The sequence below is a fragment of the Rhizobium sp. 05N49 genome (assembly GCF_056396805.1).
In genome coordinates this window covers 1-163,106 of record NZ_JBFTME010000014.1, presented here as the reverse complement: position 1 = coordinate 163,106, position 163,106 = coordinate 1, and the positions used below count along the sequence as shown (strand labels likewise).

The 163,106-nt window shown below is 62.0% G+C and carries 189 protein-coding genes and 4 pseudogenes; 102 read left to right on the top strand and 91 right to left on the bottom strand.

Annotated features, from left to right (window positions below):
- Positions 1-445: pseudogene (locus tag AC1DF8_RS25515) on the bottom strand (phosphodiester glycosidase family protein); the annotation flags it as partial.
- A 301-nt stretch (positions 446-746) separates the two neighbouring features.
- On the opposite strand from AC1DF8_RS25515, the gene AC1DF8_RS25510 reads away from it, so the two are divergent.
- Both AC1DF8_RS25510 and AC1DF8_RS25505 read left to right on the top strand, forming a co-directional pair.
- Entirely contained in the window at positions 747-1,727 is a 981-nt protein-coding gene (locus AC1DF8_RS25510) for a calcium-binding protein (RefSeq protein WP_478155504.1), read from the top strand.
- Positions 1,728-2,209: 482 nt separating this feature from the next.
- Positions 2,210-2,749: a GrpB family protein gene (locus tag AC1DF8_RS25505; RefSeq protein WP_183846379.1), complete on the top strand. Its 540-nt coding sequence runs from the start codon at positions 2,210-2,212 to the stop codon at positions 2,747-2,749.
- 24 nt (positions 2,750-2,773) lie between these two features.
- Here the strand turns inward: AC1DF8_RS25505 and AC1DF8_RS25500 are convergent, their stop codons facing one another.
- The 3 genes from AC1DF8_RS25500 to AC1DF8_RS25490 all read right to left on the bottom strand — a co-directional run bounded on the left by AC1DF8_RS25500 (position 2,774) and on the right by AC1DF8_RS25490 (position 4,503).
- A complete protein-coding gene (locus AC1DF8_RS25500) occupies positions 2,774-3,148 on the bottom strand; it encodes a hypothetical protein (RefSeq protein WP_162728585.1) in 375 nt (124 codons plus the stop codon).
- Between the two features lie 108 nt (positions 3,149-3,256).
- Positions 3,257-3,715 carry a hypothetical protein gene (locus tag AC1DF8_RS25495; protein ID WP_478155503.1) on the bottom strand — a complete coding sequence of 153 codons (459 nt, stop codon included), beginning with the start codon at positions 3,713-3,715 and terminating at the stop codon, positions 3,257-3,259.
- A gap of 281 nt (positions 3,716-3,996) precedes the next feature.
- Entirely contained in the window at positions 3,997-4,503 is a 507-nt protein-coding gene (locus AC1DF8_RS25490) for a GNAT family N-acetyltransferase (RefSeq protein ID WP_113116351.1), read from the bottom strand.
- A gap of 512 nt (positions 4,504-5,015) precedes the next feature.
- On the opposite strand from AC1DF8_RS25490, the gene AC1DF8_RS25485 reads away from it, so the two are divergent.
- From AC1DF8_RS25485 to AC1DF8_RS25470, 4 genes are all read left to right on the top strand, one after another.
- Positions 5,016-5,225, top strand: a complete 210-nt coding sequence (locus AC1DF8_RS25485) for a cold-shock protein (RefSeq protein WP_112546522.1) — start codon at positions 5,016-5,018, stop codon at positions 5,223-5,225.
- Positions 5,226-5,373: 148 nt separating this feature from the next.
- Complete coding sequence (locus AC1DF8_RS25480; protein WP_112546523.1) at positions 5,374-5,664, top strand: cold-shock protein; 291 nt, start codon at positions 5,374-5,376, stop codon at positions 5,662-5,664.
- A gap of 28 nt (positions 5,665-5,692) precedes the next feature.
- A complete protein-coding gene (gene rpsU / locus AC1DF8_RS25475) occupies positions 5,693-5,935 on the top strand; it encodes a 30S ribosomal protein S21 (protein ID WP_112546524.1) in 243 nt (80 codons plus the stop codon).
- Between the two features lie 39 nt (positions 5,936-5,974).
- Positions 5,975-6,181 carry a hypothetical protein gene (locus AC1DF8_RS25470; protein ID WP_112546525.1) on the top strand — a complete coding sequence of 69 codons (207 nt, stop codon included), beginning with the start codon at positions 5,975-5,977 and terminating at the stop codon, positions 6,179-6,181.
- 189 nt (positions 6,182-6,370) lie between these two features.
- Here AC1DF8_RS25470 and AC1DF8_RS25465 read toward each other — a convergent pair whose 3' ends face one another.
- From AC1DF8_RS25465 to AC1DF8_RS25455, 3 genes are all read right to left on the bottom strand, one after another.
- Positions 6,371-6,574 carry a hypothetical protein gene (locus tag AC1DF8_RS25465; protein WP_478155502.1) on the bottom strand — a complete coding sequence of 68 codons (204 nt, stop codon included), beginning with the start codon at positions 6,572-6,574 and terminating at the stop codon, positions 6,371-6,373.
- A 120-nt stretch (positions 6,575-6,694) separates the two neighbouring features.
- Positions 6,695-6,988 carry a hypothetical protein gene (locus AC1DF8_RS25460; protein WP_478155501.1) on the bottom strand — a complete coding sequence of 98 codons (294 nt, stop codon included), beginning with the start codon at positions 6,986-6,988 and terminating at the stop codon, positions 6,695-6,697.
- A gap of 133 nt (positions 6,989-7,121) precedes the next feature.
- A complete protein-coding gene (locus tag AC1DF8_RS25455) occupies positions 7,122-8,183 on the bottom strand; it encodes a class I SAM-dependent methyltransferase (protein ID WP_112546684.1) in 1,062 nt (353 codons plus the stop codon).
- Between the two features lie 351 nt (positions 8,184-8,534).
- On the opposite strand from AC1DF8_RS25455, the gene AC1DF8_RS25450 reads away from it, so the two are divergent.
- Complete coding sequence (locus AC1DF8_RS25450; RefSeq protein ID WP_478155500.1) at positions 8,535-9,071, top strand: BA14K family protein; 537 nt, start codon at positions 8,535-8,537, stop codon at positions 9,069-9,071.
- A 33-nt stretch (positions 9,072-9,104) separates the two neighbouring features.
- Here AC1DF8_RS25450 and AC1DF8_RS25445 read toward each other — a convergent pair whose 3' ends face one another.
- The 3 genes from AC1DF8_RS25445 to AC1DF8_RS25435 form a co-directional block, all read right to left on the bottom strand.
- On the bottom strand, positions 9,105-9,296 hold the full coding sequence (locus tag AC1DF8_RS25445; protein ID WP_478155499.1) for a DUF6494 family protein: 192 nt from the start codon (positions 9,294-9,296) through the stop codon (positions 9,105-9,107).
- A gap of 185 nt (positions 9,297-9,481) precedes the next feature.
- Positions 9,482-10,366 carry an AraC family transcriptional regulator gene (locus AC1DF8_RS25440; protein ID WP_478155513.1) on the bottom strand — a complete coding sequence of 295 codons (885 nt, stop codon included), beginning with the start codon at positions 10,364-10,366 and terminating at the stop codon, positions 9,482-9,484.
- A 100-nt stretch (positions 10,367-10,466) separates the two neighbouring features.
- The gene (locus AC1DF8_RS25435; RefSeq protein WP_478155498.1) at positions 10,467-10,835 is read right to left on the bottom strand and encodes a winged helix-turn-helix transcriptional regulator; all 369 of its coding nucleotides are present in this window, start codon (positions 10,833-10,835) and stop codon (positions 10,467-10,469) included.
- A gap of 123 nt (positions 10,836-10,958) precedes the next feature.
- On the opposite strand from AC1DF8_RS25435, the gene AC1DF8_RS25430 reads away from it, so the two are divergent.
- On the top strand, positions 10,959-11,543 hold the full coding sequence (locus tag AC1DF8_RS25430) for a glutathione binding-like protein (protein ID WP_478155497.1): 585 nt from the start codon (positions 10,959-10,961) through the stop codon (positions 11,541-11,543).
- Positions 11,544-11,608: 65 nt separating this feature from the next.
- Here AC1DF8_RS25430 and AC1DF8_RS25425 read toward each other — a convergent pair whose 3' ends face one another.
- Positions 11,609-12,037 (bottom strand): RidA family protein, encoded by a 429-nt coding sequence (locus AC1DF8_RS25425; RefSeq protein ID WP_478155496.1) that lies wholly within the window; start codon positions 12,035-12,037, stop codon positions 11,609-11,611.
- A 177-nt stretch (positions 12,038-12,214) separates the two neighbouring features.
- Between AC1DF8_RS25425 and AC1DF8_RS25420 the strand changes: the two genes are divergently transcribed.
- From AC1DF8_RS25420 to AC1DF8_RS25410, 3 genes are all read left to right on the top strand, one after another.
- Entirely contained in the window at positions 12,215-12,574 is a 360-nt protein-coding gene (locus AC1DF8_RS25420; RefSeq protein WP_478155495.1) for a DUF2750 domain-containing protein, read from the top strand.
- Positions 12,575-12,618: 44 nt separating this feature from the next.
- Positions 12,619-13,338: a helix-turn-helix transcriptional regulator gene (locus tag AC1DF8_RS25415; protein ID WP_183846370.1), complete on the top strand. Its 720-nt coding sequence runs from the start codon at positions 12,619-12,621 to the stop codon at positions 13,336-13,338.
- A 200-nt stretch (positions 13,339-13,538) separates the two neighbouring features.
- Positions 13,539-13,943, top strand: coding sequence for a PAS domain-containing protein (locus AC1DF8_RS25410; RefSeq protein WP_112546687.1), 405 nt, complete (start codon positions 13,539-13,541; stop codon positions 13,941-13,943).
- Positions 13,944-14,042: 99 nt separating this feature from the next.
- Here AC1DF8_RS25410 and AC1DF8_RS25405 read toward each other — a convergent pair whose 3' ends face one another.
- A complete protein-coding gene (locus AC1DF8_RS25405; RefSeq protein ID WP_478155494.1) occupies positions 14,043-14,699 on the bottom strand; it encodes a P-loop NTPase family protein in 657 nt (218 codons plus the stop codon).
- Between the two features lie 78 nt (positions 14,700-14,777).
- Here AC1DF8_RS25405 and AC1DF8_RS25400 point away from each other — a divergent pair, with 78 nt between their 5' ends.
- From AC1DF8_RS25400 to AC1DF8_RS25385, 4 genes and pseudogenes are all read left to right on the top strand, one after another.
- Positions 14,778-15,011 (top strand): hypothetical protein, encoded by a 234-nt coding sequence (locus AC1DF8_RS25400; RefSeq protein ID WP_112546535.1) that lies wholly within the window; start codon positions 14,778-14,780, stop codon positions 15,009-15,011.
- Positions 15,012-15,157: 146 nt separating this feature from the next.
- A pseudogene (locus tag AC1DF8_RS25395) lies at positions 15,158-15,301 on the top strand (DUF3237 domain-containing protein); the annotation flags it as partial.
- A gap of 156 nt (positions 15,302-15,457) precedes the next feature.
- The gene (locus AC1DF8_RS25390) at positions 15,458-16,252 is read left to right on the top strand and encodes a transglutaminase-like domain-containing protein (protein WP_478155493.1); all 795 of its coding nucleotides are present in this window, start codon (positions 15,458-15,460) and stop codon (positions 16,250-16,252) included.
- A gap of 101 nt (positions 16,253-16,353) precedes the next feature.
- Complete coding sequence (locus AC1DF8_RS25385; RefSeq protein ID WP_478155492.1) at positions 16,354-16,848, top strand: GFA family protein; 495 nt, start codon at positions 16,354-16,356, stop codon at positions 16,846-16,848.
- Between the two features lie 22 nt (positions 16,849-16,870).
- Here AC1DF8_RS25385 and AC1DF8_RS25380 read toward each other — a convergent pair whose 3' ends face one another.
- Positions 16,871-17,608, bottom strand: a complete 738-nt coding sequence (locus tag AC1DF8_RS25380; protein WP_478155491.1) for a hypothetical protein — start codon at positions 17,606-17,608, stop codon at positions 16,871-16,873.
- Positions 17,609-17,719: 111 nt separating this feature from the next.
- Between AC1DF8_RS25380 and AC1DF8_RS25375 the strand changes: the two genes are divergently transcribed.
- Positions 17,720-18,172: a winged helix-turn-helix transcriptional regulator gene (locus AC1DF8_RS25375; RefSeq protein WP_183885355.1), complete on the top strand. Its 453-nt coding sequence runs from the start codon at positions 17,720-17,722 to the stop codon at positions 18,170-18,172.
- 10 nt (positions 18,173-18,182) lie between these two features.
- Here the strand turns inward: AC1DF8_RS25375 and AC1DF8_RS25370 are convergent, their stop codons facing one another.
- Positions 18,183-18,632, bottom strand: a complete 450-nt coding sequence (locus AC1DF8_RS25370; protein ID WP_478155490.1) for a thioesterase family protein — start codon at positions 18,630-18,632, stop codon at positions 18,183-18,185.
- Positions 18,633-18,760: 128 nt separating this feature from the next.
- A complete protein-coding gene (locus tag AC1DF8_RS25365) occupies positions 18,761-19,102 on the bottom strand; it encodes a winged helix-turn-helix transcriptional regulator (protein ID WP_478155489.1) in 342 nt (113 codons plus the stop codon).
- 128 nt (positions 19,103-19,230) lie between these two features.
- Between AC1DF8_RS25365 and AC1DF8_RS25360 the strand changes: the two genes are divergently transcribed.
- Entirely contained in the window at positions 19,231-19,959 is a 729-nt protein-coding gene (locus AC1DF8_RS25360; protein ID WP_478155488.1) for an SDR family NAD(P)-dependent oxidoreductase, read from the top strand.
- 120 nt (positions 19,960-20,079) lie between these two features.
- On the opposite strand, the gene gltS is transcribed toward AC1DF8_RS25360, so the two are convergent.
- The gene (gltS, locus tag AC1DF8_RS25355; RefSeq protein WP_478155487.1) at positions 20,080-21,285 is read right to left on the bottom strand and encodes a sodium/glutamate symporter; all 1,206 of its coding nucleotides are present in this window, start codon (positions 21,283-21,285) and stop codon (positions 20,080-20,082) included.
- A gap of 137 nt (positions 21,286-21,422) precedes the next feature.
- Entirely contained in the window at positions 21,423-22,103 is a 681-nt protein-coding gene (locus tag AC1DF8_RS25350; protein WP_409564338.1) for an LssY C-terminal domain-containing protein, read from the bottom strand.
- Between the two features lie 236 nt (positions 22,104-22,339).
- Here AC1DF8_RS25350 and AC1DF8_RS25345 point away from each other — a divergent pair, with 236 nt between their 5' ends.
- The 4 genes from AC1DF8_RS25345 (at position 22,340) to AC1DF8_RS25330 (ending at position 25,501) form a co-directional block, all read left to right on the top strand.
- Entirely contained in the window at positions 22,340-23,017 is a 678-nt protein-coding gene (locus tag AC1DF8_RS25345; protein WP_478155486.1) for a GntR family transcriptional regulator, read from the top strand.
- A gap of 83 nt (positions 23,018-23,100) precedes the next feature.
- The gene (locus tag AC1DF8_RS25340) at positions 23,101-23,625 is read left to right on the top strand and encodes a flavin reductase family protein (RefSeq protein WP_478155485.1); all 525 of its coding nucleotides are present in this window, start codon (positions 23,101-23,103) and stop codon (positions 23,623-23,625) included.
- Positions 23,626-23,636: 11 nt separating this feature from the next.
- The gene (locus AC1DF8_RS25335) at positions 23,637-25,118 is read left to right on the top strand and encodes a 4-hydroxyphenylacetate 3-hydroxylase family protein (RefSeq protein ID WP_478155484.1); all 1,482 of its coding nucleotides are present in this window, start codon (positions 23,637-23,639) and stop codon (positions 25,116-25,118) included.
- Complete coding sequence (locus AC1DF8_RS25330; RefSeq protein WP_113145706.1) at positions 25,115-25,501, top strand: cupin domain-containing protein; 387 nt, start codon at positions 25,115-25,117, stop codon at positions 25,499-25,501. Before AC1DF8_RS25335 ends, AC1DF8_RS25330 begins: the two co-directional genes overlap by 4 nt.
- A gap of 50 nt (positions 25,502-25,551) precedes the next feature.
- On the opposite strand, the gene AC1DF8_RS25325 is transcribed toward AC1DF8_RS25330, so the two are convergent.
- On the bottom strand, positions 25,552-26,208 hold the full coding sequence (locus AC1DF8_RS25325; RefSeq protein WP_478155483.1) for a glutathione S-transferase family protein: 657 nt from the start codon (positions 26,206-26,208) through the stop codon (positions 25,552-25,554).
- 355 nt (positions 26,209-26,563) lie between these two features.
- On the opposite strand from AC1DF8_RS25325, the gene napE reads away from it, so the two are divergent.
- The 7 genes from napE to AC1DF8_RS25290 all read left to right on the top strand — a co-directional run bounded on the left by napE (position 26,564) and on the right by AC1DF8_RS25290 (position 32,292).
- Complete coding sequence (gene napE / locus AC1DF8_RS25320; RefSeq protein ID WP_112546552.1) at positions 26,564-26,773, top strand: periplasmic nitrate reductase, NapE protein; 210 nt, start codon at positions 26,564-26,566, stop codon at positions 26,771-26,773.
- Positions 26,774-26,782: 9 nt separating this feature from the next.
- Entirely contained in the window at positions 26,783-27,301 is a 519-nt protein-coding gene (gene napF / locus AC1DF8_RS25315) for a ferredoxin-type protein NapF (protein WP_478155482.1), read from the top strand.
- Complete coding sequence (locus AC1DF8_RS25310) at positions 27,294-27,575, top strand: chaperone NapD (protein WP_478155481.1); 282 nt, start codon at positions 27,294-27,296, stop codon at positions 27,573-27,575. Before napF ends, AC1DF8_RS25310 begins: the two co-directional genes overlap by 8 nt.
- The gene (gene napA / locus AC1DF8_RS25305) at positions 27,550-30,054 is read left to right on the top strand and encodes a periplasmic nitrate reductase subunit alpha (protein WP_478155480.1); all 2,505 of its coding nucleotides are present in this window, start codon (positions 27,550-27,552) and stop codon (positions 30,052-30,054) included. Before AC1DF8_RS25310 ends, napA begins: the two co-directional genes overlap by 26 nt.
- Positions 30,024-30,518: a nitrate reductase cytochrome c-type subunit gene (locus AC1DF8_RS25300; RefSeq protein WP_183846332.1), complete on the top strand. Its 495-nt coding sequence runs from the start codon at positions 30,024-30,026 to the stop codon at positions 30,516-30,518. The genes napA and AC1DF8_RS25300 overlap by 31 nt, the downstream gene beginning before the upstream one ends.
- Positions 30,515-31,222: a NapC/NirT family cytochrome c gene (locus tag AC1DF8_RS25295; protein WP_112546556.1), complete on the top strand. Its 708-nt coding sequence runs from the start codon at positions 30,515-30,517 to the stop codon at positions 31,220-31,222. The genes AC1DF8_RS25300 and AC1DF8_RS25295 overlap by 4 nt, the downstream gene beginning before the upstream one ends.
- A gap of 134 nt (positions 31,223-31,356) precedes the next feature.
- Positions 31,357-32,292 carry an alpha/beta fold hydrolase gene (locus AC1DF8_RS25290; RefSeq protein ID WP_478155479.1) on the top strand — a complete coding sequence of 312 codons (936 nt, stop codon included), beginning with the start codon at positions 31,357-31,359 and terminating at the stop codon, positions 32,290-32,292.
- Between the two features lie 73 nt (positions 32,293-32,365).
- On the opposite strand, the gene AC1DF8_RS25285 is transcribed toward AC1DF8_RS25290, so the two are convergent.
- Positions 32,366-32,566 carry a hypothetical protein gene (locus AC1DF8_RS25285; RefSeq protein ID WP_478155478.1) on the bottom strand — a complete coding sequence of 67 codons (201 nt, stop codon included), beginning with the start codon at positions 32,564-32,566 and terminating at the stop codon, positions 32,366-32,368.
- A gap of 409 nt (positions 32,567-32,975) precedes the next feature.
- Between AC1DF8_RS25285 and AC1DF8_RS25280 the strand changes: the two genes are divergently transcribed.
- Positions 32,976-33,284, top strand: a complete 309-nt coding sequence (locus AC1DF8_RS25280) for an MliC family protein (RefSeq protein ID WP_478155477.1) — start codon at positions 32,976-32,978, stop codon at positions 33,282-33,284.
- 107 nt (positions 33,285-33,391) lie between these two features.
- Complete coding sequence (locus AC1DF8_RS25275) at positions 33,392-33,919, top strand: DUF4142 domain-containing protein (protein ID WP_112971880.1); 528 nt, start codon at positions 33,392-33,394, stop codon at positions 33,917-33,919.
- A 75-nt stretch (positions 33,920-33,994) separates the two neighbouring features.
- Here the strand turns inward: AC1DF8_RS25275 and AC1DF8_RS25270 are convergent, their stop codons facing one another.
- Positions 33,995-34,855 (bottom strand): LysR family transcriptional regulator, encoded by an 861-nt coding sequence (locus tag AC1DF8_RS25270; protein ID WP_478155476.1) that lies wholly within the window; start codon positions 34,853-34,855, stop codon positions 33,995-33,997.
- Between the two features lie 82 nt (positions 34,856-34,937).
- Here AC1DF8_RS25270 and AC1DF8_RS25265 point away from each other — a divergent pair, with 82 nt between their 5' ends.
- The 3 genes from AC1DF8_RS25265 to AC1DF8_RS25255 all read left to right on the top strand — a co-directional run bounded on the left by AC1DF8_RS25265 (position 34,938) and on the right by AC1DF8_RS25255 (position 36,998).
- Positions 34,938-35,909 carry a quinone oxidoreductase family protein gene (locus AC1DF8_RS25265; protein ID WP_478155475.1) on the top strand — a complete coding sequence of 324 codons (972 nt, stop codon included), beginning with the start codon at positions 34,938-34,940 and terminating at the stop codon, positions 35,907-35,909.
- Between the two features lie 248 nt (positions 35,910-36,157).
- Positions 36,158-36,511, top strand: coding sequence for an ArsR/SmtB family transcription factor (locus AC1DF8_RS25260; protein ID WP_112971883.1), 354 nt, complete (start codon positions 36,158-36,160; stop codon positions 36,509-36,511).
- Positions 36,501-36,998 (top strand): SRPBCC family protein, encoded by a 498-nt coding sequence (locus AC1DF8_RS25255; protein WP_478155474.1) that lies wholly within the window; start codon positions 36,501-36,503, stop codon positions 36,996-36,998. The genes AC1DF8_RS25260 and AC1DF8_RS25255 overlap by 11 nt, the downstream gene beginning before the upstream one ends.
- Before the next feature lie 77 nt (positions 36,999-37,075).
- Here AC1DF8_RS25255 and AC1DF8_RS25250 read toward each other — a convergent pair whose 3' ends face one another.
- Positions 37,076-37,609, bottom strand: a complete 534-nt coding sequence (locus AC1DF8_RS25250; protein WP_478155473.1) for an RBBP9/YdeN family alpha/beta hydrolase — start codon at positions 37,607-37,609, stop codon at positions 37,076-37,078.
- Between the two features lie 103 nt (positions 37,610-37,712).
- Here AC1DF8_RS25250 and AC1DF8_RS25245 point away from each other — a divergent pair, with 103 nt between their 5' ends.
- Positions 37,713-38,189 carry an Lrp/AsnC family transcriptional regulator gene (locus tag AC1DF8_RS25245; protein WP_113016143.1) on the top strand — a complete coding sequence of 159 codons (477 nt, stop codon included), beginning with the start codon at positions 37,713-37,715 and terminating at the stop codon, positions 38,187-38,189.
- Between the two features lie 162 nt (positions 38,190-38,351).
- On the opposite strand, the gene AC1DF8_RS25240 is transcribed toward AC1DF8_RS25245, so the two are convergent.
- A complete protein-coding gene (locus AC1DF8_RS25240) occupies positions 38,352-38,552 on the bottom strand; it encodes a hypothetical protein (protein WP_112546565.1) in 201 nt (66 codons plus the stop codon).
- Positions 38,553-39,220: 668 nt separating this feature from the next.
- On the opposite strand from AC1DF8_RS25240, the gene AC1DF8_RS25235 reads away from it, so the two are divergent.
- Both AC1DF8_RS25235 and AC1DF8_RS25230 read left to right on the top strand, forming a co-directional pair.
- A complete protein-coding gene (locus tag AC1DF8_RS25235) occupies positions 39,221-40,369 on the top strand; it encodes a helix-turn-helix domain-containing protein (protein WP_478155472.1) in 1,149 nt (382 codons plus the stop codon).
- Positions 40,370-40,535: 166 nt separating this feature from the next.
- Entirely contained in the window at positions 40,536-40,985 is a 450-nt protein-coding gene (locus AC1DF8_RS25230; RefSeq protein ID WP_112971887.1) for a DUF4168 domain-containing protein, read from the top strand.
- Positions 40,986-41,145: 160 nt separating this feature from the next.
- Here AC1DF8_RS25230 and AC1DF8_RS25225 read toward each other — a convergent pair whose 3' ends face one another.
- The gene (locus tag AC1DF8_RS25225; protein ID WP_478155471.1) at positions 41,146-41,910 is read right to left on the bottom strand and encodes an alpha/beta hydrolase family protein; all 765 of its coding nucleotides are present in this window, start codon (positions 41,908-41,910) and stop codon (positions 41,146-41,148) included.
- 250 nt (positions 41,911-42,160) lie between these two features.
- Between AC1DF8_RS25225 and AC1DF8_RS25220 the strand changes: the two genes are divergently transcribed.
- The 3 genes from AC1DF8_RS25220 to AC1DF8_RS25210 all read left to right on the top strand — a co-directional run bounded on the left by AC1DF8_RS25220 (position 42,161) and on the right by AC1DF8_RS25210 (position 44,017).
- On the top strand, positions 42,161-42,718 hold the full coding sequence (locus AC1DF8_RS25220; protein ID WP_112546570.1) for an NUDIX hydrolase: 558 nt from the start codon (positions 42,161-42,163) through the stop codon (positions 42,716-42,718).
- Between the two features lie 233 nt (positions 42,719-42,951).
- Complete coding sequence (locus tag AC1DF8_RS25215) at positions 42,952-43,455, top strand: pentapeptide repeat-containing protein (protein WP_478155470.1); 504 nt, start codon at positions 42,952-42,954, stop codon at positions 43,453-43,455.
- A gap of 7 nt (positions 43,456-43,462) precedes the next feature.
- Entirely contained in the window at positions 43,463-44,017 is a 555-nt protein-coding gene (locus tag AC1DF8_RS25210) for a GNAT family N-acetyltransferase (RefSeq protein WP_478155469.1), read from the top strand.
- Between the two features lie 112 nt (positions 44,018-44,129).
- On the opposite strand, the gene AC1DF8_RS25205 is transcribed toward AC1DF8_RS25210, so the two are convergent.
- Positions 44,130-44,876 carry a glucose 1-dehydrogenase gene (locus AC1DF8_RS25205; protein WP_112971892.1) on the bottom strand — a complete coding sequence of 249 codons (747 nt, stop codon included), beginning with the start codon at positions 44,874-44,876 and terminating at the stop codon, positions 44,130-44,132.
- 106 nt (positions 44,877-44,982) lie between these two features.
- Here AC1DF8_RS25205 and AC1DF8_RS25200 point away from each other — a divergent pair, with 106 nt between their 5' ends.
- Complete coding sequence (locus tag AC1DF8_RS25200) at positions 44,983-45,327, top strand: ArsR/SmtB family transcription factor (RefSeq protein ID WP_478155468.1); 345 nt, start codon at positions 44,983-44,985, stop codon at positions 45,325-45,327.
- 230 nt (positions 45,328-45,557) lie between these two features.
- On the top strand, positions 45,558-46,898 hold the full coding sequence (locus tag AC1DF8_RS25195) for an FAD-binding oxidoreductase (protein WP_478155467.1): 1,341 nt from the start codon (positions 45,558-45,560) through the stop codon (positions 46,896-46,898).
- Positions 46,899-46,943: 45 nt separating this feature from the next.
- On the opposite strand, the gene AC1DF8_RS25190 is transcribed toward AC1DF8_RS25195, so the two are convergent.
- The 4 genes from AC1DF8_RS25190 to AC1DF8_RS25175 form a co-directional block, all read right to left on the bottom strand.
- Positions 46,944-47,696, bottom strand: a complete 753-nt coding sequence (locus tag AC1DF8_RS25190; protein WP_478155466.1) for an SDR family oxidoreductase — start codon at positions 47,694-47,696, stop codon at positions 46,944-46,946.
- Between the two features lie 78 nt (positions 47,697-47,774).
- Positions 47,775-48,179 (bottom strand): cupin domain-containing protein, encoded by a 405-nt coding sequence (locus tag AC1DF8_RS25185; RefSeq protein WP_183846312.1) that lies wholly within the window; start codon positions 48,177-48,179, stop codon positions 47,775-47,777.
- A 50-nt stretch (positions 48,180-48,229) separates the two neighbouring features.
- On the bottom strand, positions 48,230-48,985 hold the full coding sequence (locus AC1DF8_RS25180; RefSeq protein WP_113117376.1) for an SDR family oxidoreductase: 756 nt from the start codon (positions 48,983-48,985) through the stop codon (positions 48,230-48,232).
- A 300-nt stretch (positions 48,986-49,285) separates the two neighbouring features.
- The gene (locus AC1DF8_RS25175; protein WP_112546578.1) at positions 49,286-49,672 is read right to left on the bottom strand and encodes a VOC family protein; all 387 of its coding nucleotides are present in this window, start codon (positions 49,670-49,672) and stop codon (positions 49,286-49,288) included.
- A 158-nt stretch (positions 49,673-49,830) separates the two neighbouring features.
- Between AC1DF8_RS25175 and AC1DF8_RS25170 the strand changes: the two genes are divergently transcribed.
- A complete protein-coding gene (locus tag AC1DF8_RS25170; protein ID WP_112546579.1) occupies positions 49,831-50,040 on the top strand; it encodes a hypothetical protein in 210 nt (69 codons plus the stop codon).
- A gap of 57 nt (positions 50,041-50,097) precedes the next feature.
- On the opposite strand, the gene AC1DF8_RS25165 is transcribed toward AC1DF8_RS25170, so the two are convergent.
- Complete coding sequence (locus AC1DF8_RS25165; RefSeq protein ID WP_112971898.1) at positions 50,098-50,538, bottom strand: lipid-binding SYLF domain-containing protein; 441 nt, start codon at positions 50,536-50,538, stop codon at positions 50,098-50,100.
- A gap of 124 nt (positions 50,539-50,662) precedes the next feature.
- Here AC1DF8_RS25165 and AC1DF8_RS25160 point away from each other — a divergent pair, with 124 nt between their 5' ends.
- Positions 50,663-50,863, top strand: a complete 201-nt coding sequence (locus tag AC1DF8_RS25160; protein WP_478155465.1) for a hypothetical protein — start codon at positions 50,663-50,665, stop codon at positions 50,861-50,863.
- Between the two features lie 71 nt (positions 50,864-50,934).
- Here AC1DF8_RS25160 and AC1DF8_RS25155 read toward each other — a convergent pair whose 3' ends face one another.
- The 3 genes from AC1DF8_RS25155 to AC1DF8_RS25145 form a co-directional block, all read right to left on the bottom strand.
- Entirely contained in the window at positions 50,935-52,203 is a 1,269-nt protein-coding gene (locus tag AC1DF8_RS25155; RefSeq protein WP_478155464.1) for a hypothetical protein, read from the bottom strand.
- 153 nt (positions 52,204-52,356) lie between these two features.
- Positions 52,357-53,388 (bottom strand): DUF1214 domain-containing protein, encoded by a 1,032-nt coding sequence (locus tag AC1DF8_RS25150; protein WP_478155463.1) that lies wholly within the window; start codon positions 53,386-53,388, stop codon positions 52,357-52,359.
- Between the two features lie 13 nt (positions 53,389-53,401).
- Positions 53,402-54,808 carry a DUF1254 domain-containing protein gene (locus AC1DF8_RS25145; RefSeq protein WP_478155462.1) on the bottom strand — a complete coding sequence of 469 codons (1,407 nt, stop codon included), beginning with the start codon at positions 54,806-54,808 and terminating at the stop codon, positions 53,402-53,404.
- A 229-nt stretch (positions 54,809-55,037) separates the two neighbouring features.
- Here AC1DF8_RS25145 and AC1DF8_RS25140 point away from each other — a divergent pair, with 229 nt between their 5' ends.
- Positions 55,038-55,751: a DJ-1/PfpI family protein gene (locus AC1DF8_RS25140; RefSeq protein WP_183846295.1), complete on the top strand. Its 714-nt coding sequence runs from the start codon at positions 55,038-55,040 to the stop codon at positions 55,749-55,751.
- Between the two features lie 50 nt (positions 55,752-55,801).
- On the opposite strand, the gene AC1DF8_RS25135 is transcribed toward AC1DF8_RS25140, so the two are convergent.
- The gene (locus AC1DF8_RS25135) at positions 55,802-56,869 is read right to left on the bottom strand and encodes a D-alanine--D-alanine ligase family protein (protein WP_478155461.1); all 1,068 of its coding nucleotides are present in this window, start codon (positions 56,867-56,869) and stop codon (positions 55,802-55,804) included.
- A gap of 80 nt (positions 56,870-56,949) precedes the next feature.
- Positions 56,950-57,570: a C39 family peptidase gene (locus AC1DF8_RS25130; protein ID WP_478155460.1), complete on the bottom strand. Its 621-nt coding sequence runs from the start codon at positions 57,568-57,570 to the stop codon at positions 56,950-56,952.
- Positions 57,571-57,736: 166 nt separating this feature from the next.
- Between AC1DF8_RS25130 and pdxR the strand changes: the two genes are divergently transcribed.
- Together pdxR and AC1DF8_RS25120 are read left to right on the top strand one after the other, a co-directional pair.
- Positions 57,737-59,239, top strand: a complete 1,503-nt coding sequence (gene pdxR, locus AC1DF8_RS25125; RefSeq protein WP_478155459.1) for a MocR-like pyridoxine biosynthesis transcription factor PdxR — start codon at positions 57,737-57,739, stop codon at positions 59,237-59,239.
- 471 nt (positions 59,240-59,710) lie between these two features.
- Positions 59,711-60,169, top strand: a complete 459-nt coding sequence (locus AC1DF8_RS25120) for an NUDIX hydrolase (protein WP_478155458.1) — start codon at positions 59,711-59,713, stop codon at positions 60,167-60,169.
- Positions 60,170-60,188: 19 nt separating this feature from the next.
- Here AC1DF8_RS25120 and AC1DF8_RS25115 read toward each other — a convergent pair whose 3' ends face one another.
- From AC1DF8_RS25115 to AC1DF8_RS25105, 3 genes are all read right to left on the bottom strand, one after another.
- Positions 60,189-62,750 (bottom strand): autotransporter family protein, encoded by a 2,562-nt coding sequence (locus AC1DF8_RS25115; RefSeq protein WP_478155457.1) that lies wholly within the window; start codon positions 62,748-62,750, stop codon positions 60,189-60,191.
- A gap of 613 nt (positions 62,751-63,363) precedes the next feature.
- Positions 63,364-63,558, bottom strand: coding sequence for a hypothetical protein (locus AC1DF8_RS25110; protein ID WP_478155456.1), 195 nt, complete (start codon positions 63,556-63,558; stop codon positions 63,364-63,366).
- A complete protein-coding gene (locus AC1DF8_RS25105; protein ID WP_478155455.1) occupies positions 63,555-64,076 on the bottom strand; it encodes a DUF6428 family protein in 522 nt (173 codons plus the stop codon). Before AC1DF8_RS25105 ends, AC1DF8_RS25110 begins: the two co-directional genes overlap by 4 nt.
- A gap of 42 nt (positions 64,077-64,118) precedes the next feature.
- Here AC1DF8_RS25105 and AC1DF8_RS25100 point away from each other — a divergent pair, with 42 nt between their 5' ends.
- From AC1DF8_RS25100 to arsK, 5 genes are all read left to right on the top strand, one after another.
- Complete coding sequence (locus tag AC1DF8_RS25100; RefSeq protein ID WP_112971911.1) at positions 64,119-64,484, top strand: metalloregulator ArsR/SmtB family transcription factor; 366 nt, start codon at positions 64,119-64,121, stop codon at positions 64,482-64,484.
- Positions 64,481-64,924 carry an arsenic resistance N-acetyltransferase ArsN2 gene (arsN2, locus tag AC1DF8_RS25095; RefSeq protein WP_112971912.1) on the top strand — a complete coding sequence of 148 codons (444 nt, stop codon included), beginning with the start codon at positions 64,481-64,483 and terminating at the stop codon, positions 64,922-64,924. Before AC1DF8_RS25100 ends, arsN2 begins: the two co-directional genes overlap by 4 nt.
- Positions 64,921-65,625, top strand: coding sequence for an MIP/aquaporin family protein (locus tag AC1DF8_RS25090; protein WP_113207379.1), 705 nt, complete (start codon positions 64,921-64,923; stop codon positions 65,623-65,625). Before arsN2 ends, AC1DF8_RS25090 begins: the two co-directional genes overlap by 4 nt.
- Complete coding sequence (gene arsC, locus AC1DF8_RS25085) at positions 65,622-66,050, top strand: arsenate reductase (glutaredoxin) (RefSeq protein WP_112971914.1); 429 nt, start codon at positions 65,622-65,624, stop codon at positions 66,048-66,050. Before AC1DF8_RS25090 ends, arsC begins: the two co-directional genes overlap by 4 nt.
- Before the next feature lie 71 nt (positions 66,051-66,121).
- A complete protein-coding gene (gene arsK / locus AC1DF8_RS25080; protein WP_112971915.1) occupies positions 66,122-67,297 on the top strand; it encodes an arsenite efflux MFS transporter ArsK in 1,176 nt (391 codons plus the stop codon).
- 39 nt (positions 67,298-67,336) lie between these two features.
- On the opposite strand, the gene AC1DF8_RS25075 is transcribed toward arsK, so the two are convergent.
- Together AC1DF8_RS25075 and AC1DF8_RS25070 are read right to left on the bottom strand one after the other, a co-directional pair.
- Positions 67,337-68,179, bottom strand: a complete 843-nt coding sequence (locus tag AC1DF8_RS25075; RefSeq protein WP_478155454.1) for an MmyB family transcriptional regulator — start codon at positions 68,177-68,179, stop codon at positions 67,337-67,339.
- Between the two features lie 58 nt (positions 68,180-68,237).
- Positions 68,238-68,789 (bottom strand): carboxymuconolactone decarboxylase family protein, encoded by a 552-nt coding sequence (locus AC1DF8_RS25070; protein ID WP_478155453.1) that lies wholly within the window; start codon positions 68,787-68,789, stop codon positions 68,238-68,240.
- A gap of 260 nt (positions 68,790-69,049) precedes the next feature.
- On the opposite strand from AC1DF8_RS25070, the gene AC1DF8_RS25065 reads away from it, so the two are divergent.
- Entirely contained in the window at positions 69,050-69,700 is a 651-nt protein-coding gene (locus AC1DF8_RS25065; RefSeq protein WP_112972033.1) for a pyridoxamine 5'-phosphate oxidase family protein, read from the top strand.
- A gap of 48 nt (positions 69,701-69,748) precedes the next feature.
- Here AC1DF8_RS25065 and AC1DF8_RS25060 read toward each other — a convergent pair whose 3' ends face one another.
- The 5 genes from AC1DF8_RS25060 to AC1DF8_RS25040 all read right to left on the bottom strand — a co-directional run bounded on the left by AC1DF8_RS25060 (position 69,749) and on the right by AC1DF8_RS25040 (position 76,626).
- Positions 69,749-70,375: a LysE family translocator gene (locus tag AC1DF8_RS25060; protein WP_478155452.1), complete on the bottom strand. Its 627-nt coding sequence runs from the start codon at positions 70,373-70,375 to the stop codon at positions 69,749-69,751.
- 136 nt (positions 70,376-70,511) lie between these two features.
- A complete protein-coding gene (locus tag AC1DF8_RS25055; protein ID WP_478155451.1) occupies positions 70,512-71,246 on the bottom strand; it encodes a phosphotransferase enzyme family protein in 735 nt (244 codons plus the stop codon).
- An 83-nt stretch (positions 71,247-71,329) separates the two neighbouring features.
- Positions 71,330-72,496, bottom strand: coding sequence for an MFS transporter (locus AC1DF8_RS25050; protein ID WP_478155450.1), 1,167 nt, complete (start codon positions 72,494-72,496; stop codon positions 71,330-71,332).
- A gap of 167 nt (positions 72,497-72,663) precedes the next feature.
- Positions 72,664-73,659: an alpha/beta hydrolase gene (locus tag AC1DF8_RS25045; protein WP_478155449.1), complete on the bottom strand. Its 996-nt coding sequence runs from the start codon at positions 73,657-73,659 to the stop codon at positions 72,664-72,666.
- A 147-nt stretch (positions 73,660-73,806) separates the two neighbouring features.
- Positions 73,807-76,626 (bottom strand): ATP-binding protein, encoded by a 2,820-nt coding sequence (locus AC1DF8_RS25040; RefSeq protein WP_478155448.1) that lies wholly within the window; start codon positions 76,624-76,626, stop codon positions 73,807-73,809.
- A 315-nt stretch (positions 76,627-76,941) separates the two neighbouring features.
- Between AC1DF8_RS25040 and AC1DF8_RS25035 the strand changes: the two genes are divergently transcribed.
- Complete coding sequence (locus tag AC1DF8_RS25035) at positions 76,942-78,183, top strand: alpha-D-ribose 1-methylphosphonate 5-triphosphate diphosphatase (RefSeq protein ID WP_113016031.1); 1,242 nt, start codon at positions 76,942-76,944, stop codon at positions 78,181-78,183.
- Between the two features lie 58 nt (positions 78,184-78,241).
- A complete protein-coding gene (locus tag AC1DF8_RS25030; RefSeq protein WP_478155447.1) occupies positions 78,242-78,409 on the top strand; it encodes a hypothetical protein in 168 nt (55 codons plus the stop codon).
- 50 nt (positions 78,410-78,459) lie between these two features.
- Here AC1DF8_RS25030 and AC1DF8_RS25025 read toward each other — a convergent pair whose 3' ends face one another.
- The gene (locus tag AC1DF8_RS25025) at positions 78,460-79,056 is read right to left on the bottom strand and encodes a TetR/AcrR family transcriptional regulator (RefSeq protein WP_478155512.1); all 597 of its coding nucleotides are present in this window, start codon (positions 79,054-79,056) and stop codon (positions 78,460-78,462) included.
- Positions 79,057-79,133: 77 nt separating this feature from the next.
- Between AC1DF8_RS25025 and AC1DF8_RS25020 the strand changes: the two genes are divergently transcribed.
- On the top strand, positions 79,134-80,027 hold the full coding sequence (locus tag AC1DF8_RS25020; RefSeq protein WP_478155446.1) for an alpha/beta fold hydrolase: 894 nt from the start codon (positions 79,134-79,136) through the stop codon (positions 80,025-80,027).
- A 79-nt stretch (positions 80,028-80,106) separates the two neighbouring features.
- Here AC1DF8_RS25020 and AC1DF8_RS25015 read toward each other — a convergent pair whose 3' ends face one another.
- Complete coding sequence (locus AC1DF8_RS25015; protein ID WP_478155445.1) at positions 80,107-80,631, bottom strand: YybH family protein; 525 nt, start codon at positions 80,629-80,631, stop codon at positions 80,107-80,109.
- 121 nt (positions 80,632-80,752) lie between these two features.
- Here AC1DF8_RS25015 and AC1DF8_RS25010 point away from each other — a divergent pair, with 121 nt between their 5' ends.
- Complete coding sequence (locus AC1DF8_RS25010) at positions 80,753-81,712, top strand: LysR family transcriptional regulator (protein ID WP_478155444.1); 960 nt, start codon at positions 80,753-80,755, stop codon at positions 81,710-81,712.
- Between the two features lie 42 nt (positions 81,713-81,754).
- Here AC1DF8_RS25010 and AC1DF8_RS25005 read toward each other — a convergent pair whose 3' ends face one another.
- Complete coding sequence (locus AC1DF8_RS25005) at positions 81,755-83,089, bottom strand: MFS transporter (RefSeq protein ID WP_478155511.1); 1,335 nt, start codon at positions 83,087-83,089, stop codon at positions 81,755-81,757.
- 179 nt (positions 83,090-83,268) lie between these two features.
- Between AC1DF8_RS25005 and AC1DF8_RS25000 the strand changes: the two genes are divergently transcribed.
- The 8 genes from AC1DF8_RS25000 to AC1DF8_RS24965 all read left to right on the top strand — a co-directional run bounded on the left by AC1DF8_RS25000 (position 83,269) and on the right by AC1DF8_RS24965 (position 90,314).
- Positions 83,269-84,168 carry a LysR family transcriptional regulator gene (locus AC1DF8_RS25000; protein WP_478155443.1) on the top strand — a complete coding sequence of 300 codons (900 nt, stop codon included), beginning with the start codon at positions 83,269-83,271 and terminating at the stop codon, positions 84,166-84,168.
- 214 nt (positions 84,169-84,382) lie between these two features.
- Positions 84,383-85,441: an ABC transporter substrate-binding protein gene (locus AC1DF8_RS24995; protein WP_478155442.1), complete on the top strand. Its 1,059-nt coding sequence runs from the start codon at positions 84,383-84,385 to the stop codon at positions 85,439-85,441.
- Positions 85,438-86,472 carry a FecCD family ABC transporter permease gene (locus AC1DF8_RS24990; protein ID WP_478155441.1) on the top strand — a complete coding sequence of 345 codons (1,035 nt, stop codon included), beginning with the start codon at positions 85,438-85,440 and terminating at the stop codon, positions 86,470-86,472. Before AC1DF8_RS24995 ends, AC1DF8_RS24990 begins: the two co-directional genes overlap by 4 nt.
- Positions 86,462-87,250 (top strand): ABC transporter ATP-binding protein, encoded by a 789-nt coding sequence (locus AC1DF8_RS24985; protein WP_478155440.1) that lies wholly within the window; start codon positions 86,462-86,464, stop codon positions 87,248-87,250. Before AC1DF8_RS24990 ends, AC1DF8_RS24985 begins: the two co-directional genes overlap by 11 nt.
- Positions 87,247-87,978 carry a molybdate ABC transporter substrate-binding protein gene (locus AC1DF8_RS24980; RefSeq protein ID WP_478155439.1) on the top strand — a complete coding sequence of 244 codons (732 nt, stop codon included), beginning with the start codon at positions 87,247-87,249 and terminating at the stop codon, positions 87,976-87,978. Before AC1DF8_RS24985 ends, AC1DF8_RS24980 begins: the two co-directional genes overlap by 4 nt.
- A gap of 204 nt (positions 87,979-88,182) precedes the next feature.
- Positions 88,183-88,443: a CPCC family cysteine-rich protein gene (locus AC1DF8_RS24975; protein ID WP_113145662.1), complete on the top strand. Its 261-nt coding sequence runs from the start codon at positions 88,183-88,185 to the stop codon at positions 88,441-88,443.
- Between the two features lie 509 nt (positions 88,444-88,952).
- On the top strand, positions 88,953-89,348 hold the full coding sequence (locus tag AC1DF8_RS24970; protein WP_478155510.1) for a hypothetical protein: 396 nt from the start codon (positions 88,953-88,955) through the stop codon (positions 89,346-89,348).
- A gap of 57 nt (positions 89,349-89,405) precedes the next feature.
- Positions 89,406-90,314 carry an AraC family transcriptional regulator gene (locus AC1DF8_RS24965; protein WP_113117353.1) on the top strand — a complete coding sequence of 303 codons (909 nt, stop codon included), beginning with the start codon at positions 89,406-89,408 and terminating at the stop codon, positions 90,312-90,314.
- 16 nt (positions 90,315-90,330) lie between these two features.
- On the opposite strand, the gene AC1DF8_RS24960 is transcribed toward AC1DF8_RS24965, so the two are convergent.
- The 5 genes from AC1DF8_RS24960 to AC1DF8_RS24940 all read right to left on the bottom strand — a co-directional run bounded on the left by AC1DF8_RS24960 (position 90,331) and on the right by AC1DF8_RS24940 (position 95,562).
- Positions 90,331-91,125: a metallophosphoesterase gene (locus tag AC1DF8_RS24960; protein WP_478155438.1), complete on the bottom strand. Its 795-nt coding sequence runs from the start codon at positions 91,123-91,125 to the stop codon at positions 90,331-90,333.
- A gap of 367 nt (positions 91,126-91,492) precedes the next feature.
- Entirely contained in the window at positions 91,493-92,620 is a 1,128-nt protein-coding gene (locus AC1DF8_RS24955) for an alpha/beta hydrolase (protein ID WP_478155437.1), read from the bottom strand.
- Between the two features lie 187 nt (positions 92,621-92,807).
- Positions 92,808-93,161, bottom strand: a complete 354-nt coding sequence (locus AC1DF8_RS24950; protein ID WP_478155509.1) for a formylglycine-generating enzyme family protein — start codon at positions 93,159-93,161, stop codon at positions 92,808-92,810.
- A complete protein-coding gene (locus tag AC1DF8_RS24945) occupies positions 93,158-94,048 on the bottom strand; it encodes a DUF4399 domain-containing protein (RefSeq protein WP_478155436.1) in 891 nt (296 codons plus the stop codon). The genes AC1DF8_RS24950 and AC1DF8_RS24945 overlap by 4 nt, the downstream gene beginning before the upstream one ends.
- Before the next feature lie 617 nt (positions 94,049-94,665).
- A complete protein-coding gene (locus AC1DF8_RS24940) occupies positions 94,666-95,562 on the bottom strand; it encodes a LysR family transcriptional regulator ArgP (RefSeq protein WP_478155435.1) in 897 nt (298 codons plus the stop codon).
- A gap of 100 nt (positions 95,563-95,662) precedes the next feature.
- On the opposite strand from AC1DF8_RS24940, the gene AC1DF8_RS24935 reads away from it, so the two are divergent.
- From AC1DF8_RS24935 to AC1DF8_RS24925, 3 genes are read left to right on the top strand one after another with little or no spacing between them, the layout of a single operon-like run.
- Positions 95,663-96,271 carry a LysE/ArgO family amino acid transporter gene (locus AC1DF8_RS24935; protein WP_113117348.1) on the top strand — a complete coding sequence of 203 codons (609 nt, stop codon included), beginning with the start codon at positions 95,663-95,665 and terminating at the stop codon, positions 96,269-96,271.
- A 39-nt stretch (positions 96,272-96,310) separates the two neighbouring features.
- Positions 96,311-96,946, top strand: coding sequence for a LysE family translocator (locus AC1DF8_RS24930; protein ID WP_113016016.1), 636 nt, complete (start codon positions 96,311-96,313; stop codon positions 96,944-96,946).
- A gap of 14 nt (positions 96,947-96,960) precedes the next feature.
- The gene (locus AC1DF8_RS24925) at positions 96,961-97,863 is read left to right on the top strand and encodes a dihydrodipicolinate synthase family protein (RefSeq protein WP_478155434.1); all 903 of its coding nucleotides are present in this window, start codon (positions 96,961-96,963) and stop codon (positions 97,861-97,863) included.
- Between the two features lie 80 nt (positions 97,864-97,943).
- Here AC1DF8_RS24925 and AC1DF8_RS24920 read toward each other — a convergent pair whose 3' ends face one another.
- The 3 genes from AC1DF8_RS24920 to AC1DF8_RS24910 form a co-directional block, all read right to left on the bottom strand.
- Complete coding sequence (locus AC1DF8_RS24920) at positions 97,944-98,300, bottom strand: DUF2200 domain-containing protein (protein WP_478155433.1); 357 nt, start codon at positions 98,298-98,300, stop codon at positions 97,944-97,946.
- A gap of 63 nt (positions 98,301-98,363) precedes the next feature.
- Positions 98,364-99,329, bottom strand: a complete 966-nt coding sequence (locus tag AC1DF8_RS24915) for an MBL fold metallo-hydrolase (protein WP_478155432.1) — start codon at positions 99,327-99,329, stop codon at positions 98,364-98,366.
- Between the two features lie 39 nt (positions 99,330-99,368).
- On the bottom strand, positions 99,369-99,695 hold the full coding sequence (locus tag AC1DF8_RS24910) for a hypothetical protein (RefSeq protein WP_478155431.1): 327 nt from the start codon (positions 99,693-99,695) through the stop codon (positions 99,369-99,371).
- A 174-nt stretch (positions 99,696-99,869) separates the two neighbouring features.
- On the opposite strand from AC1DF8_RS24910, the gene AC1DF8_RS24905 reads away from it, so the two are divergent.
- Complete coding sequence (locus AC1DF8_RS24905; RefSeq protein WP_478155430.1) at positions 99,870-100,613, top strand: SDR family NAD(P)-dependent oxidoreductase; 744 nt, start codon at positions 99,870-99,872, stop codon at positions 100,611-100,613.
- Entirely contained in the window at positions 100,610-101,512 is a 903-nt protein-coding gene (locus AC1DF8_RS24900) for a sigma-70 family RNA polymerase sigma factor (protein WP_478155429.1), read from the top strand. Before AC1DF8_RS24905 ends, AC1DF8_RS24900 begins: the two co-directional genes overlap by 4 nt.
- A 52-nt stretch (positions 101,513-101,564) precedes the next feature.
- On the opposite strand, the gene AC1DF8_RS24895 is transcribed toward AC1DF8_RS24900, so the two are convergent.
- The 3 genes from AC1DF8_RS24895 to AC1DF8_RS24885 are packed head-to-tail and all read right to left on the bottom strand — an operon-like array spanning position 101,565 to position 103,564.
- Positions 101,565-102,416 carry an SDR family oxidoreductase gene (locus AC1DF8_RS24895; RefSeq protein ID WP_478155428.1) on the bottom strand — a complete coding sequence of 284 codons (852 nt, stop codon included), beginning with the start codon at positions 102,414-102,416 and terminating at the stop codon, positions 101,565-101,567.
- Between the two features lie 19 nt (positions 102,417-102,435).
- Positions 102,436-102,855, bottom strand: coding sequence for a GlcG/HbpS family heme-binding protein (locus tag AC1DF8_RS24890; RefSeq protein ID WP_478155427.1), 420 nt, complete (start codon positions 102,853-102,855; stop codon positions 102,436-102,438).
- 46 nt (positions 102,856-102,901) lie between these two features.
- A complete protein-coding gene (locus AC1DF8_RS24885; RefSeq protein ID WP_210295190.1) occupies positions 102,902-103,564 on the bottom strand; it encodes a DsbA family oxidoreductase in 663 nt (220 codons plus the stop codon).
- 339 nt (positions 103,565-103,903) lie between these two features.
- Here AC1DF8_RS24885 and AC1DF8_RS24880 point away from each other — a divergent pair, with 339 nt between their 5' ends.
- From AC1DF8_RS24880 to AC1DF8_RS24865, 4 genes are all read left to right on the top strand, one after another.
- Positions 103,904-104,242: a hypothetical protein gene (locus tag AC1DF8_RS24880; RefSeq protein ID WP_113203162.1), complete on the top strand. Its 339-nt coding sequence runs from the start codon at positions 103,904-103,906 to the stop codon at positions 104,240-104,242.
- Positions 104,243-104,336: 94 nt separating this feature from the next.
- A complete protein-coding gene (locus tag AC1DF8_RS24875; RefSeq protein WP_113016008.1) occupies positions 104,337-104,690 on the top strand; it encodes an antibiotic biosynthesis monooxygenase family protein in 354 nt (117 codons plus the stop codon).
- Positions 104,691-104,820: 130 nt separating this feature from the next.
- Positions 104,821-106,827: an ABC transporter ATP-binding protein/permease gene (locus AC1DF8_RS24870; protein WP_478155426.1), complete on the top strand. Its 2,007-nt coding sequence runs from the start codon at positions 104,821-104,823 to the stop codon at positions 106,825-106,827.
- Between the two features lie 105 nt (positions 106,828-106,932).
- Positions 106,933-107,295: an EF-hand domain-containing protein gene (locus AC1DF8_RS24865; protein WP_112546703.1), complete on the top strand. Its 363-nt coding sequence runs from the start codon at positions 106,933-106,935 to the stop codon at positions 107,293-107,295.
- 44 nt (positions 107,296-107,339) lie between these two features.
- Here AC1DF8_RS24865 and AC1DF8_RS24860 read toward each other — a convergent pair whose 3' ends face one another.
- Complete coding sequence (locus AC1DF8_RS24860; protein ID WP_478155425.1) at positions 107,340-107,966, bottom strand: cysteine hydrolase family protein; 627 nt, start codon at positions 107,964-107,966, stop codon at positions 107,340-107,342.
- Positions 107,967-108,320: 354 nt separating this feature from the next.
- Complete coding sequence (locus AC1DF8_RS24855; protein WP_162735921.1) at positions 108,321-108,467, bottom strand: hypothetical protein; 147 nt, start codon at positions 108,465-108,467, stop codon at positions 108,321-108,323.
- A gap of 199 nt (positions 108,468-108,666) precedes the next feature.
- Between AC1DF8_RS24855 and AC1DF8_RS24850 the strand changes: the two genes are divergently transcribed.
- Positions 108,667-109,089 (top strand): hypothetical protein, encoded by a 423-nt coding sequence (locus AC1DF8_RS24850; RefSeq protein WP_478155424.1) that lies wholly within the window; start codon positions 108,667-108,669, stop codon positions 109,087-109,089.
- A 34-nt stretch (positions 109,090-109,123) separates the two neighbouring features.
- On the opposite strand, the gene fabI is transcribed toward AC1DF8_RS24850, so the two are convergent.
- The 4 genes from fabI to AC1DF8_RS24830 are packed head-to-tail and all read right to left on the bottom strand — an operon-like array spanning position 109,124 to position 114,410.
- Entirely contained in the window at positions 109,124-109,909 is a 786-nt protein-coding gene (gene fabI, locus AC1DF8_RS24845; RefSeq protein WP_478155423.1) for an enoyl-ACP reductase FabI, read from the bottom strand.
- Positions 109,910-109,941: 32 nt separating this feature from the next.
- Positions 109,942-111,114: an acetate/propionate family kinase gene (locus AC1DF8_RS24840; protein WP_478155422.1), complete on the bottom strand. Its 1,173-nt coding sequence runs from the start codon at positions 111,112-111,114 to the stop codon at positions 109,942-109,944.
- A gap of 4 nt (positions 111,115-111,118) precedes the next feature.
- On the bottom strand, positions 111,119-112,225 hold the full coding sequence (locus tag AC1DF8_RS24835; protein WP_478155421.1) for a phosphate acetyltransferase: 1,107 nt from the start codon (positions 112,223-112,225) through the stop codon (positions 111,119-111,121).
- Positions 112,134-114,410 (bottom strand): DUF3141 domain-containing protein, encoded by a 2,277-nt coding sequence (locus tag AC1DF8_RS24830; RefSeq protein ID WP_478155508.1) that lies wholly within the window; start codon positions 114,408-114,410, stop codon positions 112,134-112,136. The genes AC1DF8_RS24835 and AC1DF8_RS24830 overlap by 92 nt, the downstream gene beginning before the upstream one ends.
- Positions 114,411-114,735: 325 nt before the next feature.
- On the opposite strand from AC1DF8_RS24830, the gene AC1DF8_RS24825 reads away from it, so the two are divergent.
- The 3 genes from AC1DF8_RS24825 (at position 114,736) to AC1DF8_RS24815 (ending at position 116,765) form a co-directional block, all read left to right on the top strand.
- Positions 114,736-115,569: a universal stress protein gene (locus tag AC1DF8_RS24825; RefSeq protein ID WP_478155420.1), complete on the top strand. Its 834-nt coding sequence runs from the start codon at positions 114,736-114,738 to the stop codon at positions 115,567-115,569.
- Positions 115,570-115,682: 113 nt separating this feature from the next.
- On the top strand, positions 115,683-116,207 hold the full coding sequence (locus tag AC1DF8_RS24820; RefSeq protein ID WP_478155419.1) for a GNAT family N-acetyltransferase: 525 nt from the start codon (positions 115,683-115,685) through the stop codon (positions 116,205-116,207).
- An 84-nt stretch (positions 116,208-116,291) separates the two neighbouring features.
- Positions 116,292-116,765, top strand: a complete 474-nt coding sequence (locus tag AC1DF8_RS24815) for a nucleoside deaminase (RefSeq protein ID WP_478155418.1) — start codon at positions 116,292-116,294, stop codon at positions 116,763-116,765.
- 10 nt (positions 116,766-116,775) lie between these two features.
- Here AC1DF8_RS24815 and AC1DF8_RS24810 read toward each other — a convergent pair whose 3' ends face one another.
- The gene (locus AC1DF8_RS24810; RefSeq protein WP_478155507.1) at positions 116,776-118,578 is read right to left on the bottom strand and encodes a heavy metal translocating P-type ATPase; all 1,803 of its coding nucleotides are present in this window, start codon (positions 118,576-118,578) and stop codon (positions 116,776-116,778) included.
- Between the two features lie 1,117 nt (positions 118,579-119,695).
- On the opposite strand from AC1DF8_RS24810, the gene AC1DF8_RS24805 reads away from it, so the two are divergent.
- Together AC1DF8_RS24805 and AC1DF8_RS24800 are read left to right on the top strand one after the other, a co-directional pair.
- Positions 119,696-120,205 carry a hypothetical protein gene (locus AC1DF8_RS24805; protein WP_113117329.1) on the top strand — a complete coding sequence of 170 codons (510 nt, stop codon included), beginning with the start codon at positions 119,696-119,698 and terminating at the stop codon, positions 120,203-120,205.
- 244 nt (positions 120,206-120,449) lie between these two features.
- Positions 120,450-122,210 carry an adenylate/guanylate cyclase domain-containing protein gene (locus AC1DF8_RS24800; protein ID WP_113211530.1) on the top strand — a complete coding sequence of 587 codons (1,761 nt, stop codon included), beginning with the start codon at positions 120,450-120,452 and terminating at the stop codon, positions 122,208-122,210.
- 66 nt (positions 122,211-122,276) lie between these two features.
- On the opposite strand, the gene AC1DF8_RS24795 is transcribed toward AC1DF8_RS24800, so the two are convergent.
- Positions 122,277-122,849 (bottom strand): TetR/AcrR family transcriptional regulator, encoded by a 573-nt coding sequence (locus AC1DF8_RS24795; RefSeq protein WP_478155417.1) that lies wholly within the window; start codon positions 122,847-122,849, stop codon positions 122,277-122,279.
- Between the two features lie 154 nt (positions 122,850-123,003).
- Here AC1DF8_RS24795 and AC1DF8_RS24790 point away from each other — a divergent pair, with 154 nt between their 5' ends.
- Together AC1DF8_RS24790 and AC1DF8_RS24785 are read left to right on the top strand one after the other, a co-directional pair.
- Positions 123,004-123,579 (top strand): DUF308 domain-containing protein, encoded by a 576-nt coding sequence (locus AC1DF8_RS24790; protein WP_478155416.1) that lies wholly within the window; start codon positions 123,004-123,006, stop codon positions 123,577-123,579.
- 230 nt (positions 123,580-123,809) lie between these two features.
- Positions 123,810-124,496 (top strand): hypothetical protein, encoded by a 687-nt coding sequence (locus AC1DF8_RS24785; protein ID WP_478155415.1) that lies wholly within the window; start codon positions 123,810-123,812, stop codon positions 124,494-124,496.
- A 33-nt stretch (positions 124,497-124,529) separates the two neighbouring features.
- On the opposite strand, the gene AC1DF8_RS24780 is transcribed toward AC1DF8_RS24785, so the two are convergent.
- The 5 genes from AC1DF8_RS24780 to AC1DF8_RS24760 all read right to left on the bottom strand — a co-directional run bounded on the left by AC1DF8_RS24780 (position 124,530) and on the right by AC1DF8_RS24760 (position 127,132).
- Positions 124,530-124,751, bottom strand: coding sequence for a hypothetical protein (locus AC1DF8_RS24780; protein ID WP_478155414.1), 222 nt, complete (start codon positions 124,749-124,751; stop codon positions 124,530-124,532).
- Positions 124,752-124,839: 88 nt separating this feature from the next.
- On the bottom strand, positions 124,840-125,325 hold the full coding sequence (locus AC1DF8_RS24775; protein ID WP_478155413.1) for a hypothetical protein: 486 nt from the start codon (positions 125,323-125,325) through the stop codon (positions 124,840-124,842).
- A 66-nt stretch (positions 125,326-125,391) separates the two neighbouring features.
- Positions 125,392-126,009, bottom strand: coding sequence for an SHOCT domain-containing protein (locus tag AC1DF8_RS24770; protein ID WP_478155412.1), 618 nt, complete (start codon positions 126,007-126,009; stop codon positions 125,392-125,394).
- 140 nt (positions 126,010-126,149) lie between these two features.
- Positions 126,150-126,479, bottom strand: coding sequence for a hypothetical protein (locus tag AC1DF8_RS24765; RefSeq protein WP_478155411.1), 330 nt, complete (start codon positions 126,477-126,479; stop codon positions 126,150-126,152).
- Between the two features lie 89 nt (positions 126,480-126,568).
- Positions 126,569-127,132 carry a hypothetical protein gene (locus AC1DF8_RS24760; RefSeq protein WP_478155410.1) on the bottom strand — a complete coding sequence of 188 codons (564 nt, stop codon included), beginning with the start codon at positions 127,130-127,132 and terminating at the stop codon, positions 126,569-126,571.
- A 272-nt stretch (positions 127,133-127,404) separates the two neighbouring features.
- Between AC1DF8_RS24760 and AC1DF8_RS24755 the strand changes: the two genes are divergently transcribed.
- Together AC1DF8_RS24755 and AC1DF8_RS24750 are read left to right on the top strand one after the other, a co-directional pair.
- Entirely contained in the window at positions 127,405-127,914 is a 510-nt protein-coding gene (locus AC1DF8_RS24755; RefSeq protein ID WP_478155409.1) for a hypothetical protein, read from the top strand.
- 250 nt (positions 127,915-128,164) lie between these two features.
- The gene (locus tag AC1DF8_RS24750) at positions 128,165-129,328 is read left to right on the top strand and encodes a M20 aminoacylase family protein (protein ID WP_478155408.1); all 1,164 of its coding nucleotides are present in this window, start codon (positions 128,165-128,167) and stop codon (positions 129,326-129,328) included.
- Positions 129,329-129,628: 300 nt separating this feature from the next.
- On the opposite strand, the gene AC1DF8_RS24745 is transcribed toward AC1DF8_RS24750, so the two are convergent.
- Complete coding sequence (locus AC1DF8_RS24745; RefSeq protein WP_478155407.1) at positions 129,629-130,207, bottom strand: LOG family protein; 579 nt, start codon at positions 130,205-130,207, stop codon at positions 129,629-129,631.
- 142 nt (positions 130,208-130,349) lie between these two features.
- Entirely contained in the window at positions 130,350-131,648 is a 1,299-nt protein-coding gene (locus AC1DF8_RS24740; protein ID WP_478155406.1) for a sensor histidine kinase, read from the bottom strand.
- A 260-nt stretch (positions 131,649-131,908) separates the two neighbouring features.
- On the opposite strand from AC1DF8_RS24740, the gene AC1DF8_RS24735 reads away from it, so the two are divergent.
- Entirely contained in the window at positions 131,909-132,835 is a 927-nt protein-coding gene (locus AC1DF8_RS24735) for a LysR family transcriptional regulator (protein ID WP_112546647.1), read from the top strand.
- A gap of 147 nt (positions 132,836-132,982) precedes the next feature.
- A complete protein-coding gene (locus AC1DF8_RS24730) occupies positions 132,983-133,555 on the top strand; it encodes an EF-hand domain-containing protein (RefSeq protein ID WP_478155405.1) in 573 nt (190 codons plus the stop codon).
- A gap of 98 nt (positions 133,556-133,653) precedes the next feature.
- Here the strand turns inward: AC1DF8_RS24730 and AC1DF8_RS24725 are convergent, their stop codons facing one another.
- From AC1DF8_RS24725 to AC1DF8_RS24710, 4 genes are all read right to left on the bottom strand, one after another.
- Positions 133,654-135,993 (bottom strand): calcium-binding protein, encoded by a 2,340-nt coding sequence (locus tag AC1DF8_RS24725; RefSeq protein WP_478155404.1) that lies wholly within the window; start codon positions 135,991-135,993, stop codon positions 133,654-133,656.
- Between the two features lie 210 nt (positions 135,994-136,203).
- Complete coding sequence (locus tag AC1DF8_RS24720; protein ID WP_478155403.1) at positions 136,204-136,518, bottom strand: hypothetical protein; 315 nt, start codon at positions 136,516-136,518, stop codon at positions 136,204-136,206.
- Between the two features lie 45 nt (positions 136,519-136,563).
- Positions 136,564-137,223, bottom strand: coding sequence for a L,D-transpeptidase (locus AC1DF8_RS24715; protein ID WP_478155402.1), 660 nt, complete (start codon positions 137,221-137,223; stop codon positions 136,564-136,566).
- The gene (locus AC1DF8_RS24710; protein ID WP_478155401.1) at positions 137,220-138,161 is read right to left on the bottom strand and encodes an ABC transporter substrate-binding protein; all 942 of its coding nucleotides are present in this window, start codon (positions 138,159-138,161) and stop codon (positions 137,220-137,222) included. The genes AC1DF8_RS24715 and AC1DF8_RS24710 overlap by 4 nt, the downstream gene beginning before the upstream one ends.
- Before the next feature lie 305 nt (positions 138,162-138,466).
- On the opposite strand from AC1DF8_RS24710, the gene AC1DF8_RS24705 reads away from it, so the two are divergent.
- Both AC1DF8_RS24705 and AC1DF8_RS24700 read left to right on the top strand, forming a co-directional pair.
- A complete protein-coding gene (locus tag AC1DF8_RS24705; protein WP_478155400.1) occupies positions 138,467-139,252 on the top strand; it encodes a YdcF family protein in 786 nt (261 codons plus the stop codon).
- Between the two features lie 14 nt (positions 139,253-139,266).
- Positions 139,267-139,368, top strand: a pseudogene (locus AC1DF8_RS24700) (IS5/IS1182 family transposase); the annotation flags it as partial.
- A 55-nt stretch (positions 139,369-139,423) separates the two neighbouring features.
- On the opposite strand, the gene AC1DF8_RS24695 reads toward AC1DF8_RS24700, so the two are convergent.
- Positions 139,424-139,855, bottom strand: coding sequence for a hypothetical protein (locus AC1DF8_RS24695; RefSeq protein ID WP_112546706.1), 432 nt, complete (start codon positions 139,853-139,855; stop codon positions 139,424-139,426).
- Between the two features lie 215 nt (positions 139,856-140,070).
- Between AC1DF8_RS24695 and AC1DF8_RS24690 the strand changes: the two genes are divergently transcribed.
- Entirely contained in the window at positions 140,071-140,901 is an 831-nt protein-coding gene (locus AC1DF8_RS24690) for a glycosyltransferase family 25 protein (RefSeq protein WP_478155399.1), read from the top strand.
- Between the two features lie 55 nt (positions 140,902-140,956).
- Here the strand turns inward: AC1DF8_RS24690 and AC1DF8_RS24685 are convergent, their stop codons facing one another.
- Entirely contained in the window at positions 140,957-141,433 is a 477-nt protein-coding gene (locus AC1DF8_RS24685; protein ID WP_112971972.1) for a hypothetical protein, read from the bottom strand.
- Between the two features lie 293 nt (positions 141,434-141,726).
- Here AC1DF8_RS24685 and AC1DF8_RS24680 point away from each other — a divergent pair, with 293 nt between their 5' ends.
- Positions 141,727-142,914, top strand: coding sequence for an arabinose transporter (locus AC1DF8_RS24680; protein WP_478155398.1), 1,188 nt, complete (start codon positions 141,727-141,729; stop codon positions 142,912-142,914).
- A 62-nt stretch (positions 142,915-142,976) separates the two neighbouring features.
- Here the strand turns inward: AC1DF8_RS24680 and AC1DF8_RS24675 are convergent, their stop codons facing one another.
- On the bottom strand, positions 142,977-143,693 hold the full coding sequence (locus AC1DF8_RS24675; protein ID WP_478155397.1) for a TetR/AcrR family transcriptional regulator: 717 nt from the start codon (positions 143,691-143,693) through the stop codon (positions 142,977-142,979).
- 77 nt (positions 143,694-143,770) lie between these two features.
- Between AC1DF8_RS24675 and AC1DF8_RS24670 the strand changes: the two genes are divergently transcribed.
- The 5 genes from AC1DF8_RS24670 (at position 143,771) to AC1DF8_RS24650 (ending at position 146,644) form a co-directional block, all read left to right on the top strand.
- Positions 143,771-144,913 (top strand): FAD-dependent oxidoreductase, encoded by a 1,143-nt coding sequence (locus tag AC1DF8_RS24670; protein ID WP_478155396.1) that lies wholly within the window; start codon positions 143,771-143,773, stop codon positions 144,911-144,913.
- A 120-nt stretch (positions 144,914-145,033) separates the two neighbouring features.
- Positions 145,034-145,588, top strand: coding sequence for an alpha/beta fold hydrolase (locus AC1DF8_RS24665; protein ID WP_478155395.1), 555 nt, complete (start codon positions 145,034-145,036; stop codon positions 145,586-145,588).
- An 83-nt stretch (positions 145,589-145,671) separates the two neighbouring features.
- On the top strand, positions 145,672-145,863 hold the full coding sequence (locus tag AC1DF8_RS24660; protein ID WP_113015980.1) for a hypothetical protein: 192 nt from the start codon (positions 145,672-145,674) through the stop codon (positions 145,861-145,863).
- Positions 145,860-146,177, top strand: coding sequence for a hypothetical protein (locus tag AC1DF8_RS24655; RefSeq protein ID WP_113015979.1), 318 nt, complete (start codon positions 145,860-145,862; stop codon positions 146,175-146,177). The genes AC1DF8_RS24660 and AC1DF8_RS24655 overlap by 4 nt, the downstream gene beginning before the upstream one ends.
- A 179-nt stretch (positions 146,178-146,356) precedes the next feature.
- Positions 146,357-146,644, top strand: coding sequence for a hypothetical protein (locus AC1DF8_RS24650; RefSeq protein WP_183878674.1), 288 nt, complete (start codon positions 146,357-146,359; stop codon positions 146,642-146,644).
- 6 nt (positions 146,645-146,650) lie between these two features.
- Here the strand turns inward: AC1DF8_RS24650 and AC1DF8_RS24645 are convergent, their stop codons facing one another.
- From AC1DF8_RS24645 to AC1DF8_RS24635, 3 genes and pseudogenes are all read right to left on the bottom strand, one after another.
- Positions 146,651-147,037 (bottom strand): hypothetical protein, encoded by a 387-nt coding sequence (locus AC1DF8_RS24645; RefSeq protein WP_113015978.1) that lies wholly within the window; start codon positions 147,035-147,037, stop codon positions 146,651-146,653.
- Between the two features lie 289 nt (positions 147,038-147,326).
- A complete protein-coding gene (locus tag AC1DF8_RS24640; RefSeq protein WP_478155394.1) occupies positions 147,327-147,773 on the bottom strand; it encodes an SDR family NAD(P)-dependent oxidoreductase in 447 nt (148 codons plus the stop codon).
- Between the two features lie 52 nt (positions 147,774-147,825).
- A pseudogene (locus AC1DF8_RS24635) lies at positions 147,826-148,137 on the bottom strand (SDR family NAD(P)-dependent oxidoreductase); the annotation flags it as partial.
- A gap of 47 nt (positions 148,138-148,184) precedes the next feature.
- Here AC1DF8_RS24635 and AC1DF8_RS24630 point away from each other — a divergent pair.
- Positions 148,185-148,565 carry a winged helix-turn-helix transcriptional regulator gene (locus AC1DF8_RS24630; RefSeq protein WP_478155506.1) on the top strand — a complete coding sequence of 127 codons (381 nt, stop codon included), beginning with the start codon at positions 148,185-148,187 and terminating at the stop codon, positions 148,563-148,565.
- 271 nt (positions 148,566-148,836) lie between these two features.
- Here the strand turns inward: AC1DF8_RS24630 and AC1DF8_RS24625 are convergent, their stop codons facing one another.
- On the bottom strand, positions 148,837-149,049 hold the full coding sequence (locus tag AC1DF8_RS24625; RefSeq protein WP_007818490.1) for a cold-shock protein: 213 nt from the start codon (positions 149,047-149,049) through the stop codon (positions 148,837-148,839).
- A gap of 719 nt (positions 149,050-149,768) precedes the next feature.
- Here AC1DF8_RS24625 and AC1DF8_RS24620 point away from each other — a divergent pair.
- The 3 genes from AC1DF8_RS24620 to AC1DF8_RS24610 all read left to right on the top strand — a co-directional run bounded on the left by AC1DF8_RS24620 (position 149,769) and on the right by AC1DF8_RS24610 (position 151,959).
- Positions 149,769-150,374 (top strand): J domain-containing protein, encoded by a 606-nt coding sequence (locus AC1DF8_RS24620; RefSeq protein WP_478155505.1) that lies wholly within the window; start codon positions 149,769-149,771, stop codon positions 150,372-150,374.
- 53 nt (positions 150,375-150,427) lie between these two features.
- Positions 150,428-150,880 (top strand): hypothetical protein, encoded by a 453-nt coding sequence (locus tag AC1DF8_RS24615; RefSeq protein ID WP_478155393.1) that lies wholly within the window; start codon positions 150,428-150,430, stop codon positions 150,878-150,880.
- Positions 150,881-151,122: 242 nt separating this feature from the next.
- Positions 151,123-151,959 (top strand): dienelactone hydrolase family protein, encoded by an 837-nt coding sequence (locus AC1DF8_RS24610; protein ID WP_478155392.1) that lies wholly within the window; start codon positions 151,123-151,125, stop codon positions 151,957-151,959.
- 44 nt (positions 151,960-152,003) lie between these two features.
- Here the strand turns inward: AC1DF8_RS24610 and AC1DF8_RS24605 are convergent, their stop codons facing one another.
- The 3 genes from AC1DF8_RS24605 to AC1DF8_RS24595 all read right to left on the bottom strand — a co-directional run bounded on the left by AC1DF8_RS24605 (position 152,004) and on the right by AC1DF8_RS24595 (position 154,134).
- On the bottom strand, positions 152,004-152,723 hold the full coding sequence (locus tag AC1DF8_RS24605) for an SDR family NAD(P)-dependent oxidoreductase (RefSeq protein ID WP_478155391.1): 720 nt from the start codon (positions 152,721-152,723) through the stop codon (positions 152,004-152,006).
- Between the two features lie 71 nt (positions 152,724-152,794).
- Entirely contained in the window at positions 152,795-153,208 is a 414-nt protein-coding gene (locus AC1DF8_RS24600; protein WP_478155390.1) for a putative quinol monooxygenase, read from the bottom strand.
- Between the two features lie 71 nt (positions 153,209-153,279).
- A complete protein-coding gene (locus AC1DF8_RS24595; RefSeq protein ID WP_478155389.1) occupies positions 153,280-154,134 on the bottom strand; it encodes a VOC family protein in 855 nt (284 codons plus the stop codon).
- Between the two features lie 177 nt (positions 154,135-154,311).
- Between AC1DF8_RS24595 and AC1DF8_RS24590 the strand changes: the two genes are divergently transcribed.
- On the top strand, positions 154,312-155,517 hold the full coding sequence (locus AC1DF8_RS24590; protein WP_478155388.1) for an MFS transporter: 1,206 nt from the start codon (positions 154,312-154,314) through the stop codon (positions 155,515-155,517).
- Here AC1DF8_RS24590 and AC1DF8_RS24585 read toward each other — a convergent pair.
- Complete coding sequence (locus tag AC1DF8_RS24585; protein ID WP_478155387.1) at positions 155,494-158,397, bottom strand: ATP-binding protein; 2,904 nt, start codon at positions 158,395-158,397, stop codon at positions 155,494-155,496. The genes AC1DF8_RS24590 and AC1DF8_RS24585 overlap by 24 nt on opposite strands.
- A 484-nt stretch (positions 158,398-158,881) precedes the next feature.
- Here AC1DF8_RS24585 and AC1DF8_RS24580 point away from each other — a divergent pair, with 484 nt between their 5' ends.
- Entirely contained in the window at positions 158,882-159,208 is a 327-nt protein-coding gene (locus AC1DF8_RS24580) for a hypothetical protein (RefSeq protein WP_112546675.1), read from the top strand.
- 259 nt (positions 159,209-159,467) lie between these two features.
- Positions 159,468-160,076 carry an exonuclease domain-containing protein gene (locus AC1DF8_RS24575; protein ID WP_113145606.1) on the top strand — a complete coding sequence of 203 codons (609 nt, stop codon included), beginning with the start codon at positions 159,468-159,470 and terminating at the stop codon, positions 160,074-160,076.
- An 8-nt stretch (positions 160,077-160,084) separates the two neighbouring features.
- Here the strand turns inward: AC1DF8_RS24575 and AC1DF8_RS24570 are convergent, their stop codons facing one another.
- From AC1DF8_RS24570 to AC1DF8_RS24560, 3 genes are all read right to left on the bottom strand, one after another.
- On the bottom strand, positions 160,085-160,471 hold the full coding sequence (locus AC1DF8_RS24570; protein ID WP_113015968.1) for a GNAT family N-acetyltransferase: 387 nt from the start codon (positions 160,469-160,471) through the stop codon (positions 160,085-160,087).
- A 204-nt stretch (positions 160,472-160,675) separates the two neighbouring features.
- Positions 160,676-161,143, bottom strand: coding sequence for a DUF3828 domain-containing protein (locus tag AC1DF8_RS24565; protein ID WP_478155386.1), 468 nt, complete (start codon positions 161,141-161,143; stop codon positions 160,676-160,678).
- 92 nt (positions 161,144-161,235) lie between these two features.
- Positions 161,236-162,186 carry a hypothetical protein gene (locus AC1DF8_RS24560; RefSeq protein ID WP_478155385.1) on the bottom strand — a complete coding sequence of 317 codons (951 nt, stop codon included), beginning with the start codon at positions 162,184-162,186 and terminating at the stop codon, positions 161,236-161,238.
- Between the two features lie 410 nt (positions 162,187-162,596).
- Here AC1DF8_RS24560 and AC1DF8_RS24555 point away from each other — a divergent pair.
- On the top strand, positions 162,597-163,106 hold a 510-nt coding region (locus AC1DF8_RS24555), incomplete at its 3' end, for a hypothetical protein (RefSeq protein WP_478155384.1).

The window sequence follows — 163,106 nt, the reverse complement described above, 5'->3', positions numbered from 1 at the left end:
GGATGATATGGGCGCCGGTCTCATCGAGATAGAAGATGCCGTTCGGCTGCTTGAAGAAGTTCGGCACCGGGCCGGACACTTTGGGCGGCGCTTCGACATTGGCCGCTATCAGCTCCCTGCCATCCTCGACATAAAGCCCCAGTGGCGTGAAATCCTCGCGGTACATGCCGGCATTCATGGCAAAGAGAAGCCGCTGTCCTTTGCCGGCAACAGCATCGGCGACGCCTGAAAACCTGCGATAGGGCTTGCCCCCGGCATCCTTCCAGAACAGGCGCAGATCCGCCTTTGCGGGATCGACGCTGCAGACGATATAGCTGCCGCCCTCGAAATTCTGGCGCGTGCAGGGATCGGCAGGCGCCGGCGCGCCAGCCGCATCGGGCGCCTCGGCCTTGGCGCCAAACGCACCGGCAAGGAGCATGGCAAAGGCGATTATGGTGCGAAGCATGGCATCTCCCGACTCGTGGCTGATAATTCGTAGCTGATGACCGGGAAAGAAGGCGAGAGCGGGGAGCAACTTAATCTCTGCCTGCAAAGCTTGCCTTATGCGCACGCTGACCGACCTGCTGCACTGGAATTGCCCTGCCGCCCGCAACTGCAGGTACTCAATATCCTGCATATCCCGTTCTGCGTTTGTTAACCAACTGCCACCTAGGGTCGTGCCGTTACTCTTGAGGCAAGCATGACGCTCTGCAATCAACTGGCGCTCCAGGCCGATGATGGCTGCGGGCGATCCTTGAGGAAGCACCATGACATTTATTTCATCTATTCATAGTTCGGCCGCCCTGACCTTGCTGAAGGGCATTCGCTCAAATCAGGAGCAGGATCCGACGTCGCCGGACGGGATTCTCAGTGCTGCAACCGCGGCTGGTCTTTTGCCCGGCCCCCTGGATGCGAGCGGAAAGATCACCCGGATCCTGCTGGAGAGCGGCGGGCAGTTGATCGCCGGCGGCGTCAATGCCGGTCTCGTCGGCACGGATGGCGATGATATCATGAAGGGCGGGCTCGGCTCCTCGTTCAGCGGCGGCGCCGGAAATGACTACATCGACGCCGGCGGACTCAACAACATCAGCGGTGGTGCGGGCAATGACACGATCGTGACCCGCGGCTGGTCAGACATCAACGGCGACAGCGGCGACGATCAGATCACGGCTGCCACGACCCACAACACGATCAGGGGCGGAGCCGGCAACGATATCATCGAGGCGGGTTCGGCCAACACCATCGATGGCGGAGAAGGCGACGATCGCATTACCGCAGGCGCAAGCAATGTCGTCACCGGAGGAACGGGCGACGATATCATTACTCTCACCGCCAGACGCTCTGAAATGGGCAGCAACATCCCGACCGAAACAGGCTCGCTTATCAAATATGCGGCCGGTGACGGCAAGGACAAGCTGAACCTTGTCGGATCGGACTCGACGCTCGAGCTCGGCGAAGGCATCTCTGCGGAGAACACCCATATCTCCATCACCGACAACAGGGCGACCATTACATTCGATGGAAGCGACGGCGACAGCATCACCGTGGACCTGACGCCGGATTCCGCCCTGACGGTGAAATTCGCCGACGGCAGTTTGCAGCAGATCGCCTTCGATCCCGGCAAGGATTACAACTGGCAGCTTGATCCGCGGGAAGGGATAAAACATCTGCAGGCAATGCTGCCGACAGCCAAGGATGTGCCCGATCTCGCTGTCGTTGCCGCAGTCCGGGCTTATAGCCAATCCTGATGTGTTGAAACCAATCAGTTGTGGCCATAGTCGGCCCATTGCCGCGTGCCCGTCGCCTGCGGGGCGGGCATGACGCGTGGCGATGCTGTCTTTCCGCTGTCGGCGCCTGCAGCTTACCTTAGGGAAAGCGGTAGGAAGAAACCATCCAAGCGAGCCTTACGTAACGGAATACATCATTGAAACTTCTCGGTTTTCCCGAAAATCGTCATCAACCGGTCAAATATCACCCGATTGGGGGTGGCGATTATCAGGCTAACGGCTAGGGTGGAAGCCGGCCTTGTGGAGCTGGGCCGACTTGACGCAACCTTGGAGGCCGTCTCTCCCGACGAGCCTCTTTTTTTATGCCATGCGCTTCCGCTGCGAGCGCCGCTAACTCGGCTGTCGTTGCGCGGAGGCCTAAACCCTCTATCCTGGGCTCATCAGCTGCAGGCGCTCGCATTCACTGTCGGGCATCCTTTTCCGCAACAGCCGGGACATCAGCCATGACGATCGAGATTGCCGATTGGTCGCCGCTCTGGTCGGAGAAATTCCGGGCGAAGGCCGTGGATATTCGCCGGGCGCTTGGAAATGTCGCGCTGCGGATCGATCATATCGGCTCCACCGCCATAGCGGGCATGGCCGCCAAGCCTGTCATCGATATGCAGATTTCCGTTGCCGGATTCGAACCGTTCGAGCGGCTGCTGATGCCGCTCAATGCCATCGGCTATGTGTGGCGGCAGGACAATCCGGATCGCGCCAAACGTTATTTTCGTGAAAGTCCCGATCAGGAGCGCATGCATATCCATGTCAGGCGTTCCGGCAGCTGGCACGAACAATGGGCGTTGCTGTTTCGCGATTACATGCGCGCCCATGCAGCAGAACACCCTGCCTATATCGCGCTGAAGCACGCGCTCGTCGCTGCCCATGGGGACGATCGGAAGGCCTATACGGACGGCAAGGCCGATCATCTCTGGGCGGTGATCCGCCGGGCGGACCGCTGGGCGGCCGAGACGGGCTGGGCGCCTGCACAGTCGGACGCGTAGGCGGTGCTGCGCGGATGAGCCAGACTATTTGGCGTGAATACCCAGCAATTCGAACTCGTCGATCAGGCCGACCACCTTTTCGCCGTCGAACGTCTCGGCGCCGATGATGCTCTTGCCGTCGTATTTCTCGGCCTGCAGGATGATGACGTATTTGTCTTCCTGGCGGAAATAGCCGTATTGCGGGATTTCGATGTCGATCGGCTTTCCGTAGTTCCTGGCATCCTCGCCGGTGGCAAAGATCGCCGTTCCGTTGTCGACATCTTCAGGGGCGGCACTGCGGCCGATCAGGAAGCCCGAGCTCGGCAGGTCCGGCCATTTGGCCGCACCGCTGAAAAGCAGGGAGGCGCAAAGCGCGATCGCAAGCGCTCGGATGGTCTTCAAATCAGTTGCCTTTGCCATGGTCCACTCCTGCCGTGCAAGGAAGGGCGAGGGGAGCGTCATCTAAGGAATCCTCCCTGCAGCCGGAAGTTCCCAAAAACCGTCGGTACCGGTGAAGGCTTCGAGGGCCTATTCCTGTCGCGGGGTCGGCGCTTTCATGTACTCGCAGATGTTCGTGAAATACAATGTCTGCCCGTTATGTTCGGCTTTCGACAGGGCAAACTCCCAGACGGCGAATTTGTCGTCATTGTAATAGAAGGCCGCGCTCAGGAAAGCGTCGAGGCGGCCGCAATCGCCCACGCCGGCGCCCGTGTAGATGGACAGGGTCTTCTCCTTGAGCTTACCCTTCAGCACCTTGTCGATCTCGAAATCGCCGCGCGTCAGGGGTGTTGGCGGCTCATCACCCTGCGAAAGCGGCAGATCAACGCCGAATGTCACCAGCTTCATGCGGCCTCGGACCACGAGGTCGGCGCTGGAAAACTGCTCCTTCTGGGAGATTTTCCGGCAGCTGCAGGCGGCGGCCTGCGAGGCTGTCAACCCGAGAAAAAGCGATGCGAAGACTGCGGCTGCGGCATGACATGACTTCATCGACATCCCCATTGAAAGAACGCACCCCTAGCGCCCGACCGCTTCTAGGCATGATTGCAGAAAATGGCGGGTCGATGGCGGAGCAGGACAGTCTGCGTGATCTTCCTGAAAGGGGCATGCAGCGGGCTTTGCGCCGCCCTGGCAGCTGTTTGTTTTCTTTCGATGCGGCAGTCTCTCAGGCGTAGCCGGTGGCCGGATTCCGCAATTCAGAATTGACTTTCTCCGGCCGCCCTCGGGACGGTTCGGCGCAACTGTGCTGGAGCAGGTCTTGGCCTGGCCGTTCAGCCGGCGTCCGCCTCTCGCGTCATCTCGACCATCGTCGGGCGGAAGCCCATCGCGCTAAAGAGGCTGCGGGCGACGTCATTGCGGTGGGCGGTCGAGAGCACGAAGCGTTCGGCGCCAAGGGATTTCAAGCGGGCCATCGCCGCTTCCAGCAGCATCCGGCCGACACCTTCGCGGCGGCGGCCCGGATCGACGAAGAGATCGTGGATGACGCCCGCCGGTCCGCGAAGCGACATGTAGTCGAAGCCCTCCGATGCGGCATAGGCATATCCGAGGAGGCCGCTGTCGTCTTCGGCGACGATCACGATGACATCGGGCTCGGCGAGCTGGCTCTTGAGGAACTGCCCGTATCTGAGCGGGGTGCTCTTGGCGGCTTCGATGAAGCGCCTGGGGTCCAGTTCGTGATGGAGGGCAACGAGCAGGGCGCCGAAGCCGCCGAGAATATCCATGTCGGCCGATGTGGCGGGGCGGATCCTGACTGCATGTTCAACCGGCTTTTTCGCCATATGGGTTCCAGTGGTCTTGCAAATGGAGGCGCGGGAGCGGCGCCCGGATCCTTCCTACATCGCGGCCGGTTCCAAGGCCATATGCCGCGTGGGCGAGGAGCCCGCCCTGTGCGGTCAGCCGCCCCTGCGAACAGTTGATAGCCACCTGGTCACCAACCGTTCGAGGAGGACGCCGAGCAAGGTTGAATGGTGTCGGAAAGCCGGAGGCGAATCGCGGCAAGGAGGCTCACGGACAGGGGTGGCGCACCGCAGCACGCCTGCCAACGGTCGGTAAACGAATAATATTCCATATAAAAATCAGTATATTACAACAGAAACTTGCAGGTGATTCGAAGTTTTTGTGCCTAAATCTGTTGCCAAATTTAAAATTGACCTTATATTGCCGTTATCGACCATTGCTTGTGACGTCGTTGCGGAGCTATTTGCTCTCGTCAGATTTCCTTCCAAATAATCGACCCAAGCCCGCAGGGTATCGCGGGAAGTTTCAACGGTTGCTTTGAAAGGAGATCGTTATGAATACAGGTACAGTCAAGTGGTTCAACGCCACCAAGGGTTTCGGTTTTATCCAGCCGGATAACGGCGGCACCGACGTTTTCGTCCATATTTCTGCAGTTGAACGCGCTGGCCTGCGCTCGCTCGCAGACGGACAGAAGATCAGCTACGAAATCGTGCAGGACCGCCGTTCGGGCAAGAGCTCTGCCGACAACCTCCGCGCTGAATAAGAACTTGTCACGACTTCGCGCGACCACGGATGTACTGGCGCGCGGAGACGTTGACCGAGGCCAGGGCCTGGCCTGAAAAAAGTCAGGATCTGGGAAGGTCGGGAGCAGTCCCGGCCTTTTATTTTTCATTGCATGAGGGTAGAACGGCATGGCATATCGTCGTTACAGTCCGGGTGACACCATCATGCTCAAGCATGGTGTTCTCGGCGGCGCGCAGCCCTCGGGCTCCGGCGACATTCTGTCCATTCTGCCGGCCGCGCAGGGCTTCGTCCACTATCGCGTTCGGTTTCAGAACGAGAATTTCGAGCGCAGCATCCGCCAGGATGACATCGACGTCCAGGCATCACCTTCGTCGCCTTCGCTTCCAGAAGCAGAGGCGGCGCCCGAAAAGCCGAAATCGAGCTGGATCAATTCGAACGTGATCCGCATCAGGAAGTAACAGCAGCTACGCTGATTAAGGAGAAAACTTGCAGGTACTCGTCCGAGACAACAATGTCGATCAGGCCCTCCGCGTGCTCAAGAAGAAGCTGCAGCGCGAAGGTGTGTTCCGCGAAATGAAGGAACGCAGCGCCTATGAAAAGCCGTCGGAAAAGCGCGCCCGCGAAAAGGGTGAAGCGATCCGCCGCGCCCGCAAGCTCGCCCGCAAGCAGGCGCAGCGCGAAGGCCTGCTGCCGGCACCGAAGAAGAAGGTGATTGCTCGCGGCCGCTGACGCCTTCCCGGTCTCCCGTTCCATCGACAAGGAGGAAACATGACCGAGACGAAAGACACTTTCTTCAAGCCCGAAAAGCTTTCGCCGCAGGCGAAGGCCGAGCAGACGACATCTGTCGCCAAGGGTATCCTCGAAAGCGAAGCTGTCGCTAGGCAGAAGAAGACCGAAAAGCTGCGCGCGCTGAGGCTCGCGCAGGAGGCGGTCGAGGCGCCGCCGAAAAAGCCGAGAGCGGGCAAGAAGGCATAGGTCTCTGTGCCTCGCCTTGCCATGGCATGATAAAGCGGTGCTCTCTGGAGCGCCGTTTTTTGTGTTTGGTGATGGCGCCGGGCCTCATGGAGGCCRCCAACTCATTGCAGGCCACATTTCCAGAGCGATCACGAAAAGGCCGGGGTTTCAAAGCCCGGCCTTCTGAATGATGGCGATCGGTTGCGGATTTCAATGCAAGGTGACGGCTCGCTCCGGCACGGCGATTTCTTCCTCTGCGAGGCCGCTGAGTGCGACAATGACCTCGTCGATGGACCAGCCGACGCTCAGAGCATGGTCGATCAGCTGGTGGAAGTCGGTTCCGAGGTATTCCTTGCAATCATCAAGACGATCTGCCGAAATAATGATTGTGCGTGAATTCAGGACCTTGGTCATGGCCTTATCCTTTGCTGCGACTATAACCGGCGCGATCGGTTATAGTTCCCGCTTCACAGCATGTTGTTGAATGAATACTTAAGAGCTTGCGAACTAGTTCCGGTCCCGGGAGCGGGAAACCTACCCGCGCCGGAAGTCCGAACGCAGGTGGCTGTAAAGTCGCAGCGCGAATCCAATGCTCGGAGCGCACCAGAAGACAGCGACTAGATAGGCGATCACCGTTGCGCCCAGGCATTCGCTTTCACCGGTCGCGCAGGTCGGGGCGACCATAATCGAATGAAGGCAGAGCGTGCCTGCGGCCAGTGAAACAACTGCAACCGCGATTGGCAGCCAGAGGCTTTTCGCACGCCCGATGGCCAGGGCGGCAATGAAGACCGCCATGAAGGGAAGGGATGCAATCCAGAAGAGGGTCATCAGGCTCTCGGGGCAAGGTTCTTCGCATGGAGCCTATTCTGATTTGGCAGAACGGCAAATGACCAACATGCACGAGCCCAGGCCCTGACATGCTCGCTGTCAGGGCCTGCACCCGCATCTCACCCAGCTCCGTTCAGTTCCTGACCTCGAAGATCATGTTGAACGGTGTCTCGCTGGCGCGGCGGAAGTGGTGGTATCCGGCATCCAGCGCCACCTTGCGCAGCTTCATCTCGCCTGCCTGCGCGCCAAGCCCGAGGCCGACTTCCTGGGCCATGGAGGCGGGCGTGCAGATCATTGTCGAGGCGCCGTAATAGACGCGGCCGACGGGGTTGAGGTTGTCCTTCAGCCCGTCATGGGCGAAGGGCTCGACGATCATCCAGGTGCCGTCCTTTTTCATCGTCTCGCGGATATGGCGGCCGGCCCCGACAGGGTCGCCCATGTCGTGCAGGCAGTCGAACATGGCCACCAGATCATAGTCGCCGGCCGGAAAATCCTTGGCCGATGCCTTGCTGAAGGTCACGCGGTCGGCAACACCGGCGTCCTTTGCGGCGCGCTTTGCCCGCTCGATCGACGGACCGTGATAATCGAAGCCGTGGAAATGCGATTTCGGGAATGCCTGGGCCATCAGGATCGTCGAAGCGCCGTGGCCGCAGCCGACATCGGCGACTTCCGCCCCGCTTTCCAGCTTTTCCTTCATGCCCTTCAGCGCGGGGATCCACTCGGTGACGAGATGGCTGTTATAGCCCGGCCGGAAGAAGCGCTCGGTGCCGCGGAAGAGGCAGGTGCTGTGCTCATGCCAGCCGAGGCCCTTGCCGGTGCGGAAGGCATCCTCCACCTTCGGCTCGTCCATCCACATGGACTGCACGATCTCGAAGGCGCCGCCGAAGAAGGCGGGGCTTTCCTCATTGGCGAAGACCAGCGCCTGCTCGGGCGTCATGGCGAATTTGTTCGAGGCCTCGTGATAGGTGATGTAATCGGCAGCCGCCATGGCGGCGAGCCATTCGCGCACATTGCGCTCTGTGAGACTGGTCGTTTCCGCAAGCTCCATCGACGAGCGCGGCCGCCCGTCCATCATCGCCCGGAACAGGCCGAGATGATCTCCGAGCACGACGAGAACGCCCGATACACTGGCGCCGAGATCGCCCACGAGGCGACCGACGAGTGCATCGACTTTCTGCATGTCAGGTTGCTGCATATCGGTTTTCTGCTTATCGGTTTTCTGCATGGCACCCTCCTCAAGATGCGCCAGCCCCAGTCCGACAGTTCGACCCGCTGATGATTCTAGGCCGGAGCGGCAGGCAGTCAATGCTGCATTCGGGTTAGGGGACCGGCGGGTTAGGGGAGCGGGTGAAGATGTTCCGCATTGAAACGTCACGTCAGGCTTTCCGGAAGTTGCGGCCGGTCTTCGGACCGATGCTGTCGGGACGGGAGAAATGCCGACTGAAATCAGCCCTCCAGGAGCACCAGCCAGGCCCGGAAATTAAGTGCCACGCTGTCCTTTCCGCGGTATAATGACGCGCGGCGGATGCAGACGGAGGTGAAGCCAATGAAGAGGCTCTCAATCATTGCCCTGTCGCTGGCAACGGCGCTGGCGAGCGCACTGCCGGCCGAGGCGTTTCCCACCATGGCCGCCGCCCCTGATGTCGCGGCACAGCAGGCGCAGCTGGTACGCTACCGCGGTTACTATGGCGGCTATCACGGCGGCTACTATGGCGGTCACGGCGGATACTACCACCACCATGGCGGCGACGGCTGGGGCTGGGCGCTCGGCGGCCTGGCCGCAGGCGCGATCATCGGCGGAATGCTGGCGCAGCCCGGATATTACGGCTCCGGATATTATGGCTCCGGCTATTATGATCCCGGCTACTACGGCGGCTATTCCGGTCCGTACTATTACGGCTCGACGCGATATTATGCACGACGCTACTATTATCCCCGGACCTATTATTATCCCCGGGCCTACTATGGCGGCAACGGCCATGTAAGCTGGTGCTTTGCGCGTTACCGGTCCTACAGGGCTTACGACAACACGTTCCAGCCCTATCACGGCCCACGGCAGGCGTGCGTCTCGCCTCAATATTGATAGCCGCTGACAGCGTGAAGATCGCGACAGGCTTCAGGGAAGTTCGATTTCGCCTTCTACCACGTGGTTGAGGCCGGTGCCCTCCGCCGTCAGCGTCATGCGGACCTTCAGCTTCTTGCCGCCGATCTGCGCGTCGCGCACCGTCTCCTCGATCTTGCGCTGCGAGGTCACGCCGACTTCCTTCAGGAACTTGCGGATGGACATGTTGAAGGCGTCTTCGCTCATGATGAAATCCCCCATGTGATGAAGGGATTGTACGGGAAGGCGGCCGGTCGGGAAAGCTTGACGGGATGTGCGGTGGCGATAATCAGCGCGAGCCGGGAGATCGACTGATCATCGCATCGGGAAGCACAGCCTGAAGCGGCCCGCCCGTCCCAGGGATCGGAAGGGCGGGCCGCCATCGGCTCGCGCTATTTCAGCGGCAGGAACAGTTCCACGACGACCTCATGGACCGGCACATCAGGGAAGAAGGAGAAATGCCGTTGGCAATAGATCGGGAAGTCGCGGGCTTCCTCGCCGCTTGCCGGAAGCCAGTCCCGGTAGAGATAGAGGGCTGCAGGCTCCAGGTTGTGGGTATCGTGGACGACGCGGATGACCGCGCAGCGGCCGGCCGGGATCACGCCCGATTTCATCACCTCGTCGTCGGCATCGATCGGCCGGTCGGTGCCGACACGGATGTCCATGCTGTAATCGGCCGGATTGGCGGGGATCCTCGGGGACCGGAAGATGTTGAAGGTGGGGCTTGTCTCGGGTGACAGGCCCGCGGCCTTGCGCCAGGCGATGAACCGCTCGATGCTGGTGCCGAGATTTGCCCGGTCGCCCCGGTGTTCCAGGATCGCCACCGGGGTTGGCGGCACTTCGCGGATCGTCACGTCTTCTTCTTCATAGGTTATCTGCATGAGCTTGCTCCTTGCGTTTTCGAGGGGCCTGAAGGCGGCAAGCCACGGAGCCCAGTCGGGCGATCTCCGGAACGAGGAAGGCGATTGCCCGAACCGTTGCCGAAAGGCGCGGGCAAAGGCATCCGGTGCACCGTAACCGGCATCCATTGCTATGTCGGTGACGCTCTGGTCGCCGTTTGACGCCAGGTGGTGCGAAGCGCGCTTCAAGCGGGCGAGCTGGACATAGCGATGCACCGACAGACCGAAGGTTGCCGAGAACTGCCGGTGAAAGTGAAACTTCGAAAAGGCTGCGATAGCGCTCAGCGCATCCAGGTCCAGATCGTCATCCAGATGCCGGTCTATGTGATCGAGCACCCGCTGCATCCGGGCATGGTAGTTTCGAAGCGCCGCCTTCATCATTCCGTCCTCCGTGGCGGCTCCAACTAAACGCGGGCAGGGGCGATCCGCTCGACCGATCTTGCGGTTTTGGCGGAACCTGCGGAACAGGCAGGCCGGTTCATGGATGATCGGCGTCGTAGCGCAGGCGGTTGTCCTCGATGCTGCCCCTGTTTTCGGCCGCCCAGTCGGCCAGGTGGCGGACGGTTTCCGACAGGGAATGGCCGAGCGGGGTCAAGGTATATTCGACCTGCGGCGGGGTGCTGGGGTGGACGGTTCTGGCGATCATGCCGTCGCGTTCCAGCGTCTTCAGCGTTCGCGTCAGCATCTGCTGCGAAATGCCGCCGACCTGGCGCTTCAGCCCGTTGAAGCGCAGCGCACCCAGGCGCAGTGCGACGACGACCTGGATCGTCCATTTGTCGCCGACCCGGCTGAGGATTTCGCTGACACCCCTGCAGTCGGCGCCTGCCGGCCTTGCAGTCACATCCATCTGACCAGCTCCCAAAGATATGCTTTTGACGGATAATTTTAGGTCCCATAAATGGCCGTGGTCAACATCTGAGACCTTGTCTCGCGGCGAAGCCGGCGGGAGGGTCACCACCAGGAGACCACCATGAACCTCTTCTACTATCCCGGCGCCTGCAGCCTGGCCGATCATATCGCGCTGATCGAGGCCGGGCTTGCCTACAGGCTCACCAGCATCCGGCATGACAAGACGACGGAGGACGGGCGCGATTTCCTGTCGATCAACCCCAAGGGCTACATTCCCACGCTCGAACTCGAGGACGGAGCGATCCTGACGGAGAACCAGGTCATCCTGGCCTATATCGCCGAGACGAGCGGCAAGCTCCTGCCCGGGGACGGCATCATACGCTGGCGCGCGCTCGAGGCGCTCGCCTTCATGTCGTCGGAGATCCACTCACGGTACCAGCCCTTCTTCCGGAATTTCCCCGAGCCGGAGAAGGAGCGCGCCCGCGAAAAGCTCGCGCAGGCCTTCGCCATCCTTGCCGGCCAGATGGGCGACAAGACGTTCCTGGTCAGCGACGAGATGACGATTGCCGATTGCTACCTGTTCTGGGTGCTGACGGTCGCGCCGAGGAGCGGCGTCGAATTGCCGGAGGCGCTCGGCAGGTTCCTCGCCCATATGCGAACGCTGCCTTCGGTGACGCGAGCCCTTGCCGAGGAAGGGCTCGGCTGATCCGGCGGTCCGGCTGGCCGGGGAGCGCGCGCAGCCGGCCAGCCATTCTTCGCGCGGGCGGCCRCTCAATCCAGGAGGACGACAGCCTCGACCTCGAAGAGCATGGGGTCGATGGCGAGTCTCGGCACCGGAACCAGCGTCTGTGCCGGCAGCCTGTCGCCGAACATGCGCGTGACGGTCTCCGTCAGTATGCCGAGCTTCGACATATCGTGGCCGACCACGTAGACGGTCAGTTTCACGACCTGGTCGGGGCGGGCGCCAAGTGCCGCGATGACGGCGGCGAGGTTCGCATAGGCCTGTTCCACCTGGGTGGCGAAGTCAGGCGAAAGAGCGCCGTTCCGGTCGTAAGCGCCMTGGCCCGAGATGAAGGCCAGCCGGCCGGCGGCAGGGGCGATGACCGCCGTGCTGTAGCCGTGCGGTGTCGGGTCGTGAAGATGGGAGGGGTTGACGATAACAGGCGTTGCGGTGGGGGCGGGGGCTTGATGGGATGTCATGGTCGGTCTCCTTGTCGGGTTGCCATGACACGCCTAAGGTAAATCGGTGCCAGATTTTGGCACCGAATTTGCTGGAACCAACAAAGGCCACCAGGCCTGCGTCAAACTTCTCCAGACGTATGGGATTTCAAGTTTCGCTCCCTTGCGAAAATCGAATTTGCTGCTCCTTCTTGAAGGATGAGCATTTCCGCGATCAACTCCGCTGCCTTTGTCTCCGAGGTGCTGCGAGGCGCACAAGTCTGGGGTATCAAAGACAAGGACGGCTTCCCGACCTCGACAAACGCGTCTGGCGAAACCGCAATGCCCTTTTGGTCGTCGGAAAAGAGGGCGATGTCGATAATCGAAACCGTCCCGGCATACCGCCATTTCAAACCGGAGCCGATTTCGTTGTCGGCATTCATCGAACGGTGGCTACCAGGCTTGAACAGGGATGGCCTCTATTGTGGTCTCAACTGGTCCGGTGAGAGTGCAACGGGATACGATCTGTCTCCAACAGATTTGATGGCTCGACTGGTCGTGGCCGAAGGAAAATCCTAATTTCGCCACACAGCGAATATGTCCAAGTCGCCTAGGGTGCGCAAATGAACATCCGCCTCAGACACGACGCCATCGTGCGCATCCTCAGGCGCAACGGAAGTTCGACAGTCGATGATTTGGCGGAGGAGGTGGGTGCTTCCAGGCGAACGGTACTGCGCGACATCGGGGCGCTGCGCGAGCAGGGTTTTCTCATCCATTCCGAATCCGGCCGGGGTGGCGGGCTGCAGCTCGACCCGGAATCGGTGCAGACCACGGCCCGGCTCTCGGTCACAGAGGTGTTTGCGCTCCTGATCAGCGTGGCGGCCATGCGCGCGGCACGCTCCCTTCCTTTCTCCGATCTCGCCGATGCCGGGCTTGCGAAGATCGAAAAGGCGCTTTCGGCAGAGAAAGTGCGGGACCTGCGCCGGCTTCTCGACTGCCTCTATGTCGGGCAATTGTCTCCCAGGCAGGATATTTCGGACATTGGCTCGATCGATTCCGGGCTGCTGCCGGCCTTCGAGACGGCATTTTTGCAGCGGCTGCATCTGCGGTTCCGCTACCGTGACGCCAGGGGAATGGAAACGCTGCGCGAGGCCGAACCGCAGGCGATGCTCATTCTGCCGCCACTTTGGTATCTCGTCGGCTGGGATACCGCGCGCGGGGATTTCCGGCATTTTCGCATGGACCGGATCAGCGCGCCGGAGATCGTGGAAGGCACGCAGTTTCGTCGAAGGCACGTGCCCTTCGAGGATGATGTCTGTCCGTTCAGCGAAATGGCGCGTTGAGCATCGGCGAAGGGCCAGGGCAGAAGCCGAATATCTGAGATGCGGGACGCCGGACGGCTGGCTCGACGACAACTCGACCCTTGATACAGCAACGGCGGCCGTATGCGTTTCCATGGTGCCCGCATTGCGGTCGGCCCTAGCTTGAAGTTGCCCGTCAAACCTTTAGTTTCGACTAAAATAGTCGCAGGGACATGCAGGCAATGACTGGCAAAGCCGTTCACTCGTTCGAGATCGTCGAAGAAGTGGCCTCGGATGCGGGGATCTATACTTGGGATATCGTCAGGAACCTCGTCTTCGCGGACAGCGCGCTCGCCGAGCTTTTCGGCATGGATGCCGACGCCACGGTGCGCGGTCTGCCGCTGGAAGACTATCTTGAGCGTGTCCATCCCGATGACAAGCCGGATCTCGCAAAGACGATCTCGCAGGCGATCGTCGCCGAAATTGCCCAGCAGAACATCTATCGCGTCCAGGGCAGCGATGGCCGCTACCGGACGGTCGCGGCCTTCGGCCGGGCCTTTCGCGACCAGAGCGGTTCGCCCGTGCTCTATTCCGGCATCGTCGTGCCGGTGACCGATTGCGAGAATGCCAAACCGGTGGCGCATTAGACGGCTGTCGCCGTCAATTCGCGCCGGTCGAGCCTGCAGTTTGTCACCGCTCGCTGGCAATGTGGCCGAGTTGCCGCGTCTTCGGCCTTGCTTGCCGGGCTAAGGGGTTATCGCACCGAAACTCTTCACATATGCGCCGATTTCAGCCCTGTTCCGGAGGATCATTTTGGACCCCGCATATGTATCGAACAACGTCTTGTGCGCTGAATAGGAGGTCGACGAGTTTTCGCGCTGGCGATACTCTTTTATCCACTCGATCAGTTCTCTGAAACCTTCCTCGGTGCCACCACCCTGAATGCCTCTAGCTGTTGCATTCGCGACGCATTCATCCTCTGGAAGGTCGATCCACACTAACGTCGTCGCTCGCCCCAACACACTCTTCGCTAGCCAGCCATAAACCCCTTCCATCAACCAGGTTTCTGCTTTTGCAGCTTCAACGACCTCGTCGAGCACAAGTCGATTATCGCGCGCTATGCCATATCCACCCGGCTCCCAACGCAAATCATCGAGATGAATCGGTGCACGGCCGATCAAGGTGCCAATCTGGCGGGCGAGCCAGCTCTTGCCTGTCCCGCCATTCCCGAAGATTAATATCCGCTGAAGTTCTTCTTGCTGGAGTGGAGACATGTCTTTTCTTCCGAGCGGCGCAGTTGCGGCGGAAAAGATCATGAAAACAAAAGGACGGCAACTGGCGCATGATTTTGCTGCGTCTTCTCGCCGGTTCTCGGCTGCGCAAATCTCTGCGACAGCCTTCACACCTCTTTTCGATGCGGCACGATAGGATCAAGCCGAAAAAGGTGCTAAGCGCGCCAGCCAGACAATGACAGGAGTGCAATTGTGAGCGAACTGACCGTAGCGGATGCAACAAACCGCATCTATGAATCGCTGCATGCCGATAATGCCGACCTCGACACACACATCGCTGCTCTCAAGGCGGCATTGGCTCGGGCGGGTGTGAAAGAAGCGGTATTCGATCCGGCCAGGCTCGTGCAGAACAACCGTCAAGGCAGGAAGCTGATGCAGGCTTATTTTCGCCAGCGCGGCGTGACGGTGAAATACTCGGCCTAATGAGGCCGGCTGACCGGCATAGCGGCAAATAGAGCTTGCGAGAGGCCACTTTACGGCGGCCTCTCTGGCGTCGTTGGAAACCTGACGGGCGCTGTCAGCCGTTTTGAACTGCAGCGGCGGCTTTGCGGATCACATCGATGACGACGTCGCCGCTGATCGGTTCCGACCTCCTTCTCGGACGCGCGGACGGTATGTTTCAGCAGGATGTCAGCCTCCTGCTTGCCGCTGACGACTGCGGTCTGATCCTGATGACCTATCGCGGCGTGAGGCGCTCCTCCCAGAGCGTCGAATGAGCGTCTCGCTGATGGTGTCGAATACGATGTGTTCGAGATTCTATGAATTCGCTGCGCGACGGCGGCGATGTGGTCGAATTGCCCGTTTCCCGACCTTGCCGGCGGCCCGATGATGGATTTGGCTGGCGACCATAGCCATCAATGGGAGCCAGCATGACCAGCCTCGATCGATGGACCGTCCACACGCCGATGTCCGACCCCGGCCAACAGGCGCAGGCTATCGCAGCTCTCCCTGACGAGGTCGGGCATCTCGCCGGCATCGTGCAGGGCCTCCTGGTGCATTCCAGCTGGCTCGGGGACTATGGTCTCGACGCCTCGAAGCTCGGGCCGGGCGCGCGCCAGACCCTGCCGATCGCCGAACGGCTTGCCGACATCATGCAGCGCGACGACCGTCCTCTCGCCCAGGCGCGGCCGGCCGACAGGCGATCCGTCGGTACATGCCGGGATTTCGCACTCATGCTTTGTGCATTTCTCCGGAGCAAGGGCGTTCCCGCGCGTGTGCGATGCGGCTTCGCATCCTATTTCTCGACGGAGTGGGAAGATCACTGGATCTGCGAATATCGGGATGGCGGGACGGGCGAGTGGCAGCTCGCCGACGCACAGATTGACGCGATGCTGAGAGGCAGGAAACGCATTGAATTCGACGCTGCCGACATGCCGCGCAGCGCTTTCCTCATGGCAGGGGAAGCCTGGCTGAAATGCCGCCGCGGAGAGGCCGAACCCGCAAGCTTTGGCCATGGCGGCACAACCGGTCTCTGGTTCCTGAAGATCAATGTCCTGCGCGACCACCTTGTCCTGAACGATCGGGAGACCTCCGAGTGGGATCGCTGGCGCGAGGCGCCGGAGGCAAGCCGGCAGGTGCCACCCGAGGAGCTGGCATGGCTGGATGATCTCGCCGCCCGCCCGTATCAGTCACTCGTTGCCCGCAAACCGGACTGGCTGGCCTAGGTATGGTTACGTCGCTGGAGACACCTGCTGTGCTGGACGATCAAAAAACGAAAACCTAAAAGAGATCGACCCCAAGCCCGCGTTTTGAAGGAGGAGAAGAAATGGAGCGTATCGAGAGGGAAGTGAGGGGCGGCTGCCAGTGCGGGGCCGTGCGCTACCACGCAACCGCGATGCACGACAATTCGCATCTCTGCCATTGCCGCATGTGCCAGAAAGCCTCGGGCAACGTCTTTGCCGCGCTTGTCGCCGCGCCCGACGATGCGCTCACCTGGACTCGCGGCAGGCCTCAAGTCTGGAAGAGCTCGGAGCTTGTCGAGCGCGGCTTCTGCGCCAATTGCGGCACGCCCTTGTTTTTCCACCACCTCGAAAACGGCCGCACCAATCTGATGATCGGCTCGCTCGACGATCCGCACGCCTTTCCGCCGCATGCCAGCACCTGCACCGAGAACATGGTGGGGTGGTTCGATACGATCACGGGCATAGAAAATACCGGTGCGACCGAAACCAACGGTGCCGACTGGGCTGCGGCGATCAAGGAGAGCAGCAATCAGCACCCTGACCACGATACGAGTTCATGGGCGGTCAAGGGGGCGTGAGGGCTGAGTCCTATCCCGCCGGTCACGAGGCGATCGGCTGCGGCTCGATGCCGACATCGAGCAGATCGATCGAGACGGCGACCCGATCGAGGATGGGCCGGTTGTCCGGGCCGGTTGCGTAAACCCTGCGCTTCGTCGGGATTATCAAGCCACCGAAACTCCTGTGGTCGCTTGCATAGTTGGCGCTCCTGGTGCCGCCCATGATGTCGACGCTGTAGTCATGGCGCCGCAACAGGCCGTCCGCATTGAAATAGAAGGTCTGCACGGTGGAATGGCTGGGGACGGTCGGCGGGAAGGTTACCTTCAGCCGGCGCCAGGTTTCATCCTCTTCCTGCCACGGCTCGATCTCCTCCGTCCTGAAACCGGGAAGCGTGAAGAGAAACGGCGTCGTCAGATAGGTCCACATGGCATAGCCGGTGAAATAGATCAGGTGCTGCCGGTCCCAGGGTGTGGTGATCGTATGTCCTTCAAAGAAGGAACGCGGTGCGGCACGATGTTCGATGACGTCGCCGCTGTCGGCAACGATAGATGTTTGCTCCGGTTCCCAGACGCAATGCTGCCCTTCCTGCAGGAAGGGGGTGAATTCAGTATGCGGATGATGGGTGGAGACCGACGTGTGGATGTCGGCATAGACATCCGGCCAGCCCTTCACATGCCAGACCGCGCCGCCAACTTTGATATGCGCATGCAATTGCTCGATCTGCTGCCAGCGTTGCAGGCCGCCATGCGCTTCGATTGCGAGATCCAATAGGTCGGTCACTTCTAGAGCCTCCGGTTCGTGATGATCATAAAAGTTTAACTTTGAAACCTATCGACATCTATTCCGATATGGTTTAATTTTGCAACCGTAATTCGGATGAAAGGCGGGAAAATGAAGGGCAAGCGAACTGACATGGGGGATGCCCAGTGCGGGATCGCGCGGTCTCTGCAAGCCGTTGGTGATTGGTGGTCGCTCCTCATCATCAGGGAGGCTTTCAAGGGGCTTCGACGATTTTCCGAGTTTCAGAAGAGCCTCGGGCTCGCAAAGAACATCCTGTCGGTTCGCCTGCGAAAGCTCGTGGAGGAGGGCATCTTCACGGTGGAGCCGGACCCTGACTCCGCGCTCAGCCATCTCTATCTCCTGACGCCGAAAGGGCGCCAGCTAAGCGTGGTCCTCGTCGCTCTCTGGCAATGGGGGGAGGAGCATTGTTTTGCAGAGGGTGAACTGAACTATGCGATCGTGGACAGCCTGAACGGGCAACCCTTGCAGAAGCTTCAGCTTGCAGCCCGAGACGGCCGACCTCTGGACTCTCAACAGTTTCGCATTGATCCCCGGGATCGTTGATCTCAGCCTTTCAGGGACCCTTCGTTGCAGGCGCAGGGCGCTTCTCATCGAGCCTCTTCATGAAGCGCTCCATCTCGACGACGGCGCGCCGATGCGTTCCTTCACCGATAAGGCCGGCATCGTCGCGGCATATGACGTTGAAGAGGAGCGATTTTCCGTCCATCTCCGCCAGTTCAATTTCCGCGGTGATGTTCATTCCGACCGGCGTTGCCGCGACGTGACTGACATTGACATGGGTGCCGACGGTGCGCTGTCCCTGATGAAGGAAAGGTCGAAGTCCCTGCACACAGGTCTGCTCGATGAAGGCAATGATGATCGCTGTCGCCAGCACCGGCGGCATGTCACGAAAACCGGGCCAGGAATCGTCGATCTCGGGAACCGTATGGATGGGAGCGACACGCAGGCGTTCCACATGACGCAGTCCGACAAAGAGTGGCGGCAGTTCGGCGGACTGTCTCATATCTTGCCCAATCGCATATTGATCGGCCAGGAAATCGGCAGCTTCCGCGTTGGCTCGCCCCCGCCTTTGGGCGAGGGGCGCTGAGGCACTGATGGCGCGAGGTCCGAATGGACGCATGGCGCTCTCATCTAGCGGGAACCGTTGGCAGCCTCCAGGCGGTTGCGCTCGATTTCACTCATGTTCGACAGAACCCAGCGCGTCAGCTGCGTCAAAGGCTCGGCAAGCGACCTGCCGAGGGTGGTAAGGCTATATTCCACCTGAGGCGGGATTGTCGGATAGACTTTTCTGGAAACGAGACCGTCGTTTTCAAGGGCACGCAAGGTCCGTGTCAGCATCTGCTGGCTGATGCCCCCGATAAGCCGGCGCAGTTCGTTAAATCTCCTCGGGCCGTCCAGCAGCATCGTGATCGTCATGATCGTCCATTTGTCACCAATGCGGCCAAGCATCTGGCTGATTGGACGACAGTCCATGCTCGTTCCCGGTTGCGGCGGCGGGGTAGGTAAATCCATGTGACCAGGCCCTAAAATTATGCGTTCTTGTGCCGATGTAGTCTAGCAAACATATCTAGTCAGCAAAACATACTACCACAGGAGATGTTATGACTGACCGGAAAACAATCGCGATTTTTGGTGCCGGCACAGGGTTGGGTGCTTCCGTCGCAAGGCGCTATGGAAAGGCCGGGTTCCGCGTCGCCCTCGTCGCTCGCAACGCGCAATTTCTGGACCAGAGGGTGTCCGAGTTGTCGGCGCAGGGCATAGAAGCGGCCGCCTTTCCCGGCGATCTCAATGAGATCGACGCAATCGCGGCTTTGGTAGGAAAGATCGAAGAGAAGTCGGCTCCAATTCACACCGCCGTTTTCGCGCCTGTCGGCAGCTTTCGTATGCTTCCGGCTGTCGATCTGACGGCAGCCTTGCCCAAGGAACTCGTCAATATCCTGACCTTGGCTCCAGTCGAAGTCGTCCGCGCGGTATTGCCGGGTATGCTTGCTCGCGGCAACGGGGCGATCATCGTCGCCGACGGTCTTTCGGCGGTGACGCCAATGCCCGGATTGAGCGGCCCAGGCCCGGCCTTTGCCGCCACACGCAATTACATCCTCGGCCTCCACGAAGAGATCAAGGCGCGCGGCGTGTTCGCCGGGATGCTCCACATCGGTGCCATGATCGACAATTCCACAGGCCTTCGCATTGCGGCCGCAAATGGCCTGCCGCTCGATGATCGGCGCTTCACGACGATCGATCCCGACGTACTTGCCGAGGAAATCTGGTCGATGGCGGCCGACCGGACTCGTGCCGAGTCGATCCTGCCGGCTAATCGCTATGCGCATTGACCGATAGGGCCTTCATGAGGGGCAGCGGCAACACCGCTGCCCCCCGCTCAAGATGGCCTTTGTTCCACGCATCGGCCATTGCGATCTCCTCGCATCACGACACAGAGAGAGCAGGACCAATCACCGGACAAGGAACCCAAGCACTGCTGCGTTTGCAAGATCGATGAAGAAGGCGGAGACGAGCGGCAGGATGATGAACGCGATGGTGGCTGCTCCGTGGATCTTGGTGACCGCCGTCATGTTGGCTATTGCCGTGGGGGTGGCTCCGAGCGAAATCCCGCAAAAGCCGGCGGAAATGACTGCCGCATTGTAGTTGCGCCCCATGGCCGGGAACACGATGAAGATGATGTAGACGATGGCCGCAAGCGTCTGCACCGCCAGCACGATCGCAAGCGAAAGGCCCAGTCCGCTCAAGGCCCACAACTGCATGCTCATCAGAGACATCGCCAGGAATACGTTCAGAGAGAGATCGGATATGAGCGCCAGACCGCGGGTGTGTGCCGGCCAGGGCAAATTCGGAGCCAGGATCGGAATGCTGTTCGTCATCACGATGGCGACCAGCAGACAGACGACGAACAGCGGAAGATTGATCCCGGCTTCAAGGATAAGCTCGTGCAGGGCGTAGCCGATGATGATGGCAATATTTGTCACCAGCAATGTGCGCAACAGGCCGATGTAGCTGACATCGTCTTCCTGGCCGGCAACGGCATCCCGCGACACGCCGATCGTCAGCTCCTCGTCCTTGGGGCCACTCAGGCCATTCCGGGCGATCAGATACTGCGCGATTGGTCCCCCGATCAGACTGGCGACGACCAGGCCGAGCGTTGCGCTGGCAATGCCGATTTCTAGAGCATTGGTGAGGCCGAAACGGCTCGACACGACAGGTGCCCAGGCAATCGCCGTGCCATGCCCTCCGATCAGTGAGATCGAACCGAGAAGGATTGCCATGCCTTGTGGAAGACCGAGCACTTCGCTCGCCCCCATGGAAAGGAGGTTCTGGATGACAAGGAACGCAAGCGTGAGGGCCAGCAGGATGAGAAACGGCCTGCCCCCGGCAAAGAGATCGGAGACCCGCGCGTTCAGGCCGACGCCGGTGAAAAAGTAAAGCAGCAGCATGTCGCGTGCGGCAAGCTCGAAGCTGATCTCGATATCGAAGAACTCGTAGGCGAGGAGCGTCACGAGCGCTGCCAGCAGCCCGCCTGTGACTGCCTCCGGGATGCTCCAGCGGGTGAGGACGGGGATGAGCCGATTGAGGTTCGCGCCGGCGAAGAACACGAGGATYGCTATGGTGAACGACAGCAGTCCCGGGACCTGTATTGTCGACATGTGCCACCTTCACCGCCAGACGCGCCGTATCGGTTGCAAAACACTGACACACGCGCTTTGACTGAACCAGTGAAAATATTGTTTCGCCCCCTTGCTGCTCCCGGGGACATCATGCTGCATCCGGCTCCTGCTGCCCGTTACTGGTTTCGAAGCACGCCGACGAGAGCCTTTCCGTCGGTGAAATAGGGATCGCCGCCGCCGTTGCGACCGTCTTTGGTCGGTCCGATGCCATTGATCTCATAGCTCGACAAAAGTTGCCCGGCCTTGAGAAGGTCGCTGATGACAAGGTCGCGCTCTGCATCGACATCAGGGCCGATATGATGCGTGATTTGACCGGTATCGTGACTGAAGCCGACGCCCCGATCAAAACTTGCCGAGCCYAGCCAGTGCGGGCGGCCATTCGGGCCGGTTTGTTCGGTCAGCCAAAAACGAACATGGTTGCGTTCGTCGGCGCTTTTGCCGACGGGCTTTTCGAAAGCCAGATCCTGTTTTCTGCCCTCGAAAAGCAGTGGGCTGACCGGCGCATCGAGATCAGGCCGATCAAGCACCACGCTCAGTCCGATATCGATCGATGTGCGCAAGGTAATCTTGTCGGCAGGATCCCATCCGGCCGCCGCGAATGCCCGGATAACCTCTTCCTTCGAACCGACAAGACCGACATTGATGGGGTCGCCGGGAATACCCTGCTCGGTGGTCGTGACCATGTTGCCAACTTTGGCAACGCGGTCGGCATCGTGAAAAATCCAGATTTCGGGAATGACGAAATAGGCAAGCAGCAAATATGTGAACAGCAGGGCAGCCACAGTGCTGGTCGCCATGCGGATTCTCGTGCGATGACGCATTGGAAATCCCCCCAGATTGCCAGGGAGGATCATACGCCGAACATGCGGTGGCGACATTCATAATTTGCAGTTGTCCGCTCGATCTCGATCGAAGCAAAAAGCAAACGCACGGGACGTCGACTGTCGCGCCTGCGGCAGCGTTCATTAGAAACTGCTTGAATTCTGATACGCATGTTGTATACAAGTTGTTTATCAGCTCGTGGAGCAGGTCCATGTCGCTTTCATTCTCTTCGCAGCCGGATGCCCAGGACATGGTCTATGCCTGGTTGAAGCAGCACGTGCTGACCTTGCCCCGCCATGAGACGACTTTCCTGACGGAGTCGCAGGTCTGCCGGGAGACCGGAGTTTCCCGAACCCCCGTGCGGGAGGCGTTCCTGCGGCTGGAAGCCGACGGTTTGCTGAAGATCATGCCGAAGAAGGGGGCGTACATCGCGCCGATCACCGAGGCCGAGATCGACGATATCATGCAGGCTCGGCGCCTCGTCGAAGAGTGGTGCGCGCAGCAGGCGAGCAGTTTCGGCAGCAGCGTCGCCGATGGATTGGACGACATGATCGCGCGGCAGGAACAGGTTCGCAACGATCCCGTCGCCTTCATCGAAAGCGATCGGGAATTCCACAGGACAATCGTGCGGGCAGCGGGCAACGTGGTTCTCGCAACATTCTACGAAAGCCTGCGGGATCGGCAGGTCAGGATGGGCGTGCATGCCATCTCCGTCGGCAGCCGGATCGACGAGGTCCTGGTCGAACATCGCGCAATTGTCGATGCGATCCGGGCCTGCGAGCCGGCGCGGGCGGTGGCGGCGGTCGGCGAGCATCTGGCGAGGACGCTGACGGCATTGCGGGCGCCGRCTTTCGGCGGCCGGGCTGCCATCTCTCGGGCTGCGGAATAGCCGCTGCACGGACGCAAACTTAAGGCTGACAGGAAAGCAGGAATGGCAATCGGATAATTCAGATCAGCACCGGGGGGCCGGACATGGAACCAGTTTTCGACGTGAATGCATTCAGGCAGGCGTTGGGGCAGTTTCCGACCGGTGTGTGCGTGGTCACCAGTGTCGTCGGCACAGAAGCGCTCGGTGTGACGATCAGCTCGTTCAATTCTCTCTCGCTCGACCCGCCGCTTGTCCTGTTCAGCATCGATCGCCGTGCGGCCAGCCTGCCGCTTTGGCAGCAGGCGACGGCTTACACGATCAACGTTCTCTCGGAAAACCAGGCAGATCTTTCGGGCCGCTTCTCGCGGTCGCTGACCGACAAGTGGGAAGGGATCGCCTGCGAGACCCGGGCAGGGCACGGTCCGACATTGCCGGGTGCTGCGGCGGTGTTTCACTGCGCGCATTGGGCCGTCCATCAGGGCGGCGACCATCTTCTTTTCATAGGCAAAGTCATCTCGTTCCGCACATTCCGGGACCGCCATCCGCTGGTCTTTTCCAAGGGCCGCTACGCCGCCCTGGAAAATGAAGGATTCGCCGATCAATCGTGGCCGTTGGCCTCGCACTATTGAAGGGGGTAGTGATGTTGAAGACAGGTGCACAGCATATCGAAGCCCTGCGCGACGGCAGGCAGGTGTTCATCAACGGCGCTGTTGCGGGCGATGTCACCGCGCATCCGGCCTTTCGCGAAACGGTACGGTCCGTGGCGCGGCTCTATGACTTCCAGAGCGAGGAGCGGAACCGGTCGCTCATGACCTGCGAGACGGAGAGCGGGGATCGCGCAAGCCGGATCTGGCAGATGCCGGCGACCTACACGGAACTCGTGGAGCGACGCAAGGCGCTGGAGACATGGGCCACACTGCATTGCGGTTTCCTTGGCCGCGCTCCCGATCATGTCGCCTCCTGCCTGTCCGGCATGATGATGGGGATCGATGTGTTCCGGGATCATGATCCGAAGCGCGCCGATGCGCTGGCCGACTACTATCGCCATGCCCGCGACAGCGACCTCTACCTGACTTACGTGATCATCAATCCGCAGGCGGACCGGTCGAAGACGGCAAGCCAGCAGCAGGACCGCACGCTGACTGCCGGTGTCGTCGATCAGGATGCCGAGGGTCTGACGATCCGCGGCGCAAAGATGCTGGCGACGGGTGCGATCATGGCGAACGAAGTCCTCGTGACCTGCATCCAGCCGCTGTCGGAAGGCGATGAGCCCTATGCCGTCTCCTTCGCCGTCCCGATGAATGCGCGCGGCATGACAATCATGTCCCGCAAATCCTACGAGGAACATGCGGTGAGCGTGTTCGACAATCCGCTCGCCAGTCGCTTCGACGAGAACGATGCGGTCCTCTATTTCGATGACGTCAAGGTGCCCTGGGACAGGGTATTCATCAACCAGGATATCAAGATGTGCCAGCGGCAGTTTCATGGCACGCCGGCGCATGTCCTGCAGAACTATCAGGCGCAGATCCGCCTGATGGTGAAGATGCGCTTCCTGTCGGGGCTGGCGCATCGCATTGCCGAAACCAACGGCATCGTCAATTTCCCGCAGGTGCATGAGATCCTCGGCTCGCTGGCAGCCCAGAACGCGATGGTCGACGCCTTTGTCCACGCCATGGAGGTCAAGGGGCAGATGCGCGGCCGCTATTTCATCCCGGATGCGCACATGCTCTATTCGGCGCAGGTGCTGACCCAGAAACTTTATCCCGCCGTGATCTCGACCCTGCGCGAACTGGCGGGCGGCGGATTGATCATGCTGCCTTCGAGCGTCGCCGATTTCGCCGACCCGCAGCTGAAGGAATTGATCGAGAGGACGCAGCAATCACCGGCAACGAGCGCCGAAGGGCGGGTGAAGCTGTTCAAGCTGGCCTGGGATGCGATCGGCTCGGAATTCGCCTCGCGCCATACGCAATACGAAATGTTCTATGCCGGGGCGAATTTCGTCACCACCGGCCACAGCTTCCGCACCTTCGACTGGCATTCCGGCACAAGGCTTGTCGACCAGATGCTGGATTCCTATTCGCTCGAGGGCGAGCGTCCGGCCGATGCCGCGGTGGCGGCATGAGCTTCCCGATTTCGGCCTTCCGGGAGCACAAGGAGTTCCACCGCGTCGACATGGATACCGGCTGGCACGGTCCTTCCGGCTATCCGCCCGGCATCGAACAGAAGATACTGGCGGGACGCCTGGACGAGACCGGGGGCAAAGGCAGCCGCACCCGCTTGCTCCGCTTCAGCCCGGGTGCGCGGACCGAGCGGCCGTTTGTCCACGATTACTGGGAGGAGGTCTATCTGCTCGAGGGCGACCTGATCGTCGGCGATGGAACAGAACTGGCGACGACCTTCTCCATCCATACCTATGCCTGTCGTCCACCCGGTGTCTTTCACGGACCATTCAGATCGGAGACGGGATGTCTGCTGCTGGAGGTCCACTACTATGACGCACCATAGATTCTGACGCAGGGCGGCCGAAAACCTCGCAGCCCATCGATCTGATCCGGCTATTGCCCGCCGGCCGATACGGCCAGGAACACCGCCTTCTGTGCCTCGAAGGCGCGCTTGAATGCGGGCCGCGCCTGTCCGCGTGCGATATAGGCGCAGAGGTTGGGATATTCACCCAGCAGCGCCGATCCCTCCAGCCGCAGCAGCACAGAGATCATCTGCAGGTCGCCGGCGCTGAAATTTCCGTCGAGCCAGTCCGCATCGCCGAGCCGGGCGGAGAGTTCGCCGAGCCGCTTGCGGATGCGTCTTTCGACATGGGCCTGCCGCTCCGGGTACCAGCTCTCCTTGCCCTCTTCAAATCTGGCGGTCTCGCGGTCGACGATGACGGGTTCCATCGTGGAGATTGCGGCGAAGATCCAGGTGATGCCGCGCGCCCGGGCGTTGGCATCATCGGGCAGCAGGCCGCCATGATTGAGGGCGATATGCAGGATGATCGCGCCGGATTCGAAGAGCGCGAGATCGCCTTCCTCATAGGTCGGGATCTGCCCGAAGGGCTGAAGCGCAAGATGGGCGTGCTCCTTCATCGTCTTGAAGGAGACGAGGCGGACATCATAGGGCTGGCCTGCTTCCTCCAGCGCCCAGCGCACGCGCATATCGCGCGCAAGGCCCTTGCCGCGATCGGGCGAGCGTTCGAAGGCGGTAATGGTGATCGTCATTTCTGTCCTCCGTGATCTGTCCGTCTGGAAGACGGGCAGGCGGGCCTGAATCCGACAGCGGGACGATGGAAATGATCCCGGCGCGGGCCAAGCGGAGCCGGCCTTGCGCCATCACCCGCCCGTGGAAGGATAGCGTGCCGGTCACAAAGAAACGAGGCTTGGCAGGGGTGGATTCACTTTCGTCGGCGGTCTGCTTTGATCTCTGTCAAGGACTGCCGGGCGGGCCTGCGATACACCTTCTCATGTACCCGATTCCTGGACGTGCAGCGCCTGCGATGGCGCGACAGGAGATGGTGATTGGCCTGACACGCCTAAAGTGTCATAATGGTTGCGTCGGCAACTCTGGGGAGGCGTTGTGGCTCAAATCACGGATTCTGTCGCAGAGTTCAAGAGGAAGCGCAGGCGGGAGCTTTTGACCTTCGCCGTGCTCGCTTTCGGGATTTGGCCCGTGGTCGCCGTCGGCGTCGTCGGCGGTTACGGCTTCATGGTCTGGATGTACCAGATCGTCTACGGGCCGCCGGGGCCGCATGAGGTCAAGGCCGCACCTCCCGGCTCGGCAGAGTGAGGATCTCCAATGGTTCTCTCGACACGCACGCGACGCGGTTTTCTGACCGGCAGGTCATCGGCAGATCCGGCGACGAATTTTCCTCCCGGGGGGATACTTCCCCCCGGAGCGACCGAAACATCCGTTCGGAGCTGTTCGGGCTGCGGCGCATGCGTCGATGCCTGTCCCACCAAGATCATTTCGATCCGTTCGGGCGTTCCGACCGTGGACTTCAGGCTCGGCGAATGCACCTTCTGCGGCCAGTGCGCGGAACGATGTCCCGAGAGCGTCTTTCCGGCCGGTCCCGCCAGCAGCTTTGCCCATCATGCTGTTATCGATGACGGGTGCCTCGCCAACAATTACGTCGACTGTCAGGCCTGCCGCGACAGCTGTCCTGAAGGCGCCATCCGGTTCTGGCCGCGGCTCGGCGGGCCGTTCGTTCCCGAGCTCGATGCGCATGCCTGTACGGGATGCGGCGCCTGCATTTCGGTCTGTCCGGCCGATGCAATCGCGATGAAACCCCGCCATCGGGAGGCAACCCATGTCTGACAGCCGCCATCACGTCTCCAGCGCCGTCGTCGTCACCCGCCCGGAACTGACCGGAGATGTCGCGGCGCGTCTGGCGGAAATCGAAGGGGTGGAGGTTCACGCGACGGGACCGGGCAAGATCGTCGTCGTGATCGAGGGGCCGCATTCCGGGGTGCTCGGGGAGAGGCTCATCGGCATTTCGGGGATGGACGGCGTGCTCGCCGCCCACATGGTTTTTGAACAGGCATTGGAAATGAAGGAGACAAACGATGACGACCGAACTCACGCGGCGTGATCTCCTGAAGGCGCAGGCGGCGGCGATCGCCGCGACGGCTGCCGGCATCGCCGCGCCAGCTGCGGCGCAATCGGTGCCCGGCGGGGTGGCGGCGCTGGAGATCAAATGGTCGAAGGCGCCGTGCCGCTTCTGCGGCACCGGCTGCGGCGTCATGGTCGGCGTGAAGGAGAACCAGGTCGTTGCGACCCATGGCGACATGGAGGCGGAGGTCAATCGCGGCCTCAACTGCGTCAAGGGCTACTTCCTCTCCAAAATCATGTACGGCAAGGACCGGCTGACGAGCCCGCTGCTGCGCAAGCGGGACGGGGTCTATGCCAAGGACGGCGAGTTCGAACCCGTCACCTGGGAGGAAGCCTTCGACGTGATGGCGGCGCAGGCCAAGCGCGTGCTCAAGGAAAAAGGGCCGACGGCGCTCGGCATGTTCGGCTCCGGCCAGTGGACCATCTTCGAAGGATACGCGGCGACAAAGCTGATGCGGGCGGGCTTCCGCTCCAACAATCTCGATCCCAATGCGCGGCACTGCATGGCTTCCGCGGCGGTCGCCTTCATGCGCACCTTCGGCATGGACGAGCCGATGGGATGCTACGACGATTTCGAAAACGCCGATGCCTTCGTGCTCTGGGGTTCGAACATGGCCGAGATGCATCCGATCCTCTGGACGCGGGTGGCCGACAGGCGGCTCGGGCACGAGCATGTGAAGGTCGCGGTGYTTTCCACCTTCACGCATCGCAGCATGGACCTTGCCGACATACCGCTGATCTTCAAGCCGGGTTCGGACCTCGCGATCCTCAACTACATCGCCAACCACATCATCCAGACCGGCCGGGTCAACCAGGATTTCGTCGACAAGCATACGAAGTTCATGAAGGGCACGACCGATATCGGCTACGGCCTGCGCCCCGACAACCCGCTGGAATTGAAGGCCAAGGGTGTCGCCGACGCCGCCAAGATGGATCCGATCGACTTCGAGGCCTTCAAGGCGATGGTCTCGGAATACACGCTCGAAAAGGCGGTCGAGCTTTCGGGCGTCGACAGCGCCTTCCTGGAGCAGCTCGCGGAACTCTATGCCGATCCCAAGACCAAGGTCATGTCGCTCTGGACCATGGGCTTCAACCAGCATGTGCGCGGCGTCTGGGCCAACCAGATGGTCTATAACCTGCATCTGCTCACGGGAAAGATTTCCGAGCCGGGCAACAGCCCGTTCTCGCTGACGGGACAGCCGTCTGCCTGCGGTACGGCCCGCGAGGTCGGCACCTTCGCCCACCGCCTGCCGGCCGACATGGTCGTCACCAATCCCGAGCATCGCAAGCATGCCGAGGAAATCTGGAAGGTGCCGCAGGGGCTGCTGCCGGACAAGCCCGGTTATCACGCCGTCGAGCAGGACCGAATGCTGCATGACGGGAAGCTGAATTTCTACTGGGTGCAGGTCAACAACAACGTCCAGGCCGCGCCGAACACCAGCAACGAGACCTACAAGGGATATCGCAACCCGGACAATTTCATCGTCGTCTCGGACGCCTATCCGACAGTGACAGCCATGAGCGCCGATTTGATTCTGCCGGCGGCCATGTGGGTGGAGAAGGAGGGCGCCTACGGCAATGCCGAACGGCGCACGCATGTCTGGCACCAGCTGGTCAATGCGCCGGGCGATGCCCGCTCGGACCTCTGGCAATTGGTGGAATTCTCCAAGCGCTTCACCACCGACGAGGTCTGGCCCGCCGACATCCTCGACAAGAACCCGGACTACAAGGGCAAGACGCTCTACCAGGTGCTCTACCAGAACGGAAATGTGGACGAATTCCCCCTGACGGACGTCTCGCCAGACTATGAGAACCGCGAGGCCAAGGCCTTCGGCTTCTACATCCAGAAGGGGCTGTTCGAGGAATATGCCCATTTCGGCCGCGGGCACGGGCATGATCTGGCACCCTACGACATGTACCATCAGGTGCGCGGCATGCGCTGGCCCGTCGTCGACGGCAAGGAGACGCGGTGGCGATACCGCGAAGGCTACGACCCCTACGTCAAGCCGGGCGAGGGGCTGAAATTCTACGGGCAGAAGGACGGCCGCGCGGTCATCCTGGCGGTGCCTTATGAGCCGCCCGCCGAGTCGCCCGATGACGAGTTCAATTTCTGGCTCGTGACGGGCCGTGTCCTCGAACATTGGCATTCCGGCTCGATGACGATGCGTGTTCCCGAGCTCTACCGGGCCTTTCCCGGTGCGCGCTGTTTCATGAACGGCGACGACGCCAGGAAGTTGGGCTTCAACCAGGGCGCGGAGGTTCGCATCCAGTCACGGCGCGGCGAGATCATCAGCCGCGTGGAAATCCGCGGGCGCAACCGCATGCCGCATGGCGTGATCTTCGTGCCGTGGTTCGACGCCAGCCAGCTGATCAACAAGGTCACGCTCGACGCCACCGACCCCATCTCCAAGCAGACGGATTTCAAAAAATGCGCAGTCAAGCTTCTTCCGGTCGCCTAATCTCCAGGCGCGCTCGGGCGATCGCGGCCGTCGCCCTTCTCCTGCTCACCGGCACCGTCACGCTCGCGCAGATGGTGCCCTCGTTGTCCGGCAACGAGAATCCGATGGAGAGCAAGGAGGCGAAGCCGGTTCCCAAATGGGTGATCGATGACCTGAGGAAGATGCGGAACTATCCGGACCAGCCTCCGATCATCCCGCATTCGATCGAGGGCTACCAGCTGACGGTGAACGCCAATCGCTGTCTTTCCTGCCATCGGCGCGAGCTGACGGAAGGCTCCGGCGCGCCGATGATCAGCGTCACCCATTACATGACCCGCGAAGGGCAGATGCTCGCCGATGTCTCGCCGCGGCGATATTTCTGCACCGCCTGCCACGTGCCGCAGGCGGATGCAAAGCCGCTGGTGCCGAACACCTTCAAGGATATGAGCGAGCTGGGCTTCAAGCCTGCGGGAAGCGAGCAATGATCGGGAGGATCAAAACGATAGTCCTGTGGTGCTGGCGCCTGTTGCGCTCGCCGGCAACGACACTCAGCCTGGCATTCCTGACGCTCGGCGGCTTTGTCGGCGGGGTCATGTTCTGGGGTGCCTTCAATACTGCGCTCGAAGTGACCAATACCGAGGCCTTCTGCACCGGCTGCCATGAAATGAAAACGAACGTCTATGAGGAGCTGAGCCGCACCGTTCACTTCTCGAACCGCTCGGGCGTTCGCGCCACGTGCCCGGACTGCCATGTGCCGCACCAGTGGACCGACAAGATCGCGCGCAAGATGCAGGCGTCGAAGGAAGTCTGGGGCAAGATATTCGGGACGATCAACACGCGCGAAAAATTCCTCGACAAGCGGCTGGAACTCGCCGAGCACGAATGGGCGCGGCTGAAGGCCAATGACAGCCTGGAATGCCGGAACTGCCACTCGATGGGCGCCATGGACCTGACGAAACAGACCGTGCGCGCCGCCGAGATCCACACGCGATACCTGCTGCCGGGCAAGGCGACCTGCATCGATTGCCACAAGGGCATCGCGCATGAGCTTCCGAACATGGAAGGCGTCGATCCGGGCTGGAAGGTTCCGGCGGAGCTGATGGGCAGGAATGCCGATCCCGGTTGGCATGAGCGGGCCAAGCTCGCGGCCTATCTCGGCACGGCCGATGCGGTGGCCATCGACAACTGACGGCTGCCTCGGCTCTGCCTGGTGTCGCAAGTAGGGCAGGGCATGCGTGTGAAGGTCCGCAGCTCCAAGCCTCTGAAAGCGGCAGGCTTTCCGGGGCTTGGAACGTTTGCCGGGGCATCCGCGTTTTCGCCGTCATGATGTACGTGCAGCCCGTTCCTTCGCCGCTTGTCTCCCCGCGGGTCGGCAAGATCGTTCAGACCGGCCGCGAGCAGATCCATATGCTCGAAAGCGGCAGCGCGGGTGCGGATCCCGTCGTGCTGCTGCACGGTTGCGGCAGTATTGCCGAGGAGGTGATGATGCCGTTTTCGGGCAGCGGCCTCCACATTATCGCGCCCGACAGGCCGGGTTATGGTTTCAGCGCGGCACTGCCTGCCGGCGAGCGCGGGCCGCTTGGCCAGTCCTTCTGGCTGGAGCGTTTGCTGGAGGCGCTGGCGTTTGAGCGTGTGGTGCTCGCTGCCCACTCGATCGGCTGCGCGGCAGCCCTGCATCTGGCCGCCCGCCGGCCGGATCTGCTGAAAGGCCTGTTTCTCATCTCGCCCTGCTGCCGGCCAGTTCCCTTCAAGCCGCTGATCGTGCTGCGCAGCGCCGTCGCTCCCTTCGTCGGCCCCGTCATCCGCCAACATGTGATTGCCCGCTGGTCGTCCTACTTCCTCGAGCGCGGCCTGCGCACCTCGTCCCATCCCAATCCCGTCGCCGCAGGGCTTTTCGCGCTGCCGGCCATGCATGTGGTCAATGCCGCCTCGATCGCCACCATGGCCGAGGAACTCTGGGCCTTCAACGGCGACATGCAGCCGCTTCGGAGCCTGCCGGCGGATCTGCCGGTTTCCGTTCTCTTCGGCCGTGAAGACCGGATCATCGGACCGCGCTGGCATCTCGACTGGCTTCACGAAAGGCATCCGGCTGCCCGGGTCGAACTGCTGGATGGCATCGGCCACATGCCGCACCATGTCGCCTCCGATCTGGCGGTGACGATGCTCTGTGATCTCGCAGGCAAGACGCCGGGCGATCTTGCGGACAAAACTTCGGGCGAAACCGGTGAGGCGAGCCAGTCCACAATCGCGGTCGCCTAAGGGCGTCGCGCAAAAAAAAGCCCGCCTGGCTAAGGCGAGCCGAAAGTTGCTGCCCTTGTCGGGCATGGGGAAGTCAAGCGGTGGTAAGGGCCTCGCTGGATCGGGCCTCCGGAACTGTGGGCCGCGGAGCGGCGTTTTCGCCGGCGCGGCGGGCCAGCTGCCGGCTGGCGGTATCGAGCAGGGTTGCGAAGGCGGCAAGGCTGATCCTGTCGGCGCGCAGCATCTGGCGGATCAGCGGATCCCTCAGCATATCCGATGCGGTCATCTCATTCATAGCTGGTCCTCCTTGTCCGAACCTATGGTAGGCGTTGTTTGTAAAGAATACATGTCAAGGTGGTGACAAAAGCAAGGCGGAGGCGACGAACATTCGAAGGCGGTCGTGGTCATCGTCATCGCTGTTCTCCTTGACCTCCCTGGCAAGATGACGCGCGAGCAGGCGCGAATTCGACATCCGGTGCCAATTTTCGCCATCGGTCATGCTGCAGAATGGGCGTCAGTGCCGGGCGCCAAGCCGGCTCGCGGTGCCTACGGCTCTGGCCGGATGGGCGTTTTGACGGTGGCTAGCCTGTCGCGGTATAGAAGGCGGGTCTTCCGAAAATCCCTTCGGGGTTTTCGTTCCGCCGGCAAGGCCGCGGCCGCCATCTGCCGTCGGCCTCGCACAATTTGCAACCGAGGAGACGGGCATGAGCAGGTTGAACAGCAGTGCGTTTGCCTTGTCAGGTGCGGTGCTTTTGATGAGCCTTGCGCCGGCATTTGCCGAGGACAAGGCGGCGGTAATCTATCGCTGCGATGACGGCGAAGGCGCCACCGCAAGCTTCGTGACCGAGCCGAGCGCGGTGCTGCTGACCACGGGCGGGAAGAGCTTCCGTCTGCCGCAGGGCATGTCCGGTTCCGGCGCGCGTTACACCGACGGCACCGTGCTGTTCTGGATCAAGGGCAACGATGCGCAGCTGGAGGCGCCCGGGCGATCCACCAGCTGCCACGTGCAGTAAGCCGGCGCCTTCGGGCCGGTTGCGTCGAGGGGCCTGATTTCGCGACAAGCGGAACTTTTGCGGCTGCGCATTGTTCGTTTCGTGGCGCCTCAATCAGGAGAACAATCATGAAGCCTTTTCTCATCGCCGGTCTTGCCATGCTCATCGCATCGCCCGTGCTTGCGCAGACAGCCGCAGAGAAAACCGGTGTCAATTCCGCCCTCGGGGTTGCACCGAAGACAGAGGATTTCGTTGCGGAGGCGGCGACATCGGACATGTTCGAGATCGATTCCAGCAAGCTTGCCATCGCGCGTTCGGACGCTGCGACCAAGGCTTTCGCAGAACAGATGGTGAAGGACCATCAGAAGACGTCGCAGGAGCTGAAGGCGCTGGTCTCCGGCGGCAAGGTGCAGGCGAAGATCCCGCAGACGATGACATCGGCCCAGAAGGAGATGCTCGACAAGCTCAGCAGCCTGCAGGGCGAGGATTTCACCAAGCAGTACCATGCCGACCAGGAGGAGGCGCATGAGGATGCCGTCGATCTCTTCAAGCGCTACGGCGATGAAGGCGACAATCCGGACCTGAAGGCCTGGGCCGCGAAGACCCGGCCGGCGCTCGAGCATCACCTGCAGATGGCTAAGGACCTGAACAAGTAGGCCATTCGGTCGCCGGCAGCGCGCTGCGGTGCTTTTCAGGTCAGGCACCCGGGCATCGCAGCCAACCGCACGGCATCAAAACGCGCTCTTCAGCGCCTCCATCACCACTCTCACGGCCGGCACGTCCCTGATTTCGGCGTGGACCACCAGCCAGATCTCCCGCGTCAGAGCGTTTTCGTCGCCGATGCGCCGAAGGCCATCCGCATCCGTGACAGCGAAATCCGGCAGCAGCACCACGCCGCCGCCGAGCCTTGCGGCGGCGGCCTGAAATTCCAGCACCGAAGAGCGGATTGCGATCGGACGGCCGGCGGCGAGCTCGGTCAGGCGCAATTGCTGCGGCGAGGCGTTCATGCCCTCGTCATAGCCGATGAAGGTCCATTGCGCTTCCGGCACGCTGTCGAGATAGGTCTTCGCTGCATAGAGGTGGAAGGCCATGTTGCCGAGCCTGGTGATGGCATAATCGCCATCTTCGGGGCGTGACATGCGCACGGCAATATCGGCCTCGCGGCGGTTCAGCGAGGCGAGGCGTTTTTCGCCGACAAGCGTGATCTCGACACCCGGATGCTCGCGCCTGATGGCGGCGACAGGTTTTGCCAGCAGCACGCTCGAGAGCGCCGGCGGGGCGCTGATCCGCACATGGCCGCGCGTCTCCGTGGCGCTTGCGCGGCCGAGCTGCTCGATGACAGCCATCTGCTGGGCGACGAGGGCCGCATGCCCGGCAACCTGCTCGCCATCGCCGGTCAGGATGATGCGCCGACCGCGGCGGTCGACGAGCTTGCGGCCGAGATTCTTCTCGAGCGCGGCAATGCGCCGGCTGATCGTCGCGTGCTCGACGCCGATCTGCCTTGCCGCGCCGAGAAAGGTTCCCGCCTGCGCCAGCGCCAGGAAATGCCTGAGGTCGTCCCAGTCTATATGTGTGAATTCCTTCCCAGTCATTGTGCGACGATAGGGAATTTTCACACACAGGGCTAGCGGCTAGTTTGCCCCCATCCGCAAACCCCATGAAGGAGAATGACCGATGCCCGACCAGATCGTTCTGCTCGACGCCCCCGGCGATGTCACCCGGTTCCGGCTGCAGGACCAGCCGCCACAAGGCCCCGGCGCCGGCGAGATCAGGATCCGCCATCAGGCCGTCGGCACCAATTTTCTCGACGTCTATCACCGCAAGGGGATCTATGCGCTGCCTTCCTATCCCGCCGTCATCGGCGTGGAGGCGGCCGGCGTGGTCGAGGAGATCGGCCCCGATGTCTCCGGCTTCCGGCCGGGTCAACGCGTCGCCTATGCCGGCCCGCCCGCCGGCGCCTATGCCTCCACCCGCATCATCGCGGCCGAAAGGGTGATGGCGCTTCCCGACGCGGTCTCCGCAAAGGTCGCCGCAAGCTCGCTGCTCAAGGGCATGACGGCCTATATGCTGCTGAGGAAGGTCACCGGTGTCGGGCAGGGCAGTACCGTGCTCATCCATGCCGCTGCCGGCGGGCTCGGCAGCATCCTGGTGCGGTGGGCGAAATCGCTCGGCGCCACCGTCATCGGCACCGTCAGTTCGCCGGAAAAGGCGGCTCTTGCCGCCTCCTACGGCGCCGATCACCTGATCGTCGGGCGAGGAGCCGATATCGTGGCAGAGGTCAAGCGGCTGACCGGCGGGAACGGCGTCGATGCTGCCTATGACGGCATCGGCGGCGACATGCTGCTGCAGACCATCCGCGCCGTGCGCCCCTTCGGCACCGCCGTTACCATCGGACAGGCCGCAGGTCCCATACCGCCCGTTGCGGTCGAGGAGCTGCGGCCCGGCAAATCGCTCTCGCATCCGAGCATCATGGCCTGGTGCGCCGATCCCGGCCGATATCGCGAGGCTGCGGAAGCTGCGATCGCCGCCATGGGACGGGGCATCGTCTGCGAGATATCAGCCGAATATGCGCTGGCGGAGGTGGCCCGCGCGCATGAGGAGATGGAAAGCGGGCGGTCGGCCGGGAGTATTCTTCTGCTGCCGTGATCGGGCTGGGGCAGGAGGCTGCCGCGGCTGATGGCGCTGTTTTGAGCTGACGAAAACCCCACCCCGACCCCTCCCGACAAGGAGGAGGGGCTTAACGTGCGGCAGCTGCTTCTCCACGCAACGTTGCGGAAGAGGCGAGGCGGTACGCCCGGGCTTAGCCCCTCCCACCTGTGGGGAGGGGTTTTTCATGGACACCTGCCGCACCGCGCCTTGCGCGCCGCCGATCCATAGGCTATATACTGAACCACATGGTTCAGTATTCACAAACCCGTCTCGATACCTCGTTTGCCGCGCTGTCGGACGCCACAAGGCGCGGCATTCTGGAGCAGCTCGGGCGTGCAGACGCGTCGATCACGGATCTTGCCGAGACGTTCCGCATGACGCTGACCGGCATGAAGAAGCATGTCGGCGTGCTGGAGCGGGCGGGGCTCGTCATCACACAGAAGGTCGGGCGCGTGCGCACCTGCAAGCTCGGTGTGCGCCGTCTGGAGGAAGAGGCGGCATGGCTCGAGAGCTACCGCCAGCTCTGGGACGCACGCTTCGATGCATTGGACAAGCTTGTCGAGGAACTGAAACAGAAGGAGAAGGACGATGGAGAGTAAGCCTACCCCCATGAAGAACCCCACGACGGTGGAACGGACGTCCGAGCGTGAACTCGTCGTGCGGCGAACCTTCAACGGCCCGGCACATATCGTGTTTCAAGCGTGGACCAAGCCCGAGCTGTTCATGCGGTGGTGGGCGCCGAAGTCGATGGGCGTGCCCATGCTTTCCTGCGAGATGGATGTGCGCGTCGGAGGCGGCTACCGTGTTGCGTTTGGCCACGATGCCGCGAGCGCGATGGAATTCTTCGGCAAATATCTAGAYGTGATACCGAACGCGCGCCTGGTCTGGACGAATGAGGAAAGCGATGACGCTGCCGTGACCACGGTGACCTTCGAGGAAAAAGACGGCAAGACGCTGCTGGTCCTGCACGAAGTCTATCCCTCGAAGGAAGCCTTCGAGGCCAATTCCGGGGCGGAGGGCGGGTTGCCCGAACAGTTCGAACAGCTGGACGAGCTGCTCCTTACCCTCGGTGCGGAAGGGGCGTAAATCGCCGGTGTCGCAGACCGGCCGCCTGGCGCGGCCGGTCCCGGTGCCGCAAGGCGCGGCCATGCCGGCAAGGCGGGCTAGAGGCGGCTTGCGAAATTTCCCAGGAGCGCCAGACCTTCCGGCCACTCGCCGAGTTCGCTTTGGCCGTTGATATGGCCCGCCGCTCCGATGACCTTCAGTTCGCTTCCCCATTGCGCTGCCCGCCTCTCGGCATAGGGCAGCGAGCCATAGGGATCATCGGTGCTTGCCACGATGAGGGACGGAAATCGAAACCGCTTGCCGGGTAAGTCCGCAAAGCCTGCCGCCTGTGACGGAAAGGCCGGAGAGGCCGGATCCGGCACGGCCACCAGCATTGCGCCCTTTACCGCAAGATCGGACACGTCATGCCAATGTGCGACGAGCAGGCAGGCGAGGCTGTGAGCCACGAGAACGGGTGGCGTTGGCGCCGCACGCACGGCTTCTTCCAGCGCCGCAATCCAGTCGGAAAGATCCGGCTCGTCCCAGCTCGCAGGGTGGAAGCGGCGGATGGAGGGATCGGTATTCTCCCAATGGCTCTGCCAATGGGTCTTTCCGGAATTGCCGATGCCCGGCAGATGGATGATTGCGGTCATGTTTCGCCTCTCGTGGTTATCGCGCAAACATGACCGTTTACTCGGATTGGATAAATTGGCATTCATCGGAAAAACCCGCGTCAAACCGATGGATTCAAAGTCGATGGCGAAATATTTCGATAGTCGTGCCGAGCTCGATCCAACCGATATTGCCATGATCGAAATTCTGCAGGGCGACGGGCGCATCAGCGTTTCCGAACTTGGAAGAAAAGTCGGCCTCTCGCAGCCGGCAACATCGGAGCGCCTGAAGCGGCTTGAAGAACGCGGCATCATCAGCGGCTACAGGGCTGTCGTCGATCCGGCTTCGGTCGGGCTTGGAATGATGGCGATCATTCGCCTGCGCACCACGCACGAACACATCAAGACCTGCCTGAAGCAGTTTTCCGAAATGCCCGAGGTCATAGAGGTTCTCAGGCTGACGGGCGAGGACTGCTTCCATCTGAAGGTTATCGTGCCGTCGCCGGCCGAGCTCGAAGGCATCGTCGATGCCGTTGCCCGCTATGGCTCGGTCAACACTGCGATCGTGTTACGCAGCGAGCCTCCCAAACGGATCGGGCGCGAGCTCATCATGAAGGGCTGATTTCGCGATCATCGCGACAGGGGTGCCATGGGATTTTCTCCCTGGCTCAAACAGCGGCGTCGTATCGCAGCGCGATACGACCAACTCGCCGTTCGTCTCTTTGTTCTCATCACGCTCGAAAGCATGATGATCCGGCTTGCATGACGAATGCGTCACGACAGCCTAGTTGGATCGTACCGTCTTGCTCGCGATCAGCATCACAAGCTCTTCGGAGGCATCGGCAAGGGCCAGTGCCAATTCGGCTGCCGACCATCCGTGTTTCTGCAGATTGCCGAGCATTGCCATCATTGCGATTTCGACTTCCTTGCGGCAGTTCGAAGTCACTTTCAATTCGACGTAGTTCTGGTTTTCCGTAGTGATCATCTTAGCCTCCGTTTGCCCATGACCGGGCAGCTCGCGTCAGAATTCTCAAGGTTCGATAGAATGGGGTTGCGCGTCAGCATCAGGCTCATACGCATAGACTCAAGCGCCTGAACTTGCGCGCAACCCCTCACTTCGCCTCACATGGCCTTGCCAGCGATCGCCTCGATCCTCCCCCAGTCGAGTTATCAAGGAAGACTCCGTAGCCGGTTATAAGTATTCTTTTTGACGGCTGCGGGTTGTGTGACGAAGAGTTTCCGCAACGGCCGAAGCCTATGCAGAACGCGCACGAATATTTCCCGGGCAGTTCATGACTGCCTCTTCATATCCTTGTGTTTTTACTTGGGTTCTTGCTGCTTCACCTGGGGCTGCTCCGTCCCTGTCGGGCGCTTTCAGGTGAAATATTCCGGTCTATTCCGTCTCCATCAGGGAATTGACCGTGCTTATTTAAATACAGCCATGGGGCGCAATTGTCGTTATCCGCCCGTCCTGAAAATTATCGTTGCGTACATTTCTGCTCCAAAGGGATTATGATAAACAACTTAAAGGGGTGAGCGCGCGCCGATTCCCGGCCAGGGCGGTTTCCGGTGGCGATCTTGCTGTAAATAAGCGATTGTTCATTTTCGATTTCAACGGCCCGGTCGGATCGGTTGGCACGCTGGAGGGATTGGATGGCTACGGGTTCTGGATCTGGAGATGACCCCGCTGCGGGGCAGGCGTGGCCGGCCCATCTGGAGCGGCGGCGGTGGCCGCGCGAGCCGGCCGCGGAGAAGGAGCTGCGTGCGGATGTCGCGCCTGCGCTGGTACCCTTGCGTTTCTCGACGAAAGATCTGCCGGCGCAAGACCAGTTCCAGGCCTGGCGTGCGCATATGGCGCCGCTCGTGGATGTGCGTCTGCCGGACGGAAAATCGCCCGAGGACGGGTTTCTAGCCGAACAGACCGGCTGGCATCTCGGCAGCATGCTGATCGTCCAGCAGCATACACAGGCGCATGGCTATAGCCGCGATCAATCCATGCTGCGTTCGAGCCCGATCGACCATTGGAATGTCGGTCTGCTTCGCAGCGGCCGGATCTGGACCGAGGTCAGCCGTCACGTCACGGAAACGGCTGCCGGCGAGGTGTTTTTCAGGTCTCTCGGTTATCCCTATCGCGGGCGCATGACCGACAGCGTCGCCGTGCTCGTCTTCCTGCCCTATGAACTGCTGGCCGTCGATGCAAGCATCCTCCAGGGCGCCAACAACACGCTTCTGTCCGGCAGCCTGGCTGAATTGCTCGTCAGTTATATCGCCGGCCTGGAAACGAAGCTCAGCAGCCTGACGACCGGGGAGGTGCCGCGCATCATCCAGACGATCGCCGATATGGTCGTTGCATGTGCGGCGGCCTCCATGAGGTCGGACACGGGGCAGATGCAGACCGGCATGGGAATAATGGAGCGGGCGCATCGCTACATTCACCTCAACCTGCAATCGGAGAATCTGACGCCCGACGCCATCTGCCGCGCCGTGGGCATCTCGCGCACGCGGCTCTACCAGTTGTTCGAAGCGAGCGGCGGAGTGCTGAACTATATCCGCAAGCGGCGGCTGCTGCAGGCCTATGCGGACCTGAGCAACCCGGCCGACGGCAGGCCGATTTCCGAGATTGCCGAGGCCGCAGGCTTTGCCGTCGCTGCCAATTTTACGCGCGCCTTCAGCCATGAATTCGGAGTGAGCCCGCGTGAAATCCGCAAGTCCGTGGCAACCGAGCGCCCGGCTGTTCCGGCCCAGCGTTCCACGCGGCATCATGGGACAACGATCGGCGACTGGCTGACGCTTGCAGGCTGATCCCTGACACAAAGCTGCCGCTCAATCGTCAGCAAATTGCCCCGCCACCGCCGCACCGTGCCCTCTTGGCAGTCCATCGTTGCGACCTCGCCGGCCCCCAGCGGCTGAGCGATCGACCGAGGCGGTCCTGCTGCCGATCAAATCATGCACGTGAAAAGGAATGACTATGATCACTCGTTACACACCCGTCGCAACGATGACCGCTGTGGTCTTCAGCCTGCTTGCTCTCAGCCCGGCATCCGCCGAGGAGATGGCCCAGGCGCAACAGCAGCCATCGGCACAGGGCCAGGCGCCGATGCAGGGGCAGAGCGGCGACAATGGTGCAGCCGCGCCCGTCAGCGATCAGAAAATCGAGGCCTTTGCCGTTGCCTATCTGCAGGTCGACAAGGTCAGGAAGGAATATTCGGCCAAGATCGGCGCGACGAAGGACGAGGCTTCGAAGCAGAAGCTGCAGGAGGAAGCCAAGAAGCAGATGGTCGACACCGTCGAAGCCTCCAAGGACATCTCTGTCGAGGAATATTCGTCGATCCTGACGGCCGCACAGAGCGACCCGGCTCTCGCCAAGAAGGTTCTGGAAAAGATCGGCACCCCGCCGCCGGCGCAGCAGCAGCAATAGGGCTGCGCTTCAGCATAATCCTTGAATCGCAGAGGATTACGTCGAGGGCTACTCCTCGATCTGGGGCAAGGTCAGAACCATCCTGGCCTGTCTCCCTCCATCGCCGCATGATCCGCGGCCCACACCGCGTCAGCAATGGGGGGAGCAACACCCCTAGCGGTTACAGACTCTCCATGTATTGATCGAGATGGTTCGCCCATAATGCCGGCTTGAACATCAGGGCGTGGCCTGCGGCCGCTGCGATGAATTTGCCCTGTCCGCCCGCCGAGCGGAACCTCTCGAAATTTCCCCGGCAGTGCTCGATCCGATAGTACTGGTCATGGGTGCCGTGCAGCCAGAGCGTCGAAATCCCGGCCGGTGCTCCGCGTTCGAAGATCGCCGGGTTGACGATCTCATGATTGGCGCAGCCTCTGCCGAGCCAGCCGCCGTTGAAATTGACGGCACCCCGGAAGATCCCCGGGCGCATGCCCGCATAGGCGATCGACAGGATGCCGCCGCGCGAGACGCCGGCGATGACAAGCCGGCTCTGCTCCACATCCGGCCGCTCGCGCAGATGGCGCACGACAGCATCCATATCCTCGACCGCGCGCTCGAAGCCGGCAATGGCGATTTCGACATTGCAGGAATAGCCGGAACCGTCGGGAGCAAGTCCCTCGCCATAGGCTCCGCCCGACTTGCCTCTGCCCCGACGCTGCGGAAAGAGGATCATCCAGCCCCGTTCGACGAAATGGTTTGCCACGACAGCCGGGCTCACGGTTCTCGTGTAGAAGGACTTGTTGTGGCCGCGTCCGGTTGAGCCATGGTTGAAGACGATGGTCGGATATGGTCCTTCGCGCCGGGGCCTTGCCGCGACAATCTCCAGTCGGGCATCCGGCTCGCCGGAGGGAATGAAATATTTCTCAAGCCTGGTGAGACCTGTCGCCATCTGGATTCGCGCCCGATTTCCGCTGACGCAAACTCCCACACGCGATCCGAAAACTGCAATGAATTTCGCAAGGCATGTGCCATGGCCGACCGGCGCGCATCGACCTAAAGCGCGTCGCGATCCTCCAGATCCGCTTGCCGCGTTTTAGGTCTTTGTTTTACGCATGTCGTTGCCGCAAAACCGCTGCACAGTTTTGCGCGACATGCTTTAGTTTTCGGGATCGATGAGTTCGAAGCGGGAGAATTTTCGAATGGAGGACGACGGCTGGACGGTGATCAAATCCACAGCGATCCTGCAGGATCGGTGGCTGAATTTGCGGGCCGACGATTGCCTGACGTCAGGCGGCGTGAGGATTTCTCCCTATTACGTGCTGTCCTATCCCGACTGGATCAACATCGTCGCGATCACCACCGACGATCGCCTCCTGCTCGTTCGCCAGTACCGGCACGCGGCAGGCAGGTTCTTCCTGGAAATACCGGGCGGCGGCCTCGACGAGCAGGATATCGACAGTGAAAAGGCAGCCCGCCGCGAACTGGAGGAGGAGACCGGCTACATTGCCGAGAACTGGCAATTGGTCAGCACGCTTTATCCGAACCCGGCCTCACACACGAACCGTCTTCACACCTTTCTCGCAACCGGCGCCGAGCCCAGATATCAGCAGCGGCTCGATGCCGGCGAGGAGGGCCTGACCGTTCATGCCCTTCCGATACCTGACGTGCTGGACGGATTGCAGTCCGGCCTGATCGGGCAGGCCCTTCATGTCTCGTCCATCCTTCTGGCGCTGCGGGCTGCCGGCCGGCTCGGATAATGAACGGGCAGGCCGGGGCCTGTGCCTTGAAAGGATCGGCAAAGCAGGCCTTTCCGGCTTGTTGACAATTGCGGGGCGGCAGGTAGTAATTTCGCCAAGGCCTTGTGTTGCCAGCCGCTCACGCCAAACCTGGTATGGTGAAAACACTTTTGATACCCCCTTCGACTTCCAGCCCTTCGGCAGTCGGTCAGCAATGTGAGCTCTGACGTTTTGATTGCCCTGGAGGAACTGGAATGCTCAGGACACTTGGTATCAAGGGCATGGCGAAAGCCCTGCGGCAGGCTCTCAGCGATCGCAAGATCGAGCTGTCTCACAGCGATTGCCTGGAACTGATCGCAAAGCAATTCGGCGTGAAGGATTGGAACACCCTTTCTGCAGCGGTCGGCCAGGATGCGGGCGACAAGCCGCTGCTCTTCTCGGTCGTCGGCGATGAGATCATACTGCATCGGACGACGCAAAGGCTCGACGTCAATGACACCGACCTGTCGGGCTCACGTTTCAACGACGCCAATCTCACGGGAACATGGTTCAACCAGATCAATTTTTCCGGTGCGAAATTCAACGACAGCAACATGACCGGCTGGTACGTGAACGACGTCAACCTGTCGGGATCACAATTCCAGAACATCAATCTCTCAGGCGTCACCTTTTCCAACTGCCGCATGCCTGGCGCCATGCTCGACGGGGTGCCGCTCGAAGAGATTGTTGCAGCCTACAGAAAATCGCAGGCGTCCTGATCCTGCCATGGGACATTCGACAAGCGGTTTTCCGCGGCTCCTCACAGACAGGTTGAACTTGCGCTCGCCCGATATGGGCGACTGCGACGATTTCCACGAGCTTATTCTGATCCCGGAGGTTACCCGCTTTTCGAATTGGCCGGATGCCCCGAAAATAGCCCAGACCCAACGCTCGATAAAATGGATGTGCGAGGCCCATGCCAAGGGAAAGGGCTGCGCCTGGATACTGGAGGATCGCGTCTCGGGCCGGCTTCTCGGCGCCATCAGGTTCAACACTATCGACAAGCATTGGAAATGGGCCGAGCTCGGCTACGAATTGCACCCTTCGGTCTGGGGAATCGGGCTGATGACCGAAGCGGTGAGGGCTGTCACGAGATGCGGATTTGATCACTTTTCCCTGAACCGCATCGAGGCTTGGACCTTGCCTGGCAATACGGCGTCGGACCGTGTTCTGGAAAAGGCCGGGTTCCGCTATGAGGGGACGCTCCGCCAGAAAGCGTGGTTCAAAAACGCGTTTCACGATTTCAGGATGTTCGGCTGCATCGCCGGTCAGGCCATGTGAGACGCCGATTTCAGGAGTGCCCGTATCGATAGTCCCGTGGTGCGATCGCCCTTGGACGAAGCCGGGGCAGGGTGCGTGCCCGTGAAAGGGCACGCCCGCTATCAACAGGCGATCAGTGGAAACCGCCGGCGGCGACCAATTTTTCGCCGGTGAGCCAGCCGGCATCGTCGGAAGCGAGGAAGGTCGTGATCGTGGCGATGTCGTTGGGCTGGCCGATACGACCGAGCGGGGTCTGGGCGACCGCGTTGCTCTCGAAATCCGATCCGATGACGCCTGCGGTATGCGTGCCTTCAGTCTCGACGATGCCCGGGAGGACGGCGTTGACACGGATCTTGCGCGGGCCGAGCTCCTTGGCAAGCACGCCGGTGATGGCGTCCACGGCGCCCTTGGTGCCGGTATAGACGGCCGAGGCAGGCGGAGTGAGGCTTGTTACCACGGAGGAGATGTTGATGACGCTGCCGCCCTCGCCAATGTGCTTGACGGCGGCCTGGGTGGTCAGCAGCAGGCCGAGAACGTTCACGTTGAACTGGCGGTGATAGTGTTCCTCGGTGATCTCTTCGATCGCGCCGAATTCGTAGACGCCGGAATTGTTGACCAGTACGTCGAGACGGCCATATTCCCTGACCGCGGCGTCGATCAATCCCTTTGCCTGTTCCGCCTTGGAAACATCGCCCTGCACCGCGACCGCCTTGCCGCCGGCGGCAGCGATCGCCTCGACGACTGCGTCTGCCCCCGCCTTGCTCGAGGCGTAATTCACCACCACTTTTGCACCTTCAGCGGCGAGTGCCTTGGCAATCGCAGCGCCGATCCCCTTGGAGGCTCCCGTCACGACGGCGACTTTTCCAGCAAGCTTAGACATATCAGTTCCTTTCGACCTGGATTGCCGCCGGGGTTGACGGCATTGTTCCATAGTTCAGAAATTCGGAACTGTTGATCTCGATTTCAAGTAGCCCTATATCAAATTCATGAGACCGCTCTTTCATCCAGCCATCGAGGACTTGAAGCCGGAGGCGATCCTTTATGCGCTCTCCGATCCGGAGCGCGTGGCGATCCTCGCACAGATCGCGGGCCTCGGCTCCAGCGGCACATGCGCTGCGCTTTCCAAACTCGGCGGGCGCGTCATCCCCAAATCATCGCTGTCGCAACATATGAAGGTGCTGCGCGAGGCGGGCCTCATCCGCGGCGAACGTCAGGGCGTGGAGATGCGCAACCACTCGCGCTGCCAGGAAGTGGAGGAACGCTTCCCCGGCCTCGTCAGGGCCATCCTGAGCGCCTACGGACAGCCCACCGATGTCGCGAACGTAGGCTGATTTCCCTGGCCGTTGCCGTCTGGCCTTCGCCTGACGAGGTGTGCTGGACGACTGCACGGCTGCCAGCCGGCGAGGGCGCCCAAACCCGTCGAGATCAGATCCCCTTCATCGAAGGTCGTCACATTAACGTAGGCCGGATGGCATATTAGTGACGTCTGATTTTTCGGTCGACTGATGCCCGGGATCGGGTCAGTATGTGCCGGAGGTTGTGCGACGTTGGGGGACGCGCCATGTCCAATTTGCTGCTGAGGGAACTTTCTCTGGTCGGGCTCCGCTGCCCTGTCATCACGGCGGACCATCAGGATTACGAACGCTACCGCAAGGTATGGAATGGCGTCGCCGACCGGCGGCCTGCCGCGATCGTCCGCCCGCGAAGCGTCGATGACGTCAGGAAAGCGGTACATGCGGCGGCTGCATCGCGCGCCCTGCTTGCGGTGCGCGGCGGCGGCCACAGTCTTCCGGGATTTTCGACCTGCGATGACGGACTTGTCCTCGATCTATCGGAACTGGCGGCGATCACGATCGATCGGGAGGCGCGCACGATCGAGGTCGGCGGCGGGGCTCTGCTTGGCGATCTCGATCGAGCCACTGTTCCTGAAGGGTATGTGGTGCCGGCCGGCGTGATTTCGCATACGGGTGTGGCGGGCTTGACCCTCGGCGGCGGCATGGGATGGATGAGCAGGAGATATGGCCTGACCATCGATAGCCTGCTCGGCGCGGAGATCGTGACCGCTGCCGGCGATGTCGTCTGGGCCAGCAAAACGACCGACCCTGAACTCTTCTGGGGCATTCGCGGCGGCGGCGGCAACTTTGGCGTCGTTACGCGATTCAAGTTCAGGATGCATCCGCTTGCTTCCATCGCGGTCGGCCGATGGGACTATCCTGCGGCCAGCATGCGGCAGGCCCTGCTGGCGCTGCGCGACCGGACGCATGGCCAGACGCGCGACTTTACCCTCAGCTTCACGGTGACCGCCACGGGTCTGAACGTGACGACGGTCTGGTCGGGAGATGATGCTCTTGCCCACGCGGCCCTGTCGCCTTTCGGCATGCTGGCCGATGGCGGCGTCGGGAGCATCGACAGGCTGCCCTATCTTACCCTCCAAAGCCGCAACGACGAGCACTTCGCCTGGTCACGGCGATATTATTGCAAGGGCGGCTTCTGGTCCGATGTCAGCGATGAAGCAATCGACACGATGCTGCTCTCGGTCGCCGATGCGCCAACGCCGGATTCCGAGGTCTATGCGATCCAGCTCGGCGGAGCCATCTCCGACATCGCGGACGACGCAACGGCCTATACGGGAAGAGGAGCAGGCTATTACTGGATTGCAGAGCCGGTCTGGGACGACGCTGCCGATGACGAGCGCTGCATTGCCTGGGGGCGGACCACCGGTAAATCGCTTTCGAAACTCTCGATGGCCGGCAACTACGTCAACGAGCAGGCCGATGCCGGCTCGGTCGTCGCCCTGGATGCCTATGGCGCGGAAAAGTACCAGCGCCTTGCGCGCCTGAAGACGCGGCTCGATCCGCATAATCTGTTTCGTCTCAACCAGAACATCACGCCGCTGGCTTGAGTTTCTGCCCATGACGGAAATGAGCATACGGGCCGGGATCGATACCTAATCGGCCATGGACCGGTTCAGCCAGTCCGCGAGCCTAACGGGACCGACATGGACGGGCTGGCGCGGCAGCAATGTGTCGTCGTTCAGTTCGACGCCGTAGTAGCGCGCGGTCTCGTCGGTGATCACCTCGCGCATGTCTTCGTTCGCGGCGACGAGTATGCGGGCGATTTCATCGAGGGCGAACCGCTCCGGCCCGGCTATTTCCACCGTATCGTTCACCGGAGGTTTCAAGGCCAGCCGGGTGAGCACGTCGGCGACGTCGTCGGCCGCGATGGGCCGCATGGAGGCGGAGGGAAGGCGGATATCGTTGCCATCAGCGGCCATGTCGATCACGCCGCTGATGAATTCGAAGAATTGCGTCGAATGGACGATCGTATAGGGCCGGCGCGCCGCCCTGATCAGGTTCTCCTGCACCATCTTTGCGCGGAAGTAATCGCTCTCGACAAGGCGAGGGGTTCCGACGATCGACAGGGCGAGATAGTGCCCGACCCCTGCATCTGCAGAGGCGGCCAGCAGATTTCGGGTGGATGTCCGGAAGAAATCCAGCGCGGAATCGTCTCCGAAGGATGCCGCGTTCGTCACGTCGATAACGGTGTCCGCGCCGGTGAGCGAGGCCCTCAGGCCTTCCCTCGTCACGCTGTTCACGCCGAACGTCGGGGATGCGAGGACGACTTCGGCCCCCGCCTGCCTGAGGCTTTCCACGAGGCGCGTTCCGATGCGCCCGCTTGCTCCCATGACCGTCACCTTCATCGATCCGCTCCCTGTTTCCAACGTATCAGCAATCCACGCATCAGGCTTTCCGGGCTTCCGGCCGGCGCTGTCGCGATGTCATTTGACGGGCATCACCACCGGAGCGCCCTTTTTCTTGACCAGCACGACGATGAACTTTGCCGGTTTCGTCTTGCTGGCGTTACGGCTGACCAGGTGAATGTCGGAAGGACTTTCGTAGAACGTATCGCCCGGATGCAAGGTCACTTCCTTTTCCCCTTTGACCTGCATCACGATCGAGCCTTCCAGCACGTAGACGAAGGCGTCCGCCTCGTGCTTGTGAATGGGCGAGGAGCCTCCGGGCCCGTAATCGACCGAGATCATGAGACCCTCCTTGCCCGGATAATCGGGAAGATCCTTGCTCATGAGCGATTTTACCTTCGCCGTGTCCTCGGCGGCGATAGCCAGAGTGCCGGAGAGGCAGATGCCGGCTGCCACCAGCAATGCGGATAGGGCAGAATTCATCGTCGTAACCCTCTTCGTTGCCGTGCGAAATGCGTGTCGGGAGCCCCGGGCTAGCGGGGCTGCCCGGACAGGCGAAACCAGTCTGCAAAACCGATCTTGCCGAGCCTCGCGCCCGCGTCCGGCACGAGCGAGCGATCATCCAGCTCCGAGCCGAAATAGCGCGCGTGGACATCCGCCTCGACCGTGCGCGGATCGTTGATCGCCTTCAGGTAACGGCCGATGATCTCGTTCATGCCGAAGCGTTCCGGGCCTGCGATCTCGATCATCCCGTTGATGGGCTTGGCAAGGGCAACGTCCGCCACAATGTCGGCAACGTCGTCGGAGGCTATCGGCTGGAAGGCTGCCGGTGAGAGACGGGCGACAGTGCCGACGGTCGCTTCATCGGCGATGCCCTTGAGGAACTCCATGAACTGGGTGGAATGAATGATCGTGTAGGGAATGGCGGATGCCTTGATGAGCCTTTCCTGGGCAAGCTTGGCCCTGAAATAGCCGTTCTGCGGCAGCCGTTCCGAGCCGACGATGGAGAGCGCGATATGGTGTTTCACGCCGGCGTCGCGTTCTGCGGCGAGCAGGTTGCGGCTCGATGTTTCGAAGAAGTCCAGCACCGCCTGATCTTCCCAGGACGGTGAGTTCGAGAGATCGACGACCACGTCGGCCCCGGCCAGTGCGCTTGCCAATCCTTCCCCGGTGATGGTGTTGACGCCGGTTTTCGGGGAAGCGGCCAGCACCTCGTGGCCCTTCTCGCGCAGACGCGCCGCGGTCTTCGATCCGATGAGGCCGGTGCCTCCGATAAGGACGATTTTCATAACAGGTTCTCCTCCCGCGGCCCTCTTGGGCCGGAGTTCCAGGTTAGGATCGCAAGACCGACACAGCCGCGAGAATTTCAATGTCTGGATAGGTGGAACACATCGACTGTCGTCGCCTCGGTCGGCTTCGGCCGAGGGGCAATCTCGCATCGCGGAGGTATATTGTTCCCATATGCGATCGGGGGCAACCATATTTGGCGGAACGCGCCGCTCGCTTGCGGTCCAGGCACAGCAGCAGGTCGAAAGCGGCGGAAGGGAAGCTCAACCATCGTATAAACTATGCTGTGTAGTGCTTTGCTTCTACTGCTTTTTCGGCGGCTCGAACAATTCGATCGCATTGCCGGCCGGGTCTTCGACGAGGACCTGCTTGCCGCCGATCCCGGCGACGATGTCGTTGCGAAAGCCGGCGCCTGATGCCTTCAGGCGCGCGACCTCGGTCTCGATGTTTTCGACCTCCAGCTGGATGCGGTTCCATCCGCCGGGCTCGGGCCGTCGCCCGTCCGGCATCGGCTGCGAGGCGCCGCCGGGGCCCGTCGTGCCGTTCACCAGCAGGCGCAGGTCACCCCTGGTCAGCATGGCGAAGCTCGGAGCCGGGTGCATGGTGAGCGCGAAGCCGAGCGACTGCGTATAGAATGCAATCGCTGCATCGACGTCGTCGACGATATAACGAACGCTGACGGTAGCCATATCAAATCCTCCTTCGGACAGGCTTGGCGGTAGCGGACAAGGCAGGACATGGCATCGGATATAGCGTCCCGGACGGGACCTTGTAGCCGTGGTGCGCGATATCGGGAACCGGGACCGGTGGTCGAAGGTTTGGCTGGCAGAGCCCCAGGAGATTGCCGATGGACAGCAAAGCCGATCGCGATCCGCGACACCATACGCAGAAAATGCAGATGCGCCTTCAGGAAATGATGGACCATCTGCGGCAAGACATCGTCGATGTCGACGAGCCGCAGCTGAAGGCCATGTTCGAGACCGCAGCCGAAGTGCTGGGCGGGTTGAAGAAGGCGTTTGGCGACTACGAGAAGAAGAACGAGCCCGCCTGGAAATAGCGCGCCGGAGATATCAGCTTGCAATGACCGTCCCTGGCGCCAGGCCGAGCGACGGCCTTACTTCACCGAGATGCTCATGCCGCTGATATCGGCGTTGATCTGCAGGCCTACCTGCTTGCCTGTCAGTTCCAGTTGGGCGCCCTTGTCATTGGTCATGACGATCACCTGGGCTCCTTTGCCGAGCGCGCCGCCGCCGCCCGCAGCACCGTACACACCCGTCACATCCTGAGCGCGGCGTATGTGGCTCACGGTACCCTGGAAATAGGTCTTGGAAGCACCGAAGGCGAGGCCGCCCGAGATGCCGCCGATCGAAATTGGATATCGGTGACCATGGAAGGTCAGCGTGCCGTCGCCTCCGGAGCCGCCGACGAAGAAGGCGGCCTTGTAGACGGAGAAGCGGATCGTACCGCTATCGGCATGCGCGGTGCTGGCAAAGCCAACTCCCGCAGTGGCGATGACGGCAACGGCGACCGAACGAAATCTGGACGAAATCTTCATGATGACAGGCTCCTCAAAAAGCACCGCTTACCCAGTCAGCCGGGCACGTCAGCGTCGTCTCAACGTCATAGCTTGAACAGTCTCGCAGGTCATTAGTTCCAAGGCCGTTTCAGGGCGCGGGGAGATGACGCACCCGACCGTTTCTGTCGGTGAAGAGCTTTCGAAAGCCAAGGGTCGCGTATTTCGCAATAGCGGCCCGGAATTGCGGGTATGGATGGAAAACGACAACGACCTGGACAGCCTGCGCCCGCTGCCGCGGTTTTCCGAGATCATGCTCGCGGCGAGGGCACATCTTCGGGATCAGGCTTCGCCGATTGCGCATTGACCGAAGACCTCGCTCATCCTTTGGTTATCGCTTGCCGCATCGCCGACGGGCGCTGCAACGATTTCAGCAGGTCAGTTTTCAGGGCATCTCATCCAATAACGTTTGAAGGCCGCAGGCCCAGTGCCGTAGCTGGAAGCCTGGCTCCATGGGTTCTTCGGGGTTTCAATAAACGTGTCGTCGTCGATCGAAACAAGCGTCACCGGCGATACGAAGGACAATGTCGCCTGACGGTAGCGCGCAATGGCTGCCTGTTGGAGGCGTTTGGCCGCCAGGTCGTCTTTCGCAGCGGGTGGAGCGCGAAAACGTTCGGGATCCTGTTTCACCTCGGTAAGCGGATCATGCAGGGCCACCCGCAGCAGCTCACCGTCACCGGCGAGCCGCAATTCGAATTCATCCTGCAATGCCGGCACCGGGCGATCCTGCTCGGAAGAGGTGTCGGCGACATGCGCGGTCAGGATCGGCAGAGGCTGATGGTCCGGCCGCATCTCGATGCGGCGGATATGACATAGGTCAGCGAGTGTCTTGTTTCGCACCTCGGGGCGGGCGGGTTCATCGACCAATGTCCAGCTGCCCTGCATCTTGCTGACAAAGGGTACGGACCCATCCGGGCCATATGAGAAAAACGCGGCACGTTGCGCCAGCGTTTCCGCTATCGTGCTCACGGTCTGGATATTTCGTTCGGTCCTTGCCGTATCCTCGGGCTCACCCGGGCATCGGACGAGAAAAGTCGGCGTGGTGGAGCTGGCTGGATTGATAAAGCCGACCACATCATCGTTTACCGGAAAGACCTCGCCTTGCTGAACGCTGTTCTTTATGACCAGGTTGCGCCGCGCGCCGGCCAATTCAGTGGCTTCGGGCTTGTCATAACCCAGCACATGCATCTCATCCTGAACATTGGAGATCCAGTAGATGGCTGCACCGACAGACAGGCGCAGTTCAAATCGCCTGGCGATGCCCTCCGGGCCCCTCTGACCGTCAAAGATCGGATAGCGTGGATCGGTTTGCTTGAGATTGATGCTATTGAACTTGCACCACGTCTTCAGTTTGCTTGCCGGCAGGCCGTGATCCGGCGGCAATATCGCCCAGTCGCCAGGCAAGGTCTCGATGAGCGTTTTCGGGCTTAGATCAGCACCGAAATCGAACATCTGCACCAGCGCCTCGGTGGCGGCCTGAACGCGTTCGCCGACGGTTCCGGCGTTATCAGTGACTGGGGCAGGAGCTGTGCCCTGCGCCGTAAGCGGCGATGATCCGACCGCGAAGAAGGCCAGTCCCGCCAATATGCCAAGCGTCCTGTAAGCCAGCTTTGAGCCCGGAGATTTGCAATCAGTATTTGGCTGCATGCTCTAATCCATCATTGCGATGGTGGCGGGTGTTAACAGCCTGGCATTAACAATTCCCCAGTCGGCCCGTTAAAGTTGCCAATAGTCGCAAAAACACATCCATCGGTCACGGGTTGAGGAAGGGTCTTTCGAGGCGGCGGCATTGCTGCCCGTTCAATCCACCGGCTGCGGAGCCGGGAATTTCCAGCTTCCGTCCAGAATGGCTTGGTGTGGCCGGTAAAGGCGGACCGTGTAGTTCCAGCCGGCCTCGATCGGCAGGCAGTTTGCAAGCTTGCCGTCGCAGCCCCCGAACTGGATGTCGACGGAGCCGTCCGCGCCCTTGGCGGCGGTGATATTGTTGACCGAATAGGCGTTGAACGGGTTCTCGACGAAATAACCTGCCGCGTCGTAGCGGCTGATCGACCAGAAACCGTCCACGGGCACGTCACCGGGAACATGCAGCCTGTAGAGGGTCTTGCCATCGTTCCTCTCGGGCGTGACGCTCAGATAGGTCGCTTCGCTGTCCGGATTGCCGCCCCAGGCGGCGGCCGTTGCGATCAGGTGATGAACGGGATCGACCTCGCTCTTCTTGCCGAAGGCCTTGTTGAAACTCTCCATTGTCGTATTGAGCGCCAGCAGCGCGTTGCGCACCGTATCCTGGCTCGTCTTGTCCCATGCGGGCATGTCCAGCGTACCAGGCCCGCCTGGTTGATCGAGCTTGATGGCATCCTGCAGCCTGTGTACCTCGTCGGCATCGCCTGATTTGGTCGGGTCGATCAGGGTGCGTACGGCAATCAGGACGTAACGCGTGCCCACGCCATCTCTTGTGAATGTGTGGCTGCCGGCCCCGTGAAAGACATCGGTGACGTAGTGGTCTTCATTGACAACCATCAGCGACATGAAGCGCTTTCCTGCATCCGGCATTGTTATCGTCACCGGTCCGGCATCGAGATCGAAGACACCGCTGGAATAGAGCGTATCCCGGTTGCCGCGAACGACCGTCTGGTGTTTCACATCGAAGGGTTCGCGGCGGTGGAAGAGCTTTCCGAGACCGGCTTCCCCTGACGATGCCGCCATGTACATGTCGCTCTCGGCGCGCACGAAATTATCCGGCGTGACCTTGATGGGATCGGCGCCGGATGCTGCGCCCGACATGAGGAGCAGAGCCACCGACGCGGCAGTGAGAATTGTCTTCTTCGCGGCCATAACCTTGCTCTCCTCACATTGGTTCGACATCCGCCAGCGTCCAGGCCTTGTCGAACAGGCGCTGCGTTGGCCCGTAGAGGCGGAACATCAGCTCGAACTGGCGGCCGGGAATGGTCGGCACCCAGTTCGTTTCCATGCCTTCGGGCGCCTTCGGCCCGAAATAGATGTCCACCGATCCGTCGGCATTCTTCTTGATCTCGGCGGCATTGGAGGCGCGGCTGGCGCGATCGGCCCCCTTCAGAAGCGCATGCGTCTCACGGTCGTAGACGGTGACGGACCAATATTGCTTTACCGGCACATCGGCCGGCACATGCAGCTTGTAGGCGCGGGCACCGTCATAACTCTTGCCGGTCTTGTCCTTGATGTTGATCAGGTAGAACTGGCCGACGCCAAGCCGCTTGATGGCGATATAGGCGTAGCTGTAGCCGATGCCGCGTGCATCCACGGCATATTTGTCCGGTTCGGCATAAGTGGTGGACTGGCCTTGAACAGCATCGGGCAGGGCCGGCATGGTCCAGTGCGTGCCTTCGAAAAAGGCCGGAAAGCCCGCATCATAACGCGCCTCGAGCCAGGCCCTGGCATCGGCAATGCCTTCCTCCTGGGCTTTCCTTGCTGCGGCATCGGGCGCGTAAGGCTTGCCCCTTTCGATGCCGATCGTGCGCAGCTGGTCGATCATCGCCCGGTCGCGCGGCAGCCAGGGCTCGCTCTGGACGACACGGTCAAGCAACGTGAAGAAGCTCGGGTCGTATTTGATGGTGGAATCGAAATCGGCGTCCTTGATGTCGCGGTAGACCGTCTGCGGCGGCGCCTTCGCCTCGGACAGGGGGTAGAACCTGACGCGCTTGCCATAGGCGATCGATTTCTCGACATCTGCCTCGCCATGGCTCCTGAGGTTGGAGCGCATCAGGAAATAGCCGGTATTGGTGTCGGCGGCGAGCCGCTGGAGGCCCCTGGGCAGCTTGCCTTCGAAGCCCGGCGGCGTGATCACGAATTTGACGCCGGCGCCCTTGTCGATGCCGAGCAGGCCGGCATCTTCGAGCGAGGTCTGCCACAAGGTCACGAAATTGGCGTTGAGCGAGCCGTCGTCGCCGGCGGGCGGAATCTCCACCACGACAGGGCCGCTCTTGCCGAGATCGTAGAAGCCCATGAAATAGAGCGTATCGGGATTGGGCGTCAGCGTCTGATTGTGCCAGTCGAGCGGCCGGCCCCAGTAGATGATCTCGCCGGCCTTGCCGCCGGCCGCGATCATCTGGTCGTACATGAGCAGGGTATTGACCGCCGGCATGCCCCAGATCACCGCTTCCGTCGCCCGGCTGCGCGCCAGGCGCTCTTCCACTTCCTGCGCCGCGGAATGGTCCTGCGCGGCAGCCGCACCCGCCGACAGCAGGCCGATCGTCAATGCAAACACCAGGCGCAACATGCATCACCTCCAGCCCAGAGCTCCGGGGCCGAAGGGTGCCACGGCTGAAACTGCCGGCGGAAGTACGCAACGGTAAATGCGGATGTAAATCGGGGCGTAAGCGTGCGGGCCACGCATGCTCGACAAGCGGATCGCGCAGGGCCGGCCGCAACAGCTCGCCATTGCAGCCACCGCCGGCAAATGCGATGATCGCCCAGGCAATCGCATGCATCATTTCGGGGGGAGTGGCATGGCTGATTTCAACATTGGTTTCGTGATCTTTCCCGGCATCACCCAGCTCGATTTCACCGGGCCGTTCGAGGTGCTCAGCCGGCTTTCAACACCGCCGTCGCTGACGGCTCCATCGCGCTTCCCTCACGTCAAGACGCATGTGATCGCCAAGAACCTGGAGCCGGTGGCGAGCGATCGGGGTTTGAGCTTCCTTCCGGGGCAGAGTTTCGAGACCTGCCCGGCGCTCGACCTGATCTGCATTCCGGGCGGCGCCGGTGTCGTCGATGCGCTTGACGATGCCGAGACGGTGGATTTCATCGGCCATCAGGGGCGGCAGGCGCAATATGCGACATCCGTTTGCGTCGGGGCCTTCCTGCTTGGCGCCGCCGGCCTGCTCAGGGGGCGGCGGGCGACGACGCATTGGGCCTATACGGATCTGCTGCCGCTTGTCGGCGCGACATATGAGAAGGCGCGCACCGTGCGCGATGGCAATATCATCACCTCGGGCGGGGTCACGGCCGGCATCGATTTCGCCTTCACGATCATCGCCGAACTTGCCGGCGGCGATGTCGCCCGGGCAATCCAGCTCGGTATCGAATATGATCCCGCACCACCCTTCGATGGCGGCCATCCCGACAAGGCGAGCGAGGCCGCGAAGGCGCTGATGCTGCAGCGTAATGGTGCCGCGCATGGCGGGATGCGGGCGGCGCTGGAGGCGCTGGCTTTGCGGTGAGTGGGGGCTACCGCCCCTTCTTCCCGGCGAGAGAAGGGGCACGCAGTCTTTTATGCCCCTCTGGCCAGCCCATGCTCCACCAGCTTGTCGATGACCTCGGCATAGGCCACGCCGCTTGCGGCCATCGCCTTGGAATACATGCTGATATCGGTGAAGCCCGGAATGGTGTTCACCTCGTTGACGACGAAGCGCATGTCTTCCATCAGGAAGAAATCGACGCGGGCCATGCCGTCGCAGCCGAGTGCGCGGAAGGCGCGGGCGGCCATGTCGCGGATCTTCGCTTCGACATCGGCGGGAAGCTCGGCCGGCACTTTCAGGGCAGCGCCATTCTCGTCGAGATATTTGGCGGTGTAGCTGTAGAAGCCGTGGCTTTCGGCGGGCGCGATCTCGCCGGGGCGGGAGACGAAGAGGCCGCCTTTCGTATCCTCCAGCACGCTGCATTCGATCTCGCGGCCGGCGATGAATTCCTCGGCGATGAGCTTGCGGTCATGGCTGAAGGCATCAGCAAGGGCAGGGGCGAATTCCTGGCTGCCGGAGACTTTTCGCACGCCGACCGAGGAGCCCTGGCGGGCCGGCTTGATGAAGACCGGCAGGCCGAGCGCGGCTTCGAGGGTTTCGAGCGCCGGCGGGCTGTCCTGATCGAGCGTCACGGAGCGGGCCACCGGCAGGCCTGCCGCCTTCAGGAGCTGCTTGGCGATATCCTTGTCGAGTGCCGTTGCCGAGCCGAGGATGCCGCAGCCGGCGAGCGGTACGCGCGCCACCTGGCAGAGGCCCTGGACCGCGCCATCCTCTCCATGCAGGCCGTGCAGCACCGGAAAGACGATGTCGATCTTGCCGGCTTCGGTCGCCTTTCCGTCGGGACCGATCGCCAGCAGGCGGCCGTGGCCGCCCGGCAGGAGGCAGAGTTCGGTGCCGGAGGAGGGCTTGGCGAGTTCGCCATCGGCAAAGCGGCTTTGCAGCCAGCGTCCATCCCTGGTGACGAAGACGGGCAGGGCGTCGTATCTTTCCGGGTCGAGCGCACGCATGACATTGGTGGCCGACATGACGGAGACGTCGTGCTCGCTGGAACGGCCGCCGAAGAGCACGGCGATGCGCAGCCTGGATGGGGAAGGGCTCATTGGAATTCTCCTGAAAAGTAAGCAATTCCGGCAAGAGTGTGCAGCGGTTCTGCGTCCGGAATTGCGCGAAAACAAAGCCTCTAGAAGCTGACCGCGATGCCTCGGTTGGCGAAGAAGCGGTCGAAGGTTGCAAGCGGCAGGGTGACATTGGCCTGGGTGGCGCGCTCATGGCCGGAAGGGTTGTGGAAGCGCACGCTGTCTTCATCGGCGGCCGTTACCAGCACCAGGTGGCCGCCCTTGCCCGGCGGCTCGCGCTCCGGCCAGCGGATGGAGCTGCTGACCGAGGCGATGAAGAAGCGATGGGTCGCGAGGATTTCGGGGATGGTTTGCGTCGGGAGCTCGGTGAGCACCTCGGCGACAAGCCCGAAGCGCTCGCGCACGAAGGTGACGAAGGGCGCATAGATCAGCCCCTTGATCGAGGCATCGGCCTCGTTGACGACATAGCCGCCATGGCGGGTGCAGGCCCTGGCGAGCGAGAGGATCGGATGCGCCTCGCCGCGGGCAGCCAGGATCATTTTCAGGCAGGCCATGCCGCAGACGTTGACCGCCCAGCGCGCATATTCCTCGATCGTTTCTGCGCCCGAGTTTTTCCAGTTGGCATCGCGGTGCAGCGCAACGGCACCTTCGGCCAGCACCGGCAGTGTCATCTCGGGCGTTTCCCACTGGCTGAAATAGGGCACGTCGAGTTCTCGATGATCCATGTCGTCTCCGTCAGGCACTGCAATGCGAATCCCGTTAGAAAGTGGCTCATACTAGATGCAATTCCGATGTGTTTGACAGAGCCACTTTGTCGTGTTCCTGTGGGCCACTTGGATCGCGTCAGGCGAGATGAACCACGGGAACAAGGGCATGGCTGCAGGAGAGCCGATGACTGCTGTGAGAAGACGCGAGGGGCCATCGGCAGCATTCCGGCCTGACATCGATCCCTCGTCATCGGCGCCCTTGCCGCGCCAGCTCTACCTTGCGTTACGGAATGCCGTCGCGGAAGGGCGGCTGTCAGGCGGGCAGCGGCTGCCATCGACGCGGCTTGCCGCTACGGAATGGGCGGTCTCGCGCGGCGTGATCGCGGAAGCCTACGAGATCCTGATTGCCGAGGGTTTTGCGGTCGCCCGCCACGGCTCCGGCACCTATATCGCCTCGTCCATCCCCGAGGGGGCAGCGCGCATCGAACCGCCGGGCGCAGGCAGCAGCCAGCCGATCCGCCGCGGCGTGTCGGCCGCCGCCACGGCAATCCTGACGCGGGGGCCGAGCCTGGAGCCGCAGAAGGCGCTGCCCTTCGTCACCGGCCGCATCGCCCATGACGAGCGCACGGCGCGGCTTTTGAACCGCATCGCGACACGGCATATGAATTATGCCTTCGAAGGCTATGGCGATATCCAGGGCGAATATTCGCTGCGGGCGGCGATCAGCGCCCATCTCGCCGTCTCGCGCGGGGTGCGCTGCAGCCCGGAGCAGATCTTCATCACGGCGGGTACGCAGCAGGCGCTCGACCTTGCCTTTCGCGTGCTGATGACGCCGGGTGACCGGGCCGTCGTCGAAGACCCCTGTTATCCGCCGGCCCGGCAATGCCTGGCTTTGAACGGCATCGAAGTCACCGGCCTGCCGGTCGACGGTGACGGGATCGATATTGCCCGGCTGCTCGACGGCACAATCGCGCCTCCCGCCGCCTTTTACGTCACGCCTTCCAACCAGTATCCGGTCGGTTCGGTGCTGTCGCTCTCGCGCCGGCTCGGGCTTCTCGCTTACGCGGAGGAGAACGACTGCTGGATCATCGAGGACGATTACGACAGCGAATTCCGCTATCAGGGCCACCCGATCGCCTCGCTGCACGGCCTCGATAAGACGAGCCGCGTTCTCTATACCGGCACGTTCAGCAAGGCGCTGCTGCCGAGCCTGCGCATCGGCTATCTGGTCGTCCCCGCCGACCTCGTGCCCGCCTTCCGCGCCGTGCGCCCCGCCGTCGACCGCTGCCCGCCAAGCTTCCAGCAGCGGGTGATCGCCGATTTCCTGGAGGAGGGCTATTTCCCGGCGCATCTGCGGCGGCTCAGGGAGCGGCTGCGGGCCTCGCGCGACATGCTGGCGGGGTTTCTGCGGGAGCGGTTGGCGGAGCATGTGAGCGTGCTGCTGCCGGATCAGGGGATCAATCTGACGGTGAGGAGCAGGGGCGGCTGGGATGATGACACCGCCGTCTCTGCTGCGGCGCTGAAAAGGGGCGTGGTGGTGATGCCGCTGTCGCGCATGAATGTGGTCTCTACGGATCGGTCGCGGCTGCTGCTCGGGTTCTCGGGGCTTTCGGAACAGGAGGCGGATAGGGGGACGCGGGTGCTTGCGGAGGTTTTCGAGGGTGGGACGTTTTTGGCGGGACGGTGAGGGGCCGCAGAACCGGCCGTCTATTAGGGTCGTGGCCCCATCACCTTACCAGGTCGGATAACGAGCAAGGGAGTGCGTTCGCGGCCCCCTCATCCGCCCTTCGGGCACCTTCTCCCCGCTGGGTAGAAGGGGGAGCACGCGGCGCGGCTTGCAACGAGAGATGCTTAGAGACGAGCGAGAGGCTTTGCAACGACACCCCTTCGCCCCATCGGGGAGAAGGTGCCCGAAGGGCGGATGAGGGGGCCGCGTGCGCACTTCCTTGTTCGTTTTCTGAGTTGGTGGAGGAGCGGTGCAGGCAGCCGCCAATACCCCGTCCAGGGAGGCGGCGCGTTCTTCGCCTGCAGCACTGCGATAAACGCTATCGGCTCTTTCCGCGTGGGATCGTTCACATCAGAATTGCAACTGCCCATTGCGGCCATCGATCTGCTCTTCTAGTTTGCGCGCCATGTTCCTCTTGCGTGCAAGAATCCCATGAGTTCCCCCCGTACGAAAATCAATCTGAAAGCTCTTGGTCTCCATTGGCGCAACGGCTGTCTTCTGGCGGCCGAGGTCTATGACAAGAAGGGGCGGGTTGCCGGCGTGCGTCCGCTCGGCGGCAGTGTTGAATTCTGCGAGGGCTCGGAAGCGGCTTTGAGGCGCGAATTCAGGGAAGAGCTCGGCGTCGAGGTCGAGGTTTTCTCAGGGCCGCTTGTCATGGAAAACATATATGTCTTCGAAGGCGAGAGCGGCCACGAGATCATGTTCATCTTCAAGATCGGCTTCGTCTCGAATGATTATCAGGGTCAGGATGTGATCACCTTCCAGGAGAGCGATGGAACGTTCGGGGTCGCTCGATGGTATGACCCTAAAACGCTCGATCTCGACGGCTCGCCAGGCCTCTATCCAAAAGGCCTGAAAGCGCTACTGACGTCCACTCTGCTGGCCGAATGAGCAAACGCTTTTGCCGCATCTACCACTTCACGCGCAGGCCCGCGGTGCCGCTGAAAGCGTAACTGTCGCCGAAATCCTTCAGCGAGGATTTTGCGGCGACTTCGCCATAGAGCGAGTAGCGCTCGTCGTTCCAGGTGTAGGAGCCGCCAAGCGTCAGGCCGGCCCAGACAGGGTCGTTCCTGCTTTCAAAGCCGGTGCCGGAGACATCGACGGCAGTGCCATCCAGGAACTCGCCGTAGAGATTGGCGATGCCATAGACCTTCGCCAGTGCCGTTTGGCCATCGGTGCGCTGCATTGTCTCCTCGTGATCGAGCGCCACGCCCAGCCGACCGATCAGGCTGTCGCCGTCATCAAGCGATACCCGCGCGCCAAAGCGATCATTGAACGTGTCGAAGTCGACGGAGGAATAGATGAGTTGGGCCTGCGGCGTGACCGACCACGGCCCTGAGGCCGCAAAGCGCCGTCCGGTCTCAAGGCTCAGCGCATAGCCGAAGCCATTGCTGCCGCTCTCCATGGCGCCGTTGACGAGATCGGATTTGAGGTCGGTATCATACCAGGTGGCCTGGCTCTGGGCGTCGACATAAAAGCCGTTGTCGCCATACCAGGTCAGCGTCGCGCCAAGCCCGAAGCCTGTCGTGTCGATATCACCATTACCGTAGAGGGAGTCGATATCGCCTGATATCGTGCCGTAGTGGACGGTGAGGCCGCCGATCAGCCGGCCGCTCTCATCCTGATAGAGCTCGCCATCCAGGCCACCCTCCAGCTTGAACAGATCGTAGTCGTATCTGTCGACGGTGGTGCTGCTGTCGGGCTCGATGCTCGCATGCATGCCCTCGGCGCGCAGCCAGACATTGTCAGGCCCTTTGGCCGATGCCGCCTTGTTGTCGTCCGTCCAGTAGCGGTCGCCGATGCGCTGCTGCAGCGTGGAAAGCCCGTTCAGGGCGAGCAGCAGCTGGGGATAGGCCTCGTAAAGCGGAACGCCGGGCTGGTACTGGGGGCCGATTGCCACTCCCGAGGGATCAATGAGTGCCGAGCGAAGGTACCAGTCGCCGTCGGCAGGGGTCGCGATACCGTTCTGATAGAGCCGATAGGCGTATGCACCGCCGACAACGGCCTGATCGCCCTGAAAAACATAGTCGCCGAGCAGCGAGAAGCTGCCGGCCGAGGTGCCGCCGACATCGACGATCTTGATGCCTTCGACGGTCTGCGCCCCACCGCCGCCGAGATTAGTGACGCGCACATTGGTGGTGCCAGCCGTATTGCCCGTCACCACGAGCCGGTCGGACGGCGAGGCATCGCCGCCGAGCACGCTCTCGATCGCAAGCGTGCCGCCATTGCCGGTGTAGTTGCCGGCGATGGTCAAAGTGCCGATGGAATTACCTCCGAGCGTGCCGGCATTGGTGATGTCGCCGATAACGGAGGTCGGGGTGGTGTGATCGCCAATCAGCAGCGTGCCATCTGAGATGGTCCAGTCTGTTGTCGCCGAGCCGTTGCCGGTCAGAAGCCATGTGCCGGTGCCGGTCTTCTCGAACCTGTCGAAGTTCTGGTATTGGGCTGCTGCGCCGATCTTCGATACGTCGAAGCTGTCGGTGCCCGCGCCGCCGAGGCGGAAGGTATCGACACCCGCGCCGCCAACGACGTTGCCGATAATGTTGGAGCCGGCGTGAAGCTCCAGCGTCGTGGCGCCTGCGACAACGGAGATCGCGTTGCTGCCGCCGGCGCCGGCTTGAATGGTTCCGCTATTGATAATCAGGGCACTCGGCGTCTGGACGATGATCCCGGCAGCATTGTTCCCGCCAACGATCGTGCCGTTATTTTCGAAGTAGGTCGCGCCGACCCCCAGGCGGACGCCTACGCCCCCACCGGCGCCGCCGTTGCCGCCGCGGATCGTGCCGTTGTTGGTCAGGGAGGCCGGGTTGGCGGCCGTGGCCAACTGGCCCAGATTGACACCGGTGCCCCCGGTGGCGGAGACGCTGTCTCCGCCCTGGATCAAGCCGTTATTGGTGACCGCGAGCGCTCGGAGGGCGTTAATTCCCTCACCGCCAGACCCTGCGCCGCTATTGGAGCCGCCTTTTACCGTTCCGTTGTTTATGAAGATGCCGGGGCCGGCGTAGGCGACGCCTGAACTGGTGGTCGAGCTTCCGTCGGCGCCGCCGGTGATCGAACCGTTGTTGACCAATGTCGAGGCAAGAGTGCCGCTGTTGTACCAAAACCCGCGTTGAGCAATGTTGCCGACGATAGTGCCGGACAAGGTCAGAGTATTGCCGTTGGACGTTATCATCTGCAGGCCGGTCATGGTGAAGCCGTTGGTATTGATGCTGATCGGCTTCGTGGCATTGGGCAGTGCGGCAATGGTTCCTGCGATATTGCCCGTCAGCGTGATCGTCGCGCTGCCATCAGGGTCGCCATTGGCGGCTGTAACCGCGTTGGCGAATTCGGTGGCATTGCTGGCGGTGTAATTACCCGCAACCGCCGACATCGGGGAGAACAGACAGGAGGCGAGTGCCAGCGTCGCAAGACTTGCGCCCGCAAAAAGTTTTGCTTTCCTGGAAGCCTTCGTGTCGACAACGCTGCCACGCATGTCTGACCCCTTTAAATTGATGGAAATAAAACGCCGCATGGAATCAGGCGACAACAAGGATTAGTTGCTTTTCTACGTTTCCGTACCGTACCTGCTGAATGCGGAAAATAGTAATTTCTGGCGGGTTGGAAATGAGAGTAGGCTGATCGCAACTTACGGACAATTCACAAAACGAATATAAATCAATATGTTAAATTCTTATCCATTGCCGCCGGCAATCGGGCGGATGACGTGAGGCGGAGGCGAAAGCACCGCGCTCAGTGAGGCTGAAAGCATCTACTTAAGCGAGAATAAAACAATCGGGCATGGCGTTTGCCATCAAAAGTCATGCCCCCTTATATCTAGGGTGCAGTCGGTGACTCCTTGCGGGCGTGGTGTCGCGATGCAGCTGGTGTGACCGGCGATCCTGCTCAACGCATCGCTGTGACTGGCAAAGGGAAGGTCCCTCCGCCGGCTTTCTGTCGGCCGGGCGCATTCCGCTGCGCGCAGCCAATCTCGCATCCGGATGGTGCTTTCAGGTTCCGTCATCGCGCTCTCTTCCATCGCGCTGTTGCGATGACCGTGAGCCGACGAGCTGTGGCAGCAGTGTACACGGTCAGGACACTGCCGATCCTCAAGGGCGATCTTGGCCGGCAATGTCCTTTCCGCTCATGAAGTCCGGATAGACGCTTTCGGTCTGGTCATCGGCCGGAAACATCGTTTCGATGCGTATTTCCTCGGCGGTCACCGTCTGCGGCGTTCCGACCGTTGATATCATCGAGAAGAGGTTGAGCGTATGGCGTCCGGTCCGGAACCTGAGCGGGATCATGGGCCGCAGCATCCGGCAGCCGTTGCCGAGCCGCAGCACGCGGCCGCCTTCTCCTGTTCGGCGAGCCATCGGTCACGCGGCTTGCAGCTTGCGGCGCGCGGTGAAAGCTCGACATGCACGGCACCGGCGCGCAGCGTCGGCAGGGAGGCGCAATGGAGTTGCATCGGCTGCAGCCCGTCGCTGACTTCGAAGGTCAGCCTGGCCGCGTCGTCGAGCTTCACGTGCTCGGTGACCTTGCGGATGATCGCATGGAACTTGCCGGCCGGCATATGCGTGCGGTCGTCCTCCTCGATATCCCAGAGCTGAATGAAGATCTCGTTCCAGGCTTCCGGATTGGCGCCGCAGTCGAGCGCGGAGAACTGCCCGGCCTTGACTTCGGTGACGTGATAGCCGGGCTTCACCGGGCGGCCGTCGTAATAGAAGATCAAGGGCGAATCCCTGGCACCCGAAAGGGCGCTCATCAATTCGCCGAGAGAGATATCGTCGTTTCGAATTTTGCTGTTGTCGATCGCGTTCATCTGCGTTATTCCTCGTTTCAACATTTCAAGGATTATTGAAGTATGGACAAACGTCAAGCCCTCGCTTCATTTGGTGCTCTTTCCCAGGAAACCCGCCTGCAGATCGTGCGCATGCTCGTCGTTGCCGGTCCCGATGGCATGGCGGCTGGCACGATCGCAGAAAAGCTCGAAGTCTCGCCGTCAAACGTTTCCTTCCACCTGAAGGAGCTGGACCGCGCCGGCCTGATTGCCCAGCAGCGGGAATCGCGGTCGATCATCTACACGGCCAATTACGACGCATTGGGCGGCCTCATACGCTTCCTGATGGAAGATTGCTGCGCCGGTCACCCGGAAATCTGCGCCCCGGCCGCGGAGGTCGCGGCTTGCTGCGCGCCTGCGGGTCCCGCCTCGCGGATACCGAACGCATGAGGCCCGAGCTGGAACAACGCGCCCTTGAGGGCCATGATGACCGTCTTCGCGCCGCGCTTTCGGGCGCCGGGCTTCCGGTCGACGATCTCACTGAAGCCGGCCGCAGCTTCTACCGGTTTTCGCAGGACGGCGAGACGGTCGGTTTCGGCGGGCTGGAGCTCTATGGCGCGGCCGCTCTCCTGCGCTCCATCGTCGTTCTCTCCGATCGACGGGGTTTCGGTTTCGGCCACGTCATCGCCCTTGCGCTTCTCGATCAAGCCCACCGCAAAGGCGCGGGCACTGCCTATCTGCTCACGGAAACGGCTGCCCCTTTCTTCGCGTCGCTCGGCTTCCGGCCGATCGCGCGCGCTGAAGCGCCGGCGCAAATCCTGGCCACACGGCAGGCGGCAAGCCTGTGCCCGGCATCGGCGGCCCTGATGATGCGGAGCCTGCCGGCATGAGCGCGGTATTTCCATTGTCGCGGCGCGTGGTCGCCGAAGCGCTCGGGACGATGCTGCTGCTTGCGACCGTCGTCGGCTCGGGCATCATGGCCGATAACCTGACGGATGATACGGCGCTTGCGCTTGTCGGCAATACGCTGGCGACCGGCACGATGCTGGTCGTGCTGATCACCGTCCTGGGGCCGATCTCCGGCGCGCATTTCAACCCGGTCGTTTCGATGGTTTTCGCGCTCCGGCGCGAACTGCCGGCATCGTGGCTGCCGGCCTATATCGTTGCGCAAATTGCCGGCGGTATTGCCGGCACCATTCTGGCGCATGCGATGTTTGCAATGCCTTTGCTGCAGGCCTCTGAAACCATGCGCTCGGGCGGGGCACAATGGCTCTCGGAAGCAACGGCGACCTTCGGCCTCGTCCTCGTCATCCTTTCAGGCCTGCGCTTTCGTGCCGATGCCGTGGCCTGGCTGGTCGGCCTCTATATTGCCGCTGCCTACTGGTTCACCGCGTCCACGTCCTTTGCCAATCCGGCGGTGGCGATTGCCCGATCGCTGACGCATACGTTTTCCGGCATCCGCCCGGTCGATCTTCCGGGCTTCATCGTCGCCGAAATCCTTGGCGCATTGCTGGCGCTGATATTTGCCGGATGGCTGCTGATGGAAGCCCGCAATTCCCAGACCCTCACCAAGACGGAAACAGCCCCATGAGCATGGACGTTACGATCTATCACAATCCGGAATGCGGCACCTCGCGCAACACGCTGGCAATGATCCGCAATGCCGGGATCGAGCCCGAAGTGATCGAATACCTGCACAATCCACCGTCCCGCGCCGAGCTCTCGAAGATGATCGCCGATGCCGGCCTGAGCGTTCGCGAGGCGATCCGCGAAAAGGGCACGCCCTATGGCGAGCTTGGCCTCGACAATCCCGATCTTTCCGATGAGCAACTGCTCGACGCCATGCTGAAGGATCCGATCCTGATCAATCGGCCATTCGTCGTCACGCCGATCGGAACACGCCTTGCCCGGCCTTCGGAAGTCGTGCTCGATATCCTGCCGGATACGCAGAAGGGCGCCTTCACCAAGGAGGATGGCGAGAAGGTGCTCGACGCCGAGGGAAAGCGCATTGTCTGATCGTCGGGCCGCCGCCGACAGCGGCAGGATGAGGCGGCAAGACCGGAGCAATGCATGAGCCCGCAATCCACATGAGCGAACGCATTCCGCTTGCTGCCGTGCTCGGGCTCGGCGTGACGCAGATCATCGGCTACGGCACCCTCTATTACAGCTTCAGCATTCTTGCCCCGGCCATGGGCGCACAGTTTGCGTGGTCCAGCGAATGGGTCTTCGGCGCGCTTTCGGCCGCGCTTCTGGTTGGCGGCCTCACGGCGCCGTGGCTTGGGGTGCTGTTTGACAGGATCGGCGCCGGCCGGGTGATGGCGATCGGCTCGCTGGCGGCGGCCGCAGCTCTTGCCGCCTGCGCCTTCGCGCCCAACAGGGCAGCCTATGTTGCCGCGTTGATCGCCATCGAGGTCTCCGCCAATCTCGTTCAATATGGCGCAGCCTTTGCGCTGCTCGTGCAGATCCGCCCGCAGGCCGCTTCCCGCAGCATTACCTACCTGACGCTGATTGCCGGCTTCGCATCGACGATCTTCTGGCCGATCACCACGGCGCTGCATGCGCATCTCAGCTGGCAGAATGTCTATCTGCTCTTTGCCGTCCTCAACCTCGCCATCTGCCTGCCCATCCACGCGTGGCTCTCCGGCCGCGGCACGACGACCCGGGTCGCCGCAGCGGGCGCCGCCGCGCCGGTGCAGGGATCTTTGCCGCCTCGACACCGCCGGCTCGGTTTTGCCATCATGGTCACGGGCTTTTCGCTGATGTCGCTCTCGGGCTCGGCCGTGCTCGTGCATCTGGTGCCGCTGCTCTCCGGCCTCGGTCTGGGTGCGACGGCTGCCCTTGTCGGCACACTGTTCGGTCCGTCGCAGGTCGGCAGCCGGCTGATCAACATGATCTTCGGCAAGAACCTGCCGCCGCTCCATCTGGCCGTCATCGCGGCGCTGCTCATTCCAAGCGGTGTGCTGGTTCTACTGTTCTCGGCCCCATCCGTGCCGGGCGCCATGGTTTTCGCCGTGATTTTCGGCATGGGCAACGGGCTGCTCAGCATTGTCACCGGCACCTTGCCGCTCACTCTTTTCGGCAGCGAGGGCTATGGCAAGCTGCAGGGCAGGATGATGGCGGCGCGGCTGATCCTGTCTGCACTGGCGCCTTTCGTGCTCGCCTTTGCGATGGAGAACCTGGGCATTGCAACGTCGCTCGGCATTACCGCCGCGCTTGGCGGCCTTTCCGTCATCGCGCTCTCTTCCATCGCGCTGTTGCGATGACCGTGAGCCGACGAGCTGCGGYAGGAGCAATCAGACGCTCTATTGGCCGGCAGCGTCCTTTCCGCTCATGAAGTCCGGATAGACGCTTTCGGTCTGGTCATCGGCCGGAAACATCGTTTCGATGCGTATTTCCTCCGCGGTTACCGTCTGCGGGGTTCCAACCGTTGATATCATCGAGAAGAGGTTGAGCGTATGGCGTCCGGCCCGGAACCTGAGCGGGATCATGGGCAGGGCATCCGGGGCAGGTCCGGAGTGCGGGTCCTGCGGGACATCGGGATAGGCCATCAGTTCGGCGATAAGCGTCTGCGTGCGTTCGTCGGAGACATGACCGATCGCTTCCCTTCTGACCCGCGACAGAAGACTGCCGGCTGTTTCCTCCCAGCGCATCAGGAAGGGCCGCATGCCCTCGGGATCGAACATCAGGTGCAGGAGATTGCGCGGCCGGGGGTGCCGCGAAAGATCGATGAACCGGCTGAAGAAGGCAGGGGCCGATACGTTCGTCTCGATCACGTTCCAATAGCGATCCATGGCGATTGCCGGAAACGGCTCGTGCTGCCGCAACATTCGCCTGACCGCGCGATGGATGCCCTGCATCGAGGCGGCGTCGAGCGGGTCGTCGCGGTAAACCGGCGCGTATCCCGCGGCAAGGAAGATGGCATTGCGCTCGCGTAAGGGGATCTGCAGAGCGTCGGCAAGGTCGATGATCATCTGCCGGCTCGGCGTCGCTCGTCCGGTTTCGACGAAGCTCACATGCTTTTGCGAGATGCCGGTATCGAGAGCGAGTTCCAGCTGCGGTTTGCCGCGGATTTCCCGCCACTGGCGCAGCAGCATGCCTGCTGACGTGGGGTAGGAGGGCCGTGAGGCGTTGGAAGCTGTGGTCATGGCGTGCGATCGGTCCTGACGGAAGGCTGGCCGCCGGGGCGGCCGAGCGCATTCTATATCAGGGCTTCACCCAGGCGTAGGCATCAAAGGGCGGCTCCAGGGCAGGGCGGGTGACACTGCCGGTATAGTTGGTGATGGCAGAAGCGGCGATGACGGCGATCACCTCGAGCAGCCTGCTCTCGTCGAAGCCGGCCTGAAGAAACGCGCCCACGTCCGCCTCGGTCAATCTTCCGCGGGTCTCGATCAAGGTGCGGGCGAGGTTTGAAAGCGCTGCCGACTTCGGTTCGGCCGGCAATCCGCCGTTTCTGATGGCGTCGACATCGCTGGCCGCAATGCCGTTCTCGATTGCCAGGAACGAATGAAATCCGACAGCCCATTCGCAGGCATTGGTGACGGCGTTGGTCAGCAGCAGCACCTGGATCTGTGGCTCGGTGAAGCTGCCGCCATGCACATTCTGGAAAAGAGCTGCCAGGCAGTTGATGAGAACGGGCGATGTCGAGATGGCGCCCGCGATATTTGGGATGAAGCCGAAGGCATCCTTGAGACCGCGCAGGGCGGTTTGCGATGCCGCGGGCGCCGTTTCGAGGCTATGGATCGGAAAATGTGTCATTGCATGACCTTTCAGATGTCAGGTTGAGGCTCACGGCTCCCATGGCCGCACCTGACCCGAACATCTGCAAAACCCGGTATTGCAGCAATTAACAGGGAGGTAATAGCCGCCGGCAAGCTGCGTTCAAACCTTGCCGGTCCCGACGCCGAGGCCGGCCGGCGGGATAGCGCGCCTTGACGAATAGCCTATATTTGAGGTACGTACGTCATATCAAGGGCGAGCGATCGTCCGACAAGATGATGCTGTGGGAGGCAGATGCGATGACGGAGTTCAGTGTCGATCCAAGGTTTGTCGTGGGGGATGAGGAGGCGCTTCGGAAACTGTTTCAGCCGACGCATGCACTGGCGGCGCAGAAATGCATGGGTGCGCTCGACAAACATGCCCAGGAATTCATCCGGCGATCGCCGTTCATCTGTATCGGCACCCAGAACCGGGATGGCAAGGCCGATGTCAGCCCGCGTGGCGACCCGGTCGGCTTCGTGAAGATCCTCGATCCGCACACGCTGGCGATCCCGGACCGGCCGGGCAACAATCGGCTGGATACGCTGGCCAATATTCTCACCAATCCGAGCGTCGGTCTGCTCTTCATCATCCCCGGATTTGACGACACGCTTCGCGTCAACGGCGAGGCGAGGCTGGTGACCGACCCTGATATACTCGCGGACATGGGCGTCGGCGAACGCGTGCCGAAGCTTGCGATCCTGGTCAGGGTGGGCGAGGTGTTCCTGCATTGCGCCAAGGCATTCCGGCGCTCGCATCTGTGGGATCCGGAGCACTTCCAGGATCGCAACGAGATGCCCTCGCTCTCGAAGATCATCCTGGACCAGACGTCCGGCGCTCCGGCCGATGACGGCGAAATGCGCAAGATAGATGACGCGCTCGAAGAGGCTTACAGGACGTCGCTCTATTGACGGGGAAGCGTCCGGCGTAGCGAACGTGAAAGGAATGCCGGGGAGCGCCTAGCGATGAGCCGTCGCGAGCTTTGCGGCGAGCCCGACGAAGACGAGGCCGGCAACGCGATTGAGAATGATCTGACTTCTGTCGGAGCGCTTCAGCCAGGCGCTGATCGAGCCTGCAAGCAGCGAGATGACGGCGAAAGAGGTAAAGGCGCAGAGGATGAAGATGCCGCCAAGCTGGAGCATCTGGAAAACGATGCTGCCATTGGCGGTGGAGGTAAACTGGGGCAGAAATGCCAGGAAGAAGATCGCGACTTTCGGGTTCGTGACATTCATGACGACGCCGCGCGCCATCATCTGCCACATGGGCTTGGCTTTCGCGGTCCCGGCTTCGAGTTCGTCCGGCACGGCCCGGAAGGCCTTGTAGGCGAGGTAGACCAGATAGCCGGCGCCGATGAACTTCAGTGCATCGAAGGCCAGTTGCGAGGTCTGGAAAATTGCCGCGACACCGAGCGACACGGCGACGGTGTGAAAGATGAGGCCGACGCACAGGCCCGCCGTCACCGACAGTCCGACGCCCCGGCCGTAGATCGCCGATTGCATCAGCACGAACAGATTATCGGGGCCGGGTACCCAGCATAGAACAGTGGCTGCGGCGGCAAATGTGATGACGGTCTCAAGCGAAAGCAATGTCGGAAACTCCCTCGGCTGACGCCCAATAGCACGCGAGCGCGGGCGAAACCATTGGCGCAGGCGTGGACACAGCGTTATCCAGAACAGGTCCGCGCCGGTGAGGGCTATCCGCCTGTCGATCTGCCGAAACGGCTCAGACCGCACGAACCTCGGCAAGCCGCCTGACTGCGTACTCGTCCCGCCAGCAGACGGCGGCCTCCCATGCGGCTGATGCCTGCGCGGCAATGTCATGCGCGCCGTCGTCGAGACCGGCAGCATTGCCGGGCAGTACCAGGTCCAGTTCGGGCACGTCGACATGCGACTCGTCCCAATCGATCAAGGCGACCCGATCGCCGGTCATGCGGATGTTGCCAGGGTTGTTCGGGTTGCCGTGGACGACGCAAGTCCGGCGTCCGGCCAGGCGCGCCCATGCGGCCCGGCATCGGATAACGGCCTCGGGCGGCATTGCGGAGAGGTTGATCCTCGTTCCGCTTTCGGCATGCAGGAGATCGGTCGACGACCGCCAGCCCGGGCGCTGCGGCCAGCCCTGCGTCAACCGGTGCAGCTCGCGGAGCGTGTCGGCGACGCGACGCCAGTCGGACTGCGTCTCCGGAGGTCCGCCTTCCATGTATTTCATCACCACCAGACCATCGGCGAAGAGCCGGCCGTCACTCGTCGGGATCGGCACCGGGACGGCCATGCCTTCCCGGTCGAGATGTTGGAGCAGCGCGGTTTCCCATGCGAGATCGGCGTCACTCCTGGAGCCGAGACGGCCGACCGCGACCTGACCGCGGATGCGGACACTCCACACGTCATTGGCAACTCCACCCGCAAGCGGTTCGATGCGAACGGCGTCTTCCCCCCATTTCCCGAGCACTTCCCATCCCATTGGCGCTGTTCCTGGCGGTCATGATTGAATGACCTGAGACATGGCGAAAATTTACGACGTCACGATGTACTCGCAAGCGGCCTTCAATCGTGGGTCTTGAGCGGGATCAGCGAAAGCAGCGCAAGCATCGAGATTGCCGCACCGGCCATCGCCAGCGGCCAGAGGCCGACGGAAATGTAGGGCGCGACGGCAGTCGTTCCGAGCGCCGCTATGCCGAGGATCGCGGCGATGACGATTGCGGCTGCGCGCGAATGATCGCCGCGGGCTGCCGATATTGCCCGATGAAAGCCGATCGGCCCGCGGATGCCGAAGCCGAAATTCAAGGCGGCCCAAAGCGGCACCAGAACGAAAAGGCTGGACGCGCCGGTCAGAGCATAGGCGAAGATGGCGAGAAAGGCGCAGGGCATGATCGCCGTGCCGATGCGGATCGTTCTCAGCGTTCCGAATTTCACGCCGAGCCAGGCGGAGGAATTGGCGGCCAGGATGAACATGGTTATGCCGCAGACCTGCAGGATGACGAAATCCCCGATTCCCCTGTCGAGCGGGCCGGTCAGCACAGCCGGCAGGCCGAAGACGAAAACCAGGAGCGCGCCGAGGGACAGGGCCTGGCTGGCGGCGTAGAGCAGGAATTCGCCATTCTTCAATATGGCGAGGTAGCTGTGATGCTCTTCCATCTGCTGCGGGTGCGGGAAGGCGGCGCGCTGCCAGAAGACGGCTGCCGCTATCAGGGCCGCGGATGCCGCCAGAAGCACGAAGGAAATCTCCCAGCCTCCGAACTCCAACAGCCAGGCGCCCGCAATCGGGGCCAGCGCCGGCGCCAGGGACTCGACCGAGCCGAGCCGCCCCATGGCGGCGGCGGCCTTGTCATGCCGATAGAGGCCATGAATGAAACCGGGCGCAAAGACGGCAGGGCCGGAGCCGAAGGCCCCCTGGGCAAAACGCAGGGCAATCAGCCATTCGATCGAGGGAGATTCCGCGGCCGCCAGCGACGCAATGCCGAAAAGCGCAAGCGACCAGATCAGCAGCTTGCGCGGATCGAAGCGTGCGCCGAGCTCGCCGAAAGCGATGAGCCCCACCAGCGTGCCGAATGCATAGGCGGCCAGCACGAGCTGGGCAATCTCGATGCTTCCGCCGAGCTGCCCCGGCAGGCTCGGGACGGCCGGAAGCACCAGATCGGTGCCGGCGATACCGAGCACGGTTCCGCTGGCGATCAGGGTGAACAGGAATGAGGTCTTCGGGCGTGCGGTCATCCGCTCTCTGGTATCAGAGCCCGATCCTGCGACCAATCGTCTCCAGTCGATGTGTGCCATTCAATCATTTGATCTTTTGAGCTGCTTCAGCACGCGGCACAGGTGCGGACAGGATCGATGGAAGCCGGCGACGCGGCGCACTGATGGCCGCCGCGTCGCCGCATCGATCAATGCGTTGCAGGTTCGAGATAGCGACGCAGATTGTCGCTGATCTGTTCGATCGCGGCTTGCGTGGAAGGCACGTCGCGGATCGCGTTCAACAGGACGAAGTCATGGATCGTGCCGTTGTAGCGTGCCGCAGCCACGGTCACGCCGGCTTCCTTCAGTTTGCGGGCATAGGCCTCGCCCTCGTCGCGCAGCGGATCGTTCTCGGCAGTGATGACGAGTGCCGGCGGCAGGTCCTTCAGCTGATCGATGCTGGCGCGCAGCGGCGATACATAGGGGTTGTCGCGGGTCTTGGCGTCGGGCGCGTAGAGATCCCATCCGTATTTCATGAAGGCGCGCGCCAGGAAACGCTGTTCCCCATATTCGTGATAGGAGCCGGTGTCGACGCTGGCATCGGTCGCCGGGATCATCAGAACCTGCAAGCTGATCTTCGGGCCGTTGCGGTCCTTGGCCATGATCGACAGGGCGGCGGCCATGTTGCCGCCGACAGAATTGCCGGCGACCGCGATGCGGCTGCCATCGGCCCCGAATTCATCGGCATGGGCCGCGACCCATTTCAGCGCGGCATAGGATTGATCGAGCTGCGTGGGGAACCGTGCTTCCGGCAGGGACGTATATTCGACGAAGACGCCGACCTGGCCGGAGCCGACCACGAGATCGCGCAGCAGGCGCTGATGATTTTCATAATTGCCGACGATCCAGACGCCGCCGTGAATGAAGAGCAGCACGCCGGGTTTGCCGGTGATGTGCTCGGGCTTCATGATGTAGATCTTCACGCTCTGACCATCCTGGGTGATGGTCTGCTCGGTCGTGGTCACGCCCGACATGTCGACCGGCGTCATGTTCTGAAGCCCGGTCAGGATTTCCTGGGGCTTGGGCTGCGGCAGTTCCCAGAACGGGCTTGGATCCTTGTTGATCTCGGCAAGGAAGGCGCGGACCTGGGGGTCGATCCGCGGGTCGGTGGCAGCGTCCGGCGCCGCTTGAGCGGGCTGAATCATGAGATTTACTCCAAGGCTGAGGGTTGCGAGTAGGGGCAAGAGTTTCACGGTCTTTCTCTCCGGGAAGGTTGCACGCAGCCGCATTGGTAGCCCCCGGCCAGGAGCTTTCGCTTCTGTCAAATGACCAGTCCGGTGACAGGTCGGTGGTCAGCTTTCAGGCGTGATGGCGTCGGTCAGAATGGGACGCAGCGCCGAGCGCGACGTGACGCCGGTCTTCGCAAAGATGCGATGAAGGTGGTAGCCGACCGTGCGATGCGACAGATAGAGCCTCGCGCCGATTTCCTTGTTCGACAGACCCTCGGCGGCAAGCTGGGCAATGTGCAGCTCCTGTGGGGTCAGCATTTCCCAGACATATTCGGTCCGCTTGCGGCTCGCTTCTCCCGAAGCGCGCAGTTCCTCGCGCGCACGCTCGCTCCAGGGCAGGGCGCTCAGCGCATCGAAGATGTCGCGGGCCTCGCGCAAAGGCGCTCTCGCATCGGCGGACCGGCGCTGGCGTCGCAGCCATATGCCATAGGCCAGCAGAAGACGTCCTCTCAGGAAAGGCCATTTGCCTGCGCCCGGCCCGAGACCCTGCAGATAGAACCGCTCGGCCTCCTCGGGTGTTGCGAGCAGCGCCCTGCCGTAGGACAGCATTGTTTCGACCCAGGGCACTGGCGACGGACCGGCGACACGCTGCATCTGCTCGATTACCTCCTCGGCCGTTTCCGCATGCCCGGAGAAGACTGCGGCCTCGACGAAATCAGCGAGACCGAAGAATTGCAGACCGGAGTTGAAGGCCGGATCGGCAGGGATGAAAAGACGCCGCAGATGCTCATAGGCCTCCCAATGCCGGCCCGCGCCGATGGCGGCCGTCCCGCGCGCGATCTGCAGCATTGCCAGCAGGAAGCTCGCGCCGACCGAGACGACCAGGCGTTCGGCCTGGGCCGCAAAGGCTTGCGACTGGTCCAGATTGCCCATCATGCCCGCAAGCCTTGCCTTGACGATCGTGGCCGCGGCAATCCAGAGCGTGCCTCCCGTTTCTTCGGCGAAGCGAACGGATTCTTCGGCCTCCCGCATCGCGCCCGTCCAGTCGCCGACTTCCATTTCTGCCCAGGCCTGAGCAAAGAGCACACGCGCGAGATCGCTGAGCCGTCCCTGATCGCGCAAGGCGGCAGCCGAATAGGTCAGCAAACCGACGCCGAGGTCGAAGGCGCCGATGACATTGGCCGTACTGCCGAGAATGCGCGCCGCGACCGGATTGCCGCTGCTCGTGCTTGCAAGCTGCTTGAGCCTGCCCGATATCTCGCCGCCGAGGTGAAGCGGCTCGACGTAAGCGGATATGGCGATCAGGCGTGGATCGGTGTCGGGCAAGTCGAGCCTGTTTGCGGCCATCAGGATGTTTTTGCGAAGATCCGCCTGCGCATTGCTCCACCAGCAGCGCTGGGCAGCGCGCCAGAGCAGGTTGCTTGCCAGATCCGTGGCGCCGGCAGCATGGGCCTCGGCGGCGAGGCCAACCAGACTGGGGATCTTCGTGGGGTCGTTGACCATCGGAGGCTGGCCCATCTCGCGGCACCAGCCGATCCGTGCCGATGCGACAGGATCAGCCTCGCTGACATTGGCCTGGCGCAGCAGACGCTCCAGCAGGTCCGGCTGGCCGAGATCGGCGGCAAGCTCGGCGGCGCGCAGGAAACGGTCGCTCCTGGCTTTCGGCGTGCCGCTCAGCGCCGCCGCCCTTTCGAGAACCTCGATTGCCATGGCGACGGCACCTTTGCGCAAGGCGCGGCCGGCCATCGTATCATATTCGCCCGCCAGTTCTTCATCCGGTCCGATCGTCGCCGCCGCTCGATGCCATAAATGCCGGTCCAGCTCCTGATGAACGATCGCGGCAAGCGCTGCATGGATCCTGTGCCGCGTCGCCAGATCTGCCGCCTGATGCATTGCCGAGCGTACCAGCGGATGCCGGAACCGCACCTCCGTTTCGTCAAGGTCGATCAGCCTGGCGGCAATGGCAGGCGTCAAGGCACTGACGTCCACTTCTGCGCCCAATACGGCTTTGCCGGCGCGCAGGATTTCGTGGAGCAATGTCCCGTCGTTTTCCGCCGCCACGAACAGCAGCATCCGGGTTGCTGCGGGAAGATCTGCAAGACGGGACGAGAAGGCGCGTTCCAGGCGTTCCGTCAGCGGAAGCCATGTCGTATCCCTGATATCAGCCGCTCGCCTGTCGCGCGGCAGTTCCAGGAGGGCGAGGGGATTGCCCGCGGCCTCCTGGAGGAAGCGGCTGCGCAGATCGGCCGAAAGATCAGGCGCATGGGCGTCCAGCAGGTGTTCGGCGTCGGCTTCGCCGAGCCCCGAAAGCCGAAGCCGCAGGTGGGAGGGATCGTCGAACAGGCGGTCGAAGCCGTCGCGCATGGCCACGAACAGAACGATAGGATCCGAACTCAGCCGGCGGGAGATGAAGGCCAGCACCTCATAGGTCGCCTCGTCCAGCCACTGGGCGTCATCGGCAATGAGCAGGATGGGGCTTCGCGCCGCACTTTCCGTCAGCAGGGACAGTGCCGCGAGCGCCACGAGAAAGATGTCGGGTGGGCCCGTGTCATCATGCATGCCGAAAGCGGAGAACAGGGCAGATCGCTGACGGGGGACCAGGTTGGCGGCCTCCTTCATCAGCGGGCGGAGCGCCTGTTCGAGCGCTGCGAAGGGCAGATGAACCTCGGCCAGAACGCCGGTCATGCTCAGGACCGTCAGATCGCGCTCGCGGGCCTGGTGCCTGGCCTGCTCGAGAAGGGCGGATTTTCCGATCCCTGGCTCGCCGCTGATCACCAGCGTCGATCCGCCCTGGTCGATCCGCGCGATCATCCTGTCGATCAGGGTAATGTCGCGATCCCGGCCCTGCAGGAATTCGGGGCCGGAGACGCGTGCAGCCCGGGTGGGCGCGCCCTTGCCTTGTCTGCGCCGCGGCGCCCCGATCTTTTCCGACTGCTTGGCCATCAATCTAACGCTGCCTGCTCTGATCCGCGCGCAGGAATGCAAACGAATCGAATCCCGGACTATGGTTCAGCAACTGCCGAAGCGTCGCCTTGTCATGGAGCGTGCCATTCGCGGGCATGTCCGTAAAGCAGCTTCGATACGGGCAAGGAAACCCGGATTGCACGAGGAGGAAAGAGTGCTGCCGCCGCGATCAAATAGTGCCGACGCGCAGCGACGTTCGCAAATTTGTCATATCCGCTGGTTAGAAGCGGCGGCCTGCGCGCAGCCTGTCGAGGGACTCAGCTGCTGCGCCTTCCTTTTCCTGGAACGAGAGCCATGCAGCAAAACAATCCGGCAGTGATCATCGAGGGTGCAACCGTGGTTTTCGGCGATCGTCTGGAGAGCGCCTCCGTGCGTATCGAAGACGGGCGGATCACCGGTATCGACGGCGCGCGCGACGGCGCTGATGTCATCGACGGACGCGGCCATCTGCTCGGCCCGGCCTTCGTGGATATTCATGGCGATGCCTTCGAGCGGCAGGTCATGCCGCGGCCCGGCACGATGCTGCCGGTCGCTGCCGCGCTGCTCGAGACCGACCGCCAGCTTGCCGCCAACGGCATTGCGACCGCCTATCATGCGCTGACGCTCAGCTGGGAGCCCGGGCTGCGCTCGGTCGAAACCGGTTACGCGATCGTGCGTGCGCTCGACACGCTCACGCCGCGGCTGACGGTGGACAATCGGGTGCAACTGCGCTGGGAAACTTTCTGCTTCGAGGCGATCGATCTCATTCGCGAGGCGCTTGCCGGTCCGCGCCTGCCGTCGATCGCCTTCAACGACCATACGTCGATGGTGATGCTGCATCCGTCAATCCCGCTGCAGGAGCGGCCGTTCGACCTCGATCCGGCCTTCCCGACCGTGGATCCCGAAACGCCCAGCTTCACCGAGAAGATGGCCGAACGCGCCAAGCGGGCAAAAATTCCGGTGGCCGACATGGTGGCGCTCGTGCGCAGCATGTGGGAACGCCGTCCTGAAGTGCCCGGCGCGATCGAGGAAGTCGCGGCCCTCGGCAAGGCTGCGGGCGCACCGATGCTGTCGCATGACGACAGCCAGATCGAAACGCGCGATTTCTTCCGGCTGCGCGGGGCGCGGATCTGCGAATTCCCGATGAACCGCAGGGTGGCGCGGGCGGCCCGCGATGCCGGCGACTTCATCGTCTTCGGCGCACCGAACGCGACGCGCGGCGGCAGCCATCTCGCCTCGATCGGTGCGGCCGACATGATCCGCGAGGGGCTCTGCGACATTCTCGCCTCGGACTATTACTATCCGGCGATGCTGCTCGGCCTCGCAAGGCTGAAGGCCGACGGCGTGGCACCGCTCCATGCGCTCTGGCCGCTCGTGTCAGGCAACCCGGCACAGGCCTCCGGCCTTGCCGATCGCGGTCTCATCGAGATCGGCAAGCGGGCGGATCTCGTGCTGGTCGACTGGCCCGAGGGTGGAGCGCCCGCGGTTCGCCGCACCTGGGTCGGCGGCCGCGAAGCCTATCGCGCGGCACCTGCCGGCGAATTCGCAATGGCCTGAGAGCGGCGGAATATTACCCGGAACTGTCCGATCCATATCTGCGCGCTACATCGCAGATATGGAAACGCTCTATGTCCTGCTCATATTCGCTGTAGCCGTTGCCGTCATCTATCTGGCCGGCAAGTGGAATACATCCGACGCCGACCACTATATGGGCTTCGACAACCTGCGTTCGCGCGGCAAGCCCAGGGCCTCTGATGGCGACAGGGACGCGGAAAAGGAATGAAGCCCTCATGGGGATGCGACAGGCGGGCCTGATCGGGAAGGCGCGCTGTTTTAGCTGAACATTCTCGCCTTTAAACCCGCGATGACTTCGTCCGACACCTGGCGCAATTCCTCTCTCGAAGCACCATCATAGGCCTGGACGGACAGGCCCTGCAGGACAGCGACAAGATAGCGGGCCAGCGAAAGGGCGCGGTCGCGGTCCAGCCAGTGCCCGAGCGTTGCTGCGATCATGTCGCGCATCGCGTCGCGGCGTTCCGCCAGCTCGCGCGCGAGTTCCGCGTGGTCGGGGCCGCACTGGATCATGCCGCTCGAAATCATGCAGCCCCGCTCTCCGGCCGGGTCGATGACGGCGTCGATTGCCTTGTGGAGCAGGGTTTCGACGGTCTCCTGAAGGGTCGCGGTGGGTTTGATATCCCAGACCGGCCCGCGCAAGCCGAAATAGCGTTGGAGCGCCTCGCGGTAGAGGCCGGCTTTGCTGCCGAAGGCCGAGTAGAGGCTCGGGGGCGCGACGCCGATTGCCGCCGTCAGGTCGTTCAGCGAGACGCCCTCGTATCCATGCCGCCAGAAGAGCCGCATGGCGATGTCGATCGCCTCGTCCCGGTCGAAGGTTCGCGGGCCGCCGCGGCGTGTTTTCACAACCTTATCCATAGTGATCACTAAAGACTCCTTGACAGCAAAAGGCAAGCGGTTAGTTTGTAGTGATCACTAAACATAAGGATTTTGGCATGATGAGAATAATGCGCGGCATCTGGGTGGTGGTCCTGCTGGCGGGACTGTCTTCCGTGGCCATGGCCGCGGAGAAGAATTACACGGTGAAGGCGCCCGATGGCGTCGAGATCGCGGTTCAGGAAGCAGGCGATCCCGCCGGGCCGGCGATCGTTTTCATCCACGGCCTGCTCGGCAGCCATCTCAACTGGGACATGCAGGTCGGCAGCCCCGAGCTGCAGAAGTTTCGGCTGATCAGCTACGACATGCGCGGCCACGGCCTGTCGGGCAAGCCTGACGATGCCGAGGCCTATCGCGACGGGCGCCGCTGGGCCGACGATCTCTCGGCGGTCCTGAAGGAGACCGGTGTTCGCAAGCCTGTCCTCGTCGGCTGGTCGCTCGGCGGCGTCGTCATCTCGAACTATCTTGCCGCCTATGGCGACGGCGCCATTGCCGGCGTCGTCTATGTCGACGGGGTGATCGAACTCAATGCTGCGCTGATCACCGCGCATCCCGATGTCTATGCCGGCATGGCTTCGGATGGGCTGAAGGTGCATCTCGATGCGGTCAAAACCTTCCTGGCCCTGTGTTTTGCAACGCAGCCGGATGCGGCAACCTTCGAGCGCCTGCTCTCCAATGCCGCGATGGCCTCATGGATCATGACGCGGACAGTGCCGTCGATGACCGTTTCGGCTGCCGAGGGCCTGGGCAAAGCGCGCGTGCCGGTTCTACTGCTCTATGGCGGCAAGGATGATCTGGTGAATGTTGAGCCGAGCATCGCCCGCGCCCGCGTGCTCAATCCGACCGTTCGGGAAAAGATCTATGCGCAATCTGGCCACGCGCCATTCCTGGAGGAGGCACCGCGCTTCAACCGCGACCTGGCGGAGTTCCGGGACTCGGTTTCCGGCAAGTGAAGCACGGGAAGGGGGCGGGCAGGGTGCTCGCTCCCTTTCTGCTTCTGTCGCGACATCTTCTCTCGGCGCAAGGCACTCCTCAATATATGGCCCCACGCCCGAGTGCCGCCGATTGCTCCAACGTAATGGCATGGCCGAGCGGATCGGCGTGGCGATGGGCAAGCCGCCACTGCCCGCCTTCGCGCCGGTAGACGAGCGTCACCCGCAACGCCCAATCCTGTGCGGGCAGGCCGCCGACTTCGACGTGGGCGCGCTCGATGACGGCAAGCACGATCATGTCGGCGCTGGCATAGGTTTGGACGACTTCCTGTTTCAGCGTGCCGTTCCTGAAGAATTGCCGCATGCCATCCCAGGTCTTTTCGGTGAAGCCGGCCTCGTGGGACGGTGTGCCGCCGAAGGGCGACATGAGCGTGAAGTCCTGCGTGCGCGGCACAAGCGCCCGGTAGGTGTCGACATCGCCACGCATCAGCGCGGCATTGGCCTCTTCCGATATCCGGGCGAGATCGGCTGCCGGCATATCGGCCCTGATGTCGCGGACATTGCCGGCAAGGGAGGCAAGACCGGCGGTGCCGGCAACGAGAAGGGATCGTCTTGAAGGTGACATGAGATTTCCTTTGCTAGCCTGGTCCTTTGCCAGCCTGGGTTCGGAAGCGCGGCTGCGGAGCCTGCATGTTCAAACAATGCCGGTTTTCGGATGCTGAAGCCAATGATATGATTTCAGCGATATGCTGAATGAAACTGATCTCTCGCGCGCCGATCTCAATCTCCTCGTGCTTTTCGAAGCGGTCATCGARGAGGGCCATGTCGGCCGCGCCGCCGACCGGCTGAACATCTCACCGTCAGCCGTCAGCCACGGGCTTCAGCGCCTGCGGCGAATGCTCAACGATCCGCTGTTCGTGAGGACGCCGAGAGGCGTGGTGGCGACGGCGCGCGCGACGGAGCTCGCAGCACCTGTTGCCGAGATTCTCGCCAGGGTGCGAAGCGTGATAGCGACGGCCGAGCCCTTCGATCCGGCAAGGTCGAGCCGCCGCTTCACGCTGGGGGCGCCGGATGGTGTTTCCGCAGTCTTCCTGTCCGCGCTGCTTTCGGGATTGGAAAGGACGGCGCCTGAGATCGATATCAGCATACGCCAGCTGCTGCCGGAGCAGGGCGAAAGCGCGCCTGCGCGGGCCTGGCGCAACGCGTTTGGCGAGCTGGAAGCGCGCGCCATGGATATTGCGATCGTGCCTTCCGAGGACATTCCGGCGCGCTTCCACAGCCTGACGCTCTATGAGGAGGACTTCGCCATTGCCATGCGCGCCGGTCATCCCTTCGCTGAGGAACCGACGCTCGACCGCTATGTCGGGATGCGCCACCTCGTCGTTTCACTTGGTGGCGATCCGCACGGTTTCGTCGACACGGCCCTCGAACAGATGGGCTTGAGCAGGCGGATGGCGCTGACTGTGCCAAACTTCATGTTCGCGCTCGCCATCGCCGGCGAGAGCGACATGCTGGTCGCAGTTCCCCGGCGCTTTGCCGCACTCTACTCCCCGCGCTTCGGCCTCACGACGGTGAATGCGCCTTTGCCGCTGCCGCGTTTCCGGCTGAGTGCTGTCGCCCCGCGCGCCGCGATGATGGATGCGGGGCTCAGCTGGCTGTTCGGGATGCTGCAGTCGGCATGCGAGGGTTCTGCGGGATCGGCCTGACCGGGAACGAACGAATGCTCTCGGCCCTGGCTTACAGAATGCTCATCGATTGCTCGCTCCAGATTGTCCCGCCAGTTCGTAGCGGGCGCGGCTCAGGCTGACCAGGCTGGCAATTGCAGCGCAGGCAGCCGACAGGACGACCGCAAATTCGAGCGCGGCAGAGAGCGGCAATGTCGCGAAGATGAGCGACATGGAGATTCCGCCCAGGGTCTGGCCGAGAAGCCGTGCGGTGCCCTGCATGGCGCCTGCCGCGCCGCTTCTGGCTTTCGGAGCCGAGAGAAGCAGAATGCGGTTGTTCGGCGTCTGGAACAGGCCGAAACCCAGGCCGGCAATCACCGTGCCGACCAGAAACGCGATGCCTCTCGGATCGGGCGGGCAGAGAACTGCCACAAGGAGGCCGACAGCCAGCAGCGCGCCGCCTGTCGCGCAAAGCCATGCGGTCTTGACGCGGTTTGCCAGACGTCCCGAAAAGGGCGCGATGATCGCCGTCGCAACCGGCCAGGGCATCATGTAGAGACCGGCCAGAACCGGGGTCATGTGCAGCCTGTGCTGGAGATAGAAGGGTAGCGCGATGTAGCTCAGCATCTGGCCGCAGAAGCAGGATATCGAGGCGATGACTGCCACGCGGAATGCGGGTGCCGCCAGGAGATCCGTCGGAATGATCGGGGCATCGCTTTTGCGTTCCAGGCGCAGCAGGACGACTAGGCAAGCTACCGAGGCGGCAATGAGGACCGTGCCGCTTGCCGGCGCGGTCGCTATCCGGTCGGTGCCGCAGAAGAAGAGGATGAACATCGACGTGTTGGCCAGCAAGGCCTTGATGTTCAGCTTTCGCTTCGTGCCCTGCATCTTCTCCAGCAGACCGCCGCTGAGCAGCACGATGATGCCGATCGGTATATTGACCGCAAAGAGCCAGGGCCAGGTCGTGACGGAAAGGATGGCGCCGGCGATGCCTGGACCGGCAGCGGAAGAAATCGCGATGACCATGGCATTGACGCCGATGATCGGACCCAGCATGTGCTGCGGCAGGGCCGAGCGGAGGTTCATCATGGCAAGCGCCATGATCGCGCCGGCCCCGAGGCCCTGCGCGAAACGGGCAAGGATCAGCAGGGAAAGGTCGCCTGCGAAGGCGCAGGCAGCCGAAGCCGCGGTGAACAGCGCGACGCCGATCAGGAAGACCCGCCGCGCGCCATAGACTTCCCCGAGCGCGCCACAGGGAAGAAGGGCGACCAGCACGGCCAGCTGATAGGCTGACACGACCCATACGGTGCTGCCCGCTTCCACGTGCAGCGAGAGTGCGATCGAGGGCAGGGCGACGTTGGCAATGGCTCCATCAAGAACGACGAGAACAGCCGAGAGAAGGATGAGTGCGATGGCCATGTACTGTCGAGGCGATGCCGGGCCATCCTGAGAAATCGGTGCGGTGGAGGCGAGGGACATTGAGAAACTCCCAATCGTTGTCGGATGGCCGACCAGTTAGGCCTTGACGGCTGCAAGCGCCAGACGCAACGAAATCAAACGAGTGTTGCATAAAACGCCATGTCTGAGTAAATTGAACCATGTCCGATCTCGACCTCAATCTTCTGGTGGCACTGGATGCGCTGTTGCGCGAGAGAAGCGTATCGGCCGCCGCGCGCCGGCTTGGCCTCAGTACATCAGCCATGAGCCGGACGCTGTCACGGTTGAGGGCTGCGCTCGGCGATCCGATCCTTGTGCCGGCCGGGCGCGGCATGGTCGCAACGCCCCATGCCCTGGCGATCGCCGAAGACGTGCATTCGTTGAGAGAAGCCGTGAAAGCGGTGCTCAGTCCGCCGTCAACAGTGGAAATTCGCGAGGTGCGCCGCGATTTCACCATCCGTGCCAATGAGGCGTTCGTGCTTATTTTTGCCGCGGGGCTGAGCGCTGCTGTGGCGAACGCGGCACCAGGCGTAAGGCTTCGGTTTGCGCCGCGATCGGACAAGGACGTTCAATCCCTGAGAGACGCGGCCGTGGATCTCGATATCGGCGTCCTGCCGACGGAGAGCGGAGAACTGCGTTGCCAGACCCTTTTTCAAGACCGGTATGTGGGTCTTGCAAGGACAGGACACCCGATTTTCGATGCAGATCCGATCACGGTCGAGAGCTATTCCGCCTGGGGCCACGTACTCTTCTCACCGCACGCGGATTTTGCCGGTCCGGTCGACAGGGCGCTCGCCGAACTCGGCGTCTACCGCGATGTCAGACTGATCGTGCCAAGCTTTCCAACGGTAATCGCGGTTGCGGCGGCATCCGATTTGATCGGCGCGATTCCGAATTCCTATCGCAAATCCGCCGCAACAAGCCAGATCAGGACTTTCGACCTGCCGGTCGTGGTGCCGGGTTTCGACATCGTCCAGGCGTGGCACCCGCGAATGGATGCAGATCCCGTTCATCGTTGGCTGAGAGCGCTGATCTTCGAGACGTTCAAGTCAATGAACTGAGTGCGCATTCGATAGCTGAAGAAGGACGTATCGGCGCAAGGCAGACGCTGTTCGTCGCCGTGCGCCGGCCGCTTTTGCGCGTGCCGCTTTGATCGCGATTGACAGACATCACTCCTTGTTCCTGCGCGATCGACGTATTCAGTCGAATATAACGTCGTTGTATACGGCCGAATATCATGCTAGCGGTCGGCTCCATCCTTGAGGACCCATGCCCATGATCGCCCGTCTCGCTTTCGTTGCGAAAATCGCCATTGCTATCAGTGGTTTATTGTTGTCTGCCCCCGCCTGGGCCGACCGTCTGGTTACCGATCAGATCGGCCGACAGGTGCACATCCCTGACGTCGTCAGCCGTGTCGTCATCCTGCAGCACCAGACGCTCAACATCGCCGTGCAGATGGATGCGATGGACAAGGTGGTCGGTGTACTCGACGAGTGGAAGAAGCAGCTCGGCGCCAATTATGTGCGTCTCGCACCACAGCTTCCGAACCTTGCCATGCCGGGTGGCCTCACCAAGGTCAATATCGAGGAGTTGCTGAAGCTGAAGCCGGATGTGGTGTTCGTCACCAACTACGCGCCGGCCGACATGGTCAAGCAGATCGAGGATGCCGGCCTCGCCGTCGTCGCCATTTCGCTGCTCGACGTGCCGCCGGCCGAAGCCGTCAAGCTCAACCCGACGGTCAAAGACGAGCCGGCTGCGATCGACGCCGGTTTTGCGACCGGCGTGCGGCTGATCGCCGACGTGCTTGACCGCAAGGAAAAGGGCGAGGAGATGATCGCGGTCACCAAGAAGACCCGCAAGCTCGTTGCCGACCGGCTCGCCGACATCCCGGAAGACAAGCGCGTCGCCACCTACATGGCCAATCCGGACCTCTCCACCTATGGCCGCGGCAAATATACCGGCCTGATGATGGAGCGCGCCGGCGCCCGCAACGTTGCGAACTCGATCGCCGGTTTCAAGCAGGTGTCGATGGAAGACGTCCTGACATGGAACCCGGCCGTCATCTTCGTCCAGGAGCGTTATCCGGCCGTCGTCGACGAGATCAGGAAGGCCGATTCCTGGCAGACGATCGATGCTGTCAAGAACGGCAAGGTCTACCTGATGCCGGAATATGCCAAGGCCTGGGGCTATCCGATGCCGGAAGCGATGGCGCTCGGTGAACTCTGGATGGCGAAGGAGCTCTATCCCGAGCGGTTCAAGGATATCGACATGCAGAAGGAAGCGGATGCCTATTACAGGGAGTTCTACCGCACCGACTATCGCCCTGCGCAATGAATGACGACGTCTTGCCGCGACGCCCGCCATCGGTGATCATCGCGTTACTGGCGGTCACTCTGGCGCTCGTCGCGGTCGCTTCCCTTGGCATAGGCCGTTACGACATTCCGTTCGCGCGGGTAATCGAGATCCTCTGGGCGCCGATTTCGCCACCGGACGTGCCGGTAACGCCGACGGAGGCGAATGTCGTCTTCACGGTGCGCATGCCGCGCATCCTGCTGGYGCTTCTGGCCGGCGCGGGTCTCGCACTTTCCGGCGCCACGATGCAGGGCGTGTTCCGCAATCCGCTCGTGGGGCCGCAGGTGATGGGCGTCTCTTCGGGTGCTGCCTTCGGTGGTGTGCTCGCCATCCTCTTTGGCTTTCCGCGTTACGGGCTGCTTGGCTCGGCCTTCGTCTTCGGGCTTTCGGCCCTGGTTCTGGTCTACGCGCTGAACGGCATCGTCGCGCGCCGCAACATCCTGGCGCTGGTACTGGCCGGTGTCGTCGTCACCGGCTTCTTCGGTGCGCTCGTCAGCCTCGTCCAGTATCTGGCCGATACGGAGGACAAGCTGCCGGCCATGGTCTTCTGGCTGCTCGGCAGTTTCGCCACCGCCAATTGGGAAAAGTTCCTGCTGATCGCCGCGCCCGTTCTGATCTGCAGCTTTCTGCTGCTCGGCCTGCGCTGGCGCATCAATCTGCTCTCCATCGGCGACGAGGATGCCCGTGCCCTCGGCGTCAATGTCGAGCCGCTCCGTTGGCTGATCCTGATCCTCGTCTCCTGCATCGTATCGGCGCAGGTGGCCGTCAGCGGCGCTATCGGCTGGGTCGGGCTGGTCGTGCCGCATATGGCGCGCATGCTGGTCGGCCCCGATCACCGGGTGATGATGCCGGCCTCGCTAATCATCGGCGCGCTTTACCTGCTGATAATCGATACCGTCGCCCGCACTGCCACAGCCACTGAAATCCCGCTCGGCATCCTGACCGCGCTGATCGGCACGCCGGTCTTCGCGCTGGTGTTGAAGCAGACCCAGAGAGGCGCACGTGGATTCTGATCCGGTCATGCTGCGCATCGAGGCCGTCAGCCAGTCCTATGACGGCGAGCACTGGCAGTTCCGCGATCTCGACTTCGACCTGAGGGCAGGGGAGATCACTGCTATCCTGGGGCCGAACGGCCGCGGCAAATCGACATTGCTGCGGGTTCTGGCGGGACTTCTGAAGCCAACCTCCGGCCGGGTGGAACTCAACCAGGGCACCGGCTTCGTACCGCAGGAATTCATCGGCTCCTTTCCCTATTCGGTACTGGATGTGGTGCTGATGGGCCGCGCCCGGCATATCGCAGTTTTCCAGACGCCGCGAAAGCGCGATGTGGAAAAGGCGATGGCGGCACTCAGCGCCACCGGCATGGCCGATTACGCGTCGCGCAATATCGAGGCTTTGTCCGGTGGCGAGCGCCAACTCGTGCTGATTGCCCGCGCGCTTGCGGGTGAGAATGCGGTTCTGTTGCTCGACGAGCCGGCTTCCGCGCTCGACCTGAAAAATCAGGATGTCGTGCTCTCCCTGCTCAGCGAGTTGGCCGACCGTGAAAAGCTCGCCATTGCCTTTACCACCCATCAGCCCAACCACGCGGTTGCCGTGGCTGACAAGGTGCTGCTCATGCTGCCACAGACGAGAACCGTCTTCGGCGCAACCGAAGAGGTGATGACGGAAGCCTATCTGGAAGCGCTTTACGGCATTCCGATCCTGTCGGCACGCCTCGGCAGCGGTGAGCGTGAAGAAACCGCTTTCGTGCCGCTCTTCCGGCAAAGAGACCGAAAAGGAGAACGTCGATGACCCAATCCGTGAAGGTGCTCTCCGCTGGCAGCATGCGGCATGCATTTCCTGCCATCATCGGCGCTTTCGGGCAGATGACGGGTATCGGGATTTCACTGTCACTCGGACCTGCCGGCCTGTTGCGCGAGCGGATCGAGGCGGGCGAAGCATTCCATCTTTTCGCTTCGGCCAATCTGGCGCATCCGCGACGCCTCGCTTCCCTCGGCATCACGGGCGAGCCCGTCTGCTTTGCCCGCAATCGGCTTTGCGTGATCGCACGCGCCGATCTCGGCCTCACGACGGAGAATTTTCTCGACATCCTCTCAGATCCCCAGGTGAAGATCGGCACATCGACGCCAGGCGACGATCCTTCCGGGGACTACGCCTTCGAGGTTTTCGACCTAGTGGAGGCGCAGCATCCAGGCATGGGCGTGGCGCTGAAAACCCGCGCGCGGCAACTGGTCGGCGGCCGTAATTCGCCGCCGACACCGCCCGGCAAGAGCGGCGGTTATCTGATCACTGACGGCGAAGCCGACCTTTTCCTGAGCTATTATTCCAACGCCCGGCTGCTGGAGGCCGATCCAGCTTTCCGCGTCGTGGAAATCCCGGCGGAATTCTCTCCCAAGATCGAATATGGTTTGGGGCTGTGCAAGGGCGCTCCGGACGATGCGAGAGAACTGCGGGATTTTCTCCTGTCCGATCAAGGGCAGGAGATATTGAAAGAAGCAGGCTTTTCGCGGGTCGGCTAGATTTTGCGGATGCAATCCTCAAGTGCCTGGCCGTTCGGCGGATCGCAACCATGCGCGATAGCCGAAACGCCATGCTGGGTGACGCTTCAGGCGAGGCGCCCAGATGGAAGGCCGGTTCGAGGGCTTCGTCTACTTTTCATCGGCGATCATGGGGGATAGCCAGGCTCCGTTGACAAGACAGCGGGCATCGCACAGTTTTACCGCATGAAATTCCACAATGTCGTCAAACCTCCTTCCGACGAGCCGTATCCGTGTCCGTGTTGCCACCATCCGACTTTGGGAGAGCGGGGGAGCTATGAGATTTGCGGCATATGCTTTTGGGAAGATGATGGGCAGGACGATCCCTATGCCGACGAGATTCGTGGCGGCCCCAACGGAGCGTTGTCATTGACGCAGGCCCGCCGAAACCTTGAAACTTGTGGCGTCAGCCATCCCCGCCTTGTAAAAAAGGCCCGTCTTCCCTGAGGCCGAACGCCGACTTCATTGCCCATCAGGTGGATAAGATGAGAAGCTCAAATTCTGTTCTAGCGGAGGCAAGCATTCTGGTTTTTATCAGCCTTATCGGCGTTTTCGGGACGACATCGTTTATCGTTCTCTCCTTCGCAGGTCTTGCTGCACGGAGCGACTATTATGACCGGGGATGTCCTGAAGCCGTGCAGTGCACTGATGCGGAAACCGTCATGCAAATCGCCGGGTTTGGTGCTCCGACGAGTCTCATTTTCGTAATTGCTGCAATATGGTTCGGTTTTCGGGCGGTTAGCCGCAGGGCGAAGTTGACGCATAAGGAATAGGCTTCACGTGCCGCCTTCAACGGGCACATCCGACCTTAAGCACCAGGGCAAGGCTGCCAACCATCGAACTCCCTCGCAAATCTTGGCCGATCCCCGGCATTTGTTGGCAGCTTCGCGAAATCCGGCTTCGGCGCGGAATGCTAGGCTCGTCTCACTTGCTTCACTCTCGAAAGGCCGTTGCCCGTGCTTCTGGATCGTTCCCTTCTCCCCGTCGTCTTCATCCGCACCGAGGCTAATGCCGAAACTCCCATCAATGATCAGATCGAGGCTCTCCTGGAGGAACGGCGGCCTTTCGTGCTGGTCACGGATCACGCACCCGACGATCATGACGATGACACGCAGGAGGAGCGCAAGGAGAGGGCGCTGTTTTTCAAGAAGATCAAGGACCGGATGAGGGCCTATTGCCGCGGCATGATCGTCATCGACGGCGGCAGGCCGATGTCGCCCGCCATCAAGATCGCGGCAGTCACGGCCGGAAAGGCCTTCGGCTTCGCGATCGTCTTTGCCGCAGATGAAGAGGAGGCGGAGCGCAAGGGGCGCAGCCTGCTCGGCAGCAGGGACGATGCCTGGTTACTCTGAATCCGGCTTCTGTGATAAGTCACGCGCCGTCGGCCAAGCTCGCAATGGGGATCGGCAATGGATATTCCGGATAGATTTGACCCCGCGCGGATCGACGATGTGTCGTGGCCGGCCTTCAGCTTCATCACCGAGACGACATTCGTCGGCGAGTCCGAGCCGCATCGCCACCAGAAGGCGCAGTTGCTCTACGTCATCAGCGGCGTGCTGACGATGAGGGCGGCCGGCGGTGTCTGGACGGTGCCGCCGAATTGCGCGCTGTGGATTCCGGGCGGCACCGCCCATAGCGGGCGCGTCTGCGGCCATGTCAGGATCGGCAATCTCTATGTCGACGCGAAACTAACCGACGGACTGCAGGACGAATGCGGCATTCTCTTCGTTCAGCCTTTTCTGCGCGAGCTGATCTTTCGGCTGGAGCCGCGCCCCGATAGTCCGGATATCGCGCCCGAACGGCTTAACCGGCTGGTGGGCGTGCTTCTCGATGAACTGCGCGCCGCGCCGCTCGAGCCGATCCACCTGCCGATGCCCGCCGACCGCAGGCTGCAGCGGCTGACGGAGGCGATGGTCGCCGAGCCCGGCCTGCGCTTCACCATAGACGAATGGGGCGCGCGGGTCGGCGCCAGCAACCGCACGCTCAGCCGCCTGTTCCAGCGGGAGACGGGCATGTCCTTCATGCGCTGGCGCCAGCAGCTGCATATCGGCGTGGCGCTTCAGCGGCTGGCGGCCGGGCAGCTCGTGACCGTGATCGCCGGCGATCTCGGCTATGAAAGCGTCAGCGCCTTCATCGCCATGTTCCGCCGCATGCTCGGAACGACGCCGACGCGCTATTTCAGCGACCAGATGCCGGCGAGCCAGCACAGGCTGGAAATCACGGCGGACTGGCGCACGGAGCCGGGTGAGCGTGACGGCAGGGATGTTGCCAAGGGGTCGGCATCCAATCTGGTACCGTTCAGGCGGGAGCCGAACTGATATTTCCTAGCGAAGCCTAGAACAGCAGATCCACATTGTCATGAGACCGGGTGAGGGGCCGGCCCTCCAGGAAACGGCATGGACCGGGGCCGGCTGCCGTTGCCTGCAGCACCGAGACATCGCCTGAAGGGCTGATGTGAAGCGCCGACAGGATATTCGTTGCAAAGGCGCCGGTATCGATGGCAATCCGGTTCGGGAAGACCTCGACGCGTTCGCTCGCGGTGATCGTGTGCCCGTGAACGACGATCTTGCCGAACGAGGCGCTGGCATTCAGGAACTCGCCGCGTATCCACATCAGCGCCTGCGCCTCCTGTTCGGCCAGGGCAATGCCGGGCTTCAGGCCGGCATGGACGAGGATGTGGTGGTCGAGCTCGACATAGCGCTCGGCATCGCGCAGGCATTGCAGGCGTTCGTCTCCGAACCGGCTCCGGATTTCCTCTGCAGTGATGGATGCCGCAAGGGGCAGGCCGAAGGAAAGCATGGTCTCGCTGCCTCCAAGGTCTCGCCAGTGGCTGACAAGATCTGCCCGCGCGACCGGGTCCGTCTCGTCGAGGATCAGAAGCGGGATGGCGTCATGGTTGCCGCATATCAGTTTCGAGCCCGGCCTGTCGCGCAGCGTCCGGATGACGAGATCCAGCGCCCTGCGGCTCTCCGGCCCGCGATCCATGATGTCGCCGAGGAAGACGATCCGGTAATCGATCCCTTCGTCACGCGCTTTGCCTGAAATGCCTGAGAGCATCTCCTCCAGCAGGTCGGCGCGACCGTGGATATCGCCGATGGCGAATGTGTGCAGAGAAGCGTTCCCGGTCATCGATGCCTGGCTCCGTTATGGCATTTGGTATGGCATTGTTCGTGAGCCGCGCCAAGCTGGAGACCGGGGGAACAGGGCGGGGCGGCCGAAATAGATTTGCGCGATGTTTGCGGGCGATTGCGGTTTGGAAAAGACCCCGCCCCAAACCCCTCTCCACAAGGGAGAGGGGCTTAACGTGCTGCTCCCTTTTTCCTCCACATCTACCGTCTCGGGGGAGAAACGCCGTGCTCAGGGTCAGGCCCTCCCTCTTGCGGGGAGGGGTTGGGGAGGGTTTTTCTTTCGGGCTGCAGACCGGACAGAAAGTTCCGCGGGCTCGCCGAGGCCGAACGCCAGCCACAGGTTTAGAAATGCGCCGAACCGACGCCGCTCACGAGGGTTTTCCGGCCCTCTTGACCAGCCGCCACCGGCCTTGCCCGATCGCCTGGCGATTGGCGATCTTTTCGGGTGCAGTGCCGGTCAGCACGGCCTTTATGTCGTCGCGCATTTGCGGGAAGACCCGGTAATATTGATGGTTTTCCGGCTCCGATGGGGAAAGGACGGCGCTGACGTCGACGGCCGATACCTTGTCGCTGATCGTACCCATATTGTCGGGGCCGTCGGCGCCGAGGCGCGGGCCATTGAATTTCGTGCCGCTGCTGAGCGTGCTCAGGATCCAGTCCTTCTCGGAATAGTAGACGGTGATCGACCGGCAGATCCGGGGCAGGAACTTGAACTTCACGGGATCGTCGAAGGCGTCGGCATCCTCGTCGGCGGCGGCCAGGATCACCTTGTCGAAATAGCGGCGGAGCGGCGATAACGGCGCGCCGTCCAGCGAGGTCATGGCGTTGACGGCCGAAAGCGTCGGGGAGGCGGGCTCGGGCAGTTTCATCAGCGCCTGCAGCGCGTTGCGCATCACATAATTGCCCATGCTGTGGCAGATCAGGTGGATGGCCTGGTCGCAGCGCTCCTCCTCGCTGAGCTTGTCGACGAAATCGCTGAGGCGGCGCAGGGTTCTGGCGATCGCGATGCCGGATGCCGCCGCCGTCTTGCGGTCATGGGCGTAATCGCCGAAGGGCGTGGGTATGGGCAGGAGCGAGGCGAGCGACGGCCAGGAGAAGACGAACATGTTGACGTCGAGCCCGTAGAAGGCGCTGAGCCACCCGGCGCGCTCGATGGAATCGACGAAACTGTTGCTGAAGCCATGGATGAAGGCGATCGTCGGCTTGTTGTCGGCCTTCATCGAGGCGCGGATGGCATCGAAAATCGTGTCGCTGCCAAGCGTCGCCGCCTCGCCCTCGGCAAAGAGAAGCTGCTGGCTGGCCACGGCGAGCGAGCCCGGCACCATTACATTGGTCTTCCTCGACAGATTGACGTCGACCTTGGCGCTGCCATAGCGCACATCGATGCCGCTGGTCGGCCCGAGCTCGGTGCCGAAACCGATGATGCGCTGATGCTGCGGATCGGTGGGATCGAGCAGCGGCTGGCGATTGGTTGCGAAGTAAACCGTCTTGATCATGATCTTCTCCGGGCCGGATGGAGCGACCGCCGACAGTATAAGCATGAGGTGCGATTCCGTTGCCGGATGGGCGCGACAGCGCGCAGAACAGCAAATCTTGTCAGGTCATCCCGCCTACCTCTACTCCCGAGGGGAGGCTGGGTTTCGTTGAAGGAAAAACCCAACCTCAGTCTCACTCCGATCGTTGTCAGTCAGTCTCATCAACCGTCCGCGCAACGCGGAAGCCATTGCCGGAATACCGAACATCCTTGTCGTAGCGCGCTCGTGAAGCTGATCGGATGGCGGCGGAGTCCGAATCGTAGTAACCGCCCTTCAGCACTCGCTGGTCGCAATTGCCCCCCTTATTCCAAGCCGATCCGTTTGACGGTGCACCTTTGTATGACGAATGCCAGCAATCCTCGACCCATTCCGCCACGTTTCCCAGCGTATCGTAAAGGCCATAATTGTTGGCGGCATATTCCGTGACCGATACCGTCATCGGTTCCATGCCATCTTCTCGGCAGTTTTTGCAGTTGGCGTACTGGCCGGGTTCAACGTCTATGCCCCACCAGTAACGGGTCGTCGTACCGGCCCTGGTTGAATATTCCCATTCGGATCAGTTGGCAATCGGTACGTCTTGCCTGTCTTCTCGCTGAGCCATTTGACGTAATCTTGAGTGTCGTCCCAGCTTACATTGAGCACGGGACGGTCTTTGCGTCCCCAGCCGTGATCGTCAGGCATCATCTTGCAGGCCTCGTCGTCATAGCATTTCTGCCATTCGACGAAGGTAACGGGAAATTTGGCGATAGCGAACGGAGCTACCTTGACTTCATGGCGCGGATCTTCACTCGCGGGGCCGCCTTTACTGCCTTGCATAAAGGGACCACCTGGAAGCACGATCATTTCCTGGCAACCCTCGCAGTCGACAAGGAAACGCGGAGTGTCAAGAGGGGGTGTCGGGTCTTGCTCGTCGGTAACTACGATGCGGATGATATCTGAATAAACAGGCTTTGAGTGTGGTATATGTTTGGCATCGCCAACGACCAGCCTCAATGTATGGGGGCCAGGCTTCAGGTCAACTTTGTACTCGGTTTGCCCGCCGCCAAAATGCAAGTGGTTTTCGTCATTGGGAATCTCGCGGTCCATTCCCGACAGGTCTTTAGCGGCATCATCGATCAACAAATGGTGGTGACCAGTGTTTTCCTTCTCCATTCCTGCGGGAGCCACCCCCATGCCGGAAAGGCCAAAATAAATTATGGTCCCGTTCGGGATCTTCTGTCCATTTTTCAAGTTGATGAAATGGACTTTCGCTTTCGGTGACGCTTTGCTCGGGCCTCCAATAGCGTCGTCCTGAGTATTTTCCTGGGTATTGTCTTGCGCATATGCCAATGTCGAAGTGGTTACCAACAGACCAGCAACCACTACGCGGTATAGAACTGAACTCCTCATGATCTTTACTTATCCCCCGTTTGGCTTGTTAAATCAGACCATCGGTAGCCGACCTAGAGGTCGAAACTACTGTTCCACGCTCTCCACTATGCATGCAGAAGTATTTATTGGTGTCCCGTGACAACAATACACCTGTTGTTGATCGTGGTATATGTATCGAAATGATTAGTAGGTATAGGCTGTTTTCAGCCGATTTCGACTCCGAAACTACTTTTGATATTTCTTAAAATGAAGAAATTAACCGGATATTCGACAGTAAATCTAGATTTATTCTAGGTCACGCAAACGCTATGGATCCCAGAAATACCTTTTTGAAGAATGGCCTTTTTCAAAACACGTAATAACGAACGGAATGAATTTACTCTACGGTTGCTAATCAATTCCGGTTAGAAGCAGAGGCATGCTTGGAACCGTATCCTACTGCAACGAAACAACAGGGCTGAAATCATGCCTTCGTGCATTGTGGCAAATTTTTACTGTTGTTGACTCCAATGCCGCTGCATCTGCAAAGTCCGCGTAAGCCAGCTCTAGCCACCGTCACCGTCGGTGTGCTCGGGATAATCGCATGGTAATGTCGGTTCCGGCCCAAAGCACCGTTGTTCCCCCCCACATCACCCTCACACCAGCGACCGCCTCGCCACCTCGATCACCGTCCGCGTCAGGCCGGCAAGCCGGTCTGCGGCGAGCCGGCTGATCTGCCAGTAGAGGACGACATCGAGAGGCGTGTCCGGAATCAACTCGACGAGGCGGCCGGCCTTCATGTGGGCCTCGGTCAGCTGGATCGGGTTCATGCCCCAGCCCATGCCGAGCAGGGCGGCATCGAGAAAGCCCTGTGTGGCCGGCAGCCAGTGGGTCGGTACGTTGACGTCGGTCTTGAGCGTGCGGCGGATCCATTGCGCCTGCAGGCGGTCCTTCTGGTTGAAGGTGAAGGAAGGGGCGCGGGCTAGTGCTTCCGGGGTGACGCCGTCGGGAAAATAGCGGCGCACGAATTCGGGGCTGGCGGCGGCGTGGTAACGCAGCGCGCCGAGCGAGTAGCGGCGGCAGCCGGCGACCGGTTTTTCCATGCTGGTGACGGCGGCGATGACGCGGCCGCGCTCCAGCCATTCGGCTGCGTGGTCCTGATCCTCGATGGAGATGTTGAGGAGGTAGTTCGAGCTTTTCGAGAAATCGGCCATCGCCTCCAGAAACCAGGCGCCGAGGCTGTCGGCGCTGGTGGCGATCTGCAGCGTGACGCGCTGTTCGGGATTGTCGCGGTCGCTCAGCGCCGGCAGGTGCTCCAGCAATTCGCTTTCGAGCATGCCGACATTTTCCATGTGGCGGCAGAGCCAGTCGCCCTTTTCCGTTGCCGTGCACGGCGTTCCGCGCACCACGAGGGCAGCACCGACGCGCTCTTCCAGCTGCTTGATGCGCTGGGAGACGGCAGAGGGCGTGACGTTCAGGATGGCGGCGGCCCTTTCGAAGCTGCCGGTCTGGACCACGGCAAGCAGGACACGAAGGGCAGGATAATCGATCATGGGTAAGCTGCGCTTAATTGACGTAAGGATGATTAATTAGCCTAATCCGATCGATCGGTCTACGGAGCGTTGCAACAACGCGACGGAACCCTCTGATATCATGGACATCTCGACCTATTTCACCGGCATGGTGGCCGGCCTCAGCCTGATCGTGGCGATCGGCGCGCAGAATGCCTTCATCCTGCGCCAGGGCTTGCGCAACGAATATGTCTTTGCCGTCTGCCTTGCCTGCGCGCTTTCGGATGCGATCCTGATCGTCATCGGCGTCACCAGCCTGGCGCAGGCGGTGAAGCTCATGCCCTTTCTCGATCCGGTCATGCGTTATGGCGGGGCGGCGTTCCTCATCTGGTATGGGGCGAAAAGCCTCTATTCGGCGGTCTGGTCTTCGGGCGCGCTGCAGGTTGCAAACGGGGCAGGGGCAAGCTTCGGCAAGACCATGGCCATGTGCCTGGCGCTGACCTGGCTCAATCCGCATGTCTATCTCGATACGGTGATCCTGCTCGGCACGATCTCGACGCGTTTTGCCGGCCATCAGGCCGCCTTTGCCGCGGGGGCGGCGAGCAGCTCCTTCCTGTTCTTCTTTTCTCTGGGATATGGTGCGGCCTGGCTTCGTCCCATCTTTTCACGGCCGGTTTCCTGGCGCATTCTCGAAACCATCATCGCTTGCGTGATGTGGCTGATCGCGTTCAAGCTCCTGAACGGCATGTGACGGCCGCATACGCGCCAATCACGACCTTGGGAAACCAGAATGACCGTCGATCCGCATCACCTTGCCCTTGTCTTCACCGCCTATATCATCGCCGCAGCCAGCCCCGGTCCCAGCAATATGCGAATCATGGGTGTCGCCATGCATCAGGGGCGCCAGTCGGCGCTGATGATTGCCGCAGGCGTCGTCAGCGGCTCGCTCTTCTGGGGCTCGATGGCGGCAACAGGGGTTTCGGCCGTTCTGGCGCAATATGCCCAGGCGCTCGTTGTCCTGAAGATAGCCGGCGGGCTCTACCTCATGTTCCTCGCCTACAAGGCCGGCAAATCCGCCATGACCTCGGATGAGAAGCAGGGCAGGCCGCTCGATGCCCTCAAGCCGGCCTCGGGCTTCAGCCTCTATCGCCGCGGCCTGCTGATGCACCTGACCAACCCGAAGGCGCTGCTCGGCTGGATCGCGACCATGACGCTTGGTCTCGGCCCGGGCGCGACGCCGGCGACCGTCGCCGTCATTCTCGCCGGCTGCGCCATTCTCAGCATCACCATCTTCTGCGGTTATGCGCTGGTCTTCTCCACCGCGCCGATGATCCGCATGTATCGCCATGCGCGGCGCTGGATCGAGGGCACGCTGGCGCTCGTCTTCGGTGCCGCCGGCATGAAGCTCCTGCTGTCACGCGCATAAGAAGGAAATTCCCGATGCCGCTTTTCCATGGCCTTTCCGCCTTTCCGATCACGCCGGCTGATGCCTCGGGCATTGTCGATACCGGCGCGCTCGCCACATTGCTCGGCCGCATTGAGGCCGCGGGCGCAGATTCCATCGGGTTGCTCGGCAGCACCGGCGCCTATGCCTTCCTGTCGCGCCAGGAGCGGCGCCGGGCGGTGGAAGCGGCCATGTCTGCCGTCGGCGGCAAGATCCCTGTCATCGTCGGTGTCGGCGCGCTCCGGACGGATGAGGCGCAGGCGCTCGCCAGGGATGCGCGGGAGCTTGGGGCGGATGGCCTGCTGCTCGCGCCGGTCTCCTATACGCCGCTCACCGACGACGAGGTCTACGAGCATTTTGCTGCTGTCGCCGATGCCGGGCAGCTGCCGCTCTGCATCTACAACAATCCGGGCACGACGAAATTCACCTTCAGCGCCGAGCTGATCGCCCGGCTTGCCAGGCTTGGCACCGTCAAGGCGGTGAAAATGCCGCTGCCGGCCAATGGCGATATTGCAGGCGAGATCAAAAGTCTCCGTACGGTGACGCCGGATGGTTTCGCGCTCGGCTATAGCGGCGACTGGATTGCGGCGGATGCGCTGCTCGCAGGCGCCGATGGCTGGTACAGCGTCATTGCGGGCCTGTTGCCCGCCGAGGCGCTGAAGCTGACGAGGGCCGCGCAGGCAGGTGACACCACGGAGGCGGGGCGCATCAACGATGCCTTCACGCCGCTCTGGGCGCTGTTCAAGGAATTCGGCAGTTTCCGTGTCATGTATACGATTGCCGATCTCATCGGCCTCGGCCGGTTTTCGCCGCCGCGCCCGGTGCTCGGCCTTGCCGAGGCGGCACGCGGGCGGGTGCGCGAGGCGCTTGAGAGCCTTGGTGCCGCAGTCGGCCGGTAGGGCATTTCCGCTACCGGAATGCTCCGGCCAGCGGGATTGCTCTCCAAGGCGCGGAGTCATAGCCAGGGGCCGGACCGCGGCTATGCCCGCAGGATTTTCTCCATCGCCTTTCCCCTGGCGAGCTCATCGACCAGCTTGTCCAGGTAGCGGATCTCCCGCATGGTCGGCTCCTCGATCTCTTCGACGCGCACGCCGCAGACGACACCAGATATCAGCGACCGGGACGGGTTCATCGCCGGCGCCTGCGCAAAGAAATCCTCGAAGCTGGTTTTCTGCGTCAGCTGATCGTCCAGGCTCTCCGGGCTGTGCCCCGTCAGCCAGCAGATGATCTCATCGACCTCGGCTTTGGTGCGGCCCTTCTTCTCGGCCTTGGCGACATAGTGAGGGTAAACGCTTGCGACGCTGACCGAATAGATACGATGCCGATGCTTCGTCATGCCTCCTCCGTGACGGTGCGGATCTCGCAACGGCGCGGACAGCTTTGCCGTTGCGCGATCTTCTCAGACGCCATGATAGACGAGGCGCGTGAACAATTCAGGGGTGACAAGGAACTGCCCCCATTTCGCATCGAATTCGGCTGTCGGCTTTGCGGCAAGGACCTCGTCGATCGGCTTTCCGGCGGCTTTCAGTTTGGAGACGTTCCCGCGGATCTCGACCAGCATCGTCCTGTACTCGGTGAGTTCCGATTTGTTGCTGACGGGATGGCCGTGACCGGGGATGACGATCGTGTCGTTGGAGACATTGGCCAGGATGTCCTCGACCGCCTTGATCATTCCGTCGATCCCGCCACCGGTCGAATAGTCGATGAACGGATAGATGCCGTACCAGTAGAGGTCACCGGCATGGACGATGTTTGCTTCGCCGAAGGTGACGGAGATGTCGCCATCGGTGTGAGCATTCGGATGATGCTTCAGCATCAGGGTGGATTTGTCGAGCTTGAGGGACATCTCGTCGCCGACGGTTTCCGAAGGCACGGCGGCGAGCGGCGGTCGCGGGAATTCGTAATCCCAGTCCTCGACCCTCACGACCGACATCAGGTGTTTGCAGGTGTTTTCATGCGCCAGAATGGCCGCGCCCTCGGCGTTCAGCCATGCGTTGCCATCCGTATGATCGAAATGCCAGTGCGTGTTGATGAGATGAGTGATCGGCTGTTTGCCAAGTCGGGCGAGGGCCTCGAGTACCCGCGGCCGGGACGCGGTGATGCCGCCATCGATGAGAACCTTTCCGTCCGCGCCGGTCAGGACGGCGATGTTTCCGCCCGATCCTTCGAGGATCGATACGCCGGCCCTTGCCTTATGGACCTTGATCGGCTCCTTGGCGGCGGAGTCGCGGATTATATCGACGATACCCTGAGCCTTCGCGAATACCTGTTTCGGGCTGAGCCAGCCTCCGGATGCAGCGAATGTCGAGGCGGCCACGCAGCAGAGACAAAATCCGCGACGGGAAAGTCTGAAATCCTGGGTCACTTGGCAGGTCCTTTCCGGAATGGCGGCGGCGCTCCAGGGTCAGGCTGAAGCCGCTTCCCCGCCTTGGTTGATGATTTCGGGATGTGTGGAGCCCATGCCGTAGAGCAGGCGATTGCGCAGTTTGCGCGTGCTGTTTTTCTTGATCAGTTTGATAGACGAAAAAGCGATGCCGGCGATGGGAACGATCTGGTCGTCATCGTCGCGTCCGGGAGCCGCAGACGGCCCATCAGATCGTTGTTCCCCTCGCATGACAGACCCCGGACGGAAGCTTTCAATGCAGTCGCGGGAATGTACAATATCAGAAAATTGCACGCAATCATCCGGCCGACCTTCGCGGATACCGTTCTTAGGGTTGCCGGAACCCATGGCCGCTTGCGGTGATCCAGGCCGATATCGATGACCCTGGAATTTCGGTCGAGCCGGATCTTTATACGCCGGCCGCCACAAATCGCAGATGGAGATGACTCTTTTTGCCTCGTTGGAACGTCGTTGTTGCGACCGTCGTCGAACGGTCTGACCCGACCCGAATGAGGATGAGAGATGGATCTGGATGGAAAGCGAATTGTTGTTGTCGGCGGCAGCCGTGGTTTGGGGAGGGGGCTTGCCGAGGCATTCGTGGCGCGCGCGGCCGACGTCACCGTGGTTGCCCGGAACGTGACGGCCATGCAGGAGGCGGGCGAACAACCGGCCTTCACCGCCCTGTCGGCTGATGCAACCGATGTCGATGCGGCATGGCGCATCATCGAAGAGAGGCGACCCGATCTCGTCATCATGAATGCCGGTGCGGAGCCGCCCATGGAGCGGATCGACCGGATCGGCTGGGAGGCATTCACCACCAACTGGAACGTGGACGTCAAGGCCGCGCTGCACTGGGTCCAGGCTGCCCTGACCCTGCCGATGGCGCCGGGCGGGCTTGTCGTCCTGGTTTCCAGCGGAGCCGCCGTGCAGGGCTCGCCGTTATCGGGCGGTTATGCGGGCGCCAAGCGCGCGCAGTGGTTCATTGCGAAATATGCCGAGGCCCTGTCGACGCAGCTCGGCCTGGGCTTGCGCTTCCGGGTGATCGTTCCCCGGCAGATGTTTGCCGGAACCGGTGTCGGCGATACCGGCATCGGTGCCTATGCCGCGGCGGCGGGTCGGACATTTGCCGAGCAGGCGGCCACCTGGCCGGACATGACGCCACGGGCTTTTGGCGATATGGTCGCCGACCTGATCGGCAGGACTGATCTCGCCGAGGCGATGGTCTACGCGGTGCGCGGAGATACGGGAGTGACGGTCATCGAATGACGGAAGACGCTGCCCTCAAGGATGAAGAGAGGAAGACTCTGCTCGCAGCGCTCGCGAGCGAAGCGGATGCGCTTCGCCCCGAGCTGCATCGCTATGCGGCGCGTCTGGTGGGCTCCGTCATCGACGGCGAGGATGTGATCCAGGAGGCGTTTGCCAGGGCATTTGCGACGGCGGGCTCGATCCCGCCGGACACGCCGCTGCGCCCCTGGCTGTTTCGCGTCGTCCATAACAAGGCGATCGATACCCTGCGCCAGCGCGATACACGCCGGGCGGAGCCCCTCGAGACGGCCTTCGATCTCGCCGATGTCAGCGCCGTCGGCCCGGAGGATGCGCTGATCCGGCAGGACACGGTGCTGATAGCGCTTGGCCATTTTGCGGAATTGCCGGTGCCGCAACGCAGCGCGGTCATCCTCAAGGACGTGCTCGGAGAGTCGCTTGCGGATATCGCAGCGCTGCTCGAATTGAGTGTCGATGCCGTCAAGGCGCATCTGTCGCGCGGCCGGGCGAGTTTGCGCGCCGTCTCCGGCATGCGGCGCGAGGTCGCGCCACCGCCCAGTCCGGAAGCCCTGAACTTTGCAGCGCTGTTCAACGCCCGGGATTGGGACGCCTTGCGCCGCCTGCTGGCCGACGATGTCCGGCTGCGTCAGGCGCGTCGGCCGGAAATCTCCGGTGCCGCCGATGTCGGCCGGTTCTTCACCTATTATGCCGAATATCCGCCGGTCAGGATCGAGCCGGCCTGGCTGGAAGGCCGGGAAATATTGCTGGTATCGGCCGAAGTGTCCGATGGTCCCTCCTATTTCATGCTGCTCGAATGGCGGGGGCAGAAGATAAGCCTGATCCGCGACCATCGCTATGCGACCTATGTCATCGAGGGTGCCGATGTCATGCTGGCAGCATAGTGATGACCCGGAGCGATTGAGCGCTTTGCGGCGGTCGATGCCATGCCCCTGCCTATTGTGATGTGACGAGCGTTTCCGGCTTCAGATCATATGACCGCTGAACCAGGCCGGCGCGCGTGCCGAGACCATCGGTTGTCGTCCGGGTCCATACCTGCTGCGATTGCTCGCGAACGCCGTCTGCAAGTTCCGGCGCAACGATGTTGCGGAAGAGCTGCGATTTGCCTGCGATCACATCGGCAATGGCGTTGAAGACGGTCGACGGCTCGAACTGTTCAAAGGGGAAGGCCAGCTTGTCGTAGTCGAACACGCGCTCTTCCGGGTCGTCGTTCCAGCTCTTCGGGGCCAGGAATCCGGCATCGTTGAAACCGGTGAGATAGGGGCCGGGGTTGATGACCGCCACCTCCACGCCGAATTCCTGGAGCTCCGTGGCCATTGTCTCTGCTATGGCCTCGAGAGCGTGCTTCGAGGCACCATAGGCGCCGACGAACGGGCCTGAAAGGATGCCGACGACGGACGACATGAAGATGATCCTGCCGCTGCGTCGCGCGACCATCTTGCGCGCTATTCCCTGGGTGAGCTGCACCGGGCCGAAGACATTGACCTCGAACTGTCGCTGCATGTTTTCAGGGGGGATGTCGATGATGGCGCCGCCCTCGATAATGCCGGCGCCGTTGACAAGCACGTCGATGTCCCACGATGCGGCGCGCCTGCGATCGCCCTCATTGTTGACGTCGAGCTTCTCGATGCGCAGGGCGAGGCTGTGGTTCCTTGCCTGGATCTCCAGCGCGCGGAGCTGCGGATAGTTCTCGACGCAGGCAATCACCTCGTGACCGCGCCGCGCGAGCTCGATGGCCGCACCGTTGTTAAGGCCGCTGCCGGCACCTGTGATCATGATGGTGGTCATTGTTGCCTCCCGCAATGGATCAGTTGCCCGAGAGGGCCTTGGCGGCCACTTGGGCCACGTCCTCGTCCTGCTCGCCGTTGCCGCCGCTGGCGCCAACCGCGCCCACGACCTCTCCATCAATGCTAACTGGCATGCCGCCGGGAAAGATGATGGCGCGGCCGCCGAGGCCATTGGCAATGCCGTAAAAGTCTCCGTGGGGCTGGGCAATCGTGGCGATGAAGCTCGTTGCGAGGCGGGTGGAGATGGCGGTGTAGGCCTTGTTATAGGCCAGCGCGACGCTCGAAAGCGAGGCGCCGTCCATGCGCGCCTGCGCGATGACGGTTCCGCCGACATCGACAACGCACAGCGTGCTGGGCGAGAGGATCTCGGACGCGCGGGCGATGCCGGCCCTGATGATTTGGTCCGCCTCGGCGAGACCGAGGCTCTTGAGGGTGATCATGGTCTTCTCCTGTCGATATCGATTGGAATGGAAGATGAATTGATGACTATCCCGGCTGCTGAGCCGCTACGCGTCGCAACGCTTCTTCGTAGTCGCGCGGCCTGCTCGCACCCGAGATGCGGTATTTCCGTTGAAGGATGAGTGTCGGCACGGAGCGGATGCCGCGGCTATGCCAATCCGCTTCAGCGCATCGGACCTTGTTGGCGTAAGCGCCCGATGTGAGGATCTCGCGGGCGGCCGAAGGATCGAGCCCCACCACCTGCGCCGCATTGGCAAGGACATCGAGATTGGAAACATCTGCACCATAGGTGAAATGCGCTGCAAAAAGTACAAGCTCGAGGCCGATCTGGCGCTTCTCGAGTTCGGCCCAATGAACCAGCCGGTGCGCGTCGAACGTGTTGTAGAGACGCCGACTGTCGATCGACGCCATATCGAAGCCGACCTCGGCCGCTCTCGCACGGATGGTTTGACGATTGCGAGCGGCCTCCGCTGCCGACAGGGCATATTTCCGCGCGACATAGGCCGTGCTGTCTTCACCGCCTTCCGGCATGGCGGGGTCGAGCTCGAAAGGCTGAAATGAGATCTTCACCTCTATCGAATCCTGCACGCGTTTCAGCGCGGCAAGGAGACTGTGCAGGCCGATCGCGCACCAGGGGCAGACGATATCGGAGATAAACTCCACCTCGACCGATCGCTTCAATGAGATCATGGACCCTCCAGGCATGACGCCTTTCCCTGGCCGTCGGCCACGCGGATGTCCCGTGACAGCAACTCTTTGGCCACTGACAGACAAGATCGGGGAGCGGGGGCGAATATTCCCAAGCCATCGAAGAAAGATCGCAACCAACTGAAAACAAGAGGGGATTTTTACATCCTGCTGGACTGTCCATCGAAGCGAATGGCCGCAAGCTCTACTCGGCGTAAAGCTGGCTGCGGGATAGTGGCACGTAAAAACGAGGCAAGGGTCGCAATTTCTCTGGGGCTGCGCGGGCGATTGCCGACGAGTGGGTGTAAGCTGACGCACAATTGAGCACAGGAGGTAGCGTCAATGCCGCGTTTTCTTGCCGTTTACACCATGAAGCCCGAAGACTTTGCGTCCTTCCGAAAGCTGACCAAAGCCGAGCAGGATGCGATCGATACCGTTGGCGTTGCACAGTGGGCGGCGTGGGAGGAAAAAAACGCTGCGTCCATCCTCGATCGAGGTGGCATGGTCGGCAAGACGACACGCATAACCAGGGACGGCATCGCCAAAGCCTTCAATCCACTCTGCGGCTATCTCGTGGTCGAGGCGGAAACGGCTGATGACGCCGCACGATTGTTCGAGGACCATCCGCACATCACCGTGTTTCCCGGTGACGGCGTGGATATCATGCCCTTCGTAACCTGAGCGCTTGCGGGCGAGCATCACCCATTTCCGGTCATCTCTCGAGCGGGCGAAGGCGGGCGACGTTTGCTTCCGTCTCGAAAACAGAGGAAATCACATGCAGATAGCCGCGCTACCGGAACCGCCGTACTATATGGTCAGCTTCACCTCGCAGCGAACAAACGTAGACGATGGATATGGCGAGATCGGTTACGCAATGACCGAACTTGCGAGCCAACAACCGGGGTATCTTGGCTTCGAAAGCGCGCGCGGGGCAGATGGCTTTGGAATACTGGTCTCTTTCTGGAAGGACGAAGACAGTATCCGCGCATGGAAAGCCCTCGTCGACCATGCTGAAGCACAACGAAGAGGCCGCGAAGAGTGGTACTCGAAATACGAAATTCGCGTCGCTCTCGTGCAGCGCGCCTACGGATTTGACGGCGGGGGCCGACAGATGGCGAGTGCCACATAAAGGAAGCGGTTCGGCTTTTCCCGGACCTCTTGATCCGGTCACGGCCGTCTATTCACCTACCTGTTTCCAGCAGACACCAAGCTTGACCGCGCTCGTGAAACCTTTCGATTGGTAATCCGTTTTCGCTCACATGGCCGAAACAAAACTGAAATCGAAATCGGTCGACGGCGCCGAAGCTGATGGCGTCGAGGAGACGCATCAGGGGAAGGCATCAACCGTCGATGTCGCGCCGCCGCCAGATGTTATCGAACCCGATCCGGGGCTCAGCCCGGAGGAGGCCGAGGAGGCGCGCAAGAAATATCTGCTGAAGCGGTTCTGGATCAGCGCGCGCGGCTATTGGAGCCGCAAGGGCGATGGTTTCGCCTGGCCATGTTCCATCGGACTGCTGATCATGATCGGCGCCAATGTCGGCTTCCAGTATGGGATCAACAGGTGGAACCGCGGCATATTCGATGCCATCGAGCGGCACGATGCGGGTACCGTCTATTATCTGAGTGCGATCTTCCTGCCGCTCGTGGCCGGCAGTGTCATTCTCGTGACGTCACAGGTCTATGTCCGCATGATGATCCAGCGGCATTGGCGACGGTGGCTTGCAACCTCGCTGATCGCACGCTGGCTGGCGAACGGGCGCTACTATCAGCTGAACCTGATCGGCGGCGATCACAAGAATCCGGAGGCGCGCATTTCCGAGGATCTGCGGATCGCCACGGAATCGCCCGTCGACTTCGTCGCCGGCGTCATCTCGGCCTTTCTCTCGGCCTCGACCTTCATCGTGGTTCTCTGGACGATCGGCGGCGCGCTCACGCTGCCGATCGGCGGGATGTCGATCACCATTCCCGGCTTCCTCGTCGTCACGGCTGTGCTCTATGCCGGCATCACCTCGACGACGATTGCCGTCATCGGCCGGCGCTTCGTTCGGGTTTCGGAGGTCAAGAATCAGGTAGAAGCCGAGTTTCGCTATACGCTGACGCATGTGCGCGAAAACGGCGAAAGCATCGCGCTTCTCGGCGGCGAGGAGGAGGAGCGCAACGACCTCAACAAGACCTTCGACAATGTTCTCCATCAGTGGGCGCAGCTTGCGCACCAGTATATGCGCACGACCTTCGTATCGCACGGGTCGATGCTGATTGCGCCTGTCGTGCCGGTGCTGCTCTGCGCGCCGAAATTCCTCGAAGGCAGCATGTCGCTCGGCGAGGTGATGCAGGCGGCATCGGCCTTCGCGATCGTCCAGACCGCCTTCGGATGGCTTGTCGACAACTATCCGCGGCTTGCCGACTGGAACGCCTGCGCACGGCGCGTCGCTTCGCTGATGATGTCTCTCGACGGGCTGGAACGGGCCGAACAGAGCGATGCGCTCGGGCGCATCCAGCATGGCGAGACCGGGAGCGAGGCGATGCTGAGCCTCAATGATCTGGCGGTGTCGCTGGACGATGGAACCGCCGTGGTTACGGAAACCCGGGTCGAGATCGAGCCGGGCGAGCGGGTGCTGGTCGCCGGTGAATCCGGCTCGGGCAAGAGTACGCTCGTGCGCGCCATTTCGGGTCTCTGGCCATGGGGCCACGGCAGCGTCGATTTCCATGCCGACAGGCGGTTATTCATGCTGCCGCAACGGCCCTACATCCCCTCCGGCACGCTGCGCCGGGCCGTCGCCTATCCCAATGCCGCCGACGCCTGGTCGCTGGACGAAATCAAGAGCGCGCTCGACAAGGTGGGGCTCGGTTACCTCAACGAGAAGCTCGGGGAAGAGGCTCCGTGGGACCAGATCCTGTCGGGCGGCGAAAAGCAGCGGCTCGCCTTCGCGCGGCTGCTGCTGCACAACCCCGATATCATCGTTCTCGACGAGGCGACCTCGGCGCTCGACGAGAAGAGCCAGGACAAGATGATGGAGATGGTGATCCGGGAACTTCCAAAAGTCACCATCCTCAGCGTGGCGCACCGGGCCGAGCTCGAAGTCTACCACAGCCGCAAGATCACGCTGGAACGGCGCAAAGGCGGCGCCAAACTTGTCAGCGATATCGATCTCATCCCGCGCAAGAGGAAGCGGAACATGCTGTCGCGCTTCCTGGACAGTCCGCGCTCCCTGGCGAAGGGCGGAACGCGCTCGGACAAGACGGCGCTGACCGACAACAGGAAGTAGAGACCCGTCCGCGGCCCTCCGTCAGCCTTGCGCCAGTTTCACAACCTAATGGTACGGGCGCGCTCAACGCGCGGTTTTAATCAGGGAATATTGAAGGTCGATTTCATGACAGCTCCAGTTACCGGAAACCCATTGTCGCAAATGCTCAACAATGCTTTCACGAAGCTTGATCGGGACGGTGACAACAAGCTGAATGCAGATGAGTTCGCGGATTTCAATCAGGTCCTGATGCCCGGACTGAAGCTCGATGACAACGGCAAGCCGACGGTCGACATGCAGGCCCGCATGGATCACAACGGCGACGGTTTTGTCGATCGCGACGAGATGAACACGACGGGCGTGCTGATGCCTGCGGACATGTGCGATCCGAGTCTCGGCTCCATTATCAACTACCTTCACCTGAAGGGTGACGACGCAGCGCTCCGGGCAATGACGATGCTCGAGAGCGACACGCAGGACGATTCCTGACGGCGGTCGCTATTCGAAGATTTTGCTGCCGAAGAGGGCCGGCGCTAGCGCGGACGGGCGACGGCTGACAGGAAGTCCTGCGTGTTCGACAGGATGGTGTCGCCCATGAAGCGAAGCGACTCGACGGATCGTCTGGCGGCGTCCGCGTCCCCATATCCGCATGCATCTTCGATCAGGATCGGGACGATGCCAAGGTCGGCGGCGTGGCGGCAGGTCGGCTCTATGCCGATCTCCATTGCAATTCCGCAGATCGCCAGTGCCGAAAGGCCGGCATCGCGCATGGCGATTGCGAGCGGCGTTCCCTCGAAAGCCGACATGCCCAGCTTGTCGAACACGAAATCCTGCTCCTGCGGATAGAGTTCTGGAATGATCCGAACCGCCTCGCTGTCCCTCAGAAACCAGGGTTTCACGGCCTCGGGGTCATCTGTGCGTTGCCATGCCATTGCCATGCGCGTCGCAAACGACCCCATCCACGGCCTCGGCAGGGAAAGGTGGCGGCAGAAGGCAATTCTCATCCCGGCGCGTCTTGCGGCAGCGACGATCTCGGCGATGCGGTGGCCCGTTTCTTCCGCGCCGGGCACCTGCCGGGCAATGCCGATCTGCATATCGTAGACCAGCAATGCGGTTCGACCGGGAGAAAGCCAGTCTGCAAGTGTCGTGGGTATCGTCATCGGCGCATTCCCTGACAATGGTGACCGCCCTTAGTTAGGGCGTGGCTGGCCATTTGAACAGCGATGCGGCGCACGCGCAGTGCAATTGCTCAATGCTCCCGGCCATCTGGAGAAGTGAAGGACAGGGCAACTTCCGGCCCGCCTGCCTTTGATCGGAACAGGAGCGCATGGCCAGGTCCTGCCCACCCCATATTGAATTCCAGCAATGTATTGAGTACAAATTATTATTAACTGCTAATAATAAAGAATTCACCGATTTACTCTATAAAAAGGGATAAGCGAAAGAGGGAGGGGCCTCTGTTTATTGTATCTGTACTGGATGAAGGCGAAGAGAGAAACTTTGTTGCCGTCGCTCTACACATCAGCGACAGCGAGATTCACATCGATGTCGGCGGCGTCGAGCATCACTTCAGACTGGCCGACCTGATCGACATTCTCTCGGTCGAACACCATCGCGCCCATGATATCGCAGGGCGCGGGCGCGCCCTTGCGCTGTGCCATTGATCACGGTCGAGCCCGATATCGATCCCATGCCACGCCATTGCCGCGCCCCTGGAGGGGCGGGCGTACATCGCTTTGCGGTCCGTTTTCGGACGCCGAGGCGCGTTGACTGACGTCCAAAACTTGTTGTGACGAGCGGAACCTAGGCGGATGTACCAAGTTGTGCCTGATGACCCATGAAGCGCAATGGAGGTTTTTCATGCTTCTCAAGCTCATCACGGCATCCATCCTTTCCATCGGCCTCGCGACATCAGCAATGGCGCAGACTTCAGGCGTCGGTGGCGGCACGGGCAGTGCGGGAAGCGGCACGGGCGGTGCTGGCGGTACGTCCGGCAACGGCGTCATCAGCCCCGGCACATCCGGCACCGGCATGGGGACGGGCACCGGTACAGGTACAGGTACAGGCACGGGCACCGGCAATACGCTGGCGCCGGACGCAAACAGCACCACCAACAGCATCGTGCCCGATCCCGATACGACAAATCCGTCCGTGCGCGGCGCCTCCGGCACCGGCAACGGCATGAGCAGGGGAACGCCGGATTGCAACGGCATGACCGGTACCGRCACCGCCTCGGGGCTTCCCGGATCGGACACGTCCGCGCAGGTACGCCCGAACTGCTAGGGCACTTCCGGCAAGGCTGTCACCCATTGGTGACCTAGTCGATGATGTGATAGCCGCCGTCGATATAGATCGTATCGCCGGTGATCAGCCGAGCCGCGTCATGCGCCAGGAAGGCGGTCGCCATGCCCACATCGTCGATCGAGACGAGGCTGCGCGTGGGGGCCGTTTCCTCGGCCTTGTTCAGGAGTTCGTCGAATTCGGGAATGCCGGATGCTGCGCGTGTCGCCAGCGGGCCGGGGGAGATGGCGTGAACACGGATGCCTTTCGGTCCGAGTTCGGCGGCAATGTAGCGCACGGCGCTTTCGAGTGCGGCCTTTGCGAGGCCCATGACATTGTAGTTCTTCACCACCATCTGGCTGCCGTAATAGGTCATGGTGAAGAGCGTGCCGCCGCGTTTCATCAGCGGTTCGGCAAGATGGGCCATGCGGATGAAAGACCAGCAGGATATGTCCATCGTCTTCAGGAAACCGTCGCGCGGCGCGTCGACGACGCGGCCCTGCAGCGTATCTTTCGGCGAGAAGGCGATGGAATGGACAACGAAGTCGAGCTCGCCCCAATATGCGGTGATGTTCTCGAACACGGCTTCCAGCTGCCCCGGCACCGACACATCGAGCGGCAGGAAAATCGGCGCTTCCAATGCGTCCGCCAGCGGCTCGACATGGGGTTTGGCCTTGTCGTTGAGATAGGTGACCGCGAGTTCGGCGCCAAGCGCGCGGAATGCCCTGGCGCAGCCCCAGGCGATCGACTGGTCGTTGGCGATGCCCACCACCAGGCCACGCTTGCCCTCGAGAAGTTTGGCCTTCACGTCCGGGATCATCATCTGCCCCTCTTGTTGGTTGAAAGGTCTGCCGGTCAGGCGGCGACAAGTGCAAAAGTATGACGTGCGATCATCAGTTCCTCGTCCGTCGGCACGACGTAGAGCGCGATCCTGCTGTCGTCGCCGGATATGAGCAATTCGCCGGCATCGTTGGCCCTTTCATGAAGCGTTGCTCCCAGCCAGCCGAGCTTGCGGACTATGCGCTCGCGCATGACGGGCGAGTTTTCACCGACGCCTGCGGTGAAGACGAAGGCATCGATACCGCCGAGGGCTGCTGCAAGCATGCCGGCATTGAGGCCGATGCGATGGACGAAATGATCGAGTGCGAGACCGGCTCCCGGCTCGTCGCTCGACAGCAGATCGCGGACATCGTTGCTGATGCCTGACAGGCCCTTGAGACCGGACTCCTTGTAGAGCAGATCCTGCAATTGCGCCGGGCTCATGCCGCGTTCCTGCAGCAGATAGAGAAGCACGCCGGGATCGATCTGCCCGCATCGTGTGCCCATGGGCAGGCCGTCGAGAGCGGTGAAGCCCAGTGTGCTCTCGATGCTTTTGCCTTCGTGGATGGCACAGAGCGAGGCGCCGCTTCCAAGATGCGCAACGATGAGCCGGCCCCGGCCGATATCCGGCGCGATCTCGGCGAGCCTGCCGGCAACATATTCGTAGGAGAGGCCGTRAAAGCCATAGCGCCGCACACCCTCGGCGAAGTAATGGGCGGGAATGGCGTAGTGATCGGTCACCGGATCATGGCCGCGGTGGAAGGCGGTATCGAAACAGGCGACCTGGGCGAGCTGCGGCTGGTTTTCCAGCAATACGCGAATGGGGGCCAGGTTGTTCGGCTGGTGCAGCGGCGCAAGCGGTGTGTAGCGTTCGAGGTCGCGCAGCAGGTTCGCGTCGATACGCACCGGGTGCCTGTGGTCAGGTCCGCCGTGGACGACCCGATGACCGACGGCGACCAGGCGCCCCTCGTGCCGTTCCCGCAGCCATTGTCCGACCAGCCGCATGGCCGCCGGCAGGTCGGGAACGGTCTCGCCGGGATAGTCGGCGTCGGCGAGCTTTTCGCCGGCGGCGTTCTTGATCGTCAGGCGCGGCGCGGTGCCGATGCCCTCCAACTTTCCCTTCACCTGCCGCGCAAGCGGGTCCGAGGCGGCGAAGACCTCGAATTTCAGACTGGAGGAACCGGCATTGACGACGAGAAGCGTGTCCATGGCATCAACCGCCCTGAATCGGCGCCGTACGCCGGCGCGCTTCGGCAAAGAGCACGCCGACGGCGCAGGAGGCGAGGCGCGCCCGGACGTTGTCGGCGCGCGATGTCAGGATAATCGGCACCCGCGCGCCGAGCACCAGGCCCGCCGCATCCGCCCGCGCCAGGAAGGTCAGGTTCTTCGCCAGCATGTTGCCGGCTTCGAGATTGGGCACGACGAGGATCTGCGCCCGGCCGGCGACCTCGGACCGGATGCCCTTGATGCGTGCCGCTTCCGGGTCGATCGCATTGTCGAAGGCGAGCGGTCCGTCGAGGATGCCGCCTGTTATCTGTCCGCGCTCGGCCATCTTGCAGAGTGCGGCCGCATCGATGGTCGAGGGGATCTTCGACGTGACCGTCTCGACCGCCGAAAGGATCGCCACCCGGGGCGTGCCGAGGCCGATCGCCGTGAAGAGGTCGATGGCGTTCTGGATGATATCGCGCTTGGCATCGAGATCGGGGGCGATGTTGATGGCGGCGTCGGTGATGAAGAGCGTCTCGGAATAGTTCGGCACGTCCATGACGAAGACATGGCTGATGCGCCGTGCCGTCCTCAGGCCCGTGGCCGTCGAGGTGACGGCCCGCATCAGCTCGTCCGTATGCAGGCTGCCCTTCATCAGCAGGTCGGCGCGGCCTTCGCGGATGATCTCCACGGCTTTCGCAGCCGCCGCATCGCTATGCGGCGCATCGACCAGCTCGAAGGGCGAGATATCGATGGCATGGGCTTTTGCAACCGTTCTGATCTTCTCCGTCGGCCCGACGAGGACCGGACGCATGAGCCCGTCTTCGGCGGCTTCGACCGCTCCGCGCAGCGATGACTCGTCGCAGGGATGAGCAACGACGGTGGTCATCTGCGGCGCTTGCCTTGCCTTGACAATCAGCCGCTCATATTTTTCGTGCTGCCTGGCTTCGCCAGGGTTTTCCCAATCCGGCATGTGCCTCCGCTCCCTGTTGAATGACCGTTTCGAGCCCTGATGCGCCCGGTTATTTTGCGCGCCTGACGGCCCTGAGTGGCGTCGGGCTGCCGGGTGTCGGGCTGATCGGCGGTGGGCTGCCTGCCGATACCGGCCCGGCAAGGGGTGCTGCGGAAAAGCCGAAGAGGTCCACGATCTTCTGCCAGCGCTGCTCGGCTTCGCCGGAAAGCGGGCCCCGCGCGTTCAACACTTCACGAAGGGAGGCGAGGGCATGACGGCGGGCTTCCTCGTCCGCCGGCAGGAGTTGCGGTATCGCGTCGACGGCAGCTTGCTCATCGATGACGAGCATGAGGAACTGGTCGCGGATCAGCGCCTTGAATTCGGCAAGCGTCATCGCCGGCATGTTGTTCTCGACGCGCCGCATCCGGCGGATGGCGGCAAAGCCGCGCTCGTCGGCTGCGCCATGCGCCATGGCGACATGGAGCAGGCTGCGCGCCAGACCTTCCTGCAGGCCGCCCTTGTCGATCCGCGCCCTCAGCTCCTCGATCCTTGTTTTCAGCACCTGGGCATGCAGCGCTGTCTTGCTTGCGCGACGGTGCGGCTTCTCGTTCCATGGATCGATGCCGACCGCCGCCTGCAGGAACGGCGAGCCGTAGACGGTGAGGAACGCCGCCTCGCTGAGCGCCTCGATCCCTTCACGCCATGCGTCGAGTCCGGCGACGATCTGGTGTGAAACGATCTGCTCGAAGGCGAGGAAGGGATTGTTTGCGGCAACGGGACGACGCTCTTCCTCCACGTCGACCGCAAGGTCGGCAATGGGCGCCATCAGGGGATTGAGGTCGGAAAGCAGCTCGTATTGCAGCCGCAGCGGATGCAGCCTGCGCATCTCTTCGGCCGCCTGTTCCGGCACCATTGCGCGGATGAAAGGCTGGGCGAAGGTGCGGTAGAGCGACAGGTTGATTTCCGAGACCTTGGCCGCCGTCGCAAAACGCCTGTCATCGGCGGCATTGTTGCAGCCGAGCGCGCGTATATCGTCGAGCGTCCGCTCCTCGCAGCGCATGATCCAGTCGCCTTCGACAAGATCGCTGCCGACGGTCGCATTCGTCCTGGCTTCGAAAATCGCCTCGTAGAGACCGGGCGGCAATGCATCGATCAGGTCGATATTGCTGGAGAATTCCCCATGTTCCTTGCGGGCGACGCTGGCGGAGACGAAAATGCCGAGATGGCCGATCTTTTCGTGCACCGTGTAGACGATCGTCTGGCCGTGCGAGCGGATCTCGTTGACGCTGTCATAGAGATCCGCGATCCAGCCGAGCGCCTGGGCGGGCGGGGTGATATTGTCTCCCTTGGAGCAGAAGACGACGATCGGCGCGCGGATATTCCTGAGATCGATCGTCTCGCCCTTCGAGGTCTCGATGCGGCCGGCGGCGAGGTTGTTGCCGACAAAGAGCTCGTCGACGATGAACTGGATTTCCTGCGCATTCAGATTGACGTGATTGCCCCACCATTGCTCGAAGCCGAGATAGCGCGGCGCCTCGGTATCGATCTTGGAATAGAGATTATATTGCTTGGTCCAGAGCGTATTGGCGGGGTTCTGGTTTTCGAAATTCTGCACCAGCCATGCCCCGTCGAACTTGCCGTGGCCGAGATCGCCGGTCAGCGCCGTCAGCCAGGTGCCGCCGAGCAGGCCGCCCGTATAGCGCATCGGATATTCGCCGCGCTTGCCGGCCCAGTAGGAAAGGGGGGCGCCGGCGATGATGATCGAGCCGAAAAGCTCGGGCCGCATGGCAGCGAGCATCATGACGGCCCAGCCGGCCTGGCAATTGCCGATCACGCAGGGTTTTGCGTCAGCGTCCGGATGCAGCGCAATGACCTTTTCCAGAAAGATCGCTTCGGCAAGCGCGATATCCTCGAGCGTCTGGCCAGCGACCGGGTCCGGCAGGAAGCCGATGAAATAGCAGGGGTGGCCGGCTGCGAGTGCAACACCGATCTCGCTGTCGGCCTTGAAGCCGCCAATGCCCGGCCCATGCCCGGCACGCGGATCGACCACGACGAAAGGCCGGCGTGTTTCGTCGATGTCCGTGCCCTCGGGCGGGACGATGCGAACCAGCGCGTAGTTGACCGGCCGCTCGAGGTCGCGCCCGTCCAGCAGCACCTCGGGCGTGAAGCTCAGCACATGGGGTGCTGCCGCTTCCGAATGGACACGATATTGATTGCCGCGCTTTCGCATCACATCCCAGAAGAGAACGCTGCGCTGGGTGGCGTCTCTCAGATAATCGAAGGCCATGCCGGCCGGGCCGAACTGGGTTGCAAAATCAAACTTCGAGAGATGGGAAGGGTACCACATGCCAAACATGTCAAACCTCCTGGCTCACCGCTCTCGGCGGGAGTTCAAAGACCTAATTGCTGGAAGTAATAGTCTCGATCCTCGTCCGCATTGCGCATGGGCGGCGCTGCCGGCCACGGGAGTTTTGTTAGCACCTGCAGCATAGTTGGAGTGCCCCGCGGCGCAACGTATTTTACGGTAGGTTACGGGCCGTTTTCGGCTCGCCTTTCGACCTGTCATCCATGTCCGGCGGGCGGGTTTGCCGGCCGATCGTGTTGACCGATGTCAAAGACCATGGCGTGCCGGATCGCTACCGTGGGGATATCCATCACGGAGGGCAGCCATCATGGCCATCACGACAGTTCTTGGTATCCTCAAGAGCAACAAATTCGAGCGGGACCTGAACGGCGCGGCGGGTTTCTGCGCCACCTACGGGGCTCATCTGACCGCACTTGCCGTTTCCATCGGCGCGGCCCCATCGCTCAGCCAGTACGATGCCATCTCCACCATCTGGCTGGATGAGAGGCAGCGCGAGATCGACGAACTCGCCACCACGACCGCGAAGATCAAGGAGACCCTGTCGGGCAGCGACCTCTCGTTCGAGGTGCAGGATCTCTATACGGAATTTGCATGGGCCGACGAGGATTTTGCCGAGCGCGCGCTTTATGCCGATATCGTGCTCCTCGGATCCGACGCGGCAGAAGATGCCGACCTCAGAAAGCGGATCTTCGATGGCGCGCTCTTCCAGACCCCGACGCCGATCCTGATCAACCGCGGGCAAAAGGCCATCGCCGCGTCGCCAGGGTCCGTGGTGCTCGCATGGGATTCCAGCAACGAGGCGGCACGGGCGGCCCGCCAGTCGCTCGATCTTCTGGAAAGAGCCGAGGTCGTTCATGTGACGATGGTCGACCCGGTCGCGCGCATGCGCGCGAATGGCGAGGAGCCGGGCGCCGACATAGCGGGCTTCCTTGCCCGGCACGGCGTCAGGGTTCAGGTCGATCGGCTCTCGAGCGAAGGCAAAAGCGCCGATGCGATCATCACCCGGCATGCGGTGGACATGGGGGCGGACCTGATCGTCATGGGCGCCTACAATCATCCGAGATGGCAGCAGAGCCTGTTCGGCGGCGTGACCCGCAGGATGATCGAGGAATGCCAGCTGCCGCTCTTCCTTGCCCACTGAACCAGAGAACTTCGGCCTTCTCGCGCAAATGCCATCAGCAACAGGGACGTGGATCCCTGTCCAGAATATTAGAAAATGTGTATGAAGGTCGAGCTGGATCGGGGGACATGGGAATGCTGTCGATTTCGAGGGCATGCACTGCTGAGGATTTCACCATCAGTGGCGAATTGTGCAGGTCGTTTGGCGCCTGGGATGCGGAGGCATGCCGCGCCTATGACATCCCGCCCGAGGTGGTAGAGACCTTTTTCCATAGCGAGGACGACGAGGCGCTGGCAGCAAGGTACAGTCAGGCGGACGCTCCGCTTCTGCTGGCCAGATGGCATGGCGAACCGGCAGGGTGCATTGCCCTTGCACCCTTCGACGAGGGCGCGGCCGAGATCCACAAATTCTATGTGGACCCGGCCTTTCGAGGGCGCGGTATCGGCAAGGCACTCCTGCAGGCGATCATGGCCGAAGCCGGCAAGGGGCCGAGATCGATGCTGCTGCTTCATACGACGGTCTATATGAAGAGCGCAGTTTCGCTCTACGAAGCTTTCGGCTTCACGCCTTGCCCGCCGTTCCGGGACATTCCTGATGTGATCAAGCACACCGAGGTCTTCATGAAGCGGCCGATCGAGCGCGACAATTTCATTCAGTAGCCTGCTTGCTGCGATTGCTGCCCCTTGGAAATCTCCCGCATCCAAGCGAAGATCATCCCGCTCTAGCTCTTGGGGGAGATGCTGATGGAAAACCACGAGGCCTTTTTACGTGAGGCGATTGCGCTTTCGAAATCCGCGATGGAAAACGGCGACGAGCCGTTCGGGTCGGTGCTGGTGAGGGACGGCGAAGTCATCCTTCGCGCCGAAAACAGCGTCTTCACCGGCCACGACATGACGAACCATGCCGAGATCAACCTCGTCAAACTGGCTGCAAAACACTACGACACCGCCTATCTTGCCGACTGCACGCTCTACACCAGCACGGAGCCCTGTGCGATGTGCTCCGGGGCGATCTACTGGTCGGGCATCGGGCGCATGGTATTTGCGTGCTCGGAGGTACGGCTTGGCGAGATTGCCGGGATCGGGTTGAACGTGCCGAGCCGGGCGGTGCTGCAGACCGGCGCGCGCATTGTCACCGTCGAGGGACCGACGAACCTCGAAGAGGAAGCCGCCGCAGTCCATCAGGAATTCTGGCCGAAACATCTGGGCAAGGTTTAGGGCTCGCTATCTAGCGCAGTGCCCTGAGCGCGTTCAGGATCACGGCCACATCGATCACTTCCTGCAGCATGGCGCCGGTGACCGGCGGCAGGAAACCGGCGCCCGCGAAGAGCATGGCGACGAGCGAGAGGCCGATGCCGGCGAAAATGCTCTGGACGGCGATGGCGCGGGAGCGCCTGGCGATCTCGATTGCGGTGGCGATCCTGTTCAGATCGTTGCGGATCAGGACGATATCGGCGGCTTCCGCCGCAGCCGCGAGATTGGTGGCGCCGACGGCGATGCCGACATCGGCAGCTGCAAGCGCCGGAGCATCGTTGACGCCATCGCCGACCATCATGACCCTTCCGGCTGTGCGCTCCCTGGCGACGATTTCGACCTTCTGGGCGGGGGTGAGCCGCGCCTCGACGGCATCCAGCGACAGCGATCCGGCAATGGCGGCGGCAACGCTGCGCTCGTCGCCGCTCGCAAGGACGATCCGGCGGACACCCAGCTTGCGGAGCTTGCCGACAAGCTCGACCGCATCGCCGCGCAGCCGATCCTCGAAGCCGATTTCGCCGGCGAGCTGTCCGTCAAAGAAGACCTTTGCCTGCATCCGGCCTTTCTCAGGCGGGCGGGAGGGCTTGCCATCCGCCGTGAAGTAATTATCGCCGCCGACGCTTACCCTGATCCCGTCGACAAGCCCGGAAATGCCGGCGCCTGCAAGCTCCGATACGTCCGTCGGGCGTGACAGCGCCAACTGCCGTCTCCGGGCTTCCCTGACGATCGCGCGGCCGACGACATGCGAGGATGCCTGATCGAGCGAGGCGGCAAGACGCAGGATCCTGTCCGGTCCTTCCGGCCCGTCGATCGAGACGACCTCGGGGTCGCCCGCCGTCAGCGTGCCGGTCTTGTCGAAGACCGCGACGGAGGCGTCGGCCAGGATCTCCAGCGGGCCTGCGCCCTTCACCAGCACACCCGCCTTGGCGGCCTTCGAGGTTCCGGCCGCGAGCGCCACGGGAACGGCGAGGATCAGCGGGCAGGGGGTTGCGACGACCAGAACCGCGACGATGCGCGCCATGTCACCGGACAGGATGGCGGCGCCGGCCGCGATTGCCAGCGTCAGGAGCAGAAAGGCGATCGCATAGCGATCAGCCAGTCGCGCGATCCGCGCCTTCGAACGTCGGGATGCCTCGACCAGCTTGACGATGCCGGAATAGGTGCTGTCTTCGGCGCGGCTTTCCACCCTGATCTCGATCGCGTCTCCGGCATTGGTGGCGCCGCTCGAAATCCGCTCGCCGCTGGAGACGGTGACCGGAAAGGCTTCTCCGGTCAGGACGGATTGATCGATCGATGCGCTCTCCGACATCAGAGTACCGTCGGCAGGGACGACATCGCCCCTGCGGATCATCAGGATATCGCCGACCGCAATGTCGGGAATGGGGACTTCCTCCAGCCCGTCTTCCATGAGGCGAAGTGCGGTGCGCGGCACCTGTGCCAGGAGGGCCGACATGCCTTCGTCGGCACGCCGATGCGCATAGGCTTCCAGAAACTGGCCGCCCGCATACATGAGGGCGACGATCGCCCCGGCGAGATATTCGCCGAACCAGAGGGTCGAGCCCATGGCAAGGGCTGCGATCAGGTCAAGACCAAAATCGCCGTTTCGGAGCTTGGCACCAATGTCGATCAACAGGAAGGCAAGGGCAACACAGGTGCTTGCGGCAAGAGCAAGCCGGCTTGCCGAACCGAAATCCAGAAGGAAGAGGACGAAAGCACCGGCCAGACCGGCCACTGCTGCCGCCGCCATGATTGTCGAGCGCAAGCCGATGTCGGGCATCCATGCGCGCGGTTCGCCGGAAATGCGAATTCGGGGCTGAACCTTCGGCTCGTCCGGAACGCTCATGGTCGCACGCCTCCCATTTCCGCTGGGTGTTTCCTCTCGGGTGCGCAGGATCGATGCTTGAACTCGTTGCCTGGCGCCGTCATGCGTCCGGGAATGTGGCACGGTCAGCGGATTTTTCCTTGATCTCACGCAAGCTGCGCCTGACCGATGGGCACGACGACTATGCGCTATAAGCGGACGAGGGCTCAGCTAGGGAGATGTGGTCGATCTGGGGCCGCGAGAGGACTGACCGTTTTTAGATCAAGAAGGGACTATGGCTGCCGTTCGTTAGGCGTACGGGAGTAGTAAGTACCGACGCATTATCGCCAACTACGCCAGGTCAGGGAGTCTCGGATCGCCTTTTCCAGCGCATCGTCGATCAAACCACGCGCTTCAAGCAGCCTACGCAAACGGGAAGGCGTAGCAAAGGCATCCAGCCAACCCATGTTGAGTTTGACTAAGCTCGGATTACCCCCTGGAGCATCGATCATCTTCCGAGCGAAATGTTCATCGTCCAAAGTTATTGCCGGGAGGCGGTAAAAATCTCTCTTGCCCAATGTTTGCAGGATTTGTCGAAAACGAAGCGCCATCTTTGCGCACGACCGCCACGGTGCCGCTGCTCGCCCATCCTTCAAGGTAGTGTCGCCGTACATAGTGTTGTCGCCGCGTCACGTTCATAGATAAAGGTTGGCACTTTCATGGGGGTGGCACAATTCGTTTAAGCGGCCAAGCGCATGCCTTCGCATTAATTTCCGATGCGATATGCTGGCTTTGAGGCTCCGTATCTAGATTGCTGGCATGGCCAGAGGCGCCCCGAACGGCAGCTTTTGGGGAGCAGCGCCACAGAGCGAAGTGGCCGACATGAGGGCGCAAGTTGGCCGCGTGGCAGCTGCGCCACTTACGCCACAACTTTCGGTCGCCATCCACTTTCCGATAGGCCCTGAAGACGACCCCCAGTTGCTCTACGATTGGCATTGTCGCCGCGCGGCGCCATTTGGCCTAGTTGATAGCTTTCTTGCAATTGCTCCGCTCAGTCTCCAAAATCAAGTCGCATCAATCAAAAGGACCTCTTATGAGTGCTCGCCTATCGACTGCCATAAAAATCGGCGAAGCCGCAAAAGGGATCTTGCTAAAGACTCAAAGCTTCCCCGATCGAGAAGTTGAAAAGCTCGATGGTGTTTGCCAACTTGTGCATGTTGGCGTGGAGCCTATGCTTCTGGCACTGTCGATGGAGCTGGCACTCAAGGCGTGGTTCGTTTTTGACTTCGATGATCCGAAAACTGCCAAATCGCACGACCTAGCGAAGCTGTTTGATAAGCTTAAGCCCGAGAGTCAGGAGAAACTTGACGCGGAGTTCAAGAGATCAGTGGCGCCATATCATCCCAACTTCTTGCATACTGACTACAGTATTCGTCACGTCCTGTACCAGCACAAAGATGCGTTCATCGATTGGCGCTACCTTCATGAGCCTAAATCCACGATGTTCGACCGGAGTACTTTCCAGGCAACACTGGAAATGGTGCTCAAAGAATTTGACAAGAGATATCGCATTGAGCGGGTAGAGCCGCTTTGGCAATCCTAAGTAGCTGGACATCGAGGACGAGTGTCCGCCTTCTAGAACTTGCATAAGCGGCCTCATCGACTGAAAAGGCGATGCGAATCCGCCTTTTATGGTCGGACCGTCGAATGACTGTTTCGGGCCAGAAGCGGCCCAATGTCTCACCGGCTTGCCATCAAATCGTAAGCATTGCCAATCGCAAAACATCCACGCCCGCGAATGTGCTACATTGCGTCATCACAGGCTTCTGTTGCGGGAGGGATCGAGAATGCAGCGCAAGCTGGCCACGATCATGGTCGGGGATTTCGTCGGCTCCACCTCTGCGATGGAAACAGACGAAGAGGGAGCGATTACCCGGATCGATACTGTGCTCGAGACGGTTCGCACCGTCGTCCAGCGCCATGACGGCCGTGTGTTCGGCACGGCGGGGGATGCGCTGCTTGCGGAATTCGCCAGTCCCGTCAATGCGCTCCGGTCCGCCATCGAGGCGCGCGCCGAGATCGCTGCGCTTCCTGGAGCGAGCGGCGGCGACATGCGGTTTGGCCTCCATCTTGCCGATGTCGTGGTCGTCGGCTCGGACCTGCGTGGCGACGGCGTAAACATCGCCGCGCGCATCGAGGCGTCCGCGCCACCCGGCGCAATCGACGTTTCAGGGCTGCTTTACGACCAGGTGCGGCGGGTCTCGCCGTGCGGGTTCGAAGATATCGGCGAAAGACGGCTGAAGGGGATTCTGGAGCCGATCCGGATCTACCGGGTCACCGAACTGGTGGACCGCCACGTCTATCAGTTCGCTCCAACGCGCTCCGCCCCCAGCGCCGCCCAGTCTCCCCGGACCAACTCGATCGCGGTGACGCGCTTCGACGTGGCGTCTGGCGACGTTGCGGATCAATGGTTCCTGGCGGAGGGCATTACCGACGACCTGACGCTCGAACTCAGCCGCCTGAAAGGGTTATTTGTCAGTTCCCGCTCGGCGGCGGCCGCCCTGACGACGAAAGACCCGGTCGAGATCGGCCGTCTTCTCGGCGTCGGCTATGTCATCAGCGGCTCGATCCGGCAGGTGGGCGAGGACCTCAGGGTCAATATCGCGCTGACCGAGACGGGAGAGGGGCTCGTCATCTGGTCGGACCGGATCAAGCGCCCGTTTCGCGAATTGCTCGATGTGCTGGACGAGATCATCGCCCGTGTCGCGGCAACGGTCTCCGGACGCATCGAACAGTCGGAACTTGCGGCAGCACGGCTGAAGCGGCCGGAGAACATGACGGCCTATGAATATTACCTGCGCGGGCTCGACCATCACCGCCTGGTGGGCGTGGCGGATGTTCACATCCATGAAGCGATGAGCTGGTTCGAGCGGGCAATGGTGGCCGACCCCGGTTTCGGCCGTCCCTTCGCAATGCATGTCTGCTCGTGGAGCAACCTGCCGAGCTTCGACATGGACAAGGCCGAACAGCAGGTTGCACATGCGCTCGCCCTCGACCCGTCCGACCCGGAAGCCCATCGCATCATGGGCGCGATCAAGATGAAATCGGGCGATTTCGTTTCGGCCCGCTACCACCACATCCGCGCCCATGAACTCGCACCGAACGACGCCTATATTCTCGGCCGCAGCGCTGCCTTCTACGTCTATGCCGGGGAGGCCGAGCGCGCCCTCGAAATGCTCGATCGCGCCGAAACGCTCGATCCCTTCCTGCCGGTCTGGATCACCGAAGAGCGGGTGGCGGCGCTCTATGCGTTGAGCCGGTTCGAAGAGATGATGCGCGTTGCCGTGACGCTGCCGTTCCAGACCCGGCGCAAGTCGCTCTACCAGGTTGCCGCCAGCATGGCTTGCGGCAATGCCGACAGGGCCGAATCCCTGGTCCGGCAAGCGCTCTCGCTCGATCCGACCCTGTCGGCGGTCTATATCCGGATGCAGGAAACCTATGCGGACGAATCCGTCACCGAAACGCTGGTTGCGCGCAATTGCGATGCCGGCCTGCCGTTGACGCCGCGCAAGCCCGCAGCGCGGAAGAAATCACTCTCCCTGAGATGATGATCGCCCGGCTGCATCAGACTGCCGCGGCCCGTCTCCAAAGATCGGCGCAGGCCGCGAGTGCTTCTAGGCCTTGAGCCGGGCGAGCTGCGGGCCGACGATCGCGGCAAAGAGGCGGGGTTCGCCGAGGGCGCGGGCCGACAGCATGGCGCCATGGACGGAGGCCATCAGGATCTGCGCTTCCTCCTCGGGCGATCTCGCGAGCCGGAAGAGCTTCTGCTCTGCGCCGGCCTTCAGCACCGAGGTCAGCCAGGCGGCCAGGTTCTCGAAATGCCGGCGCACATGGGCTGCGACCGGCTCCGGCAGCATCTGCATTTCGGCCGCGAGCATGGCGCAGACGCAGAATGGCTCCGTGGCATCGAGAATGCATTTCTGCCAGTAGTTCAGATAGGCCTGCAGCTGATCGACTGGGCCGGGGACGTGCTCGCGCAACGAGTTCAGGCCGGATTCGGCGCGCTGCGTATAGCGATCGACCAGGACCTGCACGAGCTCGGCCTTGGTGGGGAAATGGTGGTGGATGCTCGCCTTGCGGATGCCGACCGCCTCGGAAATATCGGCATAGCTGAAGCCGTTATAGCCTCCCGCCACGACGAGGGACTGCGCTATATCGAGGATTTTTTCCGAAGTCGTCTGTTCCATGCAGCTTGCCTATCTGCCGGTAGGCAAAGCGTCAAGCTGGCGCTGCGGGCTCGCTCACGCGCTTGTGTTCATCATGACAGCGGGCGGTGCGTTTGACGATTGACTCCTCAAAATGATCTACCTACTAGTAGGAAGACGAAACAAGGAGCCTGTCATGCAAAACCAATCTTCCGCGCAATCGAGCTGGTTGCGATCCTACTATTTCGTCCGTGCGTTGTTTTCGATCGGCTGGATCATCGCCGCCATTCTTGCGGCCAGTCTGTCGGGAAGCCAATCGGCGCTCGCGTCGGTGCTGCTCGTCATCTATCCGGCCTGGGATGCGGTGGCGAACCTCGTGGACGCCCGCTCGAATGGCGGATTGAAGGCGAACCCCGCACAGACCTTTAACGTCGCCGTCAGCTCGATCACCACGCTCGCCGTCATCATCGCCGTGCTTGATAGCACCTATGCCGTGCTCGCGGTCTTCGGCATCTGGGCGATCTTCTCCGGCCTGCTGCAGCTTTCGGCGGCCGTGCGGCGCTGGCGCATTTACGGCGCGCAGTGGGTGATGATCCTCAGCGGCGCCCAATCGACGCTCGCCGGCGGCTTCATGATCAGCCGGGCCTATGGGACCGCGGCGCCGAGCATTCTCGACATTGCGCCCTATGCCGGGTTTGGCGCCTTCTATTTCCTGCTGTCGGCGGTGTGGATGACCGTTGCGGCCTATCGGAAGGCGAGCGTGCAGGGGTGAGGCGCGCCAGCCCCAGCCGGAATGAGAGAAATGCTTAGATGGCATGGGCGCGGAGAGCCGCCCATGCCATCTTTTCCGTGGGATTCCGAAGCCGATGGTTGTGGAATCCAATGCGTACGACCCGACGCAATGCCCGCGCAAGTTTATATTGGAATATGAGTGTTCAACTGTAGTGGGGGATGCGGGGGCGCGTCCCGCCATTCTGCATGGCGCCGCACGGGGGAACACGCATGACAGTCACCAGTTCGATCATGTCCGCAATCCTGCAGTCGTCGACGTACCGGTCTTCAAAGACGACGATCGAGGAGTGGCGGGCTGCCAGGTCCGGCGTCGGTGACAACGAGATCTCGGCCTATTCCAATGCGACGGTCGATGGCGGCGACGGCAGCGATTACATCAGCGCCTATGATCATGCGACCGTCAGCGGTGGGCGGGGCGACGACGTCATCGATACCTACGATCATTCCATCATCGACGCCGGAGACGGCAATGACCACGTATCCGTCTGCGATCATTCGAAGGTGACCGCCGGGGCGGGCAACGACTGGGTGAGCGGTTACGATCATTCGACCGTCGAGGCCGGAGACGGCAATGACTACATCTCCGTCTATGGCGACTCCACGGTCGATGGCGGGGCCGGCAACGATGTCATCGAGACCTACGAACGCTCCGTCATAACAGGCGGCAAGGGCGCGGACCGGATCCAGACCGGCGGCGGCTCCATCCTCAAATATGCCGCAGGCGACGGGCGCGATCAGATCCGGGTTTCCGGTTCGGCCACGCTGCAGCTCGGCGAAGGCATTTCAGCAGATGCGGTGCAGGTTACCGTCAATGGCCGCACGGCGACCATCAGCATCAATGGCAAAACCAGCTACCTAGCTAAGCAGCTATTTGCGGAGAGAGCTAGAGGAGGATAGGGCACCTGGGAACGTCGGCCGCGGTAGGGCGTATCAATCCGCTCGGGCAACCTTCGCGGCCGCGCGACGCTCCAGCGTCCAGAGGCGGACACACACAAACAGCAACGGCAGCCCTACGCCTAGAGGCCGACTTATCTCATAAACACCGAAGGCGTTGCTTTTGAAGAACTCCGCGAAAGTTCCGAGCGCCAAGCCCATGCAGAAGAACCCAACAATGCCGGAGATCCACAAGACGATTTCTCTAAAGATGCGCATAGACGGGCTCCCTGGCTGATGGACTGGGTGAAACCCACCCGTGCAGATTCGTGAAGGGCTACCTGGCTTGATAGCTCGGCAGCTATCGCTACAGGCGGAAGAATCTAATCGAAGACTCGATCGCGCTCACATTGTAGGCCGTATAAGCAGCCAGCAATAAAGGCGGAGCAATTTCCAATCCGATCAACACTCGCACCTGAAGGTAACTCGTAGTGTCTTCGAGACTAACCACAGTCTCGTTGATCTTTTGCAGCATCTCCTCGACGAGGTGAATCGCAACGGTATCTACATTTCGGATCTCATTGACAAGCTCGGCAAGCCTACGCTGAACAGCCCCGATTCGTCGCGAGAAATAGAGTTCAGTTGATCGGACTACGAATGCGTAAGTGAAGTAGATCAGGAAAATACTTCCAAATCCGATCAGGACCGTCCGATCGAGTTTGAATGTCAGGCCCAGGATCGTCAGACTTTCGCCTACGATTTGCAAATGACCTACCAGCAACAAAGATGCGCATGTTGCAAGGAGCGCCTTCCGACTCTTGGCGAAATCGTCGTGATCCAGAAGAGAATACATCGAAACCTCGGTGGTTTGCGTTGCTGGAAAGCCATGGTCCGGCAGCAAAGCTGCCAGAGTAGGTGTTTACGAGTCGACCATTTCCCAACGGACAAGCGAGCAATCGGATTGGCGGATCATACCTGTCGCAGACCCGACATTGGTGCCTCCGAAGCCGTTCTTGGCGCGGAAGGTCATGACGACAAAATGCTGGCCCTGCGCGTTCACAGGGGAGATCCTGGTCTCGTCGTGCTCAAAGCTACTCGGCTCACGCAGGGACTTCTTCACAGCGTCTACCAGCTCGCGATCGGAACCATCCCATGATGACAGGCAGTGAAAGCCCTTTCTGCGCTCTTCCGCCTTCTCGGCACTCTCTGCTGCAGCCCTTACTGAAGCTTCCTGCTTGCGCTTGGCTTCAGACGCAGCCCGTTCTGCAGCCTCTTGGGCTCGCTGTTCCGGCGTCTTCTGACTTTCGAGATATGAACCCCATAAGATCAACCCTCCGAAGATGATCACCAACCCCAAGAAGATCCTGCGGCAGCCTCCCTTCTTCTTCGGAATTTTTGGCGCTTGAGGTCGTGGCTGCTCTGAAGCGCCGGGAAGTGATGACAACAGCTTGCGCGCTTCCTCAAACTGCTCTGCGGTGATCTCCCCGCGCGCCTTCATCGCAGCCAATTCTGCCAAAGATTTCGAGTCGTCGCCCATTACCCAACCCCAAAATAGTTGGGTTGTTGAAGCACGGCGATTTTCAATTGTTAAGCGAGATTGTGAACCGCGCTCTCGTTTTGCACACTTGGCTATTTGGCTACGTAGCTGGCTGATGGTTCGCCGGCACAGCGCGCACTTTAAGGACAGTCGCGCTTGATCTGCCCATCAACGATCGTAGCTGTAGTCTGCTCTCTCACCTGGCTGTCGACCAGCTCGAGGGTTTGCTGAACCACATCATTGCTGGTCTTCTTAGAGAGATAGCTCGTTATCGCGTCACGTTGAGGGCGGCAATGCGCGGCGATGGCTGGCAGCAACTCAGATGGCGGATGACAGGATTTTTGGCCGTAGAAGGTTGCGTAAATTTTCACGCAAGACCTGTAGTCGTCGCCGAGCTTTACTAGCTCCGGATCTTCTGCACTCGCAGACGTTCCCACGAGGCACATCAGGGCGATCAGTATGAGGCGCAAGCGTAACTCCCAGCTTCGAGCGGCTTTATAATCCAACGCGATCCCACAACAATTCCAACTCCTATGCGCGTAGCTAGATAGCTGGGCAGCTACTGACGCTGGAAAGGCGCGGCCAGGGAATCTCGGATACTCAAGACTTGCTCATTGATCCAAGTAACATAGCGCATAGGCCGACTGACCGCTTTCACCTCTGCAGTGTAGCTCAGCCGCATGTTAGCGATCTTCGCCTCAGCGGTGTCCATATTGAGCAGCTGACCAGGAGTATCAGGCTTGTTGATGTAGTCCACCTTGACAAAGCAGAGTAGGTCGGTGTTCGGGCTGCCCTGATAGATCCACTTTGCATCTGCGAGCCAGGTGCTATGCACCCGCTGGCAAGGAGCATTGAAGCTAGCAATCTTCTGACCGCTATCAAGGACGTGACCGCGCACGCGAATGGATGATACTCGTAGTGACGGATCCTTCGGCTGTTCCCAGAAGACCTTGATGTAGATCTGCCCGTTATCGGCGCCAAGATCAGCGGAATCGAAATACATTTCCCACGGCGTTACTACACGCGCTATGACCGGCACCTCGATGGCTCTCTCGACGTAGGCGTCCCAATACCCATAACCCAACCCACACACCACGATTAGCAGTAGAGCAAACGCGCGCATCAGACCTTCCCAACTATAGCTTTCGCTCTGTAGCACAACCTCGACTTCGGGGAATACATCTAAACCGGGAAAGAAATTAGCTAGATAGCTGGGCAGCTGCCGACGATGTCATCACCGTCGAGCTCTACTCCGCGGGATCATCATCGCTGACAATAGCGTTTGCGGATGGCAGCACGCGGCAAGTCACCGCCCAGCCGACGGGTGGAGGCGGCACACCGCATCTGCCGCCAAATTCTCAAGCCCCGATCCTTTTGCCTCCTGGCGAGCCGGCGATGTCAAAGGAAGCATTCGAAGCAATGATCCGTGACCCGAACATGTCGCAGGCGCAGAGAGAATATCTTGTCGGCGCGCTTGCGCCGGCCATTTATGGCATCCCGAGGTATGACTACTCCCATCTCGAGTGGCACTCATTGCCGCCGGGCGCGGCGCAGCCGATGTCAGCCGAGGTGAAAGCGGAACTCGCGGCCCGCGAAGCCCATGTCCAGCAGTTGAAGGCGGAATATGATGCCGAGACGGCCGCTCATCCGGAGCGCTACAATCCGCAGCCCGAGAGCAACGACATGTATGAGACCAATGTCGCAACATTGCCTGACGACGCCATCAAGCCGCGGATCGACTATATCACCTACCTCATTCAAAGCGGGGAGGCCGAGAAATACTCGTTCCATTCCGGAAATGGTGACCAGACCACCAGTTCCATCCACCAGTATCTCTACTGGCTGCAGCAGCGCGCTCGGGAACTGGAAAGCGATGGTGTCTATTCGCCCGGCATGTTCGGGTAAACGGGGGCCGAAGGGGGCTAGACTTCGGACCTCGTATACCTCCCTCAGTCCTGTGCTTGCCACAGAATGAGGGTGAGGATGATGGGCTGAGTGCCCAAAGCAAGCTCTTCATTCGAGGAGATGTCGATAGACGATTGTCGGTTTTCTCGCACCCCGGTTGGCAAACCGCCCCCTCAGCGGCTAATCTTGCGCCACCCCACCTTCGGCCGCCGCTTCCCACGCCCGGCCGCACCATCACGAGGACATCATCATGAGCACCATCGAAGCCGTCGCCGAAGAGGCCAAGGGCTGGCGCCGGCATATCCATCAGAATCCGGAGCTGCTGTTCGACCTGCCCGAGACGGCAGCCTTCGTCGCGGGCAAGCTTGCCGAATTCGGCTGCGATGACGTCACGACCGGGCTTGCCAAGACCGGGGTCGTCGCCGTCATCGAGGGCTCGAAGGGGCCGGGCAAGACGATTGCGTTGCGCTGCGACATGGATGCGCTGCCGATGTCGGAGCAGACCAATCTTCCCTATGCCTCGAAAAACACCAACCGGATGCATGCCTGCGGTCATGACGGGCACACGGCCATGCTGCTTGCCACCGCAAAATGTCTTGTCGAGAACCGGGATTTCTCCGGCAAGGTGGTGCTGATCTTCCAGCCGGCGGAAGAGGGCGGCGGTGGTGCGCGTGTCATGATCGAGGAAGGGCTGCTTGAGCGTTTCGGCATCGACGAAGTCTACGGCATGCATAACGAGCCGGGCCTGGAAATCGGTTCCTTTGCCACGCGCGCTGGCCCCTTCATGGCGGGTGCGGATCGTTTCGTCATCACCATCAACGGCAAGGGCGGGCATGCGGCAGCACCGCAGATGACCCGCGATCCCGTTCTCGTCAGCGCCCATATGGTGACTGCGCTGCAATCGATCGCCTCGCGCTTCACCGATCCCTTCGATCCTGTCGTCGTTTCCGTCACTTTCTCGGAAGCCGGCAACGACAAGGCGCTGAACGTCATTCCCGCCTCCGTGCGCCTCGGCGGCACGATCCGCACCATGCAGGCGGATACGCGCAAGGCCGTCGAGCAGCGGTTCCGCGAGATCGTGCATGGCACGGCGAAGCTGTTCGAGACGGAAGCCGAGATCGACTGGCGGCCGGGTTACCCGGTGACGGTCAACGATGCCGGCAGGACGTCAGCTGTCGTTGCGGCGGCTGCGCGGGTAGCCGGCGAGGAGCGGGTGGAAGCGGCCTACGTGCAGTCGATGGGAGCTGAAGACTTTTCCTACATGTTGGAAAAGCGGCCGGGCGCGATGATCCTGATCGGCAACGGGGATAGCGCGGGTCTGCACCACCCGGCCTATGATTTCAACGACAAGGCGATTGCGCATGGGGTGCGCTACTGGTTGTCGCTGGTCGGGCAGGAGCTTGGGGGACGCTGAGGCTGACTGGGTGGAGAGGAGCGTGGTTTTCCTCTCCCTCATTTCTGCGTCGCTGGCGCCGGGCCAGGGATATCAGAGAAGCCAGCCACCGCGCGTCCGTGCGGCGAATGACGGCCGACATATGCGGCAAGCGAAATAATCTCTCCTGCCCAAGGGTTTTGGCAGGCTGGACCCCTGTGACAAGCACAGGGATGAGGGAGAGAGGAGGCGCGCCTCGGTGCCCAAGACGATGTTTGCGCTGCTAGAGGCGCGTGTCGCCGAAGACACTGCCGCGACGGGGCGCGGCGGAGAGCCTGTCCCTCACAACCACTTGGGCACGTCGACCCGCTGAAACGCCCTCAGGTCTCCAATCAGTCCGCCCGCATCGGCATTCACTGAAATCGAATAGCGATGCGCCGGCGGCAGGAATTTCGTCTCCACCATGTGGTCGATGAACTTGAGAAAGGCATCGAAGAAGCCCGCAGAATTCAACAGGCCGACGGGTTTATCGATCTCGGAGAGCTGGTTCATCGTCCAGACCTCCATCAATTCCTCGATCGTGCCGATGCCGCCGGGCAGCGCGATGAAGGCATCGGCGAGTTCGGCCATGCGCTGTTTGCGCAGGCGCAGGGTCGGCGTGATTTCATCCGTCGTGAGATTCGGGTGCGAATGGCCGCGCTGATGCAGGCTTTCGGTGATGACGCCATGCGCCGTGCCGCCGGCCTCGAGCACGGCATCGGCGACGACGCCCATCAGGCCCTTGGTCGTTCCGCCATAGACGAGGCCGATGCCCTCGCTGGCCATGGCCCGGCCAAGCGCCCGGGCGCCATCGGCGAAATCGTCCGTTGCGCCGAAGTTCGATCCGCAGAATACCGCGATGGACTTGATGGAGCGTGTCATGATCGGTCGCCTTCCTGTGTTTTAGCTGACACGCAATAGCGGCCAGTCGCAGCAAAGGAAAGCGGTCAGGAGGCTCGGTCCGGCATCAGTGCCGATATGCACAACCTCGATCTGCAGTGTCAGTCCGACGCCGGCGTTGGGCCTACCGATCGGTCTCTGTTGCGGCCACCGGCAGCGAGACGGAGAAAAGGGCGCCGCCGCCATTGTGGTTGGCGGCGCTGATATCGCCGCCGTGGTCAAGGATGATGGACTGGCAGATGGAGAGGCCGACGCCGACGCCGTCCTGTTTCGTGGTGTAGAAGCAGTCGAATATCCGCCCGAGATCGACGGCTGATATGCCGTCGCCGCTGTCGCGGACGGAGAATTGTATCCTCTGGCCCGACGCGCTTGTGGCGATCTCGATGCGGCGCGGCCGCTTGCCGCTGCTGACGACGGCCTCGATGGCATTGAGGAGCAGGTTGACGACAACCTGCTGCATCTGGATGCGGTCGCCGAGGAAGGCGGACAGGCCGGGCGTGCAGGCGACCGAAATGCGGATCGCGTGCATATCGGTCTCGTGGCGGACGAAGGACAGCGCATCCCCAATGATCTCATTGAGGTCGAGCGGCTTTCGTATCGTCGCCTGGCCGCTTGCCATGCCGCGGACGTGCTTGACGATTTCGCTCGCCCTATGGGCGCTCGCCGCCATGCGCGCGGCAATCTCCTTGAGCTTGGTGATGTTCGGCTCGTCGCGTGACAGATGCAGCCTTGCGGTTTCGCAGTCGGTGACGATCGCGGCAAGCGGCTGGTTGACCTCATGGGCAATCGAAGTCGCGAGCCTGCCGAGCATGGAGAGCCGCGCCGTATGCAGCGGGTCGGCCTCGCGCTCGCCGGGTTGTCTCCGATCGGTGATATCCGTGAGCACGATGAGCAGCGGTTCGGGACTTTCGGCCGAAGGGAAGGTGACCGACAGTTTGACATCCAGCATGGCGCCCTTGAAGCTGCGCATCTTCATCACCTCCGAGAAGAGCTTCGTCCCCTCGAACCATGCGCGCATCAGTCTCCTGCCGGTCTGGGGCGATAGGGCAAACAGATAGCTTGCCGGCCCCTGCAGGTCGTCGCACGAGGATGCCTGCAAAAGGGAAACAGCCATCTCGTTGGCGTCGCTGACGAAAAGGCCTGCCTGCGAAATGCCCGCCGTGAGAAAGTGCTCGGCATCGCCCCTGGCCTTCGATCCGGAAAGCAGTGCCCAGAGGCTCGTGGGATCGAGCTGCAGGACCGGGACCGGAAGATGATGGATCAGGGCTGTAGCGTGCGTCTCGCTGCGCGCACGCCTTGCCGGCAGATCGCCGTTAGCGCCGCCTTGGATGACGACGATCGGCGGCTGCGCGACAGAGCGCTCGCCATGTCTGGCGTCATCCCATCGAGCAGCGATGTTCCGCGCTATCGGCGTGTCGGCCATTTGCCCTTCCTATACGCTCAGCCACTATGTTTCAGGCCAGATGTTCCGGCGGGTGCAATAGTTTGTCCGAGACAATGCCTCTTCGTTGCGGGCGCGCGCGTTCTGCTGGCGCGCATCCACCTGCGGCCGCCATTGGCGGCACCATATCGGTCATGATAGTAGCCATCAGGCTGAATAGAGTCGAAGCCAAGGTAAAGCGGGGCAAAGGGTGGCACAATGCCCGCTTCCGGCAACAGGGTGTTGCGCTCAGTGGAACATAGATGATCGACCTGGATGATATCAGAAGCTTCGTGGCGGTGGTCGAAAGCGGCGGTTTCAATCGCGCCGCCCAGAGCCTCGGCGTGTCCAAGTCGATCGTCAGCCGGCGTATCGCGCGCATGGAGACTGATCTTGGGGCGCGGCTGATTAACCGCAGCACGCGCGGCATCAGCGCCACGGAGGCCGGGCTCGAATTCAAGGCGCGCTGCGGGCGCATTCTTGCCGAACTCGAGGAGGCGCGGGATGCGGTCGCCACCTATGCCGGCGGCGATGTTACCGGGCGCCTGAGGCTCGCCGCACCGCTTGCCTTCGGGCAGCGCTATCTCGGCCCCATCCTGACCGAGCTTGCTGGCCGCCATCCGCGCCTCGAGATCGATGTCTCCTTCTCCGAGCGCGCCGTCGACCTCATCAGCGAACATTATGATGCGGCGATCCGGCTCTTCGAGCTGCGCGATCCCTCGCTGATCGCGCGCCGCATCGCGCCGGTCAGGCCCTTCATCGTCGCCAGCCCCGATTATCTTGCCCGCAACGGCCGCCCCGAGAAGCCCGAAGACCTGCTTTCGCATGACTGCATCATCTATTCCGGGCGCCATATTCCGGAATGGAAGTTCCGTGCCGGCAAGCGCATCGTGTCGATCCGCCCGAATGGACGGCTTCTGACCGATAATGCCGAGGTGCACCTGGGCTGGACGATTGCCGGGCTCGGCGTGGCGGAGCTGCCGTCCTTCATCGTCTCAGACGAGATCCGCAAGGGCACGCTCGTGCCGCTTCTGGTCGAATATTATCTGGACGAGGGCGCGATCTACGTGGTGCGCCCGCCGGGGCCGCATGTGCCGGCCAAGGTGCGGGCGCTGATCGAGATCATGCTGGAGCGGCTCGGCGGGGAGGGCAGTGCCGCCTATCCCCCGGTTCTGCAGGCGGGAGAATAGACGGCCCTCCCGTCCCGGGCGCTGCTGTTTCGGGAATTTCGTTACCGTTATAACACAAGGCGCCGACACAGGTTTTCGGCCAGTTTCATGCAAGCTCCGCTTTCCAGTTTGCGCGCACCAACACGCCAAACAGAAGGATGAGACACCGTGATCGTCGGTTCCGATAATTCAGTCCGCAGCGTTTTCAATGCCATGCCCAGGGTCGCCGTTTCCGTTTTCGGCGAGGAGAAATACGAGAAGACAACAGGGGAAGCGGCGAACGCGCTTCCTGCAAAATCGGACGACCAGTTGCTCGCCGACCTCTACGATCGTACCGCCCAGCAAACGCTCGATGATGCCGACATCGATGGTGACGGGATGATGAGCAAGGACGAATACATGGCCGCGCAAAAGCGGCTTGCCAATGCCGATAACAGGATCTTCGATATCGATGCCGCCGAAGACCGCTGGTCGACCTTCGATCCCACCGGCAAGGGGGCAATCGACAAGGATGAGATCATCGAGGGGCTGAAGATCCTTTTGCCGCTCAAGGTCGGCCATCTCGATGCCGACATGGTCGAGCGCATCCGGACGCAGGCCCTGGAGGCTTCCAAGGAGACGCTGCAGAATTTCCAGGACGCCATCGACGTAGAAAGCAAGAAGCCGGCAATGGCGGAAACGATCAAGACGACGATCGCCGAGCAGGCCTCGCTGCTCTCGCTCTATGACGAGTTCAAATAACCTGCTGCGGCCGGGTAAGGGTGACAAAAGGGCGAGCGGTCGCTGAACCGCTCCTCCCTTGGCAACAGAAAGGCCCTTCCTGCCGTGGTCGACGCCTGTCAGGCGAACAGGAAGTCGCCGGACTGGAGGACATAGGCTCCGTTCAGCATGGCAATGCCGACGGCGCCGTCTCCTCCGGTGCCGTCATGGTCCCAATAGAGCGTGCGGTCGGACGTGTTGAAGTAGAACTGGGCGTCCGTGCCGATCGCGGTCTTGCCGACATGGTAATCCAGCGTGGATGCCGTCATGCCCTGGAAGTCGCTGGACGTGAACGACAGGAAGTCGTCCGCGCCGAAATCGCCGATGAAAACGAAGTTCGATGGGCTCGGTGCGGCAAGGACGAAAGTATCGGCGCCGCCGCCGCCGGCCAGGCCGTCACTGCCGCCGCCGCTGACAATCGTGTTGGCCGCGGCATTGCCTGTTATCTGGTTGTTGCCGGCATCGCCGATACCGGTCACGGCGCCCGCCTGGAGGATCAGGCTCTCGGCTCCCGTTCCGGCGAGCGAATAGGTCTCGGCGGTGGAATAGATGATATCGGTGAAATACGAGGGGTCGTCGCCGGTGTCGTGGACGACGTCGCCGGCGCTGTCGACCTTGTACTTGTCGTTTCCAGCTCCGCCATCCATGGTGTCGTCGCCGGTGCCGCCAGCGAGTATGTCATCGCCGGAGCCGCCGTAGAGCGTGTCATTGCCGGCGCCGCCATCGAGATAGTCGTTGCCGTCGAGACCGGAAAGCGTGTCGCTACCCGCTGCGCCGCCGAGACTATTGTTGCCGCTGTTGCCCGTCATGACGTTGTCGAGCGCGTTGCCGCTTCCGTAGAGATTGCCTTCCGCGACGAAGGCGAGGTTCTCGACATTAGCCCCAAGCGAGTAACTCACCTGCGCAAGGATCGTGTCGGTACCTTGGCCCGCCAGCTCGATCACCCTGTCGGCAGCGGTGTCGACGACGTAGGTGTCGTTGCCGAGGCCACCCGTCATCCGGTCGTGGCCGTATCCTCCGTCCAGATGATCGTTGCCGGCAAGGCCTGTCAGCGTGTCATTGCCGGAGCTTGCGTAGATGGCGTCGTCTGCGGGTGTGCCGACCAGGTTCTTGTCGGGATAGGTGCCGTAGATGCGACTGCCGGGAATCTCCACCGCATGGGCGTCGGTATCGAAGCGGACCTGGAAGATGCCGTCATTATATCCGTTGACGTCGTTGTAATCACTGTCGGACGCCCAGCTGACGACCCAACCGCCGTCATCGAGTGCTGCCACCTGGGGCATATCCTTGTAGGTATGGGTCAGCGTGTTAAGGAGCGTCTCGTCGCCGTTTTTCGTCCCGTCGGCATTAAACGCCTGCTGATAGACGTGATAGAAGGTCTCCGAACTGCCGATCACCGTCCAGGTCACCACCCAGCCGCCATCGGAAAGAGCCGTCACCTTCTGGTTCGAGGCATACATGCCGTCGGTATCGACCTGGGTCTCGACGCCTTGTGGCGTCCCGTTCGCATTGTAGGCCTGCTGCATCATGTGGGCGTCGCCCGAGAGCCAGATCACCACCCAGCCGCCGCCGTCCAATGCGGCGGAGGTATGGTAGCCCTGGTTGCCGTCGGTTGTGGTATTGACGCGTGTCTCGGTGCCGAACCGTGTTCCATCGGCATTGTAGGCCTGCTGATAGATCCCGCCGCTCGAACCGTCCTGGCCATTGGATCCCCAGATGACGACCCAGCCGCCGTCACGTGTCACCACCGTCGGGCTGCCCTGATAGGAATCGGTGTAGGTATTGACGGGGGTTTGCCCGCCGTGCGGCGTGCCGTCGGCATTGTAGATCTGCTGGAATATGCCGGTTTGCGAACCGTCCTGCAGGGTCCCGGTGACGACCCAGCCGCCGTCATCGAGCGCCGCCATCGAACTGGCGTTTGTAAGGGTCTCTCCACCGACCTTGGAGCCGTCGGCGGCGAAGGCCTGCTGATAGGTCCCGCCCTGGCCTACCGACAGCCAGCTGACGACCCAGCCTCCGTCAGAAAGCCCCATGACCGACCGTAGCCCCTGTCCCCCGCCTTCATAGGTGTTGACCTGGGTCTCGTTGCCGCGCGGCGTACCATCAGCGTTGAATGCCTGCTGATAGACCCCAGGCGTGGAGATGCCCTGGTCTCCCCAGGTAATCACCCAACCGCCATCGGCAAGGGCGGCGATGGCCGGCATCTCCTGATTGCCCTCGACGATGGTGTTGACTCGGGTTTCAGGACCGGAGGGGGAGCCTGTGGCGTCGAAGACCTGCTGGTAGACGCCGGTACCGCTGCCATCCTCCAGGGTGGAGGCCCATGTGATCACCCATCCGCCGCCCGGCAGCTGGGTGGTCACAGTACTGTACTGAGAATTGACCGTGAATGTGTTGACCTGAGATTCCGCAAACGGCATTTACCTTCCTCCTCAGACAGATAGTAACCGAATGAATGAATGGGGTGCTGCAGATCCGATCCGTATTGCTACCATACCGTTCTTTTTTGAAGATTACCCGACAGTCCGGATAATTTTCAAAAGAGAACGGCGGCAGCCGGGCGGCGAGCCCATCACCTCGCAACGGCACAGCGGTCTTTTCGGGGTTCTCTTCGGGAAGGCGGTCCGCCCCTAGGCGGGCTGAACGCTCCTCACCACGCCCGTGCGGTCGATGACGCAGGCGAACTTGCGGCCGGAGGCATCGAGGTCAACGCTGAAGCCGCCGGCTTCGACCGGGCGCGAGCCGGTCGGCAGGATTTTCGCCCTGTCGAGACCGGCCTGCTTCGCGGCGGCATCGGCGCAGAGGAGCTGCAGGTCGGCGGGCGCGGTCTCGACCGCCGTGCGCGACATCTGGTCCGGCGGCGGGGCCGACTGGCAGGCCGCCAATGCCGCGAGCGAGCAAAGGAGCAGGGCCGGAAGCGGCCGGCTCTTCAGGAAAATGCGCATGTTGATCCCCCGTTTGAAACACTCACGCTCTGATGCCATCCACCGTCAGACGCCCTTGTAGAGGGCTGCGCCCTGCATCAGGACGATGACCTTGGCGCCGACCTTGATCCGTGAGTGCAGGTCGATGATGTCGTCATTGTTCATGCGAATGCAGCCTGAGGATACGTCGAGGCCGATCGACCAGGATTCCGGCGTTCCGTGGATGCGGTAGATCGTGTCGGCGTCGCCGGCATAGAGATAGAGGGCGCGGGCGCCGAGCGGGTTGTCCGGGCCGCCTGGCTGGCCGGCCGCCCATTTGGCGGCGTTCGGATCGCGGGCCACCATTTCGGCGGGCGGGGTCCAGGTCGGCCATTCGGCTGTGCGCCCGACGCGCACGATGCCGGCCCAGCCGAAGCCTTCGCGCCCGACCCCGATGCCGTAGCGTATCGCCTGGCCGCCGGGCTGCACGAGATAGAGAAAATGCTGGTTGCCGTCGATGATGATCGTGCCCGGCTCCTCCGCCGTGCGGAAGGTCACGACCTGCCGGCGGAAGGCATCCGGAACCTGTTTGTTGCGGGCGAAGTATTTGCGGGCGGTGTTCTTGTCGTAATCGACCCATTGCCGCGTCTTGGGATCGTAGATCTGCGTGCCGGCAGCAAGGGCGACACAGGCGGCGAAACTAAGCGCGAGCGCGGCGAGGGCGGCTTTTTGCAATGTCCGGCTCATGGCTTTGCCCATCCCTGGATGCGGGCGGCATTGTCGGCCACCCATTTTTCCGCATAGGCGGCAGGCGGTGTGCGCTCCACCTGCAGCGCGTAGGTCATCATGGTCACTTCCTGCGGCGTCAGGTCGACCTTTTGCAGGAAGGCGGCGACATCGGCATGTTTCTGACCGAAGGATGCCGACCAGGCGATGTGGAATTCCGATGGCGGCCAGGCGACATCGGCCTTCGAATGCTCGATCCAGAGAGGATCGCTGCCGGGTGCGATCTTCCATTCTGCGGGATCATAGGCCGGTTCCTGCAGCCGTATCACCTTGTGCAGCTCGAAGACGTTGTGCGGCGCGTAGCAGGCAAAGACCATCGGCCGGCCGGTGGCGACGGCGGCATCGACGGCGGCCATGCCGACATCCTCTTCCGCTTCCACCAGCGCCAGGTTCTTGGCGTAGCCGTAGCTCAGGGCGCGTACCCGCTCGATGCTTGCCGAGGTCCAGGTCGGCGCACCAATCCAAAGCTCGCCGCGGCCATCACCATCAGTGTCGAGCAGGGCGCCCTTTTCAGGGTCCGAGAGGTCCTTGACACTCTTGATGCCGGCCTTTTCGGCGTCCTCGGTGGCGCAGAGGCCCTGCCAGGCGGCAACGGCGCGTTTTGCCAGAACTACCGCCTTCTTGTCATCGACATATTTTTCGATCGCCGCATCGAGGTTCGGCCGCCAGACCTCCGGGTGGATGTCGAGCTCGCCGCTCTCGAGACCGGCAAAGGCATTGAGCTCGCCCATCTCGCGCAGGTCGGCCTCAAGGCCAAATGTCTTGCCGATCGCAACCTTGAGAATGTTGGCGGTCGCCTGGCCGGACGGCCAGTTGGGCACGGCGATGACGAGATCGGCTGCCTGGGCGGCGTGCGCCGAGCCGGAAGCGATGAAGATCGATGCCGTCACGGCAAGCATGGCTCTCGCCCGAAAGCGCTGCCGTTGCGGATTTTCCCTCTGACGATGTCTCAAAGAAACCCTCCGTTTCCGCTCCCCAGCAGGCCCGAGTCCTAAGCACATTGTGCACATGCCGGGGAAGTACGTTACGGTAAACTCCGGCGTAAATTCAGGAGTTGAACCGCGAAGCGGGGAGGGTCTCGGGTCGCCGCTGCGCTCTGCACAGACTTTCCTCAGCCACTGCGGCCTCACACGAAAAACCGGACTTGCCCCGAATCCGCGAATAAGGTTTCGTGGCCGCGTTTCAGCAGGACCCCAGCACGCCCATGTTTGTTTTCGCCAAGATTTTCTGGATCGTTTCCCAGCCGGTGACGATCTTCTTCCTCCTGATGGCGCTCAGCGTGCTCCTGATGTTCTTTTCCTTCCGGCGCTCCGCCATCGCGGCCGGGCTCCTGTCGCTGGTCCTCATCTTCGTGAGCTTTTACACCACATCAGGTGCGCTGATCGTGCAGGAGCTGGAGGATCGTTTTCCGCGGCCGGCCGCACCTGCCGATGTCGCCTGCATTGTCCTGCTTGGCGGCGGGATCGCGACAAAGGTCGACGGCGTGCGCGGCGGTTACAACCTGGATGATGCGGCTGACCGCTATATCGAAACGGTGCGGCTGGCCGGTGTCTATCCCGATGCCAAGGTCATCATGTCCGGCGGCGATGGCAGTCTTCTCGGCGGCTACGTCAAGGAAGCGGACGTCATCCGCAGGATGTTCGACGATTTCCATATCGATCCGGCTCGCGTCGAATATGACACCCAGTCGCGCGATACCTATGAGAACGCCATCAATACAAGGGTGATCCTGCAGCGGCTGAACCTCAACCACTGCCTGCTCGTGACATCGGGTTTCCACATGCCACGGGCAGTGGCAATCTTCCGCAATCTCGGCATGGACGTCACACCCTGGTCCGCAGATTACCGCACGACCGGTGAAGAGGGCCTGACGCTGTCCGTCGGCCATCCGATTGACAATGTCGACCTGTTGACGACGGGCATCCGGGAATGGATCGGCATCGTCGCCTATTATTTCGCCGGGCGCGTCTCGACGCTTTATCCGCAGTGAGGGCACGCGGTTTTCGACGGCAAGACTTCCGCCGAATAGCGACCCGGTACGATCGATCAGCGACGAGCTTCCTTGCAGCCGTCTGTGGCGCCGCCACTGTCACCGGCTGGTTATGACTCGGGGTATGAATTCACGGCAAACAGCCGAACGAGAGCAGGATTTCCTTCGCTCTCACTTGGCGGCGCCAAGTAGGTAGCCCCCGTCCCAGTGATAGATCTGCTTGTCGTCGACCGTGACCTTGACGACCGCCTGGAACCCGGCAAGCGTTCCGCTGCCGGCATGGAACGCACAGGTTCCCTGCATCGGGCTGGCGGTGTCGTAGGTGACGCAGTATCCGACCGCCGTGTCTCCGTTTCCGACGGCAATAACAGCCGTGCTGCTGCCGAAAAGGGGACTGCCGGTCACCGGCCCATAGTATAGGATCTTTGTGCCTGCCGGGATCGCCGCGAGGTTCGATTCCGTAATGGTGCAGAAGCTCGGGGTCTCGCCGGTGTACTGGCTGCATTCCTTGGAAATCTTTAGCGGTTGCATAGCCGGCGCAGCGGACGCCACGGACGTTAGTGCCAGGATGGCACTGGCTGACAGGATTAACAGTCTGCTCATTGGCCCACTCCCTATGGTCGAATTAACCTCCCGGATTCTACTCGCTATCTCTTCCCCCAGCAATTCGCCCCTTTGGATCTTCCGGGCGATGGGTTGCGGTCTGCCTCACCGCCGGCCTGCCATGAGTCCGGACCCTGGCGAATTCCGCACTTTTGCTCGCATCGGAACATGGCTATATGTTTGCGCGGGGCAGTATCGGGCGCCAGGGAGCTCTCTTGAGAATATTGATCATCAGCAGGAAGGCGGAGGAGGTTCGGCGGAGCTTCCAGATCCGGCAGATGGCCGCACTTGGCCTTTCCTACGAGTTTCTCGATGCATTCGAGGCGGCGGACCTGTCGGACGAGGATTGCCAGACGGCCGCCAGCAACTGGCCGAGCCCGACGCGGCGGCAGGACATCGCCTGCTTCCACTCCCACCGCAAGGCCTGGCAAACAGTGATCGAGCATGGTGCGAAAACACTCATCCTCGAAGACGATGCGGTGCTGTCAGACGATATCGCGGCCGTTCTTGCCAATATCGAAGCGCGCAACGAGCCATGGAACACCGTCTACGACCTCGAATTCGCCCCGCGGCGTCATATCCTCAACCGCAAGCGCGCGTGGCAGGATGAGGCCGGCGGTTTTGGCGCGACCCGCGTCTATCAGAACCGGGTAGGGCTGGCAGGCTATGTCATCGGCCCCGAGGCGGCAAAGCGCATGCTCTCCGAAACCACCACCTATTCGCTGATCGACGCGCATTTCTGGCACTGCTCCTGGCTCGCCGCCTACCAGATCGAGCCGGCGCCGGTCATCCAGCAACGGTTTCTGGAAACCGAGGCCGAAAGCGCCGATTTCGTGCGCCCGGAAAAGGACCTGGTCTTCCTGCCGCTCAGCAAGATACGCAGGTTCGCGCGCCGGATGGAACTCGAAGGCATCAAGGCGAGAAACCTCATTGCCGGCCTGTTGTGGGGGAAGAAGCGGGATGTTCTCGTCGATCGCTCACGGTTCAACGAGGCCGTGGTGAAATCGGCCCAGCTGGGGCTGCTGCTGGTGCCGGTGGTCGGGTAGGAGCTGATTGAACCAGTGGCGCAAATGTCCGGCGTTTTGATCGGGGCTTGCCCCGTCAATGCGGCGAGGCATCCTCCGCCAGCGTGTTGATGATCACATTCGTGGCGACGAAAGTGAAGAAGTCGTCATGTTCTTTGTCGAATGTGGGACCCGCCATATCGAGGCAGAAAACACCTTCCCCGAGAGAGGGGCAAAGGCAATAGCGCCAAGAGGCGCCGGCGTCGGCCACTGCCACCGCATCGGCGGGAATGGGATCGCTTTTACGTGGGCCGAAGAGCGAAGCATAGGCAGGGGAGTTGTAAAGCTGATAGGATGTATGCTGCTTGACTGACGATGCGGGGTCGGGCTGGTAGACATACATGCCTCTTGCCGTTTCGCCGGTTCCGACTGCACGCAGGAACTCGAGATATTGTTGGGAAATGCCGGGGTGGCGTGCGGCGATTTCCGTGACAACGCTGTCGGGGACGGGATTCAGGGTAGAGAGTTGCTGTTCGGAGTCGAAGTGCAGAAGTTGCGCGAGATCTTTAATCATTGGATTCCAACAGTTTGTGCACGGCTTCGGCAGCGCGCGGGCTCTGCGGAATAGTGCATAAGTTACGGGATTCTTCCAGCCCGACAGATGCGCGTCGTTCGCGAGCCGGGCATTGTTTCGCCTGCGACTACCCGAGCGCCACCGTTGACACTTCTCCACATATCCCGTATCTCCCGGCCCATGCCAGTCCTCTGGCCGTAAGCGTTTGACGTCAAGCAACGCACTTATCGATCCTCGCCGGTCGGAGTGCGTTTTTTTGTGCCCGTCGACGAGGGAACAGCCAGGAGGTTTTCATGGCTTTCCGTCTTACCAGTGATCGCGAGCAGGCCAGGCTTTACCTGCTGACCGCGATCCTTTTCATCTCCTATCTCTGCGTCGCGATCGCGCTTCCCGTGGTGCCGGTCTTCGTGACGGGTGCGCTCGGCCTGAGCAATGGCTGGGCGGGTCTCGGCGTCGGCATTGCCTTTCTCGCCACCATCCTTACCCGCGGTTATGCCGGCGGGCTGGCGGATAGCAGGGGCACCAAGGTCGCCGTGCAGCGCGGGCTCGCCTTCTATGTCGCGGGTGCGCTGATCTCGCTTGCCGCGGGGCTGTCGCTGCAGAACCCGGTTACGGCCTTCGCCATTCTCGTTGCCGGGCGGCTGTTGATCGGGCTTGGCGAAAGCCTTGTCGCCGTCGGCGTCATTGCCTGGGGCATCGGGCTTGTCGGGCCGCAGCGCTCCGGCCGGGTGCTGGCGCTCATTGGCGCGGCGATCTATGGCGCACTCGGGCTTGGCGGGCCGCTCGGCCTGCTGCTCCTCGATAATCTCGGCTTTGCCGGGACGATGGCCGTCGGCGCCGCGCTGCCCCTGCTGGGGCTTGCGGCAATCCGCAGCGTGCCGGCCGTCGCCGCCCATCCGGACAGGGAGCGGCCGCCGCTTGCCGCCGTCATCGGCCGCATCTGGCTGCATGGGCTGATCGTCTGCCTGCAGGGCATGGGCTTTGCGGCGATCGGGTCCTTCTTCACCCTCTATTTCCGCGATCTCGGCTGGGATCATGCCGGCCTCGGACTGACTGCCTTCGGCTGCGGCTTCGTGCTGGTGCGCCTCGTCTTCGGCCACCTGCCGGATCGTTACGGCGGGCTTGCGGTGGCCGTGGTTTCGCTTGCGGTCGAGGCGATGGGGCAGTTGCTGATCTGGACGGCGGCCGATCCCACTGTGGCGCTCATCGGCGCCTTCATGACCGGCCTCGGTTGCTCGATGATCTTTCCCGCCATGGGGCGAGAGGTCGTGCATCTCGTGGCCCCGCATCTGCGCGGCACGGCGCTCGGCGGCTTCTCGGCCTTTCAGGATCTCGCCTACGGACTGACCGGGCCGCTCGCCGGCGTGCTGGCGGACCGGGCTGGTTATGGCAGCGTGTTTCTGGTCGGCGGAATGACGGCAATCTGCGGGTTTGTCGTCGCTGTGGTGTTGCGGAGAAGCAAGGCGGTCACTGCAGGGTGACGTGGCGGCCTCTCCGTTGATGGAGGCGAGGATGTTTCCTCGCCTCCATCATCTCTCGCCTGTTACGGCTGTTCTTTCCCTGCCGCGCTTTCCGAAACCGTGAGGCTGCCGGCGATCCTTCGCGCTATGCCATCAAGAAAGAGGTCGATACCGGTCAGGAAGTCGGCGCGGTCGTCATGGTCAGGCACTTTCGGGGCGATGCTCTGCACGAAGGGGAAATCCTTGGGATCGAGGGCCGATAGTCTCAGCGCGATCTCGCCGAGGAATGCGTCGCGCTCGAGATGCTGCATTCGCGCCATCTCGGCATTGGCCGCGTTCTGGCCCCCCACGCCGAGCACATAGTTCAGAAGTGCGGCCACAACCGTCCATTCATCGTCATGCGGCACGCCCATCGCCCGAACCTGCCGGCCGAGATGCTCGAGGATGCGGATTGTCGGCATCGATCCTGGTGCCTGCGCCAAGGCCGAGCCGAGCCACGGCCGCTCGTCCAGCGCGTCGAACAGGTCGAGGGCGAGGGCGCGGATCTTATCTGCGGGAGATCCGCCGGCCGAACGCGCGGCGATCACGTTGATAACGATCGCGTCGGAGGCCGCCACGAGGAGGTCGCTCTTGTTTTCGACATGCCAGTAGATCGCGCCGGCGCCTGTCTTCAGTCTTTTCGCAAGGGCCTGGAAGGTCAGCCCCTTTTCCCCACCCTCGTCGAGGATGGCGATGGACGCATCGACGACGCGTTCCCTCGTCAGTGAATCCTGTCTTCGCTTTCCATCGGGTTTTCTCATGCCTCACCTTGACATGGATGGAACGACATTCCAACTATGGAATGACATTCCATTTTAAATAATTCCGGAGAACTGACATGCATATTCCGATTGCCATCATCGGTGCCGGCCTCGGCGGCCTCGTCCTTGCGCGGGTCCTTCACATCAACGGCATCCGCGCTGCGGTCTATGAAGGCGATGCCTCTCCCGAGGCGAGATCGCAGGGCGGCATGCTCGACATCCACGATTTCAACGGCCAGCTCGGCCTGAAGGATGCAGGCCTTTACGAACAGTTCCTCGACCTTATCCATCCCGGCGGACAGCAATCCCGCTTCTTCGACAAGGACGGGACGCTCCTCATGGACAATCCCGATGACGGGAAGGGCGGGCGTCCCGAAGTGCAGCGAGGCGAACTGAGGCGCATTCTCCTGGAGTCTCTGCCGGAGGATGCGGTGCACTGGGGCCACAAGCTCTCGTCGGCGCGATCCCTTGGGGATGGACGGCACGAACTCATATTCGCTGACGGGCAGCTTGCGACGACCGATCTGCTGATCGGCGCCGATGGCGCCTGGTCGAAAGTGCGGCCGCTCCTGACGGATGCGACGCCGACCTATAGCGGGCTGGTTTTCTTCGAGACATGGCTCAACGATGCCGATGTCCGTCACTCCGACAGCGCGCAGGCTGTTGGCGGCGGCTCCATGTTCGCGCTCGCGCCCGGCAAGGGCATCATGGCGCATCGCGAGCCGGACGGGGTTCTTCACGCCTATATCGCCCTGCGAAGGCCGAAGGCGTGGGTCGAGAGCATCGACGTCTCCGAGCGGGCAGCTGCCGCAAGCCGCATTGCCGCGGAATTCAACGGCTGGGCTCCATCGCTGACGGCGCTGATCACCGGATGCGACGTGGGGCCGGTGCCACGTATCATCCACACGCTGCCGGAGACGCATCGATGGAGCCGGGTTCCCGGCGTGACCCTTCTCGGCGATGCCGCGCATCTGATGGTGCCGTCAGGAGAAGGCGCCAATCTCGCGATCTATGACGGCGCCGAACTCGGCAAGTCCATCGCGGCATCGTCTGGCGATATCGAGGCAGCACTGCTTGCATATGAAAGGGAGCTCTTCGCGCGCAGTACGACAGCGGCAGTGGAGGCTTCCAAGCTCACCATGCTTCTGTTCGGCGAAACGGCCCCCTACGGGCTGGTCGAGGCTTTCGAGCAGCAGCTTCTCGGAATCCCGAATTCCTGAGATCGACGTCCGGGCAGGTTGCCTGAGCGAAGGAGAAACGCCATCGCGGTGTAGGCCATCAATCTTGTCCTGCCGCTGCGATGACCCATCTCCCTGATGGCGACATCGGGGGACACTTCCATGCCAACACAGATCCTCTTCATCCAGGGTGCGGGCGAAACCACGCATGACCAGTGGGACAACAAGCTCGTCGACAGCCTGGCGCGTGAACTCGGCGATGCCTACGCCATCCGCTATCCCCGCATGCCCGATGAGGGCGATCCGCATTACAAGGCCTGGAAAGCTGCTATCGTCGCCGAGTTCCAAACCCTTGAGGATGGCGCCATCCTGATCGGCCATTCCTTCGGCGGCACTGTGCTTCTGCATACGCTTGCCGAGGACTGGCCGACATTCGAGCCGGGTGCGGTCATCCTCATTGCGCCGCCCTTCATGGGCGCGGGCGGGTGGGAGAGCGATGAGATTGTCGGGTGCGACGACTTTTCCGAAAGCCTGCCGGAGGGCCTGCCCGTGCTCATCTATCACGGCAGCGAAGACGATACCGTGCCCTTTGCCCATATCGAGCTCTACGCCAGGGCGATCCCGGATGCGGTCGTCTGCGCGCTGCCGGGGCGCGATCATCAGCTCGACAGCGATCTCGCCGACGTCGCCAAGGATATAGTCTCGCTGGACGCATAGGCGGCCGCCCCATTCCATCCGACAACCATTGCCATCGCATCCTCCTGCTTCGCTGAAATCAAAGCCGATGCAGGAGCTGGCGCATGTTGTCTGAGCATTCCGGAACAAGAGATAAGGCGCCGGGGCAGGCCGGTCGCCGCCCTCATGCCATCGGCATGATCCAGCCGCTGGCCGGCCTCTTTCTTGCCGCCGGCTTCGTGGTCCTGCTCGCCGGCCGCCATGAGCGGCAGCTCATCCGTGCGGAGCGCATCCAGCAGGAGGTCGTTGTTCGATGAACCCCTTCAGCCTGCGCTTCGATTTCGACGAACTCGTCATTCCCATTCTCGGCCGCAACGATAACGGCCTGCTGCTCTATGGCTCTGCCGAGCTTGCGGGCGATCATGAGGGCTTCAGCGTTGAGATGATCCATCTTGCCGAGGGCACGGTACTTCGCCCGACCGGCAATGCCGAATCCGGCAGGCCCGCGCCCTTTGCCGACGAACTCTTCCGGCGCATCGCCGCCGTTATCGGCAATGACAAGACGGTGCTCGGCCGGCACGCGGCAATGGAATGGGCCGAGCTCGTGGAACGCCACAGCGAGGCGGCCTGAGCGCCGCGTGCCGGTGCGAAACATCACCCTGTCTTTGTTTGCTATCGAGCGTCCCGAGCTTCCGAAAAAGTCTCGCTGATATGGATCGTGATCGAAGATAGGAATAATTTCCTTGATTGTTGTCCGCATTGGCGGATACAACCTTATGACGGCAGCGATATCCAGAGAGGGAGTTTTGCATGCAGGCCTGCCCGCTCCAACGGAGCGACGATACGGAGCTCGTCTTGCTCCGCAGCGAGCTGCACGAAGCGGCAATGTTTGCGGAACTGCGGCTGAAAGCGATGCCCGACTATGCCGATACCGTGGAGGAAGCGGCTGCCATCGAGGCGATCCTGCAGCGGGGTGAGGTGATCGCCGACCAGATGCTGTCTCTGCAGGCGGCGACATCGGATGGGGTCGAGGCCCGGCTGCGTGCGACGCTCTGGAAACGTGGCGAATATATCGGGACCTATCTGGGTGAAGAATGAATGAGGCTACTCGACCTTCCTGCCCTTGGAGACCGTCCAGGAATCTGCGTGGTTCTCAACGAGGAAGCCAATACGCTTGCTGTCGCCTATGACCGCGTGACACTGCCATCCCTCGCGCTTGTCTTCGGCCTCCAGAAGGCGGACATCCGTGATCACGTCGGAGCAGAATTTGTCGCCTTCGATCCTCCAGTGTCCGTTCGCTCTCTTGCTGCCTTTCTGGTAGATCGCCGTGCCGTCCGGATTGAAGTACTGAACCTCATTCTCGTTGCTGATCGAATTTCCCTCCAGCGCCGCCTTGATCTCCACGCTCGTCATCGTTTGCGCTAGAGCCATTCCGGCCGGCAGGACGGCCACGGCGGCAGCGAGCATCGTTGATGCCTTGAACCAGGTCATCTTATCTCTCCTCTCCGTTCATCCTCTTCCCGGAATGATGCGCCTGATGCCACGCGATCACAACCAGCATCGATGCTGCTTGCGGCTAATCGCTTTTATCGGTCGGCCGGCCGAGGCTCGTCAGATTGCCCGCTTCACGATGCAGGATGCGCCTGTCGGGGAGGGCACGGGGCCGGTGTCGCCCACTGCAAACTGCGTCGCCACAGCACCGGAACTATGCCCATATCTTCGGTTCAATCTGTCGCCCATCTTTCAGTTGGACAGGGCGGGGTCTTCTGCCGCACCCACCCTAAATCGCCGGCAGCATCCCGCCATCCACCCTGAGATTCACCCCGGTAATATAGCCGGCGCGCGGGCTGACGAGGAAGGAGACCGCGTCGGCGATCTCCTCCAGCGTGCCCACGCGACCCATCGGCACTTCGGCGAAGAGCGGCAGCGCGACCTGCTCGATCGTCTCCCATGCGGCATCGGCAGCCACGCCGCGCTCGGCGGCCACCTCGCGGAAGCGGGCGTCCAGGCGGGCGCTGCGGATCGTGCCCGGCGAGATCGTGTTGACGGTCACGCCTTCGGTCGCCACTGCCTTGGCCATGGAAGAGGTCATGGCGGTCATGGCAGCCTTGCAGGCGGAATAATCCGGCCTGCCGGCCGGCGGCATCAGGCCGGCGAGGCTGGAAATGTTGATGACGCGGCCGAAGCCTGCCTTGCGCATCTCGGGCAGCAGCCTTGTGGTGACCACTCACGGCTGCCAGGACATTGCGGTCATAGGCTTCGGCCCAGGAGGCGGGACGGCTTGCCGCCCAATCCTCCGGCTGGCCCGAACCGCCGGCATTGTTGACGAGGATGTCGATGTGGCCGGCAAGCGCCCGTGCCTCGGCGATTAGTCCCTCCACCTCGTCGTCGATGGTAAGGTCCCCGGTGACCGCATGGGCGCGCCCGCCTTCGGCAATGATCTCGCGCGCCACACGCTCCGTCTCGCCCCTGTCGCGGCCGTGGACGATCACGGTGGCCTTCTCGCGGGCGAGCCCTCGCGCGATCGCTTCGCCTATGCCCTTGCTGCTGCCGGTAACAAGCGCTGTCCTGCCGTCGAGTTTCAAATCCATGGCCGTGTTCCTATCTTGGAGTGGATGCAACACAGAAGAACAGGATGATGCTCGACACAATTACGCACTTAAAAGTGCCCATGGACCAGGAAGAGCGCTCCGCCTGCCTCGGGCCTGACGGCTCGGTTGCGCATGTGGCGCGGGTCATGAAGATGATCAGCGGACGCTGGAAACTGCCGATCCTGTTCCGGCTCTTTGACGAGCCTTCGATACGCACCTTGCAGCTGAAGCGGGACATGCCGGGTATTTCTCAGAAGATGCTGACACAGCACTTGCGGGAGATGGAAGAGGACGGGCTGATCGAGCGGCGCGATTTCGGCGAGCAGCCGCCACGCGTGGAATACCGGCTGTCTCAGGCGGGCAGGGCGCTGATGCCGGTCTTGATGGCGGCGCGGGAGTTTTCGCGGGATTATTCTGCTGCAGGGTAGCGGATCGCATTCAGATCACGCGGCTTCGTGCGGGTGGTTGAAGACCCCGCCCCAACCCCTCCCCACAAGGGGGAGGGGCTTACCTTGCCGCACCCGCTTTCCACATGTCAGACGTTTTGGAAGGAGCGAGGTGGCGCCTCGGGTTAGTCCCTCCCCCTTGTGGGGAGGGGTTGGGGAGGGGTCTTTGGAATCCGAACCTTGAACCCGCAAACAAAAACGGCGCCCCTTGCGGAGCGCCGTCGCCTGCCGAAGCAGAAAGACCTGAATCAGATCAGAAGGCCTGGATGTTGACAGCCTTCGGGCCCTTGCCCATGCGATCCGGCTCGGTGTCGAAGGAAACCTGCTGGCCTTCGCGGAGCGACTGGATGCCAGAAGCCTGGAGAGCGGAGATGTGGACGAAAACGTCCTTCGCGCCGCCTTCCGGCGTGATGAAACCAAAACCCTTGTCCTGGTTGAAGAATTTTACGGTGCCCTTGGTGGCCATGGGGGATAGTCCTTTTCCCATTGGTAGTTAGTTTATCCGCACCCCCGGCGGTGGGGAGGCGGACGGCTTTAGCTTTCGCGTTTCGGCCTGGAAGCCGGACGCGAAGGGTCAGTCGAGACGTCACGTACGGGGAAAGAACATCTACGCACATGGGTGTCACCCATGCCGCCCAACCGGAATTGGCGCTCCAGCCGGACATTACCACTTCAGTCCAGTCACCGGCATGCGAAATGCCCGAGTGTCGCAGTTGGTGCCAGCATTTCGGGCAAAAAGCAAGCGGTAATATTGTGGCATGTCTTTCGCGGTTGCGAGAATTGATGATGATTCAAATGGTTGGCAGAGTGTTAGTCTATGCTGACGGATCTGTATCATTGCGGGACGGGGGTCGCATTTGCAACCTGGGCGTGGTTCGATACTACTGCTGGCCGAGGTATGAGGCGGGTCGGCCATGGCTTTTTTAGGCAGCGGCCGCACAAACTTCGCAACGAGGGGCAGGCCGTGCCGTGGGATCGAGCCTTTCTGCCGGCCACACCAAAGGGAAAACTCGTCGCATTAACCTTTCATCTGTGGGAAAATCGGCGCCGTTCCACAATTTCGTCCCGAGCTGCCGCAAATATGGCAGCGTGTTTCGGGGCTTGATGCGGCGTCTGCCAGCCGGTAGGTCTCGGAGGGACGAAGCAGTGAATGAAGGAAATGCCGGCGTGATCGATCCCTATGCCATGCTCGGACTGGAGCGCGACGCCAGTGGAGAGGCGATCAAGCTTGCCTGGCGCAAGGCCGCCAAGGGCGCGCATCCGGATGCCGGCGGCGATGTCGACAATTTCAACCGGCTGCAGATCGCCTATGAACTGCTGCAGGATCCCGTGCGCCGGCGTGTCTATGACGATACAGGCTACGATCCGCAGCTTGCCGATCCCAGGGATCTCGAAGGCGTCTTGATGCTGGAATCGCTGGTCAACGAGGTGATCCTCGACGAGCGCGAACCCGGCAGCTTCGATCCCGTGGCCGCCATGCGCCGCAAACTCTCCGACGACATCGTCAAGAGCCGCTTCCACATCCTGGAGCTCGAACGCCACCGCGCCCGCGTGCGCAAACACATCGACCGCCTCGGACGCCGCCCGGAAACCGACGTGCTCGGCTCCATGCTGCGCGCCCGCAGCGAGGCCATCGCCGACGCCATCCGCAAGACGGAAAAGCAGATCGAGACGATCGAGCACACCTATACGATGCTCGAGGGTTACTCGTATGAGGTGGAGATTCTGGCGCCGCTGGAGGAGGTGACGGTGGAGGTAGTGGAGCCGCAGCGGGGGGAGGCTGCGGAGTAGAGGTTCGCCTCCGCATTTAGCCATTGAACCGTCTCGCATTCGGGGCACGCGCCATGAAGACCTTGAGAATCTATGGCCCTCACGAACGAGCACTTCCTTTCGATTTGCGTGATGTCCTGCAGTGCCTTGTGCCTCGCTCCCTGAAGGCTTCATGGAAAGTGTCGGCGGTCGATGCAGGCTATCCGTGGTTCGATGCCAACGGTCCCGGCGGTGAGCTTCTGCATGCGATGGCGCAGTCTGGCAAGCCCGTGAGCGGTCGGGATCTGGCGGCAGCGGCGCAGGACACGCTTCAGGTCATATGGGGAGAGTTTACCGGATCGCTGCCGGCCAACCCCGACCAGGCCTGGGTCGTCATCCGGGCGATCGACAGTACGTTCTACGAAGTCATCACGGATGATCAGAAGGTTCTGAGGACGATTGAGCGGCGTTTCGCTGATGTGAGGCAACATGACAGTGCCTGGAAACCGATGGCTCGCGAAGAGGGTGAAGGCTTCTGGTACCCGTGAGGGTGACATCGGCAATACTGTCGTTCCTGCGCTGAATGACCACTAGCGGCGAAAGAATAAAGTCTTTCCTGCTCAAGGGCTTGGGCACGCTGGATCTCAGTGCCATCCCTCGTGCTAGCACGAGGAGGAGATGAGGGAAGAGGGCGCACTGCGCCTCTCTGCCGCATCACCTTGACCCTCGCATCACTTCATCCAAGTTTCCGCTGTGGGCTTAAGCCTGTCATCCGGAACGAGGTCATCCCGTGAAGTTCTTCCAGTTCCTCCTCTGTCTCACGGTCTCCCTTTTCATCCTTCCGCAGGCCCAAGCCGACGAACTCGTGCACTTCGACAGTGCCGTCGTGAAGCCGAGCCCGTTTCTGGAGCGCAAGGCGAAAGAGCAGGGCGAGGTGCCGCCGGTACCGCAGGCGACCCCATTGATCGGTTATCTCACCCGCCCGCAGGGCCACGGGCCGTTTCCGGCTGTCGTGCTGATGCACGGATGCGGGGGCATCCATCCGCATGTGAGGGACGTCTGGCCGGAGCGGCTGGTCTCCTGGGGGTATGTCACGCTCGTGGTCGACAGTTTCACCACGCGCAATATCGAGAACAGCTGCAAGACCTATCTTCCCGATCGGGTTTTCGATGCCTATGGGGCGCTGGACTTCCTGACGAAGAGCGGCTTCGTCGACGGCAAGCGCGTCGCGCTGATGGGCTTCTCAGCGGGTGGGATTGCGACGCTGGAGGCGACGAAGATCGAGGGAAACGAGCAATTCATGGATGAGAAATTCAGGGCGGCGGTTGCCTATTATCCGGTCTGTGCACCACATGAGAGCGATGCGACGGTGCCGACGCTGATCCTGAATGGCGATCTCGATGACTGGAGCCCGGCGGAGCGTTGCCGGCAGYGGATCGCCAATCTCAGCGGCAAGGGGCCGCCGGTCGAATTGCATATCTATCCCGGCGCGCGTCACGATTTCGATGATGAAGCCATGACCAAGCCGAAGACGGTCTTCGGGCATGTGGAGGAATATAATGCTGCCGCGGCGGAACAGTCGATCGCCAGTGTTCAAGCCTTCCTGAAGACATATGTCGGCAAATAGCGCCTGCTCGGCGGCGATGACGAAGGCGAGGAGCAGGCCCGGCGCTATTGCGCGAGATAGCCGCCGTCGATGTTCAGTTCCGCCCCGGTGACATAGCTTGCCTCGTCGGAGGCGAGGAACAGGCAGCCATAGGCGATCTCGATCGGCTGGCCGCCGCGTTTCATCGGGGTCGTGTCGATCACGATCCTGTTCAGGTCCGGGTTCTGGGCGTCGGTCAGCGGCGTGTGGATGAAACCGGGATGGACGGAATTGACGCGGATTCCTTCGCCGGCATAGGTCATGGCGGCGTTCTTCGACATGTTGCGCACCGCGCCCTTGGCGGCATGATAGCTATGGGCGCCCGAGACCGCGGCGCTGCCCCAGATCGAGGAGATATTGACGATCGCGCCTGCCTGCTGCTTGCGCATGACGCGCACCGCCTCGCGCATGCCGAGGAAGACGCCGGTCTGGTCGACGGCGATCATCTTCTGCCAGTCCTTCATTTCCAGCTTGTCCAGCGGCTCGTAGGCGATGATGCCGGCATTGTTGATCAGCACGTCGAGACGGCCGTGCTTGCGCACGATGGCGGCGACGGCCGATGCCCATTGTTCCTCGCTGGTCACATCGAGCATGATCGTCTCGACATCGCCGGCATAGGGTTTTTGCGGCAGCTTGATATCGGCGGCGATCACGATGGCGCCTTCAGTGGCGAAGAGGCCGGCCACCGCATGGCCGATGCCGCCTGCCGCTCCCGTGATCAATGCGACCTTGCCCTCAAGTCTCATGTCGCTACTCCCTGATCCGTTGAGGATTGCGTCACCTGGTGGTGACGCCGTTCCGTTTCCTGTGGTTTGCGCTATTTGCCTGCGGGTGCGAGCACTTCCATGCGCATCACCTTGACGCCGCCATCGGCGAGATCGGGCAGCTTGGCGAACCAGTCCTTCACGTAGGGCATGGCGTTATGGGCCTCGAAATCGGCCTGATTGGCGAAGATCTCGTAGAAGATGAAATGGCCGGGGCTTTCCCGGTTTTCCTGCAGGAAATAGACGAGATTGGCGGGATCGCCGCGCACGAGATCGATCAGCGGCAGGGTGACGGCGCGAAGCTCGGCCTCCTTGCCGGGCTTGGCGCGCACTTCGGCGACGATCGAATAGGCGCCGTCAGAGATCTTCGCATAGCCGGCGCCCGGTCCGCCCTCGGCGGCGGCGAGGCCCGGAAAGAGGCCCGCCAGCAGCAAGGCCGATATCTGCAGATAGGCAAGAGTTTTCATGGCATGTCTCCTTGTCCCGCGAAGGCTCGCAACGGAGCCGCGGCCTGGATGTCGAATATTGCGGGATGGTCTTAGTTGGCGCTCGCGAGGCGCATATGCGCGTCATGCGCATCGGCGAAGCGCTTCTTCACCGGGCCGAGCGCTTTGACGAATTCCAGCTGTTCGCCTTCCGGGCCCTTGCAGTAGATCAGTTCCCAGCCATCGGAGGGGGCGACCGTCACCTTGTTGGTGTTGGTGTCCTGGGGCGCCGCCTTGCGTTCTTCTTCCGTGGTGACGCGGATGATGCGGTTTGCGCGCACCTGCGTCATGCCGCGCCGGGCGGATTCCGCTTCGAGATCGGTGATGAACTGGTTGAAGTCGACATCGTCACGCACATAGAAGCAGATATGCATCATGCGCGGGAAGGCCGGGCTCATATGCTCCACCGGCTCGGCAAAGGCTTTCGGGCCGCCCATCGGCTGGTCGGCATCGCGATATTGCAGGAGTTCGATCACCACATTGTCGAACTGGATGAAGCGCACGTCGAGGCGCTGGGCGCCGCCGCGCAGATCCGGCACGCCGATGGTGCGCGGATTGACGCCGAGCGTATTGGCAATGATCTCCTGGTCGGCCAGCAGCGTGTTCTGCACCGCATCACCCTGGAAATCGCCGTGGCGGAAGACTTCCGTGCCGCCGAGAACGGCGGTGTAGAATTCATAGGCGCGCTCCATGTTCTGCACTGTGAGGCCGAAATGCTGGACGCCCTGCAGGCGGGCGCCGAGCGAACCGGGGTCGCGGGCGGCTGCCGGCGCCTGCTGCGCCGAGACCTTGGTGCTGACCGAAAGGGCTGCGGCCATGCCGCCGATCGCAATGCCGCCGGCGGCGCGCAATACGGTGCGGCGATCCGGGTTTTCGGGCTGGGTTTGGCTCATCTGCTCGTGTGACATGCTTTTCTCCTCGGGATAGCGGATGGTTTTCCTGTTCGGGCAATTGGCGGAATTCTAGATCGGCGGCGCTTGCGGCCGGGGTGAAGATCGGGGAAATTCGGTGAAGGCGCATGGGCCGTTTCACCTTTCACCGGGAGGAAACCGGCCGCTGGGGGCTGGCGCCCGGAGGGGGATGATATGGAGAGAAGGACAGCGTGGCTCGGGCCGGCGGCGATCGTGGTCGGCTCAGGGCTCGGCATGTATTTCAGCATCGGCATCGTGCTGATCTACGGTTTCAGCGTCTTCATCCTGCCGATTGTCGAGGATACCGGCTGGGACCGGACGGCGGTCGCCGCCGTCGTGGCGCCGATCGCCATCGTCAACGGGCTGATGTCGCCCGTCGTCGGCGCGCTGACGGATCGGTTCGGGCCGCGCCGGGTGCTGATCGCATCCTCGATCCTGATGGCCCTCGGGCTGACTGCCGTCGGCATCACATCACACAGCCTGCAAGCCTTCGTTGCCGCCGTCACCATCGCGAGCCTGCTCGGTGCTGCGCAGACCGGCGTGCCCTATACCTATGTGATCGTCGGCTGGTTCAGCGCACGGCGCGGCCTTGCGCTCGGCATCATGCTCTCCTTCGTCGGGCTCGGGATCGCCACGGTTCCGCCGGCACTTGCCTTCATCATTTCGCTCTGGGGCTGGCGGTTCGCCTTCGTGGCGGCCGGCATCGCGGCAATGGCGATCACGCTGCCCGTCGCCTTCTTCGTCATTCGCGATCCGCCGGCGGCAAGCAAGGCTGCACGCAGTGAGGGGCATGACGTGCCGCAGGCGCTGAGGACATCGAGTTTCTGGCTGATGCTGGCGGCCTTCTTCCTCAATTATTTCGCGGCTGCCGCGGGTTCGATCTCGCTGCCGGTGCAGCTCGCCGATCGTGGTGCGGCGCCGGCGCAAGCGGCCTTCGTGATGAGCATGGTGGGGCTCTCCTTCATCGTCATGCGCCTCGGCTTCGGGGCGCTGCTCGACAGGTTTCCACCGGTGCCGCTGACGGCGCTCGCCTTTCTCGCACCCGTTGCCGGCCATCTGATCCTTCTGAATTCGGAGGGGCAGGCGGCGGCCTATGTCAGTGCCGTGTTCTTCGGCCTCGCCACCGGGGCGGAGGGCGATGCGATCGGTTTCCTGCTGGCGCGACGGTTCGGCATGCGCAGCTTCGGCAAGCTTTTCGGCATCAACTACATGGCGCTGACAATGGGGGCCGGCCTCGGCCCGGCCATGCTGCATTTCCTGGCCGATGGAGGCACGCGCTACGATGAGGCGCTGACGGTCTTTGCCTGTATCGGTGCGATTGCGCCGCTTCTGCTGATGCTCGATCGCGGCATACGGTCACCCGAGCGCGTCGGGGCGTGACAGGCCCTGGTGCAGCTGGCCGGCGAGGCGGTGTCCATCGCTTGCGGCCGGCAGGGCATCGAGGAGCAGGCGGGCGCGGAGGAGGTCGCTGGTCTCGCATCCATCGGCGAAGCGCCGATGGATGGGCGCCAGCAGATCGCTTGCCCTTGCGCCATGCCCCTGCCAGAACCATTCCTCGGCAAGCGTCGTCGCGATGCGCAGCTCCCATGAGAGCGCGCCTTGCCGGTGGGCGAGATCGAGCGCCTGCAGATAGAGCGCTTCGCGGTCCTCCACCGTGCGTGCGGCACTTTCCCTGCGCAGGAGATCGGCCTTGATGCGCAAGAGCTCCGGCATGCACCAGAATTCGCCTGTCGAGGCGGCGCGCGCGATGGCCGTCTCGATGGCCGCAAGCCCGGCCGAGGCATCGCCGTATTCGCCGAGCCCGGCGGCGTAAATGCCTGCGTAGAAGGGGCAGCGCATGCGGAAGCCCACCTCATCCAGCTCGTCGAGCGCATCCTTCATCAGAGCAAGCCCCGTGGAATCGCCGCCCTGCAGCAGCCAGTCGGCGCGCAGGCAGCGGCCCATCGCCATCCAGATCGTCATCGCATGTTCGGCCATGTGCAGCTCGATGGTGGCGAGCATGGGCTCGGCGCCCGCGAGGTCTCCGGTCCAGAGCGCGATGGGGCACGTGGTGTGGATGAGGGCATTGCAGAGCGCCAGGGCGTGCTGGGCGGCGCGCGCCTCCTGCAGCTGGCGTTCGGCCATCGCGACGGCCTTTTCCGGATGGCCCTGCAGCCAGAGCACATTGGCGAGAGTGCCACGGGCGGCCGAGCGCGGGTCGAGCTGGAAGCGGGCAATATCCGAACGTGTCACCGGCGGCACGTAGCGGGCGATCATGCGTTCGAAATGACGGCGGGCCTTGCCGAGTTCGCCGAGATAGCGCAGCGCCGTTCCCGTCTGCCGCTCGACATTGTTGCGGGCGGCCAGATCGCCGATGCTCTCGGCGAGCTTTCTGATCCTTTCGGCGGTCGAGAGCGTCGTGCGGTGGTCGCCGGTCCAGGTGGCGTAATCGCAGAGGCCCCAGAGGCAGCTCATCTGGCTTTCGACATCGCCGAGCGCTTCGGCGCAACCGAGCGCCATCGTCCAGGCGGCCTTGACCTCCGGAAGCGGCCCGCAGGTGTGAAAGAGCGCCGTGCCGAGCGCCAGATGCAGCTTCATCTCGTCGCGCAGGCTTCTGTGACCGGCAAGGGATTTGCCGAGCGCGCCCTCGACGCGGACGCGGCATTCCTCGACGAGCGACAGATGCTCCCAGAAGGGAATTGCGGCGACCGTCAGCGCCACGGCGAGCGCGGTGGTGCGGCTGCCGGAAAAGGCCCAGCCGAGCGCCAGGCGGATATCATCGACCTTGCTGCCATATTCGGCCAGCCACTGCGCCGTCGGGCGGATCTTCCACTCGGCCTCGGCGCGTTCGGCAAGCGCCAGGAGGTGTTCGGCATGGCGCTGGCGCAACGCCTCGTGCTCACCGCTCTCCGCCAGTTTCTGCAGGGCGTAGCGGCGCGTCATGTCGAGCAGCCGGTATTGCGTGCCGAGTTCGCCGCGCTCGATGGCGATCAGCGATTTGGCGACGAGATTTGCGACGCCATGCATGCACTGCGCCCGCGCATGGCCCTTGTCGACCGCGACGGCGCAGGCCGATTCCAGGCTGAAGGCGCCGGCGAAAACCGAGAGCCGCCGCAGGAGCATGCGTTCGGGCTCGGCCAGCAGCCCGTAGCTCCAGTCGAGCGTTGCGGCGAGCGTATGGTGGCGGTCGGGGCCGGAGCGCAGGCTGCACAGATGCGACTGTTCGGCGAGAAGATCGAGCAGCTCACCGGCGCTGAAGGCATCGAGCCGGGGCGCGGTGAGTTCGATCGCCAGCGCCAGCCCATCCAGTTTGCGGCAGATTTCGGCAACGTTCGGCGCGTCGGCATCCCCGAGTTCGAAACCGGCAAAGCTCTTGGCGGCGCGCTCGACGAACAGTTCGACGGCCGGGAAGGCCAGCGCTTCGGCGGCGGAGAGCGCGATGCCCTGCGGCGGCGTTTCGAGCGGCGGCAGGCGGTAGAGCTGTTCGGCCGAGATACGCAGCGGCTCGCGGCTGGTCGCGAGAATACGCAGCCTTGGTGCTGCGGCAAGCAGCATCTCGGTGCAGGCGGCGGCCGCCTCGATCACGTGCTCGCAATTGTCGAGGATCAGAGTGAGTTCGCGATCGGCGGCAAAGGCGGCGAGGGCTGCCTCGATATTGGCCGAATGCACCCTGAGCCCGAGCGCCGCAGCAATCGAGGTCGGCACGAGCGCCGCCTCGCTCACCCGTGCCAGATCGACGAACCAGATGCCGTGTTCACACGCGCCTGTCAGCTCATCGGCGGCGGCAAGCGCCAACCGGGTCTTGCCGATGCCGCCGGGACCGACGATCGTCACAAGGCGGGAATGGGCGAGGACATCCAGCGCCGTCTTCACCGCATCGCTTCTGCCCACCAGCCGGGTCGTGGAAACCGGCAGGTTATGCGCGCGCGGCGGCATGGCTGCGGCAGGCACCGGCTTTTCCCCATCCCAGGAGACCTGCACCGGCGAGACGAAGCGATAGCCGCGGCCGCTCACCGTCGCGATATAGCTGATATCGGTGGCGGCATCGCCGAGCGCGCGGCGAATGGCTGAGACCGTGACCTTGAGATTGCTTTCCTCGACAAAGGTTTCCGGCCAGGCGCGCGAGACGAGTTCGCTCTTGCCCAGGATTTCGCCGGGACGTTCCACCAGGGCTGCCAGGATCTCCAGCGCACGGCTGCCGAGGCGCACCGGCCGCTCGTTTTTCACCAGCGACTGCCGCTCAGGAGTGAGGATGTACGGCCCGAAGGAATAGGAACGCAAGGTCGAAGCTCCAGACACCAAGGCCCTGACGGGTCTCCAGGCCGCGATGATAACCGCCGCAAGGCGCAAAAACCATGGCCCTGAATTCTGATCCGGTTGCCTTCCGGCGCCGCGCCGTGGAGCCCGAAAGGATTGGCCGGTTTTGACGGGAGAGACGCGATGAACGGCACCGGCTTGCAGGCATGGCGGAGGGATGAGGGCGCGCTGCGGCAGCTGGGCCAAGAAAAAGCCCGGCGGGGTTTTCCGGGCTGGAGGTGGTTTTTGGCGGGTGCGGCGGGTCGTTTCCTCCGCGCCTCTTATGCGGCCTGTTTCCCCTCTGGCCGTTCCGAAACGATCGATCATCGGTGATTGAGATCAGAGATGGTGCTTGCTCGAAAATTGAGAAGGGGGCAGGGCCCGGGCAGCATGATCAAATTCGTGGGAACAATGTCTGCGATCGTCGGTTCCTTAACTACCAGCAACTGATCCCATCAGGAGAATACCGATGCGCACGAAAATTGTCGCAGTAACGCTGCTCGCCCTTGGCATGGCCACATCGGCCTTCGCCCAGTCCAACCCCGCCCCGACAGGCGCCACCATGGACAAGAACACCACTGATTCCGGCGGCGGAGCCGGCGTCAAAACCAAGAAGCCTGTCGCAACGGACAAGATGAAGACCGGCAGCACGAAAATGGGCAGCATGAAGTCGAACAAGGTTCACTGCCCTGACCCTGCAAGCAGCAGCGGCACCGGTCCCGGCAAGCTACAGACCCAGGGCGGCACCAGCAATGCAACGCCGATGGACGAGGCCTGCGCAGCGCACAACAACTGATCCCACAAAGCCTGATACGGCGCGGGTCGAGACGATGCCCGGTCATCATGAGGTGGCCGGGCGTTTTCTTGTCGGATGGGGTGATCAGGCGAGCAGCATCGCAGGCGGTTGAAGGGCAGGTTGGACGCCCGCGTTTTAGCGCTCCGATGCCAGGCGATTGCTCCGCAGAAGGAAGTGCGGCGCCACACCCCAAAGCCGATGGCAACGCGCAAATATCCCGCTATGCTCCCCAAACCACCGAAGCAGGAGCATACCGCGCGTGCCGCATATCTACATCGTCACCGATTGCGAATTCGACGGCCCGATACCGGGCACCCATTCGATGCTGTCCTTCGCCTCCGTCGCCGTTTCCGAGACCGGCCAGATGCTCGGTGAATTCGAAGCCGTGCTGCAGCCGCTCGAGGGTGCCGGACGCGACCCCGTGACCACGGCCTTCTGGCAGGCGCATCCGCAGGCCTTCGCGGCCGCGACTGAAAATCCCGAACCTGCCGCCGAGGTCATGGCCCGCTTCACCGCCTGGGTGAAGGCCTTCCGGGCCGAGCCGATCTTTGCCGCCCATCCCGTGACGCTCGACGCTCCCTGGATTGATCATTACCTGAAGCGCTTCACCGGCCGGCCGCTGTTCGAAGGGCCGTGGATCGCCGACCGCCTGTTTCGCCATCCGCCGCTCTGCATCATGTCGCTGGTGGCGGGCGCGACGGGGCGCAGCCCCTGGGAATGCGATATCGCCCATTATCCGCGCGAGTGGCTGGGCAACGTGCCGCACACACACCGCGCAATCGACGACGCGCGCGGCTATGCCAACCTCCTGCATTTCTTCCTGACCCGGCGCGAGCCCGGCGGCGGCTACCGGCCGCTTCTGTCTTAAGCCCAGCTCTAGGTCAGCCGTATCAAGCCGGCCTCCGTCGGCCTGAAACCGCAGGCGCGGTAGAAGCCCTGAAGATGCGGCTCGAAATCGACATGCAGCCATTCCGCCCCGCGCTCCCGGGCAACCCGCACCGCCTCCACCACAAGCGCGGTCGCGATACCCTGTCGGCGCAGATCCGGATGAACCGTGGTATCGAGGAGGAAGGCATGGATGCCGCCATCCCAGGCGACATTGACGAAGCCGATCAGCCGCCCGTCATGATAAGCGCCGAGATGAGCAAGGCTGCGCGACAGGATAGGGGTGAAATCCGGCGCCTCAGCACCATCCCAGGCAGCCGGCCAGAGGGCGGCGAATTCTTCGGGCGAGGGGAAAGGGTCGATGCGGATGTCTGGCATGGGCTGTTTCCGGTTGTGGCGGTGGGAGGCGCGAGTCCCAGCATAGCGGAACGCGGCCGTAGCGCATCATCGACCGGACGGGCCGGGCCGGAAGAGGCCGCCCGAGTGCGGGGCGATGCTTCCCGCCATTTTCGTGCCCTCGTGCCGATGCGAGGAGGGCATGAGGTCACTGGCGGGCACCCATCCAGGAGCCAACGGGAGCCCCTACTGCGTTTCACTCAGCAGCGCACTCAGGCTCCACGGCTGTTCGCCCTGCTGGTCTGCGATATCGTCCACCTTCCAGCCGCCATGCTCCTTCACCAGCGTATAATAGAGCGTCACCTCTTCGCCGTTGCGGAACTGCACCTCCAGCTCGGCCCGGTCGTCCAGCAGGATCGRCTCGCCGATCTCGACATTGCTTGCCTTGCCATCCTGTCCGGCGATGACGGGATCGAAATCGATCGCTCCGACTTCTCCATCCGGCGTGTTGTCGATATCGGCCTGCAGCATCTCGTTCAGATGGTCGGAGAAGAAGGCCGAATAGGGCGAGGGGCCGTCATCGCCAGCGCTGTCCGTGTCGAATCTGTAGAGGGCCTGAAGCAGCGCTTCCGGGGTCTTGTAGGTCGCGGCGAAACCCGAGGAGGCGATCAGCGCCGACAGGGCGAGGCCGAGGATGAGGGTGGACAGGCGCATGTGCGCTCCTTCTGCTGAGTGAGGATGTGTAGCAGGAGTCGCGGGTGCGGAGGGAGGGTGTTTCGTGAAAAGAAGTGCCGCCGAACGCGCCGTCACAGCGCCCGCGAAAGGCCACGGCTGGCAAGCACATTGCGGGCCGCCGTCACGCCCCATTCCTCGTCGAGGTCCTGTCCCGCAAGTTCGGCTTCGGTCACAGCGGTCACGCGGATCAGCGGCACGGCGCCGAAAGGCAGGCCCTCGATGCGACCGTTATCGCGGCTCAGCATGATGCGCTGAAACGGCCGATAATCCTCCGTCAGCCGGCAGAAGAGAATGGCGCCGTGCTTCTCCATATCGCGGGCGAGGCGATGGCCATCGGCCACAAGATCGCCAAGGCTGATCAACAGGTTGCCCCAGTTGTCTATGCCTCCGGCATCCAGCGCATCGGCGCCGAATTCCATGAAAAGCTCACATTCCACGCCATTCTCCGGCTCGGCAACGCCCGCCCAGGGGGTGGAAAGCCCGTCAGTGGCCAGCAGCAGCCTGCCATCCCCGCGGATCGCCAGCACGCGCCGGTGCGGGCCGAACCATTTCGTCTGGTTGTAGCTGTTGGCCGCGCCGCGCTCGGCGGCAAAGCCGGCATCGACCGCGCCGCGGCCCTGCCAGAAGGCGCGCCGCGCGGCCGCTGCCGCCTCATAGATGGGATCGTCGACGCCGCGCGGCACGATCGACCGGTCGAAGCTGGTCTCGATCGTCACCTGACCACGCATGAAGGGAATTTTCGGCTTCTTCCAGCGGATCAGCACCTTGTTGAAACCGGGGCCATCGCCACCTTGGGCCGAGCCTGCCTCCAGCTTCTCGACGATCTCGCCGACAATGCTCAAACTATCCGGCTTGCCTTCCTCCAAGTGGTTGCCGGCCGCATCGCGAAAGCCGCCCGTGCGGGAGGAATGCCCCGCCTGCATCGTGGTCGCTTCCCATTCTCCACTGACGGCGCCCGCCGGCGCCTTGCCGAGAACCTGAGACAGCTCCCGCATCGCATCATCGGTGGTATAGGCCGCCACGGTGTCGCTCCAGGGTGTGGTGGTGTGCCCGCGAATGTGGGGCAGGGTGGAGGTAGGGCGGAGATGGTGGGAGGCAATGAGGTTTTGCGCCACGACCGTGCTACTCGTGGGAGCGATAGGAGAAAAGACTGTAGCCGCCTGAGGGCTAATCGCACCACTAACGCAACGAGACCTATCACAAAGCGGCTTCCTGATGTCCCGATCGTCCAACTTTTTGACGCTGATAGGATATTTCTGGCAGTAAATGAAACAGTGACAAATCTTCCGCGTGCGTTGCGATTCGACCTATAATTGTGCATCAATTGATGTGAGGGAACTACGCGCCAGCGCAGCAGGACGCAAAGGTTTTGGGGCTAACGGCGCAGCCATATGCAGTGGGCTAGGGGATATATGGATGAAGTTGGAATTTGATGCCTATAACTGTCCGTGATATAATTAACCTCAAGGATGCAATGGCGAAAAATGGTCTGGATCTTGAGTCGAAGAGGTTTTCCCTCTCGAAAGATAACTACGATCTCTTGGTGGCGATGCTGGATAATATTGATCAACCATCGAAAGATATAGTAATTGATTTCATCAAATACTACGATGTAATTAAAAGTTACGACAAGCATATATTTAAAGTTATGCAGGAAATATCTTCCCTGCATGAAGGGAGGATTGTTTTATTTCCGCTACGGCGAAAAAATAGCAATGTTACAAAAAGCGGAGATGCGATCCTCTACGACTTTAAAGCTATCGCAACTGTTGAATTTCCGGATAAATTTGTATTTCGTGATTCACCTTTCAATCAAAAGCTGTTAAATAGTGGGCTGCCGAAATACGCAGTGGATGATTTTGTCGGAACAGGCGAGCAATTTCTCTCTATGTTTGAAGAAATGATTGCTGAGTATCCTCAAGTATCACTGCAGGGTGTCGCT

Coding starts and splice junctions, on each gene's coding strand:
- AC1DF8_RS25310 (WP_478155481.1), top strand. CDS start 27,294: ATGTCTGACAGCCGCCATCACGTCTCCAGCGCCGTCGTCGTCACCCGC.
- AC1DF8_RS24660 (WP_113015980.1), top strand. CDS start 145,672: ATGTTGTCTGAGCATTCCGGAACAAGAGATAAGGCGCCGGGGCAGGCC.
- AC1DF8_RS24740 (WP_478155406.1), bottom strand. CDS start 131,648: ATGGCCGACACGCCGATAGCGCGGAACATCGCTGCTCGATGGGATGAC.
- AC1DF8_RS24925 (WP_478155434.1), top strand. CDS start 96,961: ATGCCGCTTTTCCATGGCCTTTCCGCCTTTCCGATCACGCCGGCTGAT.
- AC1DF8_RS24725 (WP_478155404.1), bottom strand. CDS start 135,993: ATGCCGTTTGCGGAATCTCAGGTCAACACATTCACGGTCAATTCTCAG.
- AC1DF8_RS24735 (WP_112546647.1), top strand. CDS start 131,909: ATGATCGACCTGGATGATATCAGAAGCTTCGTGGCGGTGGTCGAAAGC.
- AC1DF8_RS24655 (WP_113015979.1), top strand. CDS start 145,860: ATGAACCCCTTCAGCCTGCGCTTCGATTTCGACGAACTCGTCATTCCC.
- AC1DF8_RS25130 (WP_478155460.1), bottom strand. CDS start 57,570: ATGGATCATCGAGAACTCGACGTGCCCTATTTCAGCCAGTGGGAAACG.
- AC1DF8_RS24885 (WP_210295190.1), bottom strand. CDS start 103,564: ATGATCTCATTGAAGCGATCGGTCGAGGTGGAGTTTATCTCCGATATC.
- AC1DF8_RS25440 (WP_478155513.1), bottom strand. CDS start 10,366: ATGAAGGCGGCGCTTCGAAACTACCATGCCCGGATGCAGCGGGTGCTC.
- AC1DF8_RS25180 (WP_113117376.1), bottom strand. CDS start 48,985: ATGAAAATCGTCCTTATCGGAGGCACCGGCCTCATCGGATCGAAGACC.
- AC1DF8_RS24995 (WP_478155442.1), top strand. CDS start 84,383: ATGATCGCCCGTCTCGCTTTCGTTGCGAAAATCGCCATTGCTATCAGT.
- AC1DF8_RS24605 (WP_478155391.1), bottom strand. CDS start 152,723: ATGAGACTTGAGGGCAAGGTCGCATTGATCACGGGAGCGGCAGGCGGC.
- AC1DF8_RS25100 (WP_112971911.1), top strand. CDS start 64,119: ATGGACAAACGTCAAGCCCTCGCTTCATTTGGTGCTCTTTCCCAGGAA.
- AC1DF8_RS24570 (WP_113015968.1), bottom strand. CDS start 160,471: ATGCCAGACATCCGCATCGACCCTTTCCCCTCGCCCGAAGAATTCGCC.
- AC1DF8_RS24750 (WP_478155408.1), top strand. CDS start 128,165: ATGAGCACCATCGAAGCCGTCGCCGAAGAGGCCAAGGGCTGGCGCCGG.
- AC1DF8_RS25415 (WP_183846370.1), top strand. CDS start 12,619: ATGAACATCCGCCTCAGACACGACGCCATCGTGCGCATCCTCAGGCGC.
- AC1DF8_RS25025 (WP_478155512.1), bottom strand. CDS start 79,056: ATGGATAAGGTTGTGAAAACACGCCGCGGCGGCCCGCGAACCTTCGAC.
- AC1DF8_RS24870 (WP_478155426.1), top strand. CDS start 104,821: ATGGCCGAAACAAAACTGAAATCGAAATCGGTCGACGGCGCCGAAGCT.
- AC1DF8_RS25145 (WP_478155462.1), bottom strand. CDS start 54,808: ATGTTGCGCCTGGTGTTTGCATTGACGATCGGCCTGCTGTCGGCGGGT.
- AC1DF8_RS25280 (WP_478155477.1), top strand. CDS start 32,976: ATGAGCAGGTTGAACAGCAGTGCGTTTGCCTTGTCAGGTGCGGTGCTT.
- AC1DF8_RS25330 (WP_113145706.1), top strand. CDS start 25,115: ATGAGCTTCCCGATTTCGGCCTTCCGGGAGCACAAGGAGTTCCACCGC.
- AC1DF8_RS25050 (WP_478155450.1), bottom strand. CDS start 72,496: ATGACCGCACGCCCGAAGACCTCATTCCTGTTCACCCTGATCGCCAGC.
- AC1DF8_RS25390 (WP_478155493.1), top strand. CDS start 15,458: ATGACCAGCCTCGATCGATGGACCGTCCACACGCCGATGTCCGACCCC.
- AC1DF8_RS25340 (WP_478155485.1), top strand. CDS start 23,101: ATGGAACCAGTTTTCGACGTGAATGCATTCAGGCAGGCGTTGGGGCAG.
- AC1DF8_RS24930 (WP_113016016.1), top strand. CDS start 96,311: ATGACCGTCGATCCGCATCACCTTGCCCTTGTCTTCACCGCCTATATC.
- AC1DF8_RS25020 (WP_478155446.1), top strand. CDS start 79,134: ATGATGAGAATAATGCGCGGCATCTGGGTGGTGGTCCTGCTGGCGGGA.
- AC1DF8_RS24675 (WP_478155397.1), bottom strand. CDS start 143,693: ATGAGAAAACCCGATGGAAAGCGAAGACAGGATTCACTGACGAGGGAA.
- AC1DF8_RS25335 (WP_478155484.1), top strand. CDS start 23,637: ATGTTGAAGACAGGTGCACAGCATATCGAAGCCCTGCGCGACGGCAGG.
- AC1DF8_RS25240 (WP_112546565.1), bottom strand. CDS start 38,552: ATGATCACTACGGAAAACCAGAACTACGTCGAATTGAAAGTGACTTCG.
- AC1DF8_RS24710 (WP_478155401.1), bottom strand. CDS start 138,161: ATGCTTGCCGTGACGGCATCGATCTTCATCGCTTCCGGCTCGGCGCAC.
- fabI (WP_478155423.1), bottom strand. CDS start 109,909: ATGATGATCCCGGACGTGAAGGCCAAACTTCTCGAGGGCAAGCGTGGC.
- AC1DF8_RS25300 (WP_183846332.1), top strand. CDS start 30,024: ATGCGCAGTCAAGCTTCTTCCGGTCGCCTAATCTCCAGGCGCGCTCGG.
- AC1DF8_RS25200 (WP_478155468.1), top strand. CDS start 44,983: ATGAGACCGCTCTTTCATCCAGCCATCGAGGACTTGAAGCCGGAGGCG.
- AC1DF8_RS24800 (WP_113211530.1), top strand. CDS start 120,450: ATGCAGCGCAAGCTGGCCACGATCATGGTCGGGGATTTCGTCGGCTCC.
- AC1DF8_RS24695 (WP_112546706.1), bottom strand. CDS start 139,855: ATGAGCAGACTGTTAATCCTGTCAGCCAGTGCCATCCTGGCACTAACG.
- AC1DF8_RS25370 (WP_478155490.1), bottom strand. CDS start 18,632: ATGAGACAGTCCGCCGAACTGCCGCCACTCTTTGTCGGACTGCGTCAT.
- AC1DF8_RS25115 (WP_478155457.1), bottom strand. CDS start 62,750: ATGCGTGGCAGCGTTGTCGACACGAAGGCTTCCAGGAAAGCAAAACTT.
- AC1DF8_RS24755 (WP_478155409.1), top strand. CDS start 127,405: ATGTCAAAGGAAGCATTCGAAGCAATGATCCGTGACCCGAACATGTCG.
- AC1DF8_RS25045 (WP_478155449.1), bottom strand. CDS start 73,659: ATGATTCAGCCCGCTCAAGCGGCGCCGGACGCTGCCACCGACCCGCGG.
- AC1DF8_RS25260 (WP_112971883.1), top strand. CDS start 36,158: ATGGTTCAGTATTCACAAACCCGTCTCGATACCTCGTTTGCCGCGCTG.
- AC1DF8_RS24955 (WP_478155437.1), bottom strand. CDS start 92,620: ATGATCAAGACGGTTTACTTCGCAACCAATCGCCAGCCGCTGCTCGAT.
- AC1DF8_RS24940 (WP_478155435.1), bottom strand. CDS start 95,562: ATGATCGATTATCCTGCCCTTCGTGTCCTGCTTGCCGTGGTCCAGACC.
- AC1DF8_RS25175 (WP_112546578.1), bottom strand. CDS start 49,672: ATGGCTACCGTCAGCGTTCGTTATATCGTCGACGACGTCGATGCAGCG.
- arsN2 (WP_112971912.1), top strand. CDS start 64,481: ATGAGGCCCGAGCTGGAACAACGCGCCCTTGAGGGCCATGATGACCGT.
- AC1DF8_RS24615 (WP_478155393.1), top strand. CDS start 150,428: ATGAAGACCTTGAGAATCTATGGCCCTCACGAACGAGCACTTCCTTTC.
- AC1DF8_RS25265 (WP_478155475.1), top strand. CDS start 34,938: ATGCCCGACCAGATCGTTCTGCTCGACGCCCCCGGCGATGTCACCCGG.
- AC1DF8_RS25480 (WP_112546523.1), top strand. CDS start 5,374: ATGGCATATCGTCGTTACAGTCCGGGTGACACCATCATGCTCAAGCAT.
- AC1DF8_RS24760 (WP_478155410.1), bottom strand. CDS start 127,132: ATGCGCGCGTTTGCTCTACTGCTAATCGTGGTGTGTGGGTTGGGTTAT.
- AC1DF8_RS25295 (WP_112546556.1), top strand. CDS start 30,515: ATGATCGGGAGGATCAAAACGATAGTCCTGTGGTGCTGGCGCCTGTTG.
- AC1DF8_RS25140 (WP_183846295.1), top strand. CDS start 55,038: ATGGCTGATTTCAACATTGGTTTCGTGATCTTTCCCGGCATCACCCAG.
- AC1DF8_RS25230 (WP_112971887.1), top strand. CDS start 40,536: ATGATCACTCGTTACACACCCGTCGCAACGATGACCGCTGTGGTCTTC.
- AC1DF8_RS25090 (WP_113207379.1), top strand. CDS start 64,921: ATGAGCGCGGTATTTCCATTGTCGCGGCGCGTGGTCGCCGAAGCGCTC.
- AC1DF8_RS24900 (WP_478155429.1), top strand. CDS start 100,610: ATGACGGAAGACGCTGCCCTCAAGGATGAAGAGAGGAAGACTCTGCTC.
- AC1DF8_RS24705 (WP_478155400.1), top strand. CDS start 138,467: ATGTTTGTTTTCGCCAAGATTTTCTGGATCGTTTCCCAGCCGGTGACG.
- AC1DF8_RS25190 (WP_478155466.1), bottom strand. CDS start 47,696: ATGAAGGTGACGGTCATGGGAGCAAGCGGGCGCATCGGAACGCGCCTC.
- AC1DF8_RS25410 (WP_112546687.1), top strand. CDS start 13,539: ATGACTGGCAAAGCCGTTCACTCGTTCGAGATCGTCGAAGAAGTGGCC.
- AC1DF8_RS25070 (WP_478155453.1), bottom strand. CDS start 68,789: ATGACACATTTTCCGATCCATAGCCTCGAAACGGCGCCCGCGGCATCG.
- AC1DF8_RS25015 (WP_478155445.1), bottom strand. CDS start 80,631: ATGTCACCTTCAAGACGATCCCTTCTCGTTGCCGGCACCGCCGGTCTT.
- AC1DF8_RS24810 (WP_478155507.1), bottom strand. CDS start 118,578: ATGCCCGACATCGGCTTGCGCTCGACAATCATGGCGGCGGCAGCAGTG.
- AC1DF8_RS25275 (WP_112971880.1), top strand. CDS start 33,392: ATGAAGCCTTTTCTCATCGCCGGTCTTGCCATGCTCATCGCATCGCCC.
- AC1DF8_RS25055 (WP_478155451.1), bottom strand. CDS start 71,246: ATGGGATGGGAAGTGCTCGGGAAATGGGGGGAAGACGCCGTTCGCATC.
- AC1DF8_RS24815 (WP_478155418.1), top strand. CDS start 116,292: ATGGAAAACCACGAGGCCTTTTTACGTGAGGCGATTGCGCTTTCGAAA.
- AC1DF8_RS25325 (WP_478155483.1), bottom strand. CDS start 26,208: ATGACGATCACCATTACCGCCTTCGAACGCTCGCCCGATCGCGGCAAG.
- AC1DF8_RS25220 (WP_112546570.1), top strand. CDS start 42,161: ATGGAGGACGACGGCTGGACGGTGATCAAATCCACAGCGATCCTGCAG.
- AC1DF8_RS25110 (WP_478155456.1), bottom strand. CDS start 63,558: ATGATCCCGCTCAGGTTCCGGACCGGACGCCATACGCTCAACCTCTTC.
- AC1DF8_RS24790 (WP_478155416.1), top strand. CDS start 123,004: ATGCAAAACCAATCTTCCGCGCAATCGAGCTGGTTGCGATCCTACTAT.
- AC1DF8_RS25035 (WP_113016031.1), top strand. CDS start 76,942: ATGCAGCAAAACAATCCGGCAGTGATCATCGAGGGTGCAACCGTGGTT.
- AC1DF8_RS24825 (WP_478155420.1), top strand. CDS start 114,736: ATGGCCATCACGACAGTTCTTGGTATCCTCAAGAGCAACAAATTCGAG.
- AC1DF8_RS24820 (WP_478155419.1), top strand. CDS start 115,683: ATGCTGTCGATTTCGAGGGCATGCACTGCTGAGGATTTCACCATCAGT.
- AC1DF8_RS25170 (WP_112546579.1), top strand. CDS start 49,831: ATGGACAGCAAAGCCGATCGCGATCCGCGACACCATACGCAGAAAATG.
- AC1DF8_RS25075 (WP_478155454.1), bottom strand. CDS start 68,179: ATGACCACAGCTTCCAACGCCTCACGGCCCTCCTACCCCACGTCAGCA.
- AC1DF8_RS25375 (WP_183885355.1), top strand. CDS start 17,720: ATGAAGGGCAAGCGAACTGACATGGGGGATGCCCAGTGCGGGATCGCG.
- AC1DF8_RS24945 (WP_478155436.1), bottom strand. CDS start 94,048: ATGAGGAGTTCAGTTCTATACCGCGTAGTGGTTGCTGGTCTGTTGGTA.
- AC1DF8_RS24785 (WP_478155415.1), top strand. CDS start 123,810: ATGACAGTCACCAGTTCGATCATGTCCGCAATCCTGCAGTCGTCGACG.
- AC1DF8_RS25470 (WP_112546525.1), top strand. CDS start 5,975: ATGACCGAGACGAAAGACACTTTCTTCAAGCCCGAAAAGCTTTCGCCG.
- AC1DF8_RS25285 (WP_478155478.1), bottom strand. CDS start 32,566: ATGAATGAGATGACCGCATCGGATATGCTGAGGGATCCGCTGATCCGC.
- AC1DF8_RS24595 (WP_478155389.1), bottom strand. CDS start 154,134: ATGTCACACGAGCAGATGAGCCAAACCCAGCCCGAAAACCCGGATCGC.
- AC1DF8_RS25195 (WP_478155467.1), top strand. CDS start 45,558: ATGTCCAATTTGCTGCTGAGGGAACTTTCTCTGGTCGGGCTCCGCTGC.
- AC1DF8_RS24890 (WP_478155427.1), bottom strand. CDS start 102,855: ATGATCACCCTCAAGAGCCTCGGTCTCGCCGAGGCGGACCAAATCATC.
- AC1DF8_RS24670 (WP_478155396.1), top strand. CDS start 143,771: ATGCATATTCCGATTGCCATCATCGGTGCCGGCCTCGGCGGCCTCGTC.
- AC1DF8_RS24645 (WP_113015978.1), bottom strand. CDS start 147,037: ATGACCTGGTTCAAGGCATCAACGATGCTCGCTGCCGCCGTGGCCGTC.
- AC1DF8_RS24975 (WP_113145662.1), top strand. CDS start 88,183: ATGAAATTCCACAATGTCGTCAAACCTCCTTCCGACGAGCCGTATCCG.
- AC1DF8_RS24745 (WP_478155407.1), bottom strand. CDS start 130,207: ATGACACGCTCCATCAAGTCCATCGCGGTATTCTGCGGATCGAACTTC.
- AC1DF8_RS25030 (WP_478155447.1), top strand. CDS start 78,242: ATGGAAACGCTCTATGTCCTGCTCATATTCGCTGTAGCCGTTGCCGTC.
- AC1DF8_RS24625 (WP_007818490.1), bottom strand. CDS start 149,049: ATGGCCACCAAGGGCACCGTAAAATTCTTCAACCAGGACAAGGGTTTT.
- AC1DF8_RS24895 (WP_478155428.1), bottom strand. CDS start 102,416: ATGACCACCATCATGATCACAGGTGCCGGCAGCGGCCTTAACAACGGT.
- AC1DF8_RS25225 (WP_478155471.1), bottom strand. CDS start 41,910: ATGGCGACAGGTCTCACCAGGCTTGAGAAATATTTCATTCCCTCCGGC.
- AC1DF8_RS25000 (WP_478155443.1), top strand. CDS start 83,269: ATGTCCGATCTCGACCTCAATCTTCTGGTGGCACTGGATGCGCTGTTG.
- AC1DF8_RS24720 (WP_478155403.1), bottom strand. CDS start 136,518: ATGCGCATTTTCCTGAAGAGCCGGCCGCTTCCGGCCCTGCTCCTTTGC.
- AC1DF8_RS24880 (WP_113203162.1), top strand. CDS start 103,904: ATGCCGCGTTTTCTTGCCGTTTACACCATGAAGCCCGAAGACTTTGCG.
- AC1DF8_RS24715 (WP_478155402.1), bottom strand. CDS start 137,223: ATGAGCCGGACATTGCAAAAAGCCGCCCTCGCCGCGCTCGCGCTTAGT.
- arsC (WP_112971914.1), top strand. CDS start 65,622: ATGAGCATGGACGTTACGATCTATCACAATCCGGAATGCGGCACCTCG.
- AC1DF8_RS25235 (WP_478155472.1), top strand. CDS start 39,221: ATGGCTACGGGTTCTGGATCTGGAGATGACCCCGCTGCGGGGCAGGCG.
- AC1DF8_RS25210 (WP_478155469.1), top strand. CDS start 43,463: ATGGGACATTCGACAAGCGGTTTTCCGCGGCTCCTCACAGACAGGTTG.
- AC1DF8_RS25165 (WP_112971898.1), bottom strand. CDS start 50,538: ATGAAGATTTCGTCCAGATTTCGTTCGGTCGCCGTTGCCGTCATCGCC.
- AC1DF8_RS25495 (WP_478155503.1), bottom strand. CDS start 3,715: ATGAAGTCATGTCATGCCGCAGCCGCAGTCTTCGCATCGCTTTTTCTC.
- AC1DF8_RS25460 (WP_478155501.1), bottom strand. CDS start 6,988: ATGACCCTCTTCTGGATTGCATCCCTTCCCTTCATGGCGGTCTTCATT.
- AC1DF8_RS24905 (WP_478155430.1), top strand. CDS start 99,870: ATGGATCTGGATGGAAAGCGAATTGTTGTTGTCGGCGGCAGCCGTGGT.
- AC1DF8_RS25150 (WP_478155463.1), bottom strand. CDS start 53,388: ATGGCCGCGAAGAAGACAATTCTCACTGCCGCGTCGGTGGCTCTGCTC.
- AC1DF8_RS25485 (WP_112546522.1), top strand. CDS start 5,016: ATGAATACAGGTACAGTCAAGTGGTTCAACGCCACCAAGGGTTTCGGT.
- AC1DF8_RS25270 (WP_478155476.1), bottom strand. CDS start 34,855: ATGACTGGGAAGGAATTCACACATATAGACTGGGACGACCTCAGGCAT.
- AC1DF8_RS25420 (WP_478155495.1), top strand. CDS start 12,215: ATGAGCATTTCCGCGATCAACTCCGCTGCCTTTGTCTCCGAGGTGCTG.
- AC1DF8_RS24865 (WP_112546703.1), top strand. CDS start 106,933: ATGACAGCTCCAGTTACCGGAAACCCATTGTCGCAAATGCTCAACAAT.
- AC1DF8_RS25430 (WP_478155497.1), top strand. CDS start 10,959: ATGAACCTCTTCTACTATCCCGGCGCCTGCAGCCTGGCCGATCATATC.
- AC1DF8_RS24795 (WP_478155417.1), bottom strand. CDS start 122,849: ATGGAACAGACGACTTCGGAAAAAATCCTCGATATAGCGCAGTCCCTC.
- AC1DF8_RS25205 (WP_112971892.1), bottom strand. CDS start 44,876: ATGTCTAAGCTTGCTGGAAAAGTCGCCGTCGTGACGGGAGCCTCCAAG.
- AC1DF8_RS24780 (WP_478155414.1), bottom strand. CDS start 124,751: ATGCGCATCTTTAGAGAAATCGTCTTGTGGATCTCCGGCATTGTTGGG.
- AC1DF8_RS25185 (WP_183846312.1), bottom strand. CDS start 48,179: ATGAATTCTGCCCTATCCGCATTGCTGGTGGCAGCCGGCATCTGCCTC.
- AC1DF8_RS25290 (WP_478155479.1), top strand. CDS start 31,357: ATGATGTACGTGCAGCCCGTTCCTTCGCCGCTTGTCTCCCCGCGGGTC.
- arsK (WP_112971915.1), top strand. CDS start 66,122: ATGAGCGAACGCATTCCGCTTGCTGCCGTGCTCGGGCTCGGCGTGACG.
- AC1DF8_RS25455 (WP_112546684.1), bottom strand. CDS start 8,183: ATGCAGCAACCTGACATGCAGAAAGTCGATGCACTCGTCGGTCGCCTC.
- AC1DF8_RS25465 (WP_478155502.1), bottom strand. CDS start 6,574: ATGACCAAGGTCCTGAATTCACGCACAATCATTATTTCGGCAGATCGT.
- AC1DF8_RS25490 (WP_113116351.1), bottom strand. CDS start 4,503: ATGGCGAAAAAGCCGGTTGAACATGCAGTCAGGATCCGCCCCGCCACA.
- AC1DF8_RS24600 (WP_478155390.1), bottom strand. CDS start 153,208: ATGAAAACTCTTGCCTATCTGCAGATATCGGCCTTGCTGCTGGCGGGC.
- AC1DF8_RS24590 (WP_478155388.1), top strand. CDS start 154,312: ATGGAGAGAAGGACAGCGTGGCTCGGGCCGGCGGCGATCGTGGTCGGC.
- AC1DF8_RS24805 (WP_113117329.1), top strand. CDS start 119,696: ATGAGTGCTCGCCTATCGACTGCCATAAAAATCGGCGAAGCCGCAAAA.
- AC1DF8_RS24980 (WP_478155439.1), top strand. CDS start 87,247: ATGACCCAATCCGTGAAGGTGCTCTCCGCTGGCAGCATGCGGCATGCA.
- AC1DF8_RS24650 (WP_183878674.1), top strand. CDS start 146,357: ATGCAGGCCTGCCCGCTCCAACGGAGCGACGATACGGAGCTCGTCTTG.
- AC1DF8_RS25040 (WP_478155448.1), bottom strand. CDS start 76,626: ATGGCCAAGCAGTCGGAAAAGATCGGGGCGCCGCGGCGCAGACAAGGC.
- AC1DF8_RS25510 (WP_478155504.1), top strand. CDS start 747: ATGACATTTATTTCATCTATTCATAGTTCGGCCGCCCTGACCTTGCTG.
- AC1DF8_RS24860 (WP_478155425.1), bottom strand. CDS start 107,966: ATGACGATACCCACGACACTTGCAGACTGGCTTTCTCCCGGTCGAACC.
- AC1DF8_RS25500 (WP_162728585.1), bottom strand. CDS start 3,148: ATGGCAAAGGCAACTGATTTGAAGACCATCCGAGCGCTTGCGATCGCG.
- AC1DF8_RS24920 (WP_478155433.1), bottom strand. CDS start 98,300: ATGACGAAGCATCGGCATCGTATCTATTCGGTCAGCGTCGCAAGCGTT.
- AC1DF8_RS25365 (WP_478155489.1), bottom strand. CDS start 19,102: ATGGACTGTCGTCCAATCAGCCAGATGCTTGGCCGCATTGGTGACAAA.
- AC1DF8_RS25135 (WP_478155461.1), bottom strand. CDS start 56,869: ATGAGCCCTTCCCCATCCAGGCTGCGCATCGCCGTGCTCTTCGGCGGC.
- AC1DF8_RS24935 (WP_113117348.1), top strand. CDS start 95,663: ATGGACATCTCGACCTATTTCACCGGCATGGTGGCCGGCCTCAGCCTG.
- AC1DF8_RS24685 (WP_112971972.1), bottom strand. CDS start 141,433: ATGATTAAAGATCTCGCGCAACTTCTGCACTTCGACTCCGAACAGCAA.
- AC1DF8_RS25160 (WP_478155465.1), top strand. CDS start 50,663: ATGACGCACCCGACCGTTTCTGTCGGTGAAGAGCTTTCGAAAGCCAAG.
- AC1DF8_RS24580 (WP_112546675.1), top strand. CDS start 158,882: ATGCGCACGAAAATTGTCGCAGTAACGCTGCTCGCCCTTGGCATGGCC.
- AC1DF8_RS24910 (WP_478155431.1), bottom strand. CDS start 99,695: ATGGGTTCCGGCAACCCTAAGAACGGTATCCGCGAAGGTCGGCCGGAT.
- AC1DF8_RS25120 (WP_478155458.1), top strand. CDS start 59,711: ATGAGTTCCCCCCGTACGAAAATCAATCTGAAAGCTCTTGGTCTCCAT.
- AC1DF8_RS25505 (WP_183846379.1), top strand. CDS start 2,210: ATGACGATCGAGATTGCCGATTGGTCGCCGCTCTGGTCGGAGAAATTC.
- AC1DF8_RS24875 (WP_113016008.1), top strand. CDS start 104,337: ATGCAGATAGCCGCGCTACCGGAACCGCCGTACTATATGGTCAGCTTC.
- AC1DF8_RS25155 (WP_478155464.1), bottom strand. CDS start 52,203: ATGCAGCCAAATACTGATTGCAAATCTCCGGGCTCAAAGCTGGCTTAC.
- AC1DF8_RS25445 (WP_478155499.1), bottom strand. CDS start 9,296: ATGAGCGAAGACGCCTTCAACATGTCCATCCGCAAGTTCCTGAAGGAA.
- AC1DF8_RS24620 (WP_478155505.1), top strand. CDS start 149,769: ATGCTCGGACTGGAGCGCGACGCCAGTGGAGAGGCGATCAAGCTTGCC.
- AC1DF8_RS24965 (WP_113117353.1), top strand. CDS start 89,406: ATGGATATTCCGGATAGATTTGACCCCGCGCGGATCGACGATGTGTCG.
- AC1DF8_RS25005 (WP_478155511.1), bottom strand. CDS start 83,089: ATGGCCATCGCACTCATCCTTCTCTCGGCTGTTCTCGTCGTTCTTGAT.
- AC1DF8_RS25245 (WP_113016143.1), top strand. CDS start 37,713: ATGGCGAAATATTTCGATAGTCGTGCCGAGCTCGATCCAACCGATATT.
- pdxR (WP_478155459.1), top strand. CDS start 57,737: ATGACTGCTGTGAGAAGACGCGAGGGGCCATCGGCAGCATTCCGGCCT.
- AC1DF8_RS25360 (WP_478155488.1), top strand. CDS start 19,231: ATGACTGACCGGAAAACAATCGCGATTTTTGGTGCCGGCACAGGGTTG.
- AC1DF8_RS24775 (WP_478155413.1), bottom strand. CDS start 125,325: ATGTATTCTCTTCTGGATCACGACGATTTCGCCAAGAGTCGGAAGGCG.
- AC1DF8_RS24630 (WP_478155506.1), top strand. CDS start 148,185: ATGCTCGACACAATTACGCACTTAAAAGTGCCCATGGACCAGGAAGAG.
- AC1DF8_RS24680 (WP_478155398.1), top strand. CDS start 141,727: ATGGCTTTCCGTCTTACCAGTGATCGCGAGCAGGCCAGGCTTTACCTG.
- AC1DF8_RS25215 (WP_478155470.1), top strand. CDS start 42,952: ATGCTCAGGACACTTGGTATCAAGGGCATGGCGAAAGCCCTGCGGCAG.
- AC1DF8_RS24830 (WP_478155508.1), bottom strand. CDS start 114,410: ATGTGGTACCCTTCCCATCTCTCGAAGTTTGATTTTGCAACCCAGTTC.
- AC1DF8_RS24665 (WP_478155395.1), top strand. CDS start 145,034: ATGCCAACACAGATCCTCTTCATCCAGGGTGCGGGCGAAACCACGCAT.
- AC1DF8_RS25435 (WP_478155498.1), bottom strand. CDS start 10,835: ATGGATGTGACTGCAAGGCCGGCAGGCGCCGACTGCAGGGGTGTCAGC.
- napF (WP_478155482.1), top strand. CDS start 26,783: ATGGTTCTCTCGACACGCACGCGACGCGGTTTTCTGACCGGCAGGTCA.
- AC1DF8_RS25385 (WP_478155492.1), top strand. CDS start 16,354: ATGGAGCGTATCGAGAGGGAAGTGAGGGGCGGCTGCCAGTGCGGGGCC.
- AC1DF8_RS25105 (WP_478155455.1), bottom strand. CDS start 64,076: ATGAACGCGATCGACAACAGCAAAATTCGAAACGACGATATCTCTCTC.
- AC1DF8_RS25450 (WP_478155500.1), top strand. CDS start 8,535: ATGAAGAGGCTCTCAATCATTGCCCTGTCGCTGGCAACGGCGCTGGCG.
- AC1DF8_RS25065 (WP_112972033.1), top strand. CDS start 69,050: ATGACGGAGTTCAGTGTCGATCCAAGGTTTGTCGTGGGGGATGAGGAG.
- AC1DF8_RS24770 (WP_478155412.1), bottom strand. CDS start 126,009: ATGGGCGACGACTCGAAATCTTTGGCAGAATTGGCTGCGATGAAGGCG.
- AC1DF8_RS24855 (WP_162735921.1), bottom strand. CDS start 108,467: ATGGCACAGCGCAAGGGCGCGCCCGCGCCCTGCGATATCATGGGCGCG.
- AC1DF8_RS24960 (WP_478155438.1), bottom strand. CDS start 91,125: ATGACCGGGAACGCTTCTCTGCACACATTCGCCATCGGCGATATCCAC.
- AC1DF8_RS25250 (WP_478155473.1), bottom strand. CDS start 37,609: ATGACCGCAATCATCCATCTGCCGGGCATCGGCAATTCCGGAAAGACC.